The 168,149-nt window shown below is 72.6% G+C and carries 135 protein-coding genes and 1 pseudogene; 62 read left to right on the top strand and 74 right to left on the bottom strand.

Going from position 1 to position 168,149, the window contains the following annotated elements; translation table 11 throughout:
* Positions 1–207 (top strand): annotated as a pseudogene (locus ACZ6O5_RS28850) (type I glutamate--ammonia ligase); the annotation flags it as partial.
* A gap of 92 nt (positions 208–299) precedes the next feature.
* Positions 300–1,466 (top strand): carboxylate-amine ligase, encoded by a 1,167-nt coding sequence (locus tag ACZ6O5_RS28845; RefSeq protein ID WP_465981152.1) that lies wholly within the window; start codon positions 300–302, stop codon positions 1,464–1,466.
* A gap of 18 nt (positions 1,467–1,484) precedes the next feature.
* Here ACZ6O5_RS28845 and ACZ6O5_RS28840 read toward each other — a convergent pair whose 3' ends face one another.
* Positions 1,485–2,312: a PIG-L family deacetylase gene (locus ACZ6O5_RS28840; protein WP_465981150.1), complete on the bottom strand. Its 828-nt coding sequence runs from the start codon at positions 2,310–2,312 to the stop codon at positions 1,485–1,487.
* A 73-nt stretch (positions 2,313–2,385) separates the two neighbouring features.
* On the opposite strand from ACZ6O5_RS28840, the gene ACZ6O5_RS28835 reads away from it, so the two are divergent.
* Positions 2,386–3,102 (top strand): hypothetical protein, encoded by a 717-nt coding sequence (locus tag ACZ6O5_RS28835; protein ID WP_465981148.1) that lies wholly within the window; start codon positions 2,386–2,388, stop codon positions 3,100–3,102.
* 30 nt (positions 3,103–3,132) lie between these two features.
* Here ACZ6O5_RS28835 and ACZ6O5_RS28830 read toward each other — a convergent pair whose 3' ends face one another.
* From ACZ6O5_RS28830 to ACZ6O5_RS28795, 8 genes are all read right to left on the bottom strand, one after another.
* On the bottom strand, positions 3,133–5,955 hold the full coding sequence (locus tag ACZ6O5_RS28830; protein ID WP_465981146.1) for a glycosyl hydrolase family 95 catalytic domain-containing protein: 2,823 nt from the start codon (positions 5,953–5,955) through the stop codon (positions 3,133–3,135).
* Positions 5,956–5,977: 22 nt separating this feature from the next.
* A complete protein-coding gene (locus tag ACZ6O5_RS28825) occupies positions 5,978–7,288 on the bottom strand; it encodes a cellulose binding domain-containing protein (RefSeq protein WP_465981144.1) in 1,311 nt (436 codons plus the stop codon).
* 273 nt (positions 7,289–7,561) lie between these two features.
* On the bottom strand, positions 7,562–8,626 hold the full coding sequence (locus tag ACZ6O5_RS28820) for a nitroreductase family protein (protein ID WP_465981142.1): 1,065 nt from the start codon (positions 8,624–8,626) through the stop codon (positions 7,562–7,564).
* Between the two features lies 1 nt (position 8,627).
* Positions 8,628–9,710 (bottom strand): GNAT family N-acetyltransferase, encoded by a 1,083-nt coding sequence (locus ACZ6O5_RS28815; RefSeq protein WP_465981140.1) that lies wholly within the window; start codon positions 9,708–9,710, stop codon positions 8,628–8,630.
* Complete coding sequence (locus tag ACZ6O5_RS28810; protein WP_107155405.1) at positions 9,707–10,147, bottom strand: DUF4188 domain-containing protein; 441 nt, start codon at positions 10,145–10,147, stop codon at positions 9,707–9,709. Before ACZ6O5_RS28810 ends, ACZ6O5_RS28815 begins: the two co-directional genes overlap by 4 nt.
* Before the next feature lie 2 nt (positions 10,148–10,149).
* Positions 10,150–11,715, bottom strand: a complete 1,566-nt coding sequence (locus ACZ6O5_RS28805) for a phenylacetate--CoA ligase family protein (RefSeq protein ID WP_465981138.1) — start codon at positions 11,713–11,715, stop codon at positions 10,150–10,152.
* 81 nt (positions 11,716–11,796) lie between these two features.
* On the bottom strand, positions 11,797–12,747 hold the full coding sequence (locus ACZ6O5_RS28800) for a DUF3800 domain-containing protein (protein ID WP_465981136.1): 951 nt from the start codon (positions 12,745–12,747) through the stop codon (positions 11,797–11,799).
* 81 nt (positions 12,748–12,828) lie between these two features.
* Positions 12,829–16,266, bottom strand: a complete 3,438-nt coding sequence (locus ACZ6O5_RS28795; protein ID WP_465981134.1) for an NACHT domain-containing protein — start codon at positions 16,264–16,266, stop codon at positions 12,829–12,831.
* A 149-nt stretch (positions 16,267–16,415) separates the two neighbouring features.
* On the opposite strand from ACZ6O5_RS28795, the gene ACZ6O5_RS28790 reads away from it, so the two are divergent.
* Both ACZ6O5_RS28790 and ACZ6O5_RS28785 read left to right on the top strand, forming a co-directional pair.
* Entirely contained in the window at positions 16,416–16,832 is a 417-nt protein-coding gene (locus tag ACZ6O5_RS28790) for a hypothetical protein (RefSeq protein ID WP_465981132.1), read from the top strand.
* Positions 16,833–16,839: 7 nt separating this feature from the next.
* Positions 16,840–17,883, top strand: a complete 1,044-nt coding sequence (locus ACZ6O5_RS28785) for a polyprenyl synthetase family protein (RefSeq protein WP_465981130.1) — start codon at positions 16,840–16,842, stop codon at positions 17,881–17,883.
* Positions 17,884–17,902: 19 nt separating this feature from the next.
* Here ACZ6O5_RS28785 and ACZ6O5_RS28780 read toward each other — a convergent pair whose 3' ends face one another.
* The 4 genes from ACZ6O5_RS28780 to ACZ6O5_RS28765 are packed head-to-tail and all read right to left on the bottom strand — an operon-like array spanning position 17,903 to position 20,331.
* Positions 17,903–18,325, bottom strand: coding sequence for a cold-shock protein (locus ACZ6O5_RS28780; RefSeq protein WP_465981128.1), 423 nt, complete (start codon positions 18,323–18,325; stop codon positions 17,903–17,905).
* 57 nt (positions 18,326–18,382) lie between these two features.
* Positions 18,383–18,943: a monovalent cation/H(+) antiporter subunit G gene (mnhG, locus tag ACZ6O5_RS28775; RefSeq protein ID WP_465981158.1), complete on the bottom strand. Its 561-nt coding sequence runs from the start codon at positions 18,941–18,943 to the stop codon at positions 18,383–18,385.
* Positions 18,921–19,259: a hypothetical protein gene (locus tag ACZ6O5_RS28770; protein WP_465981126.1), complete on the bottom strand. Its 339-nt coding sequence runs from the start codon at positions 19,257–19,259 to the stop codon at positions 18,921–18,923. Before ACZ6O5_RS28770 ends, mnhG begins: the two co-directional genes overlap by 23 nt.
* Before the next feature lie 40 nt (positions 19,260–19,299).
* A complete protein-coding gene (locus tag ACZ6O5_RS28765; RefSeq protein ID WP_465981124.1) occupies positions 19,300–20,331 on the bottom strand; it encodes a hypothetical protein in 1,032 nt (343 codons plus the stop codon).
* A gap of 466 nt (positions 20,332–20,797) precedes the next feature.
* On the opposite strand from ACZ6O5_RS28765, the gene ACZ6O5_RS28760 reads away from it, so the two are divergent.
* Positions 20,798–22,090: a GAF domain-containing protein gene (locus ACZ6O5_RS28760; protein ID WP_465981122.1), complete on the top strand. Its 1,293-nt coding sequence runs from the start codon at positions 20,798–20,800 to the stop codon at positions 22,088–22,090.
* Positions 22,091–22,181: 91 nt separating this feature from the next.
* Here ACZ6O5_RS28760 and ACZ6O5_RS28755 read toward each other — a convergent pair whose 3' ends face one another.
* Positions 22,182–23,462, bottom strand: coding sequence for a serine hydrolase domain-containing protein (locus ACZ6O5_RS28755; RefSeq protein ID WP_465981120.1), 1,281 nt, complete (start codon positions 23,460–23,462; stop codon positions 22,182–22,184).
* A gap of 174 nt (positions 23,463–23,636) precedes the next feature.
* Between ACZ6O5_RS28755 and ACZ6O5_RS28750 the strand changes: the two genes are divergently transcribed.
* Complete coding sequence (locus ACZ6O5_RS28750) at positions 23,637–25,631, top strand: acyl-CoA dehydrogenase family protein (protein ID WP_465981118.1); 1,995 nt, start codon at positions 23,637–23,639, stop codon at positions 25,629–25,631.
* A gap of 14 nt (positions 25,632–25,645) precedes the next feature.
* On the opposite strand, the gene ACZ6O5_RS28745 is transcribed toward ACZ6O5_RS28750, so the two are convergent.
* Positions 25,646–26,494 (bottom strand): hypothetical protein, encoded by an 849-nt coding sequence (locus ACZ6O5_RS28745; RefSeq protein ID WP_465981116.1) that lies wholly within the window; start codon positions 26,492–26,494, stop codon positions 25,646–25,648.
* 168 nt (positions 26,495–26,662) lie between these two features.
* Between ACZ6O5_RS28745 and ACZ6O5_RS28740 the strand changes: the two genes are divergently transcribed.
* Both ACZ6O5_RS28740 and ACZ6O5_RS28735 read left to right on the top strand, forming a co-directional pair.
* On the top strand, positions 26,663–27,970 hold the full coding sequence (locus ACZ6O5_RS28740; RefSeq protein ID WP_465981114.1) for an alpha/beta hydrolase family protein: 1,308 nt from the start codon (positions 26,663–26,665) through the stop codon (positions 27,968–27,970).
* Between the two features lie 30 nt (positions 27,971–28,000).
* Positions 28,001–28,450, top strand: coding sequence for an OsmC family protein (locus tag ACZ6O5_RS28735; protein WP_465981112.1), 450 nt, complete (start codon positions 28,001–28,003; stop codon positions 28,448–28,450).
* 123 nt (positions 28,451–28,573) lie between these two features.
* Here the strand turns inward: ACZ6O5_RS28735 and ACZ6O5_RS28730 are convergent, their stop codons facing one another.
* The 3 genes from ACZ6O5_RS28730 to ACZ6O5_RS28720 form a co-directional block, all read right to left on the bottom strand.
* On the bottom strand, positions 28,574–29,461 hold the full coding sequence (locus tag ACZ6O5_RS28730) for a hypothetical protein (RefSeq protein WP_465981110.1): 888 nt from the start codon (positions 29,459–29,461) through the stop codon (positions 28,574–28,576).
* Positions 29,462–29,533: 72 nt separating this feature from the next.
* On the bottom strand, positions 29,534–31,033 hold the full coding sequence (locus ACZ6O5_RS28725) for a SulP family inorganic anion transporter (protein ID WP_465981108.1): 1,500 nt from the start codon (positions 31,031–31,033) through the stop codon (positions 29,534–29,536).
* A 468-nt stretch (positions 31,034–31,501) separates the two neighbouring features.
* Positions 31,502–33,448, bottom strand: coding sequence for a GTP-binding protein (locus ACZ6O5_RS28720; protein WP_465981106.1), 1,947 nt, complete (start codon positions 33,446–33,448; stop codon positions 31,502–31,504).
* A 419-nt stretch (positions 33,449–33,867) separates the two neighbouring features.
* Between ACZ6O5_RS28720 and ACZ6O5_RS28715 the strand changes: the two genes are divergently transcribed.
* The gene (locus ACZ6O5_RS28715) at positions 33,868–34,182 is read left to right on the top strand and encodes a hypothetical protein (protein ID WP_465981104.1); all 315 of its coding nucleotides are present in this window, start codon (positions 33,868–33,870) and stop codon (positions 34,180–34,182) included.
* A 57-nt stretch (positions 34,183–34,239) separates the two neighbouring features.
* Here the strand turns inward: ACZ6O5_RS28715 and ACZ6O5_RS28710 are convergent, their stop codons facing one another.
* Positions 34,240–35,211, bottom strand: coding sequence for a hypothetical protein (locus ACZ6O5_RS28710; RefSeq protein WP_465981102.1), 972 nt, complete (start codon positions 35,209–35,211; stop codon positions 34,240–34,242).
* 363 nt (positions 35,212–35,574) lie between these two features.
* Here ACZ6O5_RS28710 and ACZ6O5_RS28705 point away from each other — a divergent pair, with 363 nt between their 5' ends.
* On the top strand, positions 35,575–37,038 hold the full coding sequence (locus tag ACZ6O5_RS28705; protein WP_465981100.1) for a hypothetical protein: 1,464 nt from the start codon (positions 35,575–35,577) through the stop codon (positions 37,036–37,038).
* Between the two features lie 13 nt (positions 37,039–37,051).
* On the opposite strand, the gene ACZ6O5_RS28700 is transcribed toward ACZ6O5_RS28705, so the two are convergent.
* From ACZ6O5_RS28700 to ACZ6O5_RS28690, 3 genes are all read right to left on the bottom strand, one after another.
* Positions 37,052–38,257 carry a cytochrome P450 gene (locus ACZ6O5_RS28700; RefSeq protein ID WP_465981098.1) on the bottom strand — a complete coding sequence of 402 codons (1,206 nt, stop codon included), beginning with the start codon at positions 38,255–38,257 and terminating at the stop codon, positions 37,052–37,054.
* 154 nt (positions 38,258–38,411) lie between these two features.
* On the bottom strand, positions 38,412–39,428 hold the full coding sequence (locus ACZ6O5_RS28695; protein WP_465981096.1) for a polysaccharide deacetylase family protein: 1,017 nt from the start codon (positions 39,426–39,428) through the stop codon (positions 38,412–38,414).
* Between the two features lie 246 nt (positions 39,429–39,674).
* Positions 39,675–40,553, bottom strand: a complete 879-nt coding sequence (locus ACZ6O5_RS28690) for a class I SAM-dependent methyltransferase (RefSeq protein WP_465981094.1) — start codon at positions 40,551–40,553, stop codon at positions 39,675–39,677.
* A 140-nt stretch (positions 40,554–40,693) separates the two neighbouring features.
* Here ACZ6O5_RS28690 and ACZ6O5_RS28685 point away from each other — a divergent pair, with 140 nt between their 5' ends.
* Positions 40,694–41,488, top strand: a complete 795-nt coding sequence (locus ACZ6O5_RS28685; RefSeq protein ID WP_465981092.1) for an LLM class F420-dependent oxidoreductase — start codon at positions 40,694–40,696, stop codon at positions 41,486–41,488.
* On the opposite strand, the gene ACZ6O5_RS28680 is transcribed toward ACZ6O5_RS28685, so the two are convergent.
* The 10 genes from ACZ6O5_RS28680 to ACZ6O5_RS28635 all read right to left on the bottom strand — a co-directional run bounded on the left by ACZ6O5_RS28680 (position 41,485) and on the right by ACZ6O5_RS28635 (position 57,212).
* Complete coding sequence (locus ACZ6O5_RS28680; RefSeq protein WP_465981090.1) at positions 41,485–42,387, bottom strand: aminoglycoside phosphotransferase family protein; 903 nt, start codon at positions 42,385–42,387, stop codon at positions 41,485–41,487. The two genes, ACZ6O5_RS28685 and ACZ6O5_RS28680, sit on opposite strands and share 4 nt — an antisense overlap.
* The gene (gene galE / locus ACZ6O5_RS28675; protein WP_465981088.1) at positions 42,377–43,354 is read right to left on the bottom strand and encodes a UDP-glucose 4-epimerase GalE; all 978 of its coding nucleotides are present in this window, start codon (positions 43,352–43,354) and stop codon (positions 42,377–42,379) included. Before galE ends, ACZ6O5_RS28680 begins: the two co-directional genes overlap by 11 nt.
* Positions 43,351–44,088 (bottom strand): thioesterase II family protein, encoded by a 738-nt coding sequence (locus ACZ6O5_RS28670; RefSeq protein WP_465981086.1) that lies wholly within the window; start codon positions 44,086–44,088, stop codon positions 43,351–43,353. Before ACZ6O5_RS28670 ends, galE begins: the two co-directional genes overlap by 4 nt.
* The gene (locus tag ACZ6O5_RS28665; protein WP_465981084.1) at positions 44,085–45,851 is read right to left on the bottom strand and encodes a non-ribosomal peptide synthetase; all 1,767 of its coding nucleotides are present in this window, start codon (positions 45,849–45,851) and stop codon (positions 44,085–44,087) included. The genes ACZ6O5_RS28670 and ACZ6O5_RS28665 overlap by 4 nt, the downstream gene beginning before the upstream one ends.
* Positions 45,851–48,784, bottom strand: a complete 2,934-nt coding sequence (locus tag ACZ6O5_RS28660) for a type I polyketide synthase (protein WP_465981082.1) — start codon at positions 48,782–48,784, stop codon at positions 45,851–45,853. Before ACZ6O5_RS28660 ends, ACZ6O5_RS28665 begins: the two co-directional genes overlap by 1 nt.
* Positions 48,781–51,927: a non-ribosomal peptide synthetase gene (locus tag ACZ6O5_RS28655; protein WP_465981080.1), complete on the bottom strand. Its 3,147-nt coding sequence runs from the start codon at positions 51,925–51,927 to the stop codon at positions 48,781–48,783. The genes ACZ6O5_RS28660 and ACZ6O5_RS28655 overlap by 4 nt, the downstream gene beginning before the upstream one ends.
* Before the next feature lie 35 nt (positions 51,928–51,962).
* Positions 51,963–53,189 (bottom strand): ATP-grasp domain-containing protein, encoded by a 1,227-nt coding sequence (locus ACZ6O5_RS28650; RefSeq protein ID WP_465981078.1) that lies wholly within the window; start codon positions 53,187–53,189, stop codon positions 51,963–51,965.
* 48 nt (positions 53,190–53,237) lie between these two features.
* Complete coding sequence (locus ACZ6O5_RS28645) at positions 53,238–54,404, bottom strand: MBL fold metallo-hydrolase (protein ID WP_465981076.1); 1,167 nt, start codon at positions 54,402–54,404, stop codon at positions 53,238–53,240.
* Positions 54,405–54,537: 133 nt separating this feature from the next.
* The gene (locus ACZ6O5_RS28640; protein ID WP_465981074.1) at positions 54,538–56,445 is read right to left on the bottom strand and encodes a S9 family peptidase; all 1,908 of its coding nucleotides are present in this window, start codon (positions 56,443–56,445) and stop codon (positions 54,538–54,540) included.
* A complete protein-coding gene (locus tag ACZ6O5_RS28635) occupies positions 56,442–57,212 on the bottom strand; it encodes a phytanoyl-CoA dioxygenase family protein (RefSeq protein ID WP_465981072.1) in 771 nt (256 codons plus the stop codon). Before ACZ6O5_RS28635 ends, ACZ6O5_RS28640 begins: the two co-directional genes overlap by 4 nt.
* Positions 57,213–57,364: 152 nt before the next feature.
* Between ACZ6O5_RS28635 and ACZ6O5_RS28630 the strand changes: the two genes are divergently transcribed.
* From ACZ6O5_RS28630 to ACZ6O5_RS28600, 7 genes are all read left to right on the top strand, one after another.
* Complete coding sequence (locus ACZ6O5_RS28630) at positions 57,365–58,627, top strand: D-arabinono-1,4-lactone oxidase (RefSeq protein ID WP_465981070.1); 1,263 nt, start codon at positions 57,365–57,367, stop codon at positions 58,625–58,627.
* A gap of 124 nt (positions 58,628–58,751) precedes the next feature.
* Positions 58,752–60,137, top strand: coding sequence for an alkaline phosphatase PhoX (locus ACZ6O5_RS28625; protein ID WP_465981068.1), 1,386 nt, complete (start codon positions 58,752–58,754; stop codon positions 60,135–60,137).
* A 216-nt stretch (positions 60,138–60,353) separates the two neighbouring features.
* Complete coding sequence (locus tag ACZ6O5_RS28620) at positions 60,354–62,081, top strand: ABC transporter transmembrane domain-containing protein (RefSeq protein WP_465981066.1); 1,728 nt, start codon at positions 60,354–60,356, stop codon at positions 62,079–62,081.
* Positions 62,078–63,868, top strand: coding sequence for an ABC transporter ATP-binding protein (locus ACZ6O5_RS28615; RefSeq protein WP_465981064.1), 1,791 nt, complete (start codon positions 62,078–62,080; stop codon positions 63,866–63,868). The genes ACZ6O5_RS28620 and ACZ6O5_RS28615 overlap by 4 nt, the downstream gene beginning before the upstream one ends.
* A gap of 60 nt (positions 63,869–63,928) precedes the next feature.
* Entirely contained in the window at positions 63,929–65,656 is a 1,728-nt protein-coding gene (locus ACZ6O5_RS28610) for an amino acid adenylation domain-containing protein (RefSeq protein ID WP_465981062.1), read from the top strand.
* A gap of 52 nt (positions 65,657–65,708) precedes the next feature.
* A complete protein-coding gene (locus ACZ6O5_RS28605) occupies positions 65,709–65,960 on the top strand; it encodes an acyl carrier protein (protein WP_465981060.1) in 252 nt (83 codons plus the stop codon).
* Positions 65,957–66,904 carry a C40 family peptidase gene (locus ACZ6O5_RS28600; protein ID WP_465981058.1) on the top strand — a complete coding sequence of 316 codons (948 nt, stop codon included), beginning with the start codon at positions 65,957–65,959 and terminating at the stop codon, positions 66,902–66,904. Before ACZ6O5_RS28605 ends, ACZ6O5_RS28600 begins: the two co-directional genes overlap by 4 nt.
* Positions 66,905–66,958: 54 nt before the next feature.
* Here the strand turns inward: ACZ6O5_RS28600 and ACZ6O5_RS28595 are convergent, their stop codons facing one another.
* Entirely contained in the window at positions 66,959–70,111 is a 3,153-nt protein-coding gene (locus ACZ6O5_RS28595; protein ID WP_465981056.1) for an amino acid adenylation domain-containing protein, read from the bottom strand.
* 100 nt (positions 70,112–70,211) lie between these two features.
* Positions 70,212–71,543 carry a condensation domain-containing protein gene (locus tag ACZ6O5_RS28590; protein WP_465981054.1) on the bottom strand — a complete coding sequence of 444 codons (1,332 nt, stop codon included), beginning with the start codon at positions 71,541–71,543 and terminating at the stop codon, positions 70,212–70,214.
* A gap of 395 nt (positions 71,544–71,938) precedes the next feature.
* Between ACZ6O5_RS28590 and ACZ6O5_RS28585 the strand changes: the two genes are divergently transcribed.
* Positions 71,939–72,823 (top strand): aminoglycoside phosphotransferase family protein, encoded by an 885-nt coding sequence (locus ACZ6O5_RS28585; protein WP_465981052.1) that lies wholly within the window; start codon positions 71,939–71,941, stop codon positions 72,821–72,823.
* 151 nt (positions 72,824–72,974) lie between these two features.
* On the opposite strand, the gene ACZ6O5_RS28580 is transcribed toward ACZ6O5_RS28585, so the two are convergent.
* Both ACZ6O5_RS28580 and ACZ6O5_RS28575 read right to left on the bottom strand, forming a co-directional pair.
* Positions 72,975–73,748, bottom strand: a complete 774-nt coding sequence (locus ACZ6O5_RS28580; protein ID WP_465981050.1) for a hypothetical protein — start codon at positions 73,746–73,748, stop codon at positions 72,975–72,977.
* Positions 73,749–73,771: 23 nt separating this feature from the next.
* A complete protein-coding gene (locus ACZ6O5_RS28575) occupies positions 73,772–75,235 on the bottom strand; it encodes an endo-1,4-beta-xylanase (RefSeq protein WP_465981048.1) in 1,464 nt (487 codons plus the stop codon).
* A gap of 370 nt (positions 75,236–75,605) precedes the next feature.
* Between ACZ6O5_RS28575 and ACZ6O5_RS28570 the strand changes: the two genes are divergently transcribed.
* Positions 75,606–76,217, top strand: a complete 612-nt coding sequence (locus ACZ6O5_RS28570; protein WP_465981046.1) for a DedA family protein — start codon at positions 75,606–75,608, stop codon at positions 76,215–76,217.
* A 1-nt stretch (position 76,218) separates the two neighbouring features.
* Here ACZ6O5_RS28570 and ACZ6O5_RS28565 read toward each other — a convergent pair whose 3' ends face one another.
* The 5 genes from ACZ6O5_RS28565 to ACZ6O5_RS28545 all read right to left on the bottom strand — a co-directional run bounded on the left by ACZ6O5_RS28565 (position 76,219) and on the right by ACZ6O5_RS28545 (position 79,633).
* The gene (locus ACZ6O5_RS28565; RefSeq protein WP_465981044.1) at positions 76,219–76,377 is read right to left on the bottom strand and encodes an LUD domain-containing protein; all 159 of its coding nucleotides are present in this window, start codon (positions 76,375–76,377) and stop codon (positions 76,219–76,221) included.
* A gap of 53 nt (positions 76,378–76,430) precedes the next feature.
* Positions 76,431–77,399, bottom strand: a complete 969-nt coding sequence (locus ACZ6O5_RS28560; protein WP_465981042.1) for an aldo/keto reductase — start codon at positions 77,397–77,399, stop codon at positions 76,431–76,433.
* Positions 77,399–78,241: an SDR family NAD(P)-dependent oxidoreductase gene (locus tag ACZ6O5_RS28555; protein WP_465981040.1), complete on the bottom strand. Its 843-nt coding sequence runs from the start codon at positions 78,239–78,241 to the stop codon at positions 77,399–77,401. The genes ACZ6O5_RS28560 and ACZ6O5_RS28555 overlap by 1 nt, the downstream gene beginning before the upstream one ends.
* The gene (locus tag ACZ6O5_RS28550) at positions 78,238–78,777 is read right to left on the bottom strand and encodes a fumarylacetoacetate hydrolase family protein (protein ID WP_465981038.1); all 540 of its coding nucleotides are present in this window, start codon (positions 78,775–78,777) and stop codon (positions 78,238–78,240) included. The genes ACZ6O5_RS28555 and ACZ6O5_RS28550 overlap by 4 nt, the downstream gene beginning before the upstream one ends.
* A 139-nt stretch (positions 78,778–78,916) precedes the next feature.
* Positions 78,917–79,633 (bottom strand): FadR/GntR family transcriptional regulator, encoded by a 717-nt coding sequence (locus tag ACZ6O5_RS28545; protein ID WP_465981036.1) that lies wholly within the window; start codon positions 79,631–79,633, stop codon positions 78,917–78,919.
* Between the two features lie 261 nt (positions 79,634–79,894).
* Between ACZ6O5_RS28545 and ACZ6O5_RS28540 the strand changes: the two genes are divergently transcribed.
* From ACZ6O5_RS28540 to ACZ6O5_RS28505, 8 genes are all read left to right on the top strand, one after another.
* Positions 79,895–82,216: a glycoside hydrolase family 95 protein gene (locus ACZ6O5_RS28540; RefSeq protein WP_465981034.1), complete on the top strand. Its 2,322-nt coding sequence runs from the start codon at positions 79,895–79,897 to the stop codon at positions 82,214–82,216.
* 195 nt (positions 82,217–82,411) lie between these two features.
* Positions 82,412–82,645, top strand: a complete 234-nt coding sequence (locus ACZ6O5_RS28535; protein WP_465981032.1) for a LacI family DNA-binding transcriptional regulator — start codon at positions 82,412–82,414, stop codon at positions 82,643–82,645.
* Positions 82,612–82,956 (top strand): substrate-binding domain-containing protein, encoded by a 345-nt coding sequence (locus ACZ6O5_RS28530; RefSeq protein WP_465981156.1) that lies wholly within the window; start codon positions 82,612–82,614, stop codon positions 82,954–82,956. Before ACZ6O5_RS28535 ends, ACZ6O5_RS28530 begins: the two co-directional genes overlap by 34 nt.
* An 85-nt stretch (positions 82,957–83,041) precedes the next feature.
* Positions 83,042–84,346, top strand: a complete 1,305-nt coding sequence (locus ACZ6O5_RS28525) for an ABC transporter substrate-binding protein (RefSeq protein WP_465981030.1) — start codon at positions 83,042–83,044, stop codon at positions 84,344–84,346.
* A gap of 67 nt (positions 84,347–84,413) precedes the next feature.
* Positions 84,414–85,385 (top strand): carbohydrate ABC transporter permease, encoded by a 972-nt coding sequence (locus ACZ6O5_RS28520; protein ID WP_465981028.1) that lies wholly within the window; start codon positions 84,414–84,416, stop codon positions 85,383–85,385.
* 1 nt (position 85,386) lies between these two features.
* Complete coding sequence (locus ACZ6O5_RS28515) at positions 85,387–86,262, top strand: carbohydrate ABC transporter permease (protein WP_465981026.1); 876 nt, start codon at positions 85,387–85,389, stop codon at positions 86,260–86,262.
* Positions 86,259–88,502: an alpha-xylosidase gene (yicI, locus tag ACZ6O5_RS28510; RefSeq protein ID WP_465981024.1), complete on the top strand. Its 2,244-nt coding sequence runs from the start codon at positions 86,259–86,261 to the stop codon at positions 88,500–88,502. Before ACZ6O5_RS28515 ends, yicI begins: the two co-directional genes overlap by 4 nt.
* Entirely contained in the window at positions 88,499–89,899 is a 1,401-nt protein-coding gene (locus ACZ6O5_RS28505; RefSeq protein ID WP_465981022.1) for a GH1 family beta-glucosidase, read from the top strand. Before yicI ends, ACZ6O5_RS28505 begins: the two co-directional genes overlap by 4 nt.
* A gap of 11 nt (positions 89,900–89,910) precedes the next feature.
* Here the strand turns inward: ACZ6O5_RS28505 and ACZ6O5_RS28500 are convergent, their stop codons facing one another.
* Positions 89,911–90,750 carry an SAM-dependent methyltransferase gene (locus ACZ6O5_RS28500; RefSeq protein WP_465981020.1) on the bottom strand — a complete coding sequence of 280 codons (840 nt, stop codon included), beginning with the start codon at positions 90,748–90,750 and terminating at the stop codon, positions 89,911–89,913.
* Between the two features lie 339 nt (positions 90,751–91,089).
* On the opposite strand from ACZ6O5_RS28500, the gene ACZ6O5_RS28495 reads away from it, so the two are divergent.
* Positions 91,090–92,514, top strand: coding sequence for a serine/threonine-protein kinase (locus ACZ6O5_RS28495; RefSeq protein ID WP_465981018.1), 1,425 nt, complete (start codon positions 91,090–91,092; stop codon positions 92,512–92,514).
* 85 nt (positions 92,515–92,599) lie between these two features.
* A complete protein-coding gene (locus tag ACZ6O5_RS28490; RefSeq protein WP_465981016.1) occupies positions 92,600–94,390 on the top strand; it encodes a vWA domain-containing protein in 1,791 nt (596 codons plus the stop codon).
* A gap of 144 nt (positions 94,391–94,534) precedes the next feature.
* Here the strand turns inward: ACZ6O5_RS28490 and ACZ6O5_RS28485 are convergent, their stop codons facing one another.
* Positions 94,535–95,758: a beta-ketoacyl-[acyl-carrier-protein] synthase family protein gene (locus ACZ6O5_RS28485; RefSeq protein WP_465981014.1), complete on the bottom strand. Its 1,224-nt coding sequence runs from the start codon at positions 95,756–95,758 to the stop codon at positions 94,535–94,537.
* A gap of 175 nt (positions 95,759–95,933) precedes the next feature.
* A complete protein-coding gene (locus tag ACZ6O5_RS28480) occupies positions 95,934–96,170 on the bottom strand; it encodes an acyl carrier protein (RefSeq protein WP_465981012.1) in 237 nt (78 codons plus the stop codon).
* Between the two features lie 305 nt (positions 96,171–96,475).
* Here ACZ6O5_RS28480 and ACZ6O5_RS28475 point away from each other — a divergent pair, with 305 nt between their 5' ends.
* From ACZ6O5_RS28475 to ACZ6O5_RS28455, 5 genes are all read left to right on the top strand, one after another.
* Positions 96,476–98,251 carry an acyl-CoA dehydrogenase family protein gene (locus ACZ6O5_RS28475; protein ID WP_465981010.1) on the top strand — a complete coding sequence of 592 codons (1,776 nt, stop codon included), beginning with the start codon at positions 96,476–96,478 and terminating at the stop codon, positions 98,249–98,251.
* Positions 98,252–98,627: 376 nt separating this feature from the next.
* Positions 98,628–99,407, top strand: a complete 780-nt coding sequence (locus tag ACZ6O5_RS28470; protein ID WP_465981008.1) for an IclR family transcriptional regulator — start codon at positions 98,628–98,630, stop codon at positions 99,405–99,407.
* 104 nt (positions 99,408–99,511) lie between these two features.
* A complete protein-coding gene (locus ACZ6O5_RS28465; RefSeq protein WP_465981006.1) occupies positions 99,512–100,753 on the top strand; it encodes a helix-turn-helix domain-containing protein in 1,242 nt (413 codons plus the stop codon).
* Positions 100,754–100,887: 134 nt separating this feature from the next.
* A complete protein-coding gene (locus tag ACZ6O5_RS28460) occupies positions 100,888–101,433 on the top strand; it encodes a hypothetical protein (RefSeq protein ID WP_465981004.1) in 546 nt (181 codons plus the stop codon).
* 121 nt (positions 101,434–101,554) lie between these two features.
* Positions 101,555–102,103, top strand: a complete 549-nt coding sequence (locus ACZ6O5_RS28455; protein ID WP_465981002.1) for a hypothetical protein — start codon at positions 101,555–101,557, stop codon at positions 102,101–102,103.
* 204 nt (positions 102,104–102,307) lie between these two features.
* Here the strand turns inward: ACZ6O5_RS28455 and ACZ6O5_RS28450 are convergent, their stop codons facing one another.
* From ACZ6O5_RS28450 to ACZ6O5_RS28435, 4 genes are all read right to left on the bottom strand, one after another.
* Positions 102,308–102,937 (bottom strand): GAF domain-containing protein, encoded by a 630-nt coding sequence (locus ACZ6O5_RS28450; RefSeq protein ID WP_465981000.1) that lies wholly within the window; start codon positions 102,935–102,937, stop codon positions 102,308–102,310.
* A 373-nt stretch (positions 102,938–103,310) separates the two neighbouring features.
* Entirely contained in the window at positions 103,311–103,724 is a 414-nt protein-coding gene (locus tag ACZ6O5_RS28445; RefSeq protein ID WP_465980998.1) for a hypothetical protein, read from the bottom strand.
* 155 nt (positions 103,725–103,879) lie between these two features.
* Positions 103,880–104,401, bottom strand: coding sequence for a hypothetical protein (locus ACZ6O5_RS28440; protein ID WP_465980996.1), 522 nt, complete (start codon positions 104,399–104,401; stop codon positions 103,880–103,882).
* 213 nt (positions 104,402–104,614) lie between these two features.
* Positions 104,615–105,148: a hypothetical protein gene (locus ACZ6O5_RS28435; protein ID WP_465980994.1), complete on the bottom strand. Its 534-nt coding sequence runs from the start codon at positions 105,146–105,148 to the stop codon at positions 104,615–104,617.
* 222 nt (positions 105,149–105,370) lie between these two features.
* Here ACZ6O5_RS28435 and ACZ6O5_RS28430 point away from each other — a divergent pair, with 222 nt between their 5' ends.
* Positions 105,371–106,729: an acyltransferase domain-containing protein gene (locus ACZ6O5_RS28430; protein ID WP_465980992.1), complete on the top strand. Its 1,359-nt coding sequence runs from the start codon at positions 105,371–105,373 to the stop codon at positions 106,727–106,729.
* Positions 106,726–112,233, top strand: a complete 5,508-nt coding sequence (locus tag ACZ6O5_RS28425; protein ID WP_465980990.1) for an SDR family oxidoreductase — start codon at positions 106,726–106,728, stop codon at positions 112,231–112,233. The genes ACZ6O5_RS28430 and ACZ6O5_RS28425 overlap by 4 nt, the downstream gene beginning before the upstream one ends.
* A gap of 72 nt (positions 112,234–112,305) precedes the next feature.
* Here the strand turns inward: ACZ6O5_RS28425 and ACZ6O5_RS28420 are convergent, their stop codons facing one another.
* A complete protein-coding gene (locus ACZ6O5_RS28420) occupies positions 112,306–112,722 on the bottom strand; it encodes a carboxymuconolactone decarboxylase family protein (RefSeq protein WP_465980989.1) in 417 nt (138 codons plus the stop codon).
* A gap of 232 nt (positions 112,723–112,954) precedes the next feature.
* Between ACZ6O5_RS28420 and ACZ6O5_RS28415 the strand changes: the two genes are divergently transcribed.
* Positions 112,955–113,503: an EF-hand domain-containing protein gene (locus tag ACZ6O5_RS28415; protein WP_465980988.1), complete on the top strand. Its 549-nt coding sequence runs from the start codon at positions 112,955–112,957 to the stop codon at positions 113,501–113,503.
* A gap of 144 nt (positions 113,504–113,647) precedes the next feature.
* Here the strand turns inward: ACZ6O5_RS28415 and ACZ6O5_RS28410 are convergent, their stop codons facing one another.
* Positions 113,648–114,625: a beta-ketoacyl-ACP synthase III gene (locus tag ACZ6O5_RS28410; RefSeq protein WP_465980987.1), complete on the bottom strand. Its 978-nt coding sequence runs from the start codon at positions 114,623–114,625 to the stop codon at positions 113,648–113,650.
* A 31-nt stretch (positions 114,626–114,656) separates the two neighbouring features.
* Between ACZ6O5_RS28410 and ACZ6O5_RS28405 the strand changes: the two genes are divergently transcribed.
* From ACZ6O5_RS28405 to ACZ6O5_RS28370, 8 genes are all read left to right on the top strand, one after another.
* Complete coding sequence (locus ACZ6O5_RS28405; RefSeq protein WP_465980986.1) at positions 114,657–115,196, top strand: ubiquitin-like domain-containing protein; 540 nt, start codon at positions 114,657–114,659, stop codon at positions 115,194–115,196.
* A 358-nt stretch (positions 115,197–115,554) separates the two neighbouring features.
* The gene (locus ACZ6O5_RS28400; protein ID WP_465980984.1) at positions 115,555–116,070 is read left to right on the top strand and encodes a hypothetical protein; all 516 of its coding nucleotides are present in this window, start codon (positions 115,555–115,557) and stop codon (positions 116,068–116,070) included.
* Between the two features lie 499 nt (positions 116,071–116,569).
* On the top strand, positions 116,570–117,856 hold the full coding sequence (locus ACZ6O5_RS28395) for an ROK family transcriptional regulator (RefSeq protein ID WP_465980982.1): 1,287 nt from the start codon (positions 116,570–116,572) through the stop codon (positions 117,854–117,856).
* 19 nt (positions 117,857–117,875) lie between these two features.
* Positions 117,876–118,736, top strand: a complete 861-nt coding sequence (locus ACZ6O5_RS28390; protein ID WP_465980980.1) for a LacI family DNA-binding transcriptional regulator — start codon at positions 117,876–117,878, stop codon at positions 118,734–118,736.
* Positions 118,737–118,811: 75 nt separating this feature from the next.
* Positions 118,812–120,335, top strand: a complete 1,524-nt coding sequence (locus ACZ6O5_RS28385; RefSeq protein ID WP_465980978.1) for a cellulase family glycosylhydrolase — start codon at positions 118,812–118,814, stop codon at positions 120,333–120,335.
* 11 nt (positions 120,336–120,346) lie between these two features.
* Entirely contained in the window at positions 120,347–121,468 is a 1,122-nt protein-coding gene (locus tag ACZ6O5_RS28380) for a cellulose binding domain-containing protein (RefSeq protein WP_465980976.1), read from the top strand.
* Between the two features lie 141 nt (positions 121,469–121,609).
* Positions 121,610–122,458, top strand: a complete 849-nt coding sequence (locus tag ACZ6O5_RS28375) for an HpcH/HpaI aldolase/citrate lyase family protein (RefSeq protein WP_465980974.1) — start codon at positions 121,610–121,612, stop codon at positions 122,456–122,458.
* Positions 122,459–122,545: 87 nt separating this feature from the next.
* Positions 122,546–124,012: a dihydroorotase gene (locus tag ACZ6O5_RS28370; RefSeq protein WP_465980972.1), complete on the top strand. Its 1,467-nt coding sequence runs from the start codon at positions 122,546–122,548 to the stop codon at positions 124,010–124,012.
* A gap of 72 nt (positions 124,013–124,084) precedes the next feature.
* Here ACZ6O5_RS28370 and ACZ6O5_RS28365 read toward each other — a convergent pair whose 3' ends face one another.
* The 5 genes from ACZ6O5_RS28365 to ACZ6O5_RS28345 all read right to left on the bottom strand — a co-directional run bounded on the left by ACZ6O5_RS28365 (position 124,085) and on the right by ACZ6O5_RS28345 (position 129,467).
* Positions 124,085–125,440, bottom strand: a complete 1,356-nt coding sequence (locus ACZ6O5_RS28365; protein ID WP_465980970.1) for an FAD-dependent oxidoreductase — start codon at positions 125,438–125,440, stop codon at positions 124,085–124,087.
* On the bottom strand, positions 125,437–126,534 hold the full coding sequence (locus tag ACZ6O5_RS28360; protein ID WP_465980968.1) for an amidohydrolase family protein: 1,098 nt from the start codon (positions 126,532–126,534) through the stop codon (positions 125,437–125,439). The genes ACZ6O5_RS28365 and ACZ6O5_RS28360 overlap by 4 nt, the downstream gene beginning before the upstream one ends.
* Positions 126,531–127,505, bottom strand: coding sequence for an aminopeptidase (locus ACZ6O5_RS28355; protein ID WP_088643360.1), 975 nt, complete (start codon positions 127,503–127,505; stop codon positions 126,531–126,533). The genes ACZ6O5_RS28360 and ACZ6O5_RS28355 overlap by 4 nt, the downstream gene beginning before the upstream one ends.
* The gene (locus tag ACZ6O5_RS28350) at positions 127,502–128,308 is read right to left on the bottom strand and encodes an acetoacetate decarboxylase family protein (RefSeq protein ID WP_107155352.1); all 807 of its coding nucleotides are present in this window, start codon (positions 128,306–128,308) and stop codon (positions 127,502–127,504) included. The genes ACZ6O5_RS28355 and ACZ6O5_RS28350 overlap by 4 nt, the downstream gene beginning before the upstream one ends.
* A gap of 118 nt (positions 128,309–128,426) precedes the next feature.
* The gene (locus ACZ6O5_RS28345; RefSeq protein ID WP_465980965.1) at positions 128,427–129,467 is read right to left on the bottom strand and encodes an amidohydrolase family protein; all 1,041 of its coding nucleotides are present in this window, start codon (positions 129,465–129,467) and stop codon (positions 128,427–128,429) included.
* A 97-nt stretch (positions 129,468–129,564) separates the two neighbouring features.
* On the opposite strand from ACZ6O5_RS28345, the gene ACZ6O5_RS28340 reads away from it, so the two are divergent.
* From ACZ6O5_RS28340 to ACZ6O5_RS28330, 3 genes are read left to right on the top strand one after another with little or no spacing between them, the layout of a single operon-like run.
* Entirely contained in the window at positions 129,565–131,283 is a 1,719-nt protein-coding gene (locus ACZ6O5_RS28340) for a thiamine pyrophosphate-binding protein (RefSeq protein ID WP_465980963.1), read from the top strand.
* A 4-nt stretch (positions 131,284–131,287) separates the two neighbouring features.
* A complete protein-coding gene (locus tag ACZ6O5_RS28335; protein WP_465980962.1) occupies positions 131,288–132,208 on the top strand; it encodes an isocitrate lyase/PEP mutase family protein in 921 nt (306 codons plus the stop codon).
* On the top strand, positions 132,205–133,188 hold the full coding sequence (locus ACZ6O5_RS28330) for a D-2-hydroxyacid dehydrogenase (RefSeq protein ID WP_465980960.1): 984 nt from the start codon (positions 132,205–132,207) through the stop codon (positions 133,186–133,188). Before ACZ6O5_RS28335 ends, ACZ6O5_RS28330 begins: the two co-directional genes overlap by 4 nt.
* Positions 133,189–133,262: 74 nt before the next feature.
* Here the strand turns inward: ACZ6O5_RS28330 and ACZ6O5_RS28325 are convergent, their stop codons facing one another.
* Genes ACZ6O5_RS28325 through ACZ6O5_RS28305 form a run of 5 tightly spaced genes read right to left on the bottom strand, consistent with a single transcriptional unit; the run spans position 133,263 to position 139,175 of the window.
* Positions 133,263–133,856, bottom strand: coding sequence for a cysteine hydrolase family protein (locus tag ACZ6O5_RS28325; RefSeq protein ID WP_465980958.1), 594 nt, complete (start codon positions 133,854–133,856; stop codon positions 133,263–133,265).
* Positions 133,826–135,733: a dipeptide ABC transporter ATP-binding protein gene (locus ACZ6O5_RS28320; protein ID WP_465980956.1), complete on the bottom strand. Its 1,908-nt coding sequence runs from the start codon at positions 135,731–135,733 to the stop codon at positions 133,826–133,828. Before ACZ6O5_RS28320 ends, ACZ6O5_RS28325 begins: the two co-directional genes overlap by 31 nt.
* On the bottom strand, positions 135,720–136,634 hold the full coding sequence (locus ACZ6O5_RS28315; protein ID WP_465980954.1) for an ABC transporter permease: 915 nt from the start codon (positions 136,632–136,634) through the stop codon (positions 135,720–135,722). The genes ACZ6O5_RS28320 and ACZ6O5_RS28315 overlap by 14 nt, the downstream gene beginning before the upstream one ends.
* Complete coding sequence (locus tag ACZ6O5_RS28310; RefSeq protein ID WP_465980952.1) at positions 136,631–137,560, bottom strand: ABC transporter permease; 930 nt, start codon at positions 137,558–137,560, stop codon at positions 136,631–136,633. Before ACZ6O5_RS28310 ends, ACZ6O5_RS28315 begins: the two co-directional genes overlap by 4 nt.
* Before the next feature lie 13 nt (positions 137,561–137,573).
* Positions 137,574–139,175 (bottom strand): ABC transporter substrate-binding protein, encoded by a 1,602-nt coding sequence (locus tag ACZ6O5_RS28305; protein ID WP_465980950.1) that lies wholly within the window; start codon positions 139,173–139,175, stop codon positions 137,574–137,576.
* 172 nt (positions 139,176–139,347) lie between these two features.
* On the opposite strand from ACZ6O5_RS28305, the gene ACZ6O5_RS28300 reads away from it, so the two are divergent.
* On the top strand, positions 139,348–140,523 hold the full coding sequence (locus ACZ6O5_RS28300; RefSeq protein WP_465980948.1) for an MFS transporter: 1,176 nt from the start codon (positions 139,348–139,350) through the stop codon (positions 140,521–140,523).
* Between the two features lie 24 nt (positions 140,524–140,547).
* Here ACZ6O5_RS28300 and ACZ6O5_RS28295 read toward each other — a convergent pair whose 3' ends face one another.
* The 6 genes from ACZ6O5_RS28295 to ACZ6O5_RS28270 all read right to left on the bottom strand — a co-directional run bounded on the left by ACZ6O5_RS28295 (position 140,548) and on the right by ACZ6O5_RS28270 (position 147,263).
* The gene (locus ACZ6O5_RS28295; protein ID WP_405093765.1) at positions 140,548–141,405 is read right to left on the bottom strand and encodes an amidohydrolase family protein; all 858 of its coding nucleotides are present in this window, start codon (positions 141,403–141,405) and stop codon (positions 140,548–140,550) included.
* A 40-nt stretch (positions 141,406–141,445) separates the two neighbouring features.
* Positions 141,446–142,831, bottom strand: coding sequence for a phenylacetate--CoA ligase family protein (locus ACZ6O5_RS28290; RefSeq protein ID WP_465980945.1), 1,386 nt, complete (start codon positions 142,829–142,831; stop codon positions 141,446–141,448).
* 46 nt (positions 142,832–142,877) lie between these two features.
* Complete coding sequence (locus tag ACZ6O5_RS28285; RefSeq protein WP_465980943.1) at positions 142,878–143,678, bottom strand: IclR family transcriptional regulator; 801 nt, start codon at positions 143,676–143,678, stop codon at positions 142,878–142,880.
* Positions 143,679–143,761: 83 nt separating this feature from the next.
* The gene (locus tag ACZ6O5_RS28280) at positions 143,762–145,207 is read right to left on the bottom strand and encodes an MmgE/PrpD family protein (RefSeq protein WP_465980942.1); all 1,446 of its coding nucleotides are present in this window, start codon (positions 145,205–145,207) and stop codon (positions 143,762–143,764) included.
* Positions 145,204–146,049 (bottom strand): cyclase family protein, encoded by an 846-nt coding sequence (locus ACZ6O5_RS28275; RefSeq protein WP_465980940.1) that lies wholly within the window; start codon positions 146,047–146,049, stop codon positions 145,204–145,206. Before ACZ6O5_RS28275 ends, ACZ6O5_RS28280 begins: the two co-directional genes overlap by 4 nt.
* Entirely contained in the window at positions 146,046–147,263 is a 1,218-nt protein-coding gene (locus ACZ6O5_RS28270; protein ID WP_465980938.1) for a CaiB/BaiF CoA transferase family protein, read from the bottom strand. Before ACZ6O5_RS28270 ends, ACZ6O5_RS28275 begins: the two co-directional genes overlap by 4 nt.
* Positions 147,264–147,479: 216 nt before the next feature.
* On the opposite strand from ACZ6O5_RS28270, the gene ACZ6O5_RS28265 reads away from it, so the two are divergent.
* The 6 genes from ACZ6O5_RS28265 (at position 147,480) to ACZ6O5_RS28240 (ending at position 152,488) form a co-directional block, all read left to right on the top strand.
* Positions 147,480–148,250, top strand: a complete 771-nt coding sequence (locus ACZ6O5_RS28265; RefSeq protein ID WP_465980936.1) for an N-acyl homoserine lactonase family protein — start codon at positions 147,480–147,482, stop codon at positions 148,248–148,250.
* Positions 148,243–149,211 carry an LLM class flavin-dependent oxidoreductase gene (locus tag ACZ6O5_RS28260; protein WP_465980934.1) on the top strand — a complete coding sequence of 323 codons (969 nt, stop codon included), beginning with the start codon at positions 148,243–148,245 and terminating at the stop codon, positions 149,209–149,211. Before ACZ6O5_RS28265 ends, ACZ6O5_RS28260 begins: the two co-directional genes overlap by 8 nt.
* Positions 149,212–149,316: 105 nt before the next feature.
* Positions 149,317–150,411 carry an ABC transporter substrate-binding protein gene (locus tag ACZ6O5_RS28255; RefSeq protein ID WP_465980932.1) on the top strand — a complete coding sequence of 365 codons (1,095 nt, stop codon included), beginning with the start codon at positions 149,317–149,319 and terminating at the stop codon, positions 150,409–150,411.
* Positions 150,396–151,175: an ABC transporter ATP-binding protein gene (locus ACZ6O5_RS28250; protein WP_465980930.1), complete on the top strand. Its 780-nt coding sequence runs from the start codon at positions 150,396–150,398 to the stop codon at positions 151,173–151,175. Before ACZ6O5_RS28255 ends, ACZ6O5_RS28250 begins: the two co-directional genes overlap by 16 nt.
* A gap of 3 nt (positions 151,176–151,178) precedes the next feature.
* Positions 151,179–152,003, top strand: coding sequence for an ABC transporter permease (locus ACZ6O5_RS28245; RefSeq protein ID WP_465980928.1), 825 nt, complete (start codon positions 151,179–151,181; stop codon positions 152,001–152,003).
* A gap of 11 nt (positions 152,004–152,014) precedes the next feature.
* Complete coding sequence (locus ACZ6O5_RS28240) at positions 152,015–152,488, top strand: RidA family protein (protein ID WP_465980926.1); 474 nt, start codon at positions 152,015–152,017, stop codon at positions 152,486–152,488.
* A 44-nt stretch (positions 152,489–152,532) separates the two neighbouring features.
* Here the strand turns inward: ACZ6O5_RS28240 and ACZ6O5_RS28235 are convergent, their stop codons facing one another.
* The gene (locus tag ACZ6O5_RS28235) at positions 152,533–153,375 is read right to left on the bottom strand and encodes a hypothetical protein (protein WP_465980924.1); all 843 of its coding nucleotides are present in this window, start codon (positions 153,373–153,375) and stop codon (positions 152,533–152,535) included.
* Between the two features lie 213 nt (positions 153,376–153,588).
* Here ACZ6O5_RS28235 and ACZ6O5_RS28230 point away from each other — a divergent pair, with 213 nt between their 5' ends.
* Together ACZ6O5_RS28230 and ACZ6O5_RS28225 are read left to right on the top strand one after the other, a co-directional pair.
* Entirely contained in the window at positions 153,589–153,981 is a 393-nt protein-coding gene (locus ACZ6O5_RS28230; protein WP_281940212.1) for a hypothetical protein, read from the top strand.
* Positions 153,974–156,415, top strand: coding sequence for a DUF4132 domain-containing protein (locus tag ACZ6O5_RS28225; protein ID WP_465980922.1), 2,442 nt, complete (start codon positions 153,974–153,976; stop codon positions 156,413–156,415). The genes ACZ6O5_RS28230 and ACZ6O5_RS28225 overlap by 8 nt, the downstream gene beginning before the upstream one ends.
* A 67-nt stretch (positions 156,416–156,482) precedes the next feature.
* Here ACZ6O5_RS28225 and ACZ6O5_RS28220 read toward each other — a convergent pair whose 3' ends face one another.
* Positions 156,483–159,095: a CHAT domain-containing protein gene (locus ACZ6O5_RS28220; protein ID WP_465980920.1), complete on the bottom strand. Its 2,613-nt coding sequence runs from the start codon at positions 159,093–159,095 to the stop codon at positions 156,483–156,485.
* A gap of 180 nt (positions 159,096–159,275) precedes the next feature.
* Here ACZ6O5_RS28220 and ACZ6O5_RS28215 point away from each other — a divergent pair, with 180 nt between their 5' ends.
* From ACZ6O5_RS28215 to ACZ6O5_RS28205, 3 genes are all read left to right on the top strand, one after another.
* Positions 159,276–160,586, top strand: a complete 1,311-nt coding sequence (locus ACZ6O5_RS28215) for a S8 family peptidase (RefSeq protein WP_465980918.1) — start codon at positions 159,276–159,278, stop codon at positions 160,584–160,586.
* A 133-nt stretch (positions 160,587–160,719) separates the two neighbouring features.
* Positions 160,720–161,355 (top strand): RNA polymerase sigma factor, encoded by a 636-nt coding sequence (locus ACZ6O5_RS28210; RefSeq protein ID WP_465980916.1) that lies wholly within the window; start codon positions 160,720–160,722, stop codon positions 161,353–161,355.
* A complete protein-coding gene (locus tag ACZ6O5_RS28205; protein ID WP_465980914.1) occupies positions 161,330–161,791 on the top strand; it encodes a hypothetical protein in 462 nt (153 codons plus the stop codon). The genes ACZ6O5_RS28210 and ACZ6O5_RS28205 overlap by 26 nt, the downstream gene beginning before the upstream one ends.
* 147 nt (positions 161,792–161,938) lie before the next feature.
* Here the strand turns inward: ACZ6O5_RS28205 and ACZ6O5_RS28200 are convergent, their stop codons facing one another.
* From ACZ6O5_RS28200 to ACZ6O5_RS28175, 6 genes are all read right to left on the bottom strand, one after another.
* Positions 161,939–162,967 carry a hypothetical protein gene (locus ACZ6O5_RS28200; protein ID WP_465980912.1) on the bottom strand — a complete coding sequence of 343 codons (1,029 nt, stop codon included), beginning with the start codon at positions 162,965–162,967 and terminating at the stop codon, positions 161,939–161,941.
* Between the two features lie 47 nt (positions 162,968–163,014).
* A complete protein-coding gene (locus ACZ6O5_RS28195) occupies positions 163,015–164,868 on the bottom strand; it encodes an AfsR/SARP family transcriptional regulator (protein ID WP_465980910.1) in 1,854 nt (617 codons plus the stop codon).
* A gap of 114 nt (positions 164,869–164,982) precedes the next feature.
* Positions 164,983–165,720 carry a DUF899 domain-containing protein gene (locus ACZ6O5_RS28190; RefSeq protein WP_465980908.1) on the bottom strand — a complete coding sequence of 246 codons (738 nt, stop codon included), beginning with the start codon at positions 165,718–165,720 and terminating at the stop codon, positions 164,983–164,985.
* Positions 165,717–165,992, bottom strand: a complete 276-nt coding sequence (locus ACZ6O5_RS28185; protein WP_465980906.1) for a hypothetical protein — start codon at positions 165,990–165,992, stop codon at positions 165,717–165,719. The genes ACZ6O5_RS28190 and ACZ6O5_RS28185 overlap by 4 nt, the downstream gene beginning before the upstream one ends.
* 196 nt (positions 165,993–166,188) lie before the next feature.
* The gene (locus ACZ6O5_RS28180; RefSeq protein ID WP_465981154.1) at positions 166,189–166,527 is read right to left on the bottom strand and encodes a helix-turn-helix domain-containing protein; all 339 of its coding nucleotides are present in this window, start codon (positions 166,525–166,527) and stop codon (positions 166,189–166,191) included.
* A 377-nt stretch (positions 166,528–166,904) separates the two neighbouring features.
* Positions 166,905–168,149: phosphopantetheine-binding protein (locus tag ACZ6O5_RS28175; protein WP_465980904.1), on the bottom strand; the 1,245-nt coding region annotated here is incomplete at its 5' end.

Raw genomic sequence — 168,149 nt, 5'->3', positions numbered from 1 at the left:
GAGGAGTGGGGCGACGTCAAGCAGGTCCCCGGCTCGCTGTCGGCCGTGCTCGACTCGCTGGAGGCCGACCACGACTACCTGCTCGACGGCGGCGTCTTCACCGACGACCTGATCGCCACCTGGATCGACTGGAAGAACGCCAACGAGATCGACCCGGTGCGCCTGCGGCCCACCCCGCACGAGTTCGCGATGTACTTCGACTGCTGACGTCGTACCCGTTCCGTCACCGACCCGCGTGCGGAGCCCGCGGGTCGGTGGAAACGGCATCCGGGAGGCCACCGGCCTCGTACCGTCGAGACATGGCGCAGCCCCGCGACGACCGGCCCGGAACGGCGGTGCGGCCGCGACCGACCGACGCCCCGGCGACCGCCGACCCGCTCACGCTCGGGGTGGAGGAGGAGTTCCTGCTGCTGGACCCGGTGACCGGGGAAAGCATGCCGGTCGCCGACCGGGTCCGCGACGCGCTCTCCGGGGTCGCCCGCGCGCAGAGCCGGCAGGAGTTCCGGCACAGCATGGTGGAGATGGTGACCCCGGTCAGCCTCGACCTGGCGTCGCTGCGGGAGCACCTCGTCGCGCTGCGTCGGGCCGCCGCCCGGGCCGCCGACGCGGTCGGGGCGCGGCTGGTGGCGGTCGGGGCGACCCCGGTCTGCGAGGCCCACCGCACGGTGCCCGACGAGCCGCGCTACCACGACATGTCCCGCCGGTTCGGGCCGGTCGCCCACGACCCGGCGGTGTGCGGCTGTCACGTCCACGTCGGGGTGCCCGACCGGGAACTCGCCGTCCGGGTCTGCAACCACCTGCGCCCGTGGCTGCCGGTGGTGCAGGCGCTCACCGCGAACTCGCCGCTGCACGACGGGCGGGACACCGGACACGCGAGCTGGCGCTCGATGCAGTTGGAACGCTGGCCGAGCATCGGGCCCACGCCGCACTTCGACTCCGCCGCCGACTACGACGCCACCGTGCAGGAGCTGATCACCGCCGGGATCATGCTCGACGCCGCGATGGTCTACTGGTACGCCCGGCCGTCCGCGTCCTACCCGACCGTGGAGATCCGGGTCGGCGACGTCTGCCCCACCGTCGACGACACCGTGCTCGTCGCCGGGCTGGTCCGGGCGCTGGTCGCCACCATGATCGACGAGATCCGCGCGGGCGTCCCCGCGCCGCGGATCCGCGACTGCCTGGTCGCCGCCGCGCACTGGCGGGCCGCCCACGACGGTCTCGACGGTGAGCTGGTGGACCTGCGCACCGGCCGACCCCGGCCGGCCTGGGACCTGGTCGACGAGCTGCTCGCCACCGTCGCGCCCGCGCTGACCCGGCACGGGGACCGGGAGCTGATCGTGCGGGAGGCGGAGCGGCTCCGGCGGGACGGCACCGGCGCCACCCGGCAACGGCGGATCATGGCCGACACCGGCGGCGACGTCCGCGCCGTGCTGGAGCGTCTGGCCGCGCAGACCACCGCGGCCTGACCGGTGCCGGCCGTGCCGTCAGCGCAGACCGGCGAACAGGTCGTCCTCCGGCGTCGGCGCGCCGGTGGTGTCGCGGACCCGGACGAACGTCTCCGTCCCCATCAGCTCGACGAACCGCTCCTGCCCGAGGCGCAGGAAGAAGATGTTCTCCGCCTGGCTGGCGTGCGCGGCCAGCGAGGAGAACTTCTGCTCACCGTGGGCACGGGTGTCCACCCAGGTGGTGATCTCCTCGTCGGGCAGGCCCAGCGGCGGCGTCGAGTCGGTCGCCTCCGGATCCGGGAACTCCACCCCGATCTCCTGCATGACCTTGCCGAACTCCCGGAACGCGCTGCGCGGCACCGTGGTCCAGTAGACCTTCGCCGGAATGCCGGTGCGCTCCACCGCGGCCATCGTGATGCGGTGCGCCTGGATGTGGTCGGGGTGGCCGTAGAAGCCGTTCTCGTCGTAGGTGACCACCACGTCGGGGCGGTAACGCCGGATCAGCTCGGCCAGCCGGTCGGCCGCCTCGGTGACCGGCGTGTTCCAGAACGCGCCGGGCGCGTCGTTGGTGGCCCAGCCCATCATCCCGGAGTCGGCGTAGTCGAGCGTCTCCAGGTGGGTGACCTTCAGCGCCTCGCAACTTGCCGCCAGCTCCGCCCGGCGCATCGCCACCACGGCCTGCGGGTCGTGCCCGGCCTCGCCCGGCTTGACGCCGTCGGGGCCGTCGCCGCACCGGCCGTCCGTGCAGGTCACGAGCACTGTCGTGACGCCTTCGGCCGCATAGCGGGCGAGGACGCCGCCGGTGCTCGTCGCTTCGTCGTCGGGGTGCGCGTGCACCGCCATCAGGGTCAGGGATCGCTCAGCCACCCCGTCACCATACGAGCATCCACCGACGCACTAGCATTGCCCGGTCCGCAGACGGCGACGGAAGCGAGGCACGATGGGTTGGCTCCGGCGGTTGCTGGGTGGCGGCGGTGGGGTCGAACTGGACCCCGAACGCCAGCGGACACTGCTGCGGGACGTCCGGCACTCCTACGGCGCGCACGCCCCGATCCGGTTCCCCGAGCAGGTCGACGCGATCGGTCGGCTGCTCGCCGACGACGACGGTCTGGTGGTGGCCGCCGGGATCGTGTGCGAGGCCGCCGAGGAGGCCCACGCCGACCTCCAGTTCCAGGCCCAGGAGGTCTACCGGCGCACCGGCCGGCGGCTGCTGGTGCACCGCCGCAACTACCGGCCCCTGTGGAAGGAGGCCGGGCAGTGGCTGCGCTGGCCGCTCGCCGCGCTGCCCAGCGGGCTGCACCCGTACGCGCAGGTGGCCGCCGCCGTCACGGTGGTCGGCGGCCGGGCGAAGCGCCTCGACCGGGTGACCGACCCGCAGCCGTTCGTGACCCGCCTGTTCGAGGTGCTCGACCTCACCACCGCCGGCTGGGAGTTCGGCCGGGTACGGGTCGACACCGACAGCGCCACGCTCGTCGAGCGGCTCACCGGCACCGCCGCGCAGGTGCTCGCCACCATGGACGATCCGCCCCGGCTGCCGCCGCCGGTCCGCGAGATGATGCGCCGCAACCACACCATCGACGTGTACGACCCGACCGCCCCCCGGGTGGTGGGTCGGATCAACCCCGGGGCGCGGCTGCGCGAGACGCTGCTGGCCTGACGCCGCCCACCCCGGGGTGTTCCCGCTCGGTCAGGTGGTCGTGCAGGTGAGATTCGTCGGCGGGTTGTTGGCCCCGGTGACCGTGCCGATGAAGCCGAACGTGGTGGACGCGCCGGCCGCCAGCGCGCCGTTGTAGTCGACGTTGCGCACCGACACGTTCGCGCCGCTCTGGGTGTGCGAGCCGCCCCAGATCTGGTTGATGACCTGCCCGTCGGGGAACGTCCAGGCCACCGTCCAGCCGCGGATCGCGGTCGCGCCGGCGGTCACCGTGACCTCGCCCTGGAAGCCGCCCGACCAGGAGCCCGTCACCGCGTACGTCGCCCGGGCGCCGGACGGCGCGGGCGAGCTGGTGGTCGGCGTCGGTGTCGGACTCACCGTGGGCGTGGGCGGGGGCGGGGGCGTGACGGTCGGCGTCGGTGTCGGCGTCACGCCCGGCCGCGCCGCCCGGTAGGTGCGGCCGGCCCGGACGGTGAACTGGACGACGTCCGTCTCCGGTCGGGTGGTGGCCGGCGTGCTGCCGTCACCGGCGTCGACGAGGGTGAAGCCGCCGGTGAACAGCCGGGACCGCAGCCGCAGCGTGCCGTCGCGGTCGGCGCGGACGACGATCTCGTCGGGCTGGCCGTTCGACCAGGCCAGCGCGACCGTGTACCCGCCCCGACCGCGTAGGCCGGCGACCTGCCCGGCGGGCCAGGCGGTGGGCAGCGCCGGCAACACGTTCAGCTCTCCGGTGTGACTGTGCAGCAGCATCTCGGCGATGCCGGAGGTGGCGCCGAAGTTGCCGTCGATCTGGAACGGCGGATGCAGGTCGAACATGTTCGGCGCCAGCCGGTCGGTGCGCACCAGGTCACGCAGGAGCTTGTGGGCGCGGGCGCCGTCCTCCAGCCGGGCCCAGAAATTGATCTTCCAGGCGAGCGACCAGCCGGTCCCGTCGTCGCCCCGCAGCTCCAGCGTCCGGCGGGCGGCCTCGTAGAGCGCCGGCGTGCCGCGCTTGGTGATCTGGTTGCTGGGGTGCAGCCCGTACAGGTGGGAGACGTGCCGGTGGGTCCGCTCCAGCTCGATCCAGTCGGCGAGCCACTCCTGGACGTTGCCGCGGGAGCCGACGCGGCTCGGGGGCAGCCGGTCCTTCGCGGTGCGCACCTGGGACCGGAACGTGGTGTCGACGCCGAGGACCTCACTGGCTCGGGCCGCGGCGTCGAACAGGTCGCGCAGGATCTGGTTGTCCATCGTGGGGCCGGCGCAGACGCTCGCGTTCGCGTGGTGCGGCAGCTCCGGCGAGTTCGACGGGTTCGTCACCAGGTAGCCGAGCGTCGGGTGGGCGACCAGGGTGTCCAGGAAGAACTGGGCGGCGCCCTTCAGGGCCGGATAGTTGGCCTGGAGGAAACCGAGGTCGCCGGTGAACAGGTAGTGGTCCCAGATGAGCGTGCTCAGCCACGCGCCACCGGTCTGCCACATGCCCCACAGCGCCCCGTCGACGACCGAGGCGCCCCGCCACGCGTCCGTGTTGTGGTGGGTGACCCAGCCGCCGGCGCCGTACTGCGCCTGGGCGACCCGCGCGCCGGTCACGGTCAGGTCCTTGATCATGTCGAAGACCGGCAGGAAGCACTCGGACAGGTTCGTGGTGTCGGCCGGCCAGTAGTTCATCGGCAGGTTCGCGTTGATCGTGTACTTCGAGTCCCAGGACGGGGCGAGCGAGTCGTTCCAGATGCCCTGGAGGTTCGCCGGTTGGGTGCCCGGACGCGAGGAGGAGATCAGCAGGTACCGCCCGAACTGGAACAGCAGCGCGGCGAACTGCGGATCGTTGGTGCTCGCGTGTTGCGCGATCCGGACGTCGGTCGGCTGGTCGGCCGCGGCCGTCCGGCCCAGGTCGATCGTGACCCGGTTGAACAACGCCTGGTAGTCGGCGAGGTGGCGGCTGCGCAACTGGTCGACCGCCACGCTCCGGGCGGCGCTGAGCCGGTTGCGCGCGATGCCCTGGTAGTCGCCGTTGACGGTGCGGTAGTTGACGTAACTGGAGCCGATCGAGACCAGCAGCGTCACGCTGGTCGCGCCGGAGACCCGCAGCGTCCCGCCGGAGCTGCTGACCGTGCCACCGGTCACGGCGGCGTTGGCCAGGGCGAGGAACCGCACCGCGCCGGTGACGCCCTCCATGCTGCCGGAGATGCCGTCGAGCCCGATGGTGGCGGAGTCCGGGCTCGACACGGTGGTGCGTTGCGGGCTGTCGAAGGTGGCGGAGAAACTGATCGAGTTCGCCCGGTCGGCGGTCAGCCGGACCACGACCACCTGGTCGGGCGCGCTCGCGAACACCTCCCGCTGATGTCGTACGCCGCCCAGCACGTAGCTCGTGGTGACCGTGGCGGTGGTGAGGTCGAGCGTCCGGCGGTACTGCGTCGCCCCACCGGACGAGCCGAAGGCGAGCCGGAGGTTGCCCACGATCTGGTAGGCGAGCTGACCGCCGGGGGTCCCCATCATGGTCTGGTTGATGAGGTCCTGCGCCGAGGTCCACTGGTCGGCGAAGACGCGTCGCCGGATCTCGGCCAGGTTGGCCGCGCCCCGGGTGTTGGCGGAGTCGTACGGGCCGCCGGCCCAGACCGTGTCCTCGTTGAGCTGGAGCCGTTCGGTGTCGACGTTGCCGAACACCATCGCACCGAGCCGTCCGTTGCCGATCGGCAGCGCGCGGAGCCAGTCGGTGCCGGCCTCCTCGTCGTACCACAGCGCCAGATCGTTCGCGGCCAGCACCTCGGGCGGCGCCACCGAGCCGGCGCGGGCGGCGGCGGTCCAGGCGGCCGGCGCCAGCGCGGCGCCGGCGCCCGCCGCGGAGGCCTTGAGAACGTTTCTTCGGGTCACTTCTGACATGGTCTTCTCCCGGGCACGCGGATCAGAGGCGGGTGCAGGTGAGCGACGGCGTCGTCGCCGTGCCGTTGGCGGTGAAGCCGAACGTGGTGGAGGCGCCGGCGGCCAGGCTGCCGTTCCACGCCTCGTTGGAGACGTTCTGGGTGTTGCCGGAGGGCGCGTTGCGACCGCCCCAGAGCTGGGTGACGTTCTGCCCGTCGGCCAGCGTCCAACTGACCCGCCATCCGCTGATGGCCGAGGCGCCGGCGGTCACCGTGACCTCGCCCTGGAAGCCGCCCGGCCACTCGGTGGCCGTCCGGTAGGTGGCGGCGCAGCCGCCGGGAACCGGCGTGGTCGGCGAGGCCGTGGGCGACGCGGTCGGCGAAACGGTCGGCGACGCGGTCGGCGAAACGGTCGGTGACGGGGTGGGCGTGGTGCCGTCGAACTGGGTGAAGAACCTCCACACCTCGCCGGGGACCCAGGTCCGCGAGCCGCTGTCGCCGCCGGCGCCGTCCTGCGGAGCGGCGATGTGGCCGCCGTCGAACGCCGCCCACACCACCGGGTAGCCGGGCCGGCAGCCGGAGTAGGCGTAGACCGTGTGGGTCAGGCTGCCGGACCTCGGCTCCGGCGGGTTGGCCGCCGTGCAGCCGTTGTTGGCGACGAAGCGGTCCCGCAGCGCGCGTCCGCTGGTGATGGTGTCGCCGATGCCGTGCACCCCGAGGTACGCGATCGGCTGGGTGCCGCCGCCGCATCCGCTGAGCGTGCCGGGCGAGGACTGCACCGCGACCGCGCGGAACACGTTCGGCCGGGCGCAGGCCAGCGCGTAGCTCATCCCGCCGCCGTAGCTGAAGCCGACGGAGAACCGCTTCGTCGGGTCGACGCACAGGTCGCCCTCGATCCGGCGGAGCATGTCGTCGACGAACGTGACGTCCTCGCCGCCGGAGTTGGCCCAGCCGTTGCTGATGCCCTGCGGCGCCACGAAGATCGTGCTGTTGTTGGACAGCCGCAACAGGCCGTAGTAGGACCACACGTCACGTTGCACGGTCTGGCCGGTCGCCACGTCCACGGCGGTGCCGCCCCACCAGTGGAATCCGAAGACCAGCCGGTACTGGCGGTTGCGGTCGTAGTTGTCGGGGAGCTTGAGGATGAAGCTGCGGTTCTTCCCGCTGCTGGAGATGGTGTAGGTGCCGTTGGCCAGGGTCGGGGCCTTGCCGCAGCCGGCCGTCGCGGCAGCCGTGCCGGCGTCGGCGGCCCGGGCGCTGCTGCCGAGCCCGCCGCTGACCATCGCGGCGCCCATGCCCAGGGTCAGCAGGACGGCTGCCGCGACCGACCCTAGTCTCGTGCTACGTGTCGACATGCGTGTCTCCTCGGAATGCGGTGGGGACGACGCAGGGGCGCCCCGCGTCACCGGCGGTCGTTCGCCCCAAAGCCACATCGCTGTCGACGGATGGTTGCAGGGAGAGCCTGTTAGCGCTAACAGATGCTGCCCAGGCATCGCGCGCCCAGTCGACTCACCGCCTGCTGGCGCCGAGCTCCCGATCGCGCGCCGCATCGACCCATATGGACTCTCATGGATGAGAACGGTGGCCGTCAAGAGATGACGACCAGGTTTCGAGAAAGTTCGGGTACGTCACCTACCGAACGTCATCCGACCCGGCGACGCCACCAGGACGGCGTTGTTATCGCTAACGCACTTCGGTCCGCCGGAGGCCACGACCCGATGGCCCGCTCCCCCACCGCCGACGCGGCGGGCCGAGCGGGGCGCCGCGGCGACCGGCCGCCCCACGCGGGTCACGTGCACGACCCGCTGCGGCGCCACGTCCAGCAGCGCGCCGAGCGTGTCGCGGGTGGCGGCGACGTCGACGAGTTGGCTCAACGGGTGCGCCGCCAGGCCGGCGGCGTGCAGCGTCAGCCACACCCGCATCAGCACCCGGCCGAACTCGACCTGGCCGGGTGCGTCCAGGCCGGGCGGGGCCACCAGCGCGAGCACCGCGCCGCCGCGCGCGAGCGGATCGTCGCCGGCGGCGAGCAGCCGGGGCAACCCCAGCGGGCGCAGCACCGGATACCCGGCCAGCGCCGCCCGCAGCCCGGTGGCGGCCGGCCGGGACAACCCGAGGCAACGATCGCTCAGCCCGTCGGCCCGGTAGTCCGGCCGCGCCGGGTCCAGCCGCAGCCAGCGACGCAGCTCGGCCACCACCGCCGGGTCCGCGTAGACCTGCCGGTCGGCGGCGCGCAGCAACGCGCCGAGCCGCCCGGCCCCGGGCACGAGGCGGACCCCGCCGCCGGCCCGCCGGGCCACGGCGTCGACGGCGGCGAGCACGTCGGCGTCCGGGCCGCCGGTGAACCGGCCCCGGTCGGTACGCCGGTCCCAGACCTCCGAGGTGCGGAACGGCGTGCGGTACGGCTGCCGCGCCGGACGCAGCCGACCCACCCGGCGGTCGTGCTCGTCGTGGTCGGCGACCCAGTCCAGTCGCAGCCCCGCGTCGGCGGCGACGATCAGGCAGGTCTCCACGAACGCGCCGAGCGACAGCCGCAGGTCCCGCCCGCTCGGGTCGCCGGCCGGCAGCGTGTCGGCCGGGTCCCAGCCGACGGTGATCGCCCAGCGCTCGTAGCGCAGCCGCCACGGCTGGGTGTTGTGCGCGCTCGGCGCGCGCCAGCACAACGGCTCCAACGCGCGGAACGCGGCGAGGTCCATGTCATCGCTCCTTCGCGTAGAACGTGTAACCGTGCAGCGGGCGGCCACCGAGCCGGCGGTACTGCGCCGCCGAGGCCGGGTTGTCCCGCCCGACGTAGGTGCTGCGCAGCGTGGTGTAGCCGCCGGCGTACAGGTTGTGGTGCAGGTGCGCGGAGAGCAGCCGCTGGTAGCCGTGCCCCTGGAACTCCGGCAGCACACCCTTGACGATCAGCACCGCCTCGCGGCGGTACCGACGGCGGGTCGCCAGCAGCCGGAGCTGGTTGACCGGGCCCAGGTCGCCGCGGGCCGCGACCAGGAACGCGCTGATGTCCGGTACGCAGAGCACGAACGCCACCGGCTGCCCGTCCCGGGTCAGGTACAGCAGCAGCGCGGAGTCCAGCAGGTACGCCAGCCCGTCGGTCTGCCGGCGCAACTGCGCGGCGGAGATCGGGGTGTAGTAGCCGAGCTGGGCGAACGAGTCGTTCAGCATGCCGCGCAGCAGGTCGAGTTGCTCGTCGAGGCGCCGCGCGTCGCCCCGGTGCAGCTCCAGCCGCGCGCCGTCCGGCTGCCCACCCAACCCCGGCGGCGGCTCGACCGGGGCCGGCACCGGACAGATCCAGGTGTCGGAGACGAACCGGCGGGCGAAGCCGTACGCCTCGTAGGCGGCCGGGTAGCGCGGCGGGTTCCAGGCGCTGTCCACGAAGCCCCGGTCGTCGAACCCGGACGTGATCACGCCGCCGGCCTGGTTGGGTAGCAGCGCCACCGGGCCGAACAGCAGGTCCCGGTCGGCGCCGGTGTGCGCGGTGATCGCGTCGAACAGCGGCCCGGCGGCCGGCGCGGTGAACTCGGTGAGCCCGAACAACTGGCACCGGCGGCCCAGCTTCGCGTCCAGGTCCGCGTCGGTGTGCAGGGTGGTCCGCCCGACCACCGCGCCGTCGGCGTCGCGCAGCACGTACAGCGGCACGCCGTCGGCCCACCAGCGGCGGATCTGCTGCCGGGGCGTCGGCACGTACCGTGGCTCGTCCGCGTACAGCCGGTCGGTGAGCGCGAGGAACTCGGCCAGGCCCCGCCGGCCGGTGACCCGCTCGAACCGGTGGCCGCTCACCGGCGTACCGCCGGTCCGGTGGTCTCCGCGCCCAGCGGGGTGAACGTGTCGATGTGGCCCATCGCGCCGTCCTCGGCCCGCCACGCGCCGTTGGAGTAGCCGTCCGGCGAGGCCGTGTAGAGCCGGATGAACCCGGCGGTCGCGTTGCGCCCGCCGTCGGTCAGCCAGGCCATCAGTTTGCGGTGGTGCCGGGTACGCGCGAAGCGCAGCATCGCGTCCCGGTCGGTGAAGAACGCGATCGTGCCCAACGTCAGTGGGAACTGCCAGTAGACGGTGTGCCAGCAGTAGCCGGACATCCGGCGCATGTCGCGCACCATCCGGAACCAGTCGGGGGCCAGCCGCAGCAGCACCAGCGGGCTCGCGTAGCGGGTGCCGCCGATGAACATCGCGCCGGCGCGGGCCTGCGCCGGGGCGCGGGAGAAGTCTCGGGTACGCATGGTCACCTCACCACCAGGTAGGCGTTCTTGATCTTCTGCGGGCCGGCGAACGGGCCGGTTCCCGGTTCGTGCAGCTCGATCCGCAGGTCACCGGCGGACGGGTCCTCCAGCAGGGACTGGGCGAAGTCGCGCGACACCGAGGTGAGGTGCCGGCGTACCCCGTCGCGGCAGGCGGCGGCGAGCGCCGCGCGGTCGGCGGCGGCCAGCGGGCCGCGCAGCTCGACGTGGATCACCGGCCGGGTCTCCAGCGTCGCGTCCTCGACCAGCGCCAGGCAGAACCGGCTGATCGCGGCGGCGTGCGGGTTGCCGGTGTAGAGGCCGTACTCGACGTCCTGCGGGTAGAGGTTCGCGCCCAGGTAGGAGATCGTGGAGTCGCGCCGGCCGAACAGCAGCAGCAACGGCAGCGTCATCCGTTCGTCGGCCGTCGCGGCGCGGAACTCGGCCGCGCGCACCGGGTCGGCCGCGGCCAGTTCGGCGATCCGCCGGTACGGCACCAGCAGCGCCTCGTCGCCGACGTTGTAGCGCAGCCGGGGCTGGAGCACGTCCGGCCCGGCCACCGTGCAGACCAGCTCCCGCCGCTCGTTGGTCTCCAGGTAGGTCGCGAACGGGTTGTACTGGAACACCATCGGCAGCCGCTGCTCACCGTCGCCGAGCAGGTCCGCGCGCAGCCCCGGGTCGGTCCGCAGCCGGCGCCGCAGCCACACCGTGAACCGGGTCTCCGCGCCGATGCCGATGGTCAGGTCCGACGCCCCGTACGCCGAACGCACCCGCACGAACCGCTGCTCCAGGTAGTCCCGCAGCGCCTCGGTCATCCCCTCCCCGCCGCAGCTACCGAAGATCCGGTACCGCGACCAGGGGAAGTCCTCGGCGTCCAGCCGGTCCCGCAGGTGCTTGAGGAACGGCGGGTACGCGGTGACCAGGTAGTCGTGCTCCGGGCCGAACTCGCGCAACGTGTCGATGATCTTGCCGAGGTCCGGTCCGGTGTTCTTCACCACCGCGATCCGGGCCATCGCCGCGCCGGTCGTGGTGCCGGTCGCCCAGGCTCCCATCGAGTACGCGTTGATCACGAACGGCCGGCGCATCGGGAACACCAGCCCGGTGTAGCCGGCGATGTCCCGGTGCACCGCCCGCAGCTCCCGCTCGCCGCGCGGCCAGTTGAACGGCCGCCCCGACGACCCGGCCGACTCGTCGACCACCACGCCCCGCTCCGGCAGCCGCCCCCGCCGGCACCGGGCGGCGGCGTCGTGACCCACCACGTACCCGAGCTTGTCGGTCTCCGGGAAGTCCCGCAGCCGACGGCGGACGCCCGCCGGACGGGCCCGCAGGAACTCACGGTAGGCCGGCACCCGCCGGGCCGCCCGCACGCACGCCGCACGCGCGTTCGCCTCGGCCAGCCGGTCGAGCGCCGGGTGGTGCCGCCGGGCCAGCCACCGCCACCCGGCCGGGTGCCGGCCGACCAGCCGGACCAGCGTGGCCACCGCGCGACCGGTGGCCGACAGCGCGACCTCGCCGGGCAACGGCATGTCGACGGTACGCAGGGCGGCGGGTCGGTGCAGTGTCTCGGCCATGACAAGGATCCTGCCGACGCCGACGCGCCGACACCTGAGCCGTGGCACGGGATTCCTGCTGAGTACGCGTACCCAGCGGCGCTACGGAGTCAGCAACGCGCCGTCGTCGACCGCGCGCGGCATCCGCCGGGCCACGCCGGCGAGCAGATCCGCGACCTGCACGCGCGGGTCGTCCCGGGAGTCGGTCATCACCAGGCCGGCCAGCGGCGACTCCCCCGCCGGCAGTCCGGCTCGGTCGGCCAGCGCCCGCTGGAGGCGACGCAGCCGGTCGGCGGTGAGCGCGCTCTGCTCGTCGTGGGTCACCAGCACCCGCCGCCGCCCGGCGCTCCAGAACAGCACGGTCTCGGCCAGCGCCGGCAGCAGCGGCTCCAACGGCGGCGGGATCGTCCGGTCCTCGGCGTAGAGCCGGGCCTGGACGGCGACCACCCGGGCCCGGTCGAGCGCGGTGAGCACGGCGTCGGTCGGCGTGTGCCGCAGCAGCGCGTCCCGCGCCGCGAAGAACCGTTCGACGCTCCCGTCGCCGCCCCGGTCCCGTCGCTTGGTCCGCAGCATGTCGACGAACGCCGTCAGAAAGGCGTTCCAGTCGGGGCCGGCCGTTCGTCCGGCCCGGTGCAGCGCGCGGGCGCCGGCCCGGCGTTCCCCGGCCAGGCGGGTGCCGGCCAGGTAGGTCGGCTCATCCAACAGCAGGTCGACCACGCGAGTGGTCAGGAACAGTTGCTTGTCGACGAGGTGGACGTACGCCCGCCCGCGCAGTGCTGCCAGGAACCACGCCAACGCCTCGGCCGCCTCGGGTCGGCGCAGGAACTGCCGGGACTTGAACTCGTGCGGTGCGAACCGGAAGTCGGAGCGCAGCGTCGCGACGAGTGCCGCCGCCTCGTCGACGCCCAGGTCGACGCTCGCGTGCGCGATCACCGGCGTGGCGGGGTCGAGCAGGTTGGTGCCGGAGAACCCGGACTCGTCGCAGGCGATCTCGACGAACACGCCGGACGGCGTCTCCGCCGGCGGCAGCCCACCCTGGAGCGGCAGCCTCATGCCCGGTCCCTGGCCATGCCGACCATGATCGCCGACCCGGCGCGATCCGACCACCGGTTTGGGCACCCGACCGGGGTTCCCTCACGTCGTCATGACATCCGCTTCGGCGTTCCCCGGGTCCGGTGGCGGACCGGCCGGCCGCTCGTCGGCCCCGGCGCGACCCGGCGGCGATGACTCGTCGGCTGTCGACCCGGACCGGCGCGGGGTGAGCGCACCGGCGCGGGCGTGGTTGATCAGGTCGAAGGTCATGGCGTCCACCACCGACGGGATGATCGCCGGCCAGACGGCGGCGGCGGAGGCGAGGGCGGCGTACTTCTCCACGATCTCGAACGACAGCGACGAGGACCAGCGGGAATTCGCCAGCATGAACGTCTTGAACTGCTTCCAGCCGAGCTCCTGGCCCTCCGGAGAGCTGTTCAGGGTCAGCAGCTTCAGGGCGCCACCGACGCGCAGGAAGTCCGGCGACGACGGGAATTTCTCCCCGTACCAGTGATCGAGTTGGGGCAGGAGGCGCAGCAGCTCCGGGCGGGCCACGACCAGGGCGACCGCGCGCACCGCGGCGGTGCGCGAGGTGACCGCCGCGCCGGTGAGGTCACGCAACTCCGCCAGCGTGAGGTAGGCACAGTGGGCGAGCAGGTATTCCACCAGCGCCAGAGCGGTGGGGCCGGTCAGGCCGCCCACCGCGCGGACGTGCTCCAGCAGACCGCGCGCGCTGCCGGGCGACGGCGGCGCGTACAGGCGGTGCGCGACGACGTCGGAATAGAGCTGCGCCGACGTGCGCGCGGTGGTGGGGACATGCAGGCCCCGCCAGAGCGCGACACCGACGTACGCGACGTCGACCGCGTCCGGATCGAACAGCAACTGCGCCTCGTAGACGTCGCGGCCGTTCGGGAGCAGAGGTTCCTGTCGCAGCCGGAGGAAAGGGTGCCCGTCGGTGACGACCGGCTCGATGGTCCGCAGGACGCCGAACCAGGCGCCCTCGCCGAGGCCGGCCTGGATCAGCCGGACGGTCGAGCGCCACCAGGCGAGGGGGTTATCACGCTCGGGCGCCAGCTCGTCGACCCGGATCGAGTGGTCCGGCAGGAGCAGCAGCCGCAGCACGATCAGGTTGGTGAGATAGGCGGCCAGCCGCTGGAAGCCGCTGCGGGCCCCGGGGTTGTAGCCGACCTCGCGCCCGCCGGACCGGTGCCGGTGCGCCTCGCTCAGCAGGTTCTCCAGGACCGTGCCGCCGGTCACGCGTTCCAGCGGGTCGAAGGTGTCGAAGATCTGCCGGATGAACTCGACGGTCTTCTCGCTCGCGGCCATCGGGCGGTGCGCCAACAGCGAGTAGAGGATCTCGTCGTCGTTCCACGACGCCTCCGGCCGGAGCCGGCCGGCGCGGTAGCTCTCGTATGATTCGATCAGCTCCCGGATGCGGTCGACGGCGTGATGTGCCATCAGGTATTCCGCGAAGGTGGCGTGGAGGAACTCGTAGGTCTTCCGCCGGTGCTCCACCTCGCCCGTCTCCGAGGTGTGGATGAAGAAGAATCGTCCGATCGTCCGCCGGGCGGCGGTCAGCGGACGGACGAACCGGCCCGCCTCCCGGCCGGCCCGCTCGCCCCGCGGATCGAGCAGCCCAAGGTCTTCCTGGAGCTGGTCCTCGGTGACGAACTGCTGCCCCCGGTTGAACATGCCGTAGGCGGCCACCCCGAGACGCCACAGCTCGGCCTGGACCAGGCCCTCGGCGGGAGGCTCGGTGTAGCGGTCGTGCGACCTGTCCTTGCGCAGCTCCCGCCGGGTGAAGTCGACGAGCAACCGGTGGTAGACGGTGGTTTCGCTGGCGGCCATGGCGAACCGACCCGACGTGGTGGCCTGGATGGCGATCATCAGGAGCAGCAGGGGCTGCCGGGCCAGCTCGCCGGCCTCCAGGACGGCGTCCACGCTGAGGCGGGCGGCATCCGCTGCCGGCCTGGACGCGTTCACCCGGTTCCAGGCGTCGAGCCACGCGCTGATCTGCGGTTCGGTGAAGTCCTCGATCCGGATGACCATGCAGCCCGCCGGGATGTTCGCGATGTCCGCCACGACCTGCCGGGAGGTGAGGATGACCGCGACCGGGGCGTCCTGGGTGGCTTCGACGCGCTGGAACTCCTGCACCTGGCTCAGGTAACCCGATTCGGTGGTGCCGGTGGCCTGCATCAGCTCGTCCAGCCCGTCCAGCAGGACGACCCTGGTGGCGCCGCCGGCCCCGCCGGCCCCGGTGTTTCCGATCTTCGACCAGAGGGCGCGGGCGTGGGTGCTCTCGTCGAGGATCTGCTGGATCTGCTGGTAGATCGACGCGCCCGGGTCGCGGATGCGCCGCAGCGGAACGAGGAAGGCCGGGAAGGCGGTGGCCGACAGGCGGGCGGTGAGAACCCGGGTGAGCAACGACTTGCCGGCGCCGGGATGCCCGAGCACCACCAACGGCCGCTGCGTGCACTCGGCGGACGCGAGATACGCCGCGAGGAAGGTGTCGAGGTCGGACCGCACCCGATGGGTCGACCACCACTCCTCGCTCGACGGATGTGAGTAGGAGTCGACCAGGGCACAGCGGAATCGGGGGGCGACGTAGCCGTCGCGGATGGTCGGGATCGCCACCTCGGCGACACCCATGAGTTCACTCGCGCTGATGAGCGGCTGGTCGAGAATGGACTCGTTGAGCTTGCGGAGGGCCGTGGTGTCCCGGTCGCGGCCACTCGTGCCGGAGATGAGGGACAGCAGCGCCTCGACCTTGTGCAACGAGTGCGCCTGGCTGCGCAGCGCGGCGACGATCTCCCGGTTGGCCGCCCGGACGGCCAGGCTCGCCCCGCGTTGCTCCCCCAGCAGCGCCCAGACCAGGAACTCCGGCACGTCCGTCGCGAGCCGGAAGTAGTTCTCCTCGTACCGGCCGAGGGCGGTCCGCAGGATCGCGTTCACGTCCGGGCGGGGGTACGCCGTCCAGGCCCGCTCCCAGACCGCGAGTTTGCCGAAGGAGCGCAGGCAGCGACTGATCGCGTCGCGCAGGTAGGGCTCGACGCTGTCTGCGAGGTTCTCGTCGAAGGTGCGCCCCGCCCAGGGGACCTCGATGGTCGAGTCGAGCAGGACGGCGACGGCGTCGCCGTACCGCTGCGCGTCGTACTTGTCCCGGAAGAGGTGCTTCTTCTCCTCGTCGGTCAGTTCGAGGCTGCGGTAGGCCGACCCGAGGTGACTCTGGAGCGCGTGGAACAGCGCCTCCCCGACCAGGACGGTGTGCGCGGCGGCGACGAGTTGGCGGCGTTCGTGACCGGACGCCCCGGCGAGGCGGTCACGGCACCAGGTGACGCCGCCGGTCAGCAGCTTGACGAACTCGCTCTTCTGGTCCACCCAACCCCACACCGCCGTGAGGACCGCGCTTCCCATCGGCAGGCCCGCCACCCCCGACGCGAGGATCATGCCGCCGAGCAGTTTGTCGAGGCGGGCCAGGAGGACCGGCTCGTCGGCTCCGATCAACGTGAGCGCGGAGCGGTACGTCAGCGGCAGTCTCATCGAGTCCCCTGTGGATGGCCCAAAGGCCGAGAGCCTACTGGAACCGCGCGACCGCGCGGGGTGATCGCGCAGCCGAGTCTCCGTACCGACAGTCACTAATCGGACACATTCGTGGTGTGCCGCCCTTGGTGCGGTGGCAGACTCCCTCCATGGCGAACGGTGAGCGTGAGCGCGCGGACGAGCGCTTCGAGAAGGTGGCCGAGGAGACCTCGGAGACCGTGACCCACGCGGCCACGGTGCTGGAGGAGGAACTCGCGGCGGGGCTGGCCGGCGCCCGGCGGCTCGAGGAGAAGCTGACCGAGAGCCGCCGGGTCGACCCGGAGGCGTTCGACGAACTCGTGGCGCGGGTCCGCACCGACGGGCACGCGCTGATCGACACCGTGGTCGGGCAACTGAAGATGACCGACGACCAACGCGGCGAGGTGATCCGCCGCTACACCTCGGACGCGCACGACGCGCTCGACACCGTACTCAATCTCGCGCGGCTGGCGCCCGACGTGGCCAACGGGCTCGCGGACCGGCTGTCGTCGCCGGGTCCGGCCGGCCCGACCCGGACGGACCGGTAGCGGCGCGGTGGCGCCGACCACCGGGGTGGCCGGCGGGCACGTGGACCGCATGCTGGCGCGCTACCGCGGGCTCGCCCTCGACGCGCTGCTCGACGACCTGCCCGACGGCGGGCCGCGGTACCTCTACGACCTGGTCGCGGAGTATCCCCGGCGCTGGGGCAAGGGACTGCGCGCCGCGCTGTGCCTGGCGACGTGCCGGGCGTTCGGCGGCGCCGAGCCGGTGGGGCTCAACGCCGCGGTGACCGTGGAGCTGTTCCACAACGCCTTCCTGATCCACGACGACATCCAGGACGCCAGCGAGCAGCGACGCGGCGGGCCGACCCTGCACGCCGAGTACGGGGTCGGCGTGGCGCTCAACGTCGGCAACATGACGAACCTGCTGGCGTTGCGGCGGCTCGCCGCGAACCGGGCGGCGCTCGGCTCGGGGATCGCGTGGCGGCTGTTCACCGAGACCGAGCTGATGCTGCGCCACTCGCTGGAGGGACAGGCCATCGAGGTCGGCTGGATCCGCGACAACGTGTGCGACCTGGACGCCGACGACTACTACCGGTTGTGCCTGAAGAAGACGTCCTGGTACACCTGCATCTATCCGTGCCGTGCCGGCGTCCTGGTCGCCACCGGCCGGGAGAACGCGGTCGACGTCCTGGACCGGTACGGCTGGTACCTGGGTGCCGCGTTCCAGATCCAGGACGACGCGCTCAACCTCACCGGCGACTACGCCCGGTACGGCAAGGAGATCGCCGGCGACCTGTGGGAGGGCAAGCGGACGCTCATCCTCATCGACTTCCTGCGCCGGTGCACGCCCGACGAACGCGAGCGGGCGCTGCGCTTCCTGGGCCGGACCCGGGCGGCGCGCACCGCGTCGGAGGTGCGCTGGCTGCACGGGCGGCTGCTCGCGTACGACTGCGTGGAGGCGGCCCGGCGCAGCGCCCGGGAACTGGCCGCGGCGGCCCGACGCGAGGGAGAACGGGCCCTCGGCGCCGCGGCCGACACCGAGGACGGTCGTTTCCTGCTCGACCTGACCGCCTACGTCGTGGAGCGCAACCGCTGACCGGCGGGCACCGGGACGGTCAGTCCTCCACCCAGCCGTGCTGACGCCCCAGCGCGATCAGCGCGCGCCGGGCCTGGACGATCTGCCCGCCGGTCATGGTGGGCGCGTTCGCCAGCAGCAGCTCGGTGACCGACGCCTCGAACTGGCCGACCGTCAGGACGTCGAACTCGTCGTCCTCCATCGGCGCCGACCCGGTGCCGGCCGGCACGGCGGATGTCGCGCCGTGCAGCGACACCGGCGGCTGGTCCAGTGTCACCCGCGCGACCTTCAGACCCCGATCGGACTGCACGACCTCGTAGCTCACCTTCATGCCGACCGCCACGGAATGCCGCTGGTCGCCGAAGTCGTTCGCGTGCACGAAGACGTCGTCACCGCCGCGCACCGGCGCGATGAACCCGTAACCCCGGACGTCGTCGAACCGGACGATAGTGCCCTTTTCCATGCCCACCAACCCCACCACCTCAACCAACAAACCACGGTCAGGATAGCGGAGAAACCGTCAGGCCGGGGGCCGCGCGTCGCGCCCGGGCGCGTCGACCGTCGACGGGGTCTCCGCCGCCCCGGCCCGGTGCGCGCGGACCCGGTCCAGCCGGCCGGCCAACTCGTCGGTGAGCAGCAGGTCCCGCCGGATGTCGTCGTGCGGGTAGGCGGCCCGCCCGACCATGTGCGCCGCGACCGGGGCGGTGGCGAGCTGGACCATGCCTGCCAGCACCAGCGTGGTGATGTCCACGCCGGTCCGCAGCCGCAACGCGTACCCGAGCAGCACCAGCAGCAGCCCCAGCACCTGCGGCTTGGCCGCGGCGTGCATCCGGGACAGCACGTCCGGGAAACGGACCAGGGCGATGCCGGCGGCGAGGCTGAGCAGGGCGCCCGCGATCAGGCAGACGCCGGCGGCGGTGTCTCGATCAACTCGCCGGTGACGAGGAGCCGGCGGGGGCCGCGCAGCGGCTGACCCCGCGCGCCGCGGGGCGAACGGCGGACCGGTCCGGTGCTCGTCGTCGGCGCGGAGATGCCCTCGGACACCTGACCGGCGCGGTTCACCCGTCCCGGCGGTCCGGATGGTTCACGTTGATGATCGTGTTGGTGTCGCCCTCGCCGCCCTTGACGACGGTGCCGTTCCGCCACGCCAGCAGCGGATGGAACGACCACCGCGAGCCGCGCCGAGCGCCGGCTCCGGCCGGCCCCGTTGCGCCGTCGCCGGACGGCGGCGTCCCGCGCCGCGCCAGCGACGCCGCCACCGTGCCGCCGGCGACCGCCAGAGCCAGCAGGAAGGCCGCCACGCTCGCCCACCGGTCGGCCCGGTCGAGGCCCTGTTGGACGAGGAAGCCGATCGCACCGGCCAGTGCCAGCACGACGACCAGAGCGGCAAGCCACACGCGACGCCTCATCGGCTCCCCCTCGGCGTTCGGTCCGGAATCACCATAGTTCGATTGATGGCCCGCCGTGTTCCGGCGGATCGATCGGCGGCTTCGGCGGCTTCGGCGGCTCCGGGGGCTCCGGGGGCTTCGGCGGCTTCGGCGGCTTCGGCGGCTTCGGCGGCTTCGTATCGAACCGGAGGTGGTCCCCCGGCGGAGCCGGTGGCGGTTGGAGAGCCACCCGCCTCGGACCCGGCGCCGGCCCCGTCGGCGTCGTCGTGAGAGGCGGGACCTGGGTGGGGGGAGCGACGACGGGGGGTGCGAACCCGCGGAGAGCGGCCAGGTCGGCGAGGACGCCACTGTCCCGCGGCGCCCTCCGGTCGACCCGGGCGACCACCTCGTGGGTGTTGCCCGAGCCCACCATCACGGTCGCGGCGTCGTTGACCCGGGCGGCGCCGAACAGCCCGAACAGGCTCGTCTGCTGTCGGGGCAGGTCGGGTGCGTGAGCGAGCAGCGCCAGCTCGTCGACGCGCCCGCCGGCCCGCAGGATCGCCCGCAGGAACGTCGCCGTCCGCTCGCCGGCCGTCGGCTCCCGCAACGCGTACGCGAACTGCCTCACCAGGGCCACGTTCTCGATCAGGAGCTCCGCCGCCGGCAAGGTGGTGCGGTCGACGACGTACCGGTTGTTGACAGTCGTTCGTGACCCGTCGGCCCGGACCACGGCGACCGAGTCGGCGGCGGTGACCAGCCGGTTCGACCGCACCGGCACACTCACCTCCCGGGGGCCTCGGCGCTCCGGCGGGTCGGCGGCGGCACGCAGGGCATGTTGGAATCCCTCGATCCGGTCGGCGTCCTCGGGATCCGCGAGCAGTCTGCGCAGCGCGTCCCGGGCGTCGCTGGTCTCCGTGACCTGGTCGAGGGAGAGCTCCACCCGATGGACGTGATAGTGATCGACCTGGCGGAGGTGACAGTCGTCGCCGTCCACCACGGCGGTGGCCCGGGCGGTGTGGATGGTGTGGGCCGGGAAGAAACGGGCCACTCCGGACAGACAGACCTGCCCGTGTGACGGGGCCACGACGTCCAGGACCGGCACCGGCTTCAGCCTGAACCAGAGCGGCGGACCATCGGGCGGCGCCACCCTGAAGCTGCCACCTTCGACGCCGCCCCCGTCGGTGCCGCCGTCTCCCTCGGCGGGGTGGGGCACACGCGGCACCTCGACCGGGCCGAGCGCGAAGAGCCACGGCGACCACGGCGGGTCCTCCGGTGGGACGGCCCCTCGGACGGGTTCGACGGGCCGGGGTCCGGGCGGTCGGAACGAGAAGTCCATGGCTGCCTCCTCGGGTCGGGATCCCCGCCCGTTCAGGTTGACACGGGGCGTCCAGCGCGCCCGGCCGACCGCTTCCGACATCCGTTACGCTCGCCGGCATGATCGGCGTCTCGGCCGGTCCACCCGCCACCGCCCGGCTGAACGGGGCATCGCGACGTCGGCGAGGACCACGAGACGGAACTCCGGATTTCCGGACCGGTGACCACGACTCGGCAGAGAGGCAGACCGCACCATGACGGCGGTGGAGGGTCGACAGCCGGGTGCTGTGGACGCCGCGGTGGCCGGGCCGGGCGCGGAGGAGGACGTACGCTCGCTGTTCGGGCAGTCCACCGCGGTCTTCGCGTCGCTCGCCGGGCCGACCCACGTGGTGAAGAGCGCGAACGAGGCGTTCCTCGCGGCCATCGGCGAGCACCGGGCGAGCACCGGGGTGCCGCTCGCGGAGCTGCTGCCCGAGCTGGCCGGTCAGGGCTTCATCACCCTGCTGGACCAGGTCTACCGCACCGGCGAGCCCTACACCGGGCGCGACGTCCGGGTGGTGCTCGGCACCGGAGCGCACGCACGGGAGGCGTTCTTCGACTTCACCTACGAGCCGAGGCGGGACGCCTCCGGCGCGGTCGTCGGCATCCGGGTGATCGGCCTGGAGACCACCCAGGTGATGCACGCCCAGCGGCTGATGGCCGAGCACCGGGCGCTGGTCGAGCAGATCGCGCGCCAGGCGCCGCTGGCCGAGGTGCTCGACGGGATGGCCCGCTGCATCGAGCAGCTCGCGCCGGAGGAACTGCTGGTCTCCGTGCTGCTCGCCGATCCCGACGGCCGGCACCTGCGCCACGGCGCGGCACCGAGCCTGCCCGACTTCTACAACCAGGCCATCGACGGCATCGCCACCGGCGAAGGCGTCGGTTCCTGCGGCACCGCCGCGCACCGGCGGGAGCCGGTCGTGGTCACCGACATCGCCACCGACCCGTTCTGGACCGACTTCCGCCCTCTCGCGGAGCGGGCCGGGCTGGGCGCCTGCTGGTCGACGCCGATCCTCGGGCGCGACGGCAACCTGCTGGGCACGTTCGCCGTGTACCACCGCACCCCGCGCGTCCCCCAGGACGCCGACCTCGCGCTCGCCCGGGTCTTCACCGGCACCGCGGCGCTGGCCATCGAACGACACCACATCGAGCAGGCCGAGGCCGCCGCCGACGCACGTGCCAGAGCCGCCCACGACGAGCTGGCCCGGGTGGTACGCGCGGAGCGGGAGCTGCGCGCCGAGGCCGAGCAGCGCGCCGCCGCCGCCGCGGAACTCACCGCCCGGGTGCGTGCCGCGGCCGCCACGCTGGCCGCCACGCCGCACCCCGAGCAGTGTCAGCTCGGCGGCACCGGCGGGTGCCCGGCGGCGGCCGAGATCAAGATCGCCGACTCGTGGGGTGACTCCGCGTGGGGCTGCCCCATCCACGTGGAGGAGGCCATCCTGAACGTGCGCTCGGTCTTCATCGCCAGTGAGGAACTCGGCGGCCTGGCCGCCTACCTCAACCGCTGACCCGCCGCGGGGCGGTGTCGACGTGACGGTGCCCGCCCCCGGCCGCCCGCTGCCCGGCGGGCTGCACCGGGGACGGCGCGCGGTCCGCGCGTCAGCCGCCCTCGGGCGACTCGACGTGCTCGCCGGTGACCGCCTCCGCCTCCGCCAGGCAGATCTCCAGCAGCGGCACGTCGTCGTAGTTGCTGAGGACCACTCCGACCCACCCGGTGTCCGGGTAGACGGTCCAGTTCGCACCGACGCCGCCGGCTCCGCCGCCGCGCCCGAACACCCACTGGCCGCCGATGATCGAGACCGGCATCGTGTAACCGTCGAACGAGGTGGACGCCGGACCGGGCTGCTTGGCCCCGGCGAACAGGTCGGCCCAGGGGCGGTCGAGCAGCGTGCCGTCGCGCAGCGCCTCCGCGAACCGGACCAGGTCCGGCGCGGTGGCGAAGCCGTCGCCCGAGGCGTGACCGATGAAGTCGCGGCCCGGATTCCGGCCCGCGATGGGCGGGCTCACGCTGCCCCGGTCCAGGTGGCGCACGGCGTCCACCCGGCCGCCGTCGGCCTGGCGCATGTACGGGTGCGCGATGTGCCGGTCGGTGAGCCACCGCGTCCGGGTGTGGAACCCCGACCCGCGCATGCCGGCGCTGGCGAAGACGTGCTCGTGCACGTAGTCCCAGAACGTCAGGCCGGACACCACCTCGACGATCCGCGCCGCCATGGCCAGGCCGACGCCGGCGCCGGGGAGGTGGCCGTTGGAAGCGGAGCCGGGCACCCCCGCCAGCGTCGCCTGCCGGATCCACCACTGCTGGTGTTCGTGCACCTCCGCCCGGCTGTGGAAGACGCGCGTCCAGTCGGGCATCGGCGCGTCCAGCCCGGAGGTGCCGGTGAGCAGGTGGTGGATGGTCACCCGCTCGGCGATCCCCGGGGCCAGGTCCGTCAGGTGGGTGCCCATCGGATCCGACAGCGACACCCGGCCCCGCTGCGCCAGTTGCAGGATCGCCACCGTCAGGAACGGCTGGCTCGCCGAGGCGAGGTTGAACGCCACCCCCTGGTGGTTGCGGATCCCCCGCTCCCGGTCGGCCAGGCCGTAGCTGCGGGACAGCACCGTCCGGCCCCGGTACGACAGCCGGACCACGCCGGAGAACCTGTCCTGCGCCGCCAGCTCCGCCACGAACCGGTCGTACGCGCCGCCGGGGCGGGTGGCCGGCGGGATCCTTCGGGGCCCGGACGACGTGGCGTCGGGCGTGCCGGGGGCGGGACCGGTCGGCGCGGCGTACGCGGGGCCGACGCCCGGCAGCGGCGCGCCGGCCGCCACGCCGACCGCGGCCAGCCCGCCCCACCCGAGCAGCCGCCTCCGGTCGACACCGCGTACGGGATCCGATTCCATGATCACGCTCCGTTCCCCTCGTCCTGGCGTGTGGTTCCGTGCCTCCACTCAAGGGGGAGCGCTGTTGCGCGGGCGTATGCCTTTTTCGATATGCCCGGCGAACCGGTCGCCGTGACGGCTCTCACCACGTCACCGCGGCTGATCAGCGGCGTTCACCGGGTAGGAGGGGTGGGTATGACGTCGGCATCCGAGGTAGCCATGAGCAACGAGACCGGCCCGGTCGACCCGGCCCGCCTGCGGGCCGGGCTCGACGGCCCGTGGGCCCGGGTCCGCGACGCGCACCGCGAGCACCTCGACGGGCGTTTCCTACCGGTGTACGGCGAGACCGGCGACCAGGCGCGCGAGCGGATCAGCCGGCTGCTCCGCGAACTCCCGGTCGAGCTGGGGATCGGCGGGGGCTTCCCCACCGAGTACGGCGGCGACTCCGACGTCGGCGCCTCGATCGTCGCCATCGAGATGCTGGCCCAGGTCGACCTGTCGCTGATGGTGAAGGCGGGCGTGCAGTGGGGTCTGTTCGGCGGCGCGGTCGCGGCCCTCGGCACCCGGCGCCACCACGACGCCCACCTGCGCGACATCATCGCCGGCGAGGTCTTCGGCTGTTTCGCGATGACGGAGACCGGCCACGGCTCGGACGTCCAGCAACTGCGCACCACCTGCGTGTACGAACCGCGGACGCAGACGTTCGACCTGCACACCCCGCACGAGGCGGCGCGCAAGGACTACATCGGCAACGCGGCCCGCGACGGCCGGATGGCGGTGGTCTTCGCCCAGTTGGTCATCGGGGGGCGGCGGCACGGCGTGCACGCCTGGCTGGTCCCGATCCGCGACGCGCACGGCAACCCGCTGCCCGGGGTGACCATCGGTGACGCCGGGCCGAAGGCCGGCCTGCTCGGCGTGGACAACGGACGCCTCAGCTTCGACCACGTGAGCGTGCCGCGCGACATGCTGCTGGACCGCTACGCCCAGGTCGCGGCGGACGGCACCTACTCCAGCCCGATCGAGAACGACTCCCGGCGCTTCTTCACCATGCTCGGCACCCTGGTCCGCGGCCGGGTGAGCGTCGGCGGCGCCGCCTCGGCGGCCACCAAGGCGGCGCTGACCATCGCGGTGCGCTACGGCGACATCCGCCGCCAGTTCGGCGCCCCCGACGCCGACCGGGAGGTGCTGCTCAACGACTACCTGGCCCACCAGCGCAAGCTGCTGCCCGCGCTGGCCACCACGTATGCGCTGACCTTCGCCCAGACCGAGCTGGTGACCGCGCTCAGCGAGGTGCAGGGCGGCGACGGGCCGGTCGACGAGCACCGGCAACGGGAGCTGGAGTCCCGGGCCGCCGGTCTCAAGGCCGCGCAGACCTGGCACGCGACCCGCACCATCCAGATGTGCCGGGAGGCGTGCGGCGGCGCCGGCTACCTGGCCGAGAACCGGCTGCCCGGCCTCAAGGCCGACACCGACGTCTTCACCACGTTCGAGGGCGACAACACGGTGCTGCTGCAGTTGGTGGCCAAGGGGCTGCTCACCGGCCACCGCGACGAGTTCGGTTCGTTGGACGGCTGGGGACGCGCCTCGTTCGTCGCCGACCAGATCCGCGACATGGTGCTCGAACGCACCGCCGCGCGGGCGCTCATCGAACGGCTGACCAGCGCCGTGCCCGGCCGCGACGACGAGGTCGCCGTCACCGACCGCGGCTGGCAGCTCACGGTCTTCGAGGACCGCGAGCGGCACCGCCTCGACGGCGCGGTCCGCCGGCTGCGCAACGGCACCGCCACGAAGAAGGACCGCCCCTTCGACATCTTCAACGACGTGCAGGACCACCTCCTCGCCGTGGCCGCCGCCCACATCGACCGGGTGACGCTCGAGGCGTTCGTCGCCGGCATCGACGCCGCCACGGACCCGGCGGCGCGGGCGCTGCTCTCCCGGGTCTGCGACCTCTACGCGCTCAGCGTCGTCGAGGCCGACAAGGGCTGGCTGCTGGAGCACGGCCGACTCACCCCGGCCCGCGCCAAGGCGATCACCGCGGTGGTGAACGGTCTGCTGAAGGAGCTGCGCCCGCACATGCGGACGCTCGTGGACGGCTTCGCCATCCCGGACGCCTGGCTGCACTGCGCCGTCCTGCGCGAGGAACCCGACCGGCAGGAGACCATGGCCGTGCACGACGCCGCCACCACCTGACGCGCCCGCGCCGCCTACCGACTCATCGCGTAGCTGACGGCCCAGACGACGGCGAGGGAGGCGGCCCCGACCACCGCGGCCCACAGCGCACATCCCATCCCGTACGCGCGGTCGCCGACGAGTTTCCGTTCGGTCTCCGTGGGCTCCCGGCTCAGGGCGAGGTAGCGACCGGTTCTCGGCAGCGTGAGCGCGGCGACGCCGCCGTCGAGGATCGCCGGCCTGCCGATGACGTGCAGCGGGAGGCCCGGGGGCACGACCTGCTCGACCACCCGCACGCGGTCCACGCGCCGCGCCGCGTCCGCCGGGACCAGCCCGCGGTCGATGAGGTCTTGGAGCCACCGGCCGTGGCGGCGAGGACTGGTGGTTTCCTCGCCGACGACGGTCCGTACCGGCGTGGGACCGGCGTGCGCCACCGGCAGCCGCGTCCGCGCCCACACGGACAGCCGCGGATCGTCGATGGCCGCCTGGAGGAGCCGCGCCGACACCACGGCGGTACCGGTGCCGTCGGCCACCCCGAACAGGTCCCCCGCGGACTGCTCCCACAGCACATTCGTACTGGTGAGCGGCGGGTCGCCGGCGCTGTCGACCGTGTAGACGGTGGTGCGGAACCACACCGCCTCGACGCCGGACAGCGGGGCGACCACCAGCCCGGCGGGCCCCGGCGCGGTCTCGCCGTACACGGCGAACCGCCGGGGCAGTCGGGCGTCCGGACGCAGCGCGGCACACCGGGAGACCGGGTGCCGGCGGACCCACCGGTGCTGGCGGCCCTCCGACACGGCCAGGGCCAGCAGCACCGGCGCCAGCACCACCATGGCGTATCCGACGAATCCCAGGATCGCGACGACGACCGTCAGGAAGGTCACCCGGCCAGGGTAGACATCGACCACCACCGCCGTGTCTCGCCGGCGGTGGGGGCCAACCCCCGGTACGACGACGGGTGCCAACCTCCTTATCCGGACGCCGTGCCGCTCATAGCGTGAAGCCGGTGAGGGGCAGCCGTCCGGGCGGCCCCGGTTCCCGAGGAGTCGTCCATGATCCGTGGAGTCCGTACCGCCCTGGTCGCCTCGCTGGTCGCCTGCTGCCTCACGGTCAGCTCCGCGACGCCGTCGTCCGCCTCGGGAGCGGGTGCGGGGTCGGCCCGGCCGCGAGACGACGGGCCGGCCCGGCTGAGCCTGCCGGCGCCGACCGGCCCGTACCCGGTGGGCACCGTCGACCTGCATCTGGTCGACCGGTCCCGCGCCGACCCGTGGACGGCTATCCCGGTCGATCGCGAGCTGATGGTCAGCCTCTGGTACCCCGCCCGGGACGTGGAGCGCTTCCCGCGTACGCCGCACATGTGGCCCGGCGCGGCGGCGCACTTCGGCAGCGCCGACGGCGCCGGTCCCGGCCTGTACGACATCCCGGCGGGGTCGGTGGACTTCGCCGCCACCCGGACCAGCGGTCACCGGGGCGCACCGGTGGCGCGGCACCGGCGGCCGTTCCCGGTGATCCTCTACTCGCCGGGCGCGGGCGACCCGCGGACCTGGGGAACCACGCTGGTGCAGGACCTGGCCAGTCGGGGGTACGTGGTGGTGACCATCGATCACACAGGCGACGCGTCCGAGGTGGAGTTCCCGGACGGCCGGGTCGCCACCGGCGTGCTGGCACGGCTGCTCCAGGAGGCCCGGCAGCCCGAGGACTTCCAGCGGTTGGCGGCCACGATCTTCGACGTCCGGCTCGCGGACACCCGCTTCGTGCTGGACCAGCTCGCGGCGCTGCACCGGGGCGCGAACCCGGACGCGGCCGGCCGGCCGCTGCCCGCCGGTGTCGCCGGCGCGGTGGACCTGCGCCGGACCGGCATGCTCGGCGTCTCGGCGGGTGGGATGACCGCGCTGCGGGCCATGGACGAGGACCCCCGTATCAAGGCCGGCGTCGACGTGGGCGGCAACGTCGAGTCACCGCTCCTGCCGGACCCCATCGGGTTGTGGCCGGTGGCCCGGCACGGCCTGGACCGGCCGTTCATGCTGATCGGCGATCCCGGCACCGACCACCACCGGACCCCGTCCTGGAGGATGCTGTGGGACAACAGCCGGGGCTGGCGCGTCGACCTGCACCTTCGCGGCGCGAAGGGCGAGGATTCCTACAAGGACACCGTGCCGTTGATCCCGCAGATCGCCCGGCAGCTCGGCCTTCCCGACAGCTTCGTCACCGCCACCGTCGGGTGCATCGACCTGACCCGGGCCGTCCGCACCGAGGAGACGTTCGTCGCCGCCTTCTTCGACAGGTGGCTGCGGGGGCGGGACGGTCGGGTGCTGGACGGGCCCTCCGCCGGCTTCCCGGACGTCACGTTCGTCCGCTGACGGCGCCGGCCGCCGGGTAGGTTCGCGGGCATGAGTGACGACACCTTCCGCTCGGTGGAGATCGAGCGCACCGCCCTCGGCACCTACACCGTGCGGAATCCCCGTGGTGGGTCGATCTCCATCGGCTCCGGCCAGAACGACACGTTCACGCCTGTGGAACTGCTGCTGGCCGCCATCGGCGGGTGCACCGCCGTCGACGTCGACCACATCACCAGCCGCCGCGCCGAACCGGACCGATTCACCGTCGAGGTCACCGGCGAGAAGATCCGCGACGAGGCCGGCGGCAACCGGATGCGCGACCTCCGGGTGGAGTTCACCGTGACCTTCCCGGAGGGACCGGACGGCGACCGGGCGCGCGAGGCGCTGCCCCGGTCACTGCGTCAGTCGCACGACCGGCTCTGCACCGTGTCCCGCACCGTCCAGCTCGGCACGCCCGTCACGATCGTCGACGTCGCCGGGGCGGGCGCGGCCGAGGAGTGACCGAGCCGGCCCCGGTCGTCGTCGGGCGTCACGGCGGCGACCCGGTTCGCGGTGCACCCCCGCCGGTCGAGGCCATCGGTCACCGCGAGTGACGGGTCCGGGCGGCCGTCCCGGTCGCCGGCCTCAGCGCCGGGCGCCACCCGGTCGGCCCCGGCCGGCCCCGGAGGACCGGCGACCGCCGCGGGCGGCGCGCACCACCGGGGCCGCGCCCGCGCCGGGGCGGAAGTCCCGCGCGACGCCGGCCACCATCTCGTCGGGATCGCCACCGAGCGCCCGACGGATGTCCGCCGGGATCAGCTCCGACCTCGCCATCGCCATCCGCACCTGCACCGCGCGATCGTCGAGCAGGAGTCGCAGGTCCGCCTCGTCCAACTCGACGGCGAGCACCAGCGCGGCGCGGACGTCCGCCACCGGGTCCTGCGCGAGCGCGCGGCGCTGGGTCGCGGTGGTCCGCGGGTTTCGGGCGAGCCCCTTGCGTACGCGTGCGGTGCGGTCGGCCATCAGGGCCGTGATCGTGTCGGGGTCGTGGGTGTGGGTGGCGAGTCGTTCCCGTACCTCGGGTGAGACGTCGTCGACCAGCCGCGCGGCCAGCTCGGGCTCCAGGTCGCGGCGCTCCGCGAGGAGACCGCGCAGCTCCTTGTCGGGGGCGTCCGCCATCGCCCGGCGGACCGACTCGTCGCAGGCCGGATTGCCGGCGACCGCCCAGCGGACCCAGCGGTCGGCGTCCTTCACGAGTCGCAGGAGGTTGCCCACCGAGGTCGAGGGGTTCCGCGCCACCGCCTCCCGGACGTGCCGGTCGTGGTCGCGGGCCAGCGGTCGCAGGGCCTGTGCCGGCGCGTCGGGGCGGGTCGCGACCGCCTTGCGGACCGCGTCGGACGGGTCGGACGCCAGGTCGATGAGGGTCATCTGGGAGGTGGCGGGGTCCTGCGCGAGGGCGAGCCGCGCATCGGCACCCGCCCCGGTCGCGTCGCTCACGCCGTGGTGTCCGCCTACGTCCCGCTGCTCGCCCATGGGCGTCATCATGTCACGGCCCGGATTCCGCTCCGCGCGCCCTGACCAGCGCTTCGGCGGGGCCGGTGCCGGTCAGTCCCGGTCGTCGGGCGGGCCGTCCGGGGTCCCGTCCGCGGCGGCGACCCGCACCAGGACGCCCGCGCTGCGGTTGTGCGTCTCGATCCAGGTGGTCAGCGCCGCCCGGCAGGCGAGGTCGACGTGCCGCAGACCGCCCAGGTCCAGGTGTACGGGCCGGCTGGTCGGCAGGGCGTTGAGCGCGGTGAGGATCGTGGGCAGTCGCAGGAAGGTGGCGTTGCCGGTGAGCGTGACGTCGATCGGGCCGGTCCCCCGGTCGGCCACCGCCACCCGTACGTGGGAGGTCTCCCAGGCGGTCTTGACGATGGCCAGGCCGAGGCCGACGAGCACCCCGACGAACAGGTCGGTCAGGAGGATGACGAGCGCGGTCGCGAGCAGCACCAGCGCCTCCCCCCGGTGCCCCCGCCACAGCTCCGGCACCGACCGCAACGGCAGCAGCTTCGTCCCGGCGTGGATGAGCACGGCGGCCAGGGCGGGCAACGGGATCAGCTCGATCAGGCCGGGTGCGGCGGCGGCGAACAGCAGTAGCCACACCCCGTGCAGGACACGGGAGGCCTTGGTTCGCGCGCCGGCCCGCACGTTGGCGGAGCTGCGCACGATGACCGCGGTCATCGGCAGCGCGCCGAGCATTCCGCAGACCGCGTTGCCGGCGCCCTGCGCCACCAGCTCCTTGTCGAAGTCGGTACGCGGTCCGTGGTGGAGCCGGTCCACCGCCGCGGCGCTGAACAGGCTCTCCGCCGACGCGATCAGGGTGAACGTGGCGACGCTGGCCAGCACGCTCAGCTCCGTCAGCATGGTCCAGTGTCCGAGCGACGGCTGCACGGCTGGGAGCAACCCCTCCACCGTGATCGTCGCCACCGGCAGGCGCAGGACGCCGGCCGTCGCGGCGGCGACCATGACCGCGACCAGCGCTCCGGGCACCCTCCGCAGTCGGTCCGGCAGCCGGTCCCACGAGAGCATGACCAGGAGCGTGACCACGCCGACGGCCAGTGACGTCCGCACCGTGGTGGAACCGAGGATGTCGCTCCACAGCGCGGGCAGGCCGGTGAACTTCCCGACCCCGGACCGGGGCGCCTCCCGCCCGGACAGCACGTAGAGCTGGCCGACGACGAGCAGCAGGCCGATGCCGGCGAGCATGCCCTGCACCACGGCCACGGAGATGGCCCGGAACCAGCGGCCGAGTCGGAGGAACCCCAGGATCACCTGGATCAGGCCGGCGACCAGGACGACCGTGCCGAGGCCACCGAGGCCGTGCCGGCTCACCGCGTCGGCGACCAGCACGGTCAGGCCGGCGGCGGGTCCGCTGACCTGCATGCTGCTGCCGGGCAGGCAGCCGACGACGAGACCGCCGACGATGCCGGTGACCAGGCCCAGTTCGGCCGGTACGCCGGAGGCGACAGCGATGCCCACGCAGAGCGGGAGCGCGACGAGGAAGACGACGACGGAGGCGGACAGGTCGGCGCCCACGGTGCGCCAGGACAGGGTCGGAGACGACATCGTTCACATCCGGAGAGAGTGGATTCGCAACTGGTGGTCCCCGGGACGCAGGGCGGCGGAAACGGCGTTACCGGCGGGCACGGACCGCCATTCGACCGCCCCGGGAAGAACAACATTGCGCCAATGATGAATGCGCCGGAGGCGGCGCGGCAGCGCGCCGGAAAGAAGATTTCTTCGCCTCCGTCGGGCGGGGCCGGGCGGGTCATCCACCCGGGTCGACGATTCATGGTCCCATGCGGCTCGTTCTCCTCCCGTCGTCGCATCGGCGCTGGTGAGGGCCAGTGCCGGCGACGACGGAGCGATCAGAAGGCCGCAATTTGCCTTTCCGCGACGCCCCCTCCGGCAACTACGGACAATATATCGAGATAAATATTATTCGCACAGCGCGCGGCCGCTCGAATCACCATTCAGGACTCGACCCGAGCGCGTCGGACCCGAGGGGGACGCGGCACGCCGCCCGGTCGGGAGCTATCGGGGCACGGCCCGGAACCACTCGTCCCGGACGGCCGGGTCGGGCCCACGCCTGGGCAACGTCGGCAGCTCCGCACCGGTGACCGGCGCGTAGTGGTCGAAGGTGGTGGTCAGCACCGCCTCGCCACCGGTGAGGTCGGGAAGGGCCGCCACGACCTGCGGCACCCGCGCCGTCGGCAGGGTGCCGCTCACCTCGAGGTACCCGCTGGCGACGGCGGTGTCGTGGACGATCGCGCCGAGCCGGCCGAGCAGCGCCAGCACCGTCTCCACCGCCTGCTGCGGAAGGTTGACGTCGAAGCGCTCGATCGGCTGGCACACCCGGGTGCCGGCCCGGCGCAGCGCCGCGGCGACCACCACCGGGGCGAGGTTGCGGAAGTCCGCCGCCACCGTCGAGATGGACTTGTCGAACTTCTGGTGCGGCCGGCTCTGCCGCGGCCAGTACCGGGACGCCGTCATGGTGACCGTGCAGTCGGTGACCGGCCAGCCGTGCCGGCCCTGCCGCAGGCCGGCCCGCACGCCCTCCTCCGTGGCGGCGACGAACGCCGGCGGAAGCCGGCCGGGCTCGACCCCCGGGCGGAACTCGACACCGTGCCCCACCGGCGCGGCGTCGATGCGCAACCCCAACCCGGCCAGGTACGGGTTGTCCCGCTCCCGCACCCGCTCCTCGGCGGCGCCGGCGCCGACGACCCGTTCGATGCAGGCCGTCAGCGTGCCGGAGAACCGCACCCGGACGCCGTACCGGTCCGCCATGAGCGCGGCCAGCACCTCCTTCTGGACCTCGCCGTGCAGGCGGATCACCGCCTCCGCCTGCTGCTCGTCGAGCCGCAGGTCCACCAGCGGGTCCTCGTCGGCCAGCTCGGCCAGGCCGGCGAACATCGCCAGGCGCTGGTCCGGGTCGACGGGCTCGACGACCGCCTGCCGGGTCGGTGGCGGGAACCGGTAGGCGTGCCGCCGCGGCGGGTCCCCGATGTGCTGGCCGATCCGGGCCGACAGGCCGCGCACCGCGGCGATCTGCCCGGCGGACACCGAGGGGCGCACCAGGACTCCGTCGGGCTCGGTGACGGCGATCTGGGTGACCGTCTGGGGTGGCGCCCCGGCGAGCCGTACCCGGTCCCGGACCCGGAGCTGCCCGGACCACAACCGCAGCCAGGTCCGCCGGCCCTGGCCGTCCCGGTCGACGGCGAAGACCGTGCCCGCCGGCGGGCCCTCCCGCTGCTCGTCGCGCGGCAGCAGGTCGGCCACGAGACGGCACAACTGCCGTACCCCGGCTCCGGTGATCGCCGAGCCGCACGCCAACGGGCTGAGCCCGCCGCGGCGCACCGCGTTCCGGATCGCGCGCCGGACGTCGCGGACGCGTACCGGCTCGTCCGTCAGCCAGCGGGCCGCCACCGCGTCGTCGACCTCCGCCACGGCCGCCACCACCGGTTCGGCGTCGAGGCCCACGGCCCGCACCCGGGCGTCGCGCGTGCCCTGTCCGGCGACAGTGGTGAGCGCGACCGGGCACGCGCCGAGCCGCTGGCGGACCTGGGCCGTCACCCGGTCGACGTCGGCGCCGCGACGGTCCACCTTGTTGAGGAAGAACACCGTCGGCACGCCGATGCGCCGCAGCGCCCGCCAGATGGCGACGGTCTGCGGCTGGACCCCCTCCACGCTCGACACCACGAGCACGGCGGCGTCCAGGACGGCGAGCGAACGCTCGACCTCCGCGATGAAGTCGGGGTGACCGGGGGTGTCCACCAGGTTGACGCTCAGGTCATCGATCGCGATCGACGTGACCGCCGCCCGGATGGTGATGCCGCGTCGGCGCTCCAACTCCATCGAGTCGGTCCGCGTCGTGCCGGCGTCGACACTGCCCGGGCGGGAGACCGCGCCGGCCTCGTAGAGCAGGCGTTCGGTCAGGCTGGTCTTTCCGGCATCAACATGGGCGACGATTCCAAGGTTCAACAAGGCCAAGGCAGAACTCCACGGTAGGACGGTCCAGGGTCCGGAGCGTGGAATCTGCTCGCATCGTCACTCCTCGTCGTCGTGGTGGCCGGGCGCCCGCCCGCCGGGTGCGGCGGGGAGGGAGCCGTCGCCAGGTTCGCACGCCCGAGGCGACCGCCACAACCGAGTTCGCCGTCAGGCCGATCCCAGCTCGCGATCACCGGCCGGCGAGAGACCGCCGGCCCGGCCGGCCCGGTTGTCGACGATGTCGTCTTACCGGCGCCGTTCGGACCGACCGGGCCGAAGAACGAACCCTGCGGCCCCACGAGATCGACGTGGTCGACAGCACGGCGATCGCGGGGATCGGCACCGACCAATATAATCCGGCGGGTGGGTGTCACCGTGGCACATCCGTGCACCACGATCGAGTGGAGGATCTGATGACCGTTCGACGACTGCTGTCGCGCACGATGGCGGCCTGCCTCGCGGCGACGGCGCTGACGGCCCTGGCACCGGCCGGGACGGCGCGGGCGGCGTGCACGACGAGCAGCTTCACCGTCGTCTGGGACTACGCGGGCATGTACACCGAGCCCAACGAGTCCACGTTGTACGGCACCCGCCGCTACGGCCAGGTCGTCACCGGCCCGACCGGTAACACCGCCAACGGCTGGACGCTCACCTACGACTACTGGAACGGCCTGGCGCTGTGGGCGTACATGAAGGACGGCGCGTTGCAGTACCGCGGCTGCGCCTGAGCGGCGTCCGGTCAGCAGCCGGGCCGCCCGCCGGACAGGCGACGTCGCCGACGCTGGTCATCGCGGCGGCGTCAGCGGCTCGAACCTGGCCCGCCACGAGTCGTACCGGCGTTCGAGGCCGCTGATGCCGACGGCGGACACCCCGGCAGCGTCCAGGCCGCCCGCACCGCCGATCACCCAGCCCAGCAGGTCGAGCACGGACCGCATCCGGGCGGCGCTGCCGGTGGCGGCGTTCAGGGCGGCCCAGCGCACCGACAACTCCTCGTCGGGGTGTGCCGCCGGGTCCTCCGGTGCTGTCCCGGCGGCCGCGACGAGGTCCACCACCTCGGAAGCGAAGCCGGCCAGCTCCGCGCCGAGTCCGAGCGGAAGGCCCTCGTGGCGGACCATCCCGATGGCCGCTTCCGCCAAGCCCGCCAGCGCGCTCAGCCGGGACGGGGGCGGCACACGACCGTCAGCCGGCGGCAGTCGACGCCAGGTCGCCGGTCTGACCGACACCCACGGCAGGGGATGGACCGATCCGGAGATCCCGGTCGACGCCGCCCCGGTCGACGTCTGTGCCAGATCCTGCGGACGCACCCGGAGCACCAGGTCGCTCGGGACGGCGGGTACCGCCCCGGCCCGTCGCCTGACCTCCCGCGTGTTCTCGGCGAGCCGCTCGACCAGCCGGAGATCCCTCGCCACCGGGGAGACGCCCTCGTGCAGGCGCGCGATCAACGCCGCCTGACGCCTGCCGTAGTCATGGAGGAAGCCGACAGCCAGCGCCCAGTCGGGGGCGTCCGCCAGACGCCGCGCGGCCGGGGCGTCCGCACAGGAGACCCGGGCCGGGAGTGGCCGTCGCCCGGCCGTGCCGGCCAGATGGTCCCGGACCACGATTGCGTCCAGGAGCGCCCGTTCGACGCCGGCGACGAGAAGCGCCTTCTGGTCGAGTGGGGCTGCGTTCGGAACGTGAGGTGCGAGTGCCTGCGCGACCAGCAGGCTGGAACGATATGTGGCGTGGCAGAATTCTGCTATCTGCTCGGATTGTCGCATTGTCGCATTTGGGCCTGCCAATATCGTCTCCCCCGATTCTCGTCCCCGCCGGGGAGGCGTTACGCCCGTCCGGCACCGTGGAGTGTGCAACGGCGCGCGACGACTTTCCCCGTGAGAACGACGCCCACTCTAGCTTCGATCGATCCGCCTCGCTACCACGCGAGGAGCAGGAGCCGATCGGCTCGGCCGAACCCCGTGACGACACGAGAACGCCATCCTCGCCCCGCCGACGGTCGGTCGACACCCGCACCGTCCGACCAGCGTCAGGCCGTTTGACCTTGACTCGGTAACGTCGATGGATTTTACTCAGATGTGTTTCACGGGTTGCTCGGATCGACAGCGACCAAAGGCTGAATCGCGCGGATGACGTCCGCTCACCAGCGACATCTGCTTCCTGTTCATCGTGCAGAGAGGTGCCACCGCCCCGAGCCGTCGCGGCGGCTGTGCGTTTGTGCGATGCACCCCACGCCCGAAACGGAAGGCTCGCCGATGACTTCGCACACCGCCATCGTCCAGGAATATGATCGGCGTGCCGAAGCCGATCCCCGGCTGCTGCGGTGTGTGCGAGAGGTCGACGAGACCGACCCCGCGGCCCACTACGCGGCCACCGCCATCGGGCGACCGGTCTTCGCGCGCAACGACGAGATCCTGCGCCTCACCGCGGACATCAGAGCGACGATCCACATCATGGACGATCTGCCGGCCCGGTGCTTCGGCGGCAGCGTCGAGGACTATCTGGCCGCGCAGGCCTACCACCCTCAGGAGATCGCCGCGATCATGGCCGGGCGCGTCGGTGCGCCGGTCGACTACGGCCGCGCTGATGTGCTGCGCGGACCGGACGGTTACCGCGTGCTCGAAATCAACACGGGCAGCGCCGTGGGCGGCCAACTGACGACGACGCTGAACAGTGCCTTGTTGAAGAACCCCGCCTTCGCCGCCTTCGCGGCGGAGTTCGGGTTGACCTGGGTCAGCCCGTTGCAGGTGCTCGTGGCGGACCTGCGCCGCCTCGGGCGTACGCAGGTCGGCACCGACGCGCCGGTGGTCGCCGTCGTCAGCGAGTCCGGGTCGAGCAGCGACGACCCGTCCGATCGGCAGGCGGCAGAACTGCGGTCCAGGGGGATGTCGGCGATCCGGGGCGAGTTCCACGAGATCGACTTCGTCGACGGCAAGGCCCGGCTGCGGCGGCAGCCGATCGACATCCTGCTGCGCTTCTTCTTTCCGAAGAACGTTCCGATGGAGCAGGACGGCGTGGCCACGATGCGGGCGCTCGGCGACGCGCACCGGGCCGGCAAGACCGCGCTGCTGGCCGCCATGGACACCGATCTGCACGACAGCAAGGCCGCGATCGGGCTGCTGTTCGACCCGTCGATCCGGGCGAAGCTGTCCGACGACGAGATCGCGGTGATCGACCGGCTGCTGCCGTGGACCCGCCTCGTCGGCCCGGCCTTTCCGCTTGTCACTCCCGCCGGCCGGGCCGCTCTGGTCGAGGAGTGCCTCGCCCGGCAGGCGGACCTCGTGCTCAAGCCGGCGAACCTGCACGCCAGCCAGGGCATCGTGCTCGGCGACGAGGTCAGTCCGGACGAGTGGCGGCAGACCCTGGAGTCCTCCCCCCAACGTGACCTGGTGGCGCAGGAACGGATCCGTCCGGTCGCCGAGACGGTGGTCGACCCGGACACGGCCGAACCGCGCGACTGGAAACTGCTGTGGCAGGTCTTCTTCGGCCCCGCCGGGTTCGGCGGAGTCTCCGTACGCGGCTGCCACCAGTCGGCGCCGGGCGCGATCGGCGGCAACGATCACACCACGAGCGGATGCGTGTTCCTGTACTGACTCCCGTGCCCGCTCAGGCGGGCACCAGGGCGACCCGGAGGCGGTCCACGCCGTTGAGGAACGTGGAGGCGCTGCGCACCGGCGCCTCCACGACTTCGATGCTGCCCACGCGCGCGAGAAGCACCTGGAGCAGCATCCTGATCTCCATGCGGCCGATCGACGCGCCGATGCAGTAGTGCGCCCCGGCGCCCAGGCTCAGGTGGGGGTTCGGACGGCGGTCGATCCGAAAGGCGTCCGGATCGTCGAACACACTCTCGTCCCGGTTGCACGACGGGATCCACAGCACGACGCGGTCACCTGCCGAGATCCGTGCTGCTCCGAGCGTGACATCGGTGTTCACCGTACGCATCATGTGCATCGGCGGTGACACCCAGCGCAGGACCTCCTCGACGGCAGACCGCACCAGGGAGCGGTCCTGACGCAGCGCGGCCCACTGGTCCGGATGCGTGGCGAACGCGAGCACGGCCCCGGAGATCGCGTGGCGTGAGGTGCCCAGGCCGCCGTTGACCAACCCGTCGCAGTTCAGCAGGACCTCGGTCACCGACAGCGCGTCGTGCTGGGCCGTCGGCCGCATGAGCACGCTGACCACGTCGTCACCGGGCTCCGACCGCCGGCTGCGGACCAGGCCGGCGAAGTAGGAGAAGACCTGCGCGCTGGCGGCTCGGCGCTGGTTGCCGGTGGCGTCCTGCGCCTGCGCCGTCTCGTCGAAGGCGGCGCGGACCAGTCGACTGAGCTCCTCGGTGTCCGCCGGCCCGGTGCGCAGCATCTCCCCGATCACACAGGTGGGGACGGCGTCCGCCAGATGCTCCACGACGTCCACCGGCTCGCCTGTCACCATCGGCGCCAGCAGGGCGTCCAGCTGCTGGTGCAGGAGCTGGCCGATGTGGTTGACCTTCTGGGCGGTGAACCACGGGGCGTGGGCCGCCCGAACGCGGTCGTGGTGGGCGCCGTCGGCGACGACGAGCATGCGGTTCGCCGCCGCGGCCACCGCCGCCGGTTCGCCGCCGATGCGCATGCCCGTGGACGAGATGAAGCGGTCCGTGTCCTCCAGGACCTGTCGAGCCAACTCGTGGCCGGTGACCGACCAGTAGGGACCGTGCTGCGGCGACTCGAGCCGGACGACGGGATGTTCGCGGCGGGCGTGCCGCCAGGCGGCGAGGTAGTCGTCGTTGGAGTAGGTCCGCGGATCGGTGAAGTCCAGACCACTGCCGATTGTCATCGCACCGTTCCCTCTCTGCCACGTCAGTTGGTCGTCGTCAGCGCGGGCGGGTCCGTCCCGGGAACGCACCAGCGGGCGCCGCGATCGGCGGTGCCGCCGGGAAGGGGACGCGGCCGCGCGGTGGGGCGATCCGGTGGGCCGGGCCCGGAGGTCGTCAGCGGGCGATCATCTCCTCGACGCCGACGAAGCGCAGGCCACGCGCCAGCAGGCCCTCGATGATGACCGGCAGGGCCGCGACGGTCTGCGACCGGTCGCCGCCGCCGTCGTGCAGCAGGACTATCGCCCCCGGCCGGGTCTGCCGCAACACGCTGTCGGCGATGACCTCGGCGCCCGGCATGGACCAGTCCGCGGCCTCGACGTCCCACAGCACGACGGTCGGGTCCAACCGGGCCAGCCAACCCAACACCTCGGGGGTACGCGAGCCGTACGGCGGCCGGAACAGCGCCGGTGACACACCACCAGCACCGGCGATGCACTCCGCGGTGCGCTCGACCTGCTCGGCGAGTTCCGCGTGCGACAGCTCCGGCAGGAAGGGGTGCGAGAAGGTGTGGTTGCCGAAGCTGTGCCCCTGCTCCTTCATCCGGGCGATCAGGTCCGGTTGCGCGTCGGCGTTGAGGCCGATGCAGAAGAAGGTCGCGCGGATGTCGTACCGCTCGCAGATGTCCAGAATTCGATCGGTGTACGGCGGGTTGGGGCCGTCGTCGAAGGTGAGCGCCACCTCCATCCGGTCGCGCGGCCCGAAGCTGAGGCACCGGCCGGCCGCGGTCAGCTCGGCGGTGGCCGCCGTGCTGCCCTCGATCCAACGCTCCAGGTCGGGTTCGCGGCCGGTCTGCGTGCCGCGGTGGCGGATCAGCCGGGTGAGCGTGGACAGGTCACCCGCGGCGGCGTCGGCGAGCGTGGCCGCCGGCACCGACCCGAACCTGTGCCGTGCCGGCAGCCGGGCGGCATCGGCCCGGTAGACGGTCAGCCCCGCGGCCATCATGCGGCCGTCGAGCATGCCGTTGGTGCTGTCAATCACCGCGACGTTGTCGTCGAGCCCGCGCAGGAACGAGATCAGCTCCTCGGAGTGGCGGGTGCCGAAGCTCCTCGGCTCCGCCGCGGGCTGCCCGGCCGCGTCGAGCACGGCCACCTCGAAACCCCTGCCACTCCAGGCGATGCCGGAAAAGAGCATGCGGAGCCTCCCGTGTAGCCGCCGCGTGACGCCGAGGCGCCCTCATCGACGAAATCCTATCAGTTCCGGGCTGCGCCGCGGGGTGCCCGCCCGGCGGCGTCACGCCTGACAAACCTGCGGTGAGCTGCGGCATTCGAGCTGGGAGCGGTCGCGCGGACGGCCGCCGCCGGCCGGTGGACGCGACACCGGCCGGCTGCCGCCGGGGCGGCGTCGGGCGGCCGGAGAGCCGCCCGACGCCACGTGCGACTACACCGTCGCGCGGATGACGGCCATCGGCGCGGCGTACACGGTGAAGAGCGCGAAGCCCCAGTAGTCGATGTCGACCTTCGTCGCACCGGCTTCGCGCAGCAGGCTCTCCCACTCCACCGCCGAGCGGTAGGACAGGGGGTAGGCCACCTTCTCCGGCACCATCAGGCACGACGACACGTCGAGCAACGACAGGGCGGCCACCTTGTCGGCGTCCGACAGCGTCCGGAACTTCATGGTGAGCGCGTTGTCGGCCAGGCCGGGCACGTCCAACCACGAGTCCTCGATGATGAGGATCTCCCCGCCGGGCCGCACCACCCGCGCCGCCTCGGCCAGCAGCGCCTCCTGGACCGGCTTGGTCGTGTGGTGCAGGTGCAGCCGGAACGCCACCACGTCGGCACTGGCGTCGGGCAACGGCAGCACGGCGGGATCGTCCTGGTGGACGTACTCGAGACGGTCGCCGCGCAGCACGTTGGGGTCCACCCGGTGGTCGGTGCCGGTGACCTTCTCGATGGCCGGGTTGCGGGTCAGCAGGTAGCCGCCGAACTTGTTGTTCGGGTTGCCCACGTCCACGACGTGTCCGCTCGCGGTGGCCAGCCCGCTGAAGACCTGGATGCGCCGCCAGCCGCCCTCCTTGTCGGTGGTCAGCATGCGGCCGAAGCCGGCCGCGTCCCACTCCGCGCGCGAGTCGGCGAAGACGACGTCCACCTCTTCGTGGGTCCGGCAGCCGCGCAGCCGCGACAGGCCCTTGGCGATCAACTCGCCGGCGCCGGCTCCCGTGTGCAGCTGGTAGGACAGCGGCAGCACATCGTCCAGCAGTTCGAAGGCGGCGGTGTGCTCACGCAGGTCGAGATAGATCCGTTGCGCCTCGACGCCCATGAATGTTGGTGCACTGATTCCCGACAAGAGCTCCACTCCCCTTCGGTCTGAAACGGATCGCCGGAACACGACCAGCACTGCGACAGCCGCCAGGCCCGCCCGGTCCTCGCGCGGGGCTGGCGTGCACTAAACTGACCTGGGTGTTCGCCTCTGAGATAAAGATCGCGCTGCAGTTGCAACCACAGCATGCCAGCTACGGCCAGATGCGGGACACGCTGCTCGCCGCGGAGGACGCGGGCGCCGACATCGTCTTCAACTGGGACCATTTCTTTCCGCTCGACGGTGACCTCGACGGCCGGCACTACGAATGCTGGACGATGCTGGCGGCCTGGGCCGAGGCGAGCAGCCGGGTGCAACTCGGCCCGCTGGTCAGCTGTATCGGCTACCGCAACCCGGATCTGCTCGCCGACATGGCCCGCACCGTCGACCAGATCAGCGGCGGCCGGCTGATCCTCGGCCTCGGATCCGGCTGGGCCGAACGTGACTTCGTCGAGTACGGCTACCCATTCCCCTCCGCCGGGGCCCGCATCGCCGCGTTCCGCGAGGCCCTGCCCCGCGTCGAGCGGCGACTGGCCGCGCTCAACCCGCCCGCGGTCCGTCGCGTGCCGATCCTCATCGGCGGAGAGGGCGAGCAGAAGACGCTGCGCCTGGTGGCCCGGCACGCCGACATCTGGCACGGCTTCGCCACGCCCGACGGCATCGCGCGAAAGGTCGGCCTCATCAGGCAATACTGTGCGGAGATCGGGCGCGATCCCCACGAGATCCAGATCTCGACGGGCGTCCTGGGTGGCCCGTCCCACGTCGGGCCGCCGGAAGAACTCGGCCCCCGCCTGCGGGAGCTGGGCGTCTCGATCTTCACGGTCGGCGTGAGCGGCCCCGACTACGACCTCGGTGCGCTGAGGTCGTGGATCGCCTGGCGTGACGCGCACCGCTAGCCGTTCCGTACGAAGTCGGCCATGGCCTCCTCCGCCGCCCGCCGGCTGAACCCGGACAGCACGGGGTTGGTGTCCCCGTAGTAGGCGGTGGCGATGACGCCGGTGCACAGCGCCCAGCCGCGGGCCCGGGCCCAGGTGTGGTCGTCCACCGGCAGCGCCTCGCGAAACGTCGCGCGGGCCTCCGCCGACAGCAACGTCCACGCCGCCATCACGTCCAGCGCCGGGTCGCCCACACTGAGCAGTCCCCAGTCGATCACCGCGCCGATCGCACCGTCCCGGACCAGGACGTTGCCCGGATGCAGGTCACCGTGCACCCATACCGGTGCCCGCCGCCAAGCGGGCACCCGGATGGCGGACTCCCACAGGGCCAACGCGACATCGGCGTCGAGGCTGCCACGCACCCTGGCGATCGAGTGCCGCACCGGCTCGTCGCGAACCGGTAGCGGCGTGCCGCGCAGGCCGCTGTGCAGCCCCGAGCGGGGTCCGTCCTCGGTCGGGATCCGATGCAGGGCCGCGATGAAGCCGGCCAGCTCGCGGGCCGCCCGATGTTCGTCGGCCACCGGGCTCTCCACCGCGTCGGCGCCGTCGAGCCAGCGGTACACCGACCAGGGCCAGGGGAACCCCTCGCCCGGCACCCCACGGCCGACCGGCACCGGGATCTCCAGCGGCAGCCGATCGGCGTGGCCGGGCAGCCACCGTTGCTCCTTGCGGACGTGTCCCGCGCTCCACTCCGACTGCGGCATCCGCACGTTCAGGTCGTCGCCGAGCCGGAAGATGGCGTTGTCGACCCCGGCCGACCCGACACGTTCCAGCGGCAGGGACGCCCACTGCGGCGTCTGCGCGACCAGCAGCCGGCGTACGAGCTGCTCGTCCGCCTCGATCCGTCGTTCATCCGGCATGTACGACTCCCTTGGGGTTCGTCAACGACTGCCACGTGCTGCGGACCATGTCGGACAGGTCGTGGCGGGCCTGCCAACCCAGTTCCCGGCGGATCTTCTCCACGGAGGCCACCACCTCGGCCGGATCGCACGGCCGGCGGTCCACCCGGGACACCTCCACGGGCAGGCCGGTCACCTTCCGCACCTCGGCGACGATCTCCAACACCGAGTACCCGCGGCCGGTGCCCACGTTGTAGAGCTCCGCCTCCCGGCCCTGCCCGAGTCGACGGACGGCCGCCACGTGGGCGTCCGCGACGTCGAGGACGTGCACGTAGTCGCGCACGCCGGTGCCGTCGCGGGTGGGATAGTCACTGCCGGTGACCCGGAACGGGCGTCCCGCCATCGCCGACCGGAACACGCTCGGCACCAGGCTGGTGCCCATGCGGTCGGCCAGTTCGGGGGCCGCGGTGCCGATGACGTTGAAGTAGCGCAACGCGATCCAGGACAGCCCGCACGCCACGCCGACCGACCGGAGCAGCCACTCCCCCACCAGCTTCGTCTCCCCGTACGGGTTGATCGGCGCGGTCCGAGACTGCTCGTCGACAAGCGGGGACTCCGGAATGCCGTACACCGCCGCGCTCGACGAGAAGACGATCGAGTGGACCTCCGCCTTGCCCATCTCCTCCAGCAGCATGCGCAGCGGCTCCACGTTCGAGCGGTGGTAGCTCAACGGATGGGCCACCGACTCGGGTGCCGACTTGCGTCCCGCCAGGTACACCACCCCGGTCACCCGGTGGTCGCGGATCGTGTTCTGCACGACGCGCCGGTTGGCCGTCGACGCGACGACAAGCGGCACGTCCGCGGGCACCCGTTCCGGTATCCCGGTCGACAGGTCGTCCATCACCACGAGCGCGCGGCCCTCCTCGCGCAGGCGGTGCACGACATGCCCGCCGATGTATCCGGCGCCTCCCACCACCAGCCACGTCATGGGCGGTCGACGGTCTCGGGGACGGCGCCCAGGTAGAGCGTCAGCGGCGGGGCCGGCAGCAGGTAGAAGTGCCCGCCCGCGACGACCTCGTGGCGGAACCGGCCGGTGGTCAGCTCCGCCCAGCGGTCACCCTGCCGGGCGGTCACGTGCGCGTCGTCGGCCCCCCGTACCACGAGAACGTCGCAGGTCAGCAGTGGTCCCGGTCGGTGGCGGTAGCGCTGGAACATCTCGAAGTCGGCCCGCAGGTACGGCAGGATGACGCCGCGGACCCGCGGATCGGCCAGCAGGGCCGGGTCGGTCTGCCCGGCGTCCAGCAGGGACCGCACCGCGGTCGCCTCGTCCCAGTCGACGTGTCGGGCCGCGACGTGGTCGGGGTCGTGCGGCGCACGGACCGCGGACGCGACAAGCAGTTCGACGCCCCGGCCGACCGCCTCCAGCCGCCGCGCCACCTCGTACGCGACGATCCCGCCCATGCTGTGGCCGAGCAGCGTCAACGGCTTGTCCAGGAACGGCCCCATCGAGGCGAACACCTCGTCGGCCAACTGACCCAGATCGTCGTGGCAGGGCTCCGCCAGGCGGTCCGCCCGGCCCGGGTACTGCACCGCCGCCACCTCCACATCGGTGCGGGCGGCCGCCCAGGGACGGAAGAAGTTGGCCGAGGCTCCCGCGTGCGGGAAACACACCAACCGGCGGGCACCGTCCGGGCGCGGCGCCGGTACCCGGATCGCGGTCACGACGCGGCCTCCCGTCCGGCCCGCACCATGGCGACGAGTTCGTCGAACGACTCGAGCCCGTAGGCGTCCTCGAAGTCGAGCAGCACTCCGCACCGGCGGCCGACGTCGTCGATCAGGCGGACGAGGTCCAGCGACGATCCGCCCGCCCCGAAGAAGTCGTGGCCGGCGTCGGCCGGGCTGCCGGTACGTTCCTGCCAGACCGCCGCGAGGACGGTGCGGTCGTCGCCGTCGACGGCCGGACCGGCCGCCGACGCGGTGCGTCCGTCGTGGCGCCCGGCCGCCAACGCCGCCCGGTCGGCCTTGCCCGACGGGGTCAACGGGTACGCCTCGACCACCACCACCTCGTCGGGTACCAGGTGGCCCGGTGCCCGGGTGGCCACCCGGGCCCGGATCGCCCGTCCGTCGGCGGTCGGGTCGGCGGCCCGGACGAACGCCACCACCCGCCGGTCGAGTCCCGCACCGACCGGTACCGCCACCACCTCCCGCACCTGCTCGTCCGCCGCGGTCAGCGCCTCGACCTCGGTCAGGTTGACCCGGAAGCCGCGTACCTTGAGCTCCTGGTCCTCGCGCCCCTCGAAGGCGAGGTTGCCGTCGGGCAGCAGCCGTGCCCGGTCGCCGGTGCGGTAGAGCCGGCCGGCGGGGCGGAACGGGTCGCCGCGGAACCGCTCGGCCGTCAGCGCCGGGTCGCCGACGTAACCCACCGCGAGCCGGTCCCCGCCCACGTACAGGTCACCGACCTCCCCCGGCGGGACCGGGCGCAGGTCTTCGTCGAGCACGTGGCAGGTGGAGCCGGCGACCGGCCGCCCGATGGGCACCGTGGGCCCGGCCCGGTCCCAGTCGGTGAGCACGAAGGCGGTGCTCACGATGCTGTTCTCGGTCGGGCCGTAGCAGTTGATGATCTCCAGTTCGGGGCACTGCTCGCGGGCCGTCACCGCGTGCGTCCAGGGCATCGCGTCGCCGCCGACGATCAGGCACCGCAGCGAACGCAACGCCTCCGGGTGCCGTTCGACGACGAGCGCGAAGACCGCCGGGGTGAGCACGGCCGTGGTGACGCGGTCGTCGGCCAGCAGCGCGGCCGTCTCGTGCACCGACAACGCGGACCTCGGGGCGCACACCACGCCCGCGCCGACCAGAAGCGGCGACCAGATCTCCAGCATGGACGGGTCGAAGGTGAGGATCGTGTGCACGAGGAACACCTCGTCGGGCCGGCGGCGCACCGGCCCGTCCCGCAGGCACAGGGCGGACAGCGCTCCGTGCGGCACCCCGACCGCCTTGGGCGCGCCGGTGGAACCCGAGGTGAACATGACGTACGCGAGGTCGGACGCGGTCCCCACCGGCTCCACCGGCGCCGGGTGGTCGCCGGCCTGCGCGAGGAGATCGCGAACGTGCCACGCGTCCGCCGTCAGGCCGGTCGGCGCCGGGTGCTCGCCGGTGAGCAGCACGACGCGCGCTCCGGCCAGGTCGAGCATGTGTTCCACCCGCTCGACCGGGTAGCCGGGGTCGGTGGGGACCACGTGCGCGCCGGCGCGCAGCACACCGAGCATCGCGGTGATCGTCTCGCGGTCACCGACGCCGTGCAGGCCGACCGCGTCGCCGGGCCGGATGCCCTTGTCCCGCAGCGCGCGTTGCAGCCGGGCCGAGGCCGCCCACAGCTCGGCGTAGGTCGACGCGCCGGTGCTGTCCCGGACGGCGACCTTCTCCGGTGATTCGGCGACCCGACGCCCGAACACCTCCTCGACGCGTGCGAAGTGCTCAGCGTCCATCAGTCCTCCTCGGTCTCGGATCGCGACGCGACGCGTGCGACAAGTCGTGCCTGCTGGTCCAGGGTTCGGGCGAGCATCAGCTCGCGCAGCGGCATCTCGACGCCGAACCGCTGCTCCAACCGCCGGGCCAGCCGGATCGCGGTGAGCGAGTCACCCCCGAGGGCGTAGAAGTCGGCCTCCGGCTGGACGTCGACCTGCCCGAGCAGCTCCTGCCAGGCGACCGTGACCTCGTCCCACGGACCGCTCGGAGACTGTGGCGGGTGCCCGGAATCGCCGGGCGTCGGCTCGGCTTCGGGTTCGGGGCGGGATCCGTCGGCGACCCCGGACGGCGACCGGTTCGCCTCGGGAGCGACATGGCGGTCGCCGCCGAACACGGTGCCAGGCAGCCGGACGCGCCGGTCGTTGCGGGTCGCCGCGCTCAGGTCGACGGTGGCGCCGAAGGCCCACAGCTGCGCCAGCGCGCGCAGCGGACCGTCCGGTTCTCCGGCCACGGACAGTGGCACCGCGTCGAATCCCGCTCGGGCCGCCGTGCCCGACAACGCTCGGCCGGGGCCCACCTCGACCGCGACGGCGTCCGGGAAGCGGTCCCGCACCGCCCGCAGCCCTTCGGCGAAGCGTACGGTGGCGCAGACGCTGTCGGCGAACATCGTCAACGGCACCTCGGCGCCGACGGGCAGGAGGGTGCCCTCGGCGTTGGCGACGAAGGGCAGCCGGACCCGGCCCCGCGCTCCGCCGTCGAGGTGCGAGCGCAGCGTGGCCGCGGCGGGTTCCATGGCGGGCGAGTGGAACGCGTGGCTGGTCCGCAGCCGCCGCGTCGGCACCACGCCGGCCAGCCGGTGGGCAAGGTCGTCGACCGCTTCCGCGGGGCCGCTCAGCACATAGCTGTCCGGCGCGTTGACCGCGGCCAGCGCCAGCCGCGGATCGTCGGACATCCACCGGGTGGCGTCGGCCGGGTCGCCGGTCACCGCCAGCATCGCCCCGGGTACGCACTCCTGCATGGCCCGGGCACGCAGCACGACGAGCGTGGCCGCGGCCCGCAGGTCGAGCACGCCGGCCAGGACGGCCGCCGTCACCTCGCCGAGGCTGTGCCCGGCCAGCGCGACCGGCTGGACACCGAGATCCGCCAGTGCCCGTGCGGCGGCGTACTCGACGGCGAAGAGGGCGGGCTGCGCCAGCCCGGTCTGCCGCAGGTTCTCGGCCGGCTGCTCCGGGTCGTGCACCATGCGCCGCACCGGGTCGGCGACCTCCGCCGGCAGCACGTCGAGGACCTCGTCGAGCGCGGCGGCGAACGCCGGCAGGTGCTCGGCCAGCGGCCGGGCCATGCCGGGCCGCTGCGCTCCCTGGCCGGGCAGCAGGAGCACCACCGGCCGGGTGCCGGACGTGGCGGCCCGGCCGCGCGACCGGCCCGGACCACCACGCAGGGCCGCGACGATCTCCTCCCGCCTCTCGCCCACCACCGCCATCCGCTCGGGCAGCGTCGCGCGTCCCACCCGCAGCGAGTACGCCACGTGGGCGAGATCCGCGGGCTGGTCGGCCAGGTGCGCGGCCAACCGTTGGGCCGCGGCGTCCAGGGCGGCCGGCCGGATCGCCGACAGGGTCACGATCACGGGACGGGAAGCGGCGGGCGCCACCACCGGCGGCTGGGCGGTCGACGGTTCCTCCACGATCAGGTGCGCGTTCGTGCCGCCGATGCCGAACGAGCTGACCGCGGCACGGCGCGGGGTGGGTCCGGGCCACCCGCCGGGCCCGTCGGGCACGTACAGCGGGCTGTCGTCGGACAGCAACGGGTTGAGCCGCGCGAATCCCGCCATGGCCGGGACCTCCCCGTGGCCGAGCACCAGCAGAGCCTTGTACAGCCCGGCCAGGCCCGCCGCGGCGTCGAGGTGGCCGATGTTGGCCTTGACCGCGCCGACCGCGACCTGGCCCGGCTTGGCGCCGGCCTCGCGCAACGCGGCCGACGTCGACGCCCATTCGATCGGGTCGCCGACGTAGGTGCCGGTGCCGTGCGCTTCCAGGTAGCCCAGCGAGCCCGCGGGGACGTCCGCCGCCTGCAACGCGGCGCGGATCACGGCGGCCTGCCCGCGGGGCGAGGGCGCGTTGAACCCGGCCTTGGCCGAGCCGTCGTTGTTGACCGCCGAACCCAGGATGACGCCGTAGCTCGGCACGTCGGCGCGGACCTCGTCGAAGCGCCGCAGCACCATGGCGATGACCCCGGAGCCGCCGATGGTCCCGTCGGCGCCGGCGTCGAACGGGCGGCAACGGCCCTCCGGCGAGACGATGCCGCCGCGTACGTGCATCGACCCGGCCTGCGGAAAACCGACCGACGCCGCCACCACGACCGCCTGATCACAGTCGCCGTTGTTCAGCGACTGCACAGCCATGTGCACCGCCACCAGGGACGACGAGCAGGCGGTCGCGACGCTCACCGCCGGGCCTTCCAACCCCAGCCGGTACGCGATACGGGTGGCCATGAAGTCGCGGCCGGTGCCGACGATCAGGCTCTCCAACGTCTCCGGTCCGACGTCACCGCCGGCGAGGATCCGGGTCAGGTACCGGCTCTCACTCGCCGACGCGAAGACCGCGGTGCGTAACGTGTCGGTCAGCGGGTCACGCCCGGCGTCCTCCAGCGCCGCCCAGGTCGCCTCCATCATGAGCCGATGCTGCGGGTCCGTCAGCTCGGCCTCACGGGGACTGATCCCGAACAGCTCGGCGTCGAACCGCTCGCTGTCGGCGATGCACCCCCGGACCGGGACGTACGCCGGATCGGCCAGCATGTGGGCCGGCACCCCGGCCGCCGCGAGTGCCGCCGGATCGAGTCGGGTGGTGAGCACCGTGCCCGAGCGCACCGCGGCCCACCAGTCCTCCGGATCGGACGGTCCGGGCAGGCGGGCGTGCACACCGGTGATCGCGACGTCCAGACTCCGGTCTCTCATGCGACGTCACCACCGCCCCGGCGGCGGGCGGCGGCGAGGCGGGCCCGGCGCAGGTCGGTGCCGGCGGCCTCGGCCGGCGGCGCGGATGACGACGGCGTGCCTCGGATGAGCGCGACCTGCTCGTCGATCGTGGTGGCGGTGAACAGGTCGACGACGGAGATCGTGACGTCGAGCCGGTCCTCGAGCGCCATCTGTAGCGTCACCATCAGCAGCGAATGCCCACCGGCGTCGAAGAAGTTGACGTCGGTGGCGACCGTGGGCACCTCCAGCGTCTCGCACCAGGCGGCCAGGACGGCAGCCCGGAGGTCGTCGCCCACAGCCGGCTGTTCGGCGGCGACCGGGTCGGGCTCGGCGGGCAGGCGCAGGGCCGACCGGTCGACCTTGCCGTGTGGGGTACGCGGCAGTTCCGGCACGGGGACGAACAGCCCGGGTAGCATCGCTGGCGGGAGCAGCCCGGACAGCCGTTCGCGCAGCGCCTGCTCGGCGTAGCCCGCCGCGGGGACCACGAAGGCGACCAGGTTCGCCCCGTTCCCGGTGGGGAGCACGGCGACGTCGGCCACTGTCGGTTCGGCCCGGAGCACGGTTTCCACCGCGCCCAGTTCCACCCGGTGTCCACGGATCTTGACAAGCTGGTCGCGGCGGCCGAGAAAGTCGAGTCCGGCCCGGTCGTTCCAGCGGACGAAGTCGCCGGTGCGGTACATCCGACCGCCGTCCGGGCGGGTGACGAAGGCGGCCGCGGTCGCCTCGGGCCTGCCCAGGTAGCCCCGGGCCACGCCGGCACCGCCGATGTAGAGCTCACCGACGGCACCGGGCGGCGTGAGGGCGCCGGTGCGGTCGCGGACCGACACCGTCGCCCCGGGCACCGGCCCGCCGATGTCGACCGGCGCCGGCCGGTCGAAGACCCGGACGGTGCTCCAGACGGTGGCCTCCGTCGGACCGTACTCGTTGGCCAGCCGGGTGTCGGGCAGCACGGCGAAGTGCCGCTCCACCAGCGGCGCCGGCAGCGTCTCGCCGGCGGTGACCACGAGCTGTAGCGAGGCGAGGCGTTTGGGGTCGGTGCGCTCGGCCCGGTCGAGCAGGCCGGCGTGGAACGCCGGCACCGACAGCAGGTTGGTCACGGCGTGGCGGTCGATCAGGTCGACGGCGCGCTCGGGATCGCGGACGTCGTCGGTCCCGGCCACGACGAGTCGTCCCCCCGAACTGAGCGTCCCCCACAGGCCCGCCATCGAGGAGTCGAACGACAGCGGGGACACCAGCAGGAACGTGCCGCGACCGCCGTAGGTGGCGTGCCGGGCGGCCGTCGAGGCGGCCAGCGCGCCGTGTTCGACGACGACGCCCTTGGGTTCGCCGGTCGTGCCGGAGGTGTAGATGACATAGGCGGCGTCCGTGGGCCGCACCGTGACGGCCGCGCCCGGCGCGGCTTCCGGGGCCGTCGCCTCCGCCGGCGTCAGGACGCGCACACCCGGCAGCCGGTCGCGCCACGACGCGTCCCCGAGTACGAGGTCGACGCCCGCGTCGGCCAGCATCGCCGAGATCCGCGCCGGCGGGTACGTCGAATTCAGCGGCACGTACGCCGCGCCGGCCCGCCACACGCCGAACACGGCGGTGACCAGTTCGGCGGACGGCTCACCGAGGACGCCCACCGACAGCGGGCCCGCACCCCGATGGGCCCGCACCGTCGCGGCCACGGCATCCGCCCGGTCGAGCAGTTCGCCGTAGGTCAGCTCCGTGCGGTCGTCGGTCACCGCCGGACGGCCCGGTTCGGCGCGCGCGACCGCCGCGACGGCGTCGGGCACGAGCCGGGTCGGCTGCGGCAGGGTGGCGCCGGCGCCGAGCTCGGCCAAGCGCGTGCGGTCCGCGTCCGAGAGCATCGGCAGCCGTCCGAGGGTCGCGCCGGCCTCGCACAGTCCGGCCAGCAGGGTGGCGACGTGTGCGGTGAACCGCTCGATCTGCGTCGCCGAGTAGCGGGAGCTGCGGTAGGTGGCGAGCAGTTCGGCGTCCGCGCCACGGTCGCGCAACACCATGGTCAGGTCGTACTTGGACACCTGGACCGGCAGTCGCAGGTGGCTGACCCGCAGCGCCCCGGCCCGGATGTCCGGCTCGTCGGCCTCGAAGTTGAACAACACCTGGAAGATCGGGGTACGGGACGGGTCCGGCGTCGTCCGCACCTGCCGGACGACCTCGTCGAACGGCACGTTGCGCATCGAGTAGGCCCGCAGCAGGCCGCGGTGCACCGACCGGCAGTAGTCGGCCACGGTCGCGACGTCGTCGACCCGGACCCGCACCGGCGCCGGGTTGATGAACATGCCGACGGTCTCGGCGAAGTCGCCCGATCGGGTGTCCATGGTGCTGCCGACCACCACGTCTGCCCGGTCCGTGTAGCGGCTCAGGGCCGCGGCGTACGCGCTCAGGCCGATCACCTGCGGTGTGGTGCGCAGGGCACGGCTCAGCCCGCGCACCCGCTGCCAGACGTCGGGCGGAACGGGGACGCGCACCAGGGCGCCGGCCCGGTCGCCCCGGTGCCCGGTGGGGGCGAGACCGAGCGGTTCGGCGGCTTCGGGCACCCGCAGATCCTCGATCCAGGCATCGAACTTCTCACCCGCCGGTACGGCGTCCGGCGCGTCGACGTAGTCGGTGTAGGGGCGGCCCGGCGGGCCCACGGGGCGGTCGGCGTACATGTCGAACAGGTCGCGCAGGATCACCGCGAGGGACCGTCCGTCCATGACCGCGTGGTGCGCGCCGATGACCAGCACGTGCTCACCCGGGCCGAGGCGCAGCAGCGTGGCGTCGACGAGCCGGCCGTCGACCAGCGGGAACGGGCGGGTCACCGCCCGCTCCAGTTCCGCCGGCAACCGGTCGGGTGAACTGTCGCGTACGACCAGCCCGAACTCGTCGACGGGCCACTGGGAGCGCTGCGGTTCGCCGTTGCGCTCGGTCAGACGCAGCCGTAGCTCCGCGTGGCGCTCGACCACACCGCGCCAGGCCCGACGCAGCGCGTCGAGGTCGAGGTCGCCGGTCAGGCGGCCCGCCCAGGGCGCGGTGAACTCCGGGCTGTCCGGCTCGATGCGGTACGCCAGCCACAGCCGCCGCTGGGCTGCCGACAACGCCTTGCCCGGAGGTGGGTGGCCCTGCTCGGTACTCACAGTGATGTTCCTCTCGTGTCCCCGTGTGCCGGGCTTCAGACGCTGTCGATGGCCTGGGTCAGTTGGGCGAGCGCCGGATGGTCGGTCACCTGCCCGTGGAGGTGGCCGACACGTGCCCGGGCGCCGTCCCGCCAGTCGCCGGCCCGGTCCGGGCGGGTCCGGGCGTCGACGAGGTCCACGCCGGGTAGTGCGCGTAACCGGGCCAGCCGGTCGGCGGTGGGCGTCGATGCCGAGTGCGCGGCCGGCACCAGGGTGTACTGGTAGGTGACGTGCGCGAAGCGGGGTGTGTCCCGGACCGGCCGCCCGAGGGCCAGCCGCATCGCCGCCGCCACCAGGTCCACGCCCGATCCGCGGCGTACGATGTCGGCGACCAGGCCGCCCAGCCGCCCGTTGACCTCGATCACCCGAGGTCCGTCGGGGGTGAGTTTCACCTCGGTGTGCACGAGCCCGTCGCGGACGCCGAGGGCCGTGACCGCGGCGACCGCCACGGCCGCGACCCGGTCGGCGGTGACCGCGTCCAAGGTGTGCGGCACGAACGAGCCGCGTTCCCGGAACGGCGGCACCAGCGGGAACTTGCCGGTCAGGCAGAGCACGTGGGCCTGTCCGCCGTGGACGGCGGCCTCGACGGAGACGTAGTCGCCCCACTGCGGCCCGGCGATCGTGGTGTCGCCGGGCAGCAGCCCTTCGACCACCAGCCCGCAGTCGACGGACGCGGCGATCTCGGCGGTCGCCGCACGGGCCTCCGCAACCGTGTCGACCCGCCGGACCAGCCGGCTGCCCGTGCCCCGCCGCGGCTTGAGCACGGCGGGCAGGCCGACCCGGGCCAGCGCGTCCGCCACCGCGGCGGGATCGTCCACCGACGCGAACGCCGCGCCGGGCACGCCGGCCGCCGCCAGCGCCTGCCGCTGGCGGAGTTTGTCGGTGAGGAGGGACGTCACCTCGGGCGAGTGCCACCGGTCGAGCCCCGCGGTGGCCGCGTAGGCCGCGGTTTCCTCCATGCGGTGCTCGCTGAACGTCAGCACGCCGGCCAGACCCAGCGCGGCGACGGTGGCCGCGGCCCGGTCCACGCCCAGCCCGGTCACCTCGCAGACCGTGAAGCGCCGGCGCAGCGCGGGCAGCAACCGACGAACGTGCTCGGTGGCGCCGTCGACGATGAGCAGCACCTCGATGCCGCAGGAGCGTGCGGCTGCGGTCACCTCCCCCGGGCCGGCCGCCCCCTCGTCGTACACCACGCCGAGCTTCGGCCTACTGTCCGCGGTCATCTCGTGGCAACATCTTGTCGTACCCCCCGTGAATCCGTTCCGTCCCGATCAGTTGGTCTCGTCCCGGACCGGCCAGAACCGCTCGGCGGTGAGGTGGAGCGGTTCCGGTGGTCCGCCCCGGTTGCCGGTCGGCCGTCCCCCGGCCCGGTTCGGCTCCGGCGGCCCGGCCCCCAGGCCGTGCCGGCAGCCGGTGAGGTGCGCCAGCCACGGCTCGACGCCCCGGGCGCGGACGAAGACCTGCTCCGCGTCGAGCTGCCCGGCGAGCCGGTCGGCCCGTTCCGCGGTGGTGAACAGCACGTCGACCTGCCCGAGCCCGCGGGGCGCCGACGCCTCGGCGGCCGGGTCGACCGGGCAGCCGTGGGCGGCGAAGACGAAGCCCCTCCCACCCAGGCGGACCAGCGGCGTCATCGCGGCCGGCCGGTGGGCCCCGCCCTGCCCGACGGGGGACGACAACGCCCGGACGCGGGCCGGGCCGAACTCCAGCGACCGATCGTCGCCCAACTCGACGACGTCGGTGAAGCCGTACCGCGCCAGCAGGTCCGGCAGACCGCCGAGGGCCGGACCGTCGGCGAGGGCCCGCGGCACGACGACGACACCGATCCGGCGGCGTAGCTGCAGCAGCGTCTCCGGGGAGAAGTGGAGACAGTCGCCGTTGGTCAGGAGCACGACGTCGATCACGTCCGGGAGGTCGGCGATGGTGTGGTGCTCGGCGAAGCCGTCACCGTCGTAGCCCACCGCCGGGTCGGTCAGCACGGTGAAACCGCCGAAGTCCAGCAGCACCGAAGCGTGTCCGAAGTAGCGCATCCGCACGTCGCCGGTGAGGTTGGGGCCGTACCGCCGCGGGTCCTGCTCGGTGAACATGTGCCGGAACGCCCGCCGCTGCGGCCCGGCGAGCCCGAAGCGGTCCGCGAGCGCCTCCACGTCGACGGGCGACAGGCGGGCGGCGAACAACTCGTCGAACAGCTCCGACCCGAGCGGCGCGGAGAGCTCGACGCGACCCGGCCCGGTCCCGGCCGCGTCGTCGGCGGGCGCGTCGTCGGCGGGTGCCGGGCCCGGCCGGCGGAGCAGCGCGACCCCGGGCGTGGCGGCCTCCTCCGCGGCGTACCGGTCGCCAGGGTCGGAGGTGTCCGGACGCGGAGCCTCCTCGCCCGGTCGGGCACGCCGGCGAGCGGCGAGCGGCCGAACGACGGTCTGTGGGGACAGGAAAGCGCGCATCTGGTGTGACCTCCGCGCGGACGACACCGCGCTGATCAGGACAGTCCGTGCTGCCGGGGACGACTCAAAGAAGATAGGTCACGTTCCTTTTATTCACAAGCATCAACCTGAACGGTCGGTCAGCCCTGCGGTCCTATTTTGTCACGCGACCGCCCGACACATAGTCGGGAATGAAACCAAATATGGCCGCGAGAAACGCCAGTTCCCGACGGGCTATCCGCGCCATCGCATCGGGTCCCGTCAACGCGTGCCCTTCCTCGGGGAACAGCACCAACTCGACCGGCGCTCCCCTGGCCCGTAGTGCCTGGTACAGCGCCTGCGCCTGCTCGGGCGGCACGACGCGGTCCCGCGCGCCGTGGAACAGCAGGACGGCGGCCGTCCAGGAGTCCAGCCGCCGCAGCGGGGAGCGCCGCTCGTACTCGTCGCGGGCCGCCGGCCAGGGCCCGATGAGACCGTCGAGGTATCGCGACTCCATCTTGTGGGTGCGGTCCGGGATGGCTGCCGGCTCGGTCACCCCGGCGCAACTGGTCACGGCGGCGAAGACGCCGGACGCCGCGGCGTTGAGCGCGGTCAACCCGCCCGAACTCAGCCCACGCACCGCCAGGCGACGCGGGTCGGCCAGCCCTTCGGCGACGAGGTGGCGGGCCGCGTTGACGCAGTCGGTCACGTCCAGCTCGCCCCACCGGCCCCGGATGCGCTCGCGGTAGGCCCGGCCGTGCCCCGCACTGCCGCCGTAGTTGACCTCGACCACGGCGATGCCGCGCGTCGTCCAGAACTGCACCTGGTGGGAGAAGACCGCGCTGGCCACCACCGTCGGCCCGCCGTGGCAGAACACGACCAACGGCGGTGGTCGACCCGCCGGCCCCCGCACGTGCGGGTGGTGCGGGGGGTAGTAGAAGGCGTGCACCAGCGCGCCGTCGGAGTCGAATGCGATCGGCCGGGGGCGGCTGGTCCACTCGTCACCGAGCGGCCGGGGCCGGGCGGAGCGCAGCCGCACCGGCGGGCCCGCGCCGTCGGGCAGCAGCACGACCGCGGCCGAGCGGGTGCCCGAGGCGACCACCGCGACGGCGTCGTCCGGGCCCGTGGCCAGGGTGTCCACGACGTCGAACCGCATCGGCACCGGCTCGGCCCCGCCCTGATCGATCCGCACGACGGTGTCCTTGCCCCGCACCCGGAACGCCGCGACGATCCGCCCGTCGGCGAGGAACCCGTACGTGGTCGCGCCGCAGGACCAGTCGGGGCGGCCGAACTCGGCCTCCATCGCGGTCAGCGCGTCCGGAGCGCCTTCCGCGCGCAGGTTCCACCAGCCCGAGCGGTCGTCGACGAAGTGCAGCCGGCCCCGGGGCGAGTAGCAGGGCTGGGTGACCGACACGCCGGGCAACGCGGTGACCACCCGCTCGTCGACGGCCCGCCCCCGCTCGTCGAGGTGGACCTCGCGCAGCGTCGACTCGTCCCACGGCATGTGCGGGTGGTCCCAGGTCGTGAACGCCACCCGCAGCCGCGTCGGGTGCGGCACGGGCGCGCCGTAGAAGTCGGCGCCCGCGGCCAGCACCCGGAGCGGACCACCGGCGGTGGGCACCACCACCAGGTCGTGCACCGCGTCCGGGCCGTCGCCACGCTCGCGGACGGCGTACAGCAGCCGACCGTCGTGGGAGGGCTGCGGAGCGCCGTACCGCACCGGCTCCTCCGCCCCGGGGAACGTCAACGCCACCGTCGTGCCGTCCGGATCGAGCCGGTACAGCTGTTGGTCGGTGGCGTGCACGAGGAACACCACACCCGACCGCACCGCGTACGGTCGCGCACCGTAGCCGTACACCTGCGAGCGCACCGCCCGGTGCACCGTCACAGGCTCGTCGGCGCCGTCGGCCAGGCACATGAGCCGGGTGTCGGCGGGGTCGGCCCGGTCGGTCTCGATCCAGTAGACGCACCGGCCCGCCCGGCTGGCGTACCCGAGGTCGCGCAGCCCGTCGACCAGCAGCTCCGCGGTCACCGGCGACGGCCAGGAGCCGTAGGCCGCCGTCCGCGTCAGCGAGGTGGTCACCTGCCCGGCTTCGCGAATTCCGCGAAGTGCTCCTCGGCGAACAGCTCCGGCCAGCGTCCGCCGTCGAGGTTCAGCTCGCGACCGCGCCGAACCATGTGCCGCCAGTACGGCTTGACCGGCGGCCAGGCCGGGCCGACCTCGCAGTACGACACGTCGAGGAAGTACCTGTCGCGCCCGTTGCCGCCGGGACGGGCGCGGCGCGCGTGGAACAGGGCGGAGTGCAGCACGACCGTGGAACCCGGTGGCAGGTCGTCGATGACCACCTCGCCGGGCAGCGGGTCCTCCCCGGCGACGGCGCGGGCGTCCTTCTCCGCGACCTCGTGGTGCGAGCCGGGCAGCACCACGAGCGCGGCCGTCCGGCTGTCCAGCCCGTCCAGGTAGTGCAACGCGTGGACCATCCGGAACGCGCGGTCGACCTGCGGGTTCTGCTCGTAGTCGTGGTGCCACGCCTTGCCCGGCAACTGCGGCGCCTGCCGGTCGCTGTGCATGTGGTGGAAGACGAACCGGAGGCCCATCAGCTGGGCCAGCAGGTCCATCAGCGGCGGGTGGGCCAGCAGCTCGCCGTGCGCCGGCAGCTCCAACTCGAGCAGCGACGGCACACCGTGTGTCGCGGGATCCACCGCCGACGCTATTGACCGTTCACGATGGCCTTGGTCGACCCACCGATCGGTTTCCGGCTTTAGGCGTGCCACGAGATCTGCGGGAAGAAAGCCTGGAAACACGACATAGCCGAGCTCTTCGAACCGATTCAGCTCATCGCTTGACATTATCCGCGCAGCATCCATGCGCCAGCCGCCTCCCCGTGATCGGCTCATTTCCGGGCAACTATTGCACACAATTTCGCGAGGTCGCAAGGATCGAAGTTCATGCCCTATCGTCCGTGGGGCAGGCAACCGATCGCGGACCGGACGGAGCCGACATGCTGACGACCTCCTCGCCCCTGACGAACTGGGCGGGCAACGTGCGCTTCCAGGCCACGCGGGTGCATCGCCCGCGCTCACTCGACGAGTTACGCCGGCTGGTCGCCGACTCGCGCCTGGTGCGCCCGGTGGGCAGCACCCACTCGTTCAGCCGGGTCGCGGACACCGTGGGCGAACTCGTGTCGCTGCGCGACATGCCCCGCCACGCCGTGACCGACCCGGCCACCGCCACCGTGACGGTTTCCGGCGGCATGACGTACGCCGAGGTCGTCGCACACCTGCACGGTGCCGGCTGGGCGCTGGCCAACATGGCGTCGCTGCCGCACATCTCGGTGGCCGGCTCGATCGCCACCGGGACGCACGGCTCCGGCCGCGGCCAGCGCAGCCTCGCGGCGGCCGTGGCCGGGTTGCGCATGGTCGGCGCCGACGGCGAGCTGGTCGAGGTGAGCCGGCAGCTCGACGGCGACCGGCTGCGGGGTTCGGTGGTGGCGCTCGGGGCCCTGGGCGTGGTGACGGAGGTGACGCTGGACGTGGAGCCGGCCTACCGGATGACCCAGCGCGTCCACGTCGATGTGCCGCTGGCGGAGCTGCCGGACGGGCTGGAGGCGATGTTCGGCGCGGCGTACAGCGTCAGCCTCTTCACCGACTGGCTCGCGCCGCGGGCGCACGTCTACCTCAAGGACCGGGTCGACGACCCGGCGCCGGCATGGCCGCTGGGCCGGATCGCCGACGAGCCCGTGCATCCGGTGCCGGGCATGCCGACCGAGTTCTGCACCGGCCAGCTCGACGTGCCGGGCTGGTGGCACGAGCGGTTGCCGCACTTCCGTGCGGAGTTCGTCCCCGGCGCCGGGCAGGAGTTGCAGTCGGAGTACTTCGTCGGATTCGACCGCGCCGCCGAGGCGATGTCGGCGCTGATCGCTCTCGGCGAGGTGATCGCCCCCGCCGTGCACATCGCGGAGGTCCGGTGCGTACGCGGCGACGAGCTGTGGCTCAGCCCGGCCTACGGCCGGGACACGGTGACGTTCCATTTCACCTGGTACGACGACCTCGCGGCGATCACTCCCGCGATGGCGGCGGTGGAGGCGGCGCTGGCCCCCCTGGACGCCCGACCGCACTGGGGCAAGCTCACCGGCCTGTCCCCCGCCGACATCATCGGCCGCTACCCGCGCGCGGCCGACTTCCGCGCGTTGCGGGACCGCACCGACCCGGACGGCAGGTTCACCAACCCGATGGTGTCCGCCCTGTTCCCGCCCCGGCCCTAGCCTCGGCCCTCTGACCTGCGGGTACGCCCGCCGGCGACCCCCGCAGGTGATCACCCGCCCCCCATCCGGCCGACTTCGACAGTACGATCGGCCGGGTCGCATCGATCTACTGAAGGGTTTCAATGTGAATTCACCTCTCAGTCGCCGCGATCTGCTACGTGCAGGTACCGCAGGAGCCTTCGGCATCGCTTTCGCCGGCAGCGTCAGCGCCATCGCCACGCCCGCCCACGCGGGCGCCGCCACGCCGGGCTACGGCCCACTGGTCGACGATCCGAACGGCATCCTGGCGCTGCCGGCCGGCTTCTCCTACCGCATCGTGGCCGAGAAGGGCAGGACGCCGCTGGCCTCGGGCGGCCTGACGCCGGGCGACCCCGACGGCATGGGCTGTTTCCGGATCCCGGGCGGCTTCACCCTGGTCAACAATCACGAGCTCTCGGAGGACGACCCGAACCCGGTGCCCGTGACCGAGGGCCTGACCTTCGACCCCGGCGCCCCGGGTGGCACCACCAACATCGTCGTGGACAGCGACGGAAACCGGGTCCGCCAGTACGTCAGCCTGGCGGGCACGTACAACAACTGCGCGGGCGGCGTCACCCCCTGGCACACCTGGCTGACCTGCGAAGAGACCGAGGAGCGGGCCAGCCGGCAACTCCGGCAGGACCACGGTTGGGTCTTCGAGGTCGACCCGATGGACGAGACCGCCAATCTCCGTCCGGTGCCGCTCAAGTTCCTCGGCCGCTACCCGCACGAGGCCGTCGCCGTCAACCCGCTGAACCACGAGATCTATCTGACCGAGGACGCCTACCAGCCGAACGGCCTCTACTACCGCTGGCAGCCACCACGGGGCTTCACGGGCGGCAAGGGCAGCCTGCGCCGGCTCGCGCTCTCCCCGGGCGGTGCGACCGCGGGCCGGCTCCAGGCGATGCGGGCCACCCTGAACGGCGAGCACGTCCCCGAGCTGTCGGCCGCCACCACGCCCGGAACCGTCTACCGGGTCAGCTGGGTGGACGTGCCCGACCGGCTCGCGACCACCAAGTCCGTGCGCAAGCAACTCAAGGACGCCCAGGTCACCCGCGGACGGAAGCTGGAGGGCCAGTGGTTCGGTGACGGCGGCGCGTACTTCGTCTCCAGCTACGCGCGGGTCAAGGACGGCAGCCTCACCGACCACGACGGTCAGGTGTGGTTCTACGACCCGGCGTGCGAGACCATCGAGCTGAAGACGGTCTTCGGCGTGGTCGACGACTACTCCGTCCCGAACACGTTCGACGGGCCCGACAACATCACCGTCTCGCCGTACGGCGGTGTGGTCATCGCGGAGGACGGCGACGGCCTCTCCTACCTGGTCGGGGTCGACGAGAACGCGGCACCGTACGCCATCGCCCGCAGCGAGCAGGGCGGCGAGTTCGCCGGGCCGGTGTTCAGCCAGGACGGCAGGATCCTGTTCGTGTCGGTCCAGGCGCCGGGCCTCGTGCTCGCCGTCACCGGACCGTGGGACAGCAAGACGACGTGACGTCCGTCCCGGCGCGGGCCGGTGCCGCCCGGACGTCCCCTTGGCCCAGCCGCCGCCCGGGTCAGCCGTGGCGGCGCACGCGACGTCCCGCGAGCGGCGCCGGCCGCGCCGCATGATCCGGTGGCCCCGGCCCGTCGGCGCCGGGGCCACCGACGGACCGCTCACCCGTAGCCGAGGGCCCGGCAGACCGGGCCGTACTTCGGAGGCACCCTGATCATGCGTGAGCTTCCCGAGCCGGTGGGGCAGCCGGACACCCGCTCCGCGACCCGCTACCTGTGGTGGCTGTTCCGCTGCCAGGCCCGCGGTGTGCTGGCCGCCACCGCCTTCGGCATGGCCTGGATGGTTTCCATGGCGCTGACCCCCGCCGCCGTCGGCCGCGCGATCGACGCGGGGGTGCAGGCCCGCGACCCGGGCGCGCTGGCCGGCTGGACCGCGGTGGTGGTCTGCCTCGGCGCCATCCAGGCGGGCGCGGCCATGCAACGGCATCGCACCGTCGCGCGCAACTACCTCGCCGGAGCCTTCGCCACCGTGACGCTCACCGTCCGGAAGGCCACCCAGCTCGGCGCCGCGCTGCCCAGGCGCCTCGCGTCCGGAGAGGTCGTCAGCATCGGCGTCTCCGACGCCGCGCACATCGCCGACGCCATGGTCATCACCGGCCGCGGCGTCGGCGCGGCAGTCGGCCTGGTCGTCGCCGCGGTCCTGCTGATCTCCACGACGGCTCAGGCCGGATGGGTGGCGGTGGCCGTCGTCCCCGTCGGGGCCCTCGGGATCACTCTCCTGCTCCGACCGCTGCACCGCCGTCAGCAACGGTATCGCGCGGTCCAGGCGGAACTCGCCACCCAGGCCTCGGACATCGTCACCGGCCTACGGGTGCTGCGCGGCATCGGTGGTGAGGACGTCTTCTACGACCGCTACCAGGTCCGGTCGCGCGGTGTGATGCGGGCGGGAATCGGCGTCGCCGCCGTCGACGCGGTGCTGGCCGGCTTCAAGGTCCTGCTGCCCGGCCTGCTGGTGGCGCTCGTCGTGTTCGTCGGCGCCCGGCAGGCGATCGGGGGCGCCGTCAGTCCCGGGCAGCTGGTGGCGGCCTACGGCTACGCCGCCTTCCTCACCTCACCGCTCAGCACACTCACCTCGATGGCCGGCAAGTGGGCCAAGGCGCACGTGGCGGCCCGTCGGGTCATTCGCCTGCTGAACCTCCAGCCCGATGTCGACCACCCGACCGGCTCCGCCGCCGCCCGGCTCGACGCCACGCCGCAGACACTGACCGACGCCGAGTCGGGACTGACGCTGCGACCGGGCCGGTTCACCGCGGTCGCCGCCACCGATCCCGCCGACGCCCTGGCCATCGCCGACAGACTCGGCCGCTTCAGCGAGAGCCCCGGCGTGTGCTACGGCGACCAGGAGCTGTCCACGCTCACGCTCGCCACCGTCCGCGACACGATCCTCGTGACGACGCACGAGGACCGTCTCTTCTCCGGTCGGCTCCGTGACCAGCTCGCGCCGCACCTGCCGGCGGAGACGCCGGACAGCGACCGCGACAAGGTCATCACGGACGCCATCGACGTGGCGTCCGCGGGCGACGTCATCGACGAGCTGCCCGCCGGGCTCGACACCCACCTCACGGCGGCGGGCCGGGAGTTGTCCGGCGGGCAGCAGCAACGGCTGCTGCTCGCCCGGGCGCTCATCACGGAGGCGCCGGTCCTGGTGCTCGTCGATCCCACCTCGGCGGTGGACGCGCACACCGAGGCCCGCATCGCGACGCGGCTGGGGCCGGCACGGGCCGGACGGACCACCGCGGTCATGACGACGAGCCCGCTCGTCCTCGCCCGCGCCGACCACGTGGTCTTCGTCTCCGGCGGGCGCGTCGCCGGCGAAGGCACCCACGCCGAACTACTCAGCACGAGCGTCGAGTACGCGGAGACCGTCACGAGGGGCGAGGGATGAGCGCCGACGAGACCAGGCTGATCCTGCCGGTGGCCACCAGCAGGGAGGTACTCGGCTACGCACGCCGCCTCGTGCGACGCCACCCACGGCAACTCGGCGTGGTCCTGGCGCTGTACGCCTGCGCGGCGGCCACGGCGCTGGCGCCACCCCGCCTGCTGGGCGAGATCGTGCAGCGGGTGATCGACCACCGCGCCACCTCCGGCGAGGTCGCCACCCTGTCGCTCGCCGTCGCCGTGCTGGCCGTCCTGCAGGCGGTCCTGCTCCGATTCGCGGCCTACGCGTCGGCCCGGCTCGGTGAGCAGGTCCTGGCCGAACTCCGCGAGGACTTCGTCCGCAACGTGTTGCGGCTGCCCCTGTCGACGGTCGAGCGGGCGGGCAACGGCGATCTGACCACGAGGACCACTCGGGACGTCGACGCCATGGCGCAGGCGGTGCGCACGGCCGTCCCCGAGGTGCTCATCGCGATCGTGACCGTGGTGATGGTGCTGGGCGCGATGATGCTGAACGGGGCGCTGCTCGCACTGCCGATCCTGCTGGTGGTGCCGATCCTGCTCTCGGCCGGCCGGTGGTACCTGCGCCGGGCCCACGACGCGTACCTGGCCGAGACGGCCGCCTGGGGCGAGCTCACCGAGGGCATGTCCGAGACCACCGCGAACGCCCGGACCGTCGAGGCGTTCCGGCTGGCGCGGCAGCGCATCGACCGGACCGAGGACGACCTGCGCCGGGTCTGGCGCGCGGAGAGGTACACCCTGCGGCTACGCACCGTCTTCTTCCCGCAGGTCGACGGTAGTTTCGCGCTCCTGCTCGGTGCGACGCTGGGCATCGGCGGGCTGTTCGTGCTGCACGGCTGGACGACGCTGGGCTCGCTCGTCGCCGCGACGGTCTACGCGCAGATGCTGTCCCGCCAGTTGGAGCAACTGATGAGCCTGGCCGACGACATGCAGGTCGCCGGCGCCTCGCTCGCCCGGCTGCTCGGCGTCGCCCAGGTCCCCCCCGACCGTGAGCCGCGGCGCGTGACGGCGGACGGCGAGCACCTGACGGCGGAGTCGGTCAGCTTCGCCTACCACTCCGACATCGACGTGCTGCACGGCATCGACCTGCGGCTGGTGCCGGGCGAGCGGCTGGCGATCGTCGGGCCGAGCGGCGCCGGCAAGTCGACACTGGCGCGGTTGCTGGCCGGTATCCATCCGCCCACCGCCGGCGCGGTGACGGTGGGCGGCGTGCCACTGGTCGATCTTCCGCTCGACGACCTGCGTGGTCACGTGGCGCTGCTGACCCAGGAACACCACGTGTTCCTCGGGACGCTTCGGGAGAACGTCGTCCTGGCGGACCCGACGGCGACCGACGAGCGGGTCCGCCGGGCGCTGGCGGCGGTCGACGCCGCTCGGTGGGTGGAGCAGTTGCCGGACGGGCTGGACACGATGGTGGGCTCGGGCCGGCTCAGGCTCACCCCTGCCCAGTCCCAGCAACTCGCGCTCGCGCGACTGCTCGTCGCCGATCCGCACACGCTGGTGCTGGATGAGGCCACCTCGCTGCTCGACCCGCGTGCCGCGCGCGACCTGGAACGATCGCTGCGGACCGTCCTGGACGGCCGGACCGTGGTGGCGATCGCGCACCGGTTGCAGGTGGGCCGCGACGCTGATCGGGTGGCGGTCGTCAGCGGCGGCCGGATCGTCGAGCTCGGACCGCACGCGGAACTGGTCGCGGACGACGGCGAGTACGCCGACCTGTGGCGGTCCTGGCACAACCGCGGCCAGCCGGCTGCCAAGTCACACCCGGCAGGATGACCGCGCCTCCGACGGGGCGGCGACCCGCGTCACCCTGCCACTTCACCTGGAGGAGGATCCATGGGGGAACCGCCATCCCACCACGTCGTGATCAATGAGCTCGGGCAGTACTCCATCTGGCCCGACGGCGTCGAGACACCGCGCGGATGGCGTGCGACGGGCCGAACCGGTACCACCGAGGAGTGCCTGGCGTGGATCGCCGAGCACTGGACCGATCTGCGTCCGCGGTCGATCTCGGCCGACCACTCCCGGCCCCCGGTATGGGCGTCGATCGCCACGAGAGCCGACGAGGACGGCGGCCGGATCGCCATCCGGTCCCCCGACACCGAGGTCACCTACCGTCACCTGATGGACCGCGCCACGGCCCTCGCCGCACGGCTGGCCCCGTACCTCGACGGGCCGGAGGACCTGGTGGGCGTCATGCTTCCCAACGGCGTCGAGGCGGTGATCGCCGTACTCGCCGCGATGATGGCGGGCGGGGCGTACCTCCCCCTCGACGCGGGTGCACCGCGCGAACGGCTCCGGACGATCCTCGACGAGGCGCGGCCGAGAGTCGTCGTCGTGGAGGCGGGGCAGCAGGACGGATCCGCGCCGCTGCCGTGCCCGGTCGTGCGGGTGCACGACGACCCGGAGTCGTCCGCCGGGTTCAGCCCTCCGCCGGCCGCGAGCCAGCCGGACGGACTCGCATGCGTCTACTACACCTCCGGCTCCACCGGCTCACCCCGCGGCGTGATGATGACCCACCGGGCACTGTCGGCGTACGTCGCCAATCTGGTGACGGACTGGAAGATCAACAGCTCCGACCGCTTCCTCCAGTTCACCTCGCTGGTGTGGGCCACCAGCGGTGAGGAGATTTTCTCGTGCCTGACGGCGGGTGGGACGCTGGTCGTCGAGAACGAGCTGCGGGTGCGCTCGATGAGCGACTTCCTGACCGTGGTGACCGAGCGCTCGGTCACCATCCTGGACCTTCCCACCGTCTACTGGCGCGAGCTGGTGAGCTTCCTCGTTCAGCAGCAGCGCGCGATGCCGCCCGGTGTCCGGCTCGTGGTCATCGGTGGAGACGTCCTCGACCGGCGGTCCGTCGAGCAGTGGGGGTCCCTGGGCACGCCGCTGCCACGGCTGGTCAACTCGTACGGCTCCACCGAGTTCGGCCTCGCCCTGCAGAACGATGTCGACCCCGCCGGCTCCCCCGACGACTTCCGGTCGATCGGCCGACCGCTGCCCGGGATCCGCGCCTACGTCGATGGTGTCGACGCCCGGTCCGCTCCGCACGGGACCACGGGCGAGCTGTCGATCGGGGGCGGTACGGTGTCGCGCGGGTATCTCGGCGACAGCGCTCTCACGGCCGAACGGTTCCGGCCGGACCCGCTCGGTGACGGCAGCGGAACGAGACTGTTCCGTACCAGGGACATGGTCGAGGTCGGCGCGGACGGCCGACTCGCCTTCGTCGGGCGGTCGGACCGCCAGGTCAAGGTCAGGGGCAACCGGGTCGACCTGACCGAGGTGGAGGCCGCGCTCGAGGCGGAGGAGTCGGTCGTCCGGGCGGTCGCGGTGGCCCTCACCGCCGACAGCGGCCACACCCGACTCTTCGCGCTGGTCATGACCGAGGGCGGAGCGTCGACGAACGCCGCGGAGCTGCGTCGGGCGCTCACCGGTAAGCTTCCCGCCGCTGCCGTGCCGGCCAGGATCTTCCCGGTCGCCTCGTTGCCGTTGCTGGCGAGCGGAAAGAAGGACGTGCAGGCGGCCCGCCGCACAGTCAGGCAGCTCGTCGCCCGCCCCGGGAACTGACCGGGTCGGGTCGAGAGGGCGCGTCGCCCGCGTCCAGGTCGGAGGTAGCGGAATGCACGGTGAAGGCAGTGAGACCCAGCGGTTCGTGCTCGACCTCTGGGAGCGGACCCTGGACATCGAGGGGATCCACCCCTCGGAGGATTTCTTCGAACTCGGTGGCGACTCGCTGTTGGCGCTCAGGATGCTGCCGCCGATCAGCGAGCGCGCGGGGAAGGACGTCGATGTGAGGTTCATCCTCGACAACCCGACGCCGGTCGAGTTGGCCGCCGCGATCACGTCCCTGCGTGAGGAGAGCCGGTCGTGACCACGCCCGCCCGCCTCCCGGACCGGCCCGGTCGGGCAGAGCTTCGCGCGGTGTGCGTCGCCGCCGCGGGCCTCTGGTCCGCGCCGGACGCGCCGCGGGAACAGGACGCGGCGGTGCTCGGCAGCCCGGTCAGCCTCCGCGACTGGCTCGACGGGCAGGACCCGCCGACACGCAGGCAACTGCGGGGCCGCCTCGAGTCCCAGATCCTGCTCGGCGACGTGGTCCGTGTGGACGCGGAGGTGGACGGCTGGGCCAGGGTGGTGGCGCCGTCGCAACCGTCGCACAAGGACAGCAGTGGCTATCCGGGCTGGATCCCCCTGGTGCAGCTGGCGACGCCCGCCGTCGAGACGGGCGCCCGGGTGGTGGTCACCGCCCCGGCGGCGGATCTGCTGGCCGTACCCGACGGCGAACCGGTGGTCGTGGACGTCAGCTTCGGCACGATCCTGCCCGAGGTCGATCGGGTCGCGGGGTGGGTGCAGGTGAACCTCCCCGCCGATGGGCGTGGATGGCTACCGGAGACCGACGTCGCCTCCTGGCACAAGTCCGGTCCGTTGCCGACCGGCGACGAGTTCGTCGCGCTGGCACGCCGGTTCGTGGGCGTGGGTTTCCTGCCCGGTGGCATCCACGGGCTCGGGTTCGACTGCTCGGGCCTGATCCACCAGTTGTACCGCCGATTCGGGCAGTCGTTCCCCCGGGACACCGAGGACGCCTTCGACCTCGGCGAGGACATACCGGTGGCGGACCTCCAGCCCGGCGACATCGTCTACTTCATGCGGTCACCCACGGCGAAGCCCCATCACTGCGGGATCAACACCGGCCCGGGCTCGCTGCTGCACACCGCCCAGAGCGCCGGCGGCTGCGTGGACGGCGGGCCGATCGACCAGCGGAAGCACGTCGTCGGCGGCCGGAGACTGCTGTCGCCGGCCGACCGTCCGGGCCGGTGAACGACCGGCCGCGGGGACGCCCGGCCGAACCCCGGACCAGGGGATCGTCCGAGGTCAGGTGAGCCGCTCGGCCAGCCGCCGCTTGCCGGTGTCCGCGGCGAACGAACGCAGGTACCGCTCCACCGCGGCCGCGACCCGCGCGTACACCGGGTTCTCGGGTGCGACGAACCTCAGCACCAGTTCGTCGTCGAGGTAGGCCCCCGTGACCTCGAGCGCACAGGGCCTGACCCCGGCCGGGTCACGCTGCCAGTGCCACCAGTCGTGGACGTGCCAGCCGTCGGCCGACAGCGTCGACGGCGTACGCAGGTCCCCGAGGAAGTTGAACGACACCACCGGTTCGGGAGGTCGGTGCGACGTGAGTATGCCGTAGCCGGCGCCCAGGTCCGGAATCGCCGCGAGCGTGTCGTGCACGCGGCCCTCGACGTCCTGGGCCGCCTGCGAGCGGTCCACGTCGAACCGCTGCGGGAACCGGGCGGTGAACCAGCCCACGGTCGCGGCGACGGGCTCCTTCCCCCAGCTCTCGACCCTGCCGTGCGACTCGAGCGACAGCGTCACCTCGTCGCTGTCGCCGCAGGCCGCGAGCGCGGACAGCGTGGCCGTCAGGGCGGGCACATCGCCGCGGAGCCCATGAGCGGCCGCGAGCCTGCGTACCGCGGCCGTGTCCGCCCGGTCCAGGCGGATCTCGGTGCGGCGCGCGTCGGCGTAGCGACCGGGATCGCCGAACAGGTCGGCGATCGCGCCGCCGGCCGTCGTCTGTCGCGCCCAGTACCCGGCCTGCCCCGACAACCGCCCGCTGGTCGCGAGCCGCTCCACCGTACGCGCCCAGGTCAGGAATCCCGGCGGCACGTCGTCGGGTGTCCCGTGGCCGGTGGCCGGCGCGTGGTAGCCGGCGACGAGCTCACCCACCAACGTGCGCCAGGAGATCGTGTCGACCACCAGGTGGTGCGCCACCAGGGCGATCCGGTCGGGCGCGGACCCGGCCTCGTCGCGGGCCACCACCGCGCGGATGACGGGCCCGGAGCGGATGTCGAGGGACTCGTCGGCGGAGCGCACCACCGCACGCCAACCATCGGGTCCGGCGGCGGAGTCCCACGTGCCGACATCGATCACGGCCTCGGCGCCGGCATCCTCGAACTGATGCCATTCGCCGCCGTGCTGGCCGAAGCGCAGCCGCAGGGCCTGGTGCCGTTCGACGATCCGAGCGAACGCCGCGCGCAACCGACCGGGGTCGTGGTCCGGCGGCAGCGTCAGCACGACGCCCTGGTTGAACAGGTTCCGATCGGTCAGGTCCTGGGCGGTGAACCACCGTTGGACGGGGGTGAGCGCGACCGGCGTGGCGGGCTCCGGCACCGGGGAGCTGGCCGGAACGGTCGTGGGCCGAACCACCGCCTTGTCGAGCGACTCGCGCAGCGACAGCGTGCCCAGGACGGCCGCGCTGGTGAGTTCGACACCGATCCGCCGGCATTCGGCGACGATCCGCATCGCGCTGATCGAGTCGCCGCCCAGCGCGAGGAAGTCGTCCTCGGCCGACACCTCCTCGACGCCCAGGACGGTGCCCCAGATGCGCTGGACGGACCGCAGGATGCCCGCCCCGTCCGTCTCGGCAACGGCCGGCTCCGGGCGGGCGCTGCCCCCGGTGCCCAGGTCGGACAGCAGGGCCCGCTTGTCGACCTTTCCGTTGCGGGTGAGCGGCAGCTCGGCGACGACCTCGAAGCGCTGCGGCACGAGGTGGGCGGGCACCTGCGACGCGAGGGCGGCGCGGAGCCCGTCGGCCGCCACCGAGGCGGACCCGGCCGGCACGACGAATGCGATCAGGGACACCCTGGGCTCGTCGGCCTTGAGGACGACCGCCTTCGCCACCCCCGGCAGTCCGGCGATCCGCGCGGCGATCTCACCCGGCTCCACCCGATGGCCACGGATCTTGACCTGATCGTCGGACCGGCCGAGGATCACCAGGTTGCCGTGGTGGTCGAGCCGGGCGAGGTCACCTGTGCGGTACACCCGGCCCCGCCCGTCGGCGACGGCCGGGAAGCGCTCGTCGGTGAGTTCGGGCAGGCCGAGATATCCACGCGCCAGGCCGATTCCGGAGATGAGGAGTTCGCCCACGCCGTCGCCGTGCTCGCCGGCGGTGGACGGGTCCAGGTGGATGTCGGTGCCCGCGATCGGGCGACCGACCGGCATCGGGTCCTGCGCGGCGTAGTCGGCGAGCCGGAAGGTTGCGCCCTCCGTCAAGCGCATGGCACAGCGGCCGATCACGCCCTCGCTCGGACCGTAGTGGTTGTAGACGGTGGAGGTGGGGAAGAGCCGACGGATCACCGCGAGCTGCCCGGCGCGGAGGATCTCGCCACCGATCAGGAACACGCGCGGCCCGGGCAGGCCACCGCGGTCGCCGAACGTCGAGGCGAGCACGTCCACGTGGGAGGGCGTGAGCCGGACCAGGTCGAGGCCCGGGTCCTGGATCAGCGCCGGGAGGTCGTCGATGGGCAGGTGCGGGTCGGCGAGCACCAGCCTGCCACCGGTCACCAACGGCAGGAACAGGCTCGAGAAGGAGAAGTCGAAACCGATCGAGCTGTGCAGCAGACTCGACACCGGCGCGCCCGCGGCGAGCTCCGCGCCCAGCCAACCGAGGTAGTTGGCCAGCCCGACGTGCTCGACCATCACACCCTTGGGGGTGCCCGTCGATCCCGACGTGTGGATGACGTAGACGAGATCGCGCAGGCTCACGTCGACCTGCGGGTCGTCCTCGGGCATGTCGGCGCAGTCGGTGTCGACCGTGACCGCTCGCAGGCCGGCGAGGACGTCGCGCAGGTGGTCCTGCGCGAGCACGTGACCGACCCCGGACCCGTCGACCAGCTCCCGCACCCGCGTCGCGGGCTGGCTCGGGTCCAGCGGCACGAAAGCGCCCCCGGCCTTGCCCACCCCGAGCACGGCCGCGACCAGGTCGACCGAGCGTTCGGCGAACACCCCGACCAACGAGTCGGCGCCCACCCCCAGGGCCCGCAGCCGGTGCGCGATCCGGTTGGCCCGCCGGTTGACCTCCGCGTAGGAGTGGTCGATCCCCCCGCTGACGACCGCGACCGCGTCGGGCGTGGCGCGAACCCGCTGTGCGAACAGGTCGGGTACGCAGGACGTGACGGGCGACGGGGTGCCGACACCCGGCGTCGGGTCGTAGGACACATGGGTCATGCCGGTCATGGACACGCTCACCGACGACCTCCAGTTGCAGCGAACGGACCTTCGGTGAACGCGTACGGGCCGGGCCGCCGGGACCGCGACGACAGGCGCCACGGATCGGTGTGGCACCTGCTCACGGCGTGGCGCCGACGCATGAGCGGGCGAACGCCTGGACGATCTCCTCGACGAACGCACGCGGGTACATGCCCTGCGCGCACGAGCCGTTGGCCACCGCCGGGCGGTCGGGGTAGAGCCGCAGCGCCAGGGCCAGGCCCGGCTGGTGGAAGTCCCGACGGGGCATGGGCACGGGCTCCGGGGTGAGCGACAGTCCGTCGAGGGACGGCGCCGGCAGGTACTCGGCCATGTTGAGGTACCCGTAGCAGGTCGGTTCCCGGTCGTACGCATCCGGATACCGGGCGCGGACGTACTCCTCGTGGCTGTACATGCTGTGTTCGACCGATTCGAGCAGTCCGAGTCGCACCCGGGGCGCCAGCGACTGGAGCGTGTCCTGCGCGGAAACCGGCAGGCGCAGCATCATCCGGTTCGAGAAGTACCCGACCACCCGGTCCGTACCGGGCCAGATGCGCCTGGACGTGGCGAACAGGAACCGCACGTCCTCGGAGTGGCCGTAGGCACGCAGCGTCACCGCGGTCGCCGCGGAGGCCAGCATCGTCGTCGTGAGCCGCAACCGCCGGGCGTGCTGCCGCAGCCGGGCGGTGTCGTCGACCGACAACGGCAGGTCGTAGTTGATGATCGGGGCCCAGGAGTCGACCTCCCCCGACGCGGGCAGGTCCAGGCCCGGATAGGCGCCGAGTCCTTCGTTGTACTCGTCCCACCAGGCGAGCGTCTTCGCGGCGTCGTCGCTCGCGAACCAGTCACGTTCGTCGTGGGCGAAGCGCGTGGCGTCGGTCTGCGGTTCCTCGAAGGCGGACGCGGGGCGGCTGGCCAGGCCGTCGTACACCTCGGTGAGGTCGGCGTACATGGCCATCGCACCCGGATGGTCCAGGATGCTCTGTTCGACGGAGAGGCCGAACAGGTCGTCGTCGGAACGGTGCAGCACGAGCGCACGGAACAACGGTGGCTCGTACGGCGAGATGAGTTGCGCCAACCAGGCGAACGCCTCGGCCTGGGCCGCTGCCGGATCGGAGCCGGCCGTCATTTCCCGAAACGGCACGGTCACGGCATCCGGCGTCAGGCAACGGGCCGCGTCGATCGGATCGTCCGGATGAAAGTGGATCCGCAGGCCGCTGTGCCGTCGAGCGACCAGATGCAGGGCCTGCGCCAGACGTGACACGTCGAGTCGGCCGGGGTAGGAGTAGGCCCGCACGTGCGGGTTCTTCCACCAACGGTCAGGACCGCGAAGCAACGCGAGTCGCTTCGTCTGGGTGGTCGTGGCGGGAATCAACTCTCCGACTGCCTCGGGCACGCCCTGGTCGGGGCTCTCGGGCCGGAATGCGGCGGACACACTCAACTCCTTCGAGCGGGCTTCGAGAACGCGATGTCGCGCTTCACGAGCGGTCAGGAACCGGTTGACCGATCACCACCGGGACGCGAGCCGTCACATTGGAGCATGTCGACCTTTCAGGAATGGTTCCGCGACCCTACCCCAGGCCCCGCAGCGTCGCAATGACGTCACCGCTCCGACGAACCGGGCCCACGCACTGCGGTTCAGCCGTCGAATAGCCATAGTCGGCGGTCATTCACCGGACCCTACCGGGTGGCGACGCTCGGCCGGTTCCCGCGTGGTCGCCCGATACCGCATGCCACTCGCTGCGGATCCCGCGGCGGCGGAGTCGGTCAAAGGCGCGCCGAACCGAATTGGATTGACAGGCCCACCGAGTTGGTCCTACGGTCGCTCCGATGCGCCCCGGAGAGATCGTCGTAACTGTCGAGCAGGTTCGCGCCCTGATCGACGAGCAGTTCCCCGAATGGTCACGCCTGCCGATCGACGCGCAGCCGCTGACCGGCACCGACAACGCGTTGTTCCGGCTCGGCGATTCCCTGACCGCACGGCTGCCCCGGGCACCCTGGGCGGTCGACCAGGTGACGACCGACACGACCTGGTTGCCGAAGCTGGCGCCGCACCTGCCGGTGCCGGTGCCCGCCCCGGTCGCGGTCGGCCGGCCCGCCGGGGACTACCCGTGGCCGTGGACGGTCGTCCCGTGGCTGGACGGGCACAACCCGGAGAACGGGCAGGACCTCGTGGACGTCGCCGTCGACCTCGCCGGCTTCGTCCGCGCGATGATCGCGATCGACCCGATGGGCGGGCCGGTCAAGGAGGGGATCCAACGCGGTGTGCCGTTGGCGCAACGGGACGAACTCACCCGTCGATCGATCGCGGAGCTGGGTGATCGGATCGACGGGCGCGCGGTGACCGCGGCCTGGGACGAGGCGATGGCGGTCGACGAGTGGCCCGGTCCGCCGGTGTGGCTGCACGGTGACCTCCTGGCGGGCAACCTGCTGGTCGACCGGGGCAGGCTCACCGGGGTGATCGACTTCGGTGGTCTCGGCCTCGGCGATCCGGCGGTCGAGGTCCGGCCGGGCTGGAGCCTGTTCGACGCCCGCGCGCGGGCCGCCTACCGGGAGGCGCTCGGCTTCGACGAGGCGACCTGGGTACGCGGTTGGGCCTGGATGCTGTCCGGCTCGCTCTACTGGCTGGCCGACCTGTGGGAATCGATAAGCCCAGCCGACCGCGAGGACACGATTCGCTACCTCGACTACATCGTGCGGCACCGCCACGACTGATCCGCGATCCCCTGGCCGGCTCCGCGGCCGGCGGACGCCGCGTCGCGCCACCGCGGCCGGGCCGGAGCGGCGTCCGGCCGCGTCCCCGACCTCTGTGGGCGGAACGCCTGGCCGGTGAGCACCGGCCAGGCGTTCCCCAGCGGGGGTCCGGTCAGCAGCCGAGCCGCCTGCCGGACAGGGCGACGTCGTCGATCCAGAGGTCGAACTCGCCAGGCGTGGTGCCACCCTGGTAGAGCTGCCAGCCGATCTTCACGGTGTCGACGGTCGGCAGGACGAAGGGCACGTCGTTGCCGCCGTGTTCGGTCGTGGACGCGGTCAGCTCCGGGTTCGCCACGCCGTCGATCCACACCGCGACCCGGTTGTCCGTCGCGTCCAGCCGCCACTCGACGCACTGCCAGGTGTCCTCGGTGACCGGGGCGGACTCCCGCCAGTTGGTCCAGTCGCCGGTCGGGCCGCCGTCCGCGCCGATCCCCCAGAAGGTGCCGGGAACCGTGGGCGCGTACTGACCACCGACCGGGCGGACGACCTCCGCGCTGCCGGCGCCGGTCACCTCCACCAACGTGAAGTGCGCCCAGTCCGGGGCGGTGGGGAACGCGTCGACGCGCAGCCGCATCCGGCCGTAGAGGCGGTTACCCGGCGCGGCGACGTCGTCCACGCGCAGGAAGGCGCGCCCGTTGTCGACCGTGTGGACGTGCAGCACCTGGTTGCCCCGGCGGGCCCGCTCGACGGTGAGCGTGCCGTGGCGGGTGTCCACGCCCCACTTCAGCGTGCGGGGCCCGCCCGGGGGCAGTCGCTCGAAGTCCTCGCAGAAGAGCAGGCCGCGGGGGCACGACCGCGGGACCGAGGTCGACGCGCCGGCCGGCCCGCTGCCGGCGACGGTGCCGAGCGTCAGGGCGGCGGCGAACACCGCGAGGAACCTACGCATGATCATCCTCCACGTGTCGTCGGTCAGGGGCTGGTGCAGGAGAGGCCGCCGGGGGCGGCGTTGCTGCTGCCGTTGACCAGGAATCCGAAGGTGGTCGAGGCGTTCGCGCCGAGCGACCCGTTGTAGTCGGCGTTGCGGACGCCGACCGTGCCGCTGGTGCCGGTGTTGACGCCGTTCCAGACGTTGGCGATGGTCTGCCCACCGGCCAGCGTCAGCCGCACGGTCCAGCCGGTGAGCGTGGTGGAGCCGTTGTTGGTCACGGTGACCTCGCCCTGGAAGCCGCCGCTCCAGCTGTTGACCATGCGATATGTCGCGGTGCACGCGCCGGGCTGCCCGGTGGCGGGCGGCGTGGTCGGCGGGGTGGTGGTCGGCGGCACGGTGGTCGGCGGGGTCGTGGTCGGCGGCGCGGTGGTCGGCGGGGTGGTCGTGCCCGGCACCGTGGTGGAGGCGGCGTTGAGAGCGTCGCGCACGGCGCCGTACGCCGCCTTGGGGTTGCTGTTGCGGTCGAACAGCAGTGGGTTCTCGTTGCCACGCCAGGAGTCGCTGTCCCGGATGCCCCACGTCGTGATGCCGACGCAGCGGGGCACGTTCATGCAGGCCTGGGTGAGGCCCTGGTACTGGCTGGTCGAGGCGTTGGTGACGTCGGCCTCGGTCAGCGCCACGTCGACGCCGAGGGCGGCGAAGCTCGACAGCGTGGTCTGGAAGGTGGACGGCAGCGAACTGCCACCGGTGAAGTGGGTCTGCAGACCGACGCAGTCGACCGGGACGCCCCGGGCCCTGAAGTCCTTGATCATGTTGTAGACGCCCTGCGTCTTGGCGTACGTCCAGTTCTCGATGTTGTAGTCGTTGTAGCAGAGCTTGACCGACGGGTCGGCGGCGCGCGCGGTCCGGAACGCCACCTCGATCCAGTCGTTGCCGGTGGACTGCAGGTTCGACGACCGCCGGCTGCCGTTCTCGGCGAACGCCTCGTTCACCACGTCCCAGTAGGCCAGCTTGCCCCGGTAGTGGGCCATCACGCCGTTGATGTGGTCGATCATCGCCTGCCGCAGGGCGCTGCCGCTGAGACTTCCCCAGAACCTCGGCTGCTGGGCGTGCCAGGCCAGCGTGTGACCCCGGACCCGCATGCCGTGCTGGGTGGCCCAGTTGTAGATCGCGTCACCGGCCCGGAAGTCGAACTGGCCCGGGTTGGGCTCGGTCGCGTCGGGCTTCATCTCGTTGACGGCCGTCATCATGTCGAACTCGCGGTTCGCGATGGTCAGGAAGCCCTGGTCGGTGAGCCGGTCACCGCCCATCGCGGCGCCGAAGTACCGGCCGCTGCGCTCGGCCGCGGCCTTCAGGGTGGTTCCGGGCGGTCCGCTGAGATCGGCGCTGGCGAAGGTGGCCACGGCCATCGAGGACACCGTGACCGCCAGGGCGCAGGCGCCGCCCAGGAGCAGCCTGGCGGCGCTCCTGCTCCGGCGTCGCGGTCGATCGGGTACGTCGTTCATCTGTGCCTACTCCTCGGTGTGCGGTCTGGTCCGTTGCCGCGCACGGCACGGGATCCGGCCGATCGACGGTCGGCGTACCGCGCTCGCGGCGGGACCAGCACGCGGCAGGTGACGCCGTCGTGGCGTCCACCCGGCCGCGTCCGAATCGGTGACCACCGGCCGGCTACCCGGTCCGCCGGTGGATGGCGAACACTCCGCGTCGTGCGCCCGGTCGGAGTGACGCTGCCCTGCCGCGATGCTATATCGAATCAATTCGATGCGCGACAGGCCCCGCGTCCCCGACGGGGTGAGTCGGCAGCCGGGACCACCGGCCGACGCTCGCGCCGGCTAGGCTCGTCGACGTGGTGGGCCGCCTTCCCGGGACCGGCCGGTGAGCCCGTTCCGGCTGCTCACCGACCTGGTGAGCCACTACGGCTACCCGGGGCTCGCCCTGCTCGTCGGCGTGGAGGGCTTCGGCGTCCCGGCTCCGGGCCAGACCGCGATCGTCCTCGCCGCCGGGTATGCGTCCCACGGCCGGCTGAGCGTCGTCGCCGTGGCGGCCACCGCGTTCCTGGCCGCGGTGGCCGGGGACAGTATCGGCTACCTGATCGGCCGTCACGGCGGCCGTCGGCTCGTCCTGCGCCACGGCCGCCGCCTGCGTCTGGACCCGGACCGGTTCGCCCGGCTGGAGGCGGTGATGAGCCGCCACGGCCCGAAGCTCGTCGCCGCCGCCCGCTTCGTGGACGGTCTGCGGCAGTTCAACGGGGTCGTCGCCGGCACCACCGGCATGCCGTGGCGGCGCTTCGTGGCCTACAACGCGCTCGGCGCCGCCGCCTGGGTGGGACTGTGGACGACGGCCGGCTACCTGACCGGCGACCACCTGCGGGCCGTCCTCGTGGACCTGCACCGGTTCGGGTGGTACCTGATCGCCGCCGCGGTCGTTCTCACGCTCGCCTACGTCGGCTGGCGACTGGCCCGTCGCCGGGACGGCGCCGCGTCGTAGGTCATCCGCCGCCGGTGCCCGGGGCGACGACCAGCACGACGAGGTTCCGGGGGCCGTGCACGCCCTCGACCCGGTTCAGTTCGATGTCGCTCGTGGCGGACGGGCCGCTGATCCACGGCAACGGACGCGCGCCGTCCAGCCGGGCGACGGCCTCGCGCACGGTGCCGACGATCGCCGGACGCGGACGGGGAGACCACCCAGCGTCGTCCACGATCACGGTTCGATGAGCCCCTCCGCGACGAGGTCGGCCCAGAGCGCGTCGGGGACCGGGGCGGCGGCGAGCGTGACGTTCCGCCGCACCTGGGCCGGTGTCTTCGCGCCGAGCACCAGCGTCGCGACGGCCGGATGCCGCGCGACGAAGGCCATCGCCGCCTGCGGCAGGGTGACGCCGTGGGCGCGGCACACCTCGGCGATCCGCAGCGCCCTGGCGTACAACGCGGCCGGGATCGGCCGGTAGTCGTAGGTGCGGCCGGGCGTGTCGGTGGCGAGCACACCGCTGTTGAACACGCCGGCGGCGAGCACCCCCACGCCGCGTTCCCGGCAGCGGGGCAGCAGGATCCGCTGCGCGGACTGGTCGAGCAGGGTGTAGCGGCCGGCGAGCATGACGGTGTCCACGTCGGTGTCGGTGACGAACCGGTCCAGCGTCTGCCACTGGTTCATGCCGACCCCGATCGCGCCGACCACGCCCTGGTCACGCAGCTCGTGCAGGGCCGGGTACGCCTCGTCGACCGCCTGCCGCCAGTGGTCGTCCGGGTCGTGGATCAGCACCACGTCCACCCGGTCCAGGCCGAGACGGTCCAGGCTGGACTCCAGCGAGCGGCGTACCCCGTCGGCGCTGAAGTCCCACCGGCGCTCGTGGTCGGCGGGCACGTCGAACCCGCCCGCGTCGTCGCGCCGGTCGGCGGTGCCCGGCGACGGCACCAGGAGGCGGCCCACCTTGGTGGAGACGGTGAACCGGTCGCGGGGCCGGGCGGCGAGGGCCGCGCCGAGGCGGCGCTCGGACAGGCCGAGCCCGTAGTGCGGGGCGGTGTCGTAGTAGCGGATCCCGGCCTGCCACGCGGCGTCGACGGCGCCGCGGGCGTCGTCGTCCGCGACGGTCCGGTACAGGTTGCCGATCCCGGCCGCCCCGAACCCGATCTCGGTGACCCGGACCGCCGAGCGGCCCACCCGGCTGGTCCTCATCACCGCTCCCGTCGGCCCTGGGCCGGGCCGTCGGGCGACCCGGCCGGGCTCCCCCGGGTCGGCGACGACGACGGCTCGTCGCCGGCCGGGGCGGCCGGGCGGGGGCGCAGGCCGTGCATGCCGCCGTCCACGGCGAGCACGGTTCCGGTGGTGGCGGCGGCCAGCGGACCGGCCAGGTAGGCGATGGCGGCGGCCACCTCGTCGGCGGAGACCAGCCGGCCCAGGGGCTGCCGGGCGCGCAGCGCGGCGAGTTCGGCGGCCGGGTCGGCGGTCGTGTCGAGCAGTCGGCGGACCCAGGGAGTGTCGGCGGTGCCGGGGTTGACGCAGTTGACCCGGATGCCCTCGGCCACGTGGTCGGCGGCCATGGCGAGGGTCAGGGCCTGCACGGCGCCCTTGGTCGCGCTGTAGAGCGCCCGGTCGGGCAGCCCGACGCTCGCCGCGATCGAACAGGTGTTGACCACGGCGGCGTGGGTCGAGGCGCGCAGTGCCGGCAGGGCCGCCCGGGTGACCCGGACGACGCCGACGACGTTGACGTCGAAGACCCGGTGCCACTCGTCGTCCGGGTTCGCCTCGACGGTGCCCCGGGCGCCGACGCCGGCGTTGTTGACCAGGATGTCGATGCCGCCGAGGCGGTCGGCCGCGGCGGCCACCGCCTGGATCACCGAGGCGTCGTCGGTGACGTCGCAGCGCAGGGCGTGCAGCGGGGCGGGCACGCCGCCGGGGTCCAGGTCGAGGCAGGCGACGGCCGCTCCCCGCGCGGCGAGCAGCCGGGCGGTGGCCAGGCCGATGCCGGAGCCGCCGCCGGTCACCACGGCCCGCAGGCCGCTGAACTCGGCGGTCACGGGGCCTGCCCCACGGTCTGGCGTTGGCTGCCGAGGCCGTCGATCTCGACCTCGACGACGTCGCCGGCGCGCAGGTAGGGCTTGGGGTCCGGCAGGCCCAGCGCCACTCCGGCCGGGGTGCCGGTGTTGATGAGGTCGCCCGGTTCGAGCACCATGAACCGGCTGACGTAGCGGATGATCTCGGCGACCGGGAAGAACATGTTCGCGGTGTGGCCGTCCTGGCGGCGGCGTCCGTTGACGCTCACCGGCTCGGCCGGCGGCTCGACGCCGGTCTCCGCCGCGTGATCGGCGTAGTTCAGCCCGACGCACACGATCTTGCCGGGGCGGGTGATCGGGGCGCCGGTCCGCAGCGCGGGATCCGCGAGCACGGGCAGTTCACCGCCCGCGACCGCGGCTCGCGCCACCTCGACGCCCCCGCCGGCGAGGAACGCTCCGTCGATCTCGGTCGCCACGCCGGAGAGGTCCACGAGCCGACCGTCCGCGTCCAACGCCGCCGGACGTTCCTGGCCGACCGCCCCCACTCGAAGCAGCTTCACTCCACACCCCCGGCCAGACATCGGATCTGTCGCCTGATTTGTATAGTGGAGCAACCAATTGTGCGGCAAGAGGGGTCGCGTCATTCGCCGCAAGAGATCGGATGACCTTCCCCGAGAGCGGCCCGGCGGGCGGCGGCGGTCAGGCCGGCGGCTGACCGGGCCCGCCGAGGGCGTTGCGGAGCCACAGCTCGACGCCGGCGACATGGACCGTCGCCCAGGCGCGCGCCACGTCCGGCCGGCGCGCCTCGATCGCCTCGCAGATCGCCTCGTGCTGTTCCCGGGTGCGGCGCACGGCGCCCTCCTGGGTGAGCCCCCGCCAGATCCGGGCCCGGGTCGTCGGCCCGGACAGGCTGTCGATCAGCGAGCACAGCACCTTGTTGCCCGAACCGGCCGCGATGTGGTGGTGGAACCGCAGGTCGTTGGCGACCAGTTCCTCCACACTCGGCGACTCCCCCAGCTCGGCGAGGATGGTCCGCAGCCCGGCGACGTCAACGTCCGTCATCCGGGTCGCCGCCAGCTCCGTCGCGGCCGGTTCGAGCGCGCGGCGCACCTCGAGGAACTGCAACACCGTGTCGTCCTGGTGGAAGTCCACGACGAAGCCGATCGCGTCCAGCAGCAGCGCGGGTTCCAGGCTGGTGACGTACGTGCCGTCGCCCTGACGCACGTCCAGCACCCGGATCAACGACAGCGCCTTGACCGCCTCCCGCAACGAGTTGCGGGACAACCCCAGCCGCTCGGCCAGGTCGGCCTCCCGGGGCAGGCGCGCGCCCGGCGTGAGCTCGCCCTGGACGATCATCGCCTTGATCTTCTCGATCGCCTCGTCGGTGACGGGCACCCCGACCTCCTCGCTGAACATCCGATCTCTTTGAGCGTACTCACCGCAGGTCATCGGCCCGGCCTCGGGCGAATGTGCCGGGCGACGCCTTGCTCACGGGACAGCGCCGCCGGTAGCGTCCCCGCAACACATCCGATGTGTGAACGACCGAGGGGTTGCCATGCCGTACCCGACGACGAAAGCGCGGACCCGCCCCGACACCCACGTCGCCGCGACGCCGCGTTGACCGCCGGCGCGGCTCCCGACCCGCCCGGCCCGCTCGCCGGACCGCCGCCGAGCGGCATGACCCTCTGGTACGACAAGCCCGCCACCGACTGGGAGTCGCAGTCACTGCCCATCGGCAACGGCGCCCTCGGCGCCTCGGTCTTCGGCGGGGTCCGGGCCGAACGGCTCCAGTTCAACGAGAAGTCACTGTGGACCGGCGGCCCCGGCTCCCCCGGCTACGACTTCGGTGACTGGACCACGCCGCGCCCCGGCGCGATCGACGAGGTCCGGCAGCGGATCAACGCCGACACGCGGGTCGACCCGTCCTGGGTGGCCGGCAGGCTGGGACAGCCGAGGAGCGGGTTCGGCTGCTACCAGCCCTTCGGCGACGTGCGGCTGTCCTTCCCGGACGCGCCGGACGACCACACCGACTACCGCCGGCAGCTCGACATCTCCGACGCCACGGCCGGCGTCGCGTACACCGTCGCCGGGGTCCGCCACACCCGCGAGTACTTCGCCTCCGCCCCCGACAACGTGCTGGTCGCCCGGCTCACCGCCGACCGGCCGGGCGGCATCGGGTTCACCGCGTCCGTCACCACCGCGTCCAACCGGTCTTGGCGCCTCTCCGCCGCGTACGGGCGGATCACGCTCCGTGGACGCCTCGACGACAACGGGCTGCGCTTCGAGGCGCAGGTGCAGGTGGTTCACACCGGCGGCACCCGGGTCGACAACGGCGACGGCACGGTCACCGTCGAGGGCGCGGACGCCGTCACGCTGATCCTGGCCGCCGGCACCGACTACGCCGACGACCATCCGACGTACCGGGGAGACGACCCGCACGCGGCGGTGACCGCGCGGGTCGACGCGGCGGCGGCCACGCCGTACCCGGCGTTGCGGGCCGCCCACGTCCGCGACCACCGGAAGCTGTTCCGGCGGCTCACGCTCGACATCGGCCAGCGGATGCCGGCCCTCCCCACCGACCGGCTCCTGCTCAGCTACCGGCGGGGGCGGGCGGACCGGGCCGCCCGCACGGCCCTGGAGGTGCTCTTCTTCCAGTACGGTCGCTACCTGCTCATCGCGTCCTCCCGGGCCGGCTCGCTGCCGGCGAACCTGCAGGGCGTCTGGAACGACTCGACCAGCCCGCCCTGGTCGGCGGACTACCACACCAACATCAACTTCCAGATGAACTACTGGCCCGCCGAGACGACGAACCTCGCCGAGACGACCCTGCCGTTCTTCGACCACGTCGACGCCATGGTCGCGCCCGGCCGGATCAGCGCCAGGAAGATCTACGACAGCCGCGGCTGGGTGGTGCACAACGAGACGAACCCGTTCGGCTTCACCGGCGTGCACGACCACCCCACCTCGTTCTGGATGCCGGAGGCCGGGGCCTGGCTGGCGCAGCACTACCACGAGCACTACCGCTTCACCCGGGACGAGACGTTCCTGCGCGAGCGGGCGTACCCGCTGATGAAGGAGCTGGCCCGGTTCTGGCTCGACGAGTTGGTCGTCGACCCGCGCGACGGCAGGCTGGTGGTGAGCCCCAGCTTCTCCCCGGAGCACGGCGACTTCTCGGCCGGCGCGTCGATGTCCCAGCAGATCGTGTGGGACCTGCTGACCAACGTGTCGGAGGCCGCCGCGACGGTGGGCGAGCCGGACGCCGCGTTCCGCGACCGGATCGCCGAGACGCTGGCCAAGCTCGACCCGGGCATCCGGGTCGGCTCGTGGGGGCAGTTGCGGGAATGGAAGGAGGACTGGGACGACGAGGGCGACACGCACCGGCACGTCTCGCACCTGTTCGGCCTCTTTCCCGGCCGGCAGATCTGCCCGCTGACCACGCCCGGGTACGCCAGGGCGGCGGACGTCTCGCTGACCGCGCGGGGTGCCGGCGGTACCGGCTGGAGCAAGGCCTGGAAGATCAACTTCTGGGCCCGGCTGCGGCACGGCAACCACTCCCACCGGATGCTCTCCGAGCTGCTCAGGTCGAGCACGCTCGACAACCTGTGGGGCAACCACCCGCCGTTCCAGATCGACGGCAACTTCGGCGCCACCGCGGGGGTGGCGGAGATGCTGCTGCAGAGCCACCGCGGCGTCATCGTCGTGCTGCCCGCGCTCCCCGACGACTGGGCCGACGGCTCGGTCCGCGGCCTGCGCGCCCGCGGCGACGTCACGGTCGACGCCGAGTGGCGCGGGCGCACCGCGACCCGCATCACGCTGACCGCCGGCAGCGGCGGACCGCTGCGGGTCCGCAGCACCTTGTTCGACGGCCGGTTCCAGGTCACCGACCGCGCCACCCGCCGCCCGGTCGACGTCACCCGGGACGGGTCGGAGATCCGGTTCACCGCGACCGCCGGACACCGCTACGCGGCCGAGTCGCTCGCGCGGGTGACGCCGGGCTGACCGGCTCGGACCGCTACCGCCGGCCGTTCGACCGCCGGCCGGCCGGCCACCCTCGCCGACCGGCGGCGTGACGTCTTCCGACATCGGCTATTGACGTCGCCGTAACAGCGGCCTAGCGTCTGTCGAACCGCTTCGTCGAAGCGCTTCGACGATCATTCGCACGGCGGTGCCACGCCCGGCCGGAGGAGGTGCGCGATGGCCACCATGCACGACGTCGCCCGCCTGGCCCAGGTCTCGGTCAGCACCGTGTCCTCCGTGCTCACCGGCACCCGGCCGATCTCCCCGGCCACCCGGGCCAAGGTGCGCGCCGCCCTGACCGAGCTGGACCACCAGCCCAACGCCATGGCCCGCGGCCTGGCCAGCCGACGCAGCGCGCCGCCGGCGGCCGGGCGGCGCTGGCCGCCGCCCTGGCGCGGGCCCCGGACCTGACGGCCGTGCTGGCCATGAACGAGACGGCGATCTTCGGCATCCTCGGCGAGCTGACCGCGCGGGGGTGGTCCGTGCCCGACGACGTCTCGGTCGTCTCGACGGTCACCTCGCCGCGGGTCGCCGAGCTGGCCACCCCGGCGCTGACCGCGATGACGTCGCCCGGATCGGCGATGGGCCGGATCGCGATCGAGGCGCTGGTGCGTCACCTGGACGGGGCCGGCGACGAGCCACACCAGCGACTGCTGTCGTGCGCGCTGGAGATCAGGGGCTCGACCGCAGCCCCACGAAGCCGCCCACCGACGGGGGGCTGACCAGGAGAAACGGCCCGTCGCCGCGCGGCAACGCGACGACGGACCCAGTGAAGTACCGGCTCGATACCCAACGAGGAGGATAGCAATGCAGCGATTCCGCCGGATCGTCGCGGCGCTCGCCCTGGCGGCGACCGCGACGACCACCGTGGCCGCGTGCGGGGGCGACGACAGCGGTGACGACAGCGGGGCCAAGACCCTCAAGCTCTGGCACTACGAGGGCGAGAACAGCGCGATGGGGGTCGGCTGGGACCGGGCCATCGAGATCTTCAAGGCCGAGCACCCGGGCGTGGAGGTGCGCTTCGAGCGCAAGGCGTTCGAGCAGATCCAGCAGAACGCCGGCATGATCATCAACTCGTCCGAGGGCCCGGACATCATGGAGTACAACAAGGGCAACGCGACGGCCGGGCTGCTGTCCTCCCAGGGCCTGCTCACCGACCTCAGCGACGAGGCGGAGAAGCGCGGCTGGGCCGGCAAGCTCAGCCCCAGCCTCCAGACCACCGCCCGCTACACCGACAAGGGCGTGATGGGGTCGGGCAACTGGTTCGGCGTGCCGAACTACGGCGAGTACGTCACGGTCTATTACAACAAGGACCTGTTCGACCGCAACGGCGTCGCGGTGCCCAGCACCATGGCCGAGATGACCGCCGCGATGGACACCTTCGTCAGCAAGAAGACCACCCCGCTGGGCATGGCCGGCGCCGAGTACCCGGCCGGGCAGCTCTTCTACCAGCTCGCGCTGTCGAAGGCCGACCGGACGTTCGTCGACGACTACCAGCTCTACAAGAACCCGGTCGACTTCAAGGCCGACCCGCTGAAGTACGGCGCGGACACCTTCGCCGACTGGGTGCGGAAGGGCTACGTGGCCAAGAACTCGGCGAGCCTCAAGGCCGAGGACATGGGCACCGCGTTCATCGCCGGCAAGACGCCGATGATCGTCTCGGGGAGCTGGTGGTACGGCCGCTTCAAGGCCGAGATGAAGGCCAACTGGGACACCTTCCTGTTCCCGGGCAACAGGCTGAACGCCGGCTCGTCCGGCAACCTCTGGGTCGTCCCGACGAACAGCAAGGCCAAGAGCCTGGCGTACGACTTCATCGACATCACCCTGCGTCCGGAGATCCAGGACCTGATCGGCAACAACGGTGGTGTCCCGGTGGCCGGTGACCCCGCCAGGATCACCGACCCGAAGGACCGCAAGCTGATCGAGGACTTCAACACGGTCAGCAAGCAGGACGGTCTGGCCTTCTACCCGGACTGGCCGGTGCCCGGCTACTACGACGTGCTGGTCGGCGGGTTCCAGGGCCTGATCAACGGGTCCAGGTCGCCCGACCAGGTGCTCGACACGATCGCCAAGCCGTACGCCGACGGCGTCAAGGAGATCACCGGCAAGTGACACGGCGAGCGGCGGGCGCGACCGGCACGACCGGTGCGCCCGGCCGCCCCGCCGGGAAGGATCCGTCATGGCAGTCTCCGACACCGTCGCCGCCGCGCCGTCCGCGGCGACCCCCGCCCCCGCTTCCCCGTCCCGCCGCCGAACGCGGGGCCGCGACGCGGCGTACTGGCTCTACCTGCTCCCCGGAGCGGCGCTGTTCGTCCTGGTCATCGGCGCGCCGCTGGTCGGCACCGGCTACCTGTCGCTGACCCGGTGGTCGGGGGTCGGTGACCCCACGTTCGTCGGGTTGGACAACTACCGGCGGTTGCTGGACGACGAGGTGTTCTGGGCGTCGTTCCGCAACACCGTGGCGATGATCGTCGCGATGGTGGTGGTGCCGACAGTGCTCGGGCTGCTGCTCGCCTCGGTGCTCTTCGACGTCATCGGGCGTCGGTTCAAGCCGCGTACGGCGGCGGCGTTGCGGGCCGCGTTCTACCTGCCGCAGGTGCTGCCCGTGGTGGTCGCCGGCATCGTCTGGGGCTGGATCCTGCGCCCGGACGGCGCGTTCAACGGCCTGCTCGACGCGGTCGGGCTCGGGGCGCTGCGCCACGACTGGCTGGGCGACCCGGACACCGCGCTGCCGGTGGTGATGGCGGTGATGATCTGGGTGCAGATCGGCTACCCGGTGGTGGTGTTCATGGCGGCGTTGCAGCGGCTCGACCCGGAGCTGTACGAGGCGGCCGAGGTCGACGGGGCGAACTGGCTGCGCCGGTTCCGGGCGATCACGCTGCCGCAGATCCGGCCGGAGACGTTCGTGGTGGCGCTGACCTGCACCATCGCCGCGTTGAAGGTGTTCGGGCCGATCTTCGCGCTGACCCGGGGCGGCCCGGAGAACGCCACAAACGTGCCGTCGTACTTCGCGTACTACACGTTCTTCAAGAAGCTCCAGGTCGGGTACGGCTCCGCGATCTCCACGGTGCTCACGGTGATCATCGTCGTGGTGGCCGTGGTCTTCATCGGGGCGCAGGCCCGCAGCGAGCGCCGGGACCGGGGGATCTGACATGGCGATCACGATCACCGGGGCCCCGCCGCGCCGGCCGGTGCGCGACCGGCACCACCGGGGCGTCAGCCGGTGGGTGGTGCTCGCCGGCGTCACCATCGGCGCGCTCGTCATGCTGGTGCCGTTCGCGTTCATGCTGCTCAACGCGTTCAAGTCGCCCGGTGACTACTCGTCGGGCGGCCCGCTGAGCTGGCCGACCGAGTTCTACACCAGGGGTCTGCGGAGGTACTGGTCCGAGGTGAACTTCCCGCTGAAGCTGTGGAACTCGGCGCTGATCGCCGGGTCCGTGGCGGTGCTCGGCGTCGTCGTGTCGCTGCTCAACGCGTACGCCCTGGGCATCGGCCGGGTCCGCGGCCGGCTCTGGATCGTCGGGGTGTTCCTGCTGGCCAACATGCTGCCGCAGGAGGCGCTGATCTACCCGCTGTACTACGTGGCCAAGGAGATCGGCCTCTACAACACCCGACTGTCGGTGATCATCATCTTCACCGTCATCCAGAGCGCGTTCGGCACCTACCTGCTCGCCTCGGTGCTGGGCACGTTCCCGCGCTCACTGCTGGAGGCCGCGGCACTGGACGGCGCCGGCAAGTGGACGGTGCTGTGGCGGGTGGTCTTCCCCAACCTGCGGCCGACCCTCGCCGTCCTGCTCATCTTCTTCTTCATCTGGACCTGGAACGAGTTCCTCATCCCGCTGGTCATGCTGATCGACAACCAGACGCAGACCATCCCGGTCGCGCTCGCGTCGTTGCAGGGCGACCGCCTGATGGACGCCCCGACGACGAACGCCGGCGCGTTGCTCAGCCTGGTGCCGGCCATCCTCTTCTTCCTCATCTTCCAGCGCACTCTGGCGCGCGGCATCACGGCAGGAGCCGAGAAGTGAAGTTCACCGACGGGTACTGGCAACTGCGCCCGGGAGTCAGCGTGCTGCGCCCCGGCACGGTGGAGTCGGTCGAGATGGACGAGCGCGGCTTCACCGTCTTCGCGCCGGCCGGTCAGATCAACGGCCGGGGCGACACGCTCAACCGGCCGGTCGTCACCGTCCGCTTCTTCTCCCCCGCGCCCGGCGTGGTCGGAGTGACCATCGGCCACCACAGCGGCGGGCTGCCCCGCGAACCCCACTTCGGGCTGCGCACCGACGACACGCACCCGGTCACCGTCGACATCACCGGGATCAGCGCGTCGCTGACCACCGGCGAGCTGACCGTCCGGGTCGCGCTTGTCGACGGGTGGCGGGTCGAGTTCCGGCACGGCGACCGGCTGGTCACGGCGTCCACCGGGCGCAGCGTCGGGATCGTCACCGACGGCGAGGGCCGCCGGTACGTGCACGAGCGGCTCGCGCTCGGCGTCGGCGAGACGGTGTACGGGCTGGGCGAGCGGTTCGGCCCGTTCGTGAAGAACGGCCAGACGGTCGACGTGTGGAACGCCGACGGCGGCACCGCCAGCGAGCAGGCGTACAAGAACGTGCCGTTCTATCTCAGCAGCGCCGGGTACGGCGTGTTCGTGGACCACCCGGAGCACGTGTCGTTCGAGGTCGGCTCCGAGGTCGTCGCGCAGACCCAGTTCAGCGTCGAGGGCCAGTCGCTGACCTACCACGTCGTCGACGGGCCCACCCCGAAGGACGTGCTGCGCCGCTACACGGCGCTGACCGGCCGACCGGCCCGGGTGCCCGCCTGGTCGTACGGGCTGTGGCTGTCCACGTCGTTCACCACGTCGTACGACGAGAAGACGGTGACCGAGTTCGTCGACGGGATGGCCGAGCGGAACCTGCCGCTGTCGGTGTTCCACTTCGACTGCTTCTGGATGCGCCAGTTCCACTGGGTCGACTTCGTCTGGGACCCGGCGACCTTCCCCGACCCCGAGGGCATGCTGCGGCGGCTGCACGAGCGCGGGCTGAAGGTGTGCGTGTGGATCAACCCGTACATCGCGCAGCGCTCGTACCTGTTCGAGGAGGGCCGCCGGGCCGGCTACCTGGTGCGCAACCCGGACGGCTCGGTGTGGCAGTGGGACAAGTGGCAGGCCGGCATGGCGCTTGTCGACTTCACCGACCCGGACGCGGTGGCCTGGTTCACCGGCAAGCTCAAGGCGCTGCTGGACATGGGCGTCGACTGCTTCAAGACCGACTTCGGTGAGCGCATCCCGACCGACGTGGTGTGGCACGACGGGTCGGACCCGCAACGCATGCACAACTACTACGCCCACCTCTACAACAAGGCGGTCTTCGAGCTGCTGGAGACCGAGCGGGGCGAGGGCGAGGCGGTGGTGTTCGCCCGCTCGGCCACCGCCGGCGGCCAGCAGTTCCCGGTGCACTGGGGCGGCGACTGCGAGTCGACGTTCGTCGCGATGGCCGAGTCGCTGCGCGGCGGGCTGTCCCTGGCCTCGTCCGGCTTCGGCTACTGGAGCCACGACATCGGCGGCTTCGAGGGCACCCCCGACCCGGCGGTGTTCAAGCGGTGGATCGCGTTCGGCCTGCTCTCCTCGCACTCGCGGCTGCACGGCTCCGGCTCGTACCGGGTGCCGTGGGCGTACGACGAGGAGGCCGTGGACGTGCTGCGGCACTTCACCCGGCTCAAGCTCCGGCTCATGCCGTACCTGGCGGCGACCGCCGAGGAGGCGCACCGCGACGGCATTCCGATGATGCGCCCGATGGTCGTGGAGTTCCCGGACGATCCGGCCGTGGCACACCTCGACCGGCAGTACATGCTCGGCTCCGACATCCTGGTCGCGCCGGTGCTCAGCGCCGACGGGCAGGTCACCTTCTACGTGCCCGCCGGCACCTGGACCCACCTGGTCACCGGCGCGCAGCTCACCGGGCCGGCCTGGGTGACCGAGAAGCACGAGTACGACAGCCTGCCGGTGCTCGTCCGGCCCGGCGCGGTCATCGGGTTCGGGGCGCGCTCCGACCGGCCCGACTACGACTGGGCCGACGGGGTGGAGCTGCGGCTCTACGCCCCGGCGGAGGGGCAACGGCAGCGGGTACGCATCCCGGCACCCGGGGCGGGGCCGGGCACGGAGTTCGAGGTGGGCTTCCGCGACGGCGTGGCGACGGCCGAGCTGGTGGCGGGCGAGTCGTCGGCGTACCACTGCGTGGTGGTGGCCGGCAGGGAGAGGACGGAACGATGACGGCACGAGACTTCCCGGAGAGCTTCGTCTGGGGTTCGGCCACGGCGGCGTACCAGGTCGAGGGCGCGGCCACCGAGGACGGCCGCGGCCCGTCCATCTGGGACACCTACAGCCACACCCCCGGGCGTACGCTGGGCGGCGACACCGGGGACGTGGCCGCCGACCACTACCACCGGTGGCCGCAGGACCTCGACCACATCGCCGGGCTGGGGCTCGGCGCGTACCGTTTCTCGATCTCCTGGCCCCGGGTGCAGCCCGGCGGTTCCGGCCGGTTCAACGCCGCCGGCCTGGACTTCTACGCCCGGCTGGTCGACGGCCTGCTGGAGCGCGGCGTCCGACCGGTCGCGACCATGTACCACTGGGACCTGCCGCAGGAGCTGGAGGACGCCGGCGGGTGGCCGGCGCGGGAGACCGCGCTGCGCTTCCAGGAGTACGCGTCCGGGATCGTCTCGGCGCTCGGCGACCGGGTGCACACCTGGACCACGCTCAACGAGCCCTGGTGCTCGGCGTACCTGGGTTACGCCTCCGGCGTGCACGCGCCCGGCCGCACCGAACCGGCGGCCACGCTGGCGGCGGTGCACCACCTGAACCTGGCGCACGGCCTGGCCGGACGGGTGGTCCGGGAGCTGGCACCGAGCGCCGAGCTGTCGGTGACGCTGAACCTGCACGTCGTGCGCGGCGCGTCCGGCTCGGCCGCCGACTCCGAGGCGGTCCGGCGGATCGACGCCCTCGCGAACCGGGCGTTCCTCGGCCCGATGCTGGACGGGGCGTACCCGGCCGACCTGCTGGCCGACACCGCCTCCGTCACCGACTGGTCGTTCGTGCGCCCGGGTGACGAGAAGCTGATCGCGGTGCCGCTCGACGTGCTCGGGGTCAACTACTACGCCAGCACCCTGGTCCGGGCCGGGGACGGACACACGCCCCGCTCCGACGCCGACGGCCACGGCGCCTCGGCCCACACCCCGTGGGTGGGCGCCGACGACGTCGACTTCCTGCCGCAGCCCGGCCCGCACACGGCGATGGGGTGGAACATCGACCCGCCGGCCCTGACCGAGTTGCTGCTGCGGCTACGGGACGAATACCCGGGCCAGCCGTTGATGATCACCGAGAACGGCGCGGCGTTCGACGACGTGGTCTCGGCCGACGGACGGGTCCACGACGAGCAGCGGGTCGACTACCTGCGCCGACACATCGGCGCGATGGCCGACGCCCGCGCGCGGGGCGCGGACGTCCGGGGCTACTTCGTCTGGTCGCTGCTGGACAACTTCGAGTGGGGTTACGGCTACGACCGCCGCTTCGGCATCATCCGCGTCGACTACGACACCCAGCAGCGCACCTGGAAGGACAGCGCCCACTGGTACCGCCACCTGGCCACCACCGGCCACCTCGACGGCTGACGCCGCGACGGCTAGGGCTTACGGGCGAGCAGCCCGACGAACGTGTGGTAGGTGTCGGTCTGCTTCGGCGCGGGCGTGCCCGGATCCGGACGCCACTCGGCCAGCGGCACCAGCCCCGGCTCCAGCACCGTCAGCCCGTCCGCGAAGGAGAGGATCTCCTCGTCGGTACGCCACCGGCCGGTGCCCAGCGACTCGTTGAAGACCCGCTCGACCTCGCGGGCCTTCCGGGAGCCCTCCGGGTCCCGCTCGCCCGGATCACGGAAGTGCGAGATCGCCACGTAACTGCCCGACGGCAGCGCGTCGATCAGCTCCGCCGCCACCGCGCGCGGCTCCTCGTCGTCGCCGAGGTGGTGCAGGATCGCGAAGAGCAACAACCCGACCGGCCGGTCGAAGTCGAGGAACCGGCGGACGTCCGGATCGTCGAGGATCTCCTGCGGTCGCCGGATGTCGGCCTGGATCACCGTCGCGGTGCCCTCCGCGGCGAGCAGGGCCCGCCCGTGCGTCAGGACGATCGGGTCGTTGTCCACGTACACCACCCGGGCGCTCGGGTTGTGCTCGGTGGCGACCTCGTGCACGTTGCCCTGGGTGGGGAGCCCCGACCCGAGGTCGAGGAACTGGTCGATGCCGGCCTCGGTGACCAGGAACCGGATCACCCGGCGCAGGAAGGCCCGGTTCGCCTGGCCGGCGGCCGGCCCGTCCGGAGTGATCCGCAGGGCGTGCTCGGCGACCTTCCGATCGACCTCGAAGTTGTCCTTACCGCCCAGGAAGTAGTCGTAGACCCGGGCCACGCTGGGTACGGTGCGGTCGATTCCGCGGGGTGCGGCCTTGTCGCGGGTCACTGGCGTCTCCATCCGATCCTGGTCGGCGTACCGGGTGCCGGGTGCGGTTCCGGACTCTGTCGGGGAGTGTAGCGACCGGACGATGTGGATCGTCGTCCCCGTTGGTATCGCTCCCAGCGGATCCGCCCCGCGACCAGGAAGCACACCGGCGGACGCGGCCCGGCGTGTCGGGGCCGGGCGGGACGAACGGTCCCGGCCGCGTGGCGCACGCCCGGGTCGTGCCGTTGCGCAGCCCCGCCGCCAGCGCAGATCTCCATCCGGGGTCGGACCTCTCCGCTCACCGGCGGCGACATGGCACGATGACCGTGTCCTGCGCCGCCGGTGGCCGGGCACGACACTGATGGAGTCGGGATGTCAGAACCGGCCGGCCCGCCGGTGCCAGGATTGGCCAGACTGTGGACGCACGACCCGGTCACCGCCGGGCGCTACCGGCTGGTAGGCCGGCTGGGCGCGGGTGGGCAGGGGGTCGTCTACCTCGGCGAGGACGACGCCGGTGACCGGGTGGCGGTCAAGATGGTCAACGTCGATCTGAGTGATCCACGGGCGCGGTCGCAGTTCGTGAAGGAGATCGCCGCCGCGCGCCGGGTCGCTCCGTTCTGCACCGCGCAGGTGCTCTTCGCCGAGGTGGACGGCGAGCAGCCCTACGTGGTCAGTGAGTTCATCGAGGGCCCGACGCTCCACCGGCACGTGCGCGAGAGCGGCCCGCTGGCCGGCAACGCCCTGCACCGGCTCGCGGTCGGCACGGTCACCGCGCTCGCCGCGATCCATAGCGCCGGCGTGGTGCACTGCGACCTGAAGCCGGACAATGTGGTGCTGGGCAGGGACGGTCCTCGGGTGATCGACTTCGGCATCGCCCGCGCGTTGGGCGTCACCGAGACGGCGTCCAGCCGGGTCATGGGGACCACCGCGTACATGGCCCCCGAGCGGTTCCGCAACGACGCGGTCGGTCCGCCCTGCGACGTCTTCGCCTGGGCGGCCACGATCGCCTTCGCCGCCGGCGGTCGGCCGCCGTTCGGCAACGACTCGCTCTTCGCCGTGATGCACCGGGTGCTGCACGACCCACCCGAGCTGCCGCCGTTGCCGCCCGTGCTGAACGAGCTGATCCGGGAGTGCCTGGCCAAGGATCCGGCGGACCGGCCGGACGCCGAGCGCGTGCTGGTGCGGCTGCTCCGACAGGACGCCACGGTCACCGCGCCGCTGCGTCGGGAGAGCCTGCTCGAGGCCGGCAACGAGACCGCGGGCGCGCCGACGCCGAACCACCCGCTTCCCCCGGTCCCGCCGACGGCGCCGCAGCCGCGCCCGACGCCGACGCCGACTCCGACACCGCCGATGACTCCGCCGCCGACGACCACGCCGTTCCGGGCCGGACCGACGCAGCCGGCGCACCTGCCGGTGGCGACCCGACCGGCGCACCTGCCGGCGGCGACCCAGCCGGCGGCGACCCAGCCGGCGGCGACCCAGCCGGCGGCGACCCAGCCGGCGGCGACCCAGCCGGCGTACCTGCCGGTGGCGACCCAGCCGGCGCACCTGCCGGCGGCGGAGCCCGGCGTCGGCGCGGGCCCGGACGGCGCGTTGCGGCGACTGCGTCGTGAGGCCGTCGACGCCTGGGGCATCTCGACCGCGCTCTTCCTCGGTTCGGCCGGCGCCGCCGCCGGCTACGTCGCGTCGAGCGCGATCGGCCCGGCCGCCGCGGTCGGGGCCGTCTCCTTCGTCGTGGTCTACCTGGTCCGGCTGCTGGTCGCGGCCGCGCTCGGGGGACGACCCGACCACGGGTGACCCGATGCGGTGGGGCCCGGGGCGCGGGCTGGCGCCGCATCGATAGGTTGGCTGCCACCAGCCGCCCGCCGAGGAGGACGCCCCGATGACCCCATCCGCTACGCGTACGCGGCAGTGGTTGCCCTACACCGCCGCTGTCACCGCCGGGCTGGTGGTCATCGCCGGGGCGTTCGTGTTCGTCCGGCAGCGCGACGCGGGCAGCACCGGGGCCCGCACCGACTGCGCCACCACCCTCCAGGTCAACTCCTCGACGGAGAAGGCGGACCTGCTGGTCGAGCTGGCCGAGCGCTACAACCGCGGCGACCGGTCGATCGAGGGTGGCGGGTGCGCCCAGGTGCACGTCAGCGCGTTGAACTCGGGCCAGGCCACCGAGGCGCTGGCCACCGACTGGGCCCGCACCGGCCTGCCGCAACCGCAGGTCTGGCTGCCGACGTCGAGCCTGTGGACCGGCCAGCTCCGGCTGCTCGACCAGGCCGCCGGGCGGGCGCCGCAGACCCCGGACCGCTACCCGTCGATCGCCAACAGCCCGCTGGTGATCGCGATGCCGCAGCCCAAGGCCGAGCTGGTTCGCGGGCGCGGGCCGCTGGGCTGGGGGGAGATCCTGGGCCTGTCCGGGCGGGACGGGTGGGCCGGCTTCGGCAAGCCGGAGTGGGGCCGCTTCACCTTCGGCAAGGACAACCCCAACCTGTCCACCTCCGGGCTGGCCGCGACCATCGCCACCTACTACGCGGCGGTGCGACGGTCCAGCGACCTGACCCGCGCCGACCTGGCCGACCCCGCGGTCACCCAGTTCGTCCGCCGGATCGAGGCCAACGTGTCGCACTACAGCGACGACTCGGTGGATCTGCTGCGCAGCCTCGCCGAGGCGGACCTGGCCGGCGGCGCGGGCAGCACCGACGACATGAGCGCCATCGTCCTACAGGAGGAGCTGGTCGACCTCTACAACACGGGGGCGCTGAGCCCTCGGCAGGACGGGCAGGAGCGGGGCCGCCGGCCGAACGTCCCGCTGGTCGCCATCCATCCCAAGGAGGGCACGTTCAACCTGGACCACCCGTTCGTGGTGCTGCCCTCCGCCGACGAGCGGCAGCGCGCGGCGGCGGCCGACTTCCAGGCGTTCCTGACCGAGGACGCGCAGCAGGAGAGCTTCGCCCGCCTCGGCTTCCGGGACCACGAGCGCCGGGCGTCGGCGGAGCTGCTCGCCAGTGTCGGCGCGGAGCCCACCGGCGGACTGACCTACTTCGAGCCCCCGGACCCGCAGGTGGTCGGCGCGATGCTGGACGGCTGGCGCACGCTCCGCAAGAAGGCCAACATCCTGATCGCGCTGGACACGTCCGGGTCGATGGAGGCGAAGGTCGGCACCCGTACCCGGTTCCAGGTCGCCTCGGCGGCGGCGGGCAAGGGCCTCGCGCTGCTCAACTCCGAGGACCGGGTGGGGCTCTGGTCGTTCTCCTCGGAGACCCCGAAGCGGCCGAAGAGCCCGTACCGGACGGAGGTCCCGCTCGGCGGGTTCGACCAGAAGCGGATCACCAGCAAGATCGCCGGCCTGCACGTCGAGGGCGGCACCGCGCTCTACGCGACGGTCCGGGCCGCGCACCGGGACCTGCTCGACCGGTACGACCCGCAGCGGATCAACGCGATCGTCGTGCTGACCGACGGCAAGAACGAGTACGGCCGGGACAACGACCTGGCCCGCCTGCTCGCCGAGGTCGCCCTGGACCCGCAGCGTCCGGTCAAGGTGTTCTGCATCGCCTTCGACCGGGAGTCGGACTTCGCCACCCTGGACCGGATCGCGAAGGCGTCGTCCGGCAAGGCCTTCGACGCCACCGATCCGGCGACGATCGACGAGGCGTTCGTGAAGCTGGTCAGCAGCTTCTGACACTCGCCCGGCCCGCTCAGTGCGGCAGCGAGACGGACAGGTGAGCGCCAGGCCGGCCAGGGCCGGGCGCCCCGGCCGAATGGGACATGTCGTCGGCGTCCGGCGCCATGGAGTCGACCGTGCATGGCCGGCCACACCTCGGTGTCACGGCCGCGCGAGCACGAGACAGGCGTTCTGTCCACCGAAGCCGAAAGAGGTGCTGAGCGCAACCGGAAAATCACCGCGCAGAGGTTGACCCGTGACGACGCGTATCCCGAGCTCTGGATCCGCACTGTCGACGTTTGCCATAGGCGGAACGATGCCGGTGGCCAGGGTCAGTACGGTGCATGCTGCCTCGATAGCTCCCGCTGCCCCGAGCGTGTGCCCGGTGACACCCTTGTTGGCGGTCACCGGGCAGCCCGCGCCGACGGTGGCACGTAACGCCGCAGCCTCGGCCGCGTCACCGGCCGGAGTGCTGGTCGCGTGCGCGTTGACGTGGGTGATCTCGGTGGCGGCCAGGCCGGCGTCGGCACACGCGGCCTCGATCGCCCGTCGGGCACCGGCGCCGTCGGCCGGGGGAAGCGTCGGGTGGAGCGCGTCGTCGGATGCGCCATATCCGACGACTGTGGCCAGGACGGGAACACGACGCGCCCGTGCGTCGGCAAGCCGCTCCAGAACGAGTACCCCTGCTCCCTCTCCGATGACGAATCCGTCCCGGTCGGCGGCGAAGGGACGCGAGGCGGCCAGCGGATCGCCGTGGCGGCGGGAAAGGGCACCCATGCGGGCGAACGAGGCGACGAACAGCGGCGTGACGGCGGCTTCACTGCCGCCGGCCAGCGCCACATCGCACGCGTTCGCGTCCAGGAGGGCTCGGGCGGTGCCGATCGCTGTCGCACCCGAGGCGCACGCCGTGGCGACCACCAGGTTCGGCCCCGTCGCACCCAACCTCAGCCCGATCTCGGCGGCGATCATGTTCGGCAGCGCCATCGGCAGGGTGAAGGCGGACACCCGGGCCGGACCGTCGGCGGCCAACCGCCGCGCTTGCCGCTCGTAGGTGCCGACACCGCCGGCTCCGGTTCCGATGACGACCGCCACCCGAGCTCCGTTCCAGGCAGCTGTGTCGAGGCCTGCGGCGGTCACCGCCTCCTCCGCGGCGACCACGGCGAACTGACCGACCCTGTCCAGCCTGGCACACAGTCGCGCGCCGAGTGACGACCTGCCGTCGAACCCGGGCACCCGCGAGGCGAAGGTGACCGGCAGCCCTGCCAACTCCGGGTCCTCGGCGGCTGTGGGTCGGGCCTGCCGGACGGCGACCCACGTCGCTCTCGTTCCCACACCGCCCGGTGTGACCATGCCGATGCCGGTGATGGCGACCGGATCGCGGACCATCTGCTCTCCTCCACCATGTCTGCGCAACGGAAGTCGACGGTAGGAGCGGGACCCGACGCCCTGATGCGAGCTGGCACCGCGGACAACCGGTCACCGGCCACGCCCGCCCCGGTAACGATGCCGTCGGGACGAGGGAAGGTCTGAACGGCACATGCCGTACGCCTCGGTGCCCGGCTCAGCCCGCCCTGCTACGCACGAGATCGGCGAGCCCGGCGAGGGTCGTCTCGGGCGTCACCTCGTCGTCGTCGATCGGGGTGCCGAACTCCTCCTGGACCGCGACGACGAGTTCCACGAGCGCCAGGGAGTCAAGTTCCAGATCCGCGAGGGTGCGGTTCGGTTCGATCTCGTCTGAGTCGAGGCCGAGCCGTTCCACGGCGATGCGGGCCAGCGCGCTCTCTACGGACTCACTCATCGGCTCTTCCCCTACGACTCGTACGGAGGTTGGGGCACAGCCCCCACCATCAGGTCGACGGGGCCCACGGTAGGAGCCGGCCGAACGGTGACGATGCCGACCGGCAATGGCCACCGCCCGCCCTGTCCGGAGTTGCCGAGGGTCGGCGCGCCGGTGGCCACATAACGCTGCCGACGCGCAACGAACTCTCCGGGGCCCACGCGACGCTGCGCGAATCCGACGACACCGCCCGGTCCGAGAGCTCCACCGGGGAAGTACCCGTCCCCCCGGCGGGCGCTCGGACCGCGACAGAAGGATCTGCTGGCATGACCACTCTGACCGACATCCTGATCGGCGATGAACTGGAGTACCTGCGTCGGCTTCAACCGCTGCTCGCCGCTGACGTGTTCCGACGCCGGGACGACGTGACCATGGCACAACGGTCCCGGGCGGCGTACGACCAGCTGCGCGTCCTCGGGCGTGAACTCGGTCCCACGCGTGCTGTCTCGTCGAACCTGCCGCTGTTGTTCGCGGTCTTCGAGGCCACCGCGGTCCAGGCGCCGGACGTCTTTCCGATTCTCAGCGGGCACTACAACCTCGCCGTTCCCGCGATCGCGCGGGCGGCCGAGCACCAGCCGGGACTCGAAAGCTACCTCCGCGAACTGGATGAGCTGAACGCGGTGGGAGTCCTCCTCCTGACCGAGCTGGGTTACGGCAGCAACGTCGACCGGCTGCGCACCGAGGCGGTGCACGACCCGCACCGCCACGAATTCGTGCTGCGTACGCCGGACGCCGAGGCGGTGAAGTGGATGCCGAACGTGGCGGCGGAGGTCCCCCGGCTGGTGGTGGTCGCGGCCCGGCTCCTGGTCGGTGGTGTCGACCGTGGCGTCCTCCCGTTCCTGGTCCGACTGCGGGATGCGGACGGTAAGCCCGCCTCGGGCGTACGGATCACCCGGATGCCGGAGAAGTCGTTCCTGCCGATGGACAACGCGATGATCAGTTTCGACGAGGTGCGACTGCCCGCGACGCACCTGCTCGCCGGGGACGTGGCGAGGGTCATGCCGGACGGCACGTTCAGCAGCTCCGTGCTCAGCCGACACGGGCGCTACCGGCGCACCATCGAGGTGCTGCAGACCGGTCGGGTGGCGCTGTCCAGCGGAGTGCTGGCCGCGTCCCGCGCCGGACTGAGGATCGCCCTGCGCTACGCCGAACAGCGCCTGGTGTCGGCACCGCACCACGGCCGGGTGCCTATGCTGCGCTACCGCAACGTGCAGCGGTCACTGCTCGTCCCACTCGCCCGGGTGTACGCCGCGACGCTCCTGGCCCGGCACACCAAGCGGGTGTTCGCCGGGCGGGAGGACGACCCCCTGTCGGCGGAACTCCTCGCGATGCTGGCCAAACCGGTGCTGTCCTGGACCGCACGGGACGCACTGGCCGAATGCCGCGAGCGGTGCGGCGCGCAGGGTATGTTCGCGATCAATCGGATCGGCGACTACCTGGGCATGTGCCACGGAGTGGTCACGGCTGAGGGCGAGAACCAGGTCCTCCAGATCACCGCCGGCGTCCGGTTGCTCACCGGCGACCACCGCCCGGTTCGACCGGCGGCGTCGCCGGCCCCCCTCGACGACCCGGCCGGCTGGCGGGATCTCCTGGCCACCCGGGAGTACGCCCTCTGGCATGCGGCCCGAGGAGCACTGCGCCGGCCGGGTCCGGCAGGCGAGACCTCCTTCGACAGGTGGAACGGCCAGGTAACGACTGCGGCGGCGGTGGCGGACGCGACCGCTCACCGCATCGCCCTGGCGCAGTTGCTCGACGCGGCCGACGCCGCGGGCGGGCGGACGGGTGCCCTGCTGCGGCAGGTCACCCGGGTGTTTGTTCTCGACCAGCTCGACCGTCACGCCGCCTGGTTCGTGGGGCACGGTCTGCTCACCCCGGTGGACGCCGCCGGGCTGGACGCCGCCCTCACCGCGGCGTGTGCGCGCCTGGCCCCGGAGGTCGACATCCTGACCGGGGCGTTCGGGCTGCCCGACGATCTCGGCGCGCCCGCCGGCAGTCCCGACTACATCACCGCCTGGGCCGCCCTGCACGATGTCCGGTCGTGACCCGGAAGGTGCCGGGCGCCGGCGGCGGCGCGTCGAGAGCGGGTCCCCGAGCCGGGCGGGTCGGGCGGCGCAGCGGGCTCCCGAGCCGGGACGCCCGATCCGGCGCGGTGGCCGGAGAGATGCCGGTAGAAGCGTGGCAACTGGCACCCACCTTCGCCATCGAAATTGCCACTCGACCCACTCACGCGCGTGGAAGTTCCACAATTCCTGAGGCGGCACGTCGGCAATGCATCTCGTCATTACGGGACCGATTCGGCAAACCGAACCCATGCGACGGGGATATCTGACTGCGGTCTTGCGGGCAACTCGACCGAGCGCCATGATGCTGGTCTGGGACAGGGTGGCGGCTCTCCCGCCATCCGTGAGGTGGCGCCGCATGACCAATACCGAGCCGCGTCCAGGTGGCACCGAGCGCCTTGGCACGACGGTGCTCCATCGCGCTCTGTCGATTTTGGAAGTCGTCCTCAATTCGGCCATTCCGTTGACCCTCACCGACATAATTCGCGCCACCGGACTGCCGAAGTCGACCGTGCACCGTCTGCTGACACTGCTCGACGCCGAAGGATTCATCCGGCGATCCGGCTACCGGTACGGGCCGGGCGAGGCGGCGTGGAGGCTCACCGCTCCACACAGTCTTCCCGCGTCCCTGCGGCACGCCTTGCTGCCGTACGCGGTCCGGCTGCACCACCTCACCGGGCTCGTGTCGTTTCTGTGCGTGGCCGCGCTGGACGACGTGGTGGTAGCCGAGGTGGTGTTCGATCCCGGGCAGGAACTGGTGGCTCCGCTCCGCGGTGCCCGGCTCAGGGCGCACACGACCGCGGCCGGCAAGGTCATGATGGCTTACGACCCCGCCTTCGCCGACCGCGTGCTGACCGCCGGACCGCTCGCGCCCCTGACCCGCCGCACCGTCACCGACCCGGTGACGCTGGCCACGCAACTGCGGCAGGTACGAGAGTCCGGACTGGCCGCCGCGGAGGGCGAGCGGATCATCGGGATCCACGAACAGGCCGTCGTGGTCCAGGGCGGCACCCTCCCGATCGCCGGACTGGCCATCGCCCGGATCGGGCCCTTCGTGGCCGACCCCCTGATCGCCCGGACCATTCGCCAGGTGGCGCACCAGGCCTCGTTGGCCGCCAGGCGGGTGGACGGCGGTTGAGGCCACGTGTTGCCTCGCGGCAACGCGATTCCGCAGCACGGAACCACAGGTGGCAGGCGTTGGTGCCCGGTGGCAGCGTGGCCCCACCGAAGTCTGGAGGCCAGATGACATCGACTGCTCCACACTCGCTGACGGACACGTTCAGCGCGGCCGACAGCGTCGGCCTTGCCGCGCAACTGCGCTTCCTGCGGGTGGCCCGTGGCTGGAGCCAACGGCAGTTGGCGGCACGCGCCGACCTCAACCCCTCCACCATCTCCCGGATCGAAAGCGGCAGCCGTGGCATAACCAGCATCGACACGCTGTCGCGCATCGCGCTCGCGCTGGGCTGCGCGACCTTCGACCTGATCGGGGAGACACCCCCGCAGGTCCTGTCCCCGGCCGGCACCGGCACGGTCGCACCACTCGTCGAGCCGGTTCGGCACGCCCTGTTCGCCACCGCCCTGACCAAGCCGCCGGCCGGCCCGACGGAACCGCTGCCGTTCGCACTCTGTCAGGCGGACATCGCTCACGAGGCACGCCGCCGTTGCGACTTCCGACAGGCACTGCGGGTGCTGCCCAGCGTGCTCACCAGTCTGCACTTCCACGTCCACGGCCCCCATCGCGCCGTCGTGCTTCCCAGACTGATCCGGCTGTGCCTCGACGGCTCCCTGGTCCTTGCTGGTGTCGGGGACCTGAGCAGCGCATGGATCCTCGCCCACCGCTGCGCCGAGGTGGCAGCGCTCGGCGACGATCCCACCCACCGAGCGCTGGCCGGACTGGCCGTGGCCGGGGTGGCGTCGCGGCAGGGCGCCGACCACCGGACGATCGAGGTGAGCCGCGCGACACTCGACACGTACGGCACGCTGATCGGACCGGCGGTGGCAGGTCACCTGCACCTGACCGCGGTCGTGGCCGGCGGGCGTTCCGGGCTGCTCCCCGCACACGAGCTGCGGGACCATCTCACCCGGGCCGCGAGGTCCGCCGCGGCGCCGGACACCGGACCCGACCCGTTCGGCTTGGTGCTCGAGCCGGCGATGGTGCCCCAGGCCTGCTTTCACGTGGCCGTGGAACGCGCTGACCTGGCCGGCGCCGAGCGGCGGCTACAGGACCTGGGCGGCAATCTGTCCCGGGAGCCCGCCCATCTCGCCGCCTTCTACGTGGACCTGGCCCGCCACCAGTTGGGCAGGGGCGAACACCGCCGTTCGCTGGACAGTCCCGTCCGCTGCGAGCAGGTGGCCTGCCAGTACGCCCACCACAGCCCGGAGGCCGCCCGCGTCCTCGCGCAGCTCGCCGTGGCGGTCCGAACCGACATGCTCCGGCGTCGGGTGAGTGGGGTCTGGCAGCGGTTCCGTCTGCTGAGTGGATGACCGCGGCGTGGAGCGCCACCGCTGGTGCCGTCCGGCAACAGTGGGCCGCCGCACGGCGATTCGATGATCGGACCCGACAGCAGAAGCGCCGCCCGATCCCGTTGGGCGACGCCCGTAGAAGCAGGGAGTCACCGATGCACGTCCGAACACCGGCCATGGTGGCCGCTCTCATCATCGGGGCGGTCGTCGCCCCGCCAGCCGCACGGGCTGACCCGATCAGCCTGCTGAGTTGCTCCGGCTGGCAGGATGTGTCGTTCAGCCCGCCGTTGACAAACACCCCCAGGCCGACACTGCAAAGCGTCAGCTCCCAGCTCGGTGTCACGGCTCAGCCGGTCGGGTTGTGCCTGGCCGCGGGGTCGGCCATCACCGGAGGCGGTTACACGACCAGCTTCACCAGCCCGCGGTCATGCACGGAACTGGCTGACATCTCGGGTGATCCGGTGACCCGAACGTATTCGTGGAACGACTCCTCGACCACCACCGTCACCTCGACACGACGCGTCGAACGGGTCAACGGCACCACCATCGTGACGTTCACCGGAGCCGCGACGGCAGGCCAGTTCACCGGAGCGACGGTCGTCGAGACGCTCGTCGCGGTGAATCCGAATCCCCTGCTCTGCGCCACGACGGGAGTGGCGTCGTTGCGCTACGTCGACGAATTGGTCATCACCCCGACGTGACCGGCGCATCACCCGTCCCGCCGGCCAAGAACAGCGAGTCCAGATCCGCGTGGTGCCGTCCGGCGAGTTCCGGCTTCGATCCGCGCCGTGGGGCACCACACTCTCACACCTAGGAGCGCTCGTGATCCGCCTGCGTCGCCTCGTGGCCCTACTGATCGCCAGTGTCCTCGGGATTGTCGTCACCGCCACCTCAGCCGCTGCCCGAGCGGACGAGATCGACCTCGTGACCTGCCCCGGATACGCGACCCAACAGTTCCAACCCGGCCTGGTCCTGCTGCCCCGGCAGGTCGCGTTCCACGCCGAGGGGACCTTCGCCCCCTGCGTCAGCACCTCGCCCCAGTACGCGTCCGCCGACTACGACGCCCAGGGCCAGGCCCTGCTGTCCTGCTCGGTCAGCCTTCCGGTGAACGGGGTTTCCGGCTCCCTACGCTGGCACGACGCGTCCGGCGATCCCACCGGAGTCTCCACCTTCACCGGTGGCATCTCGTTGACGCAGCGACCGACCGGGCAGAACGTCGTCGTGGTCGTCGCCACGATCGCCTCGGGCCCGTTCACCGGCAGCCAGCTCGTCTACACCATCGCGCTGCTCAACACCCAGCTCACCGCCTGCTTGACCACCGGCATCACCCAGGTGGCCGGGCCGGCCGAACTCACCGTCCTGCCGAGCTGAGCAGCGGCCCACCGTCAGGTGGGACACGGCGTCAGCGCTCGACACCGCGACAGGCCCCGCCCTCGACGGCGGGGCCTGTCGCCGCGCGGGCGGTCAGCTCCGTGACCGGATGTGCGGGCTCGTCAACGGGACCTCTCTCCCCCGGCGGAACGGCGTCGCCCCCATGGCCGTCCAGCCGGGGGTGCGGCGGGGACACCCAGGCGGTCAGGACGCTCGTCGCGGCGGGCTGCCGGCGGACCGCAGAATCCGAAGTCTGCTTTCCGCGCTACAACCCGCCGCCAGATCCTCCAGGTCGCGCAACTCCACCGGTGCCCAGGATCGTGGAATGTGGTCTATCGCGCAGAGCGAGCCCAGGACATGCCCATCGTCGTCGGTCAGCGGCATTCCCGCGTAGGCGATGACACCGAGGTGGGGGATGGCCTGGTTGTCGCGAAGCCGGGCGTAGATGCGGGCGTCCGGCACGACGAGAGGGCCGTCACGGACCACGTACTGGCAGAACGACTCGGTCAGTGGCGTCTGCCTGGTGCGTGACCACGGCTCCGCCAACCCGGCCAGGCCGGGGAAGATCTGGCGCTCGGGCAGGACGAAGGTGACCAGGGCGACCGGCACCCGCAGCAGGCGCGCGACAAGCCGCGCTCGCGCGTCGAAGTAGGCGTCGGCCCGCGCTGACACACCCAGCCGTTCCAGCGCAGCCAATCGGCCCGGTTCAGCCAGAACGGCATCTGCCGTTGCTATGTTGCCGCTCGCGCGCATGATCGAGCCTCCGATGCCGCCGCGGCACGCCGAGCCGAGCATGCCCTGATTCACGGTACCGCGCCGGATGCCGTTCCTCAAATAAATCACTATTCGGCGCCTGCAAATTGCATTCGGGGCTGGAATTGCGCACACCAGCATTTCGTACGCAAGGATTCCTCGGCCCCGGGCACCGCACGCTCCGCACGACCGAGGGCAAGCCGGCCTTTGCGACCACGCGCCCACGCGTCCACGTCCGACGTCGACGCGTCGTACGCGCCCGGCTGGCATTTTAATATCCACTTCGGTCAATCGAAGATCATCCGCGCCGGCGTGCGACAGGGCGTGTCGCGGTCCCACGCGCCGCACGACTCCGGTGCTCACCGGGCCGGGAACCGGTCGGCACCGTCCTGCCCCGTCGACCTCCCGGTCGGGCCGATGAGGTCAACGGGTAGTGGCGTGTCGGGCGTCGTCGTCACACGACACCGATCGTCGTCACGTTGGACAGGCTCTGCCGCTGCTGGATCCCCGGGGCGCTCAGGCACTGAACCAGCGGGTCGAGGGCTGCGTAGGTGATCTGCTCCACGATCGGCTGCCCGTGGAACAAGCCGTCCGTCACCGACCCGGTGTACGTCACCAGATCGGCGCCCGCGGCGTCGGTCACGGTCCGGTTCGCGGTGACCGTGCTCGTGTCGACGACCGCTCCCGTACCGGTCCGCCACCCGATGGTGAACGTGACGAGGTCAGCTCTTGCGAGCGTGCCGCAGGACTGGACGGCTTGGCCGGAGATGTCCGCCCGCCCGCTGGCGATGGTCGGCTGGGTCAGCGACACGCATGCCGAGTAGTCCGTCCACACCGTGATCGTCTGCGGTGTGGGGGTGACGGTCACCCCTGGGCTGTAGTGGACCACCTGCGTACCGGCCAGACAGGTGACACCCGTCGGGGGCGCCGCTGTCGCACTGCCCGGTGAGAGGACACCGAGCGCCGCCACGAGCGCGGCCGTCGCAACCGTACTGATCGAAGAACGTCGCATCACGAATCCCGTCAGGAGAGGGTCAGCGCGCCAACGGCGCTCTGGCTTCTGATCCCGGTGGTCAGGCACCGGGTCAGGTCGACCGAGGCCTGGGTCAGCACCTCGACGAAGGCGTCCCCGGCAAACCGACCGGACCGCACGGTTCCCCGGAGCGTGATCACGGTCTGGCCGCCGATGTCGAGGCTCTGCGAGGTGCCGACGACGGCGCTGGTGCTCCCGTCGTTCCAGGTCACGGTGAACGTGCCGGTCGCGCTGGGCGGGAGCGAGAGACACCCGCGCACGCCGGTGAAACTGCCACTGCGGCTCCCGGTGCTGACTGTCGCGCCGATGGTCGAGCCGCAACCGCTGTAGGAGACCTGATAGGTGACGAGTTGGGTGGTGGGAGTCAGCGTCAGGCCAGGGCTGAACGTGGTGGTGCCGGTGGCGGTACAGACGAGGTCACCGACCGATGCCGAGGCGGGCACGGCGGCCAAGGCCACCGCTGCCGCGGTGGTGACGACGAGACATGCCGCCGTCGAGACGATGCGGTTCACGATTCCTCCTAGGTATGCCGGTGCCCATCGTGGGCTCGACCTGGCGCACGTCGGTGCCGACCGGCATTGATGGATCAGGGGACGGCGCCCGACGTCGGTCACCGGCAGGCGAAGGCGATGTCCCCGGAGCACGGACCGGTCGGGGAAAGCCCTCGCGCCGTGCGCTTGGTGGCCCGCCCGCGACCAGGACCGGCCACCAAGCGCACGGACAGCTCACACCGCGACGAAATTGGCCTCGATCGGGCCCGAGTTGGTGGCGATCCCATTCCCGGCGCAGGCCAACGCGTCGAGGGTCAACCCCGCCGACGTCTGGGTGTACGTGGCGCCGGCGAACAACCCCGCGGTCACCGAGCCGAGCACCTGACTGACGGTCTGCCCGCCGGTGCGGCTGACCACGTAGGTGGCGCTCACCGTACTGGTGAGGCCGTTGTTCCAGTGAATCGTGACGGTCGCCGAGACCGCCGGCGGGCTGACCAGGCAGGAGCCGTCGGACGGCGCGGTGGGCCCCAGCGAGAACGTCCCCGCCAGACCCCCGCCGCAGACCGCGAGGGTGGTCGTCACCGAGATGCTTGTCGGCCGGGTGACAAGCGTCAGGGGCGGGCTGTAGGACTGCTGTGACGTGCCCACGCAGGACACGAGCACCGCCGCCGACGCGGGTGTGGGTGCGGTGAGCGCCACCGCGCCCACCGTGAGCGCGGTCAGGGTGGCGGCGGTCGCAGCCCGCCGAACGCGATTCGGTCGTCTCATGATTCTGCCTCCTCGAGCAACGGCAGCCGGGAGTCGGCATCGCCTCGCCACACCCTGGCCCTCACGCCGGGACGCGCGTTGTCAGCAGGCATCGCGAACGAGCTCGACCCGGTCTCGTTGCCGGGACGCACCGTCAGGCGGCCGACCACGCCGACGATCCGGTGCGGAAGGACAGACCTACGCGCACATCCGGCGGCACACGTCCGGTGGAAGGAAGGCGACATGGCAGGACTGGCCTTGGTTTTCCCGGGGCAGGGCGCCCATCTGGCGGCCCTGTTCCCCGATGCGGCGGCGACGCCACGGGTGGCCGACATCCTGGACACCATCGACGGCAGCGCCGAGCACCACGGCGGACCGGGGGTCCGGGGATTCATCGAGGGGTCGGACGTCCCGACCTCCGCCGACGCGCCGCCGGACCTGGCGATCTTCGCCACCGAGGTCGCGTGCCACGCGTCGCTGGAGGAGCTGGGTGTGACACCCGACGTGCACCTCGGCCACAGCTTCGGCGAGTGGGCGGCGCTGGTCTGCGCCGGGGCGGTCGATCTCCCCGACGCCGTACGGCTGGTCTGCGGTCGCGCGACGGTCCTCGCGGCCAGCGGCGTCACCGGTGGCATGGTCGCGCTGCGCACCGACGCCCGACGAGCGGCCCACCTCGTCGGGTTGGTCGACGACGGTCGTCTCGCCCTCGCCGCCGACAACGGCCCCGACCAGGCTCTCCTGGCCGGCCCGAGCGAGCTGCTTAAGGTCACTGAACACATCGCGGACGCGGTGGGAATCTCGGTCGCCCAGCTCCCGATCGCCTTCCCGTTCCACACGCCGGCCTTCGTGCCGGCGCAGCGACGACTCGCCGCTCTCGCGGACGACATCGGAGTACGGGTGCCGGACGTGCCGGTCTTTTCGCCGATCCTCGGTCGGCCGGTCGGAACGACGGCGGACGTGCGGGAGATCGTCCGCCGTCACCTGAGCGCGCCGGTCGGATTCCACTCCGCCCTACTCACGCTCCACCGCGACGGCATACGCACGTTCATCGAATGCGGAGCACGGAACACTCTCTCCCGGCTCATCGAGGCGTCGTTGCCCTCCTCGGTGACGGTGCTCGCCCCGTGGCGCCGACCGGCCACGCTTCCGGAGGTCGCCGCGCTCCTCGGTGACGCCGCCGTGCGAACCGTACCCGCCGACCGCGCCGGAGAGCCCGGGCCACCCGGGACGGACAACGCGAAAGCCTCCCCGTCATGTGCTCCGGCTCGGGCACCGGCGGCGGCCGGGCGGGCGTCGAGCGCAACGGCTCCGCCGGCGACCGCGGCGACGAGCGCCGCCGGGAGCACGCCGGACGACGAGAGGTCCACGCTGGTGGCCCGACTGCGTGCGCACTACTCCGAGCAACTCGGCTTGCCGGAGGAGCTGTTGACCGATGACACCGACCTCGAGGCGGACCTCGGCGTGGACTCCATCAAGCAGGTCGAGCTGTTCCAGCAGATGCGTCAGCAGCTCCACCTGCCGCCGCCCCCGAACCAACTGCGGATCACCTCGTACACGACCCTGCCCGCGATCGCGGACGCGCTGCGGGAGGCACACCGGTGAGCGTCGAGCAGCGCCGGGTCGTGCTGGTGACCGGTGCCGGCCGCGGGGTCGGGCGGGCCATCGCCCTGGCGTACGGCGGCCTGGGCGCGCACGTCGTCGTCAACTGCTTCCGCTCGGTCGAGGGCGGGCAGGAGACCGTGCGCCGGATCGTCGAGGCCGGAGGCTCGGCCCAACTGGTACGGGCCTCCGTCGGCAGCCGGTCCGGCGTCGAGGAGCTCTTCGCCACGGTCCGGGCCGACCATGGCCGACTTGACGTGCTGGTGAACAACGCGGTGCGGTCGGAGCTCGCGCCGATGGCGGAGCTGACCGACCGCGACTGGACCCGGGCCATCGATGTCAACCTGCACGGCGCACGGTGGTGCGCCGAGTTGGCGGCTCCGCTGATGGCCGACCGGGTGGGTGCCGCGATCGTCAACGTCTCGTCGATCAGCGCTGTCCACGTGGTTTCCAGCTCGGCAGCGGTAGGGGTCAGCAAGGCTGCGGTCGAGGCGTTGACGCGCTACCTCGCGGTCGAGCTCGCGCCGTCGGGCATCCGGGTCAACGCGGCAGCATGCGCCGGCATCGACAACGAGGCGCTCCACCGCTTCCCCGACTACGACTCGTTCCGCACCCGGATGATCAGCGCGACGCCGACGGGCCGGCTCGCGGCCGAGGAGGACCTACGCGACCTCGTGCTCTTCCTGGCCAGTGAGCAGGCGGCATACCTCACCGGGCAGGTGGTGCTCGCCGACGGCGGGCTCTCCCTCGGCGCCTACAGTCTGAGCCCGCCGGAGGCGGACCCGACGGCGGGCGGCGCCGCTCGGACGAGCGACGGGGAGAGCAACGGGGGTGCGGAACCGGTACCCCGTCCCGGCGCGCAAAGCTCCGGCGGATCCCCCGCCGGCGACCGGTCCGACGAGGCGGTCGTGGCCGTCGTCGGCATGGGAGTGGTGGTGCCCGGCGCCGCCGACACGAAGGAGTTCTGGCACCTGCTGTCCGAGCCGCGGGACGTGTTCTCGGAGCCTGGTGGACGCTTCCGCCTCGAGGAGTTCTGGTCGGCGGACCGCGCGGCACCGGATCGCACCTACGCCCGGGTGGCCGGGTACGTGCCCGACGACACCGGGAAGCTGGAGGTGGGGTGGCTCCGGGCGGCCACACGCGAGGCGATGGCCGGCACGACGGTGCGGCCGGGCGATCGCCGGGCCGCGTTCTTCGGCGCCTGGCCCGGTGGAAGTCAGGCGACCATCCAGACAGCGGTGGTGGAGGCGGTCGCGGCTCAGGCCGACGACCCCGCCGCGGCCCGGGACGCGTTGCACGCCCACCTGCCCTACGCGGTGACGCCGTCGCCGGACGCGCTGCCCGAACGTCGGATCCGCCGTGGCCTGGCAGGCGCAGTGGGCGACGGCGACGCCGTGGTGGTCGTCGACAGCGCCTGCGCCTCGTCACTTCACGCCGTGGACCTCGCCGCCGGGCACCTCCTGTCCGGGCGCTGCGAGGTGGCGCTCTGCGGTGGCCTGGAGTCCCTCGATCCCACCAACGCGGTCCTCTTCGCCAAGATCGGTGGTCTGTCCTCCACCGGCGCGGTCCGTGCCTTCGACGCCGGCGCCGACGGCACGCTGTTCAGCGACGGCGCGGCCGTCCTCGCGCTCAAGACGCTGGCCCGCGCACGGGCCGACGGCGATCAGGTGTTCGGCGTGCTGGACGGTGTCGGCAGTGCCGCCGACGGGCGGGGCCGATCCATCGCCGCGCCCAATCCGGCCGGGCAGCGGCGTGCGCTGCTGCGCGCCCGTGACGTCAACGGGCTGCCGGCGTCGCAGGTCGACTGGATCGTCGCGCATGCCACGGGCACCACCGCGGGCGACCGGTCGGAACTGGAGACGATCGCCGGCCACACCGAGGCCGGCTGCCCGGTGAGCGCGACCAAGGCGGTCGTCGGACACACCGGATGGGCGGCCGGAGCAACGTCCGTGATCCACGCGTGCCTGGCGCTGCGGGCCGGCGTCGTACCACCGCAGTACGGGTTCGCCGGCCTTCCCCAAGAGCCGGGGTCGACGCCGGTGCGGATACCGGACCGCCCCTGGCCCCTGCCCGCCCGCGAGAACCGGCCCCGCACCGTGGGCGTGTCGGCGTTCGGTTTCGGTGGCACCAATGCTCACCTTCTGCTCAGCGACCGGCCGGCGCGCCCTGCCCGCCGTAGCCGGCCGGCGGAGGTCGACGATGACGTGGCGGTGGTGGGCTGGACCGCCCATCTGCCCGGGTTGCCGGACCGCGAGCAGGTCCTCGCCTGGTTCGCCGGCGAGGCGCCGGGCCCGGGACGATCCTTCGGGCTGCCCTACCCGGCGCCCTCACCGCTGGTGACCAGGCTGCCGGGGCGAACCACAGCCTCGATCGATCCGGGCCAGGTCATGGCGCTGGACGTGGCTCACCGCTTCGTCGCGGAGAACGGCGAGCTGTGGCAACGGGTGGCCGACACCACCGGTGTCCTCGGCGCGCACACCGGGGTTCCGTACCTGCTGACCGAGGTTGCGTTGCGCTGCTACACCGAACCGCTGCGTTCCGCCGTCGCGGACGCCGCCCCGTCGGTACGAAACGCCGTGGACCGGCGGGCGGCAGTCGCACGACGGCGTGTGCCGACGATCAACGAGGACAGCCAGCCCGGTGTCCTGCCGAACGTCCTGGTCTCCCGCATCGCCCAGCGATACGACCTGCACGGCCCGGTGTTGATGCTGGACGCGGGGCGTGACAGCGCGTTGTGGGCGATCCAGGCGGCCTGCGACCACCTGCGGCAGGGCCGGCTCGACCTCGCCCTCGTCCTCGCGGTCGATGCCACGAGCACGCCGGAGGCCGCGCTCCTGACCGGCACGTCGGCGCACGGTCTGGCGGAGGGCGCCGTGCTGGTGGCCGTCGCGCTCCGCCGGACCGCCGAACGTCAGGGGTGGCCGATGTTGGCAGTCCTGGAGCACGATGACGGCGGCGGTCCGTCGGCCACCGGTCGATCGGCGGCGGCCCCCGCCGATGACGCCGCCGGGCGGCCCACCGCCGACGCCGCACTCGCGCTCGTCCGCGCGGTGGAGAGCGGGGAGCCGCAGGTGCTGGCCGGCACCCACCCGTCGGCTCCGGTGGTGAGGGTGCGACCGACCGCCGCGCGCCGTCCGCCTGTCGCCACACTCACCCGACGGTACGTTCCGGCGCTACGCACCCGGCCCGTCTCCCCGGGCGCCGGCACGGCGCTGCCCGCCGGTGGGGTGGTGCTGACCGATCTGCCGACGCTCGATCCGGAACTGCTGCGCGCGGCGGAGGCCAGCGACACCGTGATCATCTCCAGCCACCACCGGTCCCGCGCGTCGCTACGGTCCGGGGCCGCTCCGGACTCGCTGGCCGGATGCCGCCCCGACGTGCGCGTCCTGGTCGGGAGCCGGGATCACGAGGCGGTCCGAGCGTTGCACGACCTGACCTTCCGTACGCTTCAGCGACTGCTGGCCGAGAGCGGCGAGGCGACGGTCGGCGTCGCCCTGCCCGCTGACGGGACACCCCTCGCCGGCCTGTTCTCCGGGCTGGCCCGGACGGTCGCCCTCGAATTTTCGGCGGCTCGCACCGCGGTGGTCCTGACCGACGAACCTGACCACGCGCGGGCCCTCGCCCAGGTCGCGGCGGAACTCGGCAGCGGCGGTCCCACCGTGACACACCGCCACGGCTCCCTGCGGCGGGTCGAGGTCCTGGTGCCCGCTCCGCTGCCGATCGACAGCGGCCCCTCGCCGTTCCTTCCCGACCACCCGATCATCGTGGCCAGTGGCGGTACGAGCGGACTCGCCGGCGTCCTGCTCGCCACGCTGCGTCATGAGCACAACCCCGTCTTGTGGGTGCTCGGCAGCAGCGATCTGCGCGGGCTCGACCGATGGACCCACCTGCCGGACGACGCGGCTGCCGCACGGCGGGAGCTGATAAGGCACTTCGTGCGGGACGGCAGGGCGCTCGCCGAGGCCCTGGTCACCGCCGACGCGATCCTGCTTCGACGCCGGGCCGCCGCTCAGCTCGGCCTGCTGCGCGAGGCGCTCGGGGCACACCGGGTGCACTACCTCCGCTGCGACGTCACCGAGCCGTCAGCCGTCCGCGCCGCCGCCGACCAGGTCTACTCGCAGCATGACCACATTGATCTTCTGCTCCACGCGGCGGGTCGCAGCAGCCCGCACACGCTGGCCAGGAAGGAGCTGTCCGAGTTCCGCCGGCTGCGGGACGTCAAGATCGAGGGACACCGACATCTCCGGGCCGCATTCGATCGACCGCCGCCGCTGCGGTGGTGCAACGTCGGTTCGTTGATCGGGGCGTTCGGCGAGGCAGGGGATCCTGACTACGCCAGTGGCAACGACGCGCTCGCCCGGGCCGGGCGGGACGGATGGCGGCGCGACCGCCGCGAGGTGACCATCGGCTTCCCGCTCTGGAACGAGGTCGGTCTCGCCGGTCCAGGCACGTTGATGTCCACCTATCTGGCTCGGCGGCGACTGCTGACGGCGGTGACCAACGCGGAGGGCGTCGCCCAGTTCCGGTCCGAGTTGCGGCATCTTCGGGTCGGCGGCGGTTCCTCGTTCTACGCGGGTGACATCGAACGTGAGCGCTTCGCCGCCGCGTACCCGGGATATGTCGAGGCCAGCCCGGGCGCCTACCTGCGCGGTCCGGTCCGTGTCGAGGGCGGGCGATCGGTGTGGGACTGCCCGCTGGACGAGATCAGTGACGCCTACCTGAACCAGCACCTGGTCGCGGGCCGGGCCACCCTGCCGGGAACCTTCATGCTCGAGATCGCGGCCGAAGCCGCACTGGCGATGCTTCCCGGTCACCAGATCCGGGGCTTCCGCGACTGCTCGTTCGACCGATTCGTCCGGCCCTTCGCCGGGCGCTTTCCGACCCACCTGCGGATCGAGGCCGCAAGAGTCGGTGCACCGCTCGGTGGCGAGGAGCGGGTTCGGGTCGAGCTGCTCGGTGTGCTGCCCGCGCTCGGTCCACACCGGCCACCGGTCCGCCACTTCAGCGCAGTGGTCGTCACTGATCACGAGGCTGCGCCGTCCCGGAGGACCGGTCCGCCTCCCGCCGGGCACCGGGAGCCGGTCATCGATCCCTACTACCAGGAATCCGCCGGCGTGGCCTTGAGCGGCCTCTTCGCGAACACCGTCGACCCGCGGAGACAGGGCGGCACGGGCGAGTGCCTGTGGCGTCTGCCCGAGGTCGACGTGGACCCGATCACCGGCCTGGCGGTGCCGGCGCTGCTGATCTGCGCGACCATGCGGACGGCGGCGTTGGTTCTCAGCGGAGCCGACGGCCTGCCCGCCACCTTCGCGCCCCGGCGGATCGCGCGGATCGACCTGCCGGGTGCACAGGGCAACGACCTGTCCTGGGCGGCACGCCACCCGGAGGGGATCCGGCTGTCCGGTGATCCGACCGCCGACCGCTTCGACGCGGCGACGCCCTCGGGTGAGTTGGTGCTGTCCATCGGGGGCGTCGAACTGGTCGAGGTCGGTGCCGTGCGGCGCTGACCGATGCTCGTCAGCGCCTTGTTCCCGACCGGTAGGGCGGCTGGCCGCCGCCCTACCGGACCGGGCGCGACGTCAGGCGTCGCCGGAATCAGACCTGTCGTGATCCGCCAGAACCTCGCCAGCGGCGAGCGTCGCGTTCAGGGCCCGCGGAAACCCGGCATACGCGCTCACGTGCAACAGCGCCTCCAGGATCTCAGTCGGGGTGAGACCCACCCGCAGGGAGACCCCCACGTGCAGCCGCACCTCCGCTTCACAGCCGCCCAGCGTGGCCAGGACCGCGAGGGTGACCAACTGCCGATCGCGGCTGGACAGACCGGGCCGACCGTGGAGATCGCCGTAGACGAATTCCGCCACGTAGTCGACGAACTCAGGGTTCACCTCGGCCAGGGCGGCGCGGAATCTCTTCACCACCTCCTCACCTGCCAACGCCACCGCGTTTTCGTAACCACGTTGGCGACGTTCTCGGCCATCCCGGTCCGGAGCAGTCATGGTCTCAGGAGACCTCGCCTGCCGGAACTCGTGTTGCCCGGCGGAAGCACTGCCCCCGCGGTGCTGGATGCTCGTACCGGAGCCACGCACCCGAGTTGGTGAACGGTCGATCTCCCGACAGCCGGTACGCCCTACACCGTCAGGGGCCGGGCCGCCGCGGCTGCTGCCGCTGAGCATCATCGCGATCCCGGGCGGCATACGGTGCGTAGGTCATTGGTGGAGGGAGATCGAGATGACAAGCCCACTGCTCACCCGCAAGCTCAGGCGAGGATTCGACGCGCTGGACACCAACGGTGACGGTGTCCTGGACGAGAGCGACTTCGCGGCGGCTGCCGAGCGGTACCTGAACGAGGTCGCGGTCGATCCGGCGGACGCCGGAGCGGCAGCCGTCACCGACGGCTGGGCACGGTTGTGGCGTGAGGTCATCGCGCCCATGGACGCCGACGACGACAGGAGCGTCACCTTCGACGAGTTCAGCGCTGCGCTGACGCGGCGCCTCGCCGACGAGGACGGCTACCGCACCTACCTCGGGTCCCTCGTGGACGCGTCCCTGACGATCGCCGACCGGGACGGCAAGGGTTGGCTGTCGCCTACCGAGTTCGACGTCCTTTACCAGAGCATGTTCCGACTCACGCCGGGGCGGACGAAGGCGGCCTTCGACCACCTGGACGCGGACTCCGACCGCCGCCTGACACTCGCCGAACTCCGCCAGGCCATCGCGGAGTTCTGGGGCAGCGAGGACGAAAACGCGCGGGGCAACTGGCTTTTCGGCCCGCTGTAACCACGCGGGGCCGTGCCGACGCGGCTCGCGCGAGCATGCCGCGGCGGCGCCGGCGCGGGGCTCGCCGGGTCAGCCTCGTGAGCCGAGGATCAGATGTCCGCCGCGGCCCGCTTCGTCGCTGTGTTCTCGCGCCCGACCCGGCGTTCATGGCAGCCCCTCCTCCTCGTTGCTCGGCACCGGCGCGCAAGGAAGATGCACCGGGACCGCATCCGGCCAGTGCAGCGCGACGGAACCCCAGGTCAGACCACCGCCGAAGGCCGTGAGCAGGGTGCGCCCTCCGGCGGGCACATTCCTGGCGTAGGCCATCGCGAGCGGGATCGACGCGGCGGCCGTGTTGCCAACCTCACGCAGGTTGCCGACCCGCGCGGCGGTGGGCACACCGAGCCGGTCCGAGACGAGGTCCAGCAGGCGCTGATTGGCCTGGTGCCCGACGAAGGCCGACAGGGTCGAGGCAGTCCAGCCGGCACGGTCCAGCACCGTGGTCGCCGACGCCGCCATCTGCTGAGCCGCCCGACGGTAGACCGCACCGCCGAGCATCGACAGGTACCGACTACGGCCGGCCCGGTCGGAGTACCGCGAGCCACCCCCCACGACGGTGATCAGGTGATGGTCGGCGCCGTCGCTGCCCAGTTCCCCGACCACCACCGAGCCCGGCGCACCGGCCGGTCCGGCCTCCAGAAGCACCGCGCCAGCGCCGTCACCGAAGATCACTGCTGTCGCCCGGTCGTCGGGGGCCAGCAGTCTGGAGTAGGTCTCCGCGCCGATGAGCAGCACCCGCCGGAAACCACCGGCAAGCACCAACGCGTCCGCGGTGACGAGTCCGTAGACGAACCCCGAGCAGACGGCGGCAAGGTCGAACGCCGGCGTACCGGCCAGGCCGAGCCGGGCAGCGACACGCGGAGCACTGGCCGGACAGGGCCGGTCCGGGGTGGTGGTGGCCAGCAGCACGAGATCGGCGCCGTCGACGCCGCTGGACTGCAACGCCGCACGACCAGCCGACACGGCGAGGTCGCTGGTCGCGACGCCGGGCGAGACCCATCGCCGCTGGGCGATGCCGGTGCGGGTGCGGATCCACTCGTCCGAGGTGTCCAGCCCGCGACGACGGAGGTCGTCATTCGTCACGACCCCGGACGGCAGGCAGGAGCCGACTCCGGTGATCACTGTCGCCACGCCCATCCCGTTTCCCTTCGCCTTCGCCTTGCGCGCCGCGCGTCGCGACAAGAGCGGTGCGACGCCTGCGGCGATGCCATCGGATTCCCGCTCCGGAATCCGCTGTCGTCATCCTCAGGACGTGCACCGGACGACGTTGCCCGGAGGCACGACCGGTTCACCGACCGCGCTTCCTGATCGGCTCGTAACCCGCAACGGATGCTGCCCGACGGCAACGTCACGGCGACCCAGCCACATACGGTGGCGGAAACCCTTCGAGACAGGAGCGATGATGGCAGGCACGGCAATTTCCGTGAACGTACGGTCGGCCACGAAGACGGTCGCGTTCAACACCAACACCGAATCCACCGTCAGCGACCTGAGGGCCGCGATAAATGACAGCGGGCAGTTCGGCATCCAGGCGTCCAGAGGATTCGACCTGAGCTACAGCAACCGGTTGATGGAGTCCAGCAAGACGCTGAGCTACTACGGCGTCGCGAATGGGGTGACGATCCAGCTCATCCCTTCGGGTCTCATTTCCTAGCCGTCCGCCTGCGGGGCCTCGGCACGAACACCGCGCTCACCTGACGGCGGTCGCCGCGCGATCGGTCGATGGATTCCTGCGGACCTCGAAGATCGCGCGGTGACGGCGCGCGCGGAGGAGAAGGAGAGAGGCGTCGCCGTCCTCCGGCGCAACGGATGGTCGGTCGGCCGTGTCGCCTCACGTCGCTCGACCAGCGCTGATATTCGATCCGCTGACGCAGCAGATTTCGAACGGATGACCCGCCTGATCGGATGCTGCCTTTCGTTCGTCGGTGGAACAGCGCCACTCGGGTTTTGCGCATGGAGACCCGCGACGCCGATCATCCCGCACATCGCCGCACCACCGAGTTGGAGGAAACATGGCAAGAGCACGTATCTGGTTGGCGATGGCGACCCTTACCACGACGCTGGTCGCCGTCGCCTCCCCCCTGCCGGCGCAGGCAGCCGCGCCACCACTGACCTTCCAGATCGAGAATCTGGACCTGACGGCATCGAACGGTTACCGGACCTGCGCCTACGTGGCGTCCACCGATCGGATCCGCACCGAGAGGTGCAGCCTCGCCAGCTTGAGCCAGAGGTTCTTCTTCGACGCCCTGACCTCTCAGATCACCAGCGCCCGCGTCTCGACACTGGGTCGGTGCCTGGATGTCATGAGTTCAGGCAGTTCGACGTACGCCCAGTTCCTGCCGTGCGACACGAACGACCCGGATCAGAGGTGGGAGGTCACCAATGACGGGGTCGACGATTACCTCCAGATCGTCGGATCCAACGGCAACAAGATCCTCGCCACGTTCCTGGCCAGCAGCGGCGTCGATGCCAAGATCTACCCCTATCGGTTCCGACCGGCGCCGACCGCCTTTCCCGCGCTTCTGTAGCGCACCGCCCGGCATCCGTTCCGCCGGGCTTCCACACGGTTGACGCTCGCGGGCAGCGCAGCGCAGGTGGCACCGGTAGCCGGAACGCCTGCCCGCGAGCCGTCACCTCTGGACGACTTCAGTTACCCAGGAGCCTGGCCAGCGGCCCCGTCGCTGTCTTGTCCGTCCCGCCCGGCCGGTGCGTGCCGCCCTGTCTCTCGGAGACGCGCCGCGCAACACCCGGCCCGGCTACGCCCGCTTCGTGAAGGTGGAACGTGCCCACAGGTAGCCGACAAGCACGATCGCCACGCACCACGCACCACGCACCACGCGACGGCGACGGCTGCGTCGGTGGAGTCCGGAGCGCCGTCGAACAGTCCTCGCCTGGTTTCGATGATCGGCGTGAAGGGCTGGTACTCGGCGAACTGCCGCAGGGCTCGACGACGGCAGGCGTCGCCCCCGGGCATCGGGATCGCTGTATGATTCGCTCGGCCGACCGACCAGCCGTGGCAGAGAAGCAGTGAGCGGACCAGCAACGAGCAAGCCGCATACGAGCAGCAAGTCAGTCGTTCTCGACGCGATCCGGGCGGCCGGGACGATCAGTCGGGTCGGCCTGATCAAGGCCACCGGTTTCACCGCGCCGACGATCTCCACCCTCGTCCGCAAGCTCATCAACGAAGGCCTGGTGGTCGAGACCGGGCACGCCAAGTCGACCGGGGGCAAGCGGCGGGTGCTGCTCCAGCTCGACCACACGTCCCGGTACGCCGTCGGCGTGCACCTGGACCACGGCGTCATCACGTACGCCCTGACCAACCTCGGCGGAACGGTGGTGGCCCGGATCTCCCGGCCGGGCGCCGGCGCGGACGAGCCGGCCGCCGTCGTGGCGCGGATCGCCACCGCGATAGCCGCGCTGATCGACGGCGTCGGGGTGGAGCGGGCCCGGGTCCTCGGCGTCGGTCTGGTCTTCCCCGGCCCGGTCGGCCCGGCCCGGGGCATCGGTGGTCCACCGGACGCGGGGCTCGCCCCCGTGATGCGACAGTGGACCGGCTTCCCGCTGGGCGCCGCGCTGGAGCGGGTCATCGCGCTGCCGGTGGTGCTGGACAACGATTCGACGGCGGCGGCGCTCGGTGAGCACTGGACGGGCGGATTCGGCGCCGCGACGTCGGCCGCCGCGCTCTACATGGGCACCGGCATCGGCGCCGGCCTGGTCATCGGCGGCGTCACCTACCGGGGTCCGAGCGGCAACGTCGGCGAGCTCGGACACGTGTGCGTGTCCGCCGACGGTCCCCGTTGCTGGTGCGGCGCCCGCGGGTGCGTGGAGGCGCTGGCCGGGCCGGCCGCGGTGGTCGCCGCCGCCCGATCGGACCCGGCCGCGGCCCGGGCGGTGGGTCTCACCGCGAGCGCCGGACGACCGTCGGTGATCGCCGACTTCGCCGCGATCAGTCGCGCCGCCCGCCGGGGCGAACCGCGCGCACTGGTGTTGCTGGAGCGTTCGGCCCGGCAGGTGGGCGTCGCCGCCCGGACGCTGGCGAACCTCATGGACCTCGAGGTGCTCGTGCTCACCGGGCCGAGTCTGGCCGCCGCCGGCTCGGTCTACCTCCCGATCGTCCGGCACGAACTGCGCGCGTCCTTCTCCCGTGGCACGCACACCGTCGACGTACGGCTCTCCCGGTCCGCCGCCACGGCATCGGCCGTCGGAGCCGCCGCACTGGTCCTCGAATCCGAGTTGGTCCCGTTGAGTCACGGTGCACGCCCACTCGAGCAGGTGGCCGACGAGCGGGCCCGGCTCACCGAATCGGCCAGTTGACGAACCCGGGGCGTGCGAAGTGGACGATGCGTGGGGGACGAGCGCGGTGGGCCTGGTGCTCGCCCGGCCGCCCCGCCTGCTCGGCACCGAGCCGTTCTTCATGGAGTTCATCGCGGGCATCGAGGAGCGGCTCGCCGCACACGGTCGGTCGGTGCTGCTGCACGTCGTCGCCGACCAGGCGGCCGAGATCGCCGCGTACCGCCGGTGGGCGCGGCAGCGGCTGGTCGACGCGGTCGTGCTGGTGAACCCGTCGGTCGACGACGGCCGGCCAGCGGTGCTGCGGGAGCTTCGCCTGCCCGTCGTGGTGACCGGCGAACCGACCCGGGGGGCCCTGGCGGTGCGCCGGGACGACGTCGGATCGATGCGGGCGGCACTGGCGCACCTGGTCGATCTCGGGCATCGCCGGATCGCCCGGATCAGCGGACCGGGTGCGCTCCTGCACACCCGGGCCCGCACGGCCGCCATGCTGGCGGCCGCGGCCGACGCCGCCGTCGAGGCCGTCGTCGTGGAGGGCGACTACTCGGAGGAGGCCGGGGCCAAGCTCACCGCCGACCTGCTGGCCGGGGTCGAGCCGCCCACCGCGATCATCTACGACAACGACCTGATGGCGGTCGCCGGCCTGCACGCGATCACGGAGTCGGGCCGCCGGGTTCCCGGCGACGTCAGCCTGATCGCCTGGGACGACTCCAGCCTCTGCCGTCTGGCCTCCCCCGCACTCACCACGATGAGCCTCGACGTGCACACGTTCGGCGAACTGGTCGGCGAGTCCGTGCTGCGGCTGGTCAACGGCGAGCCGGTGCCGGAACGGTGGTGCGCGACCGAGACCGTGGTCGCCCGGGAGACGACGGCCGCGCCGCGTGAACCGCATCGATCAGCTTGACTTAGTGAGGCTAATAAACAAAGCTCCGAGACGCGCTCCCATCGACGCTCCCCTCTATTGCCTAGGAGAGCATCCATGACACGTCGTCATGCCCTGCTGGCGTCGGCGGCAGCCGGCACCCTGATGGCCACCAGCCTGCTGGCGGTCACGCTGCCCGCCTCGGCCGCGACCACCGGCTGCGCGGTCACCTACACCGTGCAGAGCCAGTGGACCGGCGGGTTCAGCGGCAACGTCGCCATCACCAATCTCGGTTCCGCGCTCACGAGCTGGAATCTGACGTTCGACTTCCCCAACGCCAACCAGCGGGTCACCCAGGGCTGGAGCGCCACCTGGTCGCAGTCCGGCGCGCGGGTGTCGGCGGCCAGTCTGAGCTGGAACGGCTCGCTGGGCACCGGCGGGTCGACCACGATCGGCTTCAACGGGTCGTGGAGCGGCGCGAACCCCGTACCCACCTCGTTCGCGCTCAACGGCACGACCTGCACGGGCGCGGTCACGACGCCGTCCCCGACGACGCCCACCAGCCCACCGACCAGCACGCCACCGACCACCACGCCGCCGCCGACCACGCCGCCGCCGGGCGGCGCCGCGCCCAGCCTGCGGGTCTCCGGCAACAAACTGGTGACGGCGGGCGGCGCCACCTACCGCCTGCTCGGCGTCAACCGGGCCAGCGGGGAGTTCGCCTGCGTGCAGGGCAAGGGCATGTGGGACAGCGGCCCGGTCGACCAGGCCTCGGTCGACGCGATGAAGGCCTGGCACATCCGGGCGGTCCGGATCCCGCTCAACGAGGACTGCTGGCTGGGCCTCTCCGGCTCACCCAGCGGACCCGCCTACCAGCAGGCCGTCAAGGACTACGCGAACCTGCTGGTCGCCAACGGGATCAACCCGATCCTCGACCTGCACTGGACCCACGGGCAGTACACCGGCAACATCTCGGCCTGCGCCGACGTGAACGCCACCTGTCAGAAGCCCATGCCCAGCCGGCAGTACACGCCGCAGTTCTGGACCGGGGTGGCCAACGCGTTCAAGGGCAACGACGCGGTGCTGTTCGACCTGTTCAACGAGCCCTACCCGGACGCCGCCAACAACTGGTCGGACATGGCCGCCGCGTGGCGGTGCCTGCGCGACGGCGGCGCCTGCACCGGCATCGACTACCCGGTGGCCGGCATGCAGGACCTGGTCGACGCGGTACGCGCCACCGGCGCCACCAACGTGCTGCTGGTGCCGGGACTGACCTGGACCAACGACCTGACCCAGTGGCTGACCCACAAGCCGACCGACCCGCGCGGCAACATCGTCGCCTCGTGGCACTCGTACAACTTCAACGCCTGTGTCACCGAGACCTGCTGGGACACCCAGATCGCCCCGGTGGCCGCGCAGGTGCCGGTGCACGCCGGCGAGATCGGTCAGGACACCTGCGCCCACGACTACATCGACCGGCTGATGACCTGGCTGGACCGCAACCGGCTGGGCTACACCGCGTGGACCTGGAACCCGTGGGGATGCAGCGGCGGAAACGTGCTCATCGAGGACTACAACGGCACGCCGACCCGCAGCTACGGCGAGGGCTACCGCGCCCACCTGCTCACCGTGGCTCCGTAGGGAGACCTCCGATGACACGACAATCCCTTCGGTACGCGGTGCTGGCCGTGATCACCACGGTCCTGGCGTTCACGGTGGCGTTCCCCGGCTCCCCGGTACGGTCCGCACCGCACCTGTCGGCGGTGGCGGCGCCGATCCGGATCATGCCGCTCGGTGACTCGATCACCGCGGGCCCCGGCTGCTGGCGCGCCCTGCTCTGGAACCAGTTACGGACCGCCGGCTACTCCAACATCGATTTCGTCGGCAGCACCTCCGACGGCGGAAGCTGCAACTACGGCTTCTCCTACGACGCCGACCACGAGGGCCACGGCGGTTTCTCCGCGGTCGGCATCGCCGACAACAACCAACTCCCACCCTGGCTGAACGCGGCCCGGCCGGACGTCGTCGTGATGCACCTCGGCACGAACGACCTCTGGGGCGGCTGGCAGTCCATGGACACGATCCTCGCCGCGTTCACCAAGCTCGTCGGCCAGATGCGGGCGAACAACCCGAGCATGAGAATCATCGTGTCGCAGATCATCCCGCACCACGGCTGCGACACCTGCCCCACCGACACCGTCACGCTCAACAACCGGATCCCCGGTTGGGCCGCCGGTCTCACCACCACCCAGTCACCCATCGTCATCGTGGACCAGTGGACCGGCTTCGACGCGGCCACCGACACCGGCGACGGGGTACACCCGAACGACTCGGGTTTCCGGAAGATGGCCGACCGCTTCTATCCCGCGCTCGCGCGGGTGCTCGGCGGCACCGTCCCGCCCACCCCGACGCCGGGCCCGACCCTCTCGGTCACCCCGGCACCGTCACCGTCGACCCCACCGCCCGGCATCGGGCGGTGCACGGCGACCTACCGGACAGTCTCCCAGTGGGCCGGCGGCTTCCAGGGCGAGGTGAGCGTCCGCAACGACACGGCGGCGGCCACGACGACGTGGACCGCGACGGTGAGCCTCGGCAGCGGCCGGCAGATCACACAGTCCTGGAGCGCCACGCTCACGCAGGCCGACACGACCGCCACCGCGCGGAATCTGGCCTGGAACGGCAACCTGACACCGGGCGGCTCGACCAGCTTCGGCTTCCTGGCGTCCTCGACCGGTGACAATCCGGCGCCGGTGGTCGGCTGCACGGTCGGCTGATCTGCCGCCGGGTGTGGGCGCGGCGACGACGGCCGCGCCCACACCCGGCCCGACACCGGTCGGCCGGCAAGGAGCAGGCCGCGCGCGGTGCCGCGGCCCGATCGGGATAGATTGGAACACCGTTCCAATCGAGGAGGCATCATGGTGTCCCGGTCCTGGCTCTATGTCCCCGGCCACTCCCGCCGAATGCTCGACAAGGCCGCCGGCGTCGGGGCCGACGCGATCATCGCGGACCTGGAGGACGCGGTGCCGGTGGCGCAGCGGCCGACCGCCCGTTCGGTGGTCGCCGACTGGCTCGACTCCGGCGCCACCGGCGACGCCGACGCCTGGGTACGGGTCTCGCCGGACGCCCTCGAAGAGGATCTGCGGGCGGCGGTCCGCCCCGGCCTCACCGGCGTGGTGGTGGCGAAGGTGGACGGGCCGTCCCTGCTGACCCGCCTCGACGCCCTGCTCAGCGCCCTGGAGCGCGAGCGCGGCCTGCCGGCCGGACAGATCGCCGTCTCACCTCGACTGGAGTCCGCGCGCGGGCTCCGACAGATCGACGCCGTCGCCGCCGCGCCCCGGGTGCTGCTGCTCGGTCTCGGCGAGGCGGATCTCAGCGCCGACCTGGGCCTGCGTCCCGGCCCGGACGGGTGGGAACTGCTCCCGGCCCGGTTCGAGGCGGTCGTCGCCTCGGCCGCCGCCGGGCTGGCCGCACCGGTCGGCCCGGCCACCGTGGACTACCGGGACACCGAGAAGCTGCGAGCCGGCACCGAGGCCCTGCGCCGGCTCGGCTTCTCCGGGCGGACGGCGATCCATCCCCAGCAGGTGCCGGTGATCAACGAGGTCTTCACGCCGACCGCCGAGGAGGTGGCCGAGGCCGAGCGGGTCATCGCCGCGTACGCCGAGGGGGGCGGTGGGGCGGCGGCGGTGGACGGCACCGGAACGATGGTGGACGAGGCGGTCGCCCGTTCGGCCCGGGCGGTGCTGGTCCGCGCGCGCCGACAGTAGCCATCATTTCGTTCCGCTGAACGGATCGCTGTTGCGCTGAGCGGTCCGGCGGGCTTAGCCTGTGGCCACCGGCAAGGAGGTAGCCCCATGGCTTATGACCTGCTCATCGTCAATGCGCGGGCGGTACGCCCGGGCGAGGACGAGCCCGTACCAGCATCCATCGCGGTCCGGTCGGGCCGGATCGCGGCCATCGGGCCGGACCTCTCCCCCGCCGACGCGCACGAGGTGGTCGACGCCGACGGCCGACTGGCCTTCCCCGGTGCGGTCGACGGACACCAGCACTGGGGCATCTACAACCCGCTCGACGTCGACACCGCCAGCGAGTCGCGGGCGTCGGCGCAGGGCGGCGTCACCACCGGGCTGACCTACATGCGGACCGGGCAGTACTACCTGAACCGGGGCGGCAGCTACGCCGAGTTCTTCCCCGAGGTGCTGCGCCTGGCCGAGGGCCGGGCCTTCGTCGACTACGCCTTCCACCTCGCCCCCATGCAGGCCGGCCACATCGACGAACTCGGCACGCTGGTCGACGAGTTCGGGGTCAGCTCGTTCAAGATCTTCATGTTCTACGGTTCGCACGGCCTGCACGGGCGCTCCACCGACCAGTCGTCGTTCCTGATGACCCCGCCCGGTGAGCGGTACGACCTGGCGCACTTCGAGTTCGTCATGCGCGGCGTGCAGCGGATCCGGGAGGAGCGGCCCGAGCTGGCCGACGGCATCAGCCTGTCGCTGCACTGCGAGACCGCCGAGATCATGGCGGCCTACTCGAAGCTGGTGGAGGAGGCCGGGGAGCTGAAGGGGCTGGCCGCCTACAGCGCGTCCCGGCCGGCGCACTCGGAGGGGCTCGCGATCACCATCGCCTCCTACCTGGCCCACGAGACCGGCCTGCCGGCGATCAATTTGCTGCACCTGTCCGGCGAGAAGGCGATGGAGTCCGCGCTGCGGATGGCCGCCGCCTTCCCGCACGTGGACTTCCGCCGCGAGGTCACCATCGGGCACCTGATCGCCACCTACGACACCGCCGCCGGCCTCGGCGGCAAGGTGAACCCTCCGCTGCGTGCCGAGGCCGACCGGCAGGCGCTCTGGCGGGCGGTGCTCGCCGGGCAGGTCGACTGGGTGGTCTCCGACCACGCCTGCTGCCGGGACGAGACGAAGTTCGGCACCGACCGGGACGACGTCTTCGTGGCGAAGTCCGGGTTCGGCGGGGCCGAGTACCTGCTCCCGGCCCTGATCACCGAGGGCCGTCGGCAGGGGCTGCCGTTGGGCCGGGTCGCCGAGCTGGTCTGCGCCAATCCGGCGAAGCGCTACGGGCTGTGGCCGCGCAAGGGGGACCTGGCGGTGGGCTTCGACGCGGACATCGTCCTGGTCGACCCGGACCGCACCTGGACGGTGAGCGCCGAGGCGAGCGAGTCCACCCAGGAGTACACCCCGTTCGAGGGGTTCGAGCTGACCGCCCGGGTCGACGACGTGTGGCTGCGCGGGCACCGCATCCTCCGCGACGGCGCGGTGGTCGGCACCCCGCGCGGCGAGTACCTGCGCCGCCCGGTCAGCCGCTAGGTCGCGCCCCGCAAACCGCGCCCCTCACCCGATGGGTGAGGGGCGCGGTCGCGGAGTCGGACCGGTACCGGCTCAGACGGTGGCGTGCCGGCCGGCGAGGTAGCCGAGGCCGAGGGCGGCGAGCAGGCCGTTTCCGGCCAGGTACCCGTCCGCCCCGTGGCCGGAGATGCCGACCGCCGCGCCGCCGGCCGCGTACAGGCCCGGCACCGGCTGGCCGGCGCGCAACGCCCGGGCGTGCCGGTCCACCCGCAGGCCGCCCTGGGTGTGGAAGAGCGCCCCGGTGACCCGGACGGCGGCGTACGGCGCACGCAGCGGCACGCCCCAGGCACGCCGGCCGAACGCGTCGGACGCGGTCCCGGTGGCCGCCGCGTCGGCGTCGGCCAGGGTGGCCGCCAGCGCGTCGACCGGAGCGCCCACCACGGAGGCGAGCGCGTCGACGTCGTCGGCCCGGCGAACCGCCCCGGCGGCCACCACGTCCCGGTAGTCCTTGAACGCCAGACACGCGTCGTGGACGCGTTCGTCGTAGACCACCCAGGCCCGGCCACCCGGACGGGACAGCACCGGTACGGCGTACTCGGAGTAGCCGACCGTCTCGTCGCCGAAGCGTCGCCCGGTGGCGTCCACGAGGAAGCCGCCGTGCATGACCGTCGCCCAGGTGAGCAGGATGGCGTCCGGGACGGCCAGCGAGCCGTGCCCCTGGTAGGCGTCGAGGTGGCCGGTGTCCAGGTCGAGCCGTTCGGCCAGCCGCAACGCGTCCCCCCGGGACGCCTCGCCGCCGTGGTAGACGCCGTGGGCGATCTCGGGCAGGTGGCGCCGGACCAGCTCGGGGTCGGCGGCGAACCCGTTGGTGGCGAGCACCACCACCGGGCAGCTCAACTCCTCCCGGGTGCCGTCGGGACGGGCGAGCACCGCGCCCCGGACCGCGCCGGTGTCGTCGGTGCGCACGTCGACCAGCCGGGCCGGCACGACCAGGTGCAGGTCGTCCCGGTCCACGGCGGCGTCGAGCAGGGCGCGGTGCAGGGCCGCGCCGGAGCGGTCCGGCACGCTGTGGCAGCGCAGCGCCGAGTGGCCCGGGTAGCGGAAGTCGGTGACCAGTTCGAGCGGCACCCCGCAGTCGTCGGCCAGCCACTCGACCAGCTCGGGGGCGACCGCGGTGAGCGCGGCGGCCACCACCGGGTCGGCCCGGTCGTGGGTCTTGGCCCGGATGTCGGCGAGGAACCGACCCGGTGAGTCCTCGACGCCGGCCGCCCGCTGCCAACGGCTGCCGGCGGCCGGGATCATCGAGGTGCTCATCGCGGTGTTGCTGCCCTGCCGGAACGTCTCCCGCGCCTCGGCGAGGACGACGGTGCGGCCGGGCCGGGCGGCGGCCAGCGCGGCGGCCAGGCCGGCCGCGCCGGCGCCGGCGACCAGGACGTCGCAGTCGGTCATGACCCGGCCGTCCCGGGCGGGTTGTCGGGGTCGAGGCCGTAGAAGCGGGCCGCGTTGCGCCAGAGGATCTTCTCCCGGGCCGCGGTGTCCAGAAAACCGGCGGTACGGATCCAGTTCGCGGCGCCGCCGGGGTGGTCCCAGGCGAACGGGTGGTCGGTGCCGATGGTGAGCTGGTCCACCCCGACGCGCTCGATCACCAGTTCCAGCGCGCGCTCGTCGTGCACCAGCACGTCGTAGAAGAGGTTGCCGGCGGCGAGGTACTCGCTGGGCGGGCGGGCCATGGTGCGCTGCGCCGGGGAGATCATGTGCCAGCGGTGGTCGAACCGGCCCAGCGAGTGGATCGCGATGCCGCCGCCGTGGGTGAAGCACATCCGGAAGTCCGGGTGCCGGTCCAGCAGCCCGGAGTGGATCACCGTCATCAGCCCGATGCTCGCCTCGACCGGCGCGGCGAACGAGCTCTCGAAGTAGTACCGGCCGAGCCGGTCGCCGGCGCCGAGCTTGTCGAAGAACGCCGGGTGCACGTTGGCGGTCACCCCGGCCTCGGCCATCGCCTCCAGCACCGGCAGGATCTGCGGGTCGTCGAGGTTGCGCCCGTTGACCGCCGGGGTGATCACGAAGTGCCGCAGCCCCAGTTCCGTCACGGCGTGGTCGAGCACGGCCAGCGCGGCGTCCCGGTCCTGGAGCGGCAGTTGCGCCAGCCCCCGGTAGGTGCCCGGGGCGGCGGCCTCCAGTTCGGCCAGCTCGGTGTTGAGTTCCCGGCAGAAGGCCGCGCCCCGGGCCGCGTCCAGGTGGTAGTTGAACAGGAACCCGGCCACCTGGACGGCCTCGAAGCCGATCCCCTGCTGCGCGGCGCGGGCGGCGAGCCGGGCCGTCGGGTCGGCCAGGTCCACCTCGGGCGGGGCGAAGGCCAGCACGGTACGCCCCAACGCGAACGCCCGCCGGCCGTCGGCCTCGGTGACCGGCCGCCAGCCGTACCAGTCCCGTCCTTCCCGCCCGGCGGCGAGCAGCCCCCGGGGCCAGAAGTGGGTGTGCGTGTCGATGGCCGGCACCCCGGAGACGGCGTCTCCGGGGGCCGGGGCGGATGCGGCGGTCATGCCACCTTCACGATCTTCCCGTCCTGGACCAGGATCTCCCCGTCCACCTCCACGGTGGGGGTGAGCAGCAGCAGGTCGACGTGGATCGGGGCCTTGACCGTCCCGCCGACCACGCTGTTGCCGAGGGCGAAGTGGACGGTGCCGACCTGCTTCTTGTCCTCGGTGATGTTGCCGAGGAAGCGGGCCGCCGGGTTGGTGCCGATGGAGATCTCGCCGAGGTTGTCGCCGTTCTCCACCCCGTCGATCATGCGGCGCAGCTCGCCGGCCTGGTCACCGCCCTCGATCCGGACCGCGCGCCCCTGGTCGAAGTGGACCCGGATCGGTTCGCGCAGCTTGCCGAGCTGGTGCGCGGAACCGTCGGCGACCAGGACCCCCTGCCCGGTGCCGGTGGCCGGGGCGCTCCACGCCTCGCCGCTGGGATAGCTGGAGATCTGGCCGGGCTCGCGGGCGAAGGACGCGCCCACTCCGCAGGTGACCCCCTCCAGGCTGGCGGTGAGGTCGGAGCCCTGCTGCGAGGTGACCCGGATCCGGGAGCCGGCGGTGATGGCGTCGGCCAGCGGTTTGGTGATCCGGTGGACCTCCTCGTAGTCGGCGATGCCCGCGCCGCCGGTCAGCTCGGCCCGGGTCACCCCGGTCATCACGATCGCCCGGGCGCCCCGGTTGAGCGCCTGCTTGAGTTCGGGGGTGAAGCTCAGCGCGGTCGAGGTCGGCGAGATGATCACGTCCGCGCCGGCCAGTGCGGCGGCGACGATCCGGTTCGCCGGTTCGCCGGCCCGGGCGCGGGCGGGCTGGACCAGCAGGGTGCCCTCGGCGCCGGCGGCGGCGACCGCCGCGAGGAGCGCGTCGACGACCGCGTGGTCGGAGTTGTGGTCGGCGGCGACGGCGACCAGTTCCCCGGGCCGGACGGCCAGGGAGGTGTTCACGATGTTGTCGGCGGCCTTGGCGACCTGGATCGCGGCCCAGTCGGTCATGAGTGGTCCTCTCGCAGCAGGGTGGCGCCGGCCTTGGTGGTCCAGCCGCGCTGGAAGCTGTACGCCTCGACGATCTCCAGGGGCTGGAAGCCGTCGAGGTCCTCGTTGATCACGTCGGTGAAGATCTCCACGCCGCCGGTGCCCTTCCAGGCGTCGATGGTGGTGGCCCGGTCCAGGTCGAGCGCGAAGAGCTGCCGCTGGTCGGGCACCTGCGGGCTGGGCGAGGGGATGTGCCGGTAGGTGTAGACGCGGTGCCCGTGCGAGGGCACCGCGTCGTCGTCGATCTTCTCGGTGAGCTGGATGTCCACGTTGAAGATCCGCCGGCCGAACCGGTCCACGGTCCCCCGCATCCGGCTGCCGGGGCCGATCGGCCCGAACGCCGGGTTGGCCGGTTGGATCTTGGTCTTGTGGATGACGCCCTGCTTCTTGGCGAAGCCCATGAAGTGGCCGAAGACCACCGACCAGTCCTCGCTGACGTAGATGTAGGCGCTGAACCGACCGGGCTGGCCCTGGTAGGTGCAGTAGAGGCCGAGGATGCCCTCCTGGTACTGCGACCACTGCGGTTCGGTCCAGGCCTGGTCGGGGTGGCTGTCGCTGACCTTGACCATGTCGGCGACGTAGGCGTAGGCCAGGGCCTCCGGGTGCAGGTCGAGGCCGTCGGGCAGGTAGGCGCGGGCCTTGTCCGGGTCGACCCGGTAGATCACCTGGATGGCGTCGGCGCTGATGTGGTGCGGGGGGTCGTCGACGAGCGCGGCCCGGCCGGACGGGGAGAGGGGATTGCCGAACCCTCGGAGCGTGGCCATCAGATTCCTTCCACTCAGCGAAACGGCGTTCCACAAAACGTAGGGGGGTCCGTCGAACCGTGTCAAGGGCCGGACGGACGCCGTGACCAGCGAATCCGCCGTCTGGCGCGACGGGACGTCAGCCGGCGCCGCCGGCCGCCCGCCGCGCGCCGTCGAGGAAGAGGGTCGCGTTCTCCCGGACCACCATGTCCTTCTCCCGGCTGGTCAGGAACGGCTGGTCGGCGATCCAGCGCACCGCGCCGACCTCGGGGATGTCCCCGCCGTACGGGTGGTCGGTGCCGATCACCACCCGGTCCGAGCCGACCCGCTCGACAAGCAGTCGCAGGGCCCGCTCGTCGTGCACCAGGCAGTCGTAGTGGAACCGGCGCAGGTACCGGTCCGGCGCCTCGGCCAGCAGGCCGCTGTCCCGCCCCTGGAGGTAGCGCAAGTTGAGCCGGCCGATGCCGTACGGCAGCCAGCCGCCCCCGTGCGAGCAGCAGATCCGGGCGCCCGGGTGCCGGTCCAGCAGGCCCGAGTAGATCAGCGAGGCCAACGCCAGTCCGGATTCGAGCGGCACGCCCACCGAGTTGTCGAACATGTGCCGGCAGGTGCGCTCGCGCCCGGCCCGGGTGTACCAGTTGGCGTGGATGACGATCGCCGCCCCGGCGGCCAGCACCTGGTCGAGGATGGCGACCACCTTCGGGTCGTCCAGGTTGGCGTCCTCGACGTTGGTGCCGATGCTGAACGCGTACAGGCCGAGGTCCTTGACGGCGTGGTCGAGCACCCGCAGGGACGCGTCGTGGTCCTGGAGCGGCAGCAGTCCGAGACCGGTGAAGGTGCTGTCGGAGCCGGCCTGCGCGTCGGCCAGGTCCGCGTTGACGTCCCGGCAGTACGCCTCGGCCTCGGCGGCCGGGAGTTCGTACCCCCAGAGGAAGACCGGGACCATCGCCGCCTCGCGGACGATGCCCTCGGCGGCCCGGCGTTCCCGGCGGGCGGTCAGGTCGGTGGAGTAGAGGTCGACCGGGGCGGGGGCGTCCCGGTCGCCGGCCACGATCCGGGGGGTGGCGGCGGTGAGGTCGGCGTCCCAGGCGTGCCAGCGCCGGCCGGCCCGGACGGCCGACGCGAACTCGCGGGGCCACCAGTGACTGTGCAGATCCACGGCCTGACCAGGTCGATGCATGATGCGCACCCCTCTTGTTCCGGTTGATGAAACGGTGTTTCATAAAGTAGCGCAGCCGACGGGGGCGGGACAGGCCGACCGACTCAGGACGTGACACATGGATCTGACATACGGAAGCGACGTGATGGTGGCGCTGCTCCAGCGCCTCGGCATCCGGTACGTGGCAGCCAATCCCGGCGCCTCGTTCCGGGGCCTGCACGACTCCCTCACCACAAGCGGCAGCCCCGAGGTGATCTCGGCGCTGCACGAGGGCGTCGCCGTGGCCGTCGCCCACGGCTACGCCAAGGCGTCCGGGGAGGTGATGGCCGCCGCCGTGCACAACCTGGTCGGCCTCCAGCAGGCCGTGATGGCGACCTTCAACGCGTACGCCGACCACGCGCCGGTGCTCCTGCTCGGCGGCTCCGGGCCGGCCGACCAGGCCCGCCGCCGCCCGTGGATCGACTGGGTGCACACCGCGAACCAGCAGGGCCAGGCCGTCCGGGACGTGGTCAAGTGGGACACCGAACCCACGTCCGTCGCCGCGCTGCCCGACCTGATGCTCCGCGCCCACCAGCTCGCCGTGGCCCAACCGCCCGGCCCCACCTACGTGGCCCTCGACGCGCTGATGCAGGAGTCCCCCGCGCCCGCGGTCGACCTCGGCGACTGGGGGCCGGCCCCGCTCGCCCCGCCGACCGCCCCGCCGGACCGCCTCGAAGCCGTCGCCGACCTGCTCGTCGCCGCCGAGTCCCCGGTCGTCCTCGCCGACTTCGTCGGCCGGAGCCGGGCCGGCTTCGACGCGCTGCGCCGGCTCGCCGAGACCCTCGCCGTACCCGTCGTGGACCTCGGCAGCCGGCACAACTTCCCCACCGGGCACTGGGCCGACTGCACCGCCGACCGGGCCGGCCGGCTCGCCGACGCCGACCTCGTCCTGGCGCTGGACTGCCGGGACGTCCGCTGGGCGACGTCCCAGGTGGACAACGACCGGCGCGGCTACCGGATGCTCACCCGGCCCGGCACGACACTCGCCGTGATCACCCTCAACGACCTGAAACACAACGGCTTCCTCGACCTGGAACCGCCGATCCGGGCCGACGAGTACCTGGTCGCCGACACCGCGGTCGCCCTGCCCGTCCTCGCCGACCTGGTCGCCGAGCGGGTCGCCCGCCGCGCCGACGCCGTCGCCGCCCGCCGCGAGTGGCTGACCGGCCACACCGCCGCGCTGCGCGCCGCCGAGGGTCCGCCGCCCGAGTCGCCGCACGGCGGCATCACCGAGGGCGTCCTCGCCGCCGCCACCTACGACGCGGTACGCGACGGCCCCTGGCAGATCGGCTTCACCATGTTCCGGGGCTGGCCCCGGCGCACCTGGGACCTGGTCGACTACAACTGCCACCTGGGCGGCTCCGGCGCCGGTGGCCTCGGCTTCGGCATCGGCGGTTCGATCGGCGCGGCGCTGCACCACCGCGACGACGACACCGTGGTGGTCGACCTGCAACCCGACGGCGACCTGCTCTACACCCCGCAGGCGCTCTGGACCGCCGCCCACCACCGGCTCCCGCTGCTGGCCGTGGTGGTCAACAACCGCAGCTACGGCGCGGACTGGCTGCACCAACGTCGGGTGGTGCAGACGCGCGGCGGCGACCTGGACCGGGCCCGACACGGCATGGACCTGACCGGGCCGGACGTCGACCACGCCGGGATGGCCCGCGCCCAGGGCGTCGAGGCGTTCACCGTGACCGACCGCGACGCCCTGACGTCCACCCTCACCGAGGCGGTCAAGGGCGTCCGCGAGGGTCGTCCCGTCCTGGTCGACGTGGTCGTCGACCTGCCGGAGGTGTGATCCGATGCCGGTGCACGCCCCGGTCGGCTTCGCCGACGTCCTCGCCGCCGAACCGCCCGTGTACGCCGCCGGCGTCTGGGACGGGCTCAGCGCCACGCTGGCCGCCGCGGCCGGTTTCCGCTGCCTCTTCGTCTCCGGTTTCGCCGTGGCCGCCTCGCTCGGCCTGCCCGACGCCGACCTCTACACCCGCGCCGACATGACCCGCGCGGTCGGCGTCGCCGCCCGGGCCGGCGGCCTGCCGGTCATCGCCGACCTGGACACCGGCTGGGGCAACGCGGTCAACGCGTACCACGCCGCCCGGGACTTCGAACGGGCCGGCGCGGCGGCGCTGATGCTGGAGGACCAGATCTCCCCCAAGCCGGGGCCGCTGAGCGAGCAGGCCGGGGTGAGTCTGGTACCCCGGGCCGAGGCGGCGGCGAAGGTCCGCGCCTGCGTCGACGCCCGGGACCGGGCCGCCGTGGTCGCCCGGACCAACGCCGACACCGTCGACGAGGTGCTGCGGCGGGCCGAGGCGTACGCGGCGGCCGGGGCGGACGTGGTCTTCCCGATGCGCCACGACGAGACGTTCCCGTTCGAGGCGTGGCAGGCCACCCGGGACGCCTGCGGCCGACCACTGGCCGCCGCGGTCGCCCCCGGCAGTTGGCTGGAACGCGAGCTCACCCCCGCCATCGCCCGGGAACTCGGCATCGCCGTGGTCATCTACGGTCTCCAGGGCCTGCTCGCCACCGCCCGCGCGCTCACCGCGGCGTACACCGACCTGCTCGGCCCGGAGCCCGGCGTGGTCGCCGCCCGGGGCGTACCGCTGCGCGAGTTCACCCGGCTCATCGGCTACGACGAGGTCACCCGGCTCCGCGACCGCTACCTGGGCGCCGGTGGTGTCCCGCCCCGGCCGGGCGGCGCCGACGCCGGGCGGGGCGACACGTGACCGGGCCGAGCGGCACCGTCCTGGCCGCCGCGCACGCGCTGATCGCCCCACTGACCGAGGCACAGGTCGACGCGATCCGCGCCGCCGCCGCACCCGACCCGGTGGTGGTCGCCCGGGACCCCACCACCGTGCTGCGGCACGCCCCCGACGCGGCCGTCCTCTTCGGTGACATCCAGCCGGCGGCCCTCGACGCCGCGCCGAACCTGCGCTGGGTGCAGTCGGTCGGCGCCGGCGTGGACCGGATCGCCGCCCACCTCACCGGCCGCGACGTCCGTCTGGTCTCGGCCAAGGGCGGGATCGTCGGCGCGCACCTGGCCGAGCACGCGTTCGCGCTGCTGCTCGCGCTCACCCGGGGCGTGGCGACGGTGCTGCGCGCGCCCGACTGGACCGACGCGTACCGGATCGCGGTGCGGGCCACCCAGTGGGAGTTCACCGACCGGACCATGCTGGTGGTCGGCCTCGGCGGGGCCGGCCGGGCGGTGGCCCGGCGGGCCCGGGGCTTCGAGTTCGCCCGGATCGTCGCGGTGGAGCCGGAACCCGTCGCGCCCGGCCCCGACGTGGACCTGCTGGTCACCCCGGACCGGCTGGACGAGGTGCTGCCCTCCGCCGACGTGGTGGTGCTCACCGTGCCGCTCACCCCGGCCACCCGCCACCTGTTGGACGCCACCCGGATCGCCGCGATGAAACCCGGCGCGATCCTGGTCAACGTCAGCCGGGGCGACCTGGTCGACGAGTCGGCGCTGCGCGCCGCGCTCACCGGCGGACGGCTCGGCGGGGCCGGGCTGGACGTGGTGGCGCGGGAGCCGCTCGCCGCCGACGACCCGCTGTGGCGACTGCCCAACGTGGTGGTCACCCCGCACATCGCCGGCGGGTCGCCGCGCCGGGCCGAACGGGTGGTCGAGCAGTTCTGCGCGAACCTGCGTCGCTGGCACGCCGGCGAACCCCTGCTCGGCGAGTTCGACCGCAGCCGGGGCTACTGAGATCCCCGGGACCGCCCGCGCGAGGGGTCGCGCGGGCGGCCCCGGGACCGGTACGGCGTGCCGTCCGGGCGGGTTCAGGCGGACAGCACGGCGGCGGCGGAGCGGACGGCGCCGACGGCGTGCGCGAGGGTGGCCAGCGTGGCCCGCTGCACCTGCTCCGCCGGCAGGTCGAAGCCGGCGGCGGTGACCGGCAGCGCGGCGGTCAGGTCGGCGACCACCAGCACGTCGAGGTCGCGGGCGCGGGCGTCCTGGGCCGTGGCCTGGACACAGATGTTGGTGGTGACGCCGGTGAGCACCACCCGGTCCGCGCCGAGCGTGCGCAGCACCACCGCCAGGTCGGTGCCGTAGAACGCCGACTGGCGGGGCTTGACCACCCGGATCTCGTCGGCGCGGGCGCCGAGGCCGGGATGCAGGTCGGCAGCCGGGCTCCGGAACAGCTCGTCGACCGCCGCGCCGTACCCGGCGGTGGTGGCGGCGCCCATCGACACGCCGGGGCGCAGCTCGCGGGTCACCCAGACCAGCGGCACGTCCCGGGCGCGGGCCGCGTCGGCGAACCGGGCGATCCGGTCCACCAGCCCGGCGGCGTCCGGGACGGCCAGCGGACCGGTGACGTACTTGCGTTGGACGTCGATGACGATCAGGGCGTCGCCGGGGCCGAGGGGACGCACGGCTCCTCCCTCCGGGTCGTCGGGCGGTCCCGGTACCGGCCGAGGTCGGCCTCGGGATCGAGCACCGCGTCGAGGAGTTGCCGGGTGTACGCCGCCGCCGGCCGCTGGTAGATCGCGTCGACCCGGTCCAGTTCGACGATCTTCCCGGTGGACATGACCGCCACCCGGTCGGAGATGTAGGCCACCGCCGCCAGGTCGTGCCCGATGAACAGGTACGTCAGCCCGAGCCGGGCCTGGAGGTCGCGCAGCAGGTTGAGGATCTGCGCCTGGATGGAGAGGTCCAGCGCGGCGACCGGCTCGTCCAGCACCATCAGCGCGGGTTCCAGCGCGAGCGCGCGGGCGATGGCGACCCGCTGGGCCTGCCCGCCGGAGAGCTGGTGCGGGAAGCGTGCGGCGTAGTCGCCGTCCAGCCCGACCAGGTCGAGCAGCTCGGTGACCCGGTCCCGCCGCTGGGCCTTCGACCCGCGTCTGTGCACCAGCAGCGGCTCGTCGACGATCTGCCCGATGGTCATCCGGGGGTCCATCGAGGAGTACGGGTCCTGGAAGACCACCTGGAGGTCACGGCGGACGTCCCGCATGGCCTTGCCGGAGAGCCGGGCGATGTCGACGCCGCCGATGACCACCCGTCCGGAGGTGGGGGTGAGCAGCCCGGACATGATCATCGCGGTGGTGGACTTGCCGGACCCGGACTCCCCCACCAGGCCGAGCGTGGTGCCCTTCGGGATGGTGAAGGAGACGTCGTCCACCGCCCGCAGCACCCGGGCCTTCCGGCCGGAGCCGAGTGGATACTCCTTGACCAGGTTCTCGACCACCACGAACGGCTGTTCCGCGTCGCCGGGCCGGGCGTCGACGAGTGGTTCGCCGCCCTCGCGCCAGTAGCCGAGGTCGCCGTCGGCGGTCAGCCGGCCGGTCCAGTGGCAGGCCGCGACCTGGCCGCCGCCGCTCGGTTGCAGGACCGGCAGTTCCTCGGCGCAGCGGTCGGTGGCGAACCGGCACCGGGGGTGGAAGGAGCAGCCTTCCGGCAGCCGGGCCGCGTTCGGTGGCGCGCCGGGAATGGCGGTCAGCGTGGACCGCAGCCGCCGCAACCGGGGCAGCGACCCGAGCAGCGCGGCGGTGTACGGGTGGCCGGGTTCGTGCAGCACCTGCTCCGCGGTGCCGTACTCGACGACCCGGCCGGCGTACATGACGGCGACCCGGTCGGCGACGGCCGCCGCCACGCCGATGTCGTGGGTGATCAGGACGACCCCCATCGACAGGCGGTCCCGCAGCTCGATAATGGTCTCCAGCACCGCGCCCCGGACGCTGGTGTCGAGCGCGGTGGTCGGCTCGTCGGCGAGGAAGAGCGGGGGGTCCAGGGCGATCGCCATGGCGATCATGACGCGCTGGCGCATGCCGCCGGAGAGTTCGTGCGGGTACTGCTTCGCCCGCCGGCCCGGGTCGTCGATCCGGACCACGCCCAGCAGCTCGACCGCCCGCTCCCAGGCGTCCTTCGCCGACGCCCCCCGATGCACCCGCAGGATCTCGGCGATCTGGTCGCCGACGGTGAAGCTGGGGTCCAGCGAACTCATCGGGTCCTGGAACACCATGCCGTAGTTCTCGGCGCAGAACCGGCGCAGCTTCGCGCCGCGCAGCCCGAGCACGTCCCGGCCCTGGAAGCGGACCCGGCCGGCGGTGTGTCCGTTGGCCGGCAGCAGCCCGGCGACGGCGTGCAACGAGACGCTCTTGCCGGAGCCGGACTCGCCGAGCACCACCAGGGTCTCGCCCTGCCGCACCGACCAGGTGGCGCCCCGGACGGCGTGCACCGGCCCCCGGAGGGTGTCGAAGGTGACGTCCAGCCCGTCGACCTCGAGCAGCGGTACGGCGTCAGCGCCGGCCATGCGGATCCCACCTCTCACTCAGCCAGTCACCGACGACGTTGACGCTCAACACGACCAGGGTGATGGCCACGCCGGGGACCAGCGGGATCCACCAGGCGGTGTCGAGGTAGCCCCGGCTGGCGCTCAGCATCCCGCCCCAGGTGGCGGTGGGCGGCGGCACGCCGAGCCCGAGGAAGCTGAGCGAACTCTCGATGACGATGGACCGGGCCACCACGAACGTCCAGACGACGATGAGCGGACCGGCGATGTTGGGCAGCACGTGCCGGGCGAGGATGCCGGCACCCCGACGGCCGATGGCGACGGCGGCCCGGAAGTAGTCGGTGGAGACCACGTTCAGCGTCTTGGCGTGGGCGAGCCGGGTGAACGGCACCCATTCCCAGAGCACCAGCACGATGATCAGCACCGACAGTTTGGCGCCGAAGACGGCGACCACGGCGAGGGCGACGATGAGGAACGGGAACGCGGTGAGGATGTCGACCGTCCGCATGATCACCGACTCCACGATGCCCCGGTAGTAGCCGGCGACGACGCCGAGGATGGTGCCGAGCAGGCCGGCGAAGGTGGCCGCGACGAACCCGACGGTGAAGCTGACCCGGCCGCCGTGGATGGCGCGGCTGAGCAGGTCCCGGCCGAGTTCGTCGGTGCCGAGCAGGTGCGCGCCCTCGCCGCCGAACAGCGACGGCGCGGCGAGCCGGTTGAGCAGGGACTGCTCGTTGGGGTCGTACGGCGAGACGGCCGGGGCGAAGATCGCGGCCAGGACGCCGACGATCAGGAAGCCGAGCGCGATCCGGGCGCCGAAGTGTCTCGGCAGGAGGCGCCGGCGGGGCCGGCGCGGCGCGGGGACGACCTCGGCGACGGGTTCGGCCCCGCCCGGCTCGGGAACGGTCAGCACTGTGCTCATCGGGTCACCAACTGCGCCTTGAGTCGGGGGTCGACCACCTGGTAGAGCAGGTCGACGATGAAGTTGATCAGCACGACGAGCACGCCGATGACGAACACGCCCGCCTGGAGCACCGGGTAGTCGCGGGCGGTGACCGACTCGACCATCAACCGGCCCAGGCCGGGCCAGGAGAACACCGACTCCACCACCACCGAACCGGCGATGAACTGGCCGAGTTCCAGCCCGACGAGCGAGAGCATGGGCACGCTGACGTTGCGCAGGATGTGCCGGTAGCGGATCCGCCGGGTGCTGTAGCCGAGCGAGTTCGCCGTCCGCACGTACCCCTTGCTGAGTTCCTCCAGGGTGTACGCCTGCACCAGCCGCATCTGCCGGGCGCAGATGAAGGCGGCGAGGGTGACGGCCGGCAGGATCAGGCTCACCACCCCCTCCCCGCCGAAGCTCGGCAGCCAGCCCAGGCTGACCGCGAAGATCATGATGAGCACCAGACCGAGCACGAAGTTCGGCACGCTCTGCCCGAGGATGGCGAGGCCGTTGACGGCCCGGCCGAGGAGCCCGTCCCGGTGCACGGCACCGAGCACCCCGGCCGGTACGCCGAGTCCGACCGCGATGAGCATCGCGAGGAGGGTCAGCAGCGCCGACGCCGGGAACCGGTCCAGCACCAACGCCATCGCGTCGCTGCGGTACTGGTACGAGTCGCCGAAGTCGAGCACCAGCAGGTCACCGAGGAACCTCACGTACTGGACGAGCACCGGTTCGTTCAGCCCGAGGTTGCTGCGGATGGCCGCCAGGGTCTCCGGGTCCGCGTCCGCGCCGGCGATGGCCGAAGCCGGGTCGCCGGAGATCCGGACCAGGAAGAACACCAGGCTGGACAGTCCGAGGATGACCAGGACCAGCTGCAGGAGCCGCTGTCGCAGAAGCTTCGCCACGGTCGGACCCCGTCTAGCCCGTCACCTTGGTGATCAGCTCCCAGGCCGGGTTGCCCGCCTGGTCCACCTTGAAGCCCCGGATCTTGTCGGAGCTGGCCCAGACGTCCGGCATGGTCATCACCGCCACCGACGGGACGTCCTCCTTGTAGATCTTCGACAACTCGCAGAACGCCTGCTGCCGCTCCGGGGTGCCCTCCTCGGCCGAGCGCAGCTTGCCGAACCACTCGTCGTACTTCGGGTTGGAGTAGCCGATGTTGTGCTGGGGGTAGCCGGTGACCAGGCGTTCGAGCTGCACGGAGGCGTCCACGAACGGTGAGCTGCTCATGCCCCAGGCGAAGAAGTCGGCCCGTTCGGTGCGGTTGTAGTACACGTCGAGGTAGTTGGAGAACTCCATCGGGGCGATCTCCACCGACTCGACCGCGTCCAGCTTGTTGACCATCTCGCCGATCGCCTGGGCGAGCAGCGTGTCGTTCAGGATGAACCCCTGCGAGGTCTGGAACTTCAGCTTGAGCCCGGAGACGCCGGCCTCGGCCATCAGCTTGTTGGCCGCGGCCAGGTCGTACGGGTACCGGGTGACGTCCTTGCAGTAGCCGGACATGAAGCTCGGCGCCAACTGGCCCTGGCCGACCTGCCCCTTGCCGCCCATCACGCCCTGGACCAGCGCGTCCAGGTCGAGGGACTGGGCGACGGCCCGCCGGACCCGCACGTCGGTCAGCGGCCCGGAGTCGGTGAACAGGTCCACCACGTAGGTGCGGGGCTCGACCGCGTCGTAGACCGTGAACGCGCCGGACTCCAGCGACTTGATCCCGTCGATCGGGACCTTGGTGATGATGTCGACGTCACCGGCGCGCAGGGCGGCCACCCGGGCCGCGTCCTCCGGGATCGCCTTGAAGGTGATCGAGGCCGGCAGCGCCTTGCCCTGCCCGGAGTTGGGGTTCGGCACCAGCACGAGTTCCTTGCCGGGGACGAACTTCTCGACCATGAACGCGCCGGTGCCGATGGGCTTGGCGTTGAACGCCTTCGCGCCCACCCGCGCGTGCTCCTTGGGCGGGACGATCGGCATCGCGCCGAGCAGCCGGGGCAGGATCGCCTCCGGGGCGCTCATGGTGAACCGGATGGTGGTGGCGTCGACCGCTTCGACCTGCTTGATGATGCCGAGCTTGCCGCGGATGCTCGCCTCGTTCTTCGGGTCGAGCATGAACTTGGTGGAGTAGACGACGGCGTCGGCGTCGACCGGCTCGCCGTTGGCGAACTTCAGGTCCTTGCGGAGAACGAACTGCCAGGTCAGGTCGTTGACGCGGGTCCACGACTCGGCGACGCCGGGGACCACCTTGGCGCCCTCGCCGAGGGTGTCGACCCGGGTCAGCAGGGACCAGACCGGGTAGGCGTAGAAGGAACGCGGCGGCGACGTGGCGGAGAATGCGTCCAGGTCGGGGTTGATCACCCCGACCCCGACCACGATGTCCGCCCCGGCTGCTCCCGGGGAGGAGTCCGCCTCCGCCGCGCTGTCCCCGTTGGACGAACTACAGGCTGTGGCCAGGAGGGCCACCACCCCGACCAGAGCAGAAACCTTCAGGGCTCTGAACCGGCCGAGAACTCCCGTCTTCGGACTCATCCCGGCACCCCTCTCCCATGCGATTCGCACATTCGATCCGCTTAGCGGAACAGTGTTTCTACACACTAGGTCCGGCTTCTCCGCAGTGTCAACGGCCTGACGTGCCGTTATGGACCCGTGCTCGGGTTTGCGGTACGTTCAGCGAAACATCGTTCCGCTGAATGGACCGCTTGTGGCGCCTTCCCTACCGCTCGGTACCGGCGGGATCCTGACCGTCACCGCACTGTCCGCGGTCGGCGCCACCGGCTACGGAACGCTCGCCCCGGCGATGGCGGAACTCGCCGCCGCGTACCAGGTCTCGGAGGCCGCCGTCGGGCTCCTCCAGGGCGTGATCGCGGTGCCCGGCATCGTGCTGACCGTGGCGCTGGGCGGCCTCTCCGACCGGCTCGGCCGCGGCCGGGTGGCGCTCGGCTGCCTGCTGCTGTTCTCCGTCGCCGGTACCGCCTGCGCGCTCGTCGACTCGTTCGGCACGGCCGTCGCGCTCCGGGCGGTCCAGGGAATCGGCTTCGCCGGCCTGCTCACCATCCCCCCGACCGTGATCGGCGAGACGCTGACCGGTGCGGCCCGGCAGCGCGGCCTGGCGGTCAACACCTTCGTGCTGACCACCGCCTCCACCGTCGGACCGATGGCCGGCGGCGCGGTGGCGAGCCTCGGCGACCCACGCGCCGCGTTCTGGCTCTACGCGCTGGGCGCGCTGCTGGTGCCCGGAACCGTCCGGGTGCTCGGGCTCGGCCCCGGCCGGCGGCCGACCCGGGACCACCGCTCCGCCCGGCTCCTGGCCGACCTGCGACGCGCCGGCGAGCTGCGTACCGTGGTCGGCGCGCTGGCCCTGACCACCGTCGTCATCGGCCTGATGACCGCGGCCACCGCGGCGATGCTGCCGCTGGCCCTGGACCGGGTCTTCGAGGTGCCCCTGGCGGCCCGGGGTCTGCTCGTCGGGCTCGGCAACGTGGGCAGTCTCGCCGCCTCGGCGGCCCTGGCCCTGCTCGCCGGGCGGACCGCCGACCGGCAGGTCGCCCGGATCGGGCTCGGGTTGTGCGCGGTCTCCCTGCTGCTCACCGCCGCCGCCCCGGCGGTGTGGGTGGTGGCGGTCGCCGTGGTGCTCCTCGGCGTCGGGGTCGGCTGCGCGTACAACGCCTCCGTGCACGCCGTCTCCCGGCAGCCGGTCGACGGCCGGGGCATGCTCATCGGCGCGTGGTCGGCGTCGTCGCGGCTCGGCCAGTCCACCGGCCCGGCCGTGGGCGCGCTGCTGGTCGGCGTGGTCGGCCCGATGGCCGCGTTCTCCGTCGGTGGCGCCGCCGCCGCGGTCGCGCTCGTCGCGCTCACCGCGGCCGGCCGGCGTCGGTGACGCACGCCCCGACGGCGGGGCGGATCAGTCGGTGAGACCGTAGAGGCGCAGGGCGTTGTCGCGCAGCACCGCCGTGGCCGACTCCGGCCGCAGGCCCAGCTCGGCGAACTCCGTCATGGCGCGCTCCGGGTCGATCACCGGGTAGTCGGTGCCGAAGAGCACCTTCTCCCGGCCGAAGGTGTTCATGTAGTGCACCAGCGCGGCCGGCCAGTGCTTCGGGGCGTACGCGTCCACCCCGATGTACACGTTGGGGTGCTTGTACGCGACCGCGATCATCTCCTCGGTCCACGGCCACCCGGTGTGGATGCCGACCAGCTTCAGCTCGGGGAACTCGCAGGCGACCGTGTCGAGGGTGATCGGCCGGCCGACGCTGCGCAGCGGCCGGGCGTCGTCGTAGCGCAGGCAGTGGCCCACCTGGAGCTGGATCGGCACGTCCAGCTCGGCGCACTTGGCGTAGATCGGGTAGTAGCGCCGGTGGTCCGGGGGCAGCCCGAACCAGTGCGGGTACGAGTGCGCGCCGACGAAGCCGTACTCGGTGACCGCCCGTTCCAGGTGCCGCAGCTCGGCCATGCCGGCGGTCGGGTCCAACCCGACCAGGCCGCTGAACCGGTCCGGGTGCGCGGCGACCAGTTCGGCGACGGTCTCGACCTGGAGCGCGAAACTGTTGACGTCACCGGCCGGGCCGAGCTTCGCGGCGATCAGGAAGGACCGGGCGATCCCGGCCCGGTCCATCTTGGCCAGGTACTCCTCGATCGTCGTCCCGGGCAGCCGGTCCCCGGCGCCGATCTTGCGGCCGAGGAAGTCCTTCGACCAGGCCGGTCGCGCGGCCACGATCTCGGGTGTGTACGGATTGACGACCACGTCGATGGCACCGGTGTACACGGTCAGTCACGACCTTTCTGAGAGCTACGTGTCGACGACGTCAGCCGACGTGGCGGCGGTCGACGAGACGACGGGGTTTGGCGTCGGCCAGCGGGTCGTAGATGTCGTCCACGCCGACCACCCGCACCTCGGGCGTGAGGTGGGTCAGGTCGCGGATCCGCGACCGTACGGCCGAGACCAGCGCGTCGGCGTCGCGGCCGGCGACCGGGGCGACCTCGACCACCACGCCGTCGCCGGAGAGCGCGTCGCCGGGGCGCAGGTGGTCGAGAACCACCCGGTACTCGGCGACGCCGGCCAGGTCGACCAGGGCGTCGCCGAGCACGGTCAGGTTGACCAGCGTGCCGTTGACCTTGACCAGGTCCTTGGTGCGGACCGGCTGGGAGACGATCCGCTCGGCGGTCCGCCCGCAGGCACACCGTTCCCGGGTCAGCCGGACGATGTCGCCGACGGCGTACCGGAGGAAGGCGGTGCCCCGGGCCCGCAGGTGGGTGATGAGCAGCAGGCCGGGTTCCCCGTCGGGCACCGGCTCGCCGCTGGCCACGTCGACCGTCTCCAGGTGGATCAGACCCGGGGTGGGATTGTGCCAACCCGTTCCCTCCCCGCACTCGATCATCGACCAGCCCTCGGTCGAGCCGTAGCGGTTGGCCACCCGGGCCGTCTCCGCGCCCACCGCGCGCAGCCGGGCGCGCAGATCCTCGACGCCGGCGGCGCTCGTCGCCTCGCCGGTGACGAAGCACCAGCGGACCGTGGGCAGCCGCAGCCCGCGTTCGGCGGCCCGGATCAGCACCCGGCGGACGAACCCGGCGACCCCCCACAGCACCGTCGCGCCGTGTGCCGCCACCAGGTCGATCGCCTCGTCGAGCCGGCGGTGCACCGGCCAATCCGGCGAGGGGCGGCCGGTGTGCCCCTGGAAGATGGTCGCCCCGATCGCCGCCGCCGTCCGGTCGGCGCGGATCCGGGCGCCCATCGGGAACGGGGTGAGCGGGAAGAGGTTCGCGATCACCTCGTCGGCGCCGAGACCGAGCAGCCGGGCGCAGCGCCGGGCGTGCAGCAGGTAGGCCCAGTCGTCGCTGGTGGTGACGTAGAGCGGGGCGGGCGCGCCGCTGGTGGTGCCGGTGGTGTAGATGACGTACGCGAGGGTGCGTTCGGCGACCGGCAGGTCGGCCGGTGCGGTCAACCGGAAGGACTCGGGGTCACCGAGGAAGTCCTGCTTGCCGGTGACCGGAAGCCGGCGCAGGTCCGCGACCCCGCGTACCCGGTCCGGGTCGACGCCGGTGCGCGCGAAGAGTCGACGGTAGTGCGGGTGGTGCCGGGCCAACAGCTGGACCTGCGCCGCGATCAGCGGGTCGCGTAGCCGCTCCACCTCGCCGGGGTCCGCGTAGAGCACCGAGTCGCCCGATGGGTCGAGCGCGGATGGCACCGACACCGCTGTTCCCTCCCGCGGGGCGGTCCGGCCCCACCGCTGGTGGGCATCACTCCGTGGAGCGTTGCCCGATGATCTCCGACTCCCGGTGGCCCATCAGGGCCGAGAGTCGCCGTACGGCGTCCAGCAGCGCGTCGGCCGCCTGGTCGATCTTCGGTTCGAAGCGGCGCAGTGGACCGCACACGCTGATCGCCGCGGTCGGCTTGCCCCGGTGGTCGAAGACCGGGGCCGCCACCGAGGCGGCGTCGGCCTGACGCTCCCCCAGCGACCGGGCGTACCCGCGCCTGCGGATGCGGTCCAGGTCGGCGCGGAGCTGCTCGGGCGTGGTGATGGTGGTGTCGGTCAGCCGCTCGAACGGGCCGGTGGCGAGGTAGGCGTCCTGCTCCTCGGGGTCGAGGAAGGCCAGCAGCGCCTTCGACGACGAACCGGCGTGCAGCGGGTACGGATGGCCGAGCCGCACCGACATGCGGATGTCGGTGGGCGGGGTCTCCTGGTCGATGTAGATCCGGGTCCAGCCGCTGCGGATGGAGAGCGTGGAGGTTTCCTGGGTGGCCGTGACCAGCTCGTGCAGGATCGGCTGCGCCATTCGACGCACATCGATGCCTTCGAAGTAGGTCAGGCCGAGCTTGAGGGCCGCGTGGCCGAGCGCGTACCGGCGGGTCTGCGGCTCGATCTGGATGTAGTCCTTCTCCAGCAGGGTCGACAGGATCCGGTGCACGACTGCCTTCGACAGCCCGAGCGCCTTGGATATCTCGGTGACCCCGAGGGTGGACTCCCTCCGTTCGGTGAAGAGGGTGAGCACCTCCATCGCGCGGCCCACGGTGAGAATCGTCTTGCTGGTCTCGGTCACTGAGAGTCCCTCCGCTGCGGCGTCGGACCACTTCGGTCCGTGACGCGGCGAACGAGATTGTACGCCGGGGGCGACGTAGTTCCTCACAGCGGAATACCGTTCTCGAACATCAGCGGGCTGAGCAGGTCATCCACCGAGGCCGCGTCGGGCAGCGCCCGGGCGGCCCGGGCGATCGCGGTCACCCGCTCCGGCGGCAACACCCGACCGGCGTTGTCGCGGAACTTGCCGGCGACCTCGTCGTCGGTGAGCGGGCGGTGCGAGCCGCCCCGGTTGGCGAGCACGGCCTCCTCGAGGAGCCGGCCGTCGGTGGTGCGCACCCGCAGCACGGCCGGGAACTGGTGCGGGAAGATCTCGTCGCAGCGCGGGTCGGCGACCACGGTGACCCGGCTCATCAGCCGTCGCCGGACCGGGTCACGGGCCAGGTCGTCGGTGAAGTCGTCAAGGCCCAGACCCAGACCGCCACCGCCGCCGAGCAGCGCGGCCGCGACGGTGTACGGGCCGGAGAACTGCGCCTGGTAACCGGTCTCCGGGGCCTGCTTGACGTCGAGGGGCTCGCCGATGGTGCGGACGGTGGCGGTCGGCACGGCCAGTTCGACGCTGGCCACGTCGGCCGGGCGCAGGCCGGCGTCCCGCAGCGCCAGCGCGGCGTCGATGCCGGCGTGCGTGAAGTGGTTCGCCGGGTACGGCTTGAAGAAGATCCCCGGCACCTCCCAGCGCTGGCCGAGCCCGTCGGTGACCGCCCCGGCGTCGAACTCGCCGCCGAGGAACGCCTGGAAGAAGCCGAAGCGCCCCTCCAGCAGGGTCGCCGGGCCGGTGATCCCGCGTTGGGCGAGCTGCGCGGCGTACACCCCGGCGTGCGCGGCCCAGCCGCAGTGCATCCGCTTGACGGTGCCGCCGGTGCGGTTGCTCTCGATGATCCCGGACGCCATGCTGGCCGCGATGCCCATGGCGTGCAGCACGCCGTCGGCGGAGAGACCGAGCAGTTTCGCGGCGGCGGCGGCCGAGCCGACCGCCCCGCACATCGAGGTGGCGTGCTGTCCCCGGTCGAAGTACCGGTTCGCCCCGGTGGCCGCGTCGTAACCGGCCATCCCCACCCGTACGCAGATCTCCAGGCCGACCGCGATGGCGGCGACCACCTCCGCGCCGGTGGCCCGGGTCGGCTCGGCGACGGCCAGCGCCGCCGGGACCACGCTGGCGCTGGGGTGCAGCACCGACGGCAGGTGGGTGTCGTCGTAGTCGAGCGAGTGGGCGAGCACACCGTGGGCGAACGCCGCCTCGCTGGCCGGCACCCGCTGGCGCAGCCCGACCACCCGGGCGTCCGGCCGGCCGCCCCGCTCGGCGACCAGGTCGAGCACGGCCGCGCTGGTGGGCAGCGTGGTGGCGGCGACCGCGATGCCCAGCACGTCCAGCACCCGTTGGGCGACGCTGCGCACCACCGGCGCGGGCAGGGGAACGCCGGCCGGGCCGTGGGCCGCGGCGAACGCGGCGAGCTGCCCGCCCAGGGTGGTCGCCGGCGGCGTGGCGGTCATCCGGACACGACCAGCGCGAGCGGGCGGACCGGGCTGCCGGTCGCGCCGACGATGTTCAGGTGCGCCAGCACGACTGTGAACTCCCGCACCCCGGACTCGGCCAGTTCCTCCAGGGCCATCGCCTCGATGAGGTTGATGCCGTGTTCGGCGAGCAGCACCCGGTGCGCGGGCAGCAGGGCGTGCCCGGACCCGGCGGCGAGGCGTTCGAAGGCGATGGTGTCCGCACCGGCCAGCCGCACGCCGCGGGCGGCGATCCACCGGGCCCCGGCCTCGCCGACGCCGGGCACCCCGGTCGCGTGTCCGATGTATGCCTCCCGGTCGTCGTAGCGGCGGCCCCAGCCGCTGCGCACCAGGACCACGTCGCCCGGTCCGACCGGGGTGCCCTGCCGGGCGACGGCGGCGTCCAGGTCGGCGGGCGTGATCTCGTACGCCGGGTCGAGGGCGGGGACCCCGAGCGCGGCCGGCACGTCGAGCAGCACCCCGCGGCCCACCAGCGGGGGCAGTTCGTCGATCGCCCCGGTGGTGAAGCCGCCGCCGGTCTGCGCCCGCATCGCGTCGGTGCCGTCGTGCAGCAGGCCGTCGACGGAGACGTGCGCGAGGGCGTCGATGTGCGTACCGACGTGGGTGCCCAGCGAGATCAGGTCGTTGGCGGCGGACATCCCGTCGGCCCGGTAGCTGTCGCCGTGCCGGCGGGGCAGGGTGTGCCAGAACGGCGGGTGGTTCGGCGACTGGGGCATGCCGATGCGCAACGGCCGGCCCAGGTCGAAGACCCGGACGCCCGCCTCGACGGCGGCGAGCAGGACGTCGCCGCGCCGCTCGCTCGGGATGGTCTCCACGGTCATCGCAGCACTCCCCGGTCTCGCAGCTCGGCGAGTCGTTCCGCGCCGATGCCCAGTTCGTCGCCGAGCACCTCGTCGGTGTCGGCCCCCACGCCCCGCCCGGTGAAGCGGATCTCACCGGGGGTGGCGCTCATCCGGAACAGCACGTTCTGCATCCGGATCTGACCCAGGTCCGGATCGGGCACCTGGGTGATCATGTCCAGCGCCCTGACCTGCGGATCGGCCAGGAGTTCGTCAGGCGCGTACACCGGCGCGACGGCGGCCCCGGCGGCGGTGAACGACTCGATCACCTCGGCCCGGGTCCGCGCGCCGATCCAGTCGGCCACGTACCCGTCGAGCAGGTCGGCGTGCCGCGCCCGGCCGGCGCCGGTGGCGAACCACTCCTCGCTGATCACCTCGGCGTGCCCGACCAGGGTCAGCACCCGTTCGGCGATGGAGTTCGCCGAGGTGGAGATGGCCACCCAGTGCCCGTCGGCGGTCCGGTACGTGTTGCGCGGGGCGTTGTTCAGCGACCGGTTGCCGGTCCGTTGCTGGACCACGCCGAGCTGGTCGACGTAGATGACGCTCGGGCCGACCGCCGTCATGATCGGTTCCAGGATGTCGAGGTCGATCTCCTGGCCGGTGCCGTCGCCGGTGGCCCGCGCGTAGAGGGCGGTCAGCACCGCCGCCGCGCCGGTGATCCCGGCGATGGAGTCGGCCAGCCCGAAGGCGGGCAGCATCGGCGGCCCGTCCGGCGACCCGGTCAGGTGGGCGAAGCCGCTCATCGACTCGGCGAGGGTGCCGAAGCCGGGGCGGGCGGCGTACGGGCCGGTCTGCCCGAAGCCGGTGACCCGCAGCAGCACCAGCGCGGGGTTGAGCGCCCGCAGGTCCGCCCAGCCCAGGCCCCAGCGTTCCAGCGTGCCGGGGCGGAAGTTCTCGACCACCACGTCGGCGGTGCGGACCAACTCCCGGAAGATCTCCTGACCCTCCGGGTCGCCCAGGTAGAGCCCGACGGTCCGCTTGTTGCGGCTGATCATCTTCCACCAGAGGCCGACGCCGTCCTTGCTGAGGCCGTGGCCCCGCATGCCGTCCCCGTGCCGCGGGTGTTCGATCTTGATCACGTCGGCGCCGAAGTCGCCGAGGATCTGACAGGTCAACGGACCCGCCAGGATCGTCGACACGTCGAGCACCCGGACACCGTCCAGCGCCCGCCGGCTCCGCGACTCCTGACCACCCACCCGGCCACTCCCGTCGTTCAGTCGTTCCGTTAGCGGGAACGTCGTTCCTCAAACCGTACCGAGTGCCGGACCCGCTGGTCAAGGAAAGGAAACGGCGATCCGCCAGCCCTGGGCTTCGCTCTCACGCGCTGTTACGGTACCGCTCTCCGGAATGGTGTTCCACCAACCGGTCCAACGTTGAGCGATCGACGGGTGGTCCGTCGGGGCGGGAGGACGATGACATCGCAGATCGTGCCGGTACGGGTGGGCCGCGCCCCCGGCATCCGGCGGGCCGACCTGCTCTGGGGGCAGCACCCCGGGGAGACGGTGGAGAGCCCGCACATCATCTGGGTGGTCCGGGACGACCGGGGCGACGTGACGATCCTGGACACCGGCTCGCCGGACGCGGAGTGGGTGACCCGGCACCACCGGCCGTTCGAGCGCACCGCCGAGGAGGAACCGGCCGTGGCGCTCGCCGCCGCCGGCGTGGACCCGGCCGCGGTCCGGACGGTCGTGCTCAGCCACCTGCACTACGACCACTGCGGCAACAACCACCTGTTCCCGAACGCGGAGTTCGTGGTGCAGCGCAGCGAGGTCGCGTACGCCGTCGCGCCGTACCCGGTGCACCAGGCGGCCTACGAGGCGCCGGCGCTCGGCTTCACCCCCCGCTGGCTGGCCACCATGGACCGGACGCGGCTGATCGAGGGCGACGTCACGCTCGGTCCCGGTCTGCGGTTGCTGCACATCCCGGGACACACGCCCGGCATGACCGCCCTGGTGGTGGACACCGCCGCCGGCCGGTACGCCCTCGCCGGGGACCACTGCGCCCAGTTCGAGAACTGGCGGGGCGCCGGGCCCTACCGGGTGGTCCCGTCCCGGACCCACGTGAACCTGGCGGACTACTACCGGTCCTTCGACCGGTTGGCCGAACACGCCGACGTGGTGCTCCCCGGCCACGACATGCGGGTGTTCGACCAGGCCAGCTACCCGGCGGTGGACCGTGGCTAGGCTCCGGCTCGGGGTCCGACTGCCCGAGGGCGGGTCGGACGTGCGCCGTACCGTCGCCCAGGCGGTCGCCGCCGAGGCGATGGGGTACGACTCGGTCTGGCTCGGCGAGCACCACGGCTACCCCACCTACTGGCCCTCGCCGCAACTGGTGCTGGCCGCGGTCGCGGCCCGGACCGAGCGGGTCCGGCTGGGCACGAACATCCTGATCCTGCCGCTGGCCGACCCGGTCCGGCTGGCCGGGGAGTTCGCGTTGCTGAGCAACCTCAGCGAGGGCCGGGCGGTGCTCGGCGCGGGGATCGGCTGGGACGAGCCGGAGTTCGCCGCGTTGGGCACCAACGCCCGCCGGCGGGGCGCCGTCACCGACCGCCACCTAACCCTGATGGACCGGCTCTGGCACCAGGAGTCGGTCTCCTACCGGGACGACGACCGCACCCTGGCCGACTTCACGCTCTCCCCCCGTCCCGCCTGGCCGGTCCCGGTCTGGGTCGGCGGCCGGTCGGTCGCGGCGATGCGCCGGGCGGCCCGCCACGGCGAGGCCTGGTTCCCGGACGCGGCGCTCACCGTGGACGAGGTCGTCCGGGGCTTCGCGACCGTGGACCAGCACCGGGCCGCCTCGGGTCGGCCACCGGCCGCGTTCCGGCCCCTGGTCCGGCACGTGGTGCTGGGCGAGACGGACGCGCAGGCCCGGCGGGACGCCGAGGAGTACCTGCGCGTCTCGCACGAGCTGCACCTGCTGCGCGGCAATCCCATGGTCACCCGGGCCAGCGCCGGCGACTTCGCGAGCCGGCTGGCCGACCGGTACGTGGTCGGCGACCTCGACACCTGCGTCGCCTGGGTGCGACGACTGGAGACCGAGGTCGGGGTGACCGATCTGGTGGTCAAGTTCGCCGGTCGGATCAGCGGCGACGACGCGCTGGCACAGATGGCCGACTTTGCCGCCGCCGTCCGGGCGATGTCTTGACAGCGATCCCGACCGCTCCTAGCTTCATCGTTCATAGAAACAATGTTCCGCCATACGGAACATGACAGTCGGGGGCCCATCCGGAACGGTCGTGGAGGTAGTCGGATGATCAGAAAGCGGTTGTTCCTCGCCGGAGTGCTCGTCGTGGCGCTCTCCGCCACCGGGTGCGGCGACGACGGCGCGGGCGGCGGCGCCGACGCGAACGGAGTCAGCAAGGTCCGCTACGTCTACTGCGCCGAGACGCTCGCCGCCAGCGGCGCGCCGTTCTGGATCGGCGAGAAGCTCGGCTACTTCGCCGAGGAGAAGATCTCCCTCGAGATGCTGCCCGTCGCCGGCGGCACCGGCGCCTGCCTGCAACTGCTCGCCGCCGGCCAGGCCGACATCTCCGCGCCCAGCCCGGACGTGCTGGTGCAGGCCGCCGCGGACGGACGCAACCTGGACCTGCGGTACTTCTACGAGGTCGCGCCGACGTTCCTCTTCGACGCGACGGTCCTGCCGGACAGCCCGGTCCGGTCCTTCGCCGACCTGAAGGACGCCACCATCGGCCTGGCCTCCCTGGGCGGCAGTTTCGAACTCTTCGCCAAGGCCGGCCTGCGCGCCGCCGGCGTCGACCCGGCCTCGGTCGACTTCGTCGCCGTCGGCACCGAGGCGGCGGCGGCCGAGTCGCTCAAGAAGGGCGACATCGACGCGCTGGTCATCAACGACGTCCGGTACGCCGCGCTGGAGGCCGCCGGATACCGGTTCCGCTACCTCGACAAGCCCGGCGTGACCGCGGACCTCTTCGGCGCCGGGCTGCTGGCCCGCAACGCCTGGCTGACCGAGAACCCCGAGGCGGCGGCGGGATACGCCCGCGCCTACACCAAGTCCGTGCTGTTCGCCAAGGCGAACCCGGAGGCGGCCATCCGCATCCACTGGGAGCAGTACCCGCAGTTCGCCCCCACCGGCGACCGGGCCAAGGCCATGCGGGCCGCGCTGCCGGTGCTCAAGCGCCGGATCGACGTGATCGAGGACGACGGTTCGGCGGAGAAGCCGTACGGCCAGTTCACCGCGGAGTCGTGGCAGGCGTACGTCCAGTTCCTCGGCGTCCAGGACAAGGTCAAGGACGTCTCGGCGTTCTACACCAACGACGTGGCCGCCAAGATCGGCGCGATCGACGCGGCGGCGGTCCGGGCGAAGGCGACCTCGTGGCCGACCTCGTGACCCGGACGCCGGTGGTGTCGGCCCGGGGCCTGTCCAAGGTGTACGGCACCCGGACCGGCACTCCGGTCGTCGCCCTCCAGGACGTGTCGTTCGACGTGGCCGAGGGGGAGTTCGTCGCCATCCTCGGCCCGTCCGGGTGCGGCAAGTCGACCCTGCTGCGCATCGTCGCCGGCCTGACCGGCGAGACCGGGGGCACGGTGGACATCAACGCCGCCGGAGCCGGACCGGGCACCGACGTGGGCCTGATGTTCCAGCAGGCGGTGCTGCTGCCGTGGCGGACCGTCGAGCAGAACGTCGCCCTGCCCGGGATCGTGGCCGGCCGCCGGTTCCGGGACGTACGGCCCCGGGCCCGGGCCCTGATCGAGATGGTCGGGCTGGACGGGTTCGCCGAGAAGTACCCCGGCGAACTCTCCGGCGGCATGCAGCAACGTGCCGCGCTGGCCCGCTCGCTGTTGCAGGATCCCCGGCTGCTGCTGCTCGACGAGCCGTTCGGGGCATTGGACGCGATGACCCGGGACCAGATGAACCTCGAGGTGGAGCGCGTCCGGCAGCAGACCGGCAAGACCATCCTGCTGGTCACGCACAGCATCGCCGAGGCGGTGTTCCTCTCCGACCGGATCATCGTGATGACCGGACGCCCCGGCACGATCCGCGAGATCGTCGACGTCACCCTGCCCCGGCCGCGCGAACTCGAGGTCACCGGCTCGGCGGACTTCGGCGCGTACACCAACCAGATCCGTCAGCTTCTCGACCGACCGGAGTGACGCATGGCAGTGTCGGAGAAAGTCCTGTCCGCCCGCAACCTCCCCGGCGACGCGGAGCCGGCCGAGCGACGCCTCACCGCGCGACTCTGGTTTCCGGTCTCCCTGGTGCTGATCATCGTCGGCTGGGAGGTCGCGGTCCGGGTCACCCAGGTCAACTCGGTGCTCGTCCCCACCCCGGTCAGCGTCGTGCGGTCGCTCTGGCGCGGGCTCGCGCAGACCGGCCCGGCCAGTTTCTACCCGCACTTCTGGCGCACGCTCCAGGAGGTGCTCCTCGGGTTCGGCGGCGGCGTGGTCATCGGCCTCCTGCTGGGCGGCCTGGTCGCCATCTCCCCCACCGCGCAGGCGATCATCCGCCCGTACATCGTCATGATCGAGGCGGTACCGAAGATCGCGATCGCCCCGCTGATGGTGGTCTGGCTGGGCTTCGGCATCGAGTCGAAGGTCGCGCTGGCGGTCCTCGTCACGTTCTTTCCGATCTTCGTGAACACCGTGTCGGGGATGCGTTCGGTGCCGGCCGAGCGGCTCGAACTCATGCGCTCGCTGCGCGCGGGCCGGGCGCTCACCATCCGCCTGGTGATCGTGCCCAGCGCCCTGCCGTTCATCTTCGCCGGCCTGGAGATCGCCGCGGTCTACGCGGTCATCGCCGCGATCGTCAGCGAGTTCGTCAGCGGCCAGATGGGGCTGGGCGTGCTGATCCTCCAGGCCAACTTCCGGCTCGACATCGCCACCGTCTTCGCGATCCTCATCCTGCTCGGGCTGATGGGCATCGGCATGACGAAGCTGATCGAGCTGGCCCGCAAACGCATCGTCTTCTGGGACGGGAACTGAGGAGCAGCCACATGGAGATCGAGAAGAGGATCGCGGAACTGGGCCTGGAGCTGCCGGTGCTGCCGGAGAAGCCGGGCACCCGCCGGGTCCGCGCGGTCCGCACCGGCAACCTCGTGTACCTCGCCGGCCACGGTCCGTTCCACGAGGGGAGCTACCCCTTCAAGGGCCCGGTCGGCGTGGCCATCGGCGTCGCCGAGGCGCGGGCGGCGACCCGCTACAACGCGCTCGCGCTGCTCTCCTCGCTGCGCCGGGAGATCGGTGACCTGGACGACGTGGTCCGGATCGTCAAGATCAACGCGTACGTCTACGGCGAACCCGGCTTCAACAAACCGTCGGTGGTCGCCGAGGGCTGCTCGGACCTGCTCATGGACCTGTACGGCGAGCGCGGGCGGCACGCCCGGTCGGCGGTCACCGTCGCCGCGCTGACGCTGGACATCTGCTGCGAGACGGAGATGATCGTCGAGGTGCGCCCGCCGCAGGCATGACCATGGTCGAGGGGAAGGAGCCCGGTCCGTGGCGGACGTCGTGGTCAGTGCGGCAGCTCGGCGGCGCAGCACGCCTCACCCTCGGCGGCGAGCAGGCCCGCGAAGTCCGCCCACTTGATCTTGAAGCGGCCGTGCTGGCCCCAGCCGCTCCCCCACGAGTTCTGGAACAGGTACGCCTGCTCGGAGTCCAGCCGGTCCAGCATCACGTAGCAGTGCCCGCCGGCCACCCTGCCGGTCGGCCGCACGTAGCCGTCGGCGTCCGGGTGGAACATGTCGTCCGTCCAGTTGGTGCCGACCACCACCGAGCCCTGGGTGTCGATCCACTGGTCGATCTCGGCCAGCGAGCCGGCGAACGCGAACGCCGCGAGCCGGCCCCGGTCGCGCAGCGCCAGCGCCCCGGACCGGACGGTCGAGCCGTTCTCCGCCCGCGGCTCGCCGTCGATCACCTTGCACTCGTAGTACAGCGCGTGCGCGTCGGCGTTCTGGAACTCCCCCGGGACCGGCGTGGCATCCACCCAGCCCGTCCAGCCGAAGCCCACGCAGTGCCCGGTGTCGCCCTGGTCGAGCTGGATCGGCAGCTGCCAGGCCGGGGCCCCGTCACCGGCCGGCGTCGGGCCCGGCGCGGGTGGGATCCCGCCGGCCTGCTTCTTGAGCCAGCGCCAGAAGACCAGGTACGCCCGCCAGTCGGTGAAGTAGGTGGTCTCGCTCAGCACCTGCTCGATGGTCCGCTGCCGGATCTCCTCCGGCGGCTCGGCGATCTCCATGAGCCGCGGCAGCGACCAGTCCCGCGGGTCCGGCCGGTACACCCTGCCCAGCAGGTGCGGGCCGATCACCTGGCTCGCGCTGCGTTCCGGTGGGTCCTGTGCCAACCGCCGGTTCAGCTCCATGACGGCCTCCCTCTCCGAGCAACCTCCAGCAGGGGTGTCCAGCTCCCACGATGCGCCCCGGCCGGCGGCCCGCACAGTCCGGTTACCGACTGCCGGCCGCGGAATCCGTCGTCGGTGGTGGAGTTCCGCGCGTTCTCGGCCATCGCTCCGGAGCCGTTCCGTCGGACTGTCGTGCCATGATGCCGCTCACCTCGAGGCAAGGAGCACGGCGCGATGGCCACGGTGACGGTTCGGGACGAGACAGCGACGGGCAGGGCGATCGATCAGTGGCCGTTGACCGGCCTGCCCGAGCGCATCCGCGCGCGGGAGCTGGTCCGGTTGCGGGTACGCGAGGAGGTGGCGCGGTTCAACGCCGACCAGGCGGACCTCTTCCGGGGCCTGGTGCGGCCGACCGACGCGGAGGCGACGCTGAACGGCTACCGGGTCGGCCGGGGCCGGCGGCTGGACTGGGAGCGTCAGGCGGACGCGGCGTGTGCCGCCTTCGCCCGCAACGGCTTCGTGTTGCTGGTGGGTGACCACCAGGTCGAGGATCTGGACGAGGAGATCGACCTGCTCGCGGATCCCGAGGTGGCCTTCGTGCGGCTCGTTCCCCTGGTGGGTGGCTGACGTGCGCGGCTGGGCGCGACTGCTTCCCGCGCTGAGCGCGGCGGACCGCCGGCGAGTCGAGACCGGCCTGGTCGACGCCGACGCCCGGATCCGGGCGGTGATCGGGAGAACGACCACCTACTACTGGGGCGCGTCGGTGACCCGCACCCCGGAGTGGACCGTCACCGAGTCGTGGTCGGCCGAGCGTCGCCGCCGCGCCGCACTGGCCATGCACCGGGAGGCGGCGACCAGTTCGAGTCCGACCGCCCTGAACGACGTCCTGCGGAATCTCGCGGACGGCGCGCACGACTGGACCCGGGCGGATCTGCTGTGGTGCCTGGAGGTGGCCGGGCGTGGGCACGGCTACGACGACGGCGCCCATCTGGAGTTGCCGGCGACGATCGCCGGGCACCTGACCCCCGCCGACCTGGCCGATCTGGCACCGGCGCTGTCGGCCCTGTTCGCCGAACTCACCACGCGCCACGTCCCGGCGGCCGGCCCCCGCCGCCGGGTCGTCACGCTGATCGGGGAGGCGCTCGACCGCGCCACGGGTCGCCGCGTGCCGTCCTGGTTGTTGCACCACGGGGACGAGTTCGGTCCGCTCGTCCGTGCCGGTCTGGGTGACGTCCTGGCCGCCCCGGGTGTGGCCGAGTTGCTGACGCACTGCGCCTCGCTCGACAAGCCGGCGGCGCCGGCGCGGTGGCTGCGCGTCCTCGACGGGCACCTCGCGAGCGCCGCCGACGGGAGGAAGGCGGTCCACGCGGTCCTGGCGGCGTTCGTCGCCCACCGGCGGTCCGTACACGACGACACGGACCGTCTCCTGCGTGGCCTGGCATGGGCGCTGTCGCGGGAGTCGGACGAGGCGGCGACCGACCTGCTGGCCGGGGTCACCGCCGTCGCCTCGGCCGCGCCCCGCCAGGCGTCCGGTTTCCCGCACGCCCAGCGCACCGCGATCGCGGCCGTGCGTCTGCTCGCGGAGCGCGCCGGTGAGGCGCCGGTGCGGACCCTGGCGCGGCTCGCGGTGACGGTGAAGAACAAGGCGGTACGCAGTCGGGCGCAGACCGCGTTGGCGCACCTCGGCGCCCTGCGCGGGTGGTCGCTCAGCGAGGCGATGGAACTCGCCGTCGACGACCACGGGCTCGACTCCACCGGCAGCCGGCGGACCCCGGTCGGCCCGTACGAGGCGACGGTGCGGGTCGAGGGCGAGAAGGCGCGCCTGACCTTCGCGCGGGGCGGCACCGCGCTCAGGGGTGTCCCGGCGGCGGTCAAGGAGGCGCACGCCGACGAGCTGAGGCAGCTCCGTGGCCTGGTGAAGAGCGTCAACGCGACGCTGACCTCCGAACGCCAGCGGGTGGAGGCGCTGCTGTCCGAGGATCGCGTGTGGTCGTACGCGGACTGGGTGTCGCGCTTCCTGGACCACCCGATCACCGGAACGTACGGGCGGCGGCTGCTCTGGGAGACCAGCACCGACGGGCTGCACTGGTCGGCGGGCCTGCCCCGCGGGGACGGCGACGGGTGGACGATCGTCGGTCTCGACGGGCGACCGGTGCCCGGCGATCGGGTCCGGCTGTGGCATCCCGTCCGCGCTCGCGTGGACGAGACCCTCGCCTGGCGGGAACGGGTGCTCGCCGCCGGCCTGACGCAACCGTTCAAGCAGGCGTTCCGTGAGGTCTACCTGCTCACGCCGGCCGAGGAGCGGACCGGTTCCTACTCCAACCGGTTCGCCGCGCACATCCTGCGCTACCGCCAGGCGAACGCGCTCATGCGCGCCCGCGGCTGGCAGGCCGGCTACCTGGGCACGTGGGACGGCGGTTACGACAGCGAAGCCACGAAGCTCTTCGGCGGTGGCGCCTGGCGGGCGTCCTTCCACCACCAACTCGCCGACACCGACGACCCGGGCGACCACGACGTCCACCACTGCGCCACCGACCAGGTGCGCTTCGCCCGCTCCGACGGCGCGACCTGGCAACCCGCACCGGTCGCGGACGTACCGCCGCTGGTGTTCACCGAGGCGATGCGCGACGTGGACCTGTTCGTCGGCGTCACCTCGATCGCCACCGACCCGCAGTGGGCCGACCGCGGCGAGGACCGGTTCCGGGACTACTGGCACCGCGCCGCCGTCGGGCCGCTGGCCCCGTCGGCGCAGGTACGCCGCGACGCCCTGGCCCGGCTGCTCCCCCGCATGGCCATCGCCGAACGGGTCACCCTCACGGATCGCTACCTGCACGTACGCGGGAACGTGCGCGGCTACCGGATCCACCTCGGCTCGGGCAACATCATGATGGAGCCCCACGACGCCTACCTGTGCATCGTCCCGGCACGCGACGGCACCGGACGGCTGCACCTGCCGTTCGAGGACGACCCGATGCTCTCGGCGATCCTGTCGAAAGCGATCATGCTCGCCGCCGACGACACGATCACCGACCCCACCGTGCTGCGGCAGCTCGTCTCATGACCGGCTGGAGCCGCTTCGCCGGATCGCCGACGCTCTCGCCGCCGCCGAGCGACCGTTCCCGCTCCGGTCAGCCGGCCCCGAAGCAGACGAACGCCGCCGCGGTGGCCCGGGCGGGACCGTCGCCCGCCGCACCGAACGCCCGCTGTGCGTCGGCGAGGGCCCGCGCCGGGCCGGCACCCGCCCGCATCCGCGCGTGCAGGTCCAGCATCAGCGCCGTGGTGGGCTCGGCCGGCACGGGCAGCACGGTCGCGATCAGGCACCGGGTGCCGAGCGCCAGGAGCACCGCGGTGAACCCCATGACCTCGTCGCCGGGGCGCAGCCCGGTCAGGCCGGAGTCGCAGGCGGAGAGCACCACGCAGCCGGGCGGCCGGGCGACCGCCTCCCACTCGTGGGCGAACAGCGGCCCGTCGGCCAGTTCCAGGGTGGAGAACTGCGGGTTGTCCGCGCGGAACGTGCCGTGGGCGGCGATGTGCACCAGCCCCGCCCCGTCCAGCGCGGCGGTCAACGCCGCGGTGGTGGCGTCGGCCCCGGTGAGCCGCCGCGCCCCGGGCAGGACCTGGGCGAGCCGGCACACCTCGAGGTGCCCGGCCGGCAGGCGCGGGCCGGCGGCCAGGACCGGCGGCCCGGTCGGCAGCTCCCGCCGGTCCGCGCCGAGCCAGGCGGTGGCCGAGGGGGCGACGGTCACCGGACGCCCCGCGCAGGTGGGCAGCGCCGACCAGGGCACCGCGTGCAGCGCCCCGACCGGGACGATCACCAGGGCCCGGTCGGCCAGCCGCGACCGCAGCGGGGCGAACAGCAGCCGGTCCAGGGCGACCGCGGCGTGGCCGGCCCCCGCCCGCGCGGCGGCCTCGTCGCCGGTGGTGACCAGCCGGCGCAGGGCGAACCGGTGCCGGCGGGCCAGGTCCACCGCGGCGGCGAGCGGACCGAGGTCGTGCAGGCTGGCCCGGCCGTCGCGGACCAGCACCGCCCGGATCCGGTCGCCGTGGGCGACCAGCTCGACCAGCACCCGGGAGCCGAGCCGCGCGGCCAGCGCGCCCACCCCCGGCGGGGCCAGCACGACGCCCCCACCGGGCACCCGCCGGGCCAGGTCCCGGATGCGCTGCTCCAGCCGGGCCTGCCGGCCGCGTAGGGCGGTTGCCGGGCGGCCGGCCAGCACCTCGTCTTCGAGCAGGCCGCTGACCAGTCGGAGCTCGGCGAGCGCCGCCACCAGGTCGGGGTCGGCCGGGGGCCGGGCCGGCCGGGCCCGCAGCGCATTGGCCCGCCACCGCTCCGCCCACGCCAGGACCCGCGCCGGCGCCCCCGCCCGGACCGCGATGTCGAGGCCCTCCGCCGCCAGTTCCTGACCGTACGCTCCGCTGTGGGCACGCAGCTCCGTGGCGCCGAGCGACACCCGGTGCCGGTCGAGCACGGCCAGCCCGCGGCGCAGCGCCCGGGCGGCCCCGGGCTCGTCCCCGCCGAGCCGGCGCGACAGGGCCAGGGCGTACCAGCCCTGTGCCCGCCGGTCGGCGGTCCCGCGACGGCGGGCCCGGGCGGCCACCGCCAGCAGGTTCCGGGCCCGGCCCGGCCGCCCCAGCGCGGCGGCCACCAGGCCGGCCTCGATCCGGGTGGTCAGCGCCGGGCCCGGCCACCCGGTGCCGTCGAGCTGGTCGGCGGTACGCGCCATGGCGGTGAGCAGGCGCGCCGAGCGGGTGCCGCGACGGTACTCGGCGCGCAGCTCGACGTGCCGGGCGAAGGCGGCCCAGGTGGGCCGGCCCTGGCGACGGAACCGGGCCCGGGCCGCGGCGGCGGCCTCGGTCGCGGTGTCCAGGTCCGCGGCGAGCAGCGCCGCGCGGGCCCGGGCCAGCAGCGCCTCGGCCAGGTCGGAGGCCATGCCCCGGCGCCCCAGTTCCCGGACGGCCGCTGTCGCGACCACCACCGCCTCGTCGACCAGCGGCACCGACAGCAGCAACTCGACGCGGTCCAGCAGCAGCGCCGGCCGGGGTACGGCGAGCCGCCGGTACTCCTCGTCGACCGTGGCGAAGCAGCGCAGCGCGCCGGCGATGTCACCGCGCTGGCCGGCCGCGATGCCGCGGTTCCACCGGGCATCGGCCGCCGCGAGGTCCAGGCCCAGCCGTTGGAAGGCGGCTGCCGCGCGGGACAGGTCGTCGGTGCCGCCGGCGGCGCCCCGGTGGGCGTTGAGCAGCCCTCGGTTGTTGCGCGCCCGTGCCTCCAGCAACAGGTCACCCTCGCGCAGGGCGATGTCGACGGCCAGGCCGTAGTCGCGTACCGCCTCGTCGTAGCGACCCCGGTAGTGCAGCACCACGCCCCGCTGCATCCGGGCCCGTCCCGCGTCGGCGCCGACGAGCTGCGGCAGCGCGGCGGTCACCGCGCGCAGCGCCGCGGCGGTGTGACCGGCGTTGGCCAACACGTAACCCAGGCTCATCCGGGCCAGCGCCCGGGTCCGGGGCGTGCCGGCGGCCCGGACCGCGCGGCGCAGGTGGCGCAGCGCGCCGGGCAGGTCGTTGAGCTCCCGCAGGGCCAGACCGACGGCCCGCTCGGCGGTGGAGCGCTCGTCGGCCCCGGCCGCGGGGCCGGCGGCCAGCACCCGCTGGGCGATCGCGATCGCCTCGCGCGGGTAGCGCTGGACGGCGTCGAGCGCCGCCTGGGCCGTGCCGGCACCGGAACCGGTGCTGTCGGGCATGCCCCAAAGAGTCCCCGAACCAATGCCCAGCCGTCAATGTCTGTGCGGACCTGTCGGGAATCCGCACCAATCCTTTACGTCATTGACATCCGACTATGCTTTGGAAGAATCGACGGCACCCGGGAAACGTGGCTCACGCCGGCCACTGGCGGACGCTTCTGCCGACCGCATGGAGGACCCGTGTCGCCTGACCATCCCGCCGCGCCGCGCCCGGCCGGCCAACTGTCCCGCCGGCGGCTGCTGGCCGCGTCCGCGCTGGCCGCCGCGGCGTCGTTCACCGCCGGGTCCCGTGCCGCCCCGGCCCGCGCCGACGGCGCGGACGACGCCGCCTACCAACGCGCCTTCGACGAGGCGCTGGCCGCCGACAAGAACGTCCGCCGGCACACCACGCCGGGCCGGGAGTTCCTCTACCGGCCACGGCAGTTGCTCGCCGCCGACGCCGACGCCCAGCGGGTCACCGCCCGGCTGCGTGCCCTCGGCCACGTGGTGGTCGTGGGCGACGGCTTCGCCGGGGTCACCCGGCTGCTCTTCGACCGGGAGACCGACGTTCCCGCGCTCGTGACCAAACTGCGCGACCCCCAGCAGTGGCCGGGGCAGCCGGCGCCGAAGGTGCAGCCGCACCACGTGCTGCTGGGCCTCGGCAACATCATGGGCAACCCGGGTGGCCCGCCCACGACGGTCGCCGCGCTGGCGCCGCCGGACCCGGCCCGGCTGGGTGAGGGCGCCGGAGTGACCGTCGGGGTCTGCGACACCGGCATCTGGCGGCAGGCCGGCGGCTACCACCCGCAGTGGCTCGGCGGGGCGTACCTGCCGGAGGTCGACGACGAGGACCCGCTCTACGTGCACACCGACGTGCTCGCCCCGCAGGGCGGGCACGGCACCTTCGTCGCCGGGGTGGTGCGGCAGGCCGCGCCGGGAGTCCGGGTCGACCCGGAGCAGGCGCTGAGCGCCACCGGCGTCGGCGACGAGGCGTCGGTGGTGGCCGCGACGGCCCGACTCGCGCCGGCGGTGTCCGTGGTCAACCTGTCCCTGGGCGGGTTCACCCAGGACGACCAGCCGTCGCTGCCCCTGGCCAACGCGGTGGCCGCGTTACCCGCGACGAGCGCCGTGGTCGCGGCGGCGGGCAACGCCGGCACCAGCCGGCCGATCTGGCCCGCCGCGCTGGGCCGGGTCGTCGCGGTGGCGGCGGTCAGCCAGGGCACCGGTGGCGTGGTGCCGGCCACCTACAGCGGATACGGGCCATGGGTCGACGTCTGCGCGGTCGGCGAGCGCCACAGCACGTACGTCGAGGGGCAGTTGCCGCTGCCGGGCCGGCCGACCCGGGTGTTCCACGGCTTCGCCGTCTGGGCGGGCACCTCGTTCGCCACGGCACACGTCTCCGGTCGGCTCGCCGCGCTGATGACCGCCGGCGGCCTGAGCGCCGACGCGGCCCGGCTGGCGCTGCTCGCCGCGCCGCGCTGGCACCCCGACTACGGCGTGCTCGTCGGATGAGCGAGCGGGCCGCGAACGAACCAGCAGCACCGTGCGGTGGTCCGGGCCGGCGGTGGGCGCAGCGAGGCGGCGGCGGGAACGAGCGGTCGCGAGCGGCGGAGCAGTGCCGCACCAGCCGACGGACGGCGTCGCCGTGACCGACCCGAGTACGACCGGCCTGGTGACCGCCGCGGCGGGCGGCGACGAGTCGGCGTGGGTGGAGCTGGTCCACCGGTACACCCCGCTCGTCTACTCGGTGATCCGGTCGTACGACCTGAGCCGCGCCGACGCCGCCGACGTCAACCAGACCGTCTGGCTGCGTCTCGTCGAGCAGCTGAGCCGGGTACGCGATCCGCAGGCCCTCGCCTCCTGGTTGGCGACCACGGCCCGGCGCGAGTGCTACCGGCTGTCCCGCCTCGGCCGCCGCACCCAGCTCTTCGACCCCTACGACGAGGCGCTGGACGCGTACCATGGCTTCTCCCGCACGACGGACGTGGCGGCCCCGGACGAGGAGCTGCTCCGCGCGGAGCGGCGGCAGGCACTGCGGGAGGGCTTCGCGCAGCTGCCGCCGCGCTGCCAGAAGCTGCTGGCCCTGTTGACCGCCGACCCGCCGGCCAGCTACCGGGAGGTCTCCGAACGGCTGAGCGTGCCGGTCGGCAGCATCGGGCCGACCCAGGCTCGATGCCTGCGGCGGCTACGGGACTGCCCGGCGCTCGCCCCGTTCCTCGGCACCGCCGCGACCCGGACGAACGGAGGTGAACGCGATGGAGCCGTTGCCGCCGGCCGATGACGCGGCCCTGACCGCCGAGCTGGGTGCGGCGCTGCGGGAGTCCGGGTCGGTCCCGGAGGAGTTCCTGACCGCCGCGCGGGCGGCGTTCGCCTGGCGGAACGTCAACCAGGAGGTGGCGCTCGCCGAGCTGATGTTCGACTCGGCGTGCGACACGGCCCCGGCGTCGACCCGGTCGGCCGGGTCGACGCGCACGCTGTCGTTCCGCAGTGCCGTGGTGGCGCTGGAGATCGAGGTGTCCGACGCCGGCATCGTCGGTCAACTCTCCCCGCCCGGGGGTGGGCGGGTGTCCGCGCAGACCGCCTCGGGCACGTACGCGGAGGCGCCTGTCGACGCGGTCGGCTTCTTCTCGCTGGGCGCTCCCCCGCCCGGTCCGGTCCGGCTGCGCGCCCACACCGACGGCCACGTGGTGGCCACCACCTGGGTCTCGCTGCGCTGACCCGCCGCCAGCACCGCCGCCAACACCCGCGACGGCTCCGCGACCGGCCCGTCCCCCCGGCGGCGCTCGCCGGGACGCCCGGACCGTCCCGGCGAGCGCGCGGGGGCCGCGGGCTGCCCAGGCCCACGACCCCCGCCGGTGGCCGGGCTACTGCCGCCCGACGCCGATCAGGTACTCCACCCCACCGAGGTCGGTCCGTTCCGCCCCGCTCGTGTCCGGGCCGAACTGGGTCACGTCGAGCGCGAACTCCTTGTCCGAGGGGACCTCGGCCGCGAAGGTGAGAGAGAACTCGACCCGCTCACCCGGTTCCAGCAGCAGGTTGCCGAGGCTGGCCTTCGCCGGTTCGACGACCTCCAGTTGGTTCCTGCCGACCTCGCGTACGCCGGTGCCGACCTTGCCGCCGGCCTGCCACCGCTCGAACAGAGTCGGCCCGAGGTCGACGACGACCCGGCCGCCCACGTTCTGGATCGGCTCCCCCGGCTGCGTGAAGACCAGGTCGTTCTTGGTCGCCACCCGGAGCGAGTTGCCGATGGCGAACGGCCGCACGACCGGCGTCCCGCCCGCGACGAGCCGCACCGAGTCGACGTTGCGCCAGGCGATGTTGTTGTTGTTCCGGGTGTTGGTGCTGATGTCCGGCCCTTCGAAGGTCATCGGATCGGTGGCGGACACCCACCTGGCCAGCAGGCAGAAGTGGCCCGGCCCGGGCACTCCGGTCCACGGGATCGTCACGGTCGTGGTGCCGGCGAAGGCGGTCACGCTCATCGCGCCGATCTGGGTCCAGTGCGTCGGCCAGACGGCACCGCCACCCGGCGTCGTCCGGTAGACCCGCAGCACGCCGCTGCTGGTGCCGGTGCCGTACGGGCCCGGGTTACGCAGCTTGATGAAGATGTAGTTGGTGACGCCGACAATCGGGTTCTGACTGACGGCACACTCGACGGCGGTCGGGCAGACCTTGATGTCGGGGCTGGCCCACAGCGGGTTGTACGAGTGGGGCTGGACGCCGACGTCGGCGGCGACGTCCCGGATGTAGACGTCGGTGCGGGCCGCTGCCGCCTTGTCCTGCCGCGCCTCGACCGGCGCGGCGGCGGCCGTGGTGACCGCCAGCAGGGCGGCCAGCGCGGTGCCGGTGAGCACGGCCAGCGCCGAGCGGCGGACACGTCTTCCTACGTTGCCCATGACAGGCTTCTCCCATCGTCGAGGGACCGCCGACCCGGCGTTGTCGCCTACCCGGCCGACGCGGTGACGTTGTTCAGGAGCGCCTGGCGGCGCGTTTGATACGTCCGGCGGGACCGGTCACCGTCAGATGGAGCGAAGACCGACGGATCAGACGAATGTCGAACGCCTGCCGGCCCACCCGGCGCGGAGGCGGCTCGGGGCAGTCGCGAGAGCGGTGACCCGGGTATTTGAGCGCTCTGAAGGAATCGGTTGACTCCGGTCGTCGACGCTGCTGTCCGCCGGCGGTGCGGGACCGCAGCCGCAGCCGGTAGGAACAGGAGAGGACGGTGCGGACGTCGGTGTGGGCGTCGCCGCCGTCGAGGGCGTCGAGTGTCCCGGCGGCGAGCAGTTCCGCGGCCAACTGCGGCACCGACAGCAGGGGGCGGGTGGCCAGGCGCGCGCCCGCGATCGTCAGAGCGAGCGGAAGACCGCCGCATGCGGCGACGATGTCGCCGAGCGCATCCGTCGTGCCGCCACGGTTCCCGAGCCGCGAGCGCAGCAGAGCGCGCGCGGCCGGTGGTGGAAGCGGGCCGAGAGCGAGCGGCTGAGCGGCCTCGGCCGCGACCAGGCCGGTGAGACAGTCGCGGCTCGTCACCAGCACCACGCTGCGGGAGGCGGCGGGCAGCAGGGGGGCGGACCTGGTCGGCGGTACGGGCGTTGTCCAACACGATCACCATGCGCCGGGTGACGAGCAGGCTGCGGTACAGGGCCGCCAGCGCCGCCACCCCGATCGGCATCTGCGGCGACGGCACCCCGAGCGCCTGGAGGAAGTCGCCCAGCGCCACCTCGGGCGGGACCGGCGCCTCGGCGGGACCGAAACCACCGAAGTCGCAGTAGAGCTGCCCGTCCGGGAACTCACGGGCGGCCCGGTGGGCCCAGTGCACCACCAGCGCCGTCTTGCCCACCCCTGCCATGCCCGAGACGACCACCACCGCCGGGCCGACCGCTACCGTGTCAAGCGTCGCCAGCTCGGCGTCCCGGCCGACGAGGCGAGGCACCGCGCGCGGCAACTGTGCCGGCCGGGTGAGTCCGTCGAAGGCCCGGTCGGCTACACGGCCGCCGAGACCCTCCGGCTCGGCTTGCCGCGGGCGGCTCAGCGCCGACCCGGACGACACCGGCGCGAGGTCGCCGCGCAGCAGCTTCCCGTGCAGGGCCTGAAGCTCCCGTCCCGGCTCGGTGCCCAGTTGCTCCGCCAGCAACTGACGGGTCGCCGCGTAGTGGCACAGCGCCTCCCCTGGCCGGCTGCGGCGTACCCGCATCAACGCCGCCACCAGGGTCTCCACAAGTGGATGTTCGGCACTGGCCTGGAGGAGTTCGGGAAGCACCAGTTCCGGGGTGTTGAGTTCCACCGCCGCGGCCGCCCAGGAGGTGAGCGCGATGATGCGCTTCTGCTGCCACTGCTCCCGCACCTGCTCGACCCACTCACCGGAGAGGTCGGCCAACGGACGGTCACGCCACAGGTCGAGTGCGGCCTTCAACAGCTCCGCCCGCTCCCGCACCGGATCGTGGTCGGGCAGGGCGCGGTCGAGCAGGGACTGGAAGCGGTGCGCGTCGACAGCGTCCGGGGCCACCTCCAGCACGTAACCACCCGATCGGTGGGCCAGGGTGGCGGGACAACCGCTGAGGTCGCTGGCCGCGGCGAGCACCTTGCGGATCCGCGCTACGTAGACGTGCAGGGTGTGGCGTGCCCCTAGCGGTAGAGCCTGCCCCCAGACCCGATCGATCAGCACCTCCGGTTGCAACGGCCTTCCCGCATCGATCGCGAGGGCCGCGAGAACCATCCGTTGCCGAAGCGGACCCGCGTCCACTCGAACACCAGCGGCCTGCACCTGCATCGGACCGAGAAGCCGCAACGTCAGCATGCATCGACGCTTGCACATGCCCGCACGTAACGCACTCTCCTCGGGAGGCGGCCGACACTGCCGAACCGCCGGCCGGCGGGATCAGCCCGCCCGAACCGTTCGGAAGCGAGCCGGTCAGTGGCAGCCGGGCCCGTCCGCCGCTGACTCGTACCTGTCATGGTGCTTGAACAACATGATTCCGGTTCCGACCTCCTGCCGGCCCAGCGGCGTGAAGTCGAGGTAGTTGTACGTGCCGAGCACGATGTCGGGCCCTCGCCCGTACGTGGAATAGGTGTGGAAGACGTTCGAGCCGTCCCGGAAGAAGACGCTCAGCCCGTGCTGCTCACCGCTCATGTGGTGGGTCAGGCCCTCGCGCTCCAGCGTCGCCTTGTCCTTGTAGTTGTACTCGACCGGGGCGACGGACTCGTCCACGGTGACCTTGAAGTCGTAGTTGAAGTCGGTTCCGAAGGAGGACACCCACGGGATCGTCCAGCCCATTCGCGCCTTGAACTGCTCGATCTTCTCCACCGGCGCTCGGGAAACGGCCGCGAACGACGTGTCGCGGGAATGCAGATGCCCGAGGTGCGCCACGTTGTCGACGAGGAACGAACAGCTCACGCAGCCCTCGTCCCAGCTCGGATCGAACATGAAGTGGTAGGTGATGAGCTGCCGGCGCCCTTCGAACAGGTCGAGCAGGCTCTTCTCACCCGACGCGGTCCGAAACCGGTAGTCCTTCTCGACCGGCGTCATCGGCAGGGCCCGCCGAGCTGCCGAGACTTCATCCCGTGCGTCGGTGAGCGCCTTCTCCTTGGCGAGCAACTCCATTCGCGCGCGCAGCCAGTCCTCACGGGACACGATCTGCGGACCACTCATCCGGTCTTCTCCTCCCAAACGGGGTCGGTGACCCGGCCGAACGGGCTCTGTGCCCGGATCGCGTCGCCGCTCGGCGCGTCGAATCGCTCCCGGGCCATCGGCGTCGCCGTGAACCTGGGCGCCACGGCCGGGAGCGCGATCCGGTATGACGCAGGCACGATCACCAGCGACTGGCCGAGGGCGTTCAGGCTCGCCCTTCTGGCCCGGCACGCCGGCCCCTCGGGCTCACCACGGAACGCGGCCCGCGACCAAGCGTCGTTCACGCTGATCAATGCTCACCGGGGAAAGATAGTACGGGCCGGTACCCTCATCTTCTTCTGCATTGCTCAATCCGACCTTCGCCGAACGGGAACCGCGCGGATGTCGGCTCCCGTTCTCGCAGATCAGCCAGGAATGCCGTCAGCTACTGGAGGACAGCCGCCGGCTGTTCGTCAATGACGGAGTGGCCGTTGCTGGCGATCTGTGCTTTCACGACCGCTGTGGACGTGTGGCTGGGTCTGCCCCGGCGCGGCAGACCCGGTGCAGCCGGGAGACCGCGGACCGGGCCAGTCTCAGCTCTCGTCCGGCAGCCGCGACGCCGCCGTGCTCGTGGACCGCGCGCAGCACCGCCAGGTCCGACCAGGTGACCGGGTCCGGGGTGGGCGGCGGAGCCGCCGTGCCGCCGGCGACATCCCGGACCGGTCCGACGGCGGCGGTCCAGAAGGCGGCAGCCCGGGCGGCGGCGTCCACCAGGAGCCGGCCGGCGTCGGTCGGCACGCAGCTCCGCGAGGTCCGCACCAGCAGCGGTGTGCCGAGCTGTCGCTCCAGGCGGGCGATCCGTCAGGACAGGGCGGCCGGGTGCGGTCGAGCGCCGCTGCCGCCGCGGTGATCGACCCGTGCCGCACCGCCGCCCGCAGCGCGCGCAGATCCTTAACACCTTCGATGTACGCGACGTCCGGGCGGACCGGCGGCGTCGTCCGTGTGTGCGCGGCCCGGGTCCGTGACGGAAGGAACGCCTTCACCAGCCGTACGTGAGGAGAGGTGAGCAGCCGCCGTGGCTGCCAGCTCGCCCCCGAGGCGGAGCCGGTATCCGGGGGTTCGGCTCGGGGATGCCCTGCTGGCGCAGGTTACGGGACTGGAACGACGCCGGCGGCATCCCCCTCGCGGCCACGCTGACCGGCGGTAACAGGCCGGAAGGGTCGCATCTACTTCGCCTCCCGGTAGTCCATGAACGCTGGGCGCTCCTCGGGCGAGCGGGAGAGCCAGTCATTGACCGCCAACGCACTCACCGAAGCGTACTCGTCGGTTATTTCGAGATGATTCCCTGGCACATCTGCCAACGTGACTCTGGTGGCGTAGTTCCAGGTGAACATCCAGTCGTCATTGTCTGCCGGTCCGCTGATCCGTTCGGATGCCCGGACCTGGAGCGTCGGTACCTCGATGTGCTCGGCGGGCCACCACGGGAAGGAGAGGTAATGGACCATCGCAAAGACCCAGCTGTCGTCGCCGTCGTCGCCAGTCCGCCTGATTCTTTCAAAGATCTGCTTCTGCCACAGCGGGCCGTCCTCCGACACGGTTTGATGGGCCTCCTGCGAGGGTGCGTCGAGCAGAATGACGCCAGCCGGCGCCATGCCCATCCGCGCCAGCTCGGCAGCAACCCGGTGGGCGATCAGCCCACCGCTGGAGGTGCCGCCCAGGAGGAACTCTTCGCCGTTCGCGTTGTCTCGGATGATTGTCTCGACGTACGCGAGCGTCATCGCCTCGATGTTCTCCGGCAGTTTCTCACCGGCGTGGAAGCCGGGCGAGTGCAACACCGACACGTCGCGGGTGCCCTGGAAGGCCGACGCCAGCCGCGCGTACGGGAAGTTGACCGGGGCCACGTATGGGTTGAAGAGGTACAACTTGGGCCTGCCGTCGCCGGTGGCGACCCGGGTGGGAGGCCGGACCGCCTCGTCGGCCGTGTCCACACCGAACGTCTGGCGGAGCTTCGCCAATCGCCCGACCACGTCGGAGAACTCGTCGTGCCTGCCGTCGACCTCGGCCTGCATGTACATCTCCGCGAGGTTCGACACCCGAACGGCTCCCGAGCCGGCCGATTCGGCTCCGGTACTGCGGTCGCTGCCGGCACTCACGGCGGCGGCCAGTTTGTTGACCAGGTGATCGGTCAAGGCTCCGGTGCTGGAATGGTCGAAGACCAGCGTGGCCGGCAGTGACAGTCCGGTCGCGGTGGCCAGCCGGTTACGTAGTTCCACCGCGGTCAACGAGTCGAACCCGAGGTCTCGGAACGCGCTGTCCGGATCAATCGTCGTGGGGTCGGGATGGCCGAGCACGAGGGCGGTCTGTGTCCGTACCAACTCCAGGACTGTCCGCTGGCGTTCCTCGACCCCCATAGCCGTCAGCCTGGCGGCCAGATCCACCGACGTGTCGGCGGTGGACGCCGTCCGGCGGGT

Source organism: Micromonospora sp. NPDC049201, from assembly GCF_055586805.1.
The sequence above is the reverse complement of the archived record's forward strand: the minus strand, read 5'-3'. Positions and strand labels throughout refer to the sequence as shown.

Excerpts from the sequence above, each read along its gene's own strand:
- ACZ6O5_RS28845 (WP_465981152.1), top strand. The coding sequence starts at position 300 with ATGGCGCAGCCCCGCGACGACCGGCCCGGAACGGCGGTGCGGCCGCGA.
- ACZ6O5_RS28835 (WP_465981148.1), top strand. The coding sequence starts at position 2,386 with ATGGGTTGGCTCCGGCGGTTGCTGGGTGGCGGCGGTGGGGTCGAACTG.
- ACZ6O5_RS28830 (WP_465981146.1), bottom strand. The coding sequence starts at position 5,955 with ATGTCAGAAGTGACCCGAAGAAACGTTCTCAAGGCCTCCGCGGCGGGC.
- ACZ6O5_RS28825 (WP_465981144.1), bottom strand. The coding sequence starts at position 7,288 with ATGTCGACACGTAGCACGAGACTAGGGTCGGTCGCGGCAGCCGTCCTG.
- ACZ6O5_RS28820 (WP_465981142.1), bottom strand. The coding sequence starts at position 8,626 with ATGGACCTCGCCGCGTTCCGCGCGTTGGAGCCGTTGTGCTGGCGCGCG.
- ACZ6O5_RS28810 (WP_107155405.1), bottom strand. The coding sequence starts at position 10,147 with ATGCGTACCCGAGACTTCTCCCGCGCCCCGGCGCAGGCCCGCGCCGGC.
- ACZ6O5_RS28805 (WP_465981138.1), bottom strand. The coding sequence starts at position 11,715 with ATGGCCGAGACACTGCACCGACCCGCCGCCCTGCGTACCGTCGACATG.
- ACZ6O5_RS28800 (WP_465981136.1), bottom strand. The coding sequence starts at position 12,747 with ATGAGGCTGCCGCTCCAGGGTGGGCTGCCGCCGGCGGAGACGCCGTCC.
- ACZ6O5_RS28795 (WP_465981134.1), bottom strand. The coding sequence starts at position 16,266 with ATGAGACTGCCGCTGACGTACCGCTCCGCGCTCACGTTGATCGGAGCC.
- ACZ6O5_RS28790 (WP_465981132.1), top strand. The coding sequence starts at position 16,416 with ATGGCGAACGGTGAGCGTGAGCGCGCGGACGAGCGCTTCGAGAAGGTG.
- ACZ6O5_RS28780 (WP_465981128.1), bottom strand. The coding sequence starts at position 18,325 with ATGGAAAAGGGCACTATCGTCCGGTTCGACGACGTCCGGGGTTACGGG.
- ACZ6O5_RS28760 (WP_465981122.1), top strand. The coding sequence starts at position 20,798 with ATGACGGCGGTGGAGGGTCGACAGCCGGGTGCTGTGGACGCCGCGGTG.
- ACZ6O5_RS28755 (WP_465981120.1), bottom strand. The coding sequence starts at position 23,462 with ATGGAATCGGATCCCGTACGCGGTGTCGACCGGAGGCGGCTGCTCGGG.
- ACZ6O5_RS28750 (WP_465981118.1), top strand. The coding sequence starts at position 23,637 with ATGACGTCGGCATCCGAGGTAGCCATGAGCAACGAGACCGGCCCGGTC.
- ACZ6O5_RS28740 (WP_465981114.1), top strand. The coding sequence starts at position 26,663 with ATGATCCGTGGAGTCCGTACCGCCCTGGTCGCCTCGCTGGTCGCCTGC.
- ACZ6O5_RS28735 (WP_465981112.1), top strand. The coding sequence starts at position 28,001 with ATGAGTGACGACACCTTCCGCTCGGTGGAGATCGAGCGCACCGCCCTC.
- ACZ6O5_RS28730 (WP_465981110.1), bottom strand. The coding sequence starts at position 29,461 with ATGGGCGAGCAGCGGGACGTAGGCGGACACCACGGCGTGAGCGACGCG.
- ACZ6O5_RS28725 (WP_465981108.1), bottom strand. The coding sequence starts at position 31,033 with ATGTCGTCTCCGACCCTGTCCTGGCGCACCGTGGGCGCCGACCTGTCC.
- ACZ6O5_RS28715 (WP_465981104.1), top strand. The coding sequence starts at position 33,868 with ATGACCGTTCGACGACTGCTGTCGCGCACGATGGCGGCCTGCCTCGCG.
- ACZ6O5_RS28710 (WP_465981102.1), bottom strand. The coding sequence starts at position 35,211 with ATGCGACAATCCGAGCAGATAGCAGAATTCTGCCACGCCACATATCGT.
- ACZ6O5_RS28705 (WP_465981100.1), top strand. The coding sequence starts at position 35,575 with ATGACGTCCGCTCACCAGCGACATCTGCTTCCTGTTCATCGTGCAGAG.
- ACZ6O5_RS28700 (WP_465981098.1), bottom strand. The coding sequence starts at position 38,257 with ATGACAATCGGCAGTGGTCTGGACTTCACCGATCCGCGGACCTACTCC.
- ACZ6O5_RS28695 (WP_465981096.1), bottom strand. The coding sequence starts at position 39,428 with ATGCTCTTTTCCGGCATCGCCTGGAGTGGCAGGGGTTTCGAGGTGGCC.
- ACZ6O5_RS28690 (WP_465981094.1), bottom strand. The coding sequence starts at position 40,553 with ATGGGCGTCGAGGCGCAACGGATCTATCTCGACCTGCGTGAGCACACC.
- ACZ6O5_RS28680 (WP_465981090.1), bottom strand. The coding sequence starts at position 42,387 with ATGCCGGATGAACGACGGATCGAGGCGGACGAGCAGCTCGTACGCCGG.
- galE (WP_465981088.1), bottom strand. The coding sequence starts at position 43,354 with ATGACGTGGCTGGTGGTGGGAGGCGCCGGATACATCGGCGGGCATGTC.
- ACZ6O5_RS28665 (WP_465981084.1), bottom strand. The coding sequence starts at position 45,851 with ATGGACGCTGAGCACTTCGCACGCGTCGAGGAGGTGTTCGGGCGTCGG.
- ACZ6O5_RS28660 (WP_465981082.1), bottom strand. The coding sequence starts at position 48,784 with ATGAGAGACCGGAGTCTGGACGTCGCGATCACCGGTGTGCACGCCCGC.
- ACZ6O5_RS28650 (WP_465981078.1), bottom strand. The coding sequence starts at position 53,189 with ATGACCGCGGACAGTAGGCCGAAGCTCGGCGTGGTGTACGACGAGGGG.
- ACZ6O5_RS28645 (WP_465981076.1), bottom strand. The coding sequence starts at position 54,404 with ATGCGCGCTTTCCTGTCCCCACAGACCGTCGTTCGGCCGCTCGCCGCT.
- ACZ6O5_RS28635 (WP_465981072.1), bottom strand. The coding sequence starts at position 57,212 with ATGTCAAGCGATGAGCTGAATCGGTTCGAAGAGCTCGGCTATGTCGTG.
- ACZ6O5_RS28630 (WP_465981070.1), top strand. The coding sequence starts at position 57,365 with ATGCTGACGACCTCCTCGCCCCTGACGAACTGGGCGGGCAACGTGCGC.
- ACZ6O5_RS28620 (WP_465981066.1), top strand. The coding sequence starts at position 60,354 with ATGCGTGAGCTTCCCGAGCCGGTGGGGCAGCCGGACACCCGCTCCGCG.
- ACZ6O5_RS28615 (WP_465981064.1), top strand. The coding sequence starts at position 62,078 with ATGAGCGCCGACGAGACCAGGCTGATCCTGCCGGTGGCCACCAGCAGG.
- ACZ6O5_RS28610 (WP_465981062.1), top strand. The coding sequence starts at position 63,929 with ATGGGGGAACCGCCATCCCACCACGTCGTGATCAATGAGCTCGGGCAG.
- ACZ6O5_RS28605 (WP_465981060.1), top strand. The coding sequence starts at position 65,709 with ATGCACGGTGAAGGCAGTGAGACCCAGCGGTTCGTGCTCGACCTCTGG.
- ACZ6O5_RS28585 (WP_465981052.1), top strand. The coding sequence starts at position 71,939 with ATGCGCCCCGGAGAGATCGTCGTAACTGTCGAGCAGGTTCGCGCCCTG.
- ACZ6O5_RS28580 (WP_465981050.1), bottom strand. The coding sequence starts at position 73,748 with ATGCGTAGGTTCCTCGCGGTGTTCGCCGCCGCCCTGACGCTCGGCACC.
- ACZ6O5_RS28575 (WP_465981048.1), bottom strand. The coding sequence starts at position 75,235 with ATGAACGACGTACCCGATCGACCGCGACGCCGGAGCAGGAGCGCCGCC.
- ACZ6O5_RS28560 (WP_465981042.1), bottom strand. The coding sequence starts at position 77,399 with ATGAGGACCAGCCGGGTGGGCCGCTCGGCGGTCCGGGTCACCGAGATC.
- ACZ6O5_RS28545 (WP_465981036.1), bottom strand. The coding sequence starts at position 79,633 with ATGTTCAGCGAGGAGGTCGGGGTGCCCGTCACCGACGAGGCGATCGAG.
- ACZ6O5_RS28540 (WP_465981034.1), top strand. The coding sequence starts at position 79,895 with ATGACCCTCTGGTACGACAAGCCCGCCACCGACTGGGAGTCGCAGTCA.
- ACZ6O5_RS28535 (WP_465981032.1), top strand. The coding sequence starts at position 82,412 with ATGGCCACCATGCACGACGTCGCCCGCCTGGCCCAGGTCTCGGTCAGC.
- ACZ6O5_RS28525 (WP_465981030.1), top strand. The coding sequence starts at position 83,042 with ATGCAGCGATTCCGCCGGATCGTCGCGGCGCTCGCCCTGGCGGCGACC.
- ACZ6O5_RS28520 (WP_465981028.1), top strand. The coding sequence starts at position 84,414 with ATGGCAGTCTCCGACACCGTCGCCGCCGCGCCGTCCGCGGCGACCCCC.
- ACZ6O5_RS28515 (WP_465981026.1), top strand. The coding sequence starts at position 85,387 with ATGGCGATCACGATCACCGGGGCCCCGCCGCGCCGGCCGGTGCGCGAC.
- ACZ6O5_RS28505 (WP_465981022.1), top strand. The coding sequence starts at position 88,499 with ATGACGGCACGAGACTTCCCGGAGAGCTTCGTCTGGGGTTCGGCCACG.
- ACZ6O5_RS28500 (WP_465981020.1), bottom strand. The coding sequence starts at position 90,750 with ATGGAGACGCCAGTGACCCGCGACAAGGCCGCACCCCGCGGAATCGAC.
- ACZ6O5_RS28495 (WP_465981018.1), top strand. The coding sequence starts at position 91,090 with ATGTCAGAACCGGCCGGCCCGCCGGTGCCAGGATTGGCCAGACTGTGG.
- ACZ6O5_RS28490 (WP_465981016.1), top strand. The coding sequence starts at position 92,600 with ATGACCCCATCCGCTACGCGTACGCGGCAGTGGTTGCCCTACACCGCC.
- ACZ6O5_RS28485 (WP_465981014.1), bottom strand. The coding sequence starts at position 95,758 with ATGGTCCGCGATCCGGTCGCCATCACCGGCATCGGCATGGTCACACCG.
- ACZ6O5_RS28480 (WP_465981012.1), bottom strand. The coding sequence starts at position 96,170 with ATGAGTGAGTCCGTAGAGAGCGCGCTGGCCCGCATCGCCGTGGAACGG.
- ACZ6O5_RS28475 (WP_465981010.1), top strand. The coding sequence starts at position 96,476 with ATGACCACTCTGACCGACATCCTGATCGGCGATGAACTGGAGTACCTG.
- ACZ6O5_RS28470 (WP_465981008.1), top strand. The coding sequence starts at position 98,628 with ATGACCAATACCGAGCCGCGTCCAGGTGGCACCGAGCGCCTTGGCACG.
- ACZ6O5_RS28465 (WP_465981006.1), top strand. The coding sequence starts at position 99,512 with ATGACATCGACTGCTCCACACTCGCTGACGGACACGTTCAGCGCGGCC.
- ACZ6O5_RS28460 (WP_465981004.1), top strand. The coding sequence starts at position 100,888 with ATGCACGTCCGAACACCGGCCATGGTGGCCGCTCTCATCATCGGGGCG.
- ACZ6O5_RS28435 (WP_465980994.1), bottom strand. The coding sequence starts at position 105,148 with ATGAGACGACCGAATCGCGTTCGGCGGGCTGCGACCGCCGCCACCCTG.
- ACZ6O5_RS28430 (WP_465980992.1), top strand. The coding sequence starts at position 105,371 with ATGGCAGGACTGGCCTTGGTTTTCCCGGGGCAGGGCGCCCATCTGGCG.
- ACZ6O5_RS28420 (WP_465980989.1), bottom strand. The coding sequence starts at position 112,722 with ATGACTGCTCCGGACCGGGATGGCCGAGAACGTCGCCAACGTGGTTAC.
- ACZ6O5_RS28415 (WP_465980988.1), top strand. The coding sequence starts at position 112,955 with ATGACAAGCCCACTGCTCACCCGCAAGCTCAGGCGAGGATTCGACGCG.
- ACZ6O5_RS28400 (WP_465980984.1), top strand. The coding sequence starts at position 115,555 with ATGGCAAGAGCACGTATCTGGTTGGCGATGGCGACCCTTACCACGACG.
- ACZ6O5_RS28385 (WP_465980978.1), top strand. The coding sequence starts at position 118,812 with ATGACACGTCGTCATGCCCTGCTGGCGTCGGCGGCAGCCGGCACCCTG.
- ACZ6O5_RS28380 (WP_465980976.1), top strand. The coding sequence starts at position 120,347 with ATGACACGACAATCCCTTCGGTACGCGGTGCTGGCCGTGATCACCACG.
- ACZ6O5_RS28375 (WP_465980974.1), top strand. The coding sequence starts at position 121,610 with ATGGTGTCCCGGTCCTGGCTCTATGTCCCCGGCCACTCCCGCCGAATG.
- ACZ6O5_RS28370 (WP_465980972.1), top strand. The coding sequence starts at position 122,546 with ATGGCTTATGACCTGCTCATCGTCAATGCGCGGGCGGTACGCCCGGGC.
- ACZ6O5_RS28365 (WP_465980970.1), bottom strand. The coding sequence starts at position 125,440 with ATGACCGACTGCGACGTCCTGGTCGCCGGCGCCGGCGCGGCCGGCCTG.
- ACZ6O5_RS28360 (WP_465980968.1), bottom strand. The coding sequence starts at position 126,534 with ATGACCGCCGCATCCGCCCCGGCCCCCGGAGACGCCGTCTCCGGGGTG.
- ACZ6O5_RS28355 (WP_088643360.1), bottom strand. The coding sequence starts at position 127,505 with ATGACCGACTGGGCCGCGATCCAGGTCGCCAAGGCCGCCGACAACATC.
- ACZ6O5_RS28350 (WP_107155352.1), bottom strand. The coding sequence starts at position 128,308 with ATGGCCACGCTCCGAGGGTTCGGCAATCCCCTCTCCCCGTCCGGCCGG.
- ACZ6O5_RS28345 (WP_465980965.1), bottom strand. The coding sequence starts at position 129,467 with ATGCATCGACCTGGTCAGGCCGTGGATCTGCACAGTCACTGGTGGCCC.
- ACZ6O5_RS28340 (WP_465980963.1), top strand. The coding sequence starts at position 129,565 with ATGGATCTGACATACGGAAGCGACGTGATGGTGGCGCTGCTCCAGCGC.
- ACZ6O5_RS28335 (WP_465980962.1), top strand. The coding sequence starts at position 131,288 with ATGCCGGTGCACGCCCCGGTCGGCTTCGCCGACGTCCTCGCCGCCGAA.
- ACZ6O5_RS28320 (WP_465980956.1), bottom strand. The coding sequence starts at position 135,733 with ATGGCCGGCGCTGACGCCGTACCGCTGCTCGAGGTCGACGGGCTGGAC.
- ACZ6O5_RS28315 (WP_465980954.1), bottom strand. The coding sequence starts at position 136,634 with ATGAGCACAGTGCTGACCGTTCCCGAGCCGGGCGGGGCCGAACCCGTC.
- ACZ6O5_RS28305 (WP_465980950.1), bottom strand. The coding sequence starts at position 139,175 with ATGAGTCCGAAGACGGGAGTTCTCGGCCGGTTCAGAGCCCTGAAGGTT.
- ACZ6O5_RS28280 (WP_465980942.1), bottom strand. The coding sequence starts at position 145,207 with ATGACCGCCACGCCGCCGGCGACCACCCTGGGCGGGCAGCTCGCCGCG.
- ACZ6O5_RS28275 (WP_465980940.1), bottom strand. The coding sequence starts at position 146,049 with ATGACCGTGGAGACCATCCCGAGCGAGCGGCGCGGCGACGTCCTGCTC.
- ACZ6O5_RS28265 (WP_465980936.1), top strand. The coding sequence starts at position 147,480 with ATGACATCGCAGATCGTGCCGGTACGGGTGGGCCGCGCCCCCGGCATC.
- ACZ6O5_RS28255 (WP_465980932.1), top strand. The coding sequence starts at position 149,317 with ATGATCAGAAAGCGGTTGTTCCTCGCCGGAGTGCTCGTCGTGGCGCTC.
- ACZ6O5_RS28245 (WP_465980928.1), top strand. The coding sequence starts at position 151,179 with ATGGCAGTGTCGGAGAAAGTCCTGTCCGCCCGCAACCTCCCCGGCGAC.
- ACZ6O5_RS28240 (WP_465980926.1), top strand. The coding sequence starts at position 152,015 with ATGGAGATCGAGAAGAGGATCGCGGAACTGGGCCTGGAGCTGCCGGTG.
- ACZ6O5_RS28235 (WP_465980924.1), bottom strand. The coding sequence starts at position 153,375 with ATGGAGCTGAACCGGCGGTTGGCACAGGACCCACCGGAACGCAGCGCG.
- ACZ6O5_RS28230 (WP_281940212.1), top strand. The coding sequence starts at position 153,589 with ATGGCCACGGTGACGGTTCGGGACGAGACAGCGACGGGCAGGGCGATC.
- ACZ6O5_RS28220 (WP_465980920.1), bottom strand. The coding sequence starts at position 159,095 with ATGCCCGACAGCACCGGTTCCGGTGCCGGCACGGCCCAGGCGGCGCTC.
- ACZ6O5_RS28205 (WP_465980914.1), top strand. The coding sequence starts at position 161,330 with ATGGAGCCGTTGCCGCCGGCCGATGACGCGGCCCTGACCGCCGAGCTG.
- ACZ6O5_RS28200 (WP_465980912.1), bottom strand. The coding sequence starts at position 162,967 with ATGGGCAACGTAGGAAGACGTGTCCGCCGCTCGGCGCTGGCCGTGCTC.
- ACZ6O5_RS28195 (WP_465980910.1), bottom strand. The coding sequence starts at position 164,868 with ATGCTGACGTTGCGGCTTCTCGGTCCGATGCAGGTGCAGGCCGCTGGT.
- ACZ6O5_RS28190 (WP_465980908.1), bottom strand. The coding sequence starts at position 165,720 with ATGAGTGGTCCGCAGATCGTGTCCCGTGAGGACTGGCTGCGCGCGCGA.